The organism is Cognatishimia sp. 1_MG-2023 (genome assembly GCF_030548175.1).
GTDB lineage: Bacteria > Pseudomonadota > Alphaproteobacteria > Rhodobacterales > Rhodobacteraceae > Cognatishimia.
Window position 1 is genome coordinate 222,657 of the sequence record NZ_JAUORX010000003.1, and the last position, 224,283, is coordinate 446,939.

At 53.8% G+C, this 224,283-nt stretch carries 226 protein-coding genes, 2 tRNA genes, 1 other RNA gene, 2 pseudogenes and 1 riboswitch (2 of these 232 running past the window's edge); of the genes and pseudogenes, 152 read left to right on the top strand and 79 right to left on the bottom strand.

Annotated features, from left to right (window positions below; genetic code table 11):
* The 3 genes from Q4544_RS06410 to Q4544_RS06420 form a co-directional block, all read right to left on the bottom strand.
* Positions 1-319: the 5' end (the start) of a DUF1611 domain-containing protein gene (locus Q4544_RS06410; RefSeq protein ID WP_303504670.1), read on the bottom strand. 872 nt of this gene lie to the left of the window's left edge; only the first 319 of its 1,191 coding nucleotides appear in the window; its start codon is at positions 317-319; its stop codon lies beyond the left edge, outside the window.
* A 69-nt stretch (positions 320-388) separates the two neighbouring features.
* The gene (locus tag Q4544_RS06415; RefSeq protein ID WP_303504671.1) at positions 389-1,219 is read right to left on the bottom strand and encodes a hypothetical protein; all 831 of its coding nucleotides are present in this window, start codon (positions 1,217-1,219) and stop codon (positions 389-391) included.
* Complete coding sequence (locus Q4544_RS06420; protein ID WP_303504672.1) at positions 1,209-1,562, bottom strand: hypothetical protein; 354 nt, start codon at positions 1,560-1,562, stop codon at positions 1,209-1,211. Before Q4544_RS06420 ends, Q4544_RS06415 begins: the two co-directional genes overlap by 11 nt.
* A gap of 666 nt (positions 1,563-2,228) precedes the next feature.
* Between Q4544_RS06420 and Q4544_RS06425 the strand changes: the two genes are divergently transcribed.
* From Q4544_RS06425 to Q4544_RS06490, 14 genes are all read left to right on the top strand, one after another.
* A complete protein-coding gene (locus tag Q4544_RS06425) occupies positions 2,229-2,882 on the top strand; it encodes a hypothetical protein (protein WP_303504673.1) in 654 nt (217 codons plus the stop codon).
* A 111-nt stretch (positions 2,883-2,993) separates the two neighbouring features.
* Positions 2,994-3,383, top strand: a complete 390-nt coding sequence (gene ybgC, locus Q4544_RS06430; RefSeq protein WP_303504674.1) for a tol-pal system-associated acyl-CoA thioesterase — start codon at positions 2,994-2,996, stop codon at positions 3,381-3,383.
* 111 nt (positions 3,384-3,494) lie between these two features.
* Complete coding sequence (gene tolQ / locus Q4544_RS06435; protein ID WP_303504675.1) at positions 3,495-4,169, top strand: protein TolQ; 675 nt, start codon at positions 3,495-3,497, stop codon at positions 4,167-4,169.
* 3 nt (positions 4,170-4,172) lie between these two features.
* Positions 4,173-4,640, top strand: coding sequence for a protein TolR (gene tolR / locus Q4544_RS06440; RefSeq protein ID WP_303504676.1), 468 nt, complete (start codon positions 4,173-4,175; stop codon positions 4,638-4,640).
* A 10-nt stretch (positions 4,641-4,650) separates the two neighbouring features.
* Entirely contained in the window at positions 4,651-5,727 is a 1,077-nt protein-coding gene (locus Q4544_RS06445) for an energy transducer TonB (protein ID WP_303504677.1), read from the top strand.
* Between the two features lie 62 nt (positions 5,728-5,789).
* On the top strand, positions 5,790-7,055 hold the full coding sequence (gene tolB, locus Q4544_RS06450; RefSeq protein ID WP_303504980.1) for a Tol-Pal system beta propeller repeat protein TolB: 1,266 nt from the start codon (positions 5,790-5,792) through the stop codon (positions 7,053-7,055).
* Between the two features lie 79 nt (positions 7,056-7,134).
* The gene (gene pal / locus Q4544_RS06455; RefSeq protein ID WP_303504982.1) at positions 7,135-7,647 is read left to right on the top strand and encodes a peptidoglycan-associated lipoprotein Pal; all 513 of its coding nucleotides are present in this window, start codon (positions 7,135-7,137) and stop codon (positions 7,645-7,647) included.
* Positions 7,648-7,659: 12 nt separating this feature from the next.
* On the top strand, positions 7,660-8,472 hold the full coding sequence (ybgF, locus tag Q4544_RS06460) for a tol-pal system protein YbgF (protein ID WP_303504678.1): 813 nt from the start codon (positions 7,660-7,662) through the stop codon (positions 8,470-8,472).
* Positions 8,463-9,710: a tRNA lysidine(34) synthetase TilS gene (gene tilS, locus Q4544_RS06465; protein WP_303504679.1), complete on the top strand. Its 1,248-nt coding sequence runs from the start codon at positions 8,463-8,465 to the stop codon at positions 9,708-9,710. The genes ybgF and tilS overlap by 10 nt, the downstream gene beginning before the upstream one ends.
* Positions 9,711-9,803: 93 nt before the next feature.
* Positions 9,804-11,723 (top strand): ATP-dependent zinc metalloprotease FtsH, encoded by a 1,920-nt coding sequence (ftsH, locus tag Q4544_RS06470; RefSeq protein ID WP_303504680.1) that lies wholly within the window; start codon positions 9,804-9,806, stop codon positions 11,721-11,723.
* Positions 11,724-11,918: 195 nt separating this feature from the next.
* Positions 11,919-13,595: a formate--tetrahydrofolate ligase gene (locus Q4544_RS06475; RefSeq protein ID WP_303504681.1), complete on the top strand. Its 1,677-nt coding sequence runs from the start codon at positions 11,919-11,921 to the stop codon at positions 13,593-13,595.
* Between the two features lie 54 nt (positions 13,596-13,649).
* The gene (locus Q4544_RS06480; RefSeq protein WP_303504682.1) at positions 13,650-13,961 is read left to right on the top strand and encodes a chorismate mutase; all 312 of its coding nucleotides are present in this window, start codon (positions 13,650-13,652) and stop codon (positions 13,959-13,961) included.
* Positions 13,962-13,988: 27 nt separating this feature from the next.
* Positions 13,989-14,879: a bifunctional methylenetetrahydrofolate dehydrogenase/methenyltetrahydrofolate cyclohydrolase FolD gene (gene folD, locus Q4544_RS06485; RefSeq protein WP_303504684.1), complete on the top strand. Its 891-nt coding sequence runs from the start codon at positions 13,989-13,991 to the stop codon at positions 14,877-14,879.
* Positions 14,880-15,099: 220 nt separating this feature from the next.
* The gene (locus Q4544_RS06490; protein WP_303504686.1) at positions 15,100-15,963 is read left to right on the top strand and encodes a LytTR family DNA-binding domain-containing protein; all 864 of its coding nucleotides are present in this window, start codon (positions 15,100-15,102) and stop codon (positions 15,961-15,963) included.
* On the opposite strand, the gene pdeM is transcribed toward Q4544_RS06490, so the two are convergent.
* From pdeM to Q4544_RS06535, 9 genes are all read right to left on the bottom strand, one after another.
* Positions 15,914-16,585, bottom strand: a complete 672-nt coding sequence (pdeM, locus tag Q4544_RS06495; RefSeq protein ID WP_303504687.1) for a ligase-associated DNA damage response endonuclease PdeM — start codon at positions 16,583-16,585, stop codon at positions 15,914-15,916. The two genes, Q4544_RS06490 and pdeM, sit on opposite strands and share 50 nt — an antisense overlap.
* Positions 16,586-16,634: 49 nt before the next feature.
* Positions 16,635-19,043, bottom strand: a complete 2,409-nt coding sequence (locus tag Q4544_RS06500; protein ID WP_303504688.1) for a ligase-associated DNA damage response DEXH box helicase — start codon at positions 19,041-19,043, stop codon at positions 16,635-16,637.
* A 9-nt stretch (positions 19,044-19,052) separates the two neighbouring features.
* Positions 19,053-19,373 (bottom strand): metalloregulator ArsR/SmtB family transcription factor, encoded by a 321-nt coding sequence (locus Q4544_RS06505; protein ID WP_303504984.1) that lies wholly within the window; start codon positions 19,371-19,373, stop codon positions 19,053-19,055.
* 86 nt (positions 19,374-19,459) lie between these two features.
* The gene (locus Q4544_RS06510; RefSeq protein ID WP_303504689.1) at positions 19,460-20,689 is read right to left on the bottom strand and encodes a TCR/Tet family MFS transporter; all 1,230 of its coding nucleotides are present in this window, start codon (positions 20,687-20,689) and stop codon (positions 19,460-19,462) included.
* 74 nt (positions 20,690-20,763) lie between these two features.
* Positions 20,764-21,537 carry a hypothetical protein gene (locus Q4544_RS06515; RefSeq protein ID WP_303504690.1) on the bottom strand — a complete coding sequence of 258 codons (774 nt, stop codon included), beginning with the start codon at positions 21,535-21,537 and terminating at the stop codon, positions 20,764-20,766.
* A gap of 63 nt (positions 21,538-21,600) precedes the next feature.
* Positions 21,601-22,386 carry an alpha/beta fold hydrolase gene (locus Q4544_RS06520; protein WP_368411249.1) on the bottom strand — a complete coding sequence of 262 codons (786 nt, stop codon included), beginning with the start codon at positions 22,384-22,386 and terminating at the stop codon, positions 21,601-21,603.
* A complete protein-coding gene (locus Q4544_RS06525) occupies positions 22,386-23,582 on the bottom strand; it encodes an endonuclease/exonuclease/phosphatase family protein (RefSeq protein WP_303504691.1) in 1,197 nt (398 codons plus the stop codon). Before Q4544_RS06525 ends, Q4544_RS06520 begins: the two co-directional genes overlap by 1 nt.
* Positions 23,583-23,655: 73 nt before the next feature.
* The gene (locus Q4544_RS06530; RefSeq protein ID WP_303504692.1) at positions 23,656-24,480 is read right to left on the bottom strand and encodes an alpha/beta fold hydrolase; all 825 of its coding nucleotides are present in this window, start codon (positions 24,478-24,480) and stop codon (positions 23,656-23,658) included.
* Positions 24,480-25,163 carry a haloacid dehalogenase type II gene (locus Q4544_RS06535; protein ID WP_303504693.1) on the bottom strand — a complete coding sequence of 228 codons (684 nt, stop codon included), beginning with the start codon at positions 25,161-25,163 and terminating at the stop codon, positions 24,480-24,482. Before Q4544_RS06535 ends, Q4544_RS06530 begins: the two co-directional genes overlap by 1 nt.
* Positions 25,164-25,299: 136 nt before the next feature.
* Between Q4544_RS06535 and Q4544_RS06540 the strand changes: the two genes are divergently transcribed.
* Positions 25,300-25,728, top strand: a complete 429-nt coding sequence (locus Q4544_RS06540) for a peptidylprolyl isomerase (RefSeq protein ID WP_303504694.1) — start codon at positions 25,300-25,302, stop codon at positions 25,726-25,728.
* 68 nt (positions 25,729-25,796) lie between these two features.
* On the opposite strand, the gene Q4544_RS06545 is transcribed toward Q4544_RS06540, so the two are convergent.
* Positions 25,797-26,708, bottom strand: a complete 912-nt coding sequence (locus Q4544_RS06545; RefSeq protein ID WP_303504695.1) for a LysR family transcriptional regulator — start codon at positions 26,706-26,708, stop codon at positions 25,797-25,799.
* A gap of 55 nt (positions 26,709-26,763) precedes the next feature.
* Here Q4544_RS06545 and Q4544_RS06550 point away from each other — a divergent pair, with 55 nt between their 5' ends.
* On the top strand, positions 26,764-27,075 hold the full coding sequence (locus Q4544_RS06550; protein ID WP_303504696.1) for a YciI family protein: 312 nt from the start codon (positions 26,764-26,766) through the stop codon (positions 27,073-27,075).
* An 84-nt stretch (positions 27,076-27,159) separates the two neighbouring features.
* Here the strand turns inward: Q4544_RS06550 and Q4544_RS06555 are convergent, their stop codons facing one another.
* The 3 genes from Q4544_RS06555 to fabA are packed head-to-tail and all read right to left on the bottom strand — an operon-like array spanning position 27,160 to position 29,734.
* Entirely contained in the window at positions 27,160-27,951 is a 792-nt protein-coding gene (locus tag Q4544_RS06555; protein ID WP_303504697.1) for an enoyl-ACP reductase, read from the bottom strand.
* A gap of 15 nt (positions 27,952-27,966) precedes the next feature.
* A complete protein-coding gene (gene fabB / locus Q4544_RS06560; protein ID WP_303504698.1) occupies positions 27,967-29,196 on the bottom strand; it encodes a beta-ketoacyl-ACP synthase I in 1,230 nt (409 codons plus the stop codon).
* A 28-nt stretch (positions 29,197-29,224) separates the two neighbouring features.
* Positions 29,225-29,734, bottom strand: a complete 510-nt coding sequence (gene fabA, locus Q4544_RS06565; protein WP_303504699.1) for a bifunctional 3-hydroxydecanoyl-ACP dehydratase/trans-2-decenoyl-ACP isomerase — start codon at positions 29,732-29,734, stop codon at positions 29,225-29,227.
* Between the two features lie 169 nt (positions 29,735-29,903).
* Between fabA and irrA the strand changes: the two genes are divergently transcribed.
* Entirely contained in the window at positions 29,904-30,320 is a 417-nt protein-coding gene (gene irrA, locus Q4544_RS06570; protein WP_303504700.1) for an iron response transcriptional regulator IrrA, read from the top strand.
* Between the two features lie 209 nt (positions 30,321-30,529).
* Complete coding sequence (locus tag Q4544_RS06575) at positions 30,530-31,627, top strand: hypothetical protein (RefSeq protein ID WP_303504701.1); 1,098 nt, start codon at positions 30,530-30,532, stop codon at positions 31,625-31,627.
* A gap of 450 nt (positions 31,628-32,077) precedes the next feature.
* Here Q4544_RS06575 and Q4544_RS06580 read toward each other — a convergent pair whose 3' ends face one another.
* On the bottom strand, positions 32,078-32,947 hold the full coding sequence (locus Q4544_RS06580; protein ID WP_303504702.1) for a hypothetical protein: 870 nt from the start codon (positions 32,945-32,947) through the stop codon (positions 32,078-32,080).
* 126 nt (positions 32,948-33,073) lie between these two features.
* On the opposite strand from Q4544_RS06580, the gene miaB reads away from it, so the two are divergent.
* The 13 genes from miaB to cmk all read left to right on the top strand — a co-directional run bounded on the left by miaB (position 33,074) and on the right by cmk (position 45,144).
* The gene (gene miaB, locus Q4544_RS06585; RefSeq protein ID WP_303504703.1) at positions 33,074-34,393 is read left to right on the top strand and encodes a tRNA (N6-isopentenyl adenosine(37)-C2)-methylthiotransferase MiaB; all 1,320 of its coding nucleotides are present in this window, start codon (positions 33,074-33,076) and stop codon (positions 34,391-34,393) included.
* Positions 34,394-34,727: 334 nt separating this feature from the next.
* Positions 34,728-35,240: an OmpA family protein gene (locus Q4544_RS06590; RefSeq protein WP_303504988.1), complete on the top strand. Its 513-nt coding sequence runs from the start codon at positions 34,728-34,730 to the stop codon at positions 35,238-35,240.
* A 10-nt stretch (positions 35,241-35,250) separates the two neighbouring features.
* Entirely contained in the window at positions 35,251-35,565 is a 315-nt protein-coding gene (locus tag Q4544_RS06595) for a hypothetical protein (protein WP_407063032.1), read from the top strand.
* Positions 35,566-35,749: 184 nt separating this feature from the next.
* Complete coding sequence (locus tag Q4544_RS06600) at positions 35,750-36,760, top strand: PhoH family protein (RefSeq protein WP_303504992.1); 1,011 nt, start codon at positions 35,750-35,752, stop codon at positions 36,758-36,760.
* Between the two features lie 21 nt (positions 36,761-36,781).
* A complete protein-coding gene (locus tag Q4544_RS06605) occupies positions 36,782-37,252 on the top strand; it encodes a DM13 domain-containing protein (RefSeq protein WP_303504704.1) in 471 nt (156 codons plus the stop codon).
* A 57-nt stretch (positions 37,253-37,309) separates the two neighbouring features.
* Complete coding sequence (gene ybeY, locus Q4544_RS06610; protein WP_303504705.1) at positions 37,310-37,810, top strand: rRNA maturation RNase YbeY; 501 nt, start codon at positions 37,310-37,312, stop codon at positions 37,808-37,810.
* 21 nt (positions 37,811-37,831) lie between these two features.
* Positions 37,832-38,728, top strand: coding sequence for a hemolysin family protein (locus tag Q4544_RS06615; protein ID WP_303504706.1), 897 nt, complete (start codon positions 37,832-37,834; stop codon positions 38,726-38,728).
* A complete protein-coding gene (lnt, locus tag Q4544_RS06620) occupies positions 38,715-40,211 on the top strand; it encodes an apolipoprotein N-acyltransferase (RefSeq protein WP_303504707.1) in 1,497 nt (498 codons plus the stop codon). Before Q4544_RS06615 ends, lnt begins: the two co-directional genes overlap by 14 nt.
* Before the next feature lie 36 nt (positions 40,212-40,247).
* Positions 40,248-40,295: riboswitch (SAM-SAH riboswitch) on the top strand.
* Positions 40,296-40,299: 4 nt separating this feature from the next.
* Positions 40,300-41,481, top strand: coding sequence for a methionine adenosyltransferase (gene metK / locus Q4544_RS06625; RefSeq protein WP_303504708.1), 1,182 nt, complete (start codon positions 40,300-40,302; stop codon positions 41,479-41,481).
* A gap of 122 nt (positions 41,482-41,603) precedes the next feature.
* Positions 41,604-42,338, top strand: a complete 735-nt coding sequence (trmB, locus tag Q4544_RS06630; protein WP_303504709.1) for a tRNA (guanosine(46)-N7)-methyltransferase TrmB — start codon at positions 41,604-41,606, stop codon at positions 42,336-42,338.
* A 169-nt stretch (positions 42,339-42,507) separates the two neighbouring features.
* Positions 42,508-43,860, top strand: coding sequence for a 3-phosphoshikimate 1-carboxyvinyltransferase (aroA, locus tag Q4544_RS06635; RefSeq protein ID WP_303504710.1), 1,353 nt, complete (start codon positions 42,508-42,510; stop codon positions 43,858-43,860).
* Positions 43,861-43,959: 99 nt separating this feature from the next.
* Positions 43,960-44,475, top strand: coding sequence for a hypothetical protein (locus Q4544_RS06640; protein ID WP_303504711.1), 516 nt, complete (start codon positions 43,960-43,962; stop codon positions 44,473-44,475).
* Positions 44,476-44,535: 60 nt separating this feature from the next.
* The gene (gene cmk / locus Q4544_RS06645; protein WP_303504712.1) at positions 44,536-45,144 is read left to right on the top strand and encodes a (d)CMP kinase; all 609 of its coding nucleotides are present in this window, start codon (positions 44,536-44,538) and stop codon (positions 45,142-45,144) included.
* Here the strand turns inward: cmk and Q4544_RS06650 are convergent.
* A complete protein-coding gene (locus tag Q4544_RS06650; RefSeq protein ID WP_303504714.1) occupies positions 45,141-45,545 on the bottom strand; it encodes a GNAT family N-acetyltransferase in 405 nt (134 codons plus the stop codon). The two genes, cmk and Q4544_RS06650, sit on opposite strands and share 4 nt — an antisense overlap.
* A 126-nt stretch (positions 45,546-45,671) precedes the next feature.
* On the opposite strand from Q4544_RS06650, the gene Q4544_RS06655 reads away from it, so the two are divergent.
* From Q4544_RS06655 to Q4544_RS06700, 10 genes are all read left to right on the top strand, one after another.
* Positions 45,672-46,823, top strand: a complete 1,152-nt coding sequence (locus Q4544_RS06655) for a Hint domain-containing protein (RefSeq protein ID WP_303504715.1) — start codon at positions 45,672-45,674, stop codon at positions 46,821-46,823.
* Positions 46,824-47,026: 203 nt separating this feature from the next.
* A complete protein-coding gene (rpsA, locus tag Q4544_RS06660) occupies positions 47,027-48,706 on the top strand; it encodes a 30S ribosomal protein S1 (protein ID WP_303504716.1) in 1,680 nt (559 codons plus the stop codon).
* Positions 48,707-48,966: 260 nt separating this feature from the next.
* On the top strand, positions 48,967-50,943 hold the full coding sequence (locus tag Q4544_RS06665) for a DEAD/DEAH box helicase (RefSeq protein WP_303504717.1): 1,977 nt from the start codon (positions 48,967-48,969) through the stop codon (positions 50,941-50,943).
* 236 nt (positions 50,944-51,179) lie between these two features.
* Positions 51,180-51,464, top strand: coding sequence for an integration host factor subunit beta (ihfB, locus tag Q4544_RS06670; RefSeq protein ID WP_303504718.1), 285 nt, complete (start codon positions 51,180-51,182; stop codon positions 51,462-51,464).
* Positions 51,464-51,814, top strand: coding sequence for a lipopolysaccharide assembly protein LapA domain-containing protein (locus Q4544_RS06675; protein ID WP_303504719.1), 351 nt, complete (start codon positions 51,464-51,466; stop codon positions 51,812-51,814). The genes ihfB and Q4544_RS06675 overlap by 1 nt, the downstream gene beginning before the upstream one ends.
* A 67-nt stretch (positions 51,815-51,881) precedes the next feature.
* On the top strand, positions 51,882-52,538 hold the full coding sequence (locus tag Q4544_RS06680; RefSeq protein ID WP_303504720.1) for a phosphoribosylanthranilate isomerase: 657 nt from the start codon (positions 51,882-51,884) through the stop codon (positions 52,536-52,538).
* A 73-nt stretch (positions 52,539-52,611) separates the two neighbouring features.
* Positions 52,612-53,850, top strand: coding sequence for a tryptophan synthase subunit beta (gene trpB, locus Q4544_RS06685; RefSeq protein WP_303504721.1), 1,239 nt, complete (start codon positions 52,612-52,614; stop codon positions 53,848-53,850).
* Between the two features lie 226 nt (positions 53,851-54,076).
* Positions 54,077-54,427 (top strand): hypothetical protein, encoded by a 351-nt coding sequence (locus Q4544_RS06690; protein WP_303504722.1) that lies wholly within the window; start codon positions 54,077-54,079, stop codon positions 54,425-54,427.
* Positions 54,428-54,543: 116 nt separating this feature from the next.
* Positions 54,544-54,837 (top strand): hypothetical protein, encoded by a 294-nt coding sequence (locus Q4544_RS06695; protein ID WP_303504723.1) that lies wholly within the window; start codon positions 54,544-54,546, stop codon positions 54,835-54,837.
* Positions 54,830-55,309, top strand: coding sequence for a LuxR C-terminal-related transcriptional regulator (locus Q4544_RS06700; RefSeq protein ID WP_303504724.1), 480 nt, complete (start codon positions 54,830-54,832; stop codon positions 55,307-55,309). Before Q4544_RS06695 ends, Q4544_RS06700 begins: the two co-directional genes overlap by 8 nt.
* Here the strand turns inward: Q4544_RS06700 and Q4544_RS06705 are convergent.
* From Q4544_RS06705 to Q4544_RS06745, 9 genes are all read right to left on the bottom strand, one after another.
* Complete coding sequence (locus Q4544_RS06705; RefSeq protein WP_303504725.1) at positions 55,306-55,677, bottom strand: DUF2237 family protein; 372 nt, start codon at positions 55,675-55,677, stop codon at positions 55,306-55,308. The genes Q4544_RS06700 and Q4544_RS06705 overlap by 4 nt on opposite strands.
* 18 nt (positions 55,678-55,695) lie before the next feature.
* Complete coding sequence (pth, locus tag Q4544_RS06710) at positions 55,696-56,379, bottom strand: aminoacyl-tRNA hydrolase (RefSeq protein ID WP_303504726.1); 684 nt, start codon at positions 56,377-56,379, stop codon at positions 55,696-55,698.
* A gap of 321 nt (positions 56,380-56,700) precedes the next feature.
* Positions 56,701-57,459 (bottom strand): hypothetical protein, encoded by a 759-nt coding sequence (locus Q4544_RS06715; protein ID WP_303504727.1) that lies wholly within the window; start codon positions 57,457-57,459, stop codon positions 56,701-56,703.
* Between the two features lie 183 nt (positions 57,460-57,642).
* Entirely contained in the window at positions 57,643-58,296 is a 654-nt protein-coding gene (locus tag Q4544_RS06720) for a 50S ribosomal protein L25/general stress protein Ctc (RefSeq protein ID WP_303504728.1), read from the bottom strand.
* A 151-nt stretch (positions 58,297-58,447) separates the two neighbouring features.
* Positions 58,448-59,068: a sulfotransferase family 2 domain-containing protein gene (locus tag Q4544_RS06725; RefSeq protein WP_303504729.1), complete on the bottom strand. Its 621-nt coding sequence runs from the start codon at positions 59,066-59,068 to the stop codon at positions 58,448-58,450.
* A gap of 73 nt (positions 59,069-59,141) precedes the next feature.
* Positions 59,142-60,311: an alpha-hydroxy acid oxidase gene (locus Q4544_RS06730; protein ID WP_303504730.1), complete on the bottom strand. Its 1,170-nt coding sequence runs from the start codon at positions 60,309-60,311 to the stop codon at positions 59,142-59,144.
* 98 nt (positions 60,312-60,409) lie between these two features.
* Entirely contained in the window at positions 60,410-60,676 is a 267-nt protein-coding gene (locus tag Q4544_RS06735) for a Txe/YoeB family addiction module toxin (protein WP_303504731.1), read from the bottom strand.
* Between the two features lie 3 nt (positions 60,677-60,679).
* A complete protein-coding gene (locus Q4544_RS06740; RefSeq protein WP_368411253.1) occupies positions 60,680-60,925 on the bottom strand; it encodes a type II toxin-antitoxin system Phd/YefM family antitoxin in 246 nt (81 codons plus the stop codon).
* Between the two features lie 104 nt (positions 60,926-61,029).
* Positions 61,030-61,491, bottom strand: coding sequence for an Lrp/AsnC family transcriptional regulator (locus tag Q4544_RS06745; protein ID WP_303504732.1), 462 nt, complete (start codon positions 61,489-61,491; stop codon positions 61,030-61,032).
* A 119-nt stretch (positions 61,492-61,610) separates the two neighbouring features.
* Here Q4544_RS06745 and phhA point away from each other — a divergent pair, with 119 nt between their 5' ends.
* Positions 61,611-62,420, top strand: a complete 810-nt coding sequence (gene phhA / locus Q4544_RS06750) for a phenylalanine 4-monooxygenase (RefSeq protein ID WP_303504733.1) — start codon at positions 61,611-61,613, stop codon at positions 62,418-62,420.
* Positions 62,421-62,422: 2 nt separating this feature from the next.
* On the top strand, positions 62,423-62,740 hold the full coding sequence (locus Q4544_RS06755) for a 4a-hydroxytetrahydrobiopterin dehydratase (protein ID WP_303504734.1): 318 nt from the start codon (positions 62,423-62,425) through the stop codon (positions 62,738-62,740).
* A gap of 71 nt (positions 62,741-62,811) precedes the next feature.
* Here Q4544_RS06755 and trpA read toward each other — a convergent pair whose 3' ends face one another.
* The 3 genes from trpA to Q4544_RS06770 form a co-directional block, all read right to left on the bottom strand.
* Positions 62,812-63,603: a tryptophan synthase subunit alpha gene (trpA, locus tag Q4544_RS06760; protein WP_303504735.1), complete on the bottom strand. Its 792-nt coding sequence runs from the start codon at positions 63,601-63,603 to the stop codon at positions 62,812-62,814.
* Between the two features lie 69 nt (positions 63,604-63,672).
* A complete protein-coding gene (locus Q4544_RS06765; RefSeq protein ID WP_303504736.1) occupies positions 63,673-64,563 on the bottom strand; it encodes an alpha/beta hydrolase in 891 nt (296 codons plus the stop codon).
* Positions 64,564-64,596: 33 nt separating this feature from the next.
* On the bottom strand, positions 64,597-65,001 hold the full coding sequence (locus tag Q4544_RS06770; protein WP_303504737.1) for a VOC family protein: 405 nt from the start codon (positions 64,999-65,001) through the stop codon (positions 64,597-64,599).
* Positions 65,002-65,095: 94 nt separating this feature from the next.
* Here Q4544_RS06770 and ychF point away from each other — a divergent pair, with 94 nt between their 5' ends.
* Positions 65,096-66,193 carry a redox-regulated ATPase YchF gene (gene ychF / locus Q4544_RS06775; RefSeq protein ID WP_303504738.1) on the top strand — a complete coding sequence of 366 codons (1,098 nt, stop codon included), beginning with the start codon at positions 65,096-65,098 and terminating at the stop codon, positions 66,191-66,193.
* A gap of 68 nt (positions 66,194-66,261) precedes the next feature.
* Positions 66,262-67,188: a nucleoside hydrolase gene (locus Q4544_RS06780; RefSeq protein ID WP_303504739.1), complete on the top strand. Its 927-nt coding sequence runs from the start codon at positions 66,262-66,264 to the stop codon at positions 67,186-67,188.
* On the opposite strand, the gene Q4544_RS06785 is transcribed toward Q4544_RS06780, so the two are convergent.
* Positions 67,148-68,113, bottom strand: a complete 966-nt coding sequence (locus tag Q4544_RS06785; RefSeq protein WP_303504740.1) for a LysR family transcriptional regulator — start codon at positions 68,111-68,113, stop codon at positions 67,148-67,150. The two genes, Q4544_RS06780 and Q4544_RS06785, sit on opposite strands and share 41 nt — an antisense overlap.
* 419 nt (positions 68,114-68,532) lie before the next feature.
* On the opposite strand from Q4544_RS06785, the gene Q4544_RS06790 reads away from it, so the two are divergent.
* From Q4544_RS06790 to Q4544_RS06870, 17 genes are all read left to right on the top strand, one after another.
* Positions 68,533-68,622: transfer RNA gene (locus Q4544_RS06790), tRNA-Ser, on the top strand.
* Positions 68,623-68,866: 244 nt separating this feature from the next.
* Positions 68,867-70,186: a nucleotide sugar dehydrogenase gene (locus tag Q4544_RS06795; RefSeq protein WP_303504741.1), complete on the top strand. Its 1,320-nt coding sequence runs from the start codon at positions 68,867-68,869 to the stop codon at positions 70,184-70,186.
* 6 nt (positions 70,187-70,192) lie between these two features.
* Positions 70,193-71,659, top strand: a complete 1,467-nt coding sequence (locus Q4544_RS06800; protein ID WP_303504742.1) for a glycosyltransferase — start codon at positions 70,193-70,195, stop codon at positions 71,657-71,659.
* A gap of 22 nt (positions 71,660-71,681) precedes the next feature.
* On the top strand, positions 71,682-72,773 hold the full coding sequence (locus Q4544_RS06805) for a hypothetical protein (RefSeq protein ID WP_303504743.1): 1,092 nt from the start codon (positions 71,682-71,684) through the stop codon (positions 72,771-72,773).
* 76 nt (positions 72,774-72,849) lie between these two features.
* Positions 72,850-74,250, top strand: coding sequence for a sugar phosphate nucleotidyltransferase (locus tag Q4544_RS06810; RefSeq protein WP_303504744.1), 1,401 nt, complete (start codon positions 72,850-72,852; stop codon positions 74,248-74,250).
* Positions 74,243-75,724: a right-handed parallel beta-helix repeat-containing protein gene (locus Q4544_RS06815; RefSeq protein WP_303504746.1), complete on the top strand. Its 1,482-nt coding sequence runs from the start codon at positions 74,243-74,245 to the stop codon at positions 75,722-75,724. Before Q4544_RS06810 ends, Q4544_RS06815 begins: the two co-directional genes overlap by 8 nt.
* Positions 75,725-75,727: 3 nt before the next feature.
* Complete coding sequence (locus Q4544_RS06820; protein ID WP_303504747.1) at positions 75,728-77,170, top strand: MBOAT family protein; 1,443 nt, start codon at positions 75,728-75,730, stop codon at positions 77,168-77,170.
* Between the two features lie 9 nt (positions 77,171-77,179).
* Complete coding sequence (locus tag Q4544_RS06825) at positions 77,180-78,247, top strand: alginate O-acetyltransferase AlgX-related protein (protein ID WP_303504748.1); 1,068 nt, start codon at positions 77,180-77,182, stop codon at positions 78,245-78,247.
* Complete coding sequence (locus Q4544_RS06830) at positions 78,237-79,007, top strand: hypothetical protein (RefSeq protein ID WP_303504749.1); 771 nt, start codon at positions 78,237-78,239, stop codon at positions 79,005-79,007. Before Q4544_RS06825 ends, Q4544_RS06830 begins: the two co-directional genes overlap by 11 nt.
* Positions 79,007-80,329 carry an alginate O-acetyltransferase AlgX-related protein gene (locus Q4544_RS06835; protein ID WP_303504751.1) on the top strand — a complete coding sequence of 441 codons (1,323 nt, stop codon included), beginning with the start codon at positions 79,007-79,009 and terminating at the stop codon, positions 80,327-80,329. Before Q4544_RS06830 ends, Q4544_RS06835 begins: the two co-directional genes overlap by 1 nt.
* On the top strand, positions 80,326-80,955 hold the full coding sequence (locus tag Q4544_RS06840; RefSeq protein WP_303504752.1) for an alginate O-acetyltransferase AlgF: 630 nt from the start codon (positions 80,326-80,328) through the stop codon (positions 80,953-80,955). The genes Q4544_RS06835 and Q4544_RS06840 overlap by 4 nt, the downstream gene beginning before the upstream one ends.
* Before the next feature lie 20 nt (positions 80,956-80,975).
* The gene (locus tag Q4544_RS06845; RefSeq protein ID WP_303504753.1) at positions 80,976-83,726 is read left to right on the top strand and encodes a tetratricopeptide repeat protein; all 2,751 of its coding nucleotides are present in this window, start codon (positions 80,976-80,978) and stop codon (positions 83,724-83,726) included.
* Complete coding sequence (locus Q4544_RS06850) at positions 83,723-84,751, top strand: alginate lyase family protein (protein WP_303504754.1); 1,029 nt, start codon at positions 83,723-83,725, stop codon at positions 84,749-84,751. Before Q4544_RS06845 ends, Q4544_RS06850 begins: the two co-directional genes overlap by 4 nt.
* Positions 84,752-85,033: 282 nt before the next feature.
* Positions 85,034-85,663 carry a response regulator transcription factor gene (locus tag Q4544_RS06855; protein WP_303504755.1) on the top strand — a complete coding sequence of 210 codons (630 nt, stop codon included), beginning with the start codon at positions 85,034-85,036 and terminating at the stop codon, positions 85,661-85,663.
* 184 nt (positions 85,664-85,847) lie between these two features.
* On the top strand, positions 85,848-87,188 hold the full coding sequence (locus Q4544_RS06860; RefSeq protein ID WP_303504756.1) for an NAD(P)-dependent oxidoreductase: 1,341 nt from the start codon (positions 85,848-85,850) through the stop codon (positions 87,186-87,188).
* Positions 87,188-88,492 carry an NAD-dependent dihydropyrimidine dehydrogenase subunit PreA gene (gene preA / locus Q4544_RS06865; RefSeq protein ID WP_303504757.1) on the top strand — a complete coding sequence of 435 codons (1,305 nt, stop codon included), beginning with the start codon at positions 87,188-87,190 and terminating at the stop codon, positions 88,490-88,492. The genes Q4544_RS06860 and preA overlap by 1 nt, the downstream gene beginning before the upstream one ends.
* A complete protein-coding gene (locus tag Q4544_RS06870; RefSeq protein ID WP_303504758.1) occupies positions 88,434-89,393 on the top strand; it encodes a DMT family transporter in 960 nt (319 codons plus the stop codon). The genes preA and Q4544_RS06870 overlap by 59 nt, the downstream gene beginning before the upstream one ends.
* Here Q4544_RS06870 and Q4544_RS06875 read toward each other — a convergent pair.
* Complete coding sequence (locus tag Q4544_RS06875; protein WP_303504759.1) at positions 89,383-90,009, bottom strand: TetR family transcriptional regulator C-terminal domain-containing protein; 627 nt, start codon at positions 90,007-90,009, stop codon at positions 89,383-89,385. The two genes, Q4544_RS06870 and Q4544_RS06875, sit on opposite strands and share 11 nt — an antisense overlap.
* A gap of 264 nt (positions 90,010-90,273) precedes the next feature.
* On the opposite strand from Q4544_RS06875, the gene Q4544_RS06880 reads away from it, so the two are divergent.
* From Q4544_RS06880 to Q4544_RS06910, 7 genes are all read left to right on the top strand, one after another.
* On the top strand, positions 90,274-91,521 hold the full coding sequence (locus Q4544_RS06880; RefSeq protein ID WP_303504760.1) for a Zn-dependent hydrolase: 1,248 nt from the start codon (positions 90,274-90,276) through the stop codon (positions 91,519-91,521).
* A gap of 86 nt (positions 91,522-91,607) precedes the next feature.
* On the top strand, positions 91,608-93,068 hold the full coding sequence (gene hydA / locus Q4544_RS06885; RefSeq protein WP_303504761.1) for a dihydropyrimidinase: 1,461 nt from the start codon (positions 91,608-91,610) through the stop codon (positions 93,066-93,068).
* Positions 93,069-93,082: 14 nt separating this feature from the next.
* Positions 93,083-93,862: an ABC transporter ATP-binding protein gene (locus tag Q4544_RS06890; protein WP_303504762.1), complete on the top strand. Its 780-nt coding sequence runs from the start codon at positions 93,083-93,085 to the stop codon at positions 93,860-93,862.
* Positions 93,855-94,790 carry an ABC transporter permease gene (locus Q4544_RS06895; protein ID WP_303504763.1) on the top strand — a complete coding sequence of 312 codons (936 nt, stop codon included), beginning with the start codon at positions 93,855-93,857 and terminating at the stop codon, positions 94,788-94,790. Before Q4544_RS06890 ends, Q4544_RS06895 begins: the two co-directional genes overlap by 8 nt.
* A complete protein-coding gene (locus Q4544_RS06900; protein WP_303504764.1) occupies positions 94,787-95,632 on the top strand; it encodes an ABC transporter permease in 846 nt (281 codons plus the stop codon). Before Q4544_RS06895 ends, Q4544_RS06900 begins: the two co-directional genes overlap by 4 nt.
* 49 nt (positions 95,633-95,681) lie before the next feature.
* Complete coding sequence (locus Q4544_RS06905) at positions 95,682-96,671, top strand: ABC transporter substrate-binding protein (protein WP_303504765.1); 990 nt, start codon at positions 95,682-95,684, stop codon at positions 96,669-96,671.
* Positions 96,672-96,731: 60 nt separating this feature from the next.
* Complete coding sequence (locus Q4544_RS06910; protein ID WP_303504766.1) at positions 96,732-97,019, top strand: DUF1330 domain-containing protein; 288 nt, start codon at positions 96,732-96,734, stop codon at positions 97,017-97,019.
* 5 nt (positions 97,020-97,024) lie between these two features.
* Here the strand turns inward: Q4544_RS06910 and Q4544_RS06915 are convergent, their stop codons facing one another.
* Entirely contained in the window at positions 97,025-97,246 is a 222-nt protein-coding gene (locus tag Q4544_RS06915) for a GDCCVxC domain-containing (seleno)protein (RefSeq protein ID WP_303504767.1), read from the bottom strand.
* Between the two features lie 122 nt (positions 97,247-97,368).
* Here Q4544_RS06915 and Q4544_RS06920 point away from each other — a divergent pair, with 122 nt between their 5' ends.
* Positions 97,369-98,754, top strand: coding sequence for an FAD-binding oxidoreductase (locus Q4544_RS06920; protein ID WP_303504768.1), 1,386 nt, complete (start codon positions 97,369-97,371; stop codon positions 98,752-98,754).
* A 41-nt stretch (positions 98,755-98,795) separates the two neighbouring features.
* Here Q4544_RS06920 and Q4544_RS06925 read toward each other — a convergent pair.
* Positions 98,796-98,869: transfer RNA gene (locus Q4544_RS06925), tRNA-Gly, on the bottom strand.
* A gap of 208 nt (positions 98,870-99,077) precedes the next feature.
* On the opposite strand from Q4544_RS06925, the gene Q4544_RS06930 reads away from it, so the two are divergent.
* From Q4544_RS06930 to Q4544_RS06945, 4 genes and pseudogenes are all read left to right on the top strand, one after another.
* Positions 99,078-100,877 carry an ABC transporter transmembrane domain-containing protein gene (locus Q4544_RS06930; RefSeq protein WP_303504769.1) on the top strand — a complete coding sequence of 600 codons (1,800 nt, stop codon included), beginning with the start codon at positions 99,078-99,080 and terminating at the stop codon, positions 100,875-100,877.
* A 189-nt stretch (positions 100,878-101,066) separates the two neighbouring features.
* Positions 101,067-102,953: an acyl-CoA synthetase gene (locus tag Q4544_RS06935; protein ID WP_303504770.1), complete on the top strand. Its 1,887-nt coding sequence runs from the start codon at positions 101,067-101,069 to the stop codon at positions 102,951-102,953.
* A 198-nt stretch (positions 102,954-103,151) separates the two neighbouring features.
* Positions 103,152-104,638 (top strand): annotated as a pseudogene (gene glpK / locus Q4544_RS06940) (glycerol kinase GlpK).
* Positions 104,639-104,760: 122 nt separating this feature from the next.
* The gene (locus Q4544_RS06945) at positions 104,761-105,279 is read left to right on the top strand and encodes an alkylphosphonate utilization protein (protein ID WP_303504771.1); all 519 of its coding nucleotides are present in this window, start codon (positions 104,761-104,763) and stop codon (positions 105,277-105,279) included.
* A gap of 7 nt (positions 105,280-105,286) precedes the next feature.
* On the opposite strand, the gene Q4544_RS06950 is transcribed toward Q4544_RS06945, so the two are convergent.
* The 9 genes from Q4544_RS06950 to Q4544_RS06990 all read right to left on the bottom strand — a co-directional run bounded on the left by Q4544_RS06950 (position 105,287) and on the right by Q4544_RS06990 (position 113,903).
* On the bottom strand, positions 105,287-105,430 hold the full coding sequence (locus Q4544_RS06950; protein WP_303504772.1) for a hypothetical protein: 144 nt from the start codon (positions 105,428-105,430) through the stop codon (positions 105,287-105,289).
* A gap of 430 nt (positions 105,431-105,860) precedes the next feature.
* Entirely contained in the window at positions 105,861-106,310 is a 450-nt protein-coding gene (gene dtd / locus Q4544_RS06955; protein ID WP_303504773.1) for a D-aminoacyl-tRNA deacylase, read from the bottom strand.
* A 21-nt stretch (positions 106,311-106,331) separates the two neighbouring features.
* The gene (locus tag Q4544_RS06960) at positions 106,332-107,447 is read right to left on the bottom strand and encodes a TFIIB-type zinc finger domain-containing protein (RefSeq protein WP_303504774.1); all 1,116 of its coding nucleotides are present in this window, start codon (positions 107,445-107,447) and stop codon (positions 106,332-106,334) included.
* Positions 107,448-107,485: 38 nt separating this feature from the next.
* Positions 107,486-108,592 carry an SPFH domain-containing protein gene (locus tag Q4544_RS06965; protein WP_303504775.1) on the bottom strand — a complete coding sequence of 369 codons (1,107 nt, stop codon included), beginning with the start codon at positions 108,590-108,592 and terminating at the stop codon, positions 107,486-107,488.
* 16 nt (positions 108,593-108,608) lie between these two features.
* Positions 108,609-109,550, bottom strand: coding sequence for a DUF2927 domain-containing protein (locus tag Q4544_RS06970; RefSeq protein WP_303504776.1), 942 nt, complete (start codon positions 109,548-109,550; stop codon positions 108,609-108,611).
* Positions 109,551-110,750, bottom strand: coding sequence for a toxic anion resistance protein (locus Q4544_RS06975; protein WP_303504777.1), 1,200 nt, complete (start codon positions 110,748-110,750; stop codon positions 109,551-109,553).
* Between the two features lie 25 nt (positions 110,751-110,775).
* Entirely contained in the window at positions 110,776-111,657 is an 882-nt protein-coding gene (locus tag Q4544_RS06980; protein WP_303504778.1) for a 5-bromo-4-chloroindolyl phosphate hydrolysis family protein, read from the bottom strand.
* A gap of 224 nt (positions 111,658-111,881) precedes the next feature.
* Positions 111,882-112,700, bottom strand: a complete 819-nt coding sequence (locus Q4544_RS06985) for a TerC family protein (RefSeq protein ID WP_303504779.1) — start codon at positions 112,698-112,700, stop codon at positions 111,882-111,884.
* Positions 112,701-112,811: 111 nt separating this feature from the next.
* On the bottom strand, positions 112,812-113,903 hold the full coding sequence (locus tag Q4544_RS06990; RefSeq protein ID WP_303504780.1) for a pseudouridine synthase: 1,092 nt from the start codon (positions 113,901-113,903) through the stop codon (positions 112,812-112,814).
* A gap of 62 nt (positions 113,904-113,965) precedes the next feature.
* On the opposite strand from Q4544_RS06990, the gene Q4544_RS06995 reads away from it, so the two are divergent.
* The 12 genes from Q4544_RS06995 (at position 113,966) to Q4544_RS07050 (ending at position 122,754) form a co-directional block, all read left to right on the top strand.
* Entirely contained in the window at positions 113,966-114,418 is a 453-nt protein-coding gene (locus tag Q4544_RS06995) for a nucleoside deaminase (protein WP_303504781.1), read from the top strand.
* Positions 114,419-114,519: 101 nt separating this feature from the next.
* Positions 114,520-115,176: a ceramidase domain-containing protein gene (locus Q4544_RS07000; protein WP_303504782.1), complete on the top strand. Its 657-nt coding sequence runs from the start codon at positions 114,520-114,522 to the stop codon at positions 115,174-115,176.
* A gap of 32 nt (positions 115,177-115,208) precedes the next feature.
* Positions 115,209-115,496, top strand: coding sequence for an Asp-tRNA(Asn)/Glu-tRNA(Gln) amidotransferase subunit GatC (gene gatC / locus Q4544_RS07005; protein ID WP_303504783.1), 288 nt, complete (start codon positions 115,209-115,211; stop codon positions 115,494-115,496).
* Positions 115,496-116,983 (top strand): Asp-tRNA(Asn)/Glu-tRNA(Gln) amidotransferase subunit GatA, encoded by a 1,488-nt coding sequence (gene gatA / locus Q4544_RS07010; RefSeq protein WP_303504784.1) that lies wholly within the window; start codon positions 115,496-115,498, stop codon positions 116,981-116,983. Before gatC ends, gatA begins: the two co-directional genes overlap by 1 nt.
* 34 nt (positions 116,984-117,017) lie before the next feature.
* Positions 117,018-117,686 (top strand): hypothetical protein, encoded by a 669-nt coding sequence (locus Q4544_RS07015; protein ID WP_303504785.1) that lies wholly within the window; start codon positions 117,018-117,020, stop codon positions 117,684-117,686.
* Positions 117,686-118,375 carry an N-acetylmuramoyl-L-alanine amidase gene (locus Q4544_RS07020; RefSeq protein WP_303504786.1) on the top strand — a complete coding sequence of 230 codons (690 nt, stop codon included), beginning with the start codon at positions 117,686-117,688 and terminating at the stop codon, positions 118,373-118,375. The genes Q4544_RS07015 and Q4544_RS07020 overlap by 1 nt, the downstream gene beginning before the upstream one ends.
* Before the next feature lie 89 nt (positions 118,376-118,464).
* An RNA gene (gene rnpB / locus Q4544_RS07025) (RNase P RNA component class A) lies at positions 118,465-118,848 on the top strand.
* 361 nt (positions 118,849-119,209) lie between these two features.
* Positions 119,210-120,265 (top strand): hypothetical protein, encoded by a 1,056-nt coding sequence (locus Q4544_RS07030; RefSeq protein ID WP_303504787.1) that lies wholly within the window; start codon positions 119,210-119,212, stop codon positions 120,263-120,265.
* A 65-nt stretch (positions 120,266-120,330) separates the two neighbouring features.
* Entirely contained in the window at positions 120,331-120,723 is a 393-nt protein-coding gene (locus Q4544_RS07035; protein WP_303504788.1) for a curli assembly protein CsgF, read from the top strand.
* Positions 120,724-120,726: 3 nt separating this feature from the next.
* Positions 120,727-121,740 carry a CsgG/HfaB family protein gene (locus Q4544_RS07040; RefSeq protein ID WP_303504789.1) on the top strand — a complete coding sequence of 338 codons (1,014 nt, stop codon included), beginning with the start codon at positions 120,727-120,729 and terminating at the stop codon, positions 121,738-121,740.
* A 234-nt stretch (positions 121,741-121,974) separates the two neighbouring features.
* The gene (gene rpmG, locus Q4544_RS07045; protein ID WP_106607011.1) at positions 121,975-122,142 is read left to right on the top strand and encodes a 50S ribosomal protein L33; all 168 of its coding nucleotides are present in this window, start codon (positions 121,975-121,977) and stop codon (positions 122,140-122,142) included.
* A gap of 99 nt (positions 122,143-122,241) precedes the next feature.
* Complete coding sequence (locus Q4544_RS07050; protein ID WP_303504790.1) at positions 122,242-122,754, top strand: GNAT family N-acetyltransferase; 513 nt, start codon at positions 122,242-122,244, stop codon at positions 122,752-122,754.
* A gap of 61 nt (positions 122,755-122,815) precedes the next feature.
* Here Q4544_RS07050 and Q4544_RS07055 read toward each other — a convergent pair whose 3' ends face one another.
* Positions 122,816-123,595: a Bax inhibitor-1/YccA family protein gene (locus tag Q4544_RS07055; protein WP_303504791.1), complete on the bottom strand. Its 780-nt coding sequence runs from the start codon at positions 123,593-123,595 to the stop codon at positions 122,816-122,818.
* 122 nt (positions 123,596-123,717) lie between these two features.
* Positions 123,718-123,927, bottom strand: coding sequence for a DUF1127 domain-containing protein (locus Q4544_RS07060; RefSeq protein ID WP_303504792.1), 210 nt, complete (start codon positions 123,925-123,927; stop codon positions 123,718-123,720).
* A gap of 125 nt (positions 123,928-124,052) precedes the next feature.
* Between Q4544_RS07060 and Q4544_RS07065 the strand changes: the two genes are divergently transcribed.
* Entirely contained in the window at positions 124,053-124,943 is an 891-nt protein-coding gene (locus tag Q4544_RS07065; protein WP_303504793.1) for a LysR family transcriptional regulator, read from the top strand.
* Positions 124,944-124,945: 2 nt separating this feature from the next.
* Here the strand turns inward: Q4544_RS07065 and Q4544_RS07070 are convergent, their stop codons facing one another.
* Positions 124,946-125,905 (bottom strand): NADPH:quinone oxidoreductase family protein, encoded by a 960-nt coding sequence (locus Q4544_RS07070; RefSeq protein ID WP_303504794.1) that lies wholly within the window; start codon positions 125,903-125,905, stop codon positions 124,946-124,948.
* Positions 125,906-126,198: 293 nt separating this feature from the next.
* Between Q4544_RS07070 and Q4544_RS07075 the strand changes: the two genes are divergently transcribed.
* The 4 genes from Q4544_RS07075 to Q4544_RS07090 all read left to right on the top strand — a co-directional run bounded on the left by Q4544_RS07075 (position 126,199) and on the right by Q4544_RS07090 (position 129,329).
* Entirely contained in the window at positions 126,199-126,570 is a 372-nt protein-coding gene (locus Q4544_RS07075; protein WP_303504795.1) for a helix-turn-helix domain-containing protein, read from the top strand.
* 50 nt (positions 126,571-126,620) lie between these two features.
* Positions 126,621-127,424, top strand: coding sequence for a histidinol-phosphatase (hisN, locus tag Q4544_RS07080; protein ID WP_303504796.1), 804 nt, complete (start codon positions 126,621-126,623; stop codon positions 127,422-127,424).
* A gap of 118 nt (positions 127,425-127,542) precedes the next feature.
* Positions 127,543-128,883, top strand: coding sequence for an 8-oxoguanine deaminase (locus Q4544_RS07085; RefSeq protein ID WP_303504797.1), 1,341 nt, complete (start codon positions 127,543-127,545; stop codon positions 128,881-128,883).
* Positions 128,884-128,948: 65 nt separating this feature from the next.
* Entirely contained in the window at positions 128,949-129,329 is a 381-nt protein-coding gene (locus Q4544_RS07090; RefSeq protein ID WP_303504798.1) for a CAP domain-containing protein, read from the top strand.
* Here Q4544_RS07090 and guaD read toward each other — a convergent pair.
* On the bottom strand, positions 129,326-130,624 hold the full coding sequence (guaD, locus tag Q4544_RS07095) for a guanine deaminase (protein ID WP_303504799.1): 1,299 nt from the start codon (positions 130,622-130,624) through the stop codon (positions 129,326-129,328). The genes Q4544_RS07090 and guaD overlap by 4 nt on opposite strands.
* A gap of 126 nt (positions 130,625-130,750) precedes the next feature.
* Between guaD and mgtE the strand changes: the two genes are divergently transcribed.
* From mgtE to Q4544_RS07115, 4 genes are all read left to right on the top strand, one after another.
* Complete coding sequence (gene mgtE, locus Q4544_RS07100; protein ID WP_303504800.1) at positions 130,751-132,148, top strand: magnesium transporter; 1,398 nt, start codon at positions 130,751-130,753, stop codon at positions 132,146-132,148.
* A complete protein-coding gene (locus tag Q4544_RS07105) occupies positions 132,145-132,705 on the top strand; it encodes a 5-formyltetrahydrofolate cyclo-ligase (protein WP_303504801.1) in 561 nt (186 codons plus the stop codon). The genes mgtE and Q4544_RS07105 overlap by 4 nt, the downstream gene beginning before the upstream one ends.
* A gap of 104 nt (positions 132,706-132,809) precedes the next feature.
* Positions 132,810-133,625, top strand: a complete 816-nt coding sequence (locus Q4544_RS07110) for a TIGR00282 family metallophosphoesterase (RefSeq protein WP_303504802.1) — start codon at positions 132,810-132,812, stop codon at positions 133,623-133,625.
* Between the two features lie 86 nt (positions 133,626-133,711).
* Positions 133,712-135,490 carry an SLC13 family permease gene (locus Q4544_RS07115; RefSeq protein WP_303504996.1) on the top strand — a complete coding sequence of 593 codons (1,779 nt, stop codon included), beginning with the start codon at positions 133,712-133,714 and terminating at the stop codon, positions 135,488-135,490.
* Positions 135,491-135,634: 144 nt separating this feature from the next.
* On the opposite strand, the gene Q4544_RS07120 is transcribed toward Q4544_RS07115, so the two are convergent.
* Positions 135,635-137,407, bottom strand: coding sequence for an SLC13 family permease (locus Q4544_RS07120; RefSeq protein WP_303504803.1), 1,773 nt, complete (start codon positions 137,405-137,407; stop codon positions 135,635-135,637).
* Positions 137,408-137,550: 143 nt separating this feature from the next.
* Here Q4544_RS07120 and Q4544_RS07125 point away from each other — a divergent pair, with 143 nt between their 5' ends.
* Entirely contained in the window at positions 137,551-138,291 is a 741-nt protein-coding gene (locus Q4544_RS07125; protein ID WP_303504804.1) for a YebC/PmpR family DNA-binding transcriptional regulator, read from the top strand.
* A gap of 216 nt (positions 138,292-138,507) precedes the next feature.
* Here the strand turns inward: Q4544_RS07125 and Q4544_RS07130 are convergent, their stop codons facing one another.
* The gene (locus tag Q4544_RS07130; RefSeq protein WP_303504805.1) at positions 138,508-138,873 is read right to left on the bottom strand and encodes a MerR family transcriptional regulator; all 366 of its coding nucleotides are present in this window, start codon (positions 138,871-138,873) and stop codon (positions 138,508-138,510) included.
* A gap of 86 nt (positions 138,874-138,959) precedes the next feature.
* On the opposite strand from Q4544_RS07130, the gene Q4544_RS07135 reads away from it, so the two are divergent.
* A complete protein-coding gene (locus Q4544_RS07135) occupies positions 138,960-139,220 on the top strand; it encodes a zinc ribbon domain-containing protein (protein ID WP_303504806.1) in 261 nt (86 codons plus the stop codon).
* A gap of 105 nt (positions 139,221-139,325) precedes the next feature.
* On the opposite strand, the gene Q4544_RS07140 is transcribed toward Q4544_RS07135, so the two are convergent.
* Both Q4544_RS07140 and Q4544_RS07145 read right to left on the bottom strand, forming a co-directional pair.
* Positions 139,326-140,207, bottom strand: a complete 882-nt coding sequence (locus Q4544_RS07140; protein ID WP_303504807.1) for a hypothetical protein — start codon at positions 140,205-140,207, stop codon at positions 139,326-139,328.
* Between the two features lie 63 nt (positions 140,208-140,270).
* Positions 140,271-141,152: a LysR family transcriptional regulator ArgP gene (locus Q4544_RS07145; protein WP_303504808.1), complete on the bottom strand. Its 882-nt coding sequence runs from the start codon at positions 141,150-141,152 to the stop codon at positions 140,271-140,273.
* An 86-nt stretch (positions 141,153-141,238) separates the two neighbouring features.
* Here Q4544_RS07145 and Q4544_RS07150 point away from each other — a divergent pair, with 86 nt between their 5' ends.
* On the top strand, positions 141,239-141,844 hold the full coding sequence (locus Q4544_RS07150) for a LysE/ArgO family amino acid transporter (protein WP_303504810.1): 606 nt from the start codon (positions 141,239-141,241) through the stop codon (positions 141,842-141,844).
* Positions 141,845-141,865: 21 nt separating this feature from the next.
* Positions 141,866-142,768 (top strand): DMT family transporter, encoded by a 903-nt coding sequence (locus tag Q4544_RS07155; RefSeq protein ID WP_407063033.1) that lies wholly within the window; start codon positions 141,866-141,868, stop codon positions 142,766-142,768.
* Here Q4544_RS07155 and betI read toward each other — a convergent pair.
* Entirely contained in the window at positions 142,765-143,352 is a 588-nt protein-coding gene (gene betI, locus Q4544_RS07160; protein ID WP_303504812.1) for a choline-responsive transcriptional repressor BetI, read from the bottom strand. The genes Q4544_RS07155 and betI overlap by 4 nt on opposite strands.
* A 141-nt stretch (positions 143,353-143,493) precedes the next feature.
* Here betI and betB point away from each other — a divergent pair, with 141 nt between their 5' ends.
* Entirely contained in the window at positions 143,494-144,945 is a 1,452-nt protein-coding gene (gene betB / locus Q4544_RS07165) for a betaine-aldehyde dehydrogenase (protein WP_303504815.1), read from the top strand.
* A gap of 35 nt (positions 144,946-144,980) precedes the next feature.
* Entirely contained in the window at positions 144,981-146,636 is a 1,656-nt protein-coding gene (betA, locus tag Q4544_RS07170; RefSeq protein ID WP_303504818.1) for a choline dehydrogenase, read from the top strand.
* 4 nt (positions 146,637-146,640) lie between these two features.
* Here betA and Q4544_RS07175 read toward each other — a convergent pair whose 3' ends face one another.
* From Q4544_RS07175 to Q4544_RS07185, 3 genes are all read right to left on the bottom strand, one after another.
* Complete coding sequence (locus Q4544_RS07175; RefSeq protein ID WP_303504820.1) at positions 146,641-147,450, bottom strand: alpha/beta hydrolase; 810 nt, start codon at positions 147,448-147,450, stop codon at positions 146,641-146,643.
* Between the two features lie 145 nt (positions 147,451-147,595).
* Positions 147,596-148,996: a short-chain fatty acyl-CoA regulator family protein gene (locus Q4544_RS07180; RefSeq protein WP_303504822.1), complete on the bottom strand. Its 1,401-nt coding sequence runs from the start codon at positions 148,994-148,996 to the stop codon at positions 147,596-147,598.
* Between the two features lie 59 nt (positions 148,997-149,055).
* Positions 149,056-150,270, bottom strand: a complete 1,215-nt coding sequence (locus Q4544_RS07185; RefSeq protein ID WP_303504824.1) for a multidrug effflux MFS transporter — start codon at positions 150,268-150,270, stop codon at positions 149,056-149,058.
* 190 nt (positions 150,271-150,460) lie between these two features.
* On the opposite strand from Q4544_RS07185, the gene Q4544_RS07190 reads away from it, so the two are divergent.
* The 8 genes from Q4544_RS07190 (at position 150,461) to Q4544_RS07225 (ending at position 156,872) form a co-directional block, all read left to right on the top strand.
* Complete coding sequence (locus tag Q4544_RS07190) at positions 150,461-151,993, top strand: acyl-CoA carboxylase subunit beta (protein ID WP_303504825.1); 1,533 nt, start codon at positions 150,461-150,463, stop codon at positions 151,991-151,993.
* Positions 151,994-152,033: 40 nt separating this feature from the next.
* Positions 152,034-152,444: a hypothetical protein gene (locus Q4544_RS07195; RefSeq protein ID WP_303504827.1), complete on the top strand. Its 411-nt coding sequence runs from the start codon at positions 152,034-152,036 to the stop codon at positions 152,442-152,444.
* Between the two features lie 34 nt (positions 152,445-152,478).
* The gene (locus Q4544_RS07200) at positions 152,479-152,838 is read left to right on the top strand and encodes a DUF6497 family protein (protein WP_303504828.1); all 360 of its coding nucleotides are present in this window, start codon (positions 152,479-152,481) and stop codon (positions 152,836-152,838) included.
* A 214-nt stretch (positions 152,839-153,052) separates the two neighbouring features.
* Positions 153,053-153,196 carry a hypothetical protein gene (locus Q4544_RS07205; RefSeq protein ID WP_303504830.1) on the top strand — a complete coding sequence of 48 codons (144 nt, stop codon included), beginning with the start codon at positions 153,053-153,055 and terminating at the stop codon, positions 153,194-153,196.
* A 153-nt stretch (positions 153,197-153,349) separates the two neighbouring features.
* The gene (locus tag Q4544_RS07210; protein WP_303504832.1) at positions 153,350-153,661 is read left to right on the top strand and encodes a hypothetical protein; all 312 of its coding nucleotides are present in this window, start codon (positions 153,350-153,352) and stop codon (positions 153,659-153,661) included.
* Between the two features lie 75 nt (positions 153,662-153,736).
* On the top strand, positions 153,737-154,096 hold the full coding sequence (locus Q4544_RS07215) for a hypothetical protein (protein ID WP_303504834.1): 360 nt from the start codon (positions 153,737-153,739) through the stop codon (positions 154,094-154,096).
* A gap of 409 nt (positions 154,097-154,505) precedes the next feature.
* A complete protein-coding gene (locus tag Q4544_RS07220) occupies positions 154,506-154,715 on the top strand; it encodes a hypothetical protein (RefSeq protein WP_303504835.1) in 210 nt (69 codons plus the stop codon).
* Between the two features lie 126 nt (positions 154,716-154,841).
* Positions 154,842-156,872 (top strand): acetyl/propionyl/methylcrotonyl-CoA carboxylase subunit alpha, encoded by a 2,031-nt coding sequence (locus Q4544_RS07225; RefSeq protein ID WP_303504836.1) that lies wholly within the window; start codon positions 154,842-154,844, stop codon positions 156,870-156,872.
* A 75-nt stretch (positions 156,873-156,947) separates the two neighbouring features.
* Here Q4544_RS07225 and Q4544_RS07230 read toward each other — a convergent pair whose 3' ends face one another.
* Positions 156,948-157,403, bottom strand: coding sequence for a DUF4174 domain-containing protein (locus Q4544_RS07230; RefSeq protein ID WP_303504838.1), 456 nt, complete (start codon positions 157,401-157,403; stop codon positions 156,948-156,950).
* 195 nt (positions 157,404-157,598) lie between these two features.
* On the opposite strand from Q4544_RS07230, the gene scpA reads away from it, so the two are divergent.
* The 5 genes from scpA to Q4544_RS07255 all read left to right on the top strand — a co-directional run bounded on the left by scpA (position 157,599) and on the right by Q4544_RS07255 (position 162,559).
* On the top strand, positions 157,599-159,725 hold the full coding sequence (gene scpA, locus Q4544_RS07235; protein WP_303504840.1) for a methylmalonyl-CoA mutase: 2,127 nt from the start codon (positions 157,599-157,601) through the stop codon (positions 159,723-159,725).
* A gap of 238 nt (positions 159,726-159,963) precedes the next feature.
* Positions 159,964-160,443 (top strand): GNAT family N-acetyltransferase, encoded by a 480-nt coding sequence (locus tag Q4544_RS07240; protein WP_303504841.1) that lies wholly within the window; start codon positions 159,964-159,966, stop codon positions 160,441-160,443.
* Positions 160,444-160,481: 38 nt separating this feature from the next.
* Positions 160,482-161,162, top strand: coding sequence for a molecular chaperone DjiA (locus tag Q4544_RS07245; protein ID WP_303504842.1), 681 nt, complete (start codon positions 160,482-160,484; stop codon positions 161,160-161,162).
* On the top strand, positions 161,162-162,166 hold the full coding sequence (locus Q4544_RS07250; RefSeq protein ID WP_303504844.1) for an endonuclease/exonuclease/phosphatase family protein: 1,005 nt from the start codon (positions 161,162-161,164) through the stop codon (positions 162,164-162,166). The genes Q4544_RS07245 and Q4544_RS07250 overlap by 1 nt, the downstream gene beginning before the upstream one ends.
* A 27-nt stretch (positions 162,167-162,193) precedes the next feature.
* Positions 162,194-162,559, top strand: coding sequence for a hypothetical protein (locus Q4544_RS07255; RefSeq protein WP_368411258.1), 366 nt, complete (start codon positions 162,194-162,196; stop codon positions 162,557-162,559).
* On the opposite strand, the gene Q4544_RS07260 is transcribed toward Q4544_RS07255, so the two are convergent.
* The 4 genes from Q4544_RS07260 to Q4544_RS07275 form a co-directional block, all read right to left on the bottom strand.
* Positions 162,556-164,094: a Ppx/GppA family phosphatase gene (locus Q4544_RS07260; RefSeq protein WP_303504846.1), complete on the bottom strand. Its 1,539-nt coding sequence runs from the start codon at positions 164,092-164,094 to the stop codon at positions 162,556-162,558. The two genes, Q4544_RS07255 and Q4544_RS07260, sit on opposite strands and share 4 nt — an antisense overlap.
* A 63-nt stretch (positions 164,095-164,157) precedes the next feature.
* Positions 164,158-166,329, bottom strand: a complete 2,172-nt coding sequence (locus Q4544_RS07265; RefSeq protein WP_303504848.1) for an RNA degradosome polyphosphate kinase — start codon at positions 166,327-166,329, stop codon at positions 164,158-164,160.
* Between the two features lie 159 nt (positions 166,330-166,488).
* Positions 166,489-167,160 (bottom strand): chromosomal replication initiator DnaA, encoded by a 672-nt coding sequence (locus Q4544_RS07270; protein WP_303504850.1) that lies wholly within the window; start codon positions 167,158-167,160, stop codon positions 166,489-166,491.
* A gap of 1 nt (position 167,161) precedes the next feature.
* The gene (locus Q4544_RS07275) at positions 167,162-168,229 is read right to left on the bottom strand and encodes an AI-2E family transporter (RefSeq protein WP_303504851.1); all 1,068 of its coding nucleotides are present in this window, start codon (positions 168,227-168,229) and stop codon (positions 167,162-167,164) included.
* 203 nt (positions 168,230-168,432) lie between these two features.
* Between Q4544_RS07275 and Q4544_RS07280 the strand changes: the two genes are divergently transcribed.
* Positions 168,433-168,624, top strand: a complete 192-nt coding sequence (locus Q4544_RS07280; protein WP_303504853.1) for a hypothetical protein — start codon at positions 168,433-168,435, stop codon at positions 168,622-168,624.
* 28 nt (positions 168,625-168,652) lie between these two features.
* On the opposite strand, the gene Q4544_RS07285 is transcribed toward Q4544_RS07280, so the two are convergent.
* Both Q4544_RS07285 and Q4544_RS07290 read right to left on the bottom strand, forming a co-directional pair.
* A complete protein-coding gene (locus Q4544_RS07285) occupies positions 168,653-169,165 on the bottom strand; it encodes a fasciclin domain-containing protein (protein ID WP_303504855.1) in 513 nt (170 codons plus the stop codon).
* A 146-nt stretch (positions 169,166-169,311) separates the two neighbouring features.
* Positions 169,312-170,301: an LLM class flavin-dependent oxidoreductase gene (locus tag Q4544_RS07290; protein WP_303504857.1), complete on the bottom strand. Its 990-nt coding sequence runs from the start codon at positions 170,299-170,301 to the stop codon at positions 169,312-169,314.
* Positions 170,302-170,479: 178 nt separating this feature from the next.
* On the opposite strand from Q4544_RS07290, the gene proS reads away from it, so the two are divergent.
* The 4 genes from proS (at position 170,480) to Q4544_RS07310 (ending at position 174,424) form a co-directional block, all read left to right on the top strand.
* Complete coding sequence (gene proS, locus Q4544_RS07295) at positions 170,480-171,817, top strand: proline--tRNA ligase (RefSeq protein ID WP_303504858.1); 1,338 nt, start codon at positions 170,480-170,482, stop codon at positions 171,815-171,817.
* Between the two features lie 89 nt (positions 171,818-171,906).
* A complete protein-coding gene (locus Q4544_RS07300; RefSeq protein WP_303504860.1) occupies positions 171,907-172,416 on the top strand; it encodes a DUF2937 family protein in 510 nt (169 codons plus the stop codon).
* Positions 172,417-172,467: 51 nt separating this feature from the next.
* Positions 172,468-173,751 (top strand): lipoprotein-releasing ABC transporter permease subunit, encoded by a 1,284-nt coding sequence (locus Q4544_RS07305; RefSeq protein WP_303504862.1) that lies wholly within the window; start codon positions 172,468-172,470, stop codon positions 173,749-173,751.
* Positions 173,744-174,424, top strand: a complete 681-nt coding sequence (locus Q4544_RS07310) for an ABC transporter ATP-binding protein (protein WP_303504864.1) — start codon at positions 173,744-173,746, stop codon at positions 174,422-174,424. The genes Q4544_RS07305 and Q4544_RS07310 overlap by 8 nt, the downstream gene beginning before the upstream one ends.
* Positions 174,425-174,592: 168 nt before the next feature.
* Here Q4544_RS07310 and Q4544_RS07315 read toward each other — a convergent pair whose 3' ends face one another.
* Together Q4544_RS07315 and Q4544_RS07320 are read right to left on the bottom strand one after the other, a co-directional pair.
* Positions 174,593-175,030 (bottom strand): DMT family transporter, encoded by a 438-nt coding sequence (locus tag Q4544_RS07315; protein WP_303504866.1) that lies wholly within the window; start codon positions 175,028-175,030, stop codon positions 174,593-174,595.
* A gap of 71 nt (positions 175,031-175,101) precedes the next feature.
* Positions 175,102-175,764 (bottom strand): DNA-3-methyladenine glycosylase I, encoded by a 663-nt coding sequence (locus Q4544_RS07320; protein WP_303504868.1) that lies wholly within the window; start codon positions 175,762-175,764, stop codon positions 175,102-175,104.
* A gap of 199 nt (positions 175,765-175,963) precedes the next feature.
* On the opposite strand from Q4544_RS07320, the gene Q4544_RS07325 reads away from it, so the two are divergent.
* The 4 genes from Q4544_RS07325 (at position 175,964) to Q4544_RS07340 (ending at position 178,926) form a co-directional block, all read left to right on the top strand.
* Positions 175,964-176,596, top strand: a complete 633-nt coding sequence (locus Q4544_RS07325; RefSeq protein WP_303504870.1) for an ATP-dependent Clp protease proteolytic subunit — start codon at positions 175,964-175,966, stop codon at positions 176,594-176,596.
* Positions 176,597-176,739: 143 nt separating this feature from the next.
* A complete protein-coding gene (gene clpX, locus Q4544_RS07330; RefSeq protein WP_303504872.1) occupies positions 176,740-178,005 on the top strand; it encodes an ATP-dependent Clp protease ATP-binding subunit ClpX in 1,266 nt (421 codons plus the stop codon).
* A 41-nt stretch (positions 178,006-178,046) separates the two neighbouring features.
* Positions 178,047-178,544 carry a hypothetical protein gene (locus tag Q4544_RS07335; protein ID WP_303504874.1) on the top strand — a complete coding sequence of 166 codons (498 nt, stop codon included), beginning with the start codon at positions 178,047-178,049 and terminating at the stop codon, positions 178,542-178,544.
* Positions 178,545-178,572: 28 nt separating this feature from the next.
* Positions 178,573-178,926, top strand: coding sequence for a RidA family protein (locus tag Q4544_RS07340; RefSeq protein ID WP_303504875.1), 354 nt, complete (start codon positions 178,573-178,575; stop codon positions 178,924-178,926).
* 4 nt (positions 178,927-178,930) lie between these two features.
* Here Q4544_RS07340 and Q4544_RS07345 read toward each other — a convergent pair whose 3' ends face one another.
* Positions 178,931-179,569, bottom strand: a complete 639-nt coding sequence (locus tag Q4544_RS07345) for a LysE family translocator (protein WP_303504877.1) — start codon at positions 179,567-179,569, stop codon at positions 178,931-178,933.
* 154 nt (positions 179,570-179,723) lie between these two features.
* Between Q4544_RS07345 and Q4544_RS07350 the strand changes: the two genes are divergently transcribed.
* Positions 179,724-180,869: a 2-methylaconitate cis-trans isomerase PrpF family protein gene (locus Q4544_RS07350; RefSeq protein ID WP_303504879.1), complete on the top strand. Its 1,146-nt coding sequence runs from the start codon at positions 179,724-179,726 to the stop codon at positions 180,867-180,869.
* Here Q4544_RS07350 and Q4544_RS07355 read toward each other — a convergent pair.
* A complete protein-coding gene (locus Q4544_RS07355; RefSeq protein ID WP_303504880.1) occupies positions 180,866-181,780 on the bottom strand; it encodes a LysR family transcriptional regulator in 915 nt (304 codons plus the stop codon). The two genes, Q4544_RS07350 and Q4544_RS07355, sit on opposite strands and share 4 nt — an antisense overlap.
* A gap of 100 nt (positions 181,781-181,880) precedes the next feature.
* Here Q4544_RS07355 and nhaA point away from each other — a divergent pair, with 100 nt between their 5' ends.
* Positions 181,881-183,086: a Na+/H+ antiporter NhaA gene (nhaA, locus tag Q4544_RS07360; RefSeq protein WP_303504882.1), complete on the top strand. Its 1,206-nt coding sequence runs from the start codon at positions 181,881-181,883 to the stop codon at positions 183,084-183,086.
* Positions 183,087-183,163: 77 nt separating this feature from the next.
* Here nhaA and Q4544_RS07365 read toward each other — a convergent pair whose 3' ends face one another.
* The gene (locus tag Q4544_RS07365) at positions 183,164-183,763 is read right to left on the bottom strand and encodes a Hint domain-containing protein (RefSeq protein WP_303504884.1); all 600 of its coding nucleotides are present in this window, start codon (positions 183,761-183,763) and stop codon (positions 183,164-183,166) included.
* A gap of 653 nt (positions 183,764-184,416) precedes the next feature.
* Positions 184,417-184,914 carry a flavin reductase family protein gene (locus Q4544_RS07370; RefSeq protein ID WP_303504886.1) on the bottom strand — a complete coding sequence of 166 codons (498 nt, stop codon included), beginning with the start codon at positions 184,912-184,914 and terminating at the stop codon, positions 184,417-184,419.
* A 195-nt stretch (positions 184,915-185,109) separates the two neighbouring features.
* Here Q4544_RS07370 and dusA point away from each other — a divergent pair, with 195 nt between their 5' ends.
* The 3 genes from dusA to Q4544_RS07385 all read left to right on the top strand — a co-directional run bounded on the left by dusA (position 185,110) and on the right by Q4544_RS07385 (position 188,111).
* Entirely contained in the window at positions 185,110-186,147 is a 1,038-nt protein-coding gene (gene dusA / locus Q4544_RS07375) for a tRNA dihydrouridine(20/20a) synthase DusA (RefSeq protein WP_303504888.1), read from the top strand.
* Positions 186,148-186,158: 11 nt separating this feature from the next.
* On the top strand, positions 186,159-186,983 hold the full coding sequence (locus tag Q4544_RS07380; RefSeq protein WP_303504889.1) for a sulfite exporter TauE/SafE family protein: 825 nt from the start codon (positions 186,159-186,161) through the stop codon (positions 186,981-186,983).
* 165 nt (positions 186,984-187,148) lie between these two features.
* Complete coding sequence (locus Q4544_RS07385; RefSeq protein WP_303504890.1) at positions 187,149-188,111, top strand: calcium-binding protein; 963 nt, start codon at positions 187,149-187,151, stop codon at positions 188,109-188,111.
* A 95-nt stretch (positions 188,112-188,206) separates the two neighbouring features.
* On the opposite strand, the gene Q4544_RS07390 is transcribed toward Q4544_RS07385, so the two are convergent.
* Genes Q4544_RS07390 through ccmI form a run of 3 tightly spaced genes read right to left on the bottom strand, consistent with a single transcriptional unit; the run spans position 188,207 to position 190,159 of the window.
* Entirely contained in the window at positions 188,207-188,455 is a 249-nt protein-coding gene (locus Q4544_RS07390; RefSeq protein ID WP_407063034.1) for a DUF1289 domain-containing protein, read from the bottom strand.
* Positions 188,456-188,465: 10 nt separating this feature from the next.
* Positions 188,466-188,948: a Holliday junction resolvase RuvX gene (gene ruvX / locus Q4544_RS07395; protein ID WP_303504891.1), complete on the bottom strand. Its 483-nt coding sequence runs from the start codon at positions 188,946-188,948 to the stop codon at positions 188,466-188,468.
* Between the two features lie 2 nt (positions 188,949-188,950).
* Positions 188,951-190,159, bottom strand: coding sequence for a c-type cytochrome biogenesis protein CcmI (gene ccmI, locus Q4544_RS07400; RefSeq protein ID WP_303504892.1), 1,209 nt, complete (start codon positions 190,157-190,159; stop codon positions 188,951-188,953).
* Between the two features lie 171 nt (positions 190,160-190,330).
* Between ccmI and Q4544_RS07405 the strand changes: the two genes are divergently transcribed.
* The 5 genes from Q4544_RS07405 (at position 190,331) to Q4544_RS07425 (ending at position 196,234) form a co-directional block, all read left to right on the top strand.
* On the top strand, positions 190,331-191,578 hold the full coding sequence (locus tag Q4544_RS07405) for a sarcosine oxidase subunit beta family protein (RefSeq protein WP_303504893.1): 1,248 nt from the start codon (positions 190,331-190,333) through the stop codon (positions 191,576-191,578).
* A gap of 11 nt (positions 191,579-191,589) precedes the next feature.
* Positions 191,590-191,916, top strand: a complete 327-nt coding sequence (locus Q4544_RS07410) for a sarcosine oxidase subunit delta (RefSeq protein WP_303504895.1) — start codon at positions 191,590-191,592, stop codon at positions 191,914-191,916.
* 67 nt (positions 191,917-191,983) lie between these two features.
* Positions 191,984-194,995, top strand: coding sequence for a sarcosine oxidase subunit alpha family protein (locus Q4544_RS07415; RefSeq protein ID WP_303504897.1), 3,012 nt, complete (start codon positions 191,984-191,986; stop codon positions 194,993-194,995).
* A complete protein-coding gene (locus Q4544_RS07420) occupies positions 194,988-195,539 on the top strand; it encodes a sarcosine oxidase subunit gamma (RefSeq protein ID WP_303504899.1) in 552 nt (183 codons plus the stop codon). The genes Q4544_RS07415 and Q4544_RS07420 overlap by 8 nt, the downstream gene beginning before the upstream one ends.
* A 95-nt stretch (positions 195,540-195,634) precedes the next feature.
* Positions 195,635-196,234 (top strand): superoxide dismutase, encoded by a 600-nt coding sequence (locus Q4544_RS07425; RefSeq protein WP_303504901.1) that lies wholly within the window; start codon positions 195,635-195,637, stop codon positions 196,232-196,234.
* Positions 196,235-196,330: 96 nt separating this feature from the next.
* Here Q4544_RS07425 and Q4544_RS07430 read toward each other — a convergent pair whose 3' ends face one another.
* Complete coding sequence (locus Q4544_RS07430; protein ID WP_303504903.1) at positions 196,331-196,879, bottom strand: TIGR00730 family Rossman fold protein; 549 nt, start codon at positions 196,877-196,879, stop codon at positions 196,331-196,333.
* Between the two features lie 100 nt (positions 196,880-196,979).
* Here Q4544_RS07430 and Q4544_RS07435 point away from each other — a divergent pair, with 100 nt between their 5' ends.
* A complete protein-coding gene (locus Q4544_RS07435) occupies positions 196,980-198,308 on the top strand; it encodes a LysM peptidoglycan-binding domain-containing protein (protein WP_303504905.1) in 1,329 nt (442 codons plus the stop codon).
* Positions 198,309-198,441: 133 nt separating this feature from the next.
* Positions 198,442-200,268 carry an ABC transporter ATP-binding protein/permease gene (locus Q4544_RS07440; RefSeq protein WP_303504907.1) on the top strand — a complete coding sequence of 609 codons (1,827 nt, stop codon included), beginning with the start codon at positions 198,442-198,444 and terminating at the stop codon, positions 200,266-200,268.
* Here Q4544_RS07440 and Q4544_RS07445 read toward each other — a convergent pair.
* From Q4544_RS07445 to Q4544_RS07455, 3 genes are read right to left on the bottom strand one after another with little or no spacing between them, the layout of a single operon-like run.
* Entirely contained in the window at positions 200,235-200,693 is a 459-nt protein-coding gene (locus Q4544_RS07445) for a hypothetical protein (protein WP_303504909.1), read from the bottom strand. The two genes, Q4544_RS07440 and Q4544_RS07445, sit on opposite strands and share 34 nt — an antisense overlap.
* 12 nt (positions 200,694-200,705) lie before the next feature.
* On the bottom strand, positions 200,706-204,416 hold the full coding sequence (locus Q4544_RS07450) for an efflux RND transporter permease subunit (protein ID WP_303504911.1): 3,711 nt from the start codon (positions 204,414-204,416) through the stop codon (positions 200,706-200,708).
* On the bottom strand, positions 204,413-205,660 hold the full coding sequence (locus Q4544_RS07455) for an efflux RND transporter periplasmic adaptor subunit (RefSeq protein ID WP_303504912.1): 1,248 nt from the start codon (positions 205,658-205,660) through the stop codon (positions 204,413-204,415). The genes Q4544_RS07450 and Q4544_RS07455 overlap by 4 nt, the downstream gene beginning before the upstream one ends.
* 205 nt (positions 205,661-205,865) lie before the next feature.
* Between Q4544_RS07455 and Q4544_RS07460 the strand changes: the two genes are divergently transcribed.
* The 5 genes from Q4544_RS07460 (at position 205,866) to Q4544_RS07480 (ending at position 211,053) form a co-directional block, all read left to right on the top strand.
* Positions 205,866-206,546: a hypothetical protein gene (locus tag Q4544_RS07460; protein WP_303504913.1), complete on the top strand. Its 681-nt coding sequence runs from the start codon at positions 205,866-205,868 to the stop codon at positions 206,544-206,546.
* A 24-nt stretch (positions 206,547-206,570) separates the two neighbouring features.
* On the top strand, positions 206,571-207,875 hold the full coding sequence (locus Q4544_RS07465; RefSeq protein ID WP_303504914.1) for a PQQ-like beta-propeller repeat protein: 1,305 nt from the start codon (positions 206,571-206,573) through the stop codon (positions 207,873-207,875).
* A gap of 46 nt (positions 207,876-207,921) precedes the next feature.
* Positions 207,922-209,388, top strand: a complete 1,467-nt coding sequence (gene der, locus Q4544_RS07470; protein ID WP_303504916.1) for a ribosome biogenesis GTPase Der — start codon at positions 207,922-207,924, stop codon at positions 209,386-209,388.
* Between the two features lie 311 nt (positions 209,389-209,699).
* The gene (locus Q4544_RS07475) at positions 209,700-209,936 is read left to right on the top strand and encodes an EF-hand domain-containing protein (RefSeq protein WP_303504918.1); all 237 of its coding nucleotides are present in this window, start codon (positions 209,700-209,702) and stop codon (positions 209,934-209,936) included.
* A 151-nt stretch (positions 209,937-210,087) separates the two neighbouring features.
* Positions 210,088-211,053, top strand: coding sequence for a fatty acid desaturase (locus Q4544_RS07480; protein WP_303504920.1), 966 nt, complete (start codon positions 210,088-210,090; stop codon positions 211,051-211,053).
* Between the two features lie 39 nt (positions 211,054-211,092).
* On the opposite strand, the gene serS is transcribed toward Q4544_RS07480, so the two are convergent.
* Positions 211,093-212,385 (bottom strand): serine--tRNA ligase, encoded by a 1,293-nt coding sequence (gene serS, locus Q4544_RS07485; protein ID WP_303504923.1) that lies wholly within the window; start codon positions 212,383-212,385, stop codon positions 211,093-211,095.
* A 199-nt stretch (positions 212,386-212,584) separates the two neighbouring features.
* Between serS and Q4544_RS15725 the strand changes: the two are divergent.
* From Q4544_RS15725 to Q4544_RS07535, 11 genes and pseudogenes are all read left to right on the top strand, one after another.
* Positions 212,585-212,767 (top strand): annotated as a pseudogene (locus Q4544_RS15725) (EAL domain-containing protein); the annotation flags it as partial.
* Between the two features lie 299 nt (positions 212,768-213,066).
* Positions 213,067-213,348: a preprotein translocase subunit YajC gene (yajC, locus tag Q4544_RS07490; protein ID WP_303504925.1), complete on the top strand. Its 282-nt coding sequence runs from the start codon at positions 213,067-213,069 to the stop codon at positions 213,346-213,348.
* Positions 213,349-213,381: 33 nt separating this feature from the next.
* The gene (gene secD, locus Q4544_RS07495; RefSeq protein ID WP_303504927.1) at positions 213,382-215,043 is read left to right on the top strand and encodes a protein translocase subunit SecD; all 1,662 of its coding nucleotides are present in this window, start codon (positions 213,382-213,384) and stop codon (positions 215,041-215,043) included.
* Positions 215,044-215,045: 2 nt separating this feature from the next.
* Positions 215,046-216,014, top strand: a complete 969-nt coding sequence (gene secF / locus Q4544_RS07500) for a protein translocase subunit SecF (RefSeq protein WP_303504929.1) — start codon at positions 215,046-215,048, stop codon at positions 216,012-216,014.
* Positions 216,007-216,759 (top strand): sulfite exporter TauE/SafE family protein, encoded by a 753-nt coding sequence (locus tag Q4544_RS07505; RefSeq protein ID WP_303504930.1) that lies wholly within the window; start codon positions 216,007-216,009, stop codon positions 216,757-216,759. The genes secF and Q4544_RS07505 overlap by 8 nt, the downstream gene beginning before the upstream one ends.
* Positions 216,760-216,769: 10 nt before the next feature.
* The gene (locus Q4544_RS07510) at positions 216,770-217,129 is read left to right on the top strand and encodes an Mth938-like domain-containing protein (RefSeq protein WP_303504931.1); all 360 of its coding nucleotides are present in this window, start codon (positions 216,770-216,772) and stop codon (positions 217,127-217,129) included.
* A gap of 6 nt (positions 217,130-217,135) precedes the next feature.
* Positions 217,136-217,747, top strand: a complete 612-nt coding sequence (gene ccmA / locus Q4544_RS07515; protein WP_303504933.1) for a heme ABC exporter ATP-binding protein CcmA — start codon at positions 217,136-217,138, stop codon at positions 217,745-217,747.
* Positions 217,744-218,400 (top strand): heme exporter protein CcmB, encoded by a 657-nt coding sequence (ccmB, locus tag Q4544_RS07520; protein ID WP_303504935.1) that lies wholly within the window; start codon positions 217,744-217,746, stop codon positions 218,398-218,400. The genes ccmA and ccmB overlap by 4 nt, the downstream gene beginning before the upstream one ends.
* 89 nt (positions 218,401-218,489) lie before the next feature.
* Positions 218,490-219,221, top strand: coding sequence for a heme ABC transporter permease (locus tag Q4544_RS07525; protein WP_303504936.1), 732 nt, complete (start codon positions 218,490-218,492; stop codon positions 219,219-219,221).
* Positions 219,218-219,367 (top strand): heme exporter protein CcmD, encoded by a 150-nt coding sequence (gene ccmD / locus Q4544_RS07530; RefSeq protein ID WP_303504938.1) that lies wholly within the window; start codon positions 219,218-219,220, stop codon positions 219,365-219,367. The genes Q4544_RS07525 and ccmD overlap by 4 nt, the downstream gene beginning before the upstream one ends.
* Positions 219,360-219,890 (top strand): DsbE family thiol:disulfide interchange protein, encoded by a 531-nt coding sequence (locus Q4544_RS07535; protein WP_303504940.1) that lies wholly within the window; start codon positions 219,360-219,362, stop codon positions 219,888-219,890. The genes ccmD and Q4544_RS07535 overlap by 8 nt, the downstream gene beginning before the upstream one ends.
* A 117-nt stretch (positions 219,891-220,007) precedes the next feature.
* On the opposite strand, the gene Q4544_RS07540 is transcribed toward Q4544_RS07535, so the two are convergent.
* Complete coding sequence (locus Q4544_RS07540) at positions 220,008-220,364, bottom strand: DOPA 4,5-dioxygenase family protein (protein WP_303504941.1); 357 nt, start codon at positions 220,362-220,364, stop codon at positions 220,008-220,010.
* A 127-nt stretch (positions 220,365-220,491) separates the two neighbouring features.
* Positions 220,492-223,179, bottom strand: coding sequence for an aconitate hydratase AcnA (gene acnA, locus Q4544_RS07545; protein WP_303504943.1), 2,688 nt, complete (start codon positions 223,177-223,179; stop codon positions 220,492-220,494).
* Positions 223,180-223,386: 207 nt separating this feature from the next.
* Between acnA and Q4544_RS07550 the strand changes: the two genes are divergently transcribed.
* A complete protein-coding gene (locus Q4544_RS07550; RefSeq protein ID WP_303504945.1) occupies positions 223,387-224,100 on the top strand; it encodes a thioredoxin family protein in 714 nt (237 codons plus the stop codon).
* Here Q4544_RS07550 and Q4544_RS07555 read toward each other — a convergent pair whose 3' ends face one another.
* A protein-coding gene (locus tag Q4544_RS07555; protein WP_303504947.1) for a flagellar motor switch protein FliG crosses the window boundary here: on the bottom strand, positions 224,101-224,283 show its final stretch. It continues 969 nt past the right edge of the window; only the last 183 of its 1,152 coding nucleotides appear in the window; its start codon lies beyond the right edge, outside the window — the gene reads right to left on this strand; it ends in the stop codon at positions 224,101-224,103. It abuts the gene before it with no gap.

Sequence of the window (224,283 nt, forward strand, 5' to 3'; positions counted from 1 at the left end):
AGGTTTCACAGGCGACGGCGGTATCTAGGTCTTCGACAATGGGTATGGTGTTCATCACGTCATCAAGGACCTGCCCGCTGTTTTTGCCACAGCAAGTGCTGTCGATAACCGAGACGATCCTGTAGGCCTCTGAATGACGTACAAGGCCATTGGCGGTCTTGCCGTCAATTTTGGCAAAGTTGCCTTCGCAATAGACAACTGCGGTCGGGACCTGAGTCAACGAAGATGACAGTGGTGGTGTGTCTCGGATCACGGTTGGCGCTTTAGCATGTCTTACAGGAGAGCAAACGCTATCTACTGTCTGAATTTCGGGTTTCATCGTAATTTCCTTTTGGTGGCGAGATTGTCGCCCAACAAAGTATTGAAGCAGAATTTTGGCGCGACGCGTTCAGTTATTGAGAACGCAAATATCCCGGGACCTTTGGAAGTTCCGGTTACATTCCCAACGGTTTCCGGACCTATCGAGATGGGCATCTGCGGGAATGTTGATTGCCTTGCAGCTTGCACCAGACGTTTCATATCCCCTCTGGCACTTCCAACCCTCGCCGTACGACGCATCGTCAAAATATGCGAACTCAGGGATGATTACCGCCGCGCATTGACCATCCTGTTGGAAAAAACCACGCTCGCATGACCAGGGTTGCCCATAGCCAGATCCGTTGAGATATCCGTTAACCGGAACAGCGATTGCGGCGCAGTTGTTATTGTTCTTCTCAAACCCGCGATCACATTTCCAAGTGGACCCATGGGGCGCAGTGGCCAGATAGCCATGTTCCGGCACGACGACCTCTTGGCAGGTATCATCGACTTTGAAAAAACCACGCAAACAGTGCCAACGTTCGCCCGATGGGTCCAGAAACCCACCATCGGGCACAACAAGCTCAACACATTTTGTCTCACTGACTTGGCGATAGCCGTGATGACAATCCCATCCGAGCCCATAAGTTCGGTTCGTTTCATATGCATTTTCAGGGATGACAATGGCAGCACAAGCCTCGCCGAGAGGCCGATACCCGATATCGCACTCCCAACCGTCACCATAGCTCTTTGCGCTAGCGTTTTCTGGCATGGGTTGGGAGATCGCTGGCAAGGCTAAAATAAACAGGGCAAGAGTGGGCGCGAAGAAGAAAGAGAGCCTTTGAGTACAGGCTTTCGCAAACCGAACTGCACCAATAACTGTGCGTGGCGACTTTTGCGATACCGTGGATTTATGAGTCATTCAACTCAAGCCCCGCAAGACAAGCGTCTGCGAGGCGGCGATCCGGTGCATCTGAGCCGGGCCGGGTCGCCCAACCTGTTTCCATCATCGCATTACGGCGGCCAAAGCCTGAGAGATCCTGAAGGATTACGAGCTTATCCGTGCGTTCTGGATCGGCTGCTGAGAGGTCTAGACACACAGGAACCATCGCCAAAGTCACTTCGCCAGTCGCAAAATCCTGTGCCATGGTTTGGGCTTTACTGCTCGTTGTCCATCCTCCCCAAGCAAAGCCGATGACAGTAATCGCAATCGCGCCACCCAAAGCACCGTAGATGCTAGGTTTCGTCCATTCTGGAAAAGTCATTTTTGATCCTTTGACGGAGAAAGCGCCGCCTCACTATTTTTACGCTGACACGATTTGGTATCAGAGGCGTATTAACGTTGTGCCGATTGGCACCGCGTAGTTGATGTCTGACCCCAGTTCAGGGGCTAGAGCAGCCGTCAAAGATGCATATACCTAGGGCAAGGGCATTGCGGTCGTGCGCGATAACATCGGCACCCTTCCCAAACGCCCATGCCTGATGCAGCACGTGACAGTTGAATTTTGATGATAGAAGATCGTCGTCCGCTCCGGCAGGCGATGCGCCTCTGTCGAAGTAAACCACAACTTTGTATCCTGTATATGTAGCGTCTTAGCACTGTGATTACAATGATAGTTGGCTTGTACGGGTTTCTAATATCGCCCATGACCTTTATTTGAGGGCGAAAGCGAACAGCCAATTTGGTACGCCGCATTCAGCCCGTCCACTCACGCACACGCTATGCCAATGCCGAAAGCAGCCGTTCGTGCGGTGCACAGCATTCGTAGCTTTGGACTCAATCCGGACATCTAAGACACTTGATCAACGGGTGTGTCCGCCTTCGGCATCCCCCCACACACCTCCCACTTGAAATTTACGCAGTAGCAGGGCATTGACCTGCGAGCGATTTTGGATCGTGTTTAATGCCTTTGATACGCGGAAGTTTGACCATGACAGTAGCCAGCGCCCCTTTGATAACTCCTGAACAGATTGAGGCGTTGTTTACGCAGAATGACGGCTCTTATAGTTTTGCGCGTTGGGGGCGGCCGATTGTGCCTGTGGTGTTTGGGGTGCAAGATGACACGCTGAACGTGGTTAAAGGCGCTATTGAAGCGGTTGTGACTTTGGCGGGTCATGCGATGGCAGAGACGGACCCGGAGTTGGGTGCGAACCTGATGGTGTTTTTCTTTACCGACTGGAACGAGTTGCTGGAGATCCCGGATTTTGATCGTTTGATCCCAGATTTGGAACCGCTGGTTGCACGATTGGATGCGGCGGGGGCGAGCCAGTATCGGGCGTTCCGGTTTGATGATGATTACGCGATCAAGGCGGCTTTTGTGTTTGTGCGTATGCAGGGCGAGATGGCGAAGCTTCCAGCGGAGACGATTGCATTGACGCAGGCGGCGCAGGTGATTGTGTTGTGGGGCGAGACGGCGTTTGCGGCGCAGTCGCCCTTGGCTGTTTTGCCCGAAACGGGCGCGACGATCCTGCGGCCGGATGTGGCCGGGGTGATTGCGGCGGCTTATGATCGGATGATGCCACCCAGTGCGGATGACGCGAGCCACGCGCTGCGGATCTTTGCGCGGTTGCAGGGGCCGAAGTAACGCGGGCGATTAGGGCTGGGTTAACGGCGCGCGGTTTGTTCATCGCCATTTTTATTGAAATGCATTCGGCACTCGCTTAACCGGGGTTATGATACTTATCGGGAGGGGCATATGGAGCATTCGTTTCCAGTTCGGGTGTATTACGAAGATACCGATATGGCGGGCATTGTGTTCTACGCCAACTATCTAAAGTACATCGAACGTGCCCGCAGTGATTGGGTTCGGGGTAAGGGCATTGATCAGGCGGAGTTGAAAGAGACTGATGGTTTGGTCTTTGCTGTGCGTCGGGTTGAGGCGGATTATCTGGCGCCTGCGCGGTTTGATGACGAGCTGATCGTGGAAACCCGTCCGATTACGGTGACGGGCGCGCGGCTGGTGATGGAGCAGATCGTGAAACGGGACAGTGAATTGCTGTTTCAGGCGATTGTGACGATTGTTTGCATCAACGAAGCAGGGCAACCTGCGCGGCTTCCGGCAAATATTCGCTTAATGCTTCACTGATTTCGGGCAAATTCTCGTTACTGCGACAGATTTGATGGCTTTCCCCGTTTAAACTTTGTAGTTTCTTGGCAAAAGGGCCAAGAAATGGCCATCAGATAACGAGCAGGCATTATGGAAGCAGCAGTCGATTTCTCGATGTGGGCGCTTTTCGCGCGCGCCACTTTGACCGTGAAACTTGTGATGATGATCTTGATCATCTCCTCCGTCTGGTCATGGTCCGTGATCATTCAGAAAATCATCGTGTTCCGACAGGCGCGCCGAGAGGCGTCTGAGTTTGATCGCGCGTTTTGGTCGGGTGAGCCTTTGGATGGGTTGTTTGACCAGATTGGGCCGGAGCCTGAGGGGCGGTCGGCGAAGATTTTTGCAGCCGGTATGAGTGAGTGGCGGCGGAGCCATCGTCAGGATGGTGGGCTGATTGCCAATGCGACCAGCCGGATTGATCGGTCTATGGATGTGGCTGTGGCCAAAGAGGCCGAAGATTTGCAGCGCGGTTTGCCGGTTTTGGCGACGATTGGGTCGACGGCTCCGTTTGTGGGTTTATTCGGGACTGTTTGGGGCATCATGAATGCCTTTATCGAAATTGCAGAACAACAGAATACAAACCTGGCCGTTGTTGCGCCGGGGATTGCTGAGGCGTTGTTGGCGACGGGCTTGGGTCTGTTGGCGGCTATTCCGGCGGTTATTTTCTATAACAAACTGTCTGCGGACAGTGATCGCGTGCTTGCGGGCTATGAGGCCTTTGCGGATGAGTTCGGGACGATCCTTAGCCGTCAGTTGGATAGTTAAGCGATGGGTGCCGGTGTCATTCATAAGCAGGGCCGGGGGCGTCGTAGCCGCCGGACACGTAGCCAGCCTATGGCCGAGATCAACGTAACGCCATTCGTGGACGTGATGTTGGTGTTGCTGATCATCTTTATGGTGGCGGCCCCTTTGTTGACCGTGGGCGTGCCTGTGGAATTGCCAAAGACGGCGGCGAACCCATTGCCGGGTGAGCAAGAAGAGCCGTTGACGGTGACTGTGACCGCAGATGGTCGGGTGATGATCCAGACGACGGAAACGGCGTTGGATCAATTGGTGCCAAAGCTGCGTGCGATTGCGGTCGAGCGGGCCTCGGACCGTGTGTATCTGCGCGCGGATGGGTCCATTCCGTATGAAACCGTTGTTCAAGTTATGGGTGCGCTGAATGCTGGCGGGTTTGCTGACATTGGCCTTGTGACAGATATTGGTGGTCCGTCTCTTGGCGGGCAGGACGGCTGAGGCGGTTCGTTTGCATATCGGTCAATATATCTCGGGTGGTGCCCACACAGTTCTTATTGGCTGGGTGCTGTTTGGCGGCGTGTTTAACTCTGCGCCGGAGCCTGTCGAAGTGACGGGTGTTGATATTATTACGTCTGAACAGTTTGATGCGATTTTGGCGGCGCAACGCGCGCCTGCGCCGGAAACGGATGTTGAAACACCTGTTGCGCCAGAGATTAAGCCGGATGCGCCCGAGGTTGCACCGACGCCTGATCCGGTTGCGCCACCGCCACCGCTTGAACCGGTAGAGGCCACACCGCCGGATGCGCCGCCTGTTGTGACACCGCCGGAAAATCCTCCGGTTGATGTGACTGACACTGCACCAGATATTACGCCGCCAGAGCCGATCACGAATGCGCCGGAACAATCGCCGCGTCCTGTAGCGCGCCCTGTGAAGCGCGTGGCGCCAGAGGCTGTTGAAGCGCCTGATCCAGATCAGCGGATTGCGGATGTGGATCAAGCCGAGACAGCACCGGCGGAAACGCCTGAACCTGTTGAAGAGGCCCCAGAGCCGACGGCACGCGAAGAGGCGGCGACAGAAATTCCGACTGAGCCAAAAGAGACGTCATCGGCACCTAAGTCGTCTGTCCGTCCAAAGGTGCGACCACAGCGGCCAACACCGCAGGTGGCGGAAACGCCAAGCACGGATAGCAGTACGTCGCGCGATACCAGCGTGAATGATGCGCTTGCGCAGGCACTTGCAGAAGAGGCTGCGGCACCAAGTGGGCCGCCGCTGACATCGGGTGAGCGTGACGCGCTGCGCATTTCTGTTCAGCAGTGCTGGAACGTAGATGTGGGCAGCCAAGCGTCGAATGTGATTGTAACCGTCGGAATGTCACTCGATCGTGATGGTAAGGTCGTAGGTGGGTCGTTGCGGCAGCTAAGTGCCTCTGGTGGTGATGAAAATGCGGCTCGGGCTGCGTTTGATGCCGCCCGACGGGCGATCCTTCGTTGCCAAAAAGGCGGCTATAAATTGCCGATTGAGAAATATGACCATTGGCGTGACGTCGAAATGACGTTTAATCCGGAGAAAATGAGGCGCAGATGAAAAAGTTAATTGCCACCCTCCTGTTTGGTTTGTCAGGGATCTTTGCCACGGCAGACGTCGCTATGGCGCAGAATGGTCCGCTTCGGATTGAGATCACTGATGGTGTGATTGAACCTTTGCCCTTTGCCGTTCCGAATTTTGTCGCAGAGACAAGTGGGGCGGGGCAGCTGGCGCAGGATATTGCGCGCGTGGTTGCGGCGGATTTGTCGGGCACTGGATTGTTCCGCGAAATTCCGAAAGAGGCGTTCATTAGTAACATCACGAATTTCGCATCACCTGTGCAGTTTGCCGATTGGAAAGCGATCAATGCGCAGGCGTTGATTTCTGGTGCGGTGACTGTCGAAGGCGGCGGGAATGTTTCGGTGAAATTCCGGGTCTACGATGTGTTCTCTGGTCAAGAACTGGGCAATGGTCTGCGCTTTCGCGGCACACAAGATGGCTGGCGTCGGATGGCGCATAAGGTGGCCGACGCTGTGTACAGCCGGATCACTGGCGAAACCGGATATTTCGACAGCCGCGTGGTTTATGTGTCTGAAACTGGTCCCAAGAACGAGCGTAAAAAGCGGTTGGCGATCATGGATTATGACGGTGCGAACCTGAAGTTTCTGACCGACAGCAACAATATCGTTTTGGCCCCACGGTTTTCGCCAACCGGTGATCGGGTGCTGTATACCTCTTATGAAACAGGGTTCCCGCGGGTCTTTGTTTTGGATGTGGGCAGCGTGACGCGCCGTGTGCTGGAAGATCAAAGCGGCACGATGAGCTTTGCGCCGCGCTTTTCGCCAGATGGTCAGGACGTTGTGTTTAGCATCACTGAGGGCGGCAATTCGGACATCTATCGCATGAACATTGGGTCGGGTCGTCGGACGCGTTTGACATCGGCGCCGTCGATTGAAACCGCGCCAAGCTTTAGCCCGGATGGATCAAAGATTGTGTTTGAAAGCGATCGGTCTGGTTCGCAGCAGCTATACGTTATGGATGCGAATGGCGGTCAGGCGACGCGGATCAGTTTTGGTCAAGGTCGCTACGGCACGCCGGTTTGGAGCCCGCGTGGGGATTTGATTGCCTTTACCAAGCAAAGCAAAGGACGTTTCCACATTGGTGTGATGCGTGTTGATGGATCAGAAGAGCGTTTGCTGACCGCGAGCTTCTTGGATGAGGGGCCGACGTGGGCACCGAATGGTCGTGTGATCATGTTCACACGTGAGACGCAGGGCGCAAATGGATCGTCGTCTTTGTATTCGGTTGATGTCTCTGGTCGGAACCTGAAACCTGTGCGAACACAGGGCGGTGGATCGGACCCAAGTTGGTCGCCATTGCAACAGTGAATTTTAAATTTGCCATAGCTGTGGTAATGATCTGAAAAAACAACATTTATGAGCGCAACAGTCGGGAGCTAAACAGATGATGGGTACTTTGAGTAAGTCGGTAATCCTTTGCGCGGTCGTTGCGCTTGGGGCGTGTACAAATCCGAACAGCCTTGGCCAAGGTGGCGGTGCGGGTGCTGGATCTGGCGTGTCGGCGATTGAGCCGGGCAGCGCGAGTGACCCAACAAGCCCAGCTTATTTCCAGCAAACCATTGGTGACCGGGTGTTGTTCCTAGTGGATCAATCGACCTTGACGGACGAAGGCCGCGCCGTTTTGGCAGCGCAGGCAGGTTGGTTGAATACCAATTCGGATTATGTGGCGATCATCGAAGGCCATGCGGATGAGCAGGGTACACGCGAGTATAACCTTGCCTTGGGTGCGCGTCGCTCGAATGCCGTTCGCGAATATCTGGTGTCACAGGGTGTTGCGGGCAACCGTTTGAAAACACTGAGCTACGGCAAAGAGCGCCCGATTGAGATTTGTTCGGCTGAGGCCTGCTATTCGCAGAACCGTCGTGCGGTCACGATTATTTCGGCTGGCCTGTCGAGCTAAGGAGAGAAGACCATGCGCGCATTTGCACTTGTTGTCATGTTGATGGGATCGGTGTCGCCGGTCGCGGTTTCTGCTCAGCAGAGCGAGACACTGGCGGACATCCGGCAGCAGATGTCAGTTCTTTACGTTGAGGTGCAACGGTTGAAGCGCGAGCTTTCAACAACGGGTGCACCGCAGGGGAATGTGTCTGGCGGATCGGTGCTGGCGCGTATGGATGCGATTGAGCTGGAGCTTCAGCGGCTGACGGGCAAGACCGAAGAGCTGGAGTTTCGGATTGATCGTGTGGTGGCTGATGGGACCAACCGGATTGGCGATCTGGAGTTTCGTCTGGTTGAGTTGGAGGGCGGGGACGTCAGCCAATTGGGTGAAACATCAACATTGGGCGGTGAGCTTGAAAAGGTTGCCGTGCCTGTTGAGCCTGAAACACCATCAACTGAATTGGCTGTGGGTGAAGAGGCTGATTTCAATCGCGCCTTTGCTTCGCTTGAGAGCCAAGATTTCGGCATGGCAGCAGATCAGTTCGCGACGTTTAGCCAGACTTATCCTGGTAGCCCGCTAGAAGCTGAGGCGCATTTGCGTCGCGGTGAAGCGCTTGAAGGCGCCGGGATCACGGCAGATGCGGCGCGGGCCTATTTAGAGAGCTATTCCGGCCATCCGCAAAGTCGCGTAGCGCCAGAGGCGTTGTTCCGTTTGGGCGCGACCTTGGGCAAGCTTGGTCAGGTGAACGAAGCCTGTGTGACCCTTGGCGAGGTCGAAGCACGTCATCCGGGTGATGCGTTTGTTGCGGATGCGCAGGCGGAAATGCAGAGACTTGGATGCAACTAAGCGGTGACGATCACACGCTGCTTGAGACCTTAAAAACCGAAATTGCCAATGTGAATGCAACTCGGATCGGCGTGGCCGTGTCCGGTGGCGGGGATTCCATTGCTTTGTTGCTGCTCTTGGCGGCGTTGTCTGCTGACACCAACATTACAGTCGAAACGATCACCGTGGATCACGGATTGCGCGAAGGCTCTGCCGAGGAGGCGGAGTTTGTTCAGCAGACCTGTAAGGGATTGTCGGTGCCGCATGCGATTGCGCGGTGGGGGGCTTGGAACAAGTCTGGCAATTTACAAGCGGCGGCGCGTGACGCGCGGTATCGGTTGATTGCGGAATGGGCGCAGCGGCGGGAATTGGATGTGGTCTGCATTGGACACACGCAGGACGATGTGGCCGAGACATTCCTGATGCGGTTGGGGCGTGAAAGCGGTGTCGATGGGCTTGCCCGGATGCAAAGCGGATTTGAGCGCAATGGTGTTCAGTTTCTGCGGCCGCTGTTGGATGTAAGCCGCGAAAGTTTGCGGGCATACCTGCGCGGTAAAGATCAAACGTGGCGCGAAGATCCATCAAACGAGAATGACGCCTTTGGGCGTGTGCGGGCGCGGCGGGCGTTAAGGGTTTTGGACGATATTGGTTTGTCGTCCTCGGCCTTGGCGCAGGTTGCGGGTAATATGGCCGATGCAAAGGTGACTTTGCAGCAGGCCACATCCCGTTTCGCGCAATCAGCCGTTGTTGAAGACGCGGGTGATCTGTTGATTGATCCGGCGATGTTTCGCCTTGAAACGGTTGAGCTGCGTCGGCGATTGTTGAGCGCAATGTTGGTTTGGATGGTGCCTTCGGATTATCCACCACGGCGCAGCGCGCTTGCAGAGTTGGATGCCGCTATTCTGGATCAACGGACGTTTTCGATTGGCGGCTGTTTGGTGTTTTCTAAGGCCAAGGAGATTCGCGTGACGCGCGAATTCAACGCTGTGCGCGACCTTATTGAGCATTCGCCCAATTGGGATCGTTGGATTATTTCAGGGCCTTGGCAAGTTGGTATGGAAGTGCGCGCGTTGGGAGAACCTGCGCTGGCTGGGTTGGAGAACTGGCGTGATACGGGCGTGAAACGTCAAACTTTGATGGCTTCGCCGTCTGTTTGGTATGATGGGCAATTGGTCGCGGCACCTTTGGCCGGTTCTTATGATGGATGGCAGGCCACGTTGAAATCAGCCAATTTTCACGAAAGCCTCAGCTCTGCGTAGCATTATCACATTGAACCTTATGAATTGATGTCTATTTAACACGGGTGGCAGCTGTGATAGTGACAGCGCTAATCGACTTTTGGGAGAATTGCCTTGGGCAACGCACGTAATATCGCATTTTGGGTGGTGCTATTCCTGCTGATCCTCGCTCTGTTCAATTTGTTCAGCGGCAACAGCAGCACTTTGCAGAGCCGTGAGATTGGCTATTCAGATTTTGTAGCGGCTGTTGAAGACGGCGGCGTGACCAGCGTAACGCTGGACGGCGAGCAGATTCAGTACCGTGGCGCAGACGGCAAAGACTATGTCACGATCGCGCCTGACGATGCTAAAGTAACTGAGCTTTTGCTTGGTCAAAACGTTCCGGTACAGGCCGAAGCGCAAGAACAGTCTGGTTTCCAGTCCTTCTTGCTCAGCCTGTTGCCATTTGCGTTGCTGATCGGTGTGTGGATTTATTTCATGAACCGCATGCAGGGCGGCGGCAAGGGTGGCGCGATGGGCTTTGGGAAATCCAAAGCGAAAATGCTGACAGAAAAGCATGGCCGCGTGACGTTTGACGACGTGGCTGGCATCGACGAAGCGAAAGAAGAGCTAGAAGAGATCGTTGAGTTCCTGCGTAACCCGCAGAAATTCTCTCGTCTGGGTGGCAAAATCCCTAAGGGTGCGCTGCTTGTTGGTCCTCCGGGTACTGGTAAAACTTTGCTGGCGCGTGCGATTGCGGGCGAGGCGGGTGTTCCGTTCTTTACGATTTCCGGTTCTGACTTTGTTGAAATGTTCGTGGGTGTGGGTGCGTCTCGTGTCCGTGACATGTTTGAGCAAGCGAAAAAGAACGCACCGTGCATCGTGTTTATCGATGAAATCGACGCAGTGGGTCGCCATCGTGGCGCAGGCTACGGCGGTGGTAACGATGAGCGCGAGCAGACATTGAACCAATTGCTGGTTGAGATGGACGGCTTTGAAGCGAACGAAGGTGTTATCATTCTTGCGGCGACAAACCGTAAAGACGTGTTGGACCCTGCGTTGTTGCGCCCAGGTCGTTTTGACCGGAACGTGACTGTTGGCAATCCTGACATCAAAGGCCGTGAGAAGATTTTGGGCGTGCATGCGCGCAAGACACCGCTTGGTCCTGACGTTGATCTGCGCATCATTGCGCGTGGTACGCCGGGCTTCTCTGGTGCGGATTTGGCGAACCTTGTGAACGAGGCGGCTTTGACAGCGGCCCGTGTGGGACGCCGGTTTGTGACGATGGTCGATTTCGAAGCTGCGAAAGACAAAATCATGATGGGTGCCGAGCGCCGCAGCATGGTTATGACGCAGGAACAGAAAGAGATGACCGCCTATCACGAAGCGGGCCACGCGATTGTTGGCATTACGTTGCCGAAATGCGATCCGGTTTACAAAGCGACGATCATTCCACGTGGTGGTGCTTTGGGCATGGTGATGAGCCTTCCAGAAATGGATCGCCTGAACATGTTCAAAGAAGAGTGCCATCAGCGCTTGGCGATGACTATGGCGGGTAAAGCGGCTGAGATCATCAAATGGGGTGATGCCGAAGTGTCTAACGGCCCAGCCGGTGACATTCAGCAGGCGTCTGCATTGGCGCGTGCGATGGTTATGCAATGGGGCATGTCTGATAAGGTCGGTAACATCGACTATCAGGAAGCCGCAGCTGGCTATCAGGCGAATGGCGGGGCCGGTGGCTTCTCTGTTTCGGCAGCGACCAAAGAGATGATCGAAAGCGAAGTGAAGCGTTTGATCGACGAAGGTTATGAGCGCGCTGTTCAAATTCTGACAGACAAGAACGATGAGTTTGAACGTCTGGCGCAGGGTTTGCTTGAGTATGAAACGCTGACTGGCGATGAAATCAAGCGGGTCATGAATGGCGAGCCGCCTCATGCGGGTGACGACGAAGATGGCTCTGCAGATGCAGAAGAGAAGCCTTCGTTGACTGCAGTTCCAAAGACGAAGCCGCGCAGTAAGCCGGACGGTGACTTGGAACCTGAACCAACTGCGTAAAAGCTGTTATTTGAAAATTGAAAACCCCGGTGCCCTTGGCGCCGGGGTTTTTCGTTTTGGGGCGAGAGTTAATTGACTGTGAAGATAAGCGTGGCCGCAACCGGTGGTGGATATGTCGGATTTGCAATCGGAATCTTTGGGAATGCGGCGTAACGTTGAAGAGACAGAACGTCTTTTGGGAGGGGAGCCCCGCATATGGCCTATAAATCAGATATTGAAATCGCCCGAGCCGCGAACAAGCAACCGATCCTTGAGATTGGTGCCAAGCTTGGCATGACGTCCGAAGATTTGCTGCCCTATGGTCATGATAAGGCCAAGGTGAGCCAAGCTTTTATTAACTCTGTTCAAAGCCGCGAAGATGGCAAACTTATTCTGGTGACGGCGATCAACCCCACGCCTGCGGGGGAGGGAAAGACGACGACGACAGTTGGCCTTGGTGATGGGCTGAACCGCATTGGCAAAAAGGCGATGATCTGTATTCGCGAAGCATCGCTTGGCCCGAACTTTGGGATGAAGGGGGGCGCTGCCGGGGGAGGCAATGCTCAGATCGTTCCGATGGAGGATATGAACCTTCATTTTACCGGCGACTTCCATGCCATTACATCGGCGCATTCGTTGCTGTCGGCGATGATTGATAACCATGTGTATTGGGGCAACGAACAAGAGATCGATATTCGCCGCATTGTTTGGCGTCGTGTTGTTGATATGAACGACCGAGCGCTGCGCCAGATTACAGCCTCGCTTGGAGGTGTCTCCAACGGTTTCCCGCGCGAGACGGGGTATGACATTACGGTGGCCTCTGAGGTTATGGCGATCCTGTGTTTGGCAACGGATTTGAAAGACTTAGAAAAACGGCTGGGCGACATTATCGTGGCCTATCGTCGGGATAAGACGCCAATTTACTGCCGCGACATCAAGGCCGAAGGAGCGATGACCGTGTTGCTGAAGGATGCGATGCAACCGAACCTTGTGCAGACGTTGGAAAACAATCCGGCCTTTGTACATGGTGGGCCATTTGCCAATATCGCGCATGGGTGCAATTCGGTGATTGCGACAAAGACTGCGTTGAAGGTTTCGGATTTTGTTGTGACCGAGGCTGGCTTTGGCGCTGATCTGGGGGCTGAGAAGTTCATGAATATCAAGTGCCGCAAGGCCGGTCTGGCGCCGTCTGCGGTGGTTCTGGTTGCGACGATACGAGCGATGAAGATGAATGGCGGCCTGTCCAAAGATGAGCTGGGCGCAGAGAGCGTTGCCGCGGTTAAGAAGGGCTGCGATAACCTTGGCCGCCACATTGAAAACGTAAAGTCGTTTGGTGTTCCGGTGGTGATTGCTATCAACCATTTTGTCACTGACACCGATGCCGAAGTGCAGGCGGTTAAGGACTATGTTGCGACGCATGGTTGCGAGGCGATCCTTTCTCGGCATTGGGAGCTGGGTTCTGAAGGGTCAGAAGACCTAGCGAAGAAGGTTGTTGAATTGGCAAATTCGGGTGCTGCAAACTTTGCGCCGCTCTATCGCGACGAGATGCCGCTGTTTGAAAAAGTCGAGACAATCGCCAAGCGGATTTACCGCGCGGACGAGGTTTTGGCGGATAAGAAAATCCGCAATCAACTTCGCGAATGGGAAGAGGCCGGATATGGCCATTTGCCTGTTTGCATGGCGAAAACCCAATATAGCTTTTCCACGGACCCAAGTTTACGCGGCGCGCCGACGGGGCATTCTGTTCCAGTTCGCGAAGTACGGCTGTCTGCGGGGGCGGGATTTATCGTGGTTGTCTGCGGGGAAATCATGACAATGCCGGGCTTGCCACGTCATCCTGCGTCAGAATCTATACGTCTGAACGAAGAAGGGCAGATCGAAGGGTTGTTCTAAACCGAAAAATAGGCTTTCTGCGGTCCAACGCCTTTGGGCCGCAGGAGATCAAATATGAGTGCACCCCTATCACCTCGTGACTGCAGCGACATGACAGATGTTCGCGCGGGTATTGATGCCTTGGACAAAACGCTTGTGGCGCTTTTGGTGGAACGCGCGGGATATATCACGCGGGCGATGGAGCTTAAGCAAGTCAATGGTTGGCCTGCACGTATTCCGGCGCGCGTTGAGGAAGTGGTGCAAAACGTCCGCCGTGAGGCAGAGACGCAGGGGCTGGACCCAGAGCTTGTTGATCAGCTTTGGCGGCAATTGATTGATTGGTCTATTGACCTGGAAGAAGAAGGCTTGTCACGCGACAAAGCCTAGTTTGACGAAAGAGTGCAGGAGATTCACATGACCGCAGATATCATCGATGGCAAAGCCTTTGCGGCCACTGTTCGTGGCAAAGTCGCGGAACGTGTTGCGCGCCTGAAAGAAGAAAACGGTATCGTTCCTGGCTTGGCTGTTGTCCTTGTCGGAGAGGACCCTGCAAGTCAGGTCTATGTGCGCTCTAAGGGCAAGATGACCGTCGAGGTCGGCATGAACAGCTACGAGCATAAGCTGGATGTGGATACGGCAGAAGCAGATCTTTTGGCGCTGATTGATAAGTTGAACAATGATCCTTCTGTGCATGGTATTTTGGTGCAATTACCGTTGCCGGGTCATTTGAACGAAGACTTGGTGATCAACTCGATTGATCCTGCCAAGGACGTTGATGGCTTTCACATTTCCAATGTTGGGCTGTTGGGAACGGGTCAGAAATCTATGGTGCCGTGCACGCCGCTTGGCTCGTTGATGATGCTTCGGGATTATCATGGGTCTTTGTCGGGCATGAACGCTGTGGTGATTGGCCGTTCAAACATCGTGGGCAAGCCTATGGCACAGCTATTGCTGGGCGATAGTTGCACTGTGACGATTGCGCATAGCCGTACCAAGGACCTTGCCGAGGTTGTGGGGCGTGCTGACATTGTTGTGGCCGCCGTGGGCCGTCCTGAGATGGTTCCGGGTGAGTGGATCAAAGAAGGTGCGACAGTTATTGATGTGGGCATCAACCGCATCGAACGTGACGGTAAAAAAGTGCTGGTTGGCGATGTCGATTTTGCGTCTGCGTCAAAGGTTGCTGGTGCTATTACGCCCGTTCCAGGTGGTGTTGGCCCTATGACCATCGCCTGCTTGTTGGCAAATACGGTGACTGCATGTTGCCGCGCAAATGGATTGGCAGAGCCTGAAGGGCTAACAGCCTAAGCGAGCGATCTCTCCCAAAAATCTAATTTTTTTGGGGGGTTGTCTAATAAATATGTATATTGGTCCCCTTGAGGCTGTTTTTCAGCTTTGAGGGGAATTTTTTTTGTGTTTACCCTTTCCAATTTTATGGAAATGAGGTTTTTTGCTCGGCGAGCAAAGTTTAGCCGATTGGCGAACCCGCTATTGTGTAACGATTTTTTATAGGGGCTGGCATTTAAGGATGGGGTATTCGGAAATCCTGCGTGACACGTTTAAGTCACTTTTTTCAAAGATGACCATTACGATTTGGGCAATCTGTTCAATGGGTGCGGTTCTTGCAGGTCCATTTGGGACCTATAGTTCGATGTCGCTGTCGGCGCGTTTGTTTTATTGGCCAGCGGTTGTGACAACCTCTATTTTTCTGGGGTATCTTGGGCACGCGATTGCGCGGATGATCCTGAAGGAAGAGAAAGAAAGCATATATGGCCAGCTACTTGGTGCTGGTTTTGGTGCGCTATTAGTTACGTCTGATGTTTGGGTTCTGACGAAGCTGTTCGCTCCCTTTGGATCTACGCTACCAAGTTATTCGACATTGATGGGCTACGTCGGGTTCGTTTTTTTTGCGGTCCTTGTTTCACGGTTCGGCATGCGCGGTGTTTTACAGTCGGCCAGCATTGACCGTTCGACGATCGATGCGCAAGAGTTCGTCGCAGCACAGCTATCTGAGGCACCAAACGACATTCCCCAACCTCCGCGATTGGTGCGCCGATTGCCTGCAAAATTTGAGGGGCAGATCTTGCGGCTGACCGCTGACAATCATTTTGTCGAAGTTGTTTCAGAATGCGGTTCTACGTCGCTTAGAATGCGATTGCGTGACGCGGTGTCTGAAATGGATGGGGTTGAGGGATCATTGGTTCATCGCTCTCATTGGGTGGCGCATGAGGGTATTCAGAGCGTTGAGAAAGTTCGGGGCAAACTGGTTATTCGCTTGAGTAACGGCGATGAAGTGCCGGTTAGCCGGAGCTATCGCGCAAGCCTAGAAGCCGCGAACCTGCCTAATTTTCCCGGCGGGGCATCGGAACAATCCGAGGGGTTTGGCCAGTAATAATGGCCTTAGCCTCTGGTCGCATCAAATTTACGAAAGCTTTGTCTGTACTGCGTAATCCGCCAGTATAAGTGCCATAGGCGGGTAAAATCACGCGATCGCTGTCAAACAAAAAGGCCGGGCGTGATATGCCACGCAGGCGTGTTTGCACGCGGACTTTGGGATGGTAATGCCCTGAGATTTCGCCACTTTTCCCTGATTCCGCAATGTGTCTAAAGGTGAGTGGGGGGTGGGGAAGCTCGGCCAAGTGACTTCCGGGAAGTTCGATTGGGCCGGGATCATGGTTGCCCTCGATCCAAACCCAACGACGACCAGCTTGGAGCTGGTGAATCCAATCGTTCGCTGCTTCGGGAAGTGAGCCCAGAACATCCAAGTCATCAAAGCTGTCGCCCAAGCAAACAACCGTTTGCGCATTGGTGCGTTGAAGGTCTTGTTCGAGTCGGATCAGCGTGTCTTGCGTATCATAGGGGGGCAGGTGTGAGCCGCCTTTGCGCAGGATACGTTCGGATTTTCCGAGGTGAAGGTCGGAGACACAAAGCAAGCTTTTGTCGCGCCACCACAGCGCCCCGGAGCCGAGGGCGGTCAATTGCGCACCTGCTAATGAGAATTCAACACCCTTCATAGGTGTATTGGTGGCTCAATTTACTTGGTGGAGCAAGCGAATAACGGCGCTAGGTTGATAAACCTGCAGCGGTCATTAGTGCAGCTTCTTCTTCGGCCAAAAGCCGTTCTTCTGCGCTGCCGGAAACTGCGACTTTGCCGACCTCTAAAAACAAGGGAGCGGCGAGAGGTGGGACGCGGTCCAACTGCACGAGATCAATGCGATCTTGGACGCGATCCAACATCTCGTCGATGCGGGCAAAGTCGACGAGGCCGCGCATGGCCTCTTGGCGGGTGATCTTCATCATCAGGTGGTCGGGATCGTATTTCAGCAAAGTGTCGTAGAGGATGTCGCTAGAAAACGTGGCTTGGCGACCCGATTTGCGCTGGCCCATGTGGTTGCGTTCTATCAGACCAGCGATGGTGGCGGCCCCGCGAAAGGTGCGTTTCATCAGCGCGTTGCCGGCCAGCCAACTGTCGAGGCCATGGTGCAGGCTGTCTTTGTCAAACAGGGGCGTTGGATCGGTGACGGCATCCAATCCCCAGATCAACGTGGCATAGTCAGTTGCGACAAAGCCCATGGGGGCAAGGCCCATGTCTTCCATGCGTTTTGTTAGCAGTAGGCCAAGGGTTTGTTGGGCATTGCGGCCGGCAAATCCGTAAACGCAGATGTGGTGGCGATTGTCGTGCGGGAAGCTTTCGATCAGCAGGCGACCGGGTTCTGGTAGGCGGGACAGGCTTTTGTGAAGGTGCAGCCATTCTGCGGTGTGCCTGGGGAGTTCTGGCCAATCCTCTTTTTGAAACAGCTTTAGAATGCGTTGCGAGAGCTGGGTGGAGGTTGAGAATTTGGTGCCGGAAAACGTGGCGACTTTGGGTTTGCGGCCTTTGTCGCGGCTGACCTCAACGGTCATCTCACGCAGGCCTTCGTATTTCACAATTTTGCCGCCGATCAGGAAGGTATCGCCGGGGGTGAGGGAGGCGGCAAAGGACTCTTCGATTTCGCCAAGCGGTTTGCCCCCACGGCTGCGACGCATGCGGACCTTTAGCAGATCGCTGTCTTGGATGGTGCCCGCATTCATGCGCAGTTTGGCGGCGGTGCGTGGGTCACGGAGCTGCCATTGGCCATCGGGGCGCTGCATCAGCCGTTGCCATTGATCATAGGCGCGTAGGGCATAGCCGCCGGTGGCGCAGAATTCGAGGCAGGTGTCAAAATCTGCGCGAGTTAGGTCAGCGTATGCGCCGGCGGTGGTCATTTCAGCATAAAGATCATCTGCCATAAACGGCCCGCTGGCGGCGCGTAGCAGGATATGCTGGCAGAGGACATCCAAGGGGCCTGCACCTTGGGTCTCTCCGTCTAGGTCGTGTTCTTGGACCGCCTGAAGCGCCGCGACGCATTCGATGACCTCAAATCGGTTAGCGGGCACCAGCAGCGCTTTTGACGGGGCGTTGTAGCGGTGGTTGGCGCGGCCAATGCGTTGCACCAAGCGTTTCACGTTTTTGGGCGCGCCGATTTGGATCACCAGATCAACATCCCCCCAGTCGATACCTAGGTCGAGGCTGCCGGTGCAGACAATTGCGCGCAGGTCGCCACGCACCATTGCGGCCTCTACCTTGGTGCGTTGCGCGCGGTCTAGGCTGCCGTGGTGAATGCCGATGGGCAGGCCTTCGTCGTTGGCGAGCCAGAGGTTGTGAAAGAAGATTTCAGCCTGTGCGCGGGTGTTGTGAAAGATCAGCGTGGTTTTGTGTTTCTTGACCTGCTCCAGCACCGCAGGGATGGCATAGGCCGCGCCTCCGCCTGACCATGGCGGCGCCTCTGAAGTGGTGAGCATGGCGATGTCGGGATCAGGGCCGGGGTCTGCTTGGATGATCTCGCAGGGGTTGGGATTGCAGGCCAGAAAGGTGGCGATGTCTTCTGGTTTATCAACCGTGGCGGAAAGGCCGACGCGCTTAAGCCCCGGGCATATCGCCTCGAGCCGGGCGAGGGCGAGCATGAGTTGGTCGCCGCGTTTGCTTTCGGCGAGGGCGTGGATTTCGTCGATGACGATGCGTTTGAGGCCTGCGAAGGTGCGGGCTGCGTCCTCGTAACTGGTTAGAAGCGCGAGGCTTTCTGGTGTGGTCAGCAAGATATGGGGCGGGTCAGCGCGCTGGCGTTTTTTGTGGAAGTTCGGCGTATCGCCGGTGCGATCCTCGATACGGATGTTTAGGCCCATTTCGTCCACAGGCGTGCGTAGGTTACGTTTAATATCCGCGGCTAAGGCTTTGAGTGGGGAGACGTAAAGCGTGTGCATCCCGGTGTGATCGCTGGTGGCCAGATCGGTGAGCGTTGGCAAAAAACCGGCAAGGGTTTTGCCGCCACCTGTCGGGGCGATCAGCAACAGCGCGGGCGCACTGCTGCGGTTCAACATATCCTGCTGATGTGGATGGATAGACCAGCCCTTTTGCGCAAACCAGTGCTGGAACTGCGGGGGAAGGTCGCTCATGTGGGTGGGTTACTCTGGGTTAGGGGCGCAGAACAAACGGTACATCAGGTCGATCACCTGCGCCGTATTTGGGTCTGCCAAAGAATAGAAGATAACTTTGCCCTCACGCCGAGTTTTGACGAGATTTTCCTCGCGCAGTCGTGCCAACATCTGACTGACAGCAGCTTGGCGTACGTCCAGCAGGGACTCGAGTTCGCTGACTGATTTTTCTCCGCCACCCAAATGGCACAGAATCATAAGCCGACCGCCATGAGCCAGCGTTTTCAGGTAGGCAGCAGCTGCTTCAGCATTCGCGGCCATTTCGCTTGAAGGAACAGGTGCTTTCTGCATGTTCACGTTACAAATCCTTTTGACTTTTCCTTTCAATAACATGGCTCACGCTTTAGCGCGAGATGCCGGTTGGATTCAGGTGGGTTTTAGGGATTATTGGCCATGGATATTGTCGGCAAAGGCTTCTTGCTGTTGATAAAAATAGCCGCTGCAATCGCCATGAGCGCGGATGATAAAAGGAATGCGGCCCCCGGTAGGTAGGTGGGAGAGGATGTGCTGGAAAAATAGGCAAATGTCTGTGTCATAATCAATGGCGATAGGATCATGCCAAAAGAGCTGACAGAGGCTAAGACACCTTGGAGTTCCCCTTGGGCATTGTCGGGGACACGTCGTGATAGGATCCCCTGTAGCGCGGGCAGGCCGATGGCTGCCAAGGCGGCAAATGGGGTGAGGCCTAGTGCAACCGCACCTGAGGCCACAAAACCCATGAAAAACAATACGATGATCTCTAAACTTAATCCGGTAAGAACCGTGCCGCGATTGCCCATGTATTTCAGTGATGGGCCCACCAAGGCCCCCTGAACAATCGCATAGAATGTCCCAAATATAGCTAAGGATAGGCCGATCATTCCGGGCCCCCAGCCAAAGCGTTCGCCTGCGAAGTACGACCATGTTGCCGGGTAAACGAGGGTTGCGACTTGGTAAAAGAAATAGACCAACAAAAGGGGCGTTAGGCCGGGAAAATTGGCGACTGAGCGGAGTGCGCCCAACGGGTTTGCGCGTGACCATTCAAACGGGCGGCGGATTTGGTTTGTGACTGTTTCCTTTAGGACGAGCCAACCTAGCACCGCATTCCCTGCCGCGATAACTGAGGCTGCGTAAAACGGAGCGCGTGTGCCGTAACCTGCTAACAAACCACCCAGTACGGGGCCAAGGACAAAGCCGATTCCAAAGCCAGCACCGATCAGGCCAAAGTTTTTGGCTTTCTCTTGAGGAGTGCTGATGTCTGCCATGTAGGCAGAGGCTGTGGAATGCGTGGCTGCGGCGACCCCGCCACCAAGACGCCCTAATAATAAGATCCAGATCGACCCAGCGGTTGCCATAACCAAATAGACGCCGGACATGACGACAAGCGAGATCAGCAATATCGGGCGTCGGCCATAGCGATCAGACAGGCTGCCCAGCAGGGGGCTGAACAGAAATTGCATAGTGGCAAATCCGGTGGCCAGTAAGCCGCCCCAGATCGCCGCGTTTGCAATATCGCCGCCGTTGATCTCGCGGATTAGGTCCGGTGTTACGGGCATGATCAATCCAATGCCCATTGCATCAATGACAACGGTCAGAACCACAAAAATGGTAGGTAGCCTAGACGACATATACGTTCTTTCGACCGGATTAGAGGATGTTCATCATCAATCCATTGTCGCGTTACGTATAGGTCTGGGAAACACTACCTTGCGGGAGCGTTGATAATTTCCATTGCAGAGCAGGCGCTTAGGCATATTTGGGCTAAGCAGGAATCCGCCATTTGGGCCGGATTGGCGCGCATGGCGGTGTTCATGTTCGCAGCCAAGGCCATTAATACGGACAGGCGTTTGTCATCTGAATTGGACGTGTCGATGGCCGTTTTTGTGGCTAAAGCGGCCCAATCGGCTACGGCAAGGAGAGGTTTTGCATCGACCCATTGTGTGGGATCATTTCCAAGCCGCAAAGCCTCTGCCAATGCGGCACGTAGGGGCGTGTTTTCTGTTTCAAAAGACACGGTCAGAGCCGTTTCTCGTAGGGTTGGCAGTTGGGCCAAGGCCTCGCAATCGGGGGCGCATTTGGTCAGTTGCGCCTCGCACAGTGTTAGGAATTGGCGCAGGCGCAGGATCAGTGCGGTGCGCTCGATGTCCTTTGGGTGGACATCGTGGTGGATGTATTGTGCGTGCTCGGGTGCTTCCATCGCTTTGTGAAATGCAGTGGCCAGTGCGCGGGCAGGGTGACCATGTTCTGCGATTTCTACGGCGAGGCCTGCCGGATCAATCTGTACTTCCATCGCGCTACGGTGAATGAAAAAGGCTGAATCGACTGGAATGATGCCTGCTTCGCCTTGGATTTTGGCCAAGGTTCCGCCGACCAACAACATGGATCGCATGATTGCGCTTTCGGCAAAAAGACGACCAGCCTCGCCAACGGGGTAGGCTTTGGTGAACATTGGGCTGTCAAACAAAGATGCGGCCATGGGAACCTCGTAGAACTGCAGTTGCGTGGTCCTAACCCAGTTCAGCCATGGGCGCAAAGGGGGTCAGACGTGTCCGGTGCGTTGAACGAAATCTGTCAGGTGTTGCGCAAAGATTTCTGGTTGATCAAGCGGGCTGATGTGGCCGGATTTGCGGATAAGACGGTAGTCTGACCCTGGGATTAGGCCACCGGTTTCTTGGGTCATATCGGGTGGAACCATGCGGTCCTCTGCACCGGCTAAGGCAAGGGTTTGCAGACGCAAACCGCTGGTTGGCGTGTAAAAATCACTGCCTTTTAAGGCACTTAGACATCCTGCAAGGCCTTGGGGCGATGTTTCTTTGAATGTCGTTAGAACCGAGCTGTGCAGGTTTTCGCGCATGGCCGCGCGGTGGAACCAGAGGGGCATCATGCGTTCGGCTAGGGGGGCTGCCCCGTCAGCCTCGACCTCGTCAATCATGGCTTGCCAATGTGGGGCGTGGCCAATTTTGGCGGCGGTGTTGCAGAGCACAAGCGCGCGGACTTGGTCTAGGCGTTTCACGGCGAGGCCCTGCGCAATCATGCCGCCCAATCCTAATCCCACTAGCATCACGTCGCGTAGGTTCAAGTGATCTAGCAATTGTTCGGCATCGCGAACTAAGGCACCCATGCTGTAGGGGCCTTTGGGGCAAGAGGACGCGCCATGGCCGCGCAGATCAAAGCGAATGGGGCGGATGCCTTTGGGTAGGCGTGTTAAGGCTTTGTCCCAAATGGATAAATCCATGCCAAAGCTTTGGATGAAGACAACGGGCGCGCCTTCGCCAATACCGGAATCAGTCCAGTTCAACGACACATCAGCAAGGTCGATCGTCATTATTCAGTGCCAATCCGCATATGTGCGATGATCTGGCCGTGGTCCGATGCGAGCTTGTTATACGGTGCTTCGGGGTGGCTGCCGTCGGTCAGGTGGTCGTTAAAGACGCTGAAATACTCCATATCGCCAATGCGCTTTGGATTGTCTGGGTGGAAATGGCGGCTGAGGTAGATTTGGTCGATGCTTTCATGCACGCCGCCAAAGGCGGTTGTGTAGACCATGTCGCGTAAGCTTTTGCGAACGAACAGTTTTTCGGCGGACGTCAGATGCAGGGCCTGCATTTCCTTACGGATTTTTGCGTCTTCTTCATCTGAATAACGGTCGTTGGACCGCTCTGCATCGTGGCGCAGCATCCAAGCGTAGTTTTTAAACGGCACCTCGCCAGAGATGATTTCAGAGCTAACCGCATGTTCCCCATCGTTAAAATCGCCGGTGACCATAACTGGGTGGCCTGCTTGCAATTCCGCGACAACGGCGCTGCGCAGAACCCATGCTTCGGCCATGCGGCGCAGGGCGGCGCGGAGGGCGCCAAGGGCGCGGCCGACGGGATCGTAGTTGGTTAGGTCTGCTTCTGGCGGGTAGGGGGCACCTTCGGGGGTTGGGAATTCGCCTAACTTGGATTTTAGGTGACAGGTAAAGACGGTGATCACCTGATCGCCAACGGGAATGCGTGTTTTTAGGATTGGGCGCGAGAGGCGGCTGATGGAGTAATGACCAGCGTCGCCGCCGCCGAGTTCGGATAGCGGGATGTTAAGTGGTTCGTCCAAAACCTGAATGATTTCAGGATCTTCTGAAAACCCAAACCGACTTAGGATCGCGACGCCGGGGCGGCGTTTGCCTGCTAGGCCAGTATCATTTGCGTTTGGGGCAAAAGCGAGTGCTGCGTCTTTGTAGGACGCAAAACCAAGTTTCTTAAAGATTGCTTTACGATGGTAACGCTTGTCTTTGCCGGGCACGACGGATGCGTTTAATGCGGCGCCTCTACGGTCGGTTTCTTCGATGACGGTACGCAGCGCGTCCTCTTCGAATATCTCTTGGAAGCCGATAATATCCGCGTCCATAGATAGCATTTGGTCGGCCATCCAGTCGACCTTCCATGCGTGTTCTTCTGGCGTATAGCTTTGAAATTTATAGTATTCTTTGTCAGCACCAATCAGGTTTTTGACGTTGAACGAAGCAATCGTAAATTGGGTCATTGGGCACCGCGTTAGGCTGAGAGTTAGCGCAACCTAACGCAGTTAACCGATTGGAAAAACCAGTTTCGTTGGGTTAGGCCATGGCCTTGACCCATTGTGTTAACGCAGCAAGGGATTCATGCTCATCCAAAAAGGGGATGTGCCCGCGATCTTTGACGTTTGTCATGATCGCGTTTGGCAGGGATTTCTGCATTTTTTCAAAGGTTTGCTGTGACAGTAGGTCAGAGTTTTCACCACGGATGACGGCGACGGGAATGTCTGTAAAAGCGTTAAAGAACGGCCATAAATCGGGAACGTCTTGCAAGCTGGCCTCTAAGATAGCGTCGCGGAGTTTTGGGTCATAGGTGTTCATTAAGCCATCGGGCGTTTGATGAAACAGTTTTTCACACTCTTCGCGCCAACGAGAATCGGGAACGTTTTCAAAGCCTACCATAGCATTAGGCCGGGCAAGAGCGGCCTCGTTTAGTGTTTTCCAGATTGGCGCACGCCCTATGAAATTCATAATGACATCAATTCCTTGTGGGTCAATTTCTGGGCCGATGTCGTTAAAGGCGACGCCGATGAGGCGATGCATTGCAATCACACCGATCGTCATCGCGCAGAGGCCGCCGCGAGAGCTGCCGAGGATGGCGAAGCGGTCGATTTGTAGGTGATCCATTAACTCTAGCGCATCCATGCTTTCGCGAGGGATGGAGTATGTGGTGTAATCTGTTGCCCAATCCGAACGACCACGACCGCGGTAGTCCATTTTGATGAGACGCGTTCCGGGCAAGTTACCGTCTATATAGCTGAAATCATTTGAGTTTCTGGTCAATCCAGATAAGCAGAGGATTGGAGTGCCTTCGCCTTGGTCTGTGTAGTAAAGGGTCAATCCGTCTGAGGTTTTGAAATTTGGCATCAGTGAATGAGATCCGGTATTGCGGTGAGGTTTGTTAATACATGCTGGGGCTTATGGTCTAGGCGATCAACGGGCTCGTTGGCACGATTGACCCAAGCGGTTTGGAACCCAAATCCTGAGGCACCAGCAGCGTCCCAGCCATTGGATGAGACGAAAAGCACTTGATCAGGTTTGCAGGAAAATCTTTTTATAACAAGGTCATACACGCGGTTGTCGGGTTTGAATATCCCCACGCTTTCCACGCTTAGTGTATCGTCCAGAACGTCGCTAATACCCGCGCTGTCTACTGCGCCTTGCAGCATTTGCGGTGATCCGTTGGACAAGATTGCTGTGTTCATTCCGCGAGATTTTAACGTTTTTAGCATTTCTGGAACTTCGGGATAGGCCGCTAGTTCCCAGTAGAGCTGCAAGAGGCGTTCTTTCAAATTTTCATCATTTTCTAGGCCAGAGGCTTCTAGTGCCCAGTCGAGACCATCCTTTGTGACTTGCCAAAAATCAGTATGTTCGCGGGTGATCGCGCGTAGCCATGTGTACTGTAACTGCTTGTTTCTCCAATCATTTGCGAGCTTTGGCCATTGTTTGGCTAAGGTGTCGCGACCGGGTTCGGAGGCGGCTTGGCGGGCGGCGGCGGTGACGTCAAAGAGTGTTCCGTAAGCGTCAAATACACAGGTTGTTATGGGCATTGCGATCCTCCTGAGTGCAGCATGACGGAGCGTTAAGGATTGTCAATTCACCAGTTTGCCATTCTGGGGCTCTGCTATTAGGGTGCCGCGCTATTGGCCCTGTGTCTGCAGGGAATTTACACAGTTAGGACAAGCTATGACAGCGGCAAAATCGGGCGATACAGTCCGTATTCACTACACCGGTACTTTGAGCGATGGAACACAATTTGACAGCTCTGAAGGCCGTGATCCGCTGGAGTTCCAACTGGGATCTGGCCAAGTTATCAAGGGCTTCGACGATGGTGTGACCGGCATGACCGTCGGTGAGAAGAAGACAGTGAACATTCCTTGCGAAGATGCTTATGGCCCAGCAAATGATGCAATGAAACAGGACGTGCCACGCGAACAAATCCCGGCAGAGATTCCTTTGGAAGTTGGTCTGATGCTTCAGATGCAAGGCCCAGACGGTCAGGTTCTGCCGGTCAAAGTGGTTAACATCACTGACGAAGCCGTCACTTTGGATGCCAACCACGAGCTTGCAGGCAAAGACCTGACGTTCGCTTTGGAACTGGTTTCGATCGCTTAATTTACCATTGGTAAATGTGGAAATTCGTACGGTTCGCGGTCTGAAACGTACGATTCCTTTGCAGAGGATCAGGCCCACTGGACCTCTGCCAGCCAATCCTTAACAGCATTCACGGCGGCACTGCTGTTTTGGCTTGTATGAGACAATAACCAGACATCTCGTTTCGGAAGCGGAGGCAATCCTCTGGGCCGGACAAGTTCGCGCAAGCGACGGTCCATCGCGGCGACGCGGCGGGGCAGGATGGTTTTGCCGATACCTGCGGCGACGGCTTCGAAGGCAGTGGTTGCGTCTAGGACTGTTAACGCATTGGCTCCGTCAGGGCTGGCGGCAATGGCGGCGTTCAGCCAGATCGCTTGTGGGAAAGATGCCTGTGACTCGTCATAGCCGATCCAAGCGGTTGTGTCGGTTGTGTCGCTGGTCGCTTCGGCGTGTCCAAAGACGGCGTAGTGCAATTGTCCGATCCGACGCGCGGTGGTTTTTAATCCGCCGGCCACAGGGCGGGCGAGGCGGATGGCGAGGTCTGCTTCGCGTTTTGTTAGGTCGATGTTACGGGTTTCGGGGACAAGTTCGATTGTGATGTTCGGGTGGCTTTGCTGAATGCGCTTTAGCTCTGGCACAAGGATGCGATTGATCACCAGTGGCACGGCGCTGACACGGACAATACCGCTGGTTGATGTGCCTAGGTTGCTGGCGAGGTCGCGGATGTCCGCGTTTTGTTGTTCGATGACTTCGGCATGTTCGATGATCTCTAGGCCGATGTCGGAGAGTTCGTAGCCATTCAGGCCGCCCTTTTGGATCAGCTTTACGTTCAGCTTGTTTTCCAATGCTGCGATACGCCGGGAGACGGTGGTTTCACTGACGCCTGCTTTTCGTCCAGCTTCGGAGAAGGAGCCGGTGCGGTGGATGGCGAGAAGGTATTTTAGGTCGTTCCAATCATGATCCTGCATAATTGCAGAATGACTCAGCAATAATGCTGGCACAAGGATCAATTCCGCTGTGTTATTTTATTTCGTGACGGATTTGGGAGGATCTAAAATGCAATATGTTGTTCTGTTCGAAAATGACCCAGAGACCTGTGTAACCATTCGCCTGAGTTACCTGCCTCTACATTTGGAATTCTTGAAACGAAACGCGGAAACGATCTCTGCTGCGGGCAATCTGTCGGATGGGATTGATAACGCGAATGAGGCGCTTTGGGTGATGACGGCCGAAACGGAAGAAGACGTCGTGCGCTATGTGCGCGAAGATCCGTTTTGGGCGACGGGGCTACGGAAGTCTTTTAGAATTATGCAGTGGCGCCAGTGGTTTGTGGGTGACTTGGCAGAGGAACACCTGAGCGCAGCTTGATTGAATAAACTGGCATTTCATCCTCCCTGAAATGCAAAAAGGCCCTGCGATTGCAGGGCCTTTCTTTTTGGTCTGTCGCCTGAATTAGAGGTTTTCAGGTTGAGGCATGCCCAGCACGTGATAGCCGCCATCGACACGGATGATTTCGCCCGTGGTATAAGCCCCAGCATCGGATGCCAGATAAACGGCTGTGCCGCCCACGGCTTCGAGTGTTGCGTTGGAACGCATTGGTGCGTTGGCTTCGGTCTGACGGAAGGTCTTGCGTGCGCCACCGATGGCTGCGCCTGCGAGGGTTTTCATTGGACCCGGAGAGATCGCGTTGACGCGAATCCCGTCTGGGCCAAGATCATTGGCTAGGTAACGAGTTGTCGCCTCTAGCGCGGCTTTGGCAACGCCCATGACATTGTAGAATGGCGTGACGCGGTTAGAGCCTTGGTAGGTCAGGGTCAGCATGGTGCCGCCGTTTTCTTTCATCAAAGGATGTGCGCGACGCGCAACTTCGATGAAGGAATAGGCCGAGATATCCAGCGAGTTTTTGAAGTTGTCACGGGACGTATCGACGAAACGGCCTGTCAGCTCGTTCTTGTCGGAATAGGCAATGGCGTGAACGACAAAGTCGAGTTGCCCCCAACGTTCGGTGATTTGATCAAACGCGTTATCCAGTGATGCATCATCAGTCACATCCACATCGACCATAAAGTCGCTGCCAAGGCTTTCGGCCAATGGCGCAAGACGTTGGCCAAAGGCCTCACCTTGGTAGGTGAAGGCCAGTTCGGCGCCTGCTTCTGACATGGATTTTGCAATGCCCCAAGCGATAGAACGCTGGTTTGCAACGCCCATGATCAGGCCGCGTTTGCCTTTGAGTAGGTCTGACATAATGAGAACCCCGAATTAGCCGTTATACTTTGACAGGATCATCGACCCGTTTGTGCCGCCAAAGCCGAAGCTGTTGGTCATAACACTGTCGAGACCTGCATTTTCAACGTGATCGGTTGCGATCTCGCCTTCGTTGATGCCGTCGGCCAATGTGTCCACGTTGATGGAACGCGTGATAAAGTCGTTATCAAGCATCAACAGGCAGAAGATGGCTTCCATTGCACCTGCCGCACCTTGGCCGTGACCGGTCATGGATTTGGTGGAGCTGATCGGAGGCGTGTTGCCTTCGCCAAAGACGCGGCGGACCGCTTCGACTTCGCCAACGTCACCAACCGGAGTCGATGTGCCGTGTGCGTTGATGTAGCTGACCTTGCGGCCTTCGGGCAGAGTTTGCAGAGCGAGACGCATCGCGCGCTCGCCGCCTTCGCCAGAAGGGGCCACCATGTCGTGACCGTCGGATGTGGCTGCAAAGCCGGTGACTTCGGCGTAGATTTTCGCGCCGCGGGCTTTTGCGTGCTCTAGATCCTCTAGAACAACAATGCCGCCGCCGCCGGTGATGACAAAACCATCGCGGTCTTGGTCAAAGGCGCGGGAGGCTTTGGTAGGGTCGTCGTTCTTTTTGGAAGACATGGCACCCATGGCATCGAACAAGCAGGACAGGGTCCAATCAAGTTCTTCGCCGCCACCGGCGAACATCACGTCTTGTTTGCCCATCATGATTTGCTCTGCAGCGTTGCCGATGCAGTGCAGGGATGTGGAGCAGGCAGAGGTGATGGAATAGTTGATGCCTTTGATTTTAAACGCAGTTGCCAGGTTTGCAGAGATTGTAGAGCTCATGCATTTTGGAACGGCGAATGGGCCGATGCGTTTGGTCGCGCCGGTTTTGGCAACGGTTTGGTGCGCAGTCAGCATCGCGGATGTGGATGGGCCACCAGAGCCTGCAACCAGACCTGTGCGTTCGTTGACGATCTGATCCTCGGTAAGGCCGGAATCCGCAATCGCCTGTTGCATCGCGATATGGGCGTAGGCCGCGCCATCACCCATGAAACGCAATGTGCGTTTGTCGATGTGATCGGCGGTGTTGATTTTCAACGTGCCTGCAACTTGGCTACGGAAGCCATGTTCGATCATTTCTGGGCTGGCTTCGATGCCGGATTTACCTTCGCGCAAAGATGCTGTGACTTCTTCTGCATTATTGCCGATTGAGGACACGATGCCCAAACCGGTGACAACTACACGACGCATATGCGTACTCCTGAATTTTGGGCCGGGCTTACGCCTCAGAGAGGGCGACTTTCATGTCTTTGACTTCGTAAGCGATTTCACCGTCGATTTTCACGATGCCATCCGCAACACCCATGGTTAGGCGGCGGGTTTGGATCGCTTTGGTGAAGTCGATTTCATAGGTCAGCAGTTTGCTTTCTGGGCGCACCATGCCTTTGAGTTTGACTTCGCCAACACCCAACGCATAGCCGCGTCCTTGCCAGCCGCGCCAGCCGAGGTTGAAACCGGTGAGCTGCCACAGACCATCCAGGCCCAAGCAGCCTGGCATGATTGGGTTGCCCGGGAAGTGGCATTCAAAGAACCAAAGGTCAGGCGTGATGTCGAATTCCGCAAGCACATGACCTTTGCCATGGGCGCCGCCGTCACCAGAGATTTCGGTGATACGGTCCATCATCAACATGGGAGGAGCAGGCAGTTGCGCGTTGCCGGGGCCAAAAAGCTCTCCGCGTGCGCATTTCAAAAGACCCTCTTTGTCGAAGCTGGTTGGATAATCGGCCATGCGGGCACGTCCCCTTGTAATATTCTTGTCTATGTTCCCTCTATCATTGTGAGAAAGGGGCGTGCAAGAGCCGGAGAACGCTTTGCTTATAAGGGGCTGCGAATGATTTTCATTTGAATTCCCTTTGAAACCTGCGTAAAATCTTTCGATAGATATGAGACAGGCACCTATGACACCTGAAGCTGTGACAAACGGAACCGAATGGCTGACCCAAGGCGGTGTGCGGCCGACACGTCAGCGTGTGACGTTGGCGTCGCTTTTGGTTGGGGATGGGCTGGATCGTCACGTGACGGCCGAAAGCCTGTTTGCCGAGGTGAAAGATCACGGGGACAGCGTGTCTTTGGCAACTGTTTACAATACGTTACGGGCGTTTTGTGAAGCTGGTTTGATGCAAGAAGTGATGGTGGATGGTGCCAAAAGCTATTTTGATACCAACACTCATGATCATCCGCATTTCTTTTGGGAAGATGACCGGACGCTGGTTGATGCACCTGCAGATCAGTTGAAAATCGTTGGCTTGCCTGATGCACCAGAGGGTGCGGAAATCGCGAAAGTGGATGTGGTTATCCGGTTGCGCCGCACATAATCCATTGGATTTTGTTTGAATTAAGAGAATGCCTCGACTTCTGTCGGGGCTTTTTTGTGTGCTGTTAAAGGGTGGGTTAACGGATTGCCGGCATCCTGTTCGGAATGGGGCATGTTGGGGCAGAAGTTCGTTGCAATCTTAAACTGATACTTCAAGGTAAGGCCCGTCGCTAGAATGCGGCGGGGCAGGGTATTGCAATAGGGGCAGTTATGACGAAATCGCTTTGGGGCTTGGTTCTGGGTTTGAGTGTGGCGGCGCAGCCTATGTTGGCTAGCGAGGGGCGGATTGTTGAGGATCACGCATATAAAGATTGGCGCGCCATTGTTCTGGAAAGCGAAGGCGGTGAAGAGACTTGGCGTGATTGCATTGCGATGACGGGTGGCGATGGGCTGCCGGTGTTAGAGGTGGTGGCACGCCAGTATGATGCGGGACCGCCGTATAGTTTCCCGTTGGTGCAAATCCGCGAACAGGCACCGCGCCATTACTCGACCTTGCTGCAAGAAGGCGGGCGTGTGGATTTCGTGTTTGATGATGGCGACAGCTATAGCGGCACGGCCTTTAACGATGTGGTTGAAGATGTGTTCCAATCGGGAACGGCCAGCCCTCCGGTTGAGGACATGTTGTATGTGCTGCAAGGGATGCGTCGGGCTGGGCAGTTGGATGTGTCGTTTGAAGGGCAATTGTTGCTGGAAGCGTCGCTCAGTGGGTTTACGGCAGCTTATGGGAAGATCGCCGAAGCCTGTGAGTTTTCAACGATGGGCGTGATTGACCCGTTGCCCGAAGGAGTAGAGCTGGGTGGTGACGCGGGGGATGACAGTGATTTGCTGTTTGAACAATTTGGCGTGTGGCGCGCGCAGGCGGAAACGTTTGATAATGGTGGGTCTTGGGTCACGGAATGTTTCGCCTCTATCCCCGAAAATACACAGCGTACGATGAGCTTTGGTGTGAATACGCTTGAGTATTTTCCGCCGGAGTCCTACCCGCCGCTGATGGTTTCTGAAGTGATTGCAGAGACGGCCATTCCGATGGTTGCCAAAGGGGGATTGGTGCAGTTTTCGTTTGATACGGGGCTGATCGTCCCCGGCGAAGTGATGACGGATACGGCGCATGAAGGCACCCGGTATATTGATATTGCTGTTAAGTCGGGTTACCGCGATTTGGCCTTGCGGGAAATGGATCGTGCGACGGCGCTGTGGGTCTATGGCGACGGGCAGGTGATTTACCAGACACAGCTGGACGGTTTTCGCGCGGCTTATGGCGCGATTGCCAAGGTCTGTGAGTTCACAACCGATGGTGTTTTAAAATAGCACGCTTAGGCGTGGGGCCACAGGGCTTGGATAAGTCCTGTGGTGATTGTGTTAGCCGTTTATTATGAAGTATCTGCTGATGCCGTAGATATAGATCCCAGCAAAGATGATGTTGATATATTTGAGCTGTGGTTCACGTCGTAACCAGCCGCAATAAATCCAGATAAGACAAAAGGGTAGGCTGCATAACATAGCCGCAAGCTGCCAGCCTTGGACAACGCATAGCGCGCTACACAAGCCTAGTGCAAAGGCGACCCATTTCATCGGCTGCTCGTATGCAGCAAACGTCATAAGCGTCATTGATGTAAGAACTTTCCTGTTATCAGCGCCGTTGACCCGGCGATCTGATGTCGGTGTGATACCAAGAAAGTGTGGACGGATCAATAACCCATACGTTGTGAGATTGGGTTAAGAAGGTGTTGGTTCGTTTTGAAATGAAATATCCCCAGCCTAAAACCACTGTCCCGGTTCCACCAGGCCTAGGTCTAGCAATTGTTGGCTGTGCCATTCAAAGGGGACGGAGTTGTGCCATTTGAAATTGCGGATGTCGTAGGTGCTGCCGGGGTTGGATTTTAGCGCTTTGGCGGTGCGGAAGGAGCAGACGGCAGCCGTGATGTTGTTGTGCCATTCGCAGGCGAAGGTGTTGTATTCTTCTTCTGAGAAGGTGAAATCTTCGTTCATGTGCACGCCTTCTTTGGCGCGGAAGATGGAGATGCGGTCGATTTTGCGGCGCGCTTCTGGAACGTGTTCTTCGAAACGCCAGCGCAGGCCGCCGTAGAAATTCAATTGCCGCTCTTTTGGGTGGCTGTGATTGTTCGGGTCGGGGCGGCCGAGGGCGTAGTAGCCGGTTTTGTCGATCTGTGCATGTTCCAGAGAAACGGCGTTTGGATGCTCCGCAAGGTTATCGGCGTAGAGATCGAGCACGTAGGTCAGCATCGCGTCGCGGCGTTCTTCTGCGTGGAAGGCCAGCATTTCGCCGATCTTGCGCGATTCGCAGAATGGGAAAATCAGGTACTCGGCGTTAAAGCAGTAGTAGAACCAAGTGCCGGGGGCCGCGACGGCGAGGCGGTTGACCATATCGACCATGGCTTGGCCGGTGGTGTTTTCGCAATCTACGCGGCAGACCTCTTCGGAGACGTCATAGGCCATTTTAAAGGCCTTGGGCATAATCGCGAAGACATGTTTGAAGCCTAAATCCACGTGGTGGCGCAGAGTTGAGTCGATTTCGACTTCGTCTTCCACAAAAATTAGCGCGATTGGGCCTTTGGCCAAAAGCTTGGTTCCGTGGTTTAGGAGGTCGTCAAAGGAATTGAAACGCATTGGACTGCTTTTATTATGACTGCTCTGGTTGTGCCTAAAATCGGTTAATTTGTCGTGCATTGCAAGCCGGGTAGAACATGATGTAAGACGGCGCCTTGAAACCGCCGATCCGCAAGGGGCATGATCATGGCCGACACCAAGAAATTGTTCATCAAAACTTATGGCTGTCAGATGAATGTCTATGACAGTGAACGCATGGCCGAGGCTATGGGGGGCGCGGGCTATGAAGCCACGGAAACCCCAGAAGATGCGGATATGATCCTGTTGAACACATGCCACATTCGGGAAAAGGCCGCGGAGAAGGTTTATTCCGAGCTGGGCCGGATGAAGGCGCTAAAGACGGATCGCCCGAATCTAAAGATCGGTGTGGCGGGTTGTGTTGCGCAGGCAGAGGGTGCTGAAATTATGCGCCGTCAGCCGGGTGTGGATTTGGTGGTTGGGCCACAGGCCTATCATCGCTTGCCTGAGATGGAAAAAGCCATTCGCGCCGGGAAAAAGGCGCTGGATACGGATTTTCCTGAGGAAGATAAGTTTGAGAAGCTGAAGTCGCGGCCAAAGGCTAAGCGGGCGCCAGCTGCGTTTTTGACCGTACAAGAAGGCTGCGACAAGTTCTGTGCGTTCTGTGTTGTGCCGTATACGCGGGGGGCCGAAGTCTCGCGCCCTGTGGATCGCGTGCTGACCGAAGCGCGGGATTTGGTGGAACGCGGTGTGCGTGAGATTACTTTGTTGGGTCAGAACGTGAATGCCTATCACGGGGCGGGGGAGTCTGGATCAAAGACTTTGGCGGACCTGATTTGGGAATTGGATAAGATCGATGGGCTAGAGCGCATTCGGTTTACGACGAGCCATCCAAACGACATGCAGGATGATCTGATCGAAGCGCATGGCACCTGTTCTAAGTTGATGCCGTATCTGCATTTGCCTGTTCAATCGGGCAGCGACAAGATTTTGAAGCGGATGAACCGGAGCCATACGGCCGAGAGCTATTTGCGTTTGATCGAACGTATCCGCGAGGCACGGCCTGATATTTTGCTGTCTGGCGACTTTATCGTTGGCTTCCCGGAAGAGACCGAAGAAGACTTTCAAGCGACGATAGATTTGATCAAAGAAGTCCGTTACGGGCAGGCCTATTCGTTTAAGTATTCGACCCGTCCGGGCACGCCTGCGGCGGAACGTCCGTTGGTGGATGATGCGGCGGCGAATGATCGGTTGCAGCGTTTGCAGGGACTTTTGACAGAACAGCAACGTGATATTCAGAACAGCATGGTTGGACGCGAGGTCTCTGTTTTGCTGGAACGCGCTGGGCGCGATGCGGGGCAGATGGTTGGCAAGTCTGAGTATCTGCATTCCGTGCATTTGGACGCAGCGGGCCACCAGATTGGTGATGTCGTGCGTGTGAAGGTCATTGAAAGCAAGACCAACTCGTTGAAAGGTGAGTTGCTTTAAGCGCTGACTAGGGGTGGCGGGGCCGAACCCGGGGTCTTCGGCTCTTCCTTGAGGTCTTTGAATTGCAATGATTGGCCCATTAAGGCGCAGTAATGCGCGTCATAAACGTGCTCGCAATGTCACGGTTGGGTTTTGCGGCCCTAGGTCTGCATACCATATCTTGTATTATTCCTTCACATAGCGCAGAAATTTGCTAGAGTGTGTATATTATATGACTTCGAAGAACCCTTTGCGGATCAATGCAGGGGAAACGGGGCAAGCAGAGGATATAATCGTGGCGGACAAAATGATTGCGAGTGCGCGTAAGTTGTTGGGGGGCGTTGTTGTTGCAGCCATGACCCTGACTGCAGTAGCCGGTGCCGCTGTTGCGGAAACCAAACAAATTCGTGGTGCAGCTTATGTTCCAACTATCTGGGTTGACCCGGATGGATGTGAGCACTGGGTGATGGATGATGGTGCAGAGGGTTACATGACCCCGAACGTCAGCCGTCAGGGCATTCCAGTTTGCCGTCAGGGCAACCTATGCGGCGTAATGGATGCAGACCAGTTCTTTGCAACCAATAAAAGCCAAATCGGTGGTTCAGGTCGCGCACGTTTGGCTGAGTTCTTTCAGCAAGCGAACGCACGGGCTTATATCATCACAGGCCACACTGACAGCCGCGCAAGCGATGAATACAACATGGCATTGAGCTTCCGCCGTGCGACAGCTGTTGCAAAAGTGGGCGCAAGCACTGGCGCGAATATCGTAGATGTTCGGGGTTACGGCGAGCGTATGCCACGGGCGACCAACAAAACTTCACGCGGCCGGGCAGAAAACCGCCGTGTTGAAATCATGTGCATCAACTAAGGGGACGGTCATGAAACTTGTTAAAACATGCATGGCTTTGATGGCCGCGACTGTTCTTTCTGCGTGTATCGGTGAAGAATCCGGTGGCGAAATTACAGATAAAACTGTTGACCACGGCTTTGACAAAAAGCACCTGAGCCAACTTAAGGCCGGTATCTGGGTTGATCCAAATGGTTGTGATCACTGGATCATTGACGATGGTAAAGAGGGTTATCTGAGCCAACGTCTTGATCGGTATGGCAAACCTGTTTGTTCTGGCATCGCGCCGCCTTCGACGGCGACGGGCCCCTACAAGCAAGGGTCAAAGTTCCACGATCCTGCATGATGCCAACTGCGCATCACATAAAATTACAGAAAGGTCGCATGTTTTCACATGCGGCCTTTTTTTATGACGGTTGCGTGAATATTCGCCTGTCATGGTGCAAGGGCGCTTGCGTTGGACGCCCAAAAGATGGCACCCTGAGACTCAGTACAACGCTTGATAGGAGACATATTTGGCCATCAGCGAAATGACCCCACCGCTCGCCCAGGAAGCCAACAAAGAACATGTGTTGGAGTTCCCTGACAACCGCCTGCTGATTGATCTCTGTGGAGAGTATGATCGGAACTTGGCGAATATAGAGCAAAAGCTGAAAGTCCAAATTATTCGCCGCGGAAACCAACTGGCAATTCACGGTGAAGAAGCGGCGCAGCTTGAGGCCGAAACGGTTTTACAGTCGCTTTATCAACGTCTTGAAACCGGAAAATCCGTTGAACAAGGTGATATTGATCGCGAATTGCGCATGGGTGGTTCTGAAAAGAACACCGGTACGTTGGATGGCGATCAGATGGAGCTGTTCAAGGGCGGCAAAGTTGAAATCAAAACACGCAAAAAGCTGGTTGAGCCGCGAACCGAGGCACAAAAGGCCTATGTGAAGAGCTTGTTTAACAACGAGCTGGCCTTTGGCATTGGTCCCGCTGGTACAGGTAAGACATATCTTGCCGTGGCGGTTGGTGTGTCGATGTTTATCAGCGGTGAAGTTGATAAGATTATCCTCTCGCGTCCTGCGGTCGAAGCGGGTGAAAAGCTGGGTTATTTGCCTGGTGACATGAAGGATAAAGTCGATCCTTATATGCAGCCGCTCTATGATGCGCTGAATGATTTTTTGCCGGCCAAGCAGCTTGGTAAGTTGATCGAAGAGAAAAAGATCGAGATTGCGCCGCTGGCCTTTATGCGGGGGCGGACCTTGGCGAATGCGTTTGTTGTGCTGGATGAGGCGCAAAACGCGACCACGATGCAGATGAAGATGTTTCTGACCCGTCTGGGTGAGGGCAGCCGCATGGCGATTACCGGTGACCGAACGCAGGTGGATTTGCCGCGTGGTGTGCAATCTGGTTTGCGGGATGCGGAACGTTTGCTGAGTGAAGTTAAGGGCGTGAGCTTTAACTATTTCACAGCAAATGATGTGGTACGTCATCCATTGGTTGCCGCAATCATCAAGGCATATGATGCGGATGCCGAGAAAGCGCAGAAGACCTAACAATTGGCTGGGAGCCGAGTAATGTTGAGATTTGCATTTTTATCGGCGACCCATCTAGGCGCTTTGGCTGTTGGATTCGCGTTGGGAATTTATTTCCTGCCCATCCTGACGGCGCCTGCATCCCCTGATGCGGCCGCTTTGGAAGAGCAAACCAAAGACGCATTGTTCACGGCTGAGTTCACGCGCGACCTTGCGGGGAGTGATTTCTTGCATTGGGGGGAGGGCACGGTGAGTGTGTCCTCTTCGATGATTGTGCACGAAGGGAAACTTGCACCGGGGCCAGACTATAAGCTGTATCTGGTGAAGGATTTTGTCGAAGACGAAGCGGGATTTGAGGCTGTGAAGTCTGAGTCGGTTTTGGTCGGAGATGTGAAGACATTCGCGGGTTTGCTGCTGAATGTGCCAGCCGAGATTGATGTGACGCAATATTCTACGGTTTTGATTTGGTGTGAATCCTTTGGGGAATTCATCACGTCGGCCAAATACCAGTAAACCATTTGGGCACTTTTCTATGCTTTTCTTGGATCAACAACTGCGTTAGTGCGGGGCATGTCTGTGGATATTTTGATCGAAGATCGCCGTTGGCGCGATATAGAGCTGGACGCTTTGGCTGAGAAGGCCGCGGATGCGGTTTTGTCTGAGCTTGGGCTTGCACCGGATGCTTGGGAAATCAGCTTTTTGGCTTGTAATGACACGAGAATTGCTGATTTAAACGCTGATTTTCGCGGAAAACCAAGCCCGACGAATGTGTTGTCTTGGCCGTCTGACGAGCTGGGTGCGGATGCGGATGGGGGGCAACCTGATCTGCCAAGAGGCCCGGATACAGAGCTGGGCGACATCGCGATTGCGTTTGAAACCTGCAAGCGCGAGGCGGAAGAGGCCGGCAAAACAATGCAAGATCACGTGATGCATTTGTTGGTGCATGGAACTTTACATCTTTTGGGCTATGATCACATCCGTGACCAAGATGCCACTTTGATGGAAGGCTTGGAAACACAGATACTTGCGAAAATGGGTATAGCTAACCCATATAGAGAGGAGACGGGGTAAAACCCCATTTGGAAAGGTACGATGGGCGACAGCACTGACGGATCTTCTAACGCGGCGCAAAGCGCGCGGGTAGAGGCCCAGAATAATTCTAAGAGCGGCGGTTTTTTCCGTCGATTGATTGAAGCCATCAGCCCTGCGGATGCAGGTGGTGATGTATCTAATATTCATTCAGATAATAATCCCACGCCAACGCATGGCATGATCAACCTACGCCGTATGCGGGTTGAGGATGTTGCTGTGCCGAAGGTCGATATTGTGTCGGTGTCTGTGACAATGACGCGGCCTGAGGTTGTGGATGTCTTTCGGGAAAGCGGGTTTACGCGCTTGCCGGTTTACGACGGCACGTTGGACACGCCGGTTGGCTTTTTACACCTAAAAGACTTGGCTCTGAAATATGGGTTCAATGGGTCTGGCGGACGATTTGTCATGCGGCAAATGTTGCGGCCCTTGCTGTTTGTGCCGCCATCGATGCCGCTGGGCGTTTTGCTGACCAAGATGCAGACGGAGCGTCGGCATATGGCCTTGGTGATCGACGAATATGGTGGTGTGGATGGGCTTGTGACCATCGAGGATTTGATCGAACAGGTTGTCGGTGAAATCGAAGATGAACACGACCAAACCGAAGATACGCTTTGGACTGAAGACGCGCCGGGCTGCTACATGGCCTTTGCCAAAACGCCTTTGGAGGAATTCCAACAGGAAATTGGCCGGTCTTTGACGCAATTCGAAGAGATTGATGCCGAGGAAATTGATACGCTCGGCGGGTTGGTCTTTATGCTTGCGGGGCGTGTGCCTGCGCGGGGCGAGGTTGTGGTGCATCCAGACGGGACCGAATTTGAGGTCGTTGATGCCGATCCTCGGCGGATCAAACGCCTGCGGGTCTTGTTGACCGAAGCGCAGCAGCATGTGGCTGAATAGCCGGATTGATGCCTTTGGCCGATTGGGGCCAAAGGTAAAAACGCTTCTTCTGATTTTGATGGGTCTTGTGGCCAGCCTTGGGCAAGCGCCATTTGGTGCGGTGTTCCTATCGTTGATTGGGTTTGCCAGTGTGTTTCTGGTGTTTTCCTTTGCAGAGACGGGCCGCGCCGCGGCCAAAATGGGCTGGGCCTTTGGGCTAGGGTATTTCGTTTTAACGATGCAATGGTTGGTGTCGCCGTTTCTGGTAGAGGCTGACCGGCATGGCTGGATGGCACCCTTTGCGGTGGTTCTATTGGCCGGCGGCTTGGCATTGTTATGGGGTGCAGCTTTTGCTGCGGCGCGTCGTTTTGGGCCGTTTGCACTGATCGTGACTTTACCACTCGCGGAACTGGTGCGGGCCTATGTGTTCACTGGGTTTCCGTGGGGCATGCCTGCGTATGGATTGGTTGATACGATCTTTGCGCAGGGGGCGGCGTGGGTTGGGTCACACGGGTTGAACGTTGTGTTGTTGGCGCTGGCCTATGTGTTGGCGTGGACGGTCACAGGACGCGGTTTTGCGGGGTGGTCTTGGCGGTTAGGTTTGGCTGCTGTGGCTGTGACGTTGATTGTTCCGTTGAAACCCATGCAGGCCACAGATGATGCGGCTGTTATTCGCTTGATCCAGCCAAATGCACCGCAGCATCAAAAGTGGGATAGCGCTTTTATGCCGATCTTTTTCGATCGGGCGTTGGCGTTTACGGCGGCAGAGGGCCAGCCGGATTTGATCCTTTGGCCAGAGACGAGCCTGCCTTACAGCCTGCCGGGCGGTATTGATGCGGTGGACGAGATCGCGGCGGCAGCCAATGGTGTGCCGTTTGTGGTTGGGGCCAATCGGTTTGATGACTTGCTGCTGATGAATGCGGCGGTCTTGGTTGATGAGGCAGGACAGATTAGCCAAATCTATGACAAGGCGCATTTGGTTCCGTTTGGCGAGTATATGCCCTTTGGCGAGGTTTTGGCGCGTTTTGGCATCCATGGCTTGGCGGCCAGTGAAGGACGTGGCTTTACCCCTGGGGCTGGTGCGGAGCTGATGGATTTGGGAGCCTTGGGAAAGGCATTGCCGCTGATTTGTTACGAGGCTGTGTTTCCACAGGATGTTGGGGCCTATTCGGAGCGCCCAGATTTTCTGATGCAGATCACCAATGATGCGTGGTTTGGGACGTTCTCTGGCCCGTACCAGCATTTGGTGCAGGCGCAGATGCGCGCGATTGAGCAGGGGCTTCCGTTAGTTCGGGCGGCGAACACGGGCGTTTCTGCGATGATTGATGCACGGGGGCGGGTCGTTGACTCGCTTCCGTTGAATGAAGCAGGATTTCTGGATGTGGCTTTGCCGCCGGCTCTGCCGATGACGCTTTATGCGAAAACGGGGGATTGGACGGTATTTTTGTTACTGTTGGCGGGCTACATCGGTCTTTGGGTTAGAAAACGACGCGAAAGCAATTGACCCTAGGCGGATGCAGGCCTAAGTCGAGTTTAATCATGACTGTCACAACGGCTTCCTGGCGTGACAGAGAAATCTAATGGAGCATTTCATGGCCAGATCGAATTACGTTTTCACTTCCGAGTCCGTTTCGGAGGGCCATCCAGATAAAGTCTGCGACCGCATTTCTGACGCGGTGCTGGATGCTTTGTTGGCCGAAGAGCCAGAAGCACGCGTTGCTTGCGAAACCTTTGCGACAACCGACCGTGTCGTCATTGGTGGCGAAGTTGGCTTGAGCGACCAAGCGAAGCTAAAAGAATACATGGCAGGTGTTGATGGGATCGTACGCGATTGCATCAAAGACATCGGCTACGAGCAGGATAAGTTTCACCACGAGACTGTGGAAATCACCAACCTGCTTCACGAACAATCCGCGCATATTGCGCAGGGCGTTGATGCCTCTGCGGATAAAGAAGAAGGTGCAGGCGATCAGGGCATTATGTTTGGTTACGCAACCAACGAAACGCCTGATCTGATGCCAGCGCCCATTCAATATGCCCATGCGATTTTGCGTCGTTTGGCTGAGGTGCGTAAATCTGGCGAGCAAGCGGTGCTAGGCCCAGATGCGAAAACGCAGCTATCTGTGCGTTATGAAGGCGGCAAGCCGGTGGGCGTATCGTCTTTGGTTTTATCGACACAGCATTTGGACGAAAGCCTGAGCAGCGCAGATATCCATGCGATTGTTGCGCCTTATATCACTGAGGTTCTGCCAGAGGGTTGGCTGACTGCTGAAACCGAATGGCATGTGAACCCAACCGGTAAGTTTGTAATCGGTGGGCCAGATGGTGACGCGGGTTTGACTGGTCGTAAGATTATCGTGGATACCTATGGTGGTGCCGCCCCGCATGGTGGTGGTGCGTTTTCTGGGAAAGACCCAACCAAGGTTGACCGCTCTGCCGCTTATGCGGCGCGTTACTTGGCAAAGAACATTGTGGCTGCGGGCATGGCGGAGAAGTGCACGCTGCAGCTGTCCTATGCGATTGGCGTGTCTAAGCCATTGTCGATCTACGTGGATACCTATGGCACTGGCCAAGTTGATGATGCTGCAATCGAAGCAGCCGTGGCACAATGCATGGACCTGACCCCGCGCGGTATTCGTGAGCACTTGAAGCTGAACAAACCAATCTATCAGCGTACTGCGGCTTACGGTCACTTTGGCCGTACCCCTGACGCTGATGGCGGGTTTAGCTGGGAACAGACCAACTTAGTGACTGCGCTGAAGGCGGCTGTTTAAGCTGACTTATACTAAATTTTGGAAAGGCAGAGAGGTTCTCTGCCTTTTTGCATTTGTGGCCAAGCCTTGACCCATGGTGCAGGTTACGGCACATGGACGCGACCTAATTTGTGAGACCCCTAATGTCCGACGATAGCTCTAATACTCCAGACAACCACCCTTCGGGGGCGCCTTGGCGGAACTTTTATGGGCGCTTTAAGGGGAAGGGGTTGCGCAAATCTCAGGAGGCTTGGTTGGATGAAGATCTGGCGAAGCTGTCACCGGGAAAGGTGACTTGGGAAGAAAACCCGGATCGCGAGAATATTGATCTGGAAGCGCTGTTTGGTGGGCGTGATACCTGGCTGGAAATCGGCTTTGGTGGCGGTGAGCATATGGTGCATCAGGCCAGCCAGAACCCGGACGTGGGGTTTATTGGGTGTGAGCCGTATATCAACGGCGTTGCGATGTTGCTGGGTAAAATCCGCGAGGCGGGTGCTGACAATATCAAGGTGCATCCAGGGGATGCGCGCGACATGTTTGATGTTTTGCCGGATGCGTCGATTTCTAAGGCGTTTCTGTTGTATCCTGATCCATGGCCCAAGAAACGGCATCATCGCCGCCGGTTTGTGACGCAGGAACATCTGGAGCCATTGGCACGGGTTTTGAAACCCGGTGCGATTTTTCGGGTGGCGACGGATATCGAAGACTACGTGCGCCAGACCTTGGAAGAGGTTCCAAAGGCGGGCTTTGAATGGCTGGCAGAAGGGCCATCGGATTGGCGCGAGCCTTGGGGTGATTGGATTTCCACACGCTATGAGCAGAAGGCCTTTCGCGAGGGGCGCAAGCCACATTATCTGACGTTTAAGCGTTTGGGATAAGCTGGGTGAGGGGCGCTGCCCCTCTTGGCCGATGGCCAATTCACCCCGGAGTATTTTAGGAAAGATGAAGGTGCGGGGCATCGAATTGGGTCATGGGCTTTCTGAGCCATGGACCTTGCACCTGTTCTGCGCTAACAGCCTTGGCCAAGAGCTATGAAGGATTGCGCATATGTCTGGCCACGGCACCCCCATTCCCATGACATCTCGGCCCTGTGGGCCTTTGAACGGCGAGGCGCATGTGCCTGGCGATAAGTCGATTTCGCATCGGTCTTTGATCCTGGGCGCGATGTCGATCGGTGAGACGCGCATTACTGGGCTGTTGGAAGGCGAAGACGTTTTGGATACAGCCAAAGCGATGCGCGCCTTTGGGGCAGAGGTGATTGAGCATGGCGGCGGATCTTGGTCCGTGTTTGGCGTTGGGGTTGGCGGTTTTGCTGAGCCTGAGAACGTGATTGATTGCGGCAACTCTGGCACCGGCGTGCGCCTGATCATGGGCTGCATGGCGACAACGGGGATATCGGCGACCTTTACTGGGGATGCCTCCCTGAACAAGCGTCCGATGGCGCGGGTGACGGATCCGATTGCATTGTTTGGAGCGCAGTCTGTTGGACGCTCTGGTGGACGCTTGCCAATGACGATTGTTGGCGCGGCTGAGCCGACACCTGTGCGCTATGTGGTGCCAATGCCTTCGGCGCAGGTGAAGTCAGCGGTTTTGCTGGCGGGTCTGAACGTACCGGGTAAGACGGTGGTGATTGAGAAAGAAGCGACACGCGATCATACGGAACGTATGTTGCAGGGCTTTGGCGCGGAGCTGACCGTCGAAGAGACGGACGAGGGCCGTGTGATCACTTTGACCGGTCAACCAGAGTTGAAGGCGCAAGAGATTGTTGTGCCGCGTGATCCATCCAGTGCGGCGTTTCCCGTTTGTGCGGCGATTGTCACACCGGGGTCTGATGTGTTGGTGCCGAATATCGGTTTGAACCCAACACGCGCGGGCCTGTTTACGACTTTGCGTGAAATGGGTGCTGATCTGACCTATGAGAACGAGCGTGAAGAGGGTGGTGAGCCGGTTGCGGACTTGCGTGCAAAGTTCTCGCCCGACTTGAAAGGGATCGAAGTTGATCCTGCGCGGGCGGCTTCGATGATTGATGAATATCCGGTTCTGTCCGTTGTTGCGGCCTTTGCCCAAGGCGACACTGTGATGCGTGGCGTGAAAGAGCTGCGGGTTAAGGAAAGCGACCGAATTGATGCGATGGCAAAAGGTCTGCGGGCCAATGGCGTGACCGTTGATGAAGGCGACGATTGGTGGATCGTTAAGGGGCTTGGTCATGGGAATGTGCCGGGTGGTGCAACGTGTGCGAGCCAGCTGGATCACCGCATTGCGATGAGTTTCATGATTTTGGGCATGGCTGCACAAAAGCCTGTGAGCGTGGATGATGGCGGCCCAATTGCAACATCTTTCCCGATCTTTGAAGGGCTAATGGCCGAGCTTGGTGCAGAGGTGGTGCGAAGCGCCAGCTAAGCCTTCGATCAGTTTATCTTGATTTTTAAGCCGTGCTGGGCATGATTTCCCAGCGCGGTTTTTTTGTGCCGCCTGTATCGGGACGAGGAGGGGCGGCCCATGCAACGTTGGTTTTGCATATGTGTATTGATCACGCTTGGCCTATTGGCCGTGATGAGCATGTGGTCTTTTCCGTGGATTGCGCAGTCTGCCGGGGGGCTTTCGGCATTTGATTTGCGGTTTACCGGATATTCAGAAGCTGAGGCACGAGCATTTTTGGCGGCCCTTAGCGATGAAGGGTATGTGTTTTATCTGACGGTTCAGCATCGGTTGGATGTGCTGTTTCCTGCGTTTCTGGCGGCGAGTTTCATGCTAGCAAGCGCGCTGTTGTTTCGGCAGCGGTTTGCGCGATTGCTTTACATCATCGTTCTATTGGGTTTGGCGAGCGATTTTCTGGAGAACCGAACTGTGGCGGCGATGTTGCGCATGCCTGAAACTGTTGATCCAATCATGATTAAAGTGGCTAGTCTGTGGACGGTTGCAAAGTTTGTGTCGATAGCGGTTGTTTTGGTCTGCCTTTTGGCAGGTTTGGGCGGACGGCTTTGGGTTCGAAAGTGGTCGCGTGGCGGTGCATAGGTGCTTGCGCCAATTGGGTAGACGCGAGATAACGCCTGCAACAGATATTTGAGGCACATCATGCGTATTACCATTGCAATCGACGGTCCTGCAGCAGCGGGCAAGGGCACTATTTCAAAAGCTGTTGCCGCGCATTTTGGGTTTGCGCATTTGGATACGGGGCTGTTGTATCGCGCCGTTGGGGCCAAGGTGCTTGCTGGCCAAGAGGCGATTGCGGCGGCGCAGGCTTTGGTGGCTGAGGATTTAGACGTTGGTGATTTGCGCACGCCTGATGTGGCGCAGGCGGCATCAAAAGTGGCTGTCGTACCAGAGGTGCGGGCGGCATTGGTGGATTTTCAACGCAGTTTTGCCCAGCGTGCAGGTGGGGCTGTTTTGGATGGCCGTGATATTGGCACCGTTATCTGCCCAGAGGCCGATGTGAAACTGTTTGTGACAGCCAGCGCAGAAGTGCGTGCGACGCGCCGGTTTAAGGAGTTGTCGGACAAGGGTCACGCGGATACGTTTGAGGACGTGTTGGCAGACGTCAAGGCGCGGGATGAGCGGGATATGAACCGCGCTGAGGCACCGTTGAAACCTGCCGAAGATGCGGTTTTGATCGACACATCTGAATTGACTGCTGAGCAAGCGATTGCTGCAGCGATTGCCGAGATTGACGCAAAACGCGGTTAAAGCTCTCGTGACATGCGGCGGTAGGCGACGTCTTTTTTGAAAAAACGTTCTCCTTTTGGGGCGAAGCCGTGTTTTTCGTAAAACGGGAGCGCGTTTTCGCGTGCGTCGAACCAGAATGCCGTGGCGCCTAATTCGCGGGCTTTGTTTATTAGAAATGTCAGCATTTGGCTGCCAAGCCCTTGGCCTTGGTGGCTATGAGCCGTGGCGAATTTGCGCAGGCGAAGGGTTGTGTCATGCCAAAAGAGCGAGGCGGTACAAATCAGCTGCCCGTCATTGTGGATACCGAAATGTAGCGCGTTTTCGTCACCTTTGACTTGGCTGACCTCTGGCGGATGGTCGGGCCACAGAACGGCTTGTCTTAATGGCAGAGTATCGGATGCTGAAATTGGGGTGATGTCCATCTGTGCAATCTGCCGCGCAATTTAGCTAATTTCAACGAATTAAAACGGCCGCGAATGTCTGGGATTTAGATATTTGTAACGCTCTTATCGCCATCCTTGGTGCATCTGGATCACTAGGGGTTTGCTATGGGTACGTTGATTTACATCGGATCGTTGTCCGCGATGGACACGGATGAAACCAATTTCACAAACGAAAACCCAGATGCGATTAGCGGCAGTTATGGCGCGGGTGATATGCAAACCGTCGATGTGAATATGACCCATTCCGGTGGGTATGTTTACAGTGACGATGGAGGCCGTACGCCGAATGAGTTCATCTATGATGTGGGGAACGGCGAAACGCGCAGTGGCTTAGATGCCGAGGCGCGATTTACTGGGACTGTCACGGATGGGAATGGCGTGACCTCCAGCGTTACGATGAGCGTGTATCAAACCCAAAATGGCGATACCTTTGTGCGATTGCCGGATGGGTATGATGTACAATCGCTGACTGTGGATCAGATGGTTGCCGATGGGTATTCCAACATTAACAATACCGCCAGCAGTACGTCGATGGTTGTGTGCTTTCACGCGGGTGCACGGATTTTAACACCGGATGGGGAAAGGCCCGTTCAGGGGATAAAGCCCGGGGATCAGGTGATGACCTTGGACCACGGGCCGCAGGCGGTTCGATGGCTCGATCATTGGAATATTGCAAAAACAAAGGAAACCAACGCGCCGATTTGCATCGTGGCGGGTGCATTTGGGAATGGGCTGCCGAAGCGCGATTTGCGGGTGTCGCCGCATCATCGTCTATTCCTAACTTCGCGTATTGCGGAACGGATGTTTGGGGCACCCGGAGTTTTGATCGCAGCGCGGCGGTTATTGGGGTTGCCGGGGGTGTATCAGGATGCACCCGGGCAAGAGGCGACTTATGTGCATTTCCTGTGTGATCAGCATGAGTTGGTCTTGGCAGAGGGCGTGGCGGCGGAAACGCTTTTGGTCGCAAAGCAGTCCTTGGCGATGTTGGATGCTGGGTTGAAAGATGCAGGAATTGAAGGGGCAGGGGCGCCAATGACAGCCCGCGCCAGCGCGCCGGCCCGACCTTTGCATAGCCAGAGGCGGTTACAGAACATGGTGGGGCGTCATATCAAAAATGGTAAGATGCTGATGGCTTGTACTGATGGATTTCGGATGAACGGCGGCATGATACACCATGAGGGGCGACGATTGATCGCGATATCTGGCGCAACTTCGCCGGAAACCCCGGATAAATTCGCCAAAAGCCTTGCAAACTAGGCACCAAGCGAGTAACCCACGCCTGTCGAAAAGGCGAATAATGCCGCAAGATACAGAGATCGAGCAGGGTCGGATCAACCGGCCCTCTTTGTTTTGCGTTTCGCTTGGACCAACCCGTCTGCCATTGGTGGGCATAATTTAAGACCGGCGGAGACAACCGCGCGGCCAGATAAAAACCGAATGTAAAGGAAACATGAGACCTCATGGCTCAAAACGTATCTATGGAGGACTTCGAAGCCCTTCTGAATGAAAGCTTCGAAATGGACACCCCTGATGAGGGTTCCGTTGTAAAAGGCAAGATCATCGCGATTGAAGCGGGTCAGGCCATCATCGACGTAGGCTACAAAATGGAAGGCCGCGTTGATCTTAAAGAATTCGCAAATCCTGGCGAAGCTCCTGAAGTTGCTGTTGGCGACGAAGTAGAAGTCTTCTTGCGCTCTGCAGAGAACGCACGTGGCGAAGCAGTTATCTCTCGTGAGATGGCGCGCCGCGAAGAAGCTTGGGACCGTCTGGAAAAAGCATATGCCGACGACGCGCGCGTCGAAGGTGCCATCTTTGGCCGTGTCAAAGGCGGTTTCACTGTCGATCTGGGTGGCGCAGTTGCGTTCTTGCCTGGTTCACAAGTGGACGTTCGCCCAGTACGCGACGCAGGCCCATTGATGGGTCTGAAGCAGCCATTCCAAATCCTGAAAATGGACCGTCGTCGTGGCAACATCGTTGTATCCCGTCGTGCGATCCTCGAAGAATCCCGCGCAGAGCAGCGTGCTGAAGTTATCGGCAAACTGGCTGAAGGCGATTCTGTTGACGGTGTGGTTAAGAACATCACTGAATACGGTGCGTTCGTTGACCTTGGTGGCGTAGACGGCTTGCTGCACGTAACCGACATGGCATGGCGCCGTGTGAACCACCCATCTGAGATCCTGACAATCGGCGAAACCGTTAAGGTTCAGGTTATCAAGATCAACAAAGAGACACATCGTATCTCCTTGGGCATGAAACAGCTGATGGACGATCCTTGGGATCTGGTTGCTGGCAAGTACCCACTTGAGTCCGTGCACACTGGCCGCGTAACAAACATCACTGATTACGGTGCATTTGTTGAGCTGGAAGCTGGCGTTGAAGGTCTGGTTCACGTTTCTGAAATGTCTTGGACAAAGAAAAACGTACACCCAGGCAAGATCGTTTCTACTTCTCAAGAAGTCGAAGTTATGGTTCTGGAAATCGATGGTGCGAAGCGCCGTGTTTCCCTTGGCCTGAAACAGACTCAGCGCAACCCATGGGAAGTGTTTGCAGAAACACACCCAGAGAACACTGAAGTTGAAGGTGAAGTTAAGAACATCACCGAATTCGGTCTGTTCATTGGTCTGCCTGGCGAGATCGACGGCATGGTTCACCTGTCCGACATCTCTTGGGACGAGCGTGGCGAAGACGCGATCCAGAACTTCCGCAAAGGCGACGTTGTCAAAGCGGTTGTATCTGAAGTTGACGTTGAAAAAGAGCGTATCTCTCTGTCCATCAAAGCGCTTGGCGGCGACAAGTTCGCTGAAGCGACTGGCGGCGTGAAGCGTGGCTCTATCGTGACTGTTGAAGTGACTGCCATCGAAGAAGGCGGCATCGAAGTGGTTTATGAAGGCATGAAGTCCTTCATCCGCCGTTCTGACCTGGCACGTGATCGCGTTGATCAGCGTCCAGAGCGTTTCAACGTTGGCGATAAAGTTGACGTGCGTGTGACTAACGTAGATGGCAAAACACGCCGTCTGGGTCTGTCCGTAAAAGCACGTGAGATCGCTGAAGAGAAGGAAGCAGTTGAACAGTATGGTTCTTCTGACTCCGGCGCGTCCTTGGGTGATATCCTTGGCGCAGCTCTGAAGACTGACGAGTAAACGCTAGGCCTTAGGGCTTAAGAAAAATCTGGCCTCGCCCGATGGGCGGGGCCTTTCCTATTCAGGACCAAGTCAATAAGTGGCCTATGGAGTGGCTCAGTTTGACGCCCTCGTCTTTCCAAAACAACGACCTGCGCACACAGGTAGGGCGCGTTGTTTTTGATAGGCGGTGGATATTTGGCCGTTACCTTATTGGGCCTGCATGCGCAGTGACCCTCTCGCGCAAAAGCGCGGGCAACATATAAAGAGAAGACAATACTGTGAAACAAGCTCTGCGGGACGCGTTAACCGATCGTGGCTACAATAAACTGACCCCTGTTCAAGAAGCGGTCATGGACCCGGAATATGAAGGCGCTGACCTTTTGGTTTCTGCTCAAACCGGTTCTGGTAAAACTTTGGGCTTTGGCTTGGCGATTGCGCCAACGTTGCTCGGCAATGACGAAGCGTTTTCAAAGGCAAAAGCGCCTTTGGCTTTGGTGATTGCACCGACGCGTGAACTTGCGCTGCAGGTAAAGCGCGAGTTGGCATGGCTTTATGCCAAGGCGGGCGCTGTGATGGCGTCTTGTGTGGGTGGCATGGATATGCGCGACGAGCGTCGCACATTGGAACGTGGCGCGCACATTGTTGTGGCCACTCCGGGCCGTCTGCGCGATCACATCATGCGTGGCTCTATCAACCTGTCGCAACTGCGTGCGGTTGTTCTGGACGAAGCGGATGAGATGCTAGATCTGGGTTTCCGCGAAGATTTGGAGTTCATCCTAGGTGAATCCCCAGAGTCGCGTCAGACACTGTTGTTCTCTGCGACGGTTCCAAAATCCATCCTTGGCTTGGCGAAAAAGTACCAGAACGACGCGATCCGCGTTGTTGCGAAATCCGAGAACGCACAGCATAGCGATATTGAATACCGCGCAATGAGCGTTGTTGACCGTGACGTTGAGAACGCCGTGATCAACACGCTGCTGTATTACGATGCGCCAAATGCGATTGTTTTTGGCAATACACGGGCAACTGTGAACCGTTTGACAACACGCTTGTCCAACCGTGGATTTAAGGTTGTAGCCTTGTCTGGTGAGCTTTCACAAGCAGAGCGGACCCATGCTTTGCAAGCGATGCGCGATGGGCGTGCGAATGTTTGTGTGGCGACCGATGTTGCGGCACGCGGTATTGATTTGCCGAACCTTGATCTGGTTGTGCACGCTGAATTGCCGGGTAGCCACGAGACATTGCTGCACCGTTCTGGCCGGACCGGTCGTGCGGGCCGTAAAGGCACCAGCTGCTTGATTGTTATCAAGCGCAACATGAAAAAAGCGCAGCGTATTCTGAGCATGGCGAAATTGAATGCAGAGTGGGGCGCAGCGCCTTCTGCTGACGAAGTTGCAGAACGCGAAGAAGAGCGCCTGATGACTGACGAAGGTTGGCAGAAGGAAACGGCTCCGGCAGAGGCTGGATTGGTCGCTAAATTGCTGGAGAAGTTCACACCAGAACAGCTCGCAGCAGCGTTTGTGCGCATCCATCAGACAAACCGTTCTGCTCCCGAAGAGCTGCGGGCTGTTTCTGATGAAAAACCACGTCCACGTGACGAATTTGGTGCCAGCGTTTGGTTCTCTATCGAAGGTGGTCGAGATGCAGAGGCAGAGCCACGCCGCTTGTTGCCGATGCTGTGCAAAGTAGGTGGTCTGACCAAAGACGATATTGGTGCGATCCGGGTTCAAAAAGAAGAATCCTTTGTGCAAATCTTGGAAAGCAGCGTTGATGGTTTCCTAAAGTCTGTCGGCACTGCGATGACTGTTGAAGATGGTGCGAAAATCAAACGCCTATCTCAAGCGCCAGTGCTAGAGCGCCAAGAGCGCCCACGCAGGTCGTTTGACCGCAAGCCCGGTGGTGGCGGTAAACCTGCCTATAAAGGCAAAGGTGAAGGCCGCGGTGATAAGCCACGCGGTAAGTCCTCGGCACCTGTTGATTGGAATGATGCTTCTGAACCTCGGGCACGTAAGCCAAAGCCAGAGTCCAAAGGTGGACCGGGTGGTCATCGTAAAGGTGGAGACGGTGGCGGCAAGCCGCGTCGCGCGTCATCTGATGAATGGTCCCCTGCATCCAAGCGGACTGGTGGAAAACCGGGTGGCAAACCAAAAGGCCCACCACCCCCAGCTGGCAAAGCGAACAGCAAAAAGAACAAAGCACGTGCAGCTGCAAAAGGTGGGAACCAGCCCCCTCGTAAGCGCGGCTTTAACGCCTAAACCTAATCAAGCTGCGCCGCGAATCGTGTGAGATTCTGCGGCGCAGCACCCTTTGCACATGCAGAAGGATGTGCGCTTGATCGGCAGAGCATTGCTCAATCCGTCATTTTCTGAGACTTTTTTTCGGAAAATCAGGGGTTTGGCCGATCTTAGGGTTTCCGTTTTCGCAGATTTCTCCCTATATTTGCTGATGATGCACTGAAAACAATTTGCACGGGCCTGGGGAGACGACTTCGATGATCCGATCGGAACTAATTCAGAAAATCGCTGACGAAAATCCACATCTTTATCAACGTGATGTTGAGCGGATCGTTAATTCGATCTTTGAAGAGATTACAGATGCTATGGCGCGCGGTGATCGCGTCGAGCTGCGCGGCTTTGGCGCGTTCTCGGTTAAACAGCGCGATGCGCGCACTGGCCGAAATCCGCGTACAGGTGAATCTGTCGCAGTTGAAGAAAAGCACGTTCCGTTCTTTAAGACAGGCAAACTATTACGAGATCGTCTGAACGGAAAAGCTTAATGCGCTATATTCGGTATGCCTTTTTGGCCACGCTTGGCGTGGTCCTTTTTTCAATTGCTTTGGCCAATCGTGGTTCGGTGACACTTAGTCTGTTGCCTGAGCCATTGGCGCAGCTGCTTGGGCTGCACTATTCAATCAACTTACCGCTGTTCGTCATCATCTTTGGCGGCATTGGTGCTGGGTTGTTGATTGGCTTTTTCTGGGAATGGATGCGTGAATATAAAATTCGCGCTGCTGCAAGTCGCGCACAACGCGAATTGGCCCAGTCACAGCGCGAAGTGCGCCGGTTGAAGGGCAAACAGAATGAGGACAAAGACGAGGTGCTGGCGCTTCTAGAGGAAGCCAGCTAAACCGTCAGACAAGTGATTGTCTTAGCGCCTCGGAGATAATCCGGGGCGTTTTGCATTGGGGGATAAGATGGACACGCGGGTCAAAATTTGTGGTCTAAAAACACCGGAACATGTGGCAGCCGCAGCTGAGGCTGGCGCGAGCTACGTGGGTTTTGTGTTCTTTGAGAAATCTCCACGCAATGTATCGGTGGAATTGGCGCGTGACTTGGCATTGGATGTGCCTGTTGGTTTGGCCAAGGTGGCATTGGTTGTGAATGCCGATGATGGCGCGCTGGATGCGCTGATGGATCAGGTGCCAATAGATATCCTGCAGCTTCATGGCAAGGAAAGCCCAGAGCGTGTGGCAGAGGTGCGTGCGCGTTATGGCTTGCCTGTGATGAAGGCGATTGGGATCGCAGAGGCAAGTGATCTGACGCAGATTGATGCCTACGGCAATGTTGCGGATCAGTTGTTGATTGATGCCAAGGCCCCAAAGGGGGCTGCGTTGCCCGGGGGCAATGGCTTGGCCTTTGATTGGAAACTGGTGAACCGCAAGTACTGGCCTTGCCCTTGGATGCTGGCGGGGGGGCTGAATCCTGAAAATGTTGGCTTGGCTGTTCAGATGACAGGTGCGCGGCAGGTTGATGTTTCGTCAGGTGTGGAAAGCACACCGGGTGAAAAGGATGCTGATTTGATCCGCGCCTTTGTCAAAGCGGCCAAGGAAAAGCCTGCACCAAAGCTATAATTCCCAATTTACGTTGGACGTTTTGGGCCAAGAGGCCTAAGACAATCGGCAACGATTTACGAAAGAGACACGCATGGCCAACGATCTTTTCAACAGCTTCATGAATGGTCCCGATGAAAAGGGCCGGTTTGGTGATTTCGGGGGGCGGTTTGTCTCTGAAACGCTGATGCCATTGATCCTCGAGCTAGAGGCAGAATACGAAAAGGCCAAAACGGACGACAGTTTTTGGGCGGAGATGGATGATCTTTGGCAGCATTACGTTGGCCGCCCAAGCCCGCTGTATTTTGCGCCACGGATGACCGAAGAGCTTGGCGGTGCGAAGATCTATCTAAAGCGTGACGAGTTGAACCACACGGGCGCACACAAGATCAACAACGTCTTGGGGCAGATCATTCTGGCCAAACGTATGGGCAAGACCCGTATTATTGCAGAAACAGGTGCGGGGCAGCATGGTGTTGCAACAGCGACTGTTTGTGCAAAATTCGGTCTGAAATGCGTTGTTTACATGGGCGCACACGATGTCCAGCGTCAGGCTCCAAACGTATTCCGCATGCGCCTGTTGGGCGCCGAAGTTGTGCCTGTGACCTCTGGTCGTGGCACGCTGAAGGACGCGATGAACGACGCGCTGCGCGATTGGGTGACCAACGTTGCAGATACGTTCTATTGCATCGGTACAGTGGCTGGTCCGCATCCATACCCTGCAATGGTTCGTGATTTCCAAGCCATCATCGGTAAAGAAGTGCGTTGGCAATTGGCCGAGCAAGAGGGCGAAGGCCGCTTGCCTGACACGGTGATTGCCGCGATTGGCGGTGGGTCAAACGCGATGGGGCTATTCTTTCCGTTCCTTGATGATGAAAGTGTGAATATCGTGGGTGTTGAAGCCGGCGGTAAGGGCGTGGACATGAAGATGGAGCATTGCGCCTCTTTGACAGGTGGTCGTCCTGGCGTGTTGCACGGCAACCGTACGTATCTGTTGCAAGACGACGATGGCCAAATCCTTGAAGGCTTCTCTATCTCTGCAGGTTTGGATTATCCGGGCATTGGGCCAGAGCATGCATGGCTGCATGAAATTGGTCGCGCGCAATATGTTTCCATTACCGACAAAGAAGCGCTGGAAGCGTTCCAGTTCTCTTGCCGGACCGAAGGCATCATTCCTGCGCTAGAACCAAGCCATGCATTGGCGCATGTGATGAAGCTGGCACCAACACTGCCAAAGGATCATATCCTGGTCATGAACATGTGTGGCCGTGGTGACAAAGATATCTTTACCGTCGCCCGCCATCTGGGCTTTGATATGAGCGACGCAGAATAAACCTTTGGGATATAGGTGATTTAAACGGCGGCCTTTGGGTCGCCGTTTTGCGTTTAGAATTCTGATTTTGTTCAATAAATTCATAAACTCAAGTTTATGGACGTCATCCATTGGGGCATGCGGGGCCAAATAAACCTGCGGTCAATAGAGATGCCGACCGGAATGTCCGAAGTGTTCAGCACAGCAGGTCTGCTCACCTGCATTCACGTAAAAAGGATATTCCAAGATGAAACAACTACTCGCAACAACCGCTTTTATCGCACTCGGCTTTGCAGCACATGCGCAAGCAAGCGAATTGGCTGACCGCGTATCAGCCGAGCTGGCCGCGCAGGGCTATACCAACATCGACACAGAGGTGAAGGGCGACACAACCGTTATTGAGGCAACTCGTGATGGTGTTGAGTTCGAGTTCATTTATGACACGTCCAGCGAGGCGCTACTGGAAACAGAAGAAGAGCCAGCCGATGAAGACGACGCTGACGAAGATGACAGCGACGACGAGGATCAGGATGACGCGGATGAAGACACAGATGAAGATGATGAAGACGAGGAGGATGACGACGACGATAACGATTGATTTTGATTGAGGTCGACAGGACAAACGCTTGAATTTCCCATGTTTGTGCTGTTTAACCTCGCGCTGGTTGATGTTGCATCCCCGACAGTCATCAACCAGCCGCCTAGGAGTTTGAGATGCCTACAAAGACACTTTTGACCGCGGGCCTAATATCGCTGTGCTTGGCCATGCCTGCTAAGGCTGCAACGCTTGAGACGATTGTTCAGCAGTTGAAAGATCAGGGTTACACCGAGATCGAGATCTATCGTACATGGCTCGGCCGCATTCGCATTGAGGCGGAGAATTCGAGCCACGAGCGCGAGATCATTTTGAACCGGGGAACCTTTGAAATCCTTAGAGATTATTCTGAGCCACACGATGAAAACGAGTGGCACGAAGGGCAAGAAGGCGGGCTGTTCTCTCATGAATAAGACAAGCCTGATCGCCTTGACGGCAGTGCAGGGGGCCTGTGCGCTATTCTTTGTATTGGATATTTTGCTCACGATCTTTGGTGCGCGTACGTCCCCGCTGAGTTGGAAGGTGCGTGAGTTGTTAGAGATCGGCGCAGCCGTTGGCTTGATCCTTGGGGCGACCTTGGGGATGATCGCCTTGCGGACTGCAATGCGCGAGCGAGCGGTTGCTGAAGAGAGCTTACGCGTTGTACGGACAGCGTTTCAGGATCATTTGCAGGACAAGTTTGGTGCTTGGGGTTTGACAGGTGCTGAGCGGGATGTGGCGCTGTTTTCGTTAAAGGGGCTGTCGGTGTCTGAAATCGCCTCTGTGCGTGACACATCCGAAGGCACCGTAAAGGCGCAAAGCAATGCGATTTACCGCAAGGCCGGCGTCAACGGGCGGGCGCAATTGATGAGCCTGTTCATAGAAGACCTGATGCTAGAAGACTAACCAGCAGCGTTTTCTCTAAGTATTTCAAGGGATACGACCTCTAACGCGCGACCGTGCGTGGCGTTGAGGTTAACCTTTGGTGCGCAACCTTCGTCATGGGCTTGCAAGAAGCGTGCAGCGCAAAGGCACCAGCTGTCTCCGGGTTTGAGACCGGGAAAGTTATAGTCTGGGCGCGGTGTTGATAGGTCGTTTCCGACGTATTTCGAATAGGCTAGAAATTCGGCTGTCATAACGGCGCAAACTGTATGGCTGCCTTGATCGGCATCGCAGGTGTTGCAATGGCCATCGCGGAAGAACCCGGTGACCGGATCTGTTGAACATGGATCAAGTGATCCGCCCAATACGTTGATTTCAGGGTCTTTTTGCATAGCTATAGCCTGCCGAAATCATTTGAATTTGTCCAATAACTTTTGCATTTTTGTGCGGTCGTCAACTGGGGCTGGTTCCGAGTTTTCCGGAGTTTCAGCTGGTTTTGGCTTTGGTTTGCTGTTCGAAGATCGCGGCGGCGCGACGCGCAGGGCGACGGCATTCATGAATTTACCACTGTTATCATCTGCTAAATGCGCCGCACCGTCGCTGATCCCACGCAGCAGATCGTCTAGCCATTCTTGTTCGGCCTTGGCGAAATCCCTTAGAACATAACCACTTACCGCGTCTTTATGGCCAGGGTGACCGATGCCAAGGCGCACGCGATCATAATGCGGCGAGATGTGTTGGTGGATAGAACGCAACCCATTGTGCCCGGCATGGCCGCCGCCAGTTTTTACGCGGCATTTGCCGGGGGCTAGATCAAGTTCATCGTGAAAGACAACCACATCCGTGCTGTCGAGTTTGTAAAACCGCATGGCCTCGCCAACGGATTGACCCGAGAGGTTCATGAAGGTTTCAGGCTTTAGCAAAACGACCTTGGTACTGCCAAATTTCCCTTCGGTGACAGAGGCTTGGAACTTATTCCGCCATGGGCCAAACCCGTGGTCTTCGGCCATGCGATCCAGGGCCATAAAGCCGATGTTGTGGCGATTACCCGCGTATTTTGGTCCGGGATTTCCGAGGCCGACGAAGAGTTTCATGGCAATTTGTCTCTGACGAATAACTAAGATTTAAAGGCAGTTTTACGCGGCAATGCCCGAAATGGCGAGGGAAATTCGGGGCTTGGTTCGCTAACGGGCCGTGCGGTGAGGTGACACTCTGTAAATGTGAGTTTCGCGCACTTAGGGGCGTGAAACGTACGATTCGAGGGTGTTAACGGTTTGGTAGGATGAATGCGGTAGATTGTTAGGCGGTGCATGAGAATAGGTTTGGGGGCGCGATGGTGAGTTGTGATAGTGAACAACGGGGAAAAATGGATTGTAGATTTAGAGACGAAAAATCTCTGAAGGTTTTTTAGAGGCTTACATTCCAAGTTCGGATTGTTTGGTAAGCAAAGGGCCGGATAGTTCCCGAACGATGTCAGCGATTACACTATGGTTTGCAATTGGTTCCACCGCGAGTTCTGCAGCTCTTTTGATTGCTTTGCGCGATTCTGGAAATGCGTCCATCGCGACTTGGCAACATGGATAAATGTCTCGACTAAAGGCATTGATCCGAGTGATCTGGCTTTCAAATAGGGAACGCACAATACGTTTCATAAGCCATTCGCAGATTGCGTGATGATCCTCATCTTGTTCCCAGAAAGAGCGCCATTCCTGTAGCCACCTATCTGCGTTACGGAGGTGCGCATAGCAATGTGGTCCGATGCGCGGTTCTGGCAGGGCAGAGAGAAGGTCAGGGCCGTGGATCGTGTGTCCATTGTGCGCCAACATGAAGCGCATCCAAATCCAAGTGTCATGCGTTTCCAGTTCTTTCAAGGGCACATAAGAGGCCTCGATCGAAAGCTGAGGTGAAACATTGCTTTGTAGGCTGACTGCCATTGGCGGGCGCCCATCATAAAGGATCACCAAGTCTAAATCAGCGGCTTCGTTTATTGATGCACCCCGTGCTACCGAACCACGTAGTGCGATTGAAAAGTTTCGATCTTTCATTGCCGTGCGCAGTTGTTTTGTCAGATCGTTTAGGGTCGTAGACCAAGATGGATCGGGTGATCGCCCAATGCGCGGTAAAACTCCTTTGCTGTCTGCTTTCACGAGCTGACCGATTGGCAATAGGGGCAAAGTTCATTCCTAAATTGTCGAGCCATTTCATGGTGGTTTTTAGGATCGTTTTTTTAAGTACGTCCCATAGTGCATGGCGGAAAATTCTTCTGCTTCAATATTGGCCGTTATTCCAAGGAAAGCCCACAAAAAAACGCGGCACCTTTCGGGGCCGCGTTTCTAATTTTACCGTGCAGGTTAGGCTTATGCCTCTGCTGCTGCTTCCGCTTCTGGTGCGTCTGCTTCGGTTGCTTCTGCTTCGTCTTCGTCGTCGCCTGCGGATTTCAGGCTAGAAGGAGCGGATAGGTTACCGATGACGAAGTCACGGTCGATCGTAGGCTTGGCACCTTCTGGCAGAGTAACCTGCGAGATGGTGAATGTATCGCCAACGTCTTTGCCTGCCAGATCAACGGTGATCTTTTCAGGAATGTCGCCTGCGGTTACTTCAAGCTCAACTTCGTTACGAACAACAGTCAGAACGCCACCTTTTTTGATGCCTGGTGCTTCTTCTTCGTTCACGAATTCAACTGGAATAAACAGTTTGATTTTCGATGTACGCTTTAGGCGCAGCAGGTCCAGGTGTGTTGGAAGGTCTTTCACAACGTGACGCTGCACGTTACGGCAGATCACACGTACGTCTTCTTGGCCTTCGATCTTCAGGTTGAAGAGAGTGCTTAGGAAGCGGCCGTCTTTCAGTTTCTTCAACAGAACGTTGAAAGGAACTTGAATTGCCTGTGGTTCAGCGTCGCCGCCGTATACAACACCAGGTACCATGCCATCGCGACGTGCTTGACGAGCGGCGCCCTTGCCTGTCCCCGTACGGATTTCGACGTTAAGATCAGGGATCTGTCCAGCCATTTGAATTCTCCAATTTGTTTAGGGCGGGGTTCCTCCAAGGCTGTAACCCCGCGTGAAGCGCTGGCCATAGCGTAGAATCTGGCGATTGAAAAGATGGATTTTAGACGTTTTGAGCAAGGAATAGCGGTTTCTTATACGTTTTGTATAAGAATTAGCCGCAGAATGGCTGGAAGTGTCCGCCGGCCTGCAGAATCCGGTCATAAAGGGCGAATTCTGGCGCGCGGGCCTTGCGTAAAAGGGATTCGACCTCGGGCGATAGGGGCGTTGGTTTGGGGGGCGAAATGTTTTTGGGTTTGGGATTTATGGGTTTGCCAAAACGGTTGCCAAGGAAGGATTTGATCAGTGGCTGCATTTCGTAGGCAAAGAGATGATGAATGGGGATTGATCCGTCTTTTAGGGTCAGAAAATTGTATTGGCTGCCGATGCCGAAGAGGTCCGTTTGTGGGTCATTCAGGACGCCGCGCACAAAGTCATCAAAGCTGATATCGGCGGTGGTGCTGGTCAGGCGTTTGCTTTTGGGGGCGGTGCGGTATCGGTACCAACTGCGGATTTGTTCAATGGGGTGGCGCATGACGGCCATGCGCTCTGGCTGAAAATCAAAGGAGGCTTGTAGGAAGGGCGCGACTTTGCGGTCAAATTGACCGGCGGTCATGTGTTTGCGGCGGCGGGCAAAGATGATGTCAGCATCGGCGCGCAGGGCAAGTTCGTAGGCCGTGGTGCCCGTTTTGGGGACGGCTAGACAGGCTAGGTTTTGCTTGAAGAATATCTGCACAGCGCCCTCGGTTGCTAAGATAATGCGAAGAGACGGGCGCTGTGTCAAAGGCGAATGTGGTTGGTATGTGGGGTTATTGAGTGATCCAGGCGTCGGAAAAGTCTTTTGGTATCATAAGGATACTTTTATCAACCTCTGCGATATTTCTGTGGCCGCAAAGCGCCATAGAGGTGTCGAGTTCCTTGTGGAGGATTTCCAATGACTTGGTCACACCTGCTTCGCCCATGGCGCCAAGGCCGTAGATGTAGGCGCGGCCGATGTAGGTGCCCTTGGCGCCCATTGCGATGGCTTTTAACACGTCCTGACCAGAGCGAATTCCGCTGTCTAGGTGAACCTCGATCTTGTCGCCGACGGCATCCATGATGGCGGGCAGGGCGCGGATGGCCGACAGAGCGCCGTCCAATTGGCGGCCGCCGTGGTTGGACACGATGATGGCGTCGGCCCCGACATTGAGGGCCTGTTTGGCGTCTTCGGCGTCGATGATGCCTTTTAGGATCAGGGGGCCATCCCACATTTTGCGGAACTGACGGATGCGGTCCCAGTCAAGGGCGTGATCGGCGGCTTCGGAAAACCATGAGTTGATGGAGGACGGGTCCGAGACCCCTTTGGCATGGCCCACAACATTGCGAAATGTGCGGCGCTTGGTGCCGAGCATGCCAAGGCCCCAATGTACTTTGGTGGCCATGTTGGAAATGGATTTGAGGGTTGGTTTCGGTGGGGCGGATAGGCCGTTTTTCAGGTCTTTGTGACGTTGGCCAAGGATTTGCAGATCAAGCGTGATGACGGCGGCCGAACATTTTGCCTCTTTGGCGCGGGCAAAGAGGCGGGTCATGAAGTCATCGTCTTTGAGCGTGTAGACCTGCATCCAGAATGGTTTGGTCGTGTTTTCGGCGACGTCTTCGATCGAGCAGATCGACAGGGTCGAAAGGGTGAAAGGCACGCCGAACTTTTCGGCAGCACGGGCGGCTTTGATTTCACCATCTGCGGATTGCATGCCGGTCAGGCCGACTGGGGCTAGGGCAACAGGCATGGCCACATCTTGGCCCGCCATTTGCGTGGCTGTGGTGCGGTTGGTCATGTCGACGGCAACACGTTGGCGTAGGTGAAGACGTTCAAAATCTGACGTGTTTTCGCGGAATGTCTGTTCGGACCAGCTGCCAGATTCTGCGTAATCATAGAACATACGCGGGACACGACGTTCGTAGATTTTCTTGAGATCGTCGATACAGGTGATGACTGGCATGGCATGAACTCTTGATATTGGTTATGTTTGGTTACCAATATGGAGAGTTTGGTGCAATGCCCAATATTGGGGAGGGGGAGGCGACGTAAATGCGTAGTTCAGTAATGATACCGGGCTTGCGCAATTTCCAATGTTTGCCCGGTGCCTTTACCTGTTACGCGATAGACAAGCCTATGCTCTGACGTGATGCGCCTTGACCAAAATCCTGTTAAGTCGCCCTTTAGCCCTTCGGGCTTACCTGTTCCGTCAAAGGGGTGTCGCCTGCATTCTTCGATGAGTTTTCGTATCTTCTTTTCGATCTTCGCGTCGGTTTGCCGCCAGTATCCGAAATCTTCCCAGCCTTGTGGGGAGAATAGTACACGCAATGTTTAGCCCTCGAATTCGACCCCATCACCCGCGTTCAAAGCATCAATTGAATCGCGTAGGCGTTTGACATTGCGAGGTGAGTGCAAAAGGTAATTTGTCTCTTTCTGAGCATTATACTCGTCGAGAGAAATCATAACTACGGCACTACCTCCGCTTCGTGAGATCACTACAGTTTCGTTATCATCACAGACATTATCCATGACGCTCTTTAATTCTGCCCTAGCAGCAGAGTAATTCATCACCTTCATCTCACACTCTCCTACTACCTAGTGCCTCAAGAAGTTCCCAATTAGATAGTGTACGTATAATTGTACAATTTATTGTACGTGTCAAGCTTCGTGCGTTGAACTCGTTAAACCGGCAGTGCCGAACTCGACTTCGTTCGCCGCAACACAAAATTCGTGTGCGAGCTGCGGACCAAACCCAGCCGCAGCACCCTTTGCATAATGAACGTTTCCAGCGCCTCTGGGCCTTCGGCGACGACTTTTAGCATGTAGTCGTCTGATCCTGTGATGGATGCGCATTCGATGATTTGGGGTTCGTTTTGTACGAAGCGGTCAAAGGCTTCGATGGTGGCTTCGGTGTGGTCCAGCAGGCTGACGTGCACATAGGCTTGGGCGTGCAGGCCAAGGGCGCGGGGGTTTAGGATGGCGACGTAGCGGTCGATTAGGCCTGCTTCTTCCATGCGTTTGACGCGGCGCCAGCAGGGGGAGGAACTGAGGTTCACTTGTTCTGCCAAAGCTTGCAGGCTGATTTTGCCGTCCTGTTGAAGTATGCGCAAAATTTCTCGGTCTTTTTGTTCAAGTTGGGGCATGGCTTGCCTTTGGATTGGCGTTTCGTAGGTGATCTTGCCTGAAAATCGTGATTGAGCCAAGGGATTGGGGCAGATTTTCCGCGAGTGCCGGTGGACCATAGGGGCAGAGGAGTGAGATTATGCCCAAATCAACGAAATATCAGGCGAAACATCCGGATGAGGCAGGCTATATTGCCTATACGCCGGAAGAGGATGCGGTTTGGCGAGATTTATACGCTGCGCAGGCGGATGCGGTCGCGGCGCATATGGCGCGGCCTTATTTGGATGGGTTGGCCAAGTTGGCGATCCCGACAGATCGCGTGCCGCAGTGCCCGGATATTTCGGCTGTCTTGATGCGGGAAACGGGGTGGAAGGTTGATCCGGTGCCCGCGTTGATCGGGTTTAAAACGTTCTTTGGCATGTTGGCGGATCGGACCTTTCCGGCGGCATCGTTTATTCGGTCGCGTGAGGATTTTGATTACATCGAAGAGCCGGATATATTCCACGAGATTTTCGGGCATACGTCATTGCTGACGGACAAGCGCTTTGCGGCGTTTTCCCATGCGATTGGGGTGGCTGGGTTAGCGGCGGAGAAGACGGATTATGCGTGGCTGATCCGGTTGTATTGGTTCACGATTGAGTTCGGTTTGACCCGTGAGAATGGCGTGCTGAAGGCCTTGGGATCGGGGCTGGCGTCGTCGAAGACGGAATTGCCTTGGGCCTTGTCTGGCGAGCCAGTTGTACGGCCGTTTGACGTGATCGACATTCTGCGCACGCCGTACCGGATTGATATTCATCAGCCGGTGTATTTTGTGATTGAGGATCTGGATGATCTGTTCGCAGCCGCAGATCGCGATTTGATGGCGGATATTAAGGAGGCGCAACAGTTGGGATTGCATGCGCCGATGTATCCGCCAGTTGAGAAACCCCTAGAAAAGAAGGCGTCATAAGGATGACTGAAGCTGTTTGTGTACCGTGCAGTGAAGGCACGGGTGTGTTGAGTGAAGAGATGATTGCTGAAGGGCTGGGCCGTCTGCCGGGGTGGGCCTTGCGTGATAAGGCGATCTTTAAGCGGTTTGAATTCAAGGGCTTCGCGAAGGCGACGCAGATGGCCAATTTGGTGGCGTGGCATTCCGATAAGATGGGGCACCATGCCGACATCAGCTTTGGCTGGGGCTATTGCGAGGTGGTCTATACCAGCCATGAAGCGGGCGGGCTGACGGAGAATGATTTTCTGTGTGCGATGCGGTTGGAGAAATTGGTGGGGTAATTCACCTACCAAGGCATAAAAAAGGGCGCTGCGGTGATACGCGGCGCCCTTTTTTCTTAATGGGTGTGTTGTTAAGCCCGATGCGCCCCGTCTGCCAAAGACTTCACGAAATCTAGCACCTCAGAAACCGGTTTGCCTGCGCCGATTTGGCTGACGATGGCGGAGCCTACGACGGCTCCGTCGGCGACGGAGGCGATGTTTTCGGCTTTTTCTGGGGTGTTGATGCCGAAGCCTACGATGATTGGTAGATCGGTCGAGGCTTTGATGCGGGCGACTTCTGGGCCGACGTTGGTGGCTTGGGCTTCGGCAGAGCCTGTGATGCCGTTGATCGACACGTAGTAGACAAAGCCGGAGGTGTTTTGCAGCACTTTGGGTAGGCGTTTGTCATCGGTTGTTGGGGTTGCCAAGCGGATGAAGTTTAGGCCTGCGGCTTGGGCTGGGATGCACAGTTCTTCGTCTTCTTCTGGTGGTAGGTCCACCACGATAAGGCCGTCGATGCCTGCGGCTTTGGCGTCCACGAGGAACTTGTCCACGCCACGGCTGTAAATAGGGTTGTAGTAGCCCATTAGCACGATTGGGGTTGTGTCGTCTGTCTTGCGGAATTCGGTTGCCAGATCGAGGGTCTTTTGCAGGGTCATGCCGATTTCGAGGGAGCGTTGGCCCGCGAGTTGGATGGTGCCGCCGTCGGCCATTGGATCGGTGAAGGGCACGCCCAGTTCGATGATGTCGACGCCTGCGGCGGGCAGGCCTTTTACGATCTCTAGTGAGGTGTCGTAGTTTGGATCGCCGGCCATGACATAGGCTACAAAAGCTTTCTTATTGGCGGCTTTGAGCTCGGCAAATTTCGCGTCGATCCGTGTCATCGGGCATTCCTTTATAATCGTCTTGCCCGATGTGCCGGATGAATGGGGGAAAATCAATACTGTCAGGCGCTATTTTGGGTTTTGGCCTTCGGTTGCGCGGGATTTAAAGACTTGGCCGGTCTGGGCGGCTTGTAAGAAGCGTAAAATGTGATCCATCAGGGGTGTTTCATTCAAGGTGAGTTCGAATGGGTCAATGGCGGCAAAGCCGTGGCCTGCGTCGATGACTTGGTGGATGTGCACGGGAATGCCGCGGCTGTGGGCGGCTTTGGCGAGGGAGACGCTTTGGTCTACTGGGACGGTGACGTCTGCTGAACCGTGTAGCAAAAACAGGGATGGGTCGCCGCGTTTGAGGTTGTCGTGCGGAAGGAAGCCGCCCCAGAAAGAGACCACTGCAATGGGGGTCGGGCGCTGTGTGGCGGTGGTGTCGAGCGCGTAGGCGGCATAGAGCGCGGCGATGGCACCAGCAGATTCGCCCCAGAGGATGATTTGCGTGGGATCAACGCAGAGGATTTGCGCATTGTCTGCAAGCCAACGCATCGCCATTGCGGTGTCTTCAAAAGCAGCGCTGGCAGCGGTGAGCTGGGCATCGCGACCTTGGAAGTCTGGAGCGACGGTTAACGTCGGGCGCGGGGTGTCGCGCATCAGGCGGTAATCCATGGAAGCGGCGTTATAGCCGTTGGCGTTTAGGAATTCTGCGAGTTGGATAAGGGGCGCGTCTTTGCGGGAACCGTCGCGAAATCCGCCGCCGTGGATCAGCAACACGGTTGGGCGCGGTGCGGGGCAGGCGGGTTCTGTTTCGTAGAAATCAAGGTCCAGCGGTAAGACCCCGGTGGCGGTGACGCCATTGCCATAACGGTAGGTCGTCATATCCGCCTGAGCGGGCAAAGACAGCAGGATTGTCGTTGCACAGGTCAGGGCACTTGCGACAAGGCGCAAGCGCTGGGAGAGATTCGTGATCATTATGAGGGCCTTACGCCAAGGGCATTGGTATCGTTAGTGATCGTCTACCATGATCATCCAATGAGTGCCAAAGCGGTCTTTGCACATGCCAAAGCCTGACGAGAAGAAGGCGGTTTCAAATGGCATGATGACGTCGCCGCCTTTGGCGAGGGCTTCGAATTTGGTGCGGGCGTCTTCGACCGTTTGAGTTTGATGGGCGACCGAAACAGACGCTTGCGGAAAGTATGGTGCGCCGGGTGGGACATCGCTGCACATAAGGGTGGCACCGCCAACGTCGATTTGGGCGTGCATCAGGCGATCTGTTTTAGGCAGGCCTGCTTCGGCGGGGGCTTCGGAGAATGGCATTTTTACGACGTTCTCTGCACCAAAAACCTTTGCATAGAAATCTATGACTTCTGCACAGTTACCATCAAAGAAAATGTAGGGATTGAATGACATTTGGTCCTCCTGTCGGTCGGACAAACGGTAACACGGCTTGCGTCAGACCCCAACTCTTCATAGAAGCAGCGAGAACTTGTGATTGGAGGCCGAGATGGGCTTTAAAGTTGGTATTGTCGGCCTGCCGAACGTAGGTAAATCGACCACATTTAACGCATTGACCAAAACGGCTGCGGCGCAGGCTGCGAACTTTCCGTTTTGTACGATTGAACCGAACGTCGGTGACGTGGCGGTTCCGGATGACCGTTTGGACAAATTGGCGGCGATTGCGACGTCTAAGCAGATCATCCCAACGCGGATGACTTTTGTAGACATTGCGGGCCTTGTTAAGGGCGCGTCAAAGGGTGAGGGCTTGGGCAACCAGTTCTTGGCCAATATTCGTGAGACGGATGCGATTGCGCATGTGTTGCGCTGCTTTGAAGACCCGGATGTAACGCATGTTGATGATCGCGTTGATCCTGTGGCTGATGCGGAAACCATTGAGACGGAATTGATGCTGGCCGATCTGGAAAGCATTGAAAAGCGTCGTCAGGGTTTGGTGCGTAAGATCAAAGGCAACGACAAAGAAGCGGTTGAGCAGGATCGTCTGTTGGCGATGGCGCAAGAGGCGATTGAAAACGATAAGCCTGCGCGGACCTGCGAGATTGATCCCGATGACGAGAAAATGTGGAAAAGCTTGCAGCTGTTGTCCACAAAGCCGGTTCTTTACGTTTGTAACGTGGGTGAATCTGAGGCGGCAGAGGGCAATGCGCATTCTAAAGCTGTTGCCGAAATGGCCGCTGCTCAGGGCAACAGCCATGTGATTATTTCAGCGCAGATCGAAGAAGAGATCAGCCAGTTGGAAGCCGAAGAAGCAGAAATGTTCTTGGGTGAGATGGGCCTAGAAGAGGCAGGTCTGGATCGTTTGATCCGCGCAGGGCACGAGTTGCTGCAACTGGAAACCTACTTTACCGTTGGTCCAAAAGAAGCGCGTGCTTGGACTATTCAAAAAGGCACGTCAGCGCCAAAGGCTGCTGGTGTGATCCACGGCGATTTTGAGCGCGGCTTTATTCGTGCGGAAACCATTGCATATGACGACTTTATCGCGTGCAATGGCGAGCAAGGCGCTAAGGAAGCGGGCAAGATGCGCGCAGAAGGTAAGAGCTATATCGTGCAGGACGGTGACGTCATGCATTTCTTGTTCAACACCTAAGATTTAGCGACATCGCGCGGAATTCGGGAGGCGCTTGCGTCTCCCTTTTTATTTGGAAAATGAATAACATGGCTGACAACGTTAAACTGATTATCGACACCGATCCGGGCATTGATGATGCTATGGCGATTTTCTATGCAGCAGCAGCGCCCGAGATTGAGTTGCTGGGGCTGACGTCTATTTTTGGCAATGTGACTGTGGAAACGGCGACCCGCAATGCGTTGCGTTTGCTTGAGGCGGCGGGCGTGGATGCGCCTGTGGCAGCTGGGGAAAAGACACCGTTGGTGTTGCCGCCGTTTGAGCCATCTTCGCATGTGCATGGGGACGAAGGGTTTGGTGACATTCCTGCGGCGACTCCGAAAGGGCGGGCGATTGATGAAACGGCTGCCGATTTCCTTTGTCGTATGGCACGGGAACATAAGGGCGAGCTGGTTGTTTGCCCGATTGGGCCGTTGACCAATATCGCGAAGGCTATTCAGCAAGACCCTGAGTTTACCAAGAACGTCGCGCGGATTGTGTTGATGGGTGGGTCTTATCGTGAGGGCGGGAATATCACGCCACATGCTGAGGCGAATATTTACCATGATCCTCATGCGGCTGAAGTGGTCTTTGCCTCTGATGCGCGGGTTGAGATGATTGGCCTGGATGTCACCCATCGCATTTTGTGTTCTGCCGAAGATTTCACGGCAATTGCGGAAGCTGCTCCCAAACTGGGTGGTATGTTGCAAGACATGAGCCATTTTTACCTGAAGTTCTATTTGAGCGTGGGTAAATTGGGCGGTTGCAGTCTGCATGATCCAGCGGCTGTGATTGCCTGTAGCCATCCTGAATTGTTCACAGGCGAAGATGTGACACTTGGTGTGACCTGCGAAGGCGAGGCATCTGGCGCAACAGTTGACGTGTCTGATGGGCGCAGCAGCACTTGCGTTTATATGGCAGTAGATGCAGCTAAAGTTAAGGCTTTGTTCCTGACCCGCCTTGCGACGTTGAATTAGAGACATTCACCGCGAGACTTGTATCCAAGTCGAGCGATTGAATAATATCCAACAACCATTTCTGGCGCGAACTGTCGCTTGTCCGTTTGTGCCAGAGAAGATCAAAGCTTAGGCGTGCCTCTGACAAATAGGGCAGGGTACACCAAGCGAAATCCTTTAAGACATCGTGGCGCAAACGGCTGGGCATACTGACGACTAAATCGGTGCCACGCATCATTTCCGCCAAAACAGATACGTTTGAAGCCGAACAGACGATGTCACGATGCCCTTCGAGGCGCTTAACTTCGGTATCGATGGTGCTGCGCACGTAGCCGCCGAAATCAAGCACGCCATGGCGGCTTGCAAAGTATTTTTCATAGGTGTCTGGGGCGTCGCGACAGGATGGGTCGTAGTATGCGATTGAAGTATCGCGAAAAAGAAGGTGTGAAAGAAACGATGGCGGGTATTTCACAGTGCGCACGGCGATCAAAAAATCTGCCTTGCCGGTAGATAGAATGTCTTCCATCTGGTCGCGGCTGCCCATTTCCATAAAGCGTACGTGACGGCCCGGGCAGGCCTCCCAAATGGCGTTTCGGATGAGAACTAGGGATTCTAAGATGGAATTTAGGTTGCCCGCAATGGTAACGGGGCGGTCGTCCTCCATCGGGTCATAAGTGCCGGTGTCTGGTAGGCCCTCGATTGCGGAAACGATCTCTGATGCACGCGGAATTAACGCTTTTGCGTTTTCCGTTGGAACGATGTTTCGGCCGACTTTTTCCAACAATTTATAGCCAAGCGCCTGACGAAGCCGGTCAAGAATATTGCTAACAGTGGATTGGTTTAAATTGAAATGCTCCGCCGCTCGACTGACAGACTGCAATTCACAGACTTTCAGAAAAACGCGGAGTGTATGGGCATCCACTTTGTATATATTTTGATTTTTCATGAATTAAATCATTTTTCATGATGGATTGGGCGGGGTTCGGCAGTTAAGGTTAATGTACAGTCAATCCCTGGCACTGTAACAAAAAAAATAAGAAGTAGATATATGCTCAGATATCAAACTAAAGAAATGACTAGGGAGCGCGACCAAAAACAAGAAGAACGTCGGGCCCTAATGAACCTAGTCGAATATGCGCGAAATTGTGCAGAAGATATCGAAGATAGAACTGCATCTCTTCACCTTGAAGCCGCTTTATGTGCGCTAAAAGGTGACCTACACTAAAAATAATCTGGGTGTTCAGCATTAATGTTGGCACCCTTTTTTTTGACGCAAGGCTTTGGTTGATCCTTGTGCCATCCGTCACCAAAAAAAACACAAAAAGCACTTGTGCGAGTTTCGGGATATCTTTACTACCCGTCAGCGGAGACGTGGCCGAGTGGTCGAAGGCGCTCCCCTGCTAAGGGAGTATACCGGAAACGGTATCGAGGGTTCGAATCCCTTCGTCTCCGCCATTATCTTACATTGCATTGATAACTGGCGTTCTGGCCCTGAGGGGCTGGATTGTTGTTGTATTGCAGCGTGTTGGCTGCGGTGACATCTTCACTTTCTAACATGACTACGGATTTGACTTACGCGCCTGTAGGGGAATTGCCTACGCTGTAGGGGGCTTTCCCGACTTATGTGTTGGGCCTGCAATGGGCATGGTTTGATTGAACGATATTTAATCGAATTTCATCCATCCCATGTGAGGTCAGAATGGCATCTATCAGTATTTTTGGAATTGGTTACGTCGGTGTTGTTGCTGCCGCGTGTTTGGCGAAAGACGGGCATAAGGTCATCGCAGTAGACGTCGATCATGGCAAGATTGATGCGATCAACGCGGGGCGCTCGCCGATTGTTGAGAATGGTTTGGATGCCCTGGTGAAACAGGGCGTGGATGCGGGCCAGTTGATCGCGACGGCTGATGTTGATTTTGCCATAGCACATACGGATGCGTCGTTTGTTTGTGTGGGCACGCCAAGTGCGGGGGATGGGTCTGTTGGATTGGGCTATGTGACCTCGGTTTGCGAAAATATCGGCGCGGCTTTGGCCAAGAAGGATGGGTTTCATTCTGTCATTATTCGTTCGACCATTGTGCCGGGGAGCACGGAGGGGACGTGTATTCCGACGTTAGAAGCGGCATCTGGCAAGGTGGCTGGGGCTGATTTTGGGGTAGGGTATTACCCAGAATTTCTGCGCGAGAGCACAGCGATTGAGGACTATTACGATCCGGGTTTGATTGTGTTTGGTTCGTTGGATCAGGCGACATCACAGATCCTGCATGACATCAACGCACCGCTTGATTGCGATATTCATTCGGTTGATGTGCGCACTGCTGAGATGGTGAAATATACCTCGAATACGTGGCGGGCGGTGAAGGTCACCTATGCTAATGAGATCGGGAATATTGCCAAAGCCTGTGGGCTTGATGGGCAAACGGTCATGGAAATTCTGTGTTCCGATACCAAGGTAAATATCTCGCCCTACTTCATGCGGCCGGGGTTTGCTTTTGGTGGGTCTTGCTTGCCAAAAGATGTGCGCGCTTTGCGGCATTTGGCCGGGGCTAAGGACGTGCCAGCGCCGCTGTTAAATGCGGTGCTGGAGGCGAATGAAGCGCAGATTGCGAAGGCCGAAAAAATGGTGGCCGAGTCCAAGGCAAAAACCGTTGGGTTCGTTGGCATTAGCTTTAAACCGGGGACCGATGACTTGCGAGAAAGCCCCTTGGCAGAGCTGGCCTCGCGGCTGATCAAAAGTGGTGTTGGGGTCGAGGTGTTTGATCCCTATGTGCAAGAGGCGTTTGATCAGGAGAATTCGACAGCCGGGCGGGGTAATGATGTTGTGCCGGATTTGGCGGGGCGGATTGTGCCGGAACTGAAGACGTTGATCGAAAGCTCTGATGCGATCATCGTGGGTAACCTTTATCAAGATACGGTCGAGATGTTGGACGAGGTTTCAGCGACCAAGCCTATGGTCGATCTGACACGGTTGCGGCGCGATTTGACGACCTCGGGCAGCTACGCTGGCATTTGCTGGTAACGCCGGATGCTTGGTCATATTTCATATATATCGGCCATTGTGCTGTTGGTTGCCTTGGTGCCGCCAGATAGATTAGGTGCCGCGCAGAACACCCTGATTGTGATCGGTTTTCTGGGGGCGTGGCGCTATAGCTGGGCGTTGATTAATTTCAGCCGTGCCATCTATTTCCGGCGGTTTGCCTATCCGCGTCGCAAGGCTTTGGCGCATCAGCGATATGCAGAACGGGCGCGGGCGGCGCATGCGTATTTTCTAACGACCTCTTACAAGATCGAGCCGGACATCACGATACCGGTCTATTCCAGCGTGTTTCGGGCGGCCGCGCATTCTGCGGGTGGGGCGACGATTGTGGCTTCTGTTGTGGATGGGGCAGATGAGCGGCTGGTGCGACAGGTGTTTTCTGCGATGCGCCAAGACATGTCCGGCGTAAAGCTGGTGATTGATCGCATCCCGGGAACGGGAAAACGCGACGCCTTGGCCAAGGCCTTTGGGCTGATTGCGCGGGAATGCCCAACCCATGATGACGTGGTGATTGTCGTGGATGGCGATAGCTGTGTGCCGGTTGATATTGTGGCCCAAACAGCGCCGTTTTTCACAGACTCCAAGGTTGGGGCGCTGACCACGGATGAGGCCGTAGACATTCCAAAGGCCGGCTTATTCCGGGATTGGTTTGGTATGCGGTTTGATCAACGGCAGGTCATGATGTGCTCTATGGGGGTGAGCAACCGGGTGTTAACCCTGACCGGGCGGATGTCTGTGTTCCGGGCCAGTCTGGCGACCCATCCTGAATTCATTCAACTGGTTAAACACGATCACATTGATCACTGGCGCTTGGGGCGGGTGAACTTTCTGACGGGGGATGACAAATCTACCTGGTATTGGCTGCTGAGCCATGGCTGGGAGATGGCATATCTGCCCGATGTGCGCTCTGTTTCGATGGAAACCCAGCCGTTGCCGACGTTCTGGAGCAGCGCGATCACACTGATGGTGCGTTGGTTTGGAAACATGCTGCGTACCAATGGGCGGGCGCTGGATTTGCCGCGCCGGACGATTGGCACCTTTGTGTGGTGGTCGATTCTGGATCAGAATCTTTCGATCTGGACGACCTTGGCTGGGCCTTTGTCCGTTGCAGCGGCGGCCGTGTTTTTTGATCCGATCGTGATCCCTGCCTACATCGCTTGGGTCATGTTCACGCGGTATATGTTTTGCATCGCAATTGGCCTGTTCCGCGGGCGCGCCTTTCCGATCACCTATCCCTTTTTGCTGTACTTTGGGCAGCTCGTTGGAGCGGCTGTGAAAAGCTACGTTTTCTTTCGCTTGGACCGTCAAAAATGGACGCGTCAGTCCGCAGGGCGCGGGCCACGGACGCGGTTGTCATTGGGGCAAACCCTGCGCGCCTATGGGTCGGTTTATCTACACCTTATTGCACTTGGCTGGTTGTCGCTGGCTGTCCTTTATCTAACCGGCGTCGCTTAAGCGCCTCATTTGGAATGATAAAATGAGCAACACTGAATTATTCGAACCTCTGAATTCTTCAACAGAAGACGTGCCTTCTGGTTTTGTCTTTGAGGAGGAGCATCCGCAAATCAAGCTGCCGTTCTCGGCCTTTGTCTGTGGGCGCCGGATGGAAGGCGAAAGCCTGTCGCTGACCAAAGCGGAATTGTCTGGCTTATTGGCACCGGGTGAAGTGGGGACAGAAGAGCTGATCAGCCTGCGGTTTGATTTCGATGGCTTCTCTATCACGCTGTATTCCGAGGCTTTTGTTTCTAAAAGCGGTGATAGCGAAAACGCGACGGTTGAATTGCGGTTTTCAAATCCGACGGGGGAGCATCTGGCCCCTCTGCGGTATATTTTGAACAGCCATATTGCTGGCCATGTTGTGAGTATGGGGCAGCTTTTGGGCTTTACCGGCCCGGTTGATGTGAAGCCAACCCCGCCAGAAGTGCAGCAGAGTTTGGCCAACCGTTTGATGATGTTTGCGCGTATGGGTTTGGTTTTTGGACTAAGCACTGTGCTGGTCTATAGCGCGGTCACCATCGTGTATCAGCGCGTGGCCTATCAATACGAGGCCCATCCGGTAACGATCACCCGCGAAGGGGAGTTGATGCGGGCGACCAGCGCGGGGCAGATCACCTTTGTCAATCCAACGGCGGTCAAAGGGGATGTCGTTTATTCCATCGCAGCCAATTCCGGTGAATTGTTGAGCGTGCGCATGCCCTGTGACTGCAATGTGCTGGCACTCGCTGGTTTCAAAACCGGGGCCACGGTGCTGGCAGGCGATGAAATCGTCAAGCTCACGGATGAAACGGCGGCTTTGGCTGTTGTCACTCAGATCAGTGATGGTGGGGTCGCGCGTATGATCGCGGGTGATCAGCCTGAGCTTGAATTGACGAGTGGTGCGGTTGTGCCTGTGTCCCTTGATTTTGAGGGCGGCGGACCTGCTGGGCAGGTGCGCGCGACGCTGACGTTGCCGCAAAGTGCCACGGGTGTTGCGCAAGCAGGTGATGCCGCGCGGCTGCGGTTTCGCAATCGTTTCTTGGACAATTGGATCGCACCTATCTTTGGTTTTTTACAAGCGGGGCAGGCATGAAGGGAGAGCTTAAGCGATTGAAGTAAGTAAGTTTAATCGGATTTTCTGGCTTTGGGCCTGAATACTGGAGACGTTCATGAAAGACATTCATCCTATTATTCTGTGTGGTGGTTCGGGATCTCGGCTTTGGCCTGTATCGCGTAGTCAAAGCCCTAAGCAATTTCAGCCCGTTGGTGGCGCTGGTTCGTTGACGTTTCTACAATCCACCATTCAGCGGCATCGGGTTGCAGGGTTTGCAAAGCCAACAGTGGTTACCGCGTCGCATCACAGTCACATTGTGACGCGGCAATTGGATGAGCTGCAGTGCGAAGCAGATGTCATCTACGAACCAATGGGGCGGAACACTGGCCCAGCCGTTTTAGCGGCGGCGATCCAAGTGGCACAAACGGACCCAGATGCGTTGTTGCTTGTTGTTCCGTCAGACCATGTGATCAACGGAGATCTGAATGGGCAAATCCTAGCGATGCGTGCAGCGGCAAGCGAAGGGCGGATCGTGATATTTGGGATCACGCCAGCCTATCCAGAAACCGGCTATGGCTACATCGTGGATGGTGGAGCGCATGGCGGAAATGCGGATCTACGAAAGGTCGATAAATTCGTCGAAAAGCCGCCTTTGCGTGAGGCAACGGAATTGCTGGCCGAGGGCAAGGCGTTTTGGGCGTCTGGGATTTCATTGTTTTCCGCATCAACGATCATCAAAGAAATGCGCACCTATGATCCCGAAACATATCACACGGTTTTCTCTGCCATTGATCGGGGTGAGGTGAGTGAGGGCGGGCTAACGCTACATCCTGCAAGTTTTCGTCGCGCGACTAATGAGCCGACAGAGCGGATTATCTTTGAGCGGTCTTCGCGCGTGGCGCTGGCACCGCTGGATGTTGAATGGGACGATGTGGGGTGTTGGACCTCTATGTATGCGATCAGTCAGCGTGATGCAGAGGGCAATGTGCTGCAAGGCGATGTTTTGGCGGTTGAGACCGAGAATGCTTTGGTACGTGCCGATAAACGGCTGGTCGCTGTGGTGGGCGTGTCGGATGTGATTGTCGTGGACACGCCGGATGCGATTTTGGTGACGCAACGCGGCAAATGTCAGAACGTCAAAAAGGTTGTCGAGGTTCTGCGGGATGAGCAGCGACCAGAGGCTGTTGTGCCTTTGTCTAAGGATTACCTTTGGGGACAAAGTCGGCGGGTTATGCGCTCTGGTAATTTCGACATGACGGTGATCAAGATCAATCCGGGGGCCTCTATCAAGATTGATCCGATGCCGGGGCGGCAGTTGATTGCGGTTGGCGGTGATCTTCAGGTGTTTGACGGCTTGCAGAGGCAGGATTTGGCGCTGGGGGAACGATATGTTCTGCCACCCAGTGGGCGGACTAGCCTGACGAATACAAAGAGTGATTTTGTTGAAGCTTTGTTGGTGACGTTGAACAGCACGCTGGATAATCAAATCCAGAGGTTGGGTGCGCATAATGCGTAATCTTTGGTTCGTAAGTATCTGTCTTTTTTGCTTTTTGCCGCGATTGGCTTTGGCCGTAGAACCCGCGCGTTTGGTGGAATTAGAACAACGCATAGAGGCAGTATTTGCGGACCGTGAAGGCGATATTCTTGATCCGGCCATGGATTTGGTTGCTGTGGCGCGAACCCGTTCCGTCTTGCCCGATTTACCAAATCTAACTGTTGAGGACGCGCTTGTTTCACTTACTGATTTACGGATCGTATTGGCGCAGCTTTCGTTGTTTGTAGGTGGCAATAACCAGCTGCGGATTATGCGGGCACAGGGGCAAGTGGTGCCAAAGGCTTTGGCGGTTGAAAGCGGGCGGATCACGCTTTCAGAATTGCAAGAACGTGCGCGTGCCTTAAGTGCAGATCAACCGTTGCTGGAGGGGAGGGCCTTTGCGCTGCCGGTTGTCATCTGGCCCGAGGCGCAGTTGGTTTTGCAGCCCGGAGATGACTTGCAGTTAAGCCGTGAAGCCGGGGCATTTCTGATTAATTTCGGTGGCTTCTATGCGCGATCTGCGCAGGTGCGTGGTGTTGGTGATCCGAACCGGCAGGACGCGGAGTTTCGGCCCTTTGTCGCCACGGCTGGCGCGGGGTATGCGTTGATGGCAGAGACGCGGTTTCAGTCCCTGGGATTTGGCAAAGTCGCGGCCTATTCGGGGGTGTCGTTTTTAGCGGGCGGCGTTTATCCGGCGCAATATGCGACGCAGCTATTGTTCAATCAGTTTTCAGACGTGGGTGAATTGACCCTGCGACGCACGCAATCAACCCGTGTTGAAGGCAATGTGTTTCGCAATTCCCAAGCGCTTCCGCTTGCGATCAAAGGGGCTGTTGATGCTCACATTATCGGAAATGTCTTTTTGGATAGCCCCTCGGCCAGCACTTTGCGTGTCAGCGAGGGCGCACGTGGCACGCGGTTGATCCGTAATGTTCTGCTTTCTGGCAAAGGGGGCGGCATTGATCTGCGCGGGGCTGGGATTGGTTCTGTGATTGCAGACAATTTGGTGTGGTCCCACAAGGGTGTTGGGATTTCCGTGGATCGTTCTGATTGTGCCCGTATCGCCGGGAATGCCGTAATCCGGAATGGGCAAAAGGGCATCGCGTTAACCACGTCCCGCGCGGCGGAAGTGTCGGGTAATCTGCTGTATCGCAATGGCAGTGCAGGCATTCTTGTCAATCATCAACCGGCCAGCACGTTGACGGCCATTCGGGGCAACGTATTGGCGCGGAACCGTGTTGGATTGTTCTTAGCGAGTGCTGCGGATCTGTCGTTAGGTGGAAACGATTTTTCCAATCAATTTCCAAGGCTTGTGGGCGGTGATGCGCAGTTTGAAAGCGGCAAAATCTTTCAAGACCTGCAAGGAGTTGAACCTGTTGAAATGAGTTTTGGTGGCATTGCTTGGCCTGCGCTTCAGGCGCTCGAATGTCCTCAGCTTACCGTGAAAGAGGAGTAAATTATGGTCTTCTCATCTGAGTCCTTTTTGTTTTTGTTTTTGCCCGTTTTCCTCGCCCTCTATTACCTGACGCCAAACAGGTGGCGATCCGTAACCATCCTTTTGGGTAGCTACGTGTTTTACGCCTGGTGGCGGATAGATTTCCTTGGACTTCTGTTTCTCACCACGCTGTTCAGCTATGGGATCGGTCAAAAGATCGCGGCGCATCGGGGCACGCGGCTTGGGCAAACCTACCTGATGATCGGCGTCGTTGGGTGCCTTGGCGTGTTGGGTGTTTTCAAATACCTCAATTTCTTTATCGACAGCTTTGCCATGTTGGCCGGAACCGATGCCGGTGGGTTGGGCATTCATTGGCGATTGATCTTGCCGATTGGCATTTCATTCTATGTTTTTCAGGCACTCAGCTATTTGATTGATGTTCACCGCGGGGATGCCACCGCAGACGCGCGTTTCGTGGATTTTGCGGCGTTTATCGCGTTATTTCCGCAGCTTATTGCCGGACCTATCCTACGTTACAAAGATCTAGAGGATCAGTTTCGCGAACGGGATCATAGCGTTGAATTATTCTGCGATGGTCTTGCGCGCTTTTTGATTGGTCTTGCGAAAAAGGTGCTGTTGGCGGATGCGGTTGCGCCCTTGGCGGACGTTGTGTTTGGCGCGGATAGTCCGGGGATGGTTTTCGCCTGGGCGGGGGCCGCGGCCTATATGTTACAGCTGTATTTCGATTTTTCGGGCTATAGCGATATGGCGATTGGCCTTGGGAAAATGATGGGCTTTCGGTTCCTCGAAAACTTTCGCTTTCCGTATATCAGCCGATCAATCACCGAGTTCTGGCGGCGCTGGCATATCTCTTTGTCCAATTGGCTGCGCGATTACTTGTATGTGTCTCTGGGCGGCAACCGCGTGTCCGCGCGTCGGACATATTTCAACCTGATGGCTGTCATGGTGCTGGGCGGGCTGTGGCATGGGGCGAATTGGACCTTTGTGCTGTGGGGCGTTTGGCATGGCGGGCTACTGGCGACAGAGCGGTTCTTTGGCTGGGATAAGCGCGCAAGCGGGCATTGGTTTGCATGGCCGATGACCCTGGGCTTTGTCCTGCTGGGGTGGGTGATGTTTAGGGCCACCAGCGTTGGCGAGGCAGTTTGGGTTTATGCGGGACTGTTTGGTGCGAACGGGCTGTGGGGCGATCCCTCGCTTTGGTTCGAAATCACACGGGAAAGCGTTGCGTTTACTGTGATTGCGGCTGTGGTCGTATGCCTAGAACGCCCGTTGTTTGAGGCGTTTTCACAACCCAAACCTACGTTGAATGGCGATGTGGGTGGTGTTGGTGTGATCAGCCAAACTGGGCAAATTGTAGCGGTGCTGTCCGTGGCTCTGCTCGGGGCGATGGCTGTATTGAAACTCGCCGAGCAAAGCTTCTCTCCGTTTTTGTATTTCCAATTTTAAGGGGCTGATATGTCGATGCGTGTTGCTTTCAAACTGACATTGCCGCTGGCGTTCTTTGGCTATGCTATGTTCGCCAATGTAGCGTTGTTTCAATCGCCGGTGGTGGTGCCTAAATTGGGCAGTGTGTTTTCTGGTGAAATGACCAAAGCCGTTGATCAGCTATACCGCGATGGGCTGATGCATCGTGATCCGGCTGTGGGGTGGATTGGCGCCGCGCGATATGCGCTGCTGAACGAAGGGCGCAGTGGTGTCGTCGCTGGGCAAAAAGGCTGGCTGTTTAGCGATGAAGAGTTTCGGGCCGTTGATAGCTCTGCAGAAGTATATGATGCAACATTGCGGTGGATTAGTGAGGTAGATCAAACCCTTGCGGGTCACGGTGTTGATCTGGTTGTTGTTCCATTGGCCAGCAAGCTGGATGTCGCTCGGCAGCATGGATTGGCGCCAGAACAGGCTTTGGAACAGCAGCGCCTGTATGACGGTTTTGTCGATGAGCTGGCTGATGGTGGCGTGACTGTTGTGTCGTCACGCGACGCGCTTTCGAATGTAGCGACGCCCTTCCTCAAAACAGATACCCATTGGACAGTTGAGGGCGCAACGGCGGTTGCGGAGGCTGTTGCGATGTCTTCGACGGTGCCGTTGGGGGACCAACAGGTCGACGTGACGCCGCTGCCAACCAAGACATTTGCGGGGGATTTGGTATCCTTTGTGACATCTGACAGCATTGCGCCCTTCGTGGGGTTGGCGGCTGAAACGGTGACCCCCTTTGAGGCAACGCTGCTTAACGACGCTTCTGCCACATTGGATTTGTTCGGCGACAGCGGGCCAGCACCCTTGGCTTTGGTTGGGACCAGTTACTCAGCCAATACGAATTGGAGCTTTGCGCCGGCATTGTCATTGGCATTAAAGCAGGACCTTCTGAATTACGCGCAAGAGGGACGGGGCCCTGTTGCCCCGATGCGCGATTACCTTAACCAGCTTGATCCAGCGGCATTGCCGGCAGCTGTGATTTGGGAATTTCCAGTACGTTACCTAACGGATCCAAAGCTGATTTCAGAGGAGCAATCCGATGAACAGTAGGGGGATTGCCGCGATACTTTGGTTAGGGATGGCCTCAACCGCGCAGGCAGAGGTTTTGACTGTGCCGCTTGTCCAAGGCACACATTTTGGGCGTGACGTGGCTTTGGCGCCGCGCATCCGGTCCTCGTCGGATTTGCGCGCTCCGGGTCTCATTCAGGCTCGTAAAGCGATGGTGCAAAAGCGGCGGTTGTCTTTGGGGACGTTGCGCAGTTTGGCGGATGCGGGCGACGGTTTGGCGGCCCATCAATTGGCAGAACGTCTGGCGGCAAAGGACCGCTCTGATTTGGCAGCTGATACTGCGCATTATTATTCGATCGCGGCGGCCAAGGGACGTAGTTATGCCGTAAGAGGCATGGTGACTGCGATTGATCAGATTGACCAAAAGGCGGTGCATCCCCGGCGGTTGGCAGAACTGAAAAAGGTGCTGTTTGCCTATGTCAAAGCAGGCCATCCGTTGGCGGTGAAGGCGGCACTGGCTTATCATCTTTCTGCATATCCATTTGGGGATTTGTCGCATGAAATGAGGACGTTGGCCTTGGCGTCAAACACCTCTGGTGCTGGGGGGATTGCGTTGCAACTCGCGTCCATAACCTTGCAAAACTCTGCAGCTGACGCTGCCGCTTTGGCTGAGGCGCAAACCTTGTTGGGTATCGCGCAGCAATCACCATCGTTCAGCCAACGTGTGACAGCCACCAATTTATTGCCATTGGTTCAGGCGCGGCTAGACCAATTTCCCCCACAACAACAGGAAGCAAATTGATGCGTAATTCAATAAAAACGTTGATCGCTGCTTTGGCTGTATCCGTCGGACCGTTTGCCGCTGAGGCCTCTAATTTTGGTTGTAGCGGGTTAGAACAGCTTCAGGATCTGCCATCGCTCGAAGGCCGTGATGGCGTGATCTTTCGGATCAATGCCGATCTGCGGATGTATCACCCGTTTTCTAATGAAACCGTAAAGGCAATGGGGCAATTGTCACGTGCATTGGCTGCGCGTGGCACGACCCTGATCTATGTGCCGATCCCAACCAAAAGCGTGACGATGCCAGAGTATTTGCCGCTCGAGGCGGCGCTCTATGGTTTTGATCTAGAAATCGCGACTTGGGTTCACAAAGACATCCTTGATCGTTTGACTGCCGAAGGCGTGCAAACTGTGGATGCACGCGAGGCTATGTTGCAGACGCCAAAAGAGGAAAAGGCTTTTTTCCGAGCGGATTTTCACTGGACGGCTGCTGGGGCGAATGAAACGGCTAAGGCGATAGCCAAGGCGCTAAAGTTGTCACCTGACTACGGGGCGCTGACAAAGACGCAATATGAAACCCAGTCGTTGCAGCCAGATGTGGCCTTTTCCGGGATGCGGCGTTTGTTACAGAAACGCTGCGCCACGGCTTTGCCCTTGCCAGAGACCATGACGTTTGAGACCAAGGCAGCTGCGGCCGATTTAGGTGGGGCGCTTGATCTGTTTGGCGATGGTGACAACGCGGTTCAGGTCGCGCTTTTGGGCACATCGTTTTCGGATTCTCCGATCAACAACTTCACCGGTTTCTTGGCGCAACATTCTGAGCTTGAGGTGGTGAACTACGCGATCACCGGCGGGAACCAGTTTGGCGCGATGACGTCTTATTTGACGTCTAAGGAATTTGAGGAGAACCGCCCGAAATACCTGATCTGGGAAAACCCGATCTACAATAACTTGGCGCAATATGGTGACCAACCGATGCGCGAGTTGATCTCTGCGGCAACAGGGAATTGTCGGCAAGAGGTCGCGGTTCAAGTTTCAGGCGATCGGTTGTCTATGCGGGCGCGTTTGGCTGATTTGAACCTTAGCGATGATCACACAATTTTTGTGGAAACGGACGGCAGTGCAGGCCTAGAGGCGGTGTTTTCCTTCACGTCCCCAAGTGGTGAAAAGCGCGCGAAAACGGTGGTGCGTGGCAAGCGATTGCGACGCACAGGACGGTTTTATATGCCCGTGACCGGCCTTTGGCCTGATGGTGTCAGCGCGGTTGATGTGACGATGTCCGAACCGCTGGGTGAAGCCCCCAAAATTTTAATTTGTTCCCCAATTTCAGAGGTAAAATCATGAGTTTAAGCCGGTTTGTTAAAGCGATCTTTCTTAGTGTACTCGTTCCATTTTCAGTCGCCTTCGCCGCAGATGATGGATTGTACCGCGATGTCTTTGCCCCCAATTCCAGCTTTATCCGGGTCTTGGCGCCTGAACAAAGCTTTGCAACGGTCGGCGCGACCTCGCTTAAGGATTTGGGTGATGGTCTTTCGCCCTATGTGAATGTGATGCCCGGCGATATTGAGGTAGCTCTAAGTGCAACCTCTGCTGTTATTCCGGTGGAGGCTAACCAGCATTACACCTTGGTTGTGCCACAGGATGGTGCCCCAATCGTGTTGACCGACCAGCTAGAGACGAGCCCCGCTAAGGCGGATGTCACGTTGTACAATTACGCCAGCCAAGAAAACGTTGCGCTTTATGTGCCGCAAGCCAAGGCCACGGTTTTAACTGATGTGGCCCTGGGGGCCGGAAAATCCATCGCGCTTAAGGCGCCGTTAACCTTGGACTTCGAAATTCGTCATGGGGATGAGGTGCTTGCCACTGTCTCGCAGGTAGCCCTGAACCGTAAGGCTGGGCTGGCCTTTGTGCTGTTGGAAAAAGACGGCGTGTATTCGGCGCAGGCCATCGCCAATAGCTATGTGAAGTAATCCCGTAGGGGGCAGATAACATGCGTGATTTTCAGTTGAACTTTCGTCAGGTCGGGGTGGCTTTATGCACCGCGTTCTTGGTGTCGCCGCTACAGTTGCAGGCTGCTCCGTTAGAGCTGGCGTTTCGTCCGCCGGATATTGCGCCACAGGTGGTGTGTACGCCACGGCCAAGTGATGCGGATACAATTGCCTTTTGGCAGAATTGGGACGGCAAGACCTTTGCCGGAATGTCCTCTGCCACTGTTAAACGTGACATAAAGCGATTGCAGCATATCGACGCCAAAACCTGGGTGCCTACAATAGAGCAGATGATCAATTTGCTGGTTGAGCGAGACAAGCGGTTTGCCGGAAAGAACGCGTTGCTTACCCATATCCAAGCTTTGCAAGCCGCCGGGCAGTTTGAGCGCATCCGCAGTCTGCAATTGGTACCGCGTTTGGCCGAGAACTCTGAAAAGGCATCGCCGCGTATACAAAATGCTCTGTCGGACTTATTTCGCGAGGGCATAGGTGTTGATCGCGATATTGCGCTGGCGGACAGGTTACTGGTTCAGGCGGGGTATAGCGGCAATGCTGATGCCTTGTTGACCCTAAGCAAACGCGCGCTTGAGGGTGAACCTGTCGCAGGGTGGGACGTGCCAACAGAGCTGGCGGTGACGATGGCCTTTGGATCACTGGTGGGTGAGTTGAATGCCACGATCTGTGACCGCACGGCGCGGATCGCGCGCGAATATCGAAATGGTGGCATTGTTCAGCAAGATCCAAAGCTGGCCCATGATTGGTACCGATTTACCGCTGATTTGGGCGATGCGAATGCGGCTTGGAAAGTGGTGGAATACCACATGCAGGCAGAAGAATTCGCAAAAGATAACGCAACGCTTCTAAAGTACCTGCAACAAGCGGCTGATGCGCAATTGCCCTTTGCACAGATTGAGCTGGGGCGGATTTACGAAAGCGGGGCTTTGTTGCCGCTTGATCTGGATAAAGCCTTGGAACTGTTTCGTCAGGCCGCAAAATCAAATTTTCGGTCAGGCCTCACGCGGCTCGCGCTGTTTCTCGAAGATCATGCGGACCGCTATCAGCATCTGCAAGACGAGCGTGTCGCCGCCCTTCGTCAGCTTGCAGATCGCGATGACGCGCCCGGTTGGGTCTTTACCCGGCTTGCCGCCCAAGCGCGGGCTGACAAAGGGCATTGGCGGGCTTTGCCCGAGATGATCACCTATCTGGAAAAGGCGAGCGCGCTGGATGACATGGAAGGCAAAAGCCGCCTTGCATTGGCGCTTTTGGCCAATCGGCAATCGCCACAGGATTTTGAACGGGCTACGGATTTGCTTGCACAAGTCGTTTCCGTACATGGCGGGGTGACACCCAGTAAGCAGCTTTACAATGCCTATATGTGCCAATCCAAATCCAGCCCACGTGTGACTGAGGCCCATTATTGGAAGAACGTAGAAGCCGCGACAGACACTGCCAACATTGCTTTGACGGGGCGCGAAATTGTCGACTTGGCCAAAACGCAGGATGCAAAATCTTTGGCGGTTTTGCAGTCTCAGGCTTTGTATGGCCGCCCATCTTCTTTGGCGAGCTGGCTTAAGTTCATTGAGCTTGCTGATTACGGTGATGCAACGCTGGAACCTTTTTGGCGGCAATATGCGGATCGGTTTCCATTGGTGCTGACGGCTTTGGCCAAGTTAGAGCGTGAGCTTGCGACAACCTCTGCTGATCACCAGACCTCGGTAGCGTTATTCGAGCGAGAGTATGAAAAGTCGGGTGCAGCGGCAGCTGTTTCATTTGTGCAGGCCTCTCTCAATGATCCGGTTGATCAGGGGGGGGCGGACGTCCTCCCGTTGCTCCAAGAGGCCGCCGAGTTGGGATTAGGGGACGCGATGCACCTCATAGCGCAGCTCACTCAAGATCAGGGTGGGGCGGTTGCCGTTTATGCGAAATACGCCAAGCAGATCGCCAGCAACGGGGACTTTAATGCGCTGTTGTTTGCATTGCCTCATGTGCGTCCGGCAGAGCGCGAGGATTACTTTCATCGCGCCATTGGGATCATGCGATGTGATTACCAAAGCGCGATGTCTCTTGCGCGGGCAGCGCATGCCGCCGGAATGACGGATAAGATCAACCAATGGCTTGGCATCGCGTCGCATCTTGTGGGGGATACCACATGGGCCATGGTGGATTTGGCAGAGGCCAAGCTCGCGTTCTTAGGAGAGGACGCCAGCCAAGAGGTGCTTGTCCTACTGCGCAGTGCCGCAGATGCTGGGGATTATTCCGCACAGATTGATCTGTTCGAGTTGGTTACGGTGCCCGGATCATCGGCTTACGACCCACTGCACGCTGTTGCGATGGTTCAGCAAGCGATTGATACGCAGGACTACAGCCAATTGGCCGCCTATTTGGCCCGATATCGTCGCGGACATCCGCAGTTTAAGGCCCAGTTTGAAACGGCTCTAGATGTGCCAACCATTTACCAAGTGGCAGCGCAAGCCGGGGATGTGCCGTCGATGCGCAGTTTCGGCATATATCTGCGTGAATCGGCGCAAGATGCCAGCGGGCTTGCGCAAGCCACGGAATGGCTCAACAAAGCCGCAGTTGGTGGGGATGCTACGGCCATGGCCGAATATGGTCTGGCGCTGGCCTTTGGGCTGGGCACAGAGGCAAACCTACCAGAGGCAAAGACGTGGTTAACCAAGGCCGCTGATCGCGGTCACAAACGGGCAAAAGACATCATGACTCTGTTAACGCTGAGCCGTCAGGAAAAGCTATGAAATCTCTTCTTTCCGTATTGTTTTGTCTTTGCATGGCGCTGGGCGCTGCCCCGACTGCGGCCAAGGCAGAGGCAAATTGTGCTAAGCCATCTAAACCCGTTGTCTCACTAAAGTTTGGCAGCCGCTACAAGGATGGCGATCCATCGCGATCTGATGTCGATAAGGTCTCTAACGCGCAGGTGAACAAAGCACTGGCACCGGTCGAGAAGTTCATCCGCACGCTTGCCAAGTCCGCGAACAAAGCCGTCGCAAGGGGCGGTGATGTGGATTATGCCGATTGCGTTGTGATCAGCTTGGCGCATTGGGCCAAGGCTGATGCATTGTCAGAGATGAAAAGCTTTACAGCGAACCTATCTGTTGGCTCACGTTTGGCGGCATTTGGCATGGTTTATTCGCAAGTACGTGGATATTCACAACGCGAAGACGACAAAGCCTTGATCGAAGCATGGTTACTGCGTCGCGCAAAAGAGCAAATGCTCTTTTGGGAGGAAGATGCCACATATGGTTCCAAACGCGGGAACCTGCGGGCTTGGGCAACGCTTGGGGTCAATCTGGCGGCGATGCTGGCCGAAGATGAGGTTGCCCTGCGATGGTCCGCTTGGTCAGCCACATTCTTGCAATGTCAGGCATTGGCTGACGGGAGCTTGCCACAAGAAATGAAGCGTGGAAAATATGCGCTGCATTATCAATTACATGCCATCGCCCCCATGGTGACAACGACATTGTTGCTGGAAACACAGGGTCATTCCATCAATGGCGTCTGCGATAATGCTTTGCGGCGGATCGTAAATTTCGCCCTAAGTGATCTGGCAACCGGCGAAAAGAGCCAGGCCTATTCAGGCAAGGTGCAAAGCTATTTTGATGGCACGGAAGAGTTGCGTGCCTTTGAACTGGCTTGGATTGAGGCCTATCTAAAGCTGTATGATGACCCCGCTGTCGATAATTTTGCCGAAGGTCTGCGCCCATTTTCGCATTCCAAACTAGGTGGCAATCAAGAGCTGGTCTGGTCCAACGGGTTCTTTTAACTCTAACAACCGCTTCGTTTAAGTCTGTCAGTCGAATTAATAACAGTTGATTTCTGCTTGTGACTGCATACGGCGCTGTAAAATCTGCGGAATTTCATGAGACCTTTCAAAACCTCACCTAATAAATGGGCTCAACCTATTGTTGTGCCTTAATTTTTGGCGAATAAATCGGACAAGCTGCTTTGTCTTAGTTTTGCCTTATGAATTAAGAGATGTTTAAGTAATAAAATTGTACCTTGTATCTAACGTCACTTTAAGTGGCTGAACACACAGGGGACTTTCATGCAGACTGTCGTGATCTTCGATAAAAATCCCTCGCTCGCGGATGCGCTTTCCGCACAGCTTTCTTTGCCAAGCTCTATAGAGTGTCATGGCTATTCAAGTGACGTAGATACCAAAAGCGTTATATCAGGCCGTCAGCCGGATCTGGTAATCTTTGATCCGACGCATCTCTCGCTGACAGCGGACTTTGATATTGTCGATTTCTGCACAGATTTGCGAACCGCTCATCCGACGTCCCGTTTTCTGTGCTATAGCTTTGAGGTGACCGATAAGATGGTGCAAGCCGCGCTGGATGCTGGTTTTCATGGGTGCTTGTCCAAATACTGTTCCATCCAGCAGCTAGAGATCGCTATTGCAGCTGTGTTGGGCGGTGGTGTTTATTTTGATGGGGCATTTGGTGACAGGCTACGCAGCAATGATGCGCAATCAAATGACAACCGATTAAGTGGGCGCGAGAAAGAGGTGTTGATGCGGATTGCAAAGGGGTTGGCCCCAAAGCAAATCGCGTTTGACCTGAGCATCAGTGCCAAAACGGTAGAGACATATAAGGCACGTGCTGCACAGAAACTGGGTTTGTCAGATCGTGCGAAGGTCGTGGAATATGCTGTTGGGCAGGGGTGGATGGCATAACAAAAATTCCCTGAATTTCGCGATTATCCTCTCAAATCCACTTAATTATTGGGCGCAACGCATTGTTGTGCCTTTATTTTTGGCGACCCAGTCGCTCCTGAAATTATTAAAAATTTACTATATGGTCAAAAAATGAATTATGTGCTTAGCTACCCTTAGCTACATAGCCAACAGGGATACCAACATGACACGACACATCCGAGAAAGCGGTGTGCGGGCAGGCCGACTAGACACAGAAAATGTGCAGGCCAACTTTACAGATTTGCACCCGCCCTATGATCCGCACGAGGCCGTGGTCGCCGCTGACCGCTGCTACTTCTGCCACGATGCACCTTGCATGACCGCATGTCCGACATCGATCGACATTCCACTTTTCATTCGCCAAATCGCGACCGGCACCCCAGATGCGGCGGCCAAAACGATCCTTGAGCAAAACATTCTGGGCGGCATGTGCGCTCGGGTTTGTCCAACGGAAACGCTTTGCGAAGAAGTCTGCGTGCGAGAAACAGCCGAAGGTAAACCGGTAGAGATCGGTCGTCTTCAACGCTTTGCGACAGACACGCTGATGGACAAGGACGTACATCCGTTTGAACGCGCCTCTGAAACCGGCAAAAAGGTTGCCGTTGTTGGGGCAGGGCCTGCGGGCCTGTCTGCCGCGCATCGCTTGGCGATGCTGGGTCACAATGTTGTGGTTTTTGAAAGCCGTCCCAAAGGGGGCGGGTTAAACGAATTCGGTATCGCCGCCTATAAATCCACCAATGATTTTGCACAGCAAGAACTCGATTGGCTGCTGTCCATCGGCGGTATCGAAATGCGATATGGTCAAGCGCTGGGTGATGCGATTTCCTTGCCAAGCTTGCAACAAGACTTTGATGCTGTGTTCCTTGGAATGGGGCTGTCTGCGGTGAACGCGCTGTCCCTAGATGGCGAAGACACAGCGAATGTCAGCGATGCCGTGTCGTTCATTTCCGATCTACGTCAGGCCGATGACCTAACCGCCTTGCCCATCGGGCGCCGTGTAGTGGTGATTGGCGGCGGGATGACGGCCGTGGATGCAGGTGTTCAGGCAAAACTGCTTGGTGCCGAAGATGTCACGATTGTCTATCGTCGTGGTCAATCCGCCATGGCGGCTTCTGCGTTTGAACAAGATTTGGCACAGCAAAAAGGCGTTCGCCTGATTTGTAACGCGGCTCCCGTTGGTATCGAAGGCCATGGTAAGCTGACTGGCGTCACCTTTGCTTATACAGAGGTTCAAGGTGGTAAACTGGTCACAACAGACGAAACGTTCACGTTGCCAGCCGATCAGCTGTTCAAGGCTATTGGTCAAACATTGGGCGATATGCCAGAGGCACTGACCCTCGCAGGGCGCAAGATTTCGGTTGATGACGCCGGACAAACCAATGTGCCTGGTGTTTGGGCTGGGGGTGACTGTGCCTCGGGTGGTGACGATCTAACGGTAACGGCTGTTGCCGAAGGGCGCGATGCCGCCATGGATATCCACGCAACCTTGATGGGAGCAAACTAATGGCTGATCTGACAACAAACTTTGTGGGCATCAAATCGCCAAACCCATTCTGGCTGGCGTCTGCTCCTCCGACTGACAAAGAATACAACGTCCGCCGTGCCTTTGAGGCAGGGTGGGGCGGTGTCGTCTGGAAAACTCTGGGGGCCGAAGGCCCGCCAGTGGTTAACGTCAACGGTCCGCGTTACGGCGCGGTTTGGGGTGCTGATCGTCGTTTGCTGGGGTTGAACAACATCGAGCTGATCACCGATCGCCCATTGTCTGTGAACCTCGAAGAGATGACGCGCGTCAAAAAAGATTATCCAGATCGCGCGCTGATCGCTTCGGTCATGGTGCCGTGTGAAGAGGACGCGTGGAAAGAGATCATCCCACGCATTGCCGAAACTGGATGTGATGGGTTTGAGCTGAACTTTGGCTGTCCGCATGGGATGGCAGAACGTGGCATGGGCTCTGCGGTTGGTCAGGTGCCTGAGTATATCGAGATGGTCACCCGTTGGTGCAAAGAAGCCACCGACCTGCCTGTCATCGTTAAGCTGACGCCGAATATCACAAACATCTTGAACCCAGCGCAAGCAGCCAAAGATGGCGGTGCTGATGCGGTGAGCTTGATTAACACAATCAACTCAATCACTTCGGTGAACCTAGATAGCATGTCACCAGAGCCAATGATCGACGGCAAAGGCACCCATGGCGGCTATTGCGGCCCAGCGGTAAAACCGATTGCCCTAAACATGGTGGCCGAGATTGCGCGCAGTTCAGGCACCCGCGGCATGCCGATTTCCGGCATTGGTGGCGTGACCACATGGCGCGACGCGGCAGAATTCATCGCATTGGGGGCTGGCAACGTGCAGGTGTGTACAGCGGCCATGACCTATGGTTTCAAAGTTGTCCAAGAGATGATTTCAGGCCTCAGCCAATGGATGGACGAAAACGGCCATACTTCGGTGGAAAGCATTGTGGGCCGCGCGGTTCCGAATGTGACAGACTGGCAGTATCTCAACCTAAACCATGTCACAAAGGCGCGGATCAGCCAAGACGACTGCATTAAATGCGGCCGCTGTTTTGCCGCTTGCGAAGACACGTCTCACCAAGCAATCACCATGTCCGAGGATCGTGTTTTCGAAGTGCAAGACGACGAATGCGTTGCATGCAACCTTTGCGTCAATGTATGTCCGGTAGAGAATTGCATCACAATGGAGACTTTGCCCGCAGGCATGGTCGATGAACGCACCGGAAAGACTGTATCGGATGACTACGCCAACTGGACGACCCATCCGAACAACCCCGGCGCAACCGCAGCCGAATAAACGGTTTTCCCTGTCCCATGCGGGGCAGGGCCACCTTGCGATGCTGACATTCTCTTTGTTGGTGTCGCTTTCGTTCACCTTCGGCCACCTTGTAGCCGGTGAAATCACCCCAGCCGCCCTTAACTCAGTGCGCTTTGCCATCGCGGCGTTGACGATGCTTGGATTTGCTTTTGCGATGGGCGTTCCGATCAAACCGATTTTCCAACGCTTCTGGCGGTTTGCGATCATTGGCGGGTTGATGGGCGTTTACTTCATCACAATGTTTGAATCCCTGCGTGTGACATCAGCGGTGTCAACGGCAGCTATCTTTACGCTGACACCGTTAATGGCTGCTGGCTTTGGCTTGCTCTTGGCAGGGCAACGCGCAAGCCGTCTTAGCTTGGTCGCCCTAACTATCGGCGCAATTGGGGCCCTTTGGGTGATCTTTCGCGGTGACTTGGAAGCGTTCCTGAAATTTCAGATTGGCCGTGGCGAAGCCCTGTTCATGATCGGTGCTTTGGCGCATGCCTTGGTGCCCGGCCTGCTGCGCCGTTTGGCGCCTAACGAACTGCCGCTGCAAAGTTCTATCGCGACCATTCTGGGGGCCTTGCTGATTGCTAGCCTGTATGGCGCTCGGGATTTGATCGAGACAGATTACGCCAGCCTGCGTCCGCTGGTGTGGATGGTCATCGGCTATTTGGCGTTGATTACCACAGGCGGCACGTTTTTCTTGCTGCAATACGCCAACAAACGTCTGCAGGCAGGCAAGGTGATGGCCTATACGTATCTGGTGCCTAGCTGGGTCGTCCTATGGGATTTCTTGTTATACGGCAAAACGCAGCCTGTCCTATTGTTGGCGGGCGTCGGTGCGACCTTGGTTGCGCTTTTGATGCTGCTTAAGGGCGATGCCACTAAAGGCTGACGCCTGATAACAAGATGTCTTTGACTGCGGCCTTTGTCTCTGCCCACTGTGCATCGTTAAGCTCTTTGCCGTCATTCAAAGTTGTGATCTGATGGGTGAAATCCGCATAATGCTGCGTGGTCGCCCAGATGGAATAAAGCAGATGTCGGCCGCTGATCGGCCGGATTTTTCCTTGTGTGACCCAAGCGTCAATTACCGCTATCCGATTGTCTGTCCAAGAGCGGAGTTCGACCTCTAGGTAGTCTTGAACAATCGGCGCGCGTTGAATGATTTCATTCGCCCAAACCTTGGAACCATTGGGCCGTGTGCGCGCCAAATCAAGCTTGGTATCAATGTAATCACCCAAGGCTTTGATCGGCTCATTGTCGATGGCAATGGCATCCGCCGCATCGCGCCAAATATCAAATATTTCACCAACAACACGACGATAGAGCGCTTCTTTGGATTCAAAGTAATAGATGATGTTGGACTTCGGCAAACCCGCCAGCGCCGCGATCTTGCTGATAGAAGCGCCCGTAAAACCATATTCCGCAAAGATCGTCTCCGCGCAGCTTAGAATTCTGGCGGTGATCTCTTCGCGATTTCGGCTCTGATTGCCTCGGACTGTTTTGTTCACGTCGTTTGCCACTATCAAATTCTACCACCCGTTTCACAAAAACCGAAAGGGGCAGCCTTACATATGCAGGTCATTCCATAGCCCAAATGGCGCATAAATGGGCGCTGGGGTTAAGTTGTGGCACGAAGTTTGTCTAATAAACAGTGGTTTCTGCACGATCGGTCAGAAAAATGTTGACCGATCGTGCAGAAATGCTTCAGCCTAGTCTCAACGACGGAATCAAATTCCGCACGCCAGAATGGCAACCAACTGGGAGACATGACTATGGACCACGGGAAGAACCTGCGGATTGATCCTGCGCGCCTTTGGGATAGCCTTGAAGAAATGGCCAAGATTGGCCCGGGCATTGCAGGTGGCAACAATCGCCAAACACTGACGGACGAAGATGCCCAAGGCCGTGCTCTGTTTCAAAAATGGTGTGAGGACGCTGGTTGCACCATGGGTGTGGACACGATGGGCAATATGTTCGCGACCCGTCCCGGCCAAGACCCGGATGCGCTGCCTGTCTATATGGGCTCTCACCTAGACACCCAGCCCACAGGTGGGAAATACGACGGCGTGCTTGGCGTGCTGGGTGGCCTTGAAGCGATCCGCACGATGAATGATCTAGACGTTAAAACTAAACATCCCATTGTTTTGGTCAATTGGACCAACGAAGAGGGCACACGCTTTGCGCCTGCCATGCTGTCGTCTGGCGTCTTTGCGGGCAAACACACTCAAGATTGGGCTTATGACAAAGTGGATGCTGAGGGCAAACGCTTTGGCGATGAACTCGCGCGGATTGGCTGGGTCGGCGACGAAGAAGTCGGCGCACGCAAGATGCACGCGATGTTTGAACTGCACATCGAACAGGGACCCATCCTAGAAGCCGAAGACACAGACATCGGTGTGGTCACCCATGGCCAAGGTCTGCGTTGGATCGAATGCACGGTGACCGGCAAAGAAAGCCACACCGGTTCTACCCCAATGCACATGCGTAAAAATGCGGGTCGTGGCTTGGCCTTGATCACCGAACTGGTGCACGAAATCGCAATGAAAAACCAACCTAACGCAGTGGGTGCTATTGGGCATGTGGATGTCTACCCAAACTCGCGCAATATCATTCCGGGCAAGGTTGTCTTTACCGTCGATATGCGGACGCATCTGCTGGATAAACTCAACGCGATGGTTGACGAGTTCAATGAACGCGCACCGAAATTGTGTGACAGCATTGGTGTCGAGTTTTCTTGCGAAATTGTCGGCCAATTTGATCCACCCGCCTTTGACGAAACCTGTGTTGGTGCAGTGCGGGAGGCTGCCAAAGATCTTGGCTACAGCCATATGGATATTATTTCGGGCGCGGGGCACGATGCCTGTTGGATCAATGATGTGGCGCCAACCGCTATGATCATGTGTCCCTGTGTGGATGGCCTAAGCCATAATGAGGCCGAAGAGATTTCGCCAGCCTGGGCACAGGCCGGGGCGGATGTTTTGCTGCATGCGGTCTTAACAAGCGCTGAAATCGTAGAGTGAATCATGGGGGCGCTGCCCCCAAACCCCCGGAGTATTTGGGGAAAGATGAATGCAGGACCGGGTCCTTGCTGAGTGGGAGATGACATATGACCAAAGTGATCAAAGGCGGCACAGTTTGCACGGCGGATCGAACTTGGAAAGCGGATGTTCTGATCGAGGGCGAGGTGATCAAGCAGATCGGCGAGAACCTTGTTGGGGATGAATATATCGACGCCGAAGGCGCCTATGTGATCCCCGGCGGCATCGACCCACACACGCATTTGGAGATGCCATTTATGGGCACCACGGCGGCCGAAACATTCGAAAGCGGCACTTGGGCCGCAGCCGTTGGTGGTACCACGATGTTGGTTGATTTCTGCCTGCCGGGCGAGGACGGTTCGATCAAGAACGCGATCAACGAATGGCATCGTAAATCAGCGCCGCAGATTTGTTCTGACATCGGCTACCACATGGCGATCACCGGCTGGAACGAAAACATCTTTGCCGAGATGAAAGACGCCGTGGATATGGGCGTGAACTCGTTTAAACATTTCATGGCCTACAAAGGCGCCTTGATGATTGAGGACGACGAAATGTTCGCCTCGTTCAAGCGTTGCAAAGAGCTGGGCGCATTGCCCATGGTCCACGCGGAAAACGGTGATTTGGTAGCTGATATGCAGCAAGAGATGCTGGCGAAAGGCATCACTGGCCCCGAAGGTCACGCCTATTCCCGCCCACCAGAGTTTGAAGGTGAGGCCGCCAATCGCGCTATCACCATCGCCGATGCAGCTGGTGTGCCTTTGTACATCGTCCATGTGTCTTGCGAGCAAGCGCACGAAGCCATCCGCCGCGCGCGCCAAAAAGGCATGCGCGTCTATGGTGAGCCGCTGATCCAATTCCTAACCTTGGATGAAAGTGAATATTTCAAAGGTGATTGGATGCATTCCGCACGGCGCGTCATGTCACCGCCTTTCCGCGATAAATCGCATCAGGATAGCCTTTGGGCAGGCCTTCAATCTGGATCATTGCAAGTGGTCGCGACGGACCATGCGGCTTTTACCAGCGAGCAAAAATTGATGGGCAAAGAAAATTTCTGCATGATTCCCAATGGCTCTAACGGGCTTGAGGAACGGCTTGCTGTTTTGTGGACCGAAGGCGTGGAAACGGGCCGCCTAACCCCCAACGAATTCGTCGCAGCAACATCGACCAACGTTGCAAAAATCCTGAATATCTATCCAAAGAAGGGCGCGATTGTCGAAGGGGCGGATGCGGACATCGTCGTTTGGGATCCGAAAATTTCTAAAACACTCAGTGCATCCAACCATCATTCTGTCTTGGATTACAATGTCTTCGAAGGATTTGAAGTGAAAGCGCAATCACGCTTTACGCTTAGCCGAGGCGAGGTTATTTGGGCTTGGGGTCAAAACAGCCAACCACAGCCAGGCCGCGGCCGGTTTGTCCCGCGCCCCGCATTCCCATCCGCCAATGTAGCGCTTTCTAAATGGAAAGAACTGACCGCGCCCAAGCAAATTAAGCGCGACCCCATGAATATCCCCGCCGGAATCTAGGAAAACCAATTACCATGACCGACGCAGTGATCCGCGCGACCAATCTGTCGCTGACTTTTGAAACCAATGACGGCCCAGTGCATGCGTTGAAAGACGTGTCTCTGGACATCAACAAAGGCGAATTCGTCAGCTTTATCGGCCCGTCAGGCTGCGGCAAAACCACGTTTTTGCGCTGTATGGCAGATTTAGAACATCCAACTGGGGGCGAGATCACGGTTAACGGCGTCTCTGCCGAAGAGGCCCGCAAAGCCCGTGCTTATGGCTATGTCTTCCAGCACGCGGGCCTTTATCCGTGGCGGACCATTGGCCGCAATGTAAAGCTACCGCTAGAGATCATGGGCTTTGACAAAGCCGAGCAAACAGAGCGGATGAACCGCGTGTTAGAGCTGGTGGATTTGGCAGGGTTTGAGAACAAGTTCCCATGGCAACTGTCTGGCGGTATGCAACAGCGGGCCAGTATCGCGCGGGCTTTGGCCTTTGACGCTGATATTTTGCTGATGGACGAGCCCTTTGGGGCGCTGGATGAAATCGTACGGGACCATTTGAACGAGCAATTGCTTAGGCTTTGGGCGCGTACCAATAAAACCATTGGTTTTGTGACCCACTCCATTCCCGAAGCGGTCTATCTGTCGACCAAAATCGTTGTGATGTCCCCCAGACCGGGCCGTATTTCGGATGTGATCGAAAGCACATTGCCCACAGAACGCCCACTAGAAATTCGGGACTCTCCAGAGTTTCTGGAAATAGCCCATCGGGTACGCGAAGGTCTAAGGGCAGGGCATTCTTATGACTAAGACACTTCCTGCAGTTTTGGCGGTTTTGTTTGGCCTTGTCGTCATCTGGTTCTTGGCGGTGGCGCCTATGAACATCCGCGTGGCACTGGATGTAGCCGACCGCGCGGGCGAAACGGTGGTCCCGGTGAAATCACTGGATCGCCGCGATACATCTGTCTGGGTGCTCATGGCGAACAATGCGGCCTTTGTCGCTGATGGTTATAACCTGAAACGCCCACGCCTTCCGACGCCAACGCAGGTGGGGCAAGAGCTTTGGAAATCCACCGGCGCGATGGTTCTAAAGGGGCGGACATGGTCCAAACGTTCATTGATTTTCCATGGCTGGGTCACGCTACGCTCAACGCTTTGGGGCTTTTTTCTGGGCACAACAACCGGCATCCTGTTGGCTGTCGCCATTGTCTATTCCCGTGCGGCAGAGATGTCGTTGATGCCTTGGGCTGTCATTTCACAAGCGGTACCGATTGTGGCCCTTGCGCCCATGATCATCGTCTTATCCTCGCAAATTGGCGTGGAGGGCAGGGGATTTCCCAAGGCTGTCATATCCGCCTATCTTTGTTTCTTCCCGGTCTTAGTGGGCATGGTCAAAGGCCTACGCTCGCCAACATCCGAACAGCTTGATCTGCTCAAAACCTACAGCAGCTCTGGCATGCAGGGGTTTCTTAAACTGCACGTTCCCGCGTCGATCCCATATCTATTCACATCGCTCAAAGTGGGCATCGCAGCAGCGCTAGTCGGTGCCATCGTGGGCGAACTGCCAACCGGGGCGATCAGTGGCCTAGGCGCGCGCATCTTGATTGGCGATCAATTCGGCACGCCGCTGGCGATCTGGTCCGCTCTCTTTGCCGCGGCCATTCTGGCGGGCGCATTGGTCACGCTCTTGGATCGCACGCAGGCGATTGTGCTTCGTAAAATGGGGATGCGCGCATGAATTGGCTCATCCTAGCAGGCGTTTTTTGGGCAGCTGCCTTTATCACCAACATCGTCTTGGCAAATTCGCGGTGGTCCCACACCACGCTTGTTCGCCTGACAATTCCCGTGTTGTTCGGCGTCACGATCCTCGTGATTTGGGAGGCCTTGGTGCATGCCTTTGGCATTTCCGCAGCCATTCTGCCCGCGCCATCAGATGTTGGTGCAACCTTTATGAATTCCACCGATATGCTGTGGGAAGATTTCCGCCAAACGGTTCTAAAAGGCGCCTTGCGCGGCTATGTTATCGGTGCAGTCGCCGCATTGGTCACGGCGGTTCTGATTGATCGTTCGCCTTTCCTAACGCAGGGGCTTTTGCCCATCGGTAACTTTGTCGCCGCATTGCCCATCGTTGGGGTTGCGCCGATCCTTGTCAGTTGGTTCGGGTTTGACTGGCATTCCAAGGCCGCCGTTGTTGTGATCATGGTGTTCTTTCCAATCTTGGTGAACACCGTCCAAGGCCTGCGCGAAGCCGATGCAATGCAGCGCGATTTGATGAAAACTTATGCATCTAGCTATATGCAAACGCTGATAAAATTGCGTTTTCCAGCGGCCTTACCTTTTGTCTTTAACGGGTTGAAAATCGCGGCCACACTGGCGTTGATCGGCGCGATTGTTGCGGAATACTTTGGCTCCCCGACACGCGGCATGGGCTTTCGGATTTCGACCGGCGTTGGCAGCCTATCCATTGATCTGGTTTGGGCCGAAATCGCCGTCGCGGCAATGGCCGGCACCGCCTTTTACGGCGTGGTCGCATGGATTGAAAAGAAGGTGACCTATTGGCACCCATCCCAGCGAGGATGAGCAGATAAAAAACGAATTAAAACCAAAACGTTCAACAAGGAGAAGACCAATGAAACTTACATCGCTAATCGGAGCCTCAGCTCTGGCGATGGCCGCCACAACCGCTATGGCAGCCGATGAGGTAACACTCCAACTGAAATGGGTCACGCAAGCACAGTTTGCGGGCTATTACGTAGCACTTGAAAACGGGTTTTACGCGGACGAAGACCTAGACGTCACCGTTCTTCCGGGCGGCCCAGACATCGCGCCAACCCAAGTCATCGCCGGCGGCGGTGCTGACGTTGTCGTTGAATGGATGCCAGCCGCATTGGCCGCGCGCGAAAAGGGCCTACCATTGGTCAATATCGCGCAACCATTTGCATCCTCTGGCATGATGCTGACCTGCTGGAATGACGTGGGCATCACGGATCCTAAATCCCTTGCAAATCGTACGCTGGGTGTCTGGTTCTTTGGTAACGAATTCCCATTCATGAGCTGGATGTCGTCGCTTGGTCTGGACACAGACGGGGCCGATGAAACCGGCGTCGAAGTGCTGAAACAAGGCTTCAACGTTGATCCACTTCTGCAACGTCAGGCCGATTGTATTTCGACAATGACCTACAACGAGTATTGGCAGGTTATCGATGCTGGCGTTAGCCCAGACGAGTTGATCACCTTCAAATACGAAGACCAAGGTGTCGCGACACTCGAAGACGGTCTTTATGTCCTCGAAGACAACCTATCTGACCCGGCCTTCACCGAAAAAATGGAACGCTTTGTCAAAGCTTCCATGCGCGGTTGGAAATGGGCCGAAGAAAACCCAGAAGACGCGGCTATGATCGTTCTGGACTATGATGAAACCGGCGCACAGACCGAGGGTCATCAGGTACGCATGATGGGCGAAATCGCTAAACTGACGGCTGGCTCAAACGGCGCGCTAGATGCGGCGTCATACGAGCGTACCGTTCAAACGCTTCTGGCCGGTGGTTCTGATCCAGTGATCAGCAAAGCACCAGAAGGCGCTTGGACAAGTGCCATCACGGACAAAGCGTTGAATTAATCAGACCAAACAATAGGGCGGGTGTTTCGGCACCCGCCCTTATTTCGCAAAGGACACAGCATGCCCAAGGCCTATTGGATCGCCCACGTCACCGTCACCGATCCCGCGCAATATCAACTTTACGCCCAAGCCTCGGCCGCGCCTTTTGCAGAATACGGTGCCAAAATTCTAGCGCGCGGCGGCACGTATCAGGCGCTAGAAGGCGCTGATCATCCGCGCAATGTGGTGATTGAATTTCCATCCTTACAACATGCGCTCGACTGCTATCACTCAGACGCCTACCAAGCCGCGCGTGCCTTACGCGAAAACGCGGGCATTCCAAATATCACAATCGTCGAAGGCGTTTAATCAGCCTAGCCGCAACAGGACTTGCCCTCTTGGATAGGCGGGCAGGGCACAGTGGCAAAGGAACAATAAACACAACAATCGCCCTCAAGCGGCTTTAGAACCTCACCACATGATTTGCATTCATAAAACCATTGGCACGCATCGGTGGGCATGGTCTCGGTCTCGACATGCTGGCATTTGGGGCATGTCAAAGTCGATTGCAAAACCACTGGTGTTTGTTCAGCCATTATAGATCCTTCCTTTAGGCATCAAATTATGGCGACCCCTCGCATATGACCAGCCAATAATATGCCCTTGCGCTTTGCCCGTCAAAAGTCATGATCGCCAAAAGGTTAAGGAAGGGGAGCCCATGACCGCTGACCAAAACGCCGCTGCCATCACCGCGCTGAAATCACTACTTGGCGATCGGCTGTCAACGGGCCAATCCATCCGCGAAACCCATAGTCATGACGAGGCATATAGCACACCTGTTTTGCCTGACGCCGTGGCCTTTCCGCAATCCACAGCCGAAGTGTCAGAGATCATGAAAATCTGCCACCAGCATAAATGTCCAGTCGTAGCATATGGTGTTGGCAGCTCTCTCGAAGGGCACGTTGTTCCGATTAAAGGCGGCATCAGTCTGAACATGATGCAGATGAACAAGGTGCTGGAAATCCACACTGATGACCTGGACGCCGTAGTACAACCGGGTGTGACACGGACAGAGCTAAACACAGCCCTGCGTGACACCGGTCTGATGTTCACCGTTGATCCCGGCGCAGATGCCACCATGGGCGGCATGGCCGCAACCCGCGCCTCAGGCACCAACTCTGTCCGCTACGGCACCATGCGCGAAAATGTTCTGGCACTAGAGGTCGTCACAGCGGACGGCACCATCATCCGCACCGGCAGCCGCGCGCGCAAGTCTTCGGCGGGCTATGATTTGACCCACATGTTCATCGGTTCCGAGGGCACGCTTGGTATTATCACCGAACTCACCGTTCGATTGTTTGGCCAGCCCGAAAGCATATCTGCTGCCACATGTGTGTTCGAAGACATCGACAATGCCGTAAATAGCGTGATCATGGCGATCCAAATCGGCCTGCCCATGGCAAGGATCGAATTGGTGGACGAAGTACAGATCAAAGCGATCAACGCCTATAACGATGACTTCGACCTACCAGAAAAACCGCATCTCTTCTTAGAATTTCATGGCTCCCCCGCAGGTGTTGCCGAACAGGTCGAAACCTTCAAAGACATCGCCGAAGACCTTGGCGCATCTGAATTCCAATGGGCCACCAAGACCGAAGACCGCACGCGTCTTTGGGCCGCACGCCACAGCGCCTATTACGCGGCCAAAGCCCTGCGCAAAGGGGCCTCTGGTGTAGTCACAGATTGCTGTGTCCCCATTTCAGCCCTCGCCGAATGCATCGCAGAGGCCAAAGCCAAAATTGCCGATTCTGATCTATTGTCACCAGTGGTCGGCCACGTCGGGGATGGCAACTTTCACCTGCAAATCTTGGTTGACCCAAACAATACCGATGAAGTGCAACGCGCCAAGGCCGTCGCCTCACACCTCAATCACCTTGCGCTGAAACACGGCGGGACAGTCACGGGCGAGCACGGGGTCGGTACGGGTAAATTACCTTACATGCAGGCCGAACATGGCGAGGCTTATACCGTCATGGCCACCCTGAAACGCGCCATGGATCCAGACAACATCCTGAACCCGGGCAAAATCGTCGCACTCAACTAGCGCGGCGGTTTTCTCAGTAATTTCAAAGAGTAGGGAAGTTTTGGAGCGGGTAGCGGGAATCGAACCCGCGCCTTAAGCTTGGAAGGCTCTTATGATACCATTTCACCATACCCGCTCACGTTCGCATTAGTTATTTCAGCGACAAAACAACGTCAAGTGGCCATCCAACAATTATGCATCGAACTTATGCATCTCTTGTCCAAGAGGTTTTGCCACCAAATATGCTAACCCGTGGCATCTGCGACCCTTGACCAATCCGGGCAGGGGGGCCAGTAAAGCCCAAACGGCCCCAGTTTTGGACCAATACCGGCAACGAGGACACTATGGCGCGCACTCCAACACCAGTCAAAAGCGACGAAGACCGCGCGAAATCCAAGAATATCCGCGCTCTGCGCGCACTTGCTCCTTTCCTGCGCCCATACCGCGCTTTGGCGGTCATGGCGCTTGTCGCGCTTGTGCTGACAGCGAGCGTATCCTTGATCATGCCTATCGCCGCGCGCCGGGTCGTGGATAACTTCCGCGTTGCCGAAGATGCCTTGTTAAACCAGTATTTCCTGTCTGCCTTCGGAATCGCCGGGCTTTTGGCCATCGGCACCGCATTCCGCTACATGCTTGTCACCAAGCTGGGTGAAAACGTCGTCGCTGACATCCGCAAAGCTGTCTTTGACCGCATCATCGGGATGAGCCCATCCTTCTTTGAAAACATCATGACCGGCGAGGTCTTATCGCGGATCACCACCGACACCACTTTGATTCTGTCTGTGATCGGCAGCTCAATCTCTATCGCGCTACGCAACCTGCTGATCTTTATCGGCGGTCTGGCCTTGATGCTGTTCACCTCTGCCAAACTCGCAGGCTTGGTTCTGTTGATTGTACCCATGGTGGTCGTGCCAATTCTGGTGCTTGGCCGTCGCCTGCGTGGCCTCAGCCGTGAAAACCAAGACTGGATCGCGCAATCATCTGGCAACGCCTCCGAGGCGCTCCTTTCCGTACAAACCGTGCAGGCCTTCACCCACGAAGACCAAAACCGTCAGGTCTTTGCCGATGTTACGGACCTGTCCCTTAAATCCGCCAAACGCCGCATCAACACCCGTGCCTTGATGACCAGCATCGTGATCTTTCTGATCTTCTCCGGCGTGGTTGGCGTTTTGTGGATTGGTGCCAACGATGTGCGCAGCGGTATCATGACCCCCGGTGCGCTGATCCAATTCGTAATCTACGCGATCATGACCGCCGGCTCCGTCGCAGCGCTGTCTGAAATCTGGGGTGAACTGCAACGCGCAGCAGGGGCCACTGAACGTCTTGTTGAACTCTTACAAGCCGAAGACACCGTTACTGATCCAGCGGCCCCAAAACTGCTACCGCAGCCCGTGCGCGGCGAGATCACCTTTAACAACGTTAACTTCAACTACCCAGCGCGCCCAGATATCCCAGCGCTCGAAGAGGTGTCACTTACCATCAAGCCCGGCGAAACAGTCGCGCTCGTGGGACCATCCGGTGCAGGCAAAACCACGATCATCCAAATGATCCAGCGCTTCTATGATCCGGTCACTGGCCAAATCAGCCTAGACGGCGTGCCTCTCACAGAAACCGCCCGCACGCATTTCCGCAAATCCCTTGCGCTTGTTCCCCAAGACCCAGTGATCTTCGCGGATACCGCTCTTGAAAACATCCGCTTTGGTCGCCCCGAAGCCACCGACGCCGAAGTCCACGCCGCCGCAAAAGCCGCCGCTGCCCATGACTTCATCGAAAAATTGCCCGAAGGCTACAACAGCTACGTTGGCGAACGCGGCGTAATGCTGTCCGGTGGTCAAAAGCAACGCATCGCCATCGCTCGCGCCATCCTACGCGACGCGCCGGTGCTGCTGCTGGACGAAGCCACCAGCGCGCTAGACGCCGAAAGCGAACGCCTGGTTCAACAGGCGGTGGATGAACTTGCCCAAACCCGCACCACAATTATCGTGGCGCACCGCCTAGCAACCGTGAAAAAAGCGGACCGTATCGTTGTGATGGATCAAGGCCGCATCGTCGCCCAAGGCCGCCACGATTCCCTCGTTGCCGAAGGCGGGCTTTACGCCAAACTGGCGCGCCTTCAGTTCACCGATGGCATGGCTGCAGAATAATTCCTCTCCCATAAAGTGCAAAAAAGCTTGTGTTTGCTGTCGTGTGACAAAACACTGGGGCGAATAGCATTTGGACGTAACGTCGGATCGCTAGGTGACCCGGGGTGAGTCTTGCCGCACAACCAAAACAAAGGCTGTCTAAGGCTGGTCCGTATTTCTACGGGTGGGGTGAAAAGGGAGGATTACAATATGAGCTTCGCGTCAGTTGATGACCGCAATGCCATCGATGCAGAAATGTCTTGGGAAGACCGCGATACCGCGGCCACGATGTACGAGTTTTTAACACGCACGCGCGACCGTTTCCCGGATCGTCCGGCCTCCAGCTATCAACTGACGTCTGGCCCAAAGGACAAGTCCGAAACGCTGACATGGTCACAACTGCACAGCCAATCGGTGCAGGCTGCCAATCTATTCCGTAGCCTTGGTGTGCAAGAAACCGATTCCGTTGCCTATATCCTGCCCAATGCTCATGAAACGCTGGTCACCCTGATGGGCGGCATGATCGCGGGCATCGCGAACCCGATTAACCCCTTGCTAGAACCCGAACAGATCGCCTCGATCCTGCGCGAAACCGGGGCCAAGGTTGTTGTCACACTCAAGGCCTTTCCAAAAACGGACGTGCCCCAAAAGGTGGCCGAAGCTGTGCGTCACGCGCCCAATGTGAATACCGTGCTAGAGGTCGATCTGCTGCGGTATCTCAGCCCACCCAAAAGCTGGATCGTGCCATTTATCCGCCCAAAAATCACGGGCGAGCATCACGCGGATGTGCTGGATTTCAGCAAAGAAATGGCCAAGCAAAACACCACGCTGGACTTCCCCGACAGCAACGGCGACCGCGTCGGCGCCTACTTCCACACCGGTGGCACAACTGGCATGCCCAAGGTCGCACAACACCGCTACGATGGCATGATCTACAATGGCTGGATCGGCGATCGGCTACTCTTCACCGAACAAGACAACATCATGTGCCCACTGCCGTTGTTCCACGTATTCGCGGTTCAGGTGATTATGATGTCCGCCATCGCATCCGGCGCGCATGTGGTCTTTCCAACCCCTCAGGGTTATCGCGGCGAGGGGGTCTTTGATAACTTCTGGAAACTCATCGAACGCTGGAAAATCACCTTTATCATCACCGTGCCAACCGCCGTGTCCGCGCTGATGCAGCGCCCCGTCGATGCCGATATTTCCTCTGTCGAGGTGGCGTTCTCTGGCTCGGCTCCCATGCCGATGGAGCTTTTCAAGCGCTTTGAATCCGCCTCTGACATCAAAATCGTCGAAGGGTATGGCCTGACCGAATGCACCTGCCTTGTGTCTTGCAACCCACCAGCGGGCGAAAAGCGTGTCGGCTCGGTCGGTATCCCGTTCCCGCACACAGATGTGCGCATCATCAAATCCACGCCAGATGGCCAAATCGAATGCGCCACAGACGAAGTCGGCGAAATCTGCGTGTCCAACCCCGGCGTCTATGTGGGCCACACCTATACAGAGACCGAGAAAAACGCAGATTTGTATTATGCCGATAAATACCTGCGCACCGGCGACCTAGGGCGCTTAGATGCCGAAGGATACCTTTGGATCACAGGCCGCGCCAAAGACCTGATCATTCGCGGCGGCCACAACATTGATCCGGCCGAAATCGAAGAAGCCTTGATGCTTCACCCAGCCGTCGCCATGGCAGGGGCAATCGGCCAACCCGATGCGCATTCTGGCGAAATCCCATGTGCCTATGTCGAACTGGTCGCAGAAGCCGCAGTCACCACCGAAGAGCTGATCGCGCATTGCAAAACCCATGTCCACGAACGCGCAGCCCATCCCAAACATATCGAGATTTTGGAAGAGCTGCCCAAGACGGCCGTTGGCAAAGTGTTCAAACCCGACCTGCGCAAATCCGCCATTGCCCGGATTTACAACGCCGCTTTGGAAAAAGCGGAAAACCCGGCGCGTGTCGGCCAGGTTGTGGATGACAAAAAGCGCGGCTTGGTCGCGCAGGTCATTCAAAACGGTTCAAGTGAACAAGACGTTACAAAGGTGCTCGGGGCCTACACACGCCCTTGGGAATGGCTCGAACAAGAGTAAAACCACAGAAAATCACAAAAACCCCGGCATTGTCCGGGGTTCTTTTTGCATTCACCTCTTTTCAAACGCGCATGTTCGCGCTAACGATCTGCCAACTGATCGTGGGGAGGACGGTCGGCGGCCCACCGCATTCGACTTGCCTCACCCAAAATCTCAGGCATTCTGTGACCAACGCAGGCAGATAGGGTGAAAGACAGCATGACGTATATTCTGGCCATCGACCAAGGCACCACTTCGACGCGCGCAATCCTCTTTGATGGCGAGATGAAAATCATCGACAGCGCCCAAGAGGAATTCACCCAACATTTCCCGCAATCCGGCTGGGTTGAACACGATCCGATGGACCTGTGGAACACCACGCTATCGACCTGCAACGACGTCATGGCAAAGGTCGGCATTACCGCCGTGGACATCACAGCAATCGGCATCACCAATCAGCGCGAAACCACCGTTGTCTGGGATCGCCAAACCGGTGAACCCGTCCACAACGCCATCGTCTGGCAAGACCGCCGCACCGCCGACATCTGCCGCATCCTGAAATCCGAAGGCAACGAAGAACTGGTCACCGCAACCACAGGCCTGCTGCTTGACCCGTATTTCTCTTCGACCAAAGTGAAATGGATCCTCGACCACAACGAAGGCCTGCACGCCCGCGCGCGCCTTGGCCAACTGGCCTTTGGCACCGTGGACAGCTGGATTATCTGGAACCTGACCGGCGGCAAACGCCACGTCACAGACGCCACCAACGCTGCCCGCACCATGCTCTATGACATCCACAAGGGCAAATGGAGCAGCCGCATCTGCTCGCTTCTGGACATCCCACAAGCCATGCTGCCAGAGGTGCTAGACTGCGCCGCTGACTTTGGCACAACAGAGGCCACATCTTTGGCGCCGAAGTGCCCGTCATGGGCGTCGCTGGCGACCAACAGGCCGCGACCCTGGGCAACGCCTGCTTTGAGCCAGGCATGATGAAATCCACCTACGGCACAGGCTGCTTTGCGCTGCTGAACACAGGCGACACGCCGGTTGCCTCGAAAAACCGCCTGCTAACCACCATCGGTTATCAACTTGACGGCAAACCAACCTACGCTCTCGAAGGCGCGATCTTTATCGCGGGCGCTGTGGTGCAATGGCTGCGCGACGGGCTTGGCATCATTGACGACGCCAAAGAAACGCAGGCTCTAGCCGAAAACGCCGACAAAGGACAGGACCTGATCCTCGTACCCGCTTTCACTGGCCTCGGCGCACCATATTGGGCGCCAGACTGCCGCGGCGCAATCTATGGCCTGACCCGTGGCTCAGGCCCCGCAGAATTCGCACGTGCCGCCCTTGAAAGCGTTGGCTTTCAAACCCGCGACTTACTCGAAGCCATGCGCGGCGACGTTGGCGAAGCCGTTCAAACCCAAGTTCTGCGCGTAGACGGCGGCATGACCGCCAGCGATTGGGCGATGCAATTCCTCGCCGATATCATCGGCGCACCGGTGGATCGCCCAGAGGTTCTAGAAAGCACCGCATTGGGCGTCGCATGGCTCGCTGGTATGCGCGCCGGGGTCTACCCAAACCAAGAAGAATTCGCAGCCAAATGGGCGCTTGAACGAAAGTTCGAACCCAAAATGCAAGAACCCTTCCGCGAAGACAAATACGCCGCTTGGAAACGCGCAGTCGACGCCACATTGGCGGTCTAATGACAGGGCAGGGCGGCGGCTGAACAGAGGCAAGCCTCTGACCACCCGCCGCCCCGCAGTTCCGCCTAGACGCGCCCGCGAATTGCCCTCATAAGCGAGCCATTCTTTGGGAAGGACCCTCCATGGCCTGCGCTCTATGCTCATCCGACACATCCGTCACCGATTACACCGTTTCACCTCGCACCGATGTGGTTTCCCTCTGCGACACATGCCTTTCTGCCGCCCAAGGCAGCATCACCGACGCCCCACATTGGAATTGTTTGAACGACGCCATCTGGTCCACAGATGCCGCCACTCAAGTTCTGGCATACCGTCTGCTAAAATCCTTGCCCGAGGCCCCATGGGCACGTGACTTGCTGGACATTGCGTATCTGGAGCCCGAAAACTTAGAATGGGCAGAGGCTGGTATTTCTGACGAACCAGCCGTCATTCACCGTGACAGCAACGGCGTCGTTCTGTCTGCCGGTGACAGCGTTGTTTTGATCAAAGACCTCCCTGTAAAAGGTGCAGGCTTTACGGCAAAACGCGGCACACCGGTACGCAACATTTCTTTGGTGCATGACAACGAAGAGCACATCGAAGGCCGCGTCGAAAGTCAGCGGATCGTCATTCTAACGAAGTTCGTGAAAAAGACCGGCTAGGGGCGTTTTACGCCCTGATGGGGATTGACGAGACGGCGTGCAAATGTGGCCCGCCGTCACCGCCGTCACCGCCGTCACCGCCGTCACCGCCGTCACCGCCGTCACCGCCGTCACCGCCGTCACCGCCGTCACTGGCTTGCGAATGGCTCATTGCTCTCTACGTACGCAAACATCGCTTTCCGTCACATGCTAACTCAGCCAGGGCACGAGAACAGCCTGTGCCCCGCACGAACTGCGCTAGGCCCAAAGCACCCACTGCCATCACCGCCGGTCCACAAATGGCACGATCCTAAGCTTCCCGAAAATCTATCGCCAACGATGCAAGCATAAATTTTCGCCTGCAAATTCTGGCTGCGTTAACCAGATTCGGACGTATGTATGATCATTGTATTAACCCTTTTCTCGAATCGTACGTTTCAAACCGCGAAACGTACGAATTTCACATTTACAGATCGTAACATCGGCTCACCTTGTGGACCTCGCCGCGCAACACCACGATCTGTAGACAAAATAGGCGCGCAAACCTTTTCAAACGGTAAACAAGCGGCCAAAAAATGCAGGGTTAATGCAGCGAACTGCGCCTATTTCCACTGATCCGTATCAATCCAAATGGTCACAGGACCGTCGTTAATTAACGAAACCTTCATATCTGCGCCGAAAATACCCTTGGCAACCGGTACACCCGTATCAGCCATGGATTTGGCGAAGTATTCGTAGAACGCATTGCCCTCATCAGCGCCACAAGCTGTTGAAAAGCCGGGACGATTTCCGCTGCGCGTATCCGCAGCCAAGGTGAACTGGCTCACCACCAAAGCACTGCCACCAATATCCAAAACGGATTTGTTCATCTTGCCATTCTCATCCGTAAAAATCCGCATCTTGCTGATTTTGCTGGATAATCTATCGGCGTCTGCCTCGGTATCACCCTTCATCGCGCAGATCAGGATCAACAGACCTTGTTCGATTTCACCCGTAACTGTCCCATCTACCCGAACCGCCGCCTCGGACACCCGTTGCACCAATGCACGCATTTTAAGATAACCTTTTGATATTTATTGATTTTGCGCGATGATATAACCCACCGCTGCCGCCACAATGGCCCCTATGATCACAGCGAATGTAATCTTCCAAGCGGACCAAGGTCGCTCTCCCTGAACACGCCCAGTGCGCCCGTTCACGACAAACCGATAGGTTTTTCCGCGATATTTATAGGCCGCCATCCACACAGGCAGCAGGATGTGCTTGAAGGTCACATCAGACACTAAGGTGTTGATATCATGTACTCTTTGTCGATCACCGCCGATGTCAAATTTCACATCCCGCAATATCACCCGATCCATATGCTGGCGCGCCTCAACGAACCCCTCTTCAAGCTCTACCGCGTAACCTTCGGCCCGAAAACCTGCAAGGAATTCAGGGCGATAGGGTTCCAATGCCGATAAATCCCACGGCTCAAGCGCCTGGGTGAAACGTTTTGGTAAGCTTTTGGATGCTAGAACAAGAACATCATCAAAGAATCGCGCAACTCTTCCTGAAACATTGCGCCACCGTACTTTGGTCACGCGCTCCTGCACCTGTTTTCCGTCACGGTTCACAGTGCGTGTTTCATGATATTCGGTGCCCCGCTCGCCGCGATAGGCGGATTCTGTTTGGGCATCAAAGGTCCAATAGGGCACATAGATGCCGTCCATCTTGCGCCCCTTGCGCGCGTATTCTTGCAAACCATTGGGCGCAAACCACAATTTGCCCAACCATTGGCTCATCGCTTTGTTCGCAGCGCGTTCATCCAATGCAAAGGGCAGCACGCCCTTGGGCTTGATATGACGGTGCTTGCCTGTATCCGCCACCACGGGTGTCGCACAAAACGGGCAATCTTGCGCGTGGTTTACCTCGTCAAATTCAACCTGAGCGGCGCAATTCGGGCAGACAGAAACGCGGATTTCCTCGATCTCTTGCGCGGGCAGTAAGTTGTTGATCGCGCTTTTAAAATCCAACTCGTTGATGGACCCAGCCCAAGGGCCCATGCCCTCCATCGGGGCATGGTGGCCGCAATGATCACACACCAATTCTGACGCATCAGGCGCAAAACGATAGTCCGCCCCACATTGATCACACGGAAAGCGATGCGCGCTTTGCGGCGCGGCTGGTGGGGCGGGCATGTTGGTCATGTCATCTCGGATAATCGTGGATGTTCAATATGTTAGGTTTAGGCGCCTGGCGGAGGGGGTGGCGGCATTACCGTAAACAACTGTGCCAATTCCTGCACATCCTGCGCTGTTTTCCAGCCGTCTTGGCCAGCCGTCCAAACATAGGTTTCGCGTTTCAGCGATCCGTCAGCGACCATCTGGCCAAGCCGTGCTTTGGAAAACGGGCCAGTCGTTTTGCCGTTTTCCGCAATGTGCCACACATGTTCAACCGGCGGAGGCGGCGGGGCAGGTTGCGCCGCATGCTGAGCCGGTGCTCCACCCGCCGCGCCCATCAATCCCTGCGCCATCTGCAGGCCCATAGAGGCGCCAAGGCCCATGCCCATCGCATCACCTGCGCCACCACCATTGCCCACGGCTTCGGCGGCTTTCCATTTCATGTGGTCATTCAGGTTGCCCGCAATTCCACGGGATGTCCGATCATCCAACGCCTGTTCAACAGCTGGTGGTAAGCTGATGTTTTCAATGTAAAGTTCCGGGATCGACAGGCCATATTGCTGGATCACGGGATCAATCGCCTCGGCAACGATCTTGCCAAAATCAGCTGTGTTGGCCGCCATGTCCAATACCGGAATGCCAGAGCCCGCGATCACACGCGAGAATTCTTGCACAATGATATTGCGGATCTGAAAACTGATTTCATCCATGGTGAATTCACCATCGGTGCCAACAATCTCTGTCAGGAACCGGGCCGGGTCAGAGACACGCGTTGAATAGGTGCCGTAAGAGCGTAGGCGCACTGGGCCAAACTCTGGATCACGCGCCATGATTGGATTTTTGGTGCCCCATTTCAGATCGTTAAACCGCGTTGTGTTGACGAAATAGATTTCGGATTTGAAGGGGCTTTTAAAGCCGTGATCCCAATGGTTTAGCGTCGTTAGGATCGGCATATTGTTGGTCTCTAGCATATAGAGACCCGGGGTGAACACATCGGCCAATTGCCCCTCGTGGACAAACACAGCGGCTTGCCCTTCGCGCACGGTCAGTTTGGCGCCGTATTTGATCTCGTGGCCTTCGCGTTCAAACCGCCAGACCATCGTGTCCCGTGTGTCATCGACCCAGTGGATCACATCGATGAATTCACCTTTGAGGAAGTCGAAAATACCCATGTGAGGCTCCTGATACTTACAAAGTTTGGCCCAGCTCTTGGCGGGCAATAATACGGACGATGGGGCGGGCTACGTCGGCGGTCATGCCGATGGTGAGCCGCGGATCATATAGCATACGCAATAGGGCCTCGTCATGGTTTGTGAGCAAGGCGAATTCATCGTCGTCGTTAAAGATAGAAGGGCGCGCATCTGGGCTGTCGTTCACAAGGCCCATCCCTTGGGCAAGCTCTTCGTGAAAGCAGGCTTTGCGCAATAGGTCCGGATGTTCAGCACGCACAATCGCCACGGCGGATAGAATACGTGGGACCACAGAATCCGAATGGCTAACCACAACCAAGCAATGCATGTCGCGTGGTAGGTTCTGCAGCAACGCCCGATTGGCCGCCGTTAGGTTCGGCAAGAGTTGCGAAAACCGTGTGCCCATAGCCGCGCGGTCATCTTCGCCCACGACTAGAACGTGGAAATTGCTGCGGTTTTTAGCTGTTACCACCGGATGACCCGTGACGCGGGCCAGACGATTGGCGAATGCGGCAACTGTGGCGCTGTCTTTGCTGCGTTGTGTGGTGGGTACGCTTGGCCCAAACTCAACTTTCATCCGGACGGGGGTGTCCCACCGCGCCAATAGCCGTGCTTCGCCGTTACTGGATTGCAGACGCGTGCCAATGCGATGCTCGTCATAAAAGGCGATGCGTTCAAAGTTACGCGCCAACATGTCAGCGGTAAAAGGCGTATCCGGGCCACCGCCATCGCGGCGCATCAGGCCCTGAACAAGTAGATCGTTTTGCAAGTTAGCGTAATAGGTGCGGATTGCATTGCTTTGCTGGCTTGGCGCCGGGGGGAGTGGCAGGGCGACGGGCGTCGGGGCAACCGCAGGGGCCGCGCTATCGGGCACAGCCAATTCGCAGGCGCTTAAAATGCCTGCTGTCAAAGTTGCAAAAAGTGCCCGACGCCCAATCACTTATTCGTTGCCTGCAGCCGTTCCGATGGAATGACCCAGACCCGTTGCCTTGGATTTCGCAGCGGCCAAAGTATCGCGTAGATCAGTTTCCATTTGCTTCAAATCAGCCTCTGCTGCGGCGCGTTTCGCCTTGCCTTCGTCAGCAATCTGCAAGCTTTCTTCGATGGTGCCGATCAGGTCCGCATTTGCTTGTTTGACGGCTTCGATGTCAAACACACCACGCTCCATTTCTTCGCGGATCATCTTGTTGGACTCGCGCAGATTGGCTGCATTTGATGTTAGCAATTCGTTGGTTAGGTCGTTCGCATCGCGTACCGCTGCGGCTGCCTCGGCAGAGCGTTGGATCGTCACAGCTTGCGCCAATTGGGTTTCCCAAAGCGGTACAGTGTTTACCAACGTTGAGTTGATCTTTGTCACCAGCGACTTGTCGTTTTCCTGAACCAACCGGATCGAGGGCAGGGACTGCATGGTCACCTGGCGGGTCAGTTTTAGGTCGTGCACGCGGCGCTCAAGGTCATCACGCGCAGAACGCAGGTCGCGCAGCTCTTGCGCTTTCATAACCTGATCGGCTTCTGGTGCGGCCTTCACTTCAGCTTCTTTTGCTGGAATGTCTTTGGCGTCGATCTCTTCGATTTTCGCCTCGCCCGCTGCGATGTACAGCGCCAGCTCGTCGTAGAAATCCAAGGTCTTTTCATAAAGGACGTCGAGCGATTTGATGTCTTTCATCAAAGTGTGCTCGTGATCCAGCAGATTGTCCGTGACCTTGTCGATCTGGCTTTGCACCTCTTCGAACTTCGCTGTGAACTTTGCAAAGGGCGCGGCCTTGCCAAACAGTTTCTCCCAGAAGCTACGCTTGCGGCGCACGTCTAGCTCGGAAACAGAGAAACCGCGGATCGTAGTAACAATGCTACGCAGGCTGTCACCGGCTGGGCCAACGTCTTTGTTGCGTACGCCTTGCAGCATGGATTGGCTGATTTCTTGCAACTCCGCCTGAGCCGACGAGCCAAAGGATACGATCGAATTCGTATCTGTCATATCCAATTCAGCCATGCGCTTGGTGATTTCGGCACTTGTCGGTGCGTCAGCATCCGCAAGTGGCACAATGGCCGTGGATTCAGTTGGTTCTGGCAGAACTACAGCGTTGATCGCATCGACCTCGGCCAGTGCTGCTTCGGCTTTTTGACGTACAGTGTCAGACATTTAATTCCCCTCGCGTTTTAAGGCGTTATGCATCGTTCCGGATGCCTTCGCGCTGCAGTCTTTCGCGCAGCACGTCGATTTCAACAGACAGATCGCTGTTGTCGTTTTCCAGCAGCTTACGTGTCCGGGCTGCGAAATTCTGTTCTAGATCGTCCAGCAGGGCGGCATATCCTTCGCGCGCCTCTGCGGATTGATTGCGGCTATAGACGTCGGCGAATTTCACCGTCGCGTCACGCGCGCCCTTTAGATAGACTGATAGGTATTTCCGCGCAGAGGTCAGATCACGTGGATCGTCCTCGATGGTGCGGAACAAATCCCGTGCGGTGACTTCGAATTGCGCCACGCGACGCTCCATATTGCGGTCGCCCGCGCGTTTGATCGCGTCAGCCATGCCCGCAAGGTGCTTTTCGGCTTCATCAACCGCACGCGCTACACGGTCTGTTTGAAAGGTGTCGATCCCCTCGGCACCCTTGTCACGCATTGGGTCCAAGCCAAAGGCGAGGCTATGAATAACCGTGCCAAGCACCAAAAACACAATGGCTTCGACCATGCCAAACCCGGCAATCCCTGCAACAGCCAACCCAACACCGGTCAGGAGTGATCCCGCAAGCTTACGCGGCATAGCAGGGCGGCGCGCAACTTTACGAGCCTCATAAGCCTCTTGTGCAAGAATGCCTTCACGCGTGAGCCAAGCTGCCAGTATCAACAGCCCGAGCGCCAAAAGATACTGCGCCATGACCAATGGCTCGGATGTAAATGCTTTCCAAATCAAGGGCAGGGGCGTCAGGAATAGCGCATTTACCCGCCCACCAGCACGGCTGCGTTTGGCGTTTAGAAACGGACCGGGCTTTGTGCCAGATTGCGCGTTTTCGTCAGGGCTATATTTGCCACCAAATTTCTGAGCCATCATGCGCCTCCTGCGACAGAGACGTAGAGCATCAATATGACAAGCAAAACAAATGCTAGTTTTTGCAAACCCGTGTCGGACATGAATTTGGTTTCCCCGCTAACCCTGCCAGAAATCTAAGAAGTTTCGCGCCAACTTGCTAGGGGGAACAATCCCCAAGCGACATCACGCCGAAAGATGGCCTAAAAAGCGAAACGCCCGCGGCAAGCGCGGGCGTTTTGAGTTTAGTGTGCGGAACCAGAAGAACGTTCTGCGTCCAGCTTTCTGGCGTATCCGGATTGAATGATCTCAACCACAAACAACACAACCACACTGAAATAGAAGGTTGTTTTGGACATTGGTACAACTTCGTGGCCAAAGAATTTCAACGCCAAAGCATCGTCATGCATCGCATGAGACGCGGCAACACCGGCTTCGCCGAGCAAAACAACACCGACGATCAACAGGATAAATAGGCCTAAAACCTCATACATACGGTTTTTCTCAAGGAACCGCGTTACACCATCGGCGAGGACCAACATCGCTAAGCCCGATAGGATGATCGCCGTTGCGAGGATCGGGAACACATCCGTGATCGCCAGCGCGGACAGGACGGAATCAAATGAAAAGATAAGGTTCATCAAAACGATCAACATCACCACTTTGGCCGCTGACTTACCACTCTTGTGGTCCAAATCCGAATCCAAATGCTGAACCGACAGCATGTGGCTGATCTCTTTAACCGCCGTGTAAATGATGAAAACACCACCAAGGATAAAGACACAAGTCGCAAAATTAACACCGCCTTCGATCAATCCTGGCTGGTTAAAGACCCAGAAAGGTTCCGCCAGAGAGTCGATCAAGCGGATCATCACAAACAGCAGCACCACCCGCAGGGCAACCGCGATAATGATCCCCCAGAACCGCACCGCTTTTTGGTGCGCAACAGGCGCGCGTTGAGATTCAATTGAGATATACAGAAGGTTGTCGAACCCCAAGACAGCTTGCAAAAAGCAAAGCATCAAAAGGTTCCCAAGATTTTCTATGGTTAGAAGGTCGGCCATAACACTGCCCCAAGTAAGAATGCATTTGGGTCAAGTGCATAGACCAACTCGGCCTCTGGGCAAAGCCGCTAATACGGGGAATTCCTGATTTGCTGTCTCAGCAACTAGGATTTAACGCTTTGGCGTAAATTTCCGCATCGGGCCGTTTGGCTTACCACCACTCGGTTTACCACCCGACCTGCTGCCACTTGGTTTGCCACCTGTTGGCTTTCCGCCAGCGGATTTCCCACGCAAGGATTTGCTTGGATCGCGTTTGGTTGGATCCATATTAGAAAGTTCATGCCGACCCGTTTTAGAGTTTGCATATGTTTTCTTACGCGTCGGGGTGCCAGTAGGCTTGCCGCCAGCAGGCTTTGTGATGCCTGCCTTGGCCCCAAACGGTTGACCTGTTCCGGGCTTACCCGCCATCGACTTGCGTCGGCGCGCAGGTGTTTTGCGCTCTTCTGGTGCAACCGCGCCATCAAGCCCAAGCTGATCGCGAACCACACGACGGCGCAGTTCTTCGACAGAACCTTGCTTCAGATCACCCAACTGAAACGGACCATAGGACACACGGATCAAGCGGTTTACCTTTAGGTCAATCGCTTCCATCGCACGACGAATTTCGCGGTTTTTGCCTTCGCGCAGTGCAACGGTGACCCAAGCATTCGCCCCTTGCTGACGATCCAAAGTGATCGTCATCGGCGCGAAACGCTCGCCATCCACGGTGATCCCGTCACGCAGCGGCTTAAACTGATCCTCTGTCGGGCGCCCATTGACCCGCACGCGGTATTTGCGCACCCAACCCGTCGAAGGCAGCTCAAGCTTGCGCTTTAGGTCGCCATCATTGGTTAGCAACAACAGACCTTCAGAGTTAATATCGAGCCGCCCAACGGTCATGACGTGTTTCGGCATCGTTGCTGGCAAATCTTCAAAGATCGTCGCGCGACCTTTTTCGTCACTATGGCTCGTCACCAAACCTGTTGGTTTGTGATAGAGCCAAATGCGTTCAGGCTCGCGCTCTGCAATGGGTTTGCCATCTACCAGAATCTTTTCGCGGCCTGTTACGTTTAACGCGGGCGAGGTTAAGACTTCGCCATTCACCGAAACGCGCCCCGCTTCAATCATGCGTTCTGCTTCGCGACGCGAAGCAATACCCACACGGGCGAGGACTTTGGCGATACGATCACCTTGCGATGCTGGTTTTGGGCTGTCTTTGGTCATTGACGCTCTCTAACGGGCAAAATGCCATTGCGAAAGGGGGAATGGTAAGGCAACAGATAAGAATGCAGTTCAAAAGCCACATGGATCACGCCTTGTCTGAGGCGAAAGCGGCCGCAAATCGTGGCGAAGTCCCGGTGGGCGCAGTCTTGGTCAGTCCTGATGGGACTGTATTGGCAACCGCTGGCAATCGCACTCGGGAACATAACGACCCGACAGGCCATGCCGAAATCCTAGCAATCCGCGCCGCTTGCGCCAAATTGCAAAGCGAACGTCTGCCGGGTTGCGATCTATACGTCACGCTTGAACCATGCCCTATGTGTGCCTCTGCCATCTCACAGGCACGCATTGCACGGGTATACTTCGGCGCATCTGATCCAAAATCAGGCGGTGTCGCTCAAGGCCCGCGTATCTTTGATCATCCTCAATGTCATCACAAGCCTGAAGTTTACGACGGGATAGCGGCAAGCGATTGCGAAGCACTCCTCAAAGACTTCTTCCGTGAAAAACGCACCTAAGCTTCACCTTTCCACAAATACTCTGGGGGAGGGCGAAACTCTGTTTCGACCGGGGGCAAAGCCCCCTAAGGTGAGCTTCAAACAAACCGAGCAGGTGCATTATGGATTGGACAAGACAGGTTGACGGTTACTGCGAGCGCCTCGATCCATCTTTTTGGGCGGAACCCATCAACGCAGTCACCAATGGCGCCTTTTTGGTCGTTGCCGTTATCATGTGGCGTCGCTCACAGGGATTGCCTTTAGCACGTCGCCTCTGTGCGGTTCTGTTTGCGATTGGCGTCGGCAGCTTCCTCTTTCACACCTATGCGCAAACATGGGCAGGTCTTGCGGATGTCTTACCGATCCTCATTTTTGTAGTGCTATATATATTCACAGCCACCAAGGCCTTTTGGCATCAATCCACGTGGCGTAGCCTCGGCATAACCGCGCTTTTCTTTCCTTATGCCGCAGCCCTTGTGCCGCTCTTTCAAATGATACCCGGTATCGGTGGCTCCGCGGCATACGGCCCAGTGCCCTTACTCATAGCACTCTACGCCTACGGCCTACGCAATCGCTTCCCTGCAACGGCCAAACGCCTCGCTATCGGCGCGGTGCTGGTGACCACATCTCTGCTGATCCGAACAGTCGACGCGCCGCTTTGTACGGCCATTCCTATGGGTACACATTTCATGTGGCATCTGCTGAATGCAGTGGCATTGGGCTGGATGATTGAAACCTACCGTCGCCACATGCTTGCACCGCTCCAAAAGCAAGGCTAAACGCTATTCCAAGAATACATTGGAGTTTTCGCATGTCGATTGACAAGGACACAGCCGCGCGCGTCGCAAAGCTTGCGCGCATCAAGGTCGAAGAGGACGCGCTGCCCGCGCTGGCAGAAGAATTCAACACCATCCTTGGGTTCATTGAACAGCTGAACGAAGTCGATGTCGAAGGTGTCGAGCCTATGACATCTGTCACCCCACAAAAGCTGAAACGCCGTGTGGACGTGGTTTCCGATGGGGACCAGCAGGACAAAGTGCTCGCCAACGCACCAGATGCACGCGAAGGCTTTTTTGCGGTTCCAAAGGTGGTTGAATAATGACTGATCTAAACAAACTTACTCTGGCCGACGCCCGCGATAAACTGCGCGCCAAAGAAATCACTTCGGTTGAATTGACCGAATCCTGCCTAGCCGCTGTCGAGAAATCCGGCGAGCTGAATGCATTCGTACACAACACACCAGAGATCGCTCTGACCCAAGCCAAAGCCGCAGACGCGCGTTTGGCCGAGGGCGATGCGCCTGCGATGTGCGGTCTGCCAATCGGTGTCAAAGACCTGTTCTGCACCAAAGGCGTGCCATCACAAGCCGCTAGCCGTATCCTCGAAGGTTTCCTGCCGGAATATGAATCCACCGTCACGCAGAACCTGTTTGATGCAGGCTCCGTCATGTTGGGCAAGCTCAACATGGACGAATTCGCCATGGGCAGCTCTAACGAAACATCTGTTTACGGCAATGCAGTCAACCCGTGGCGTCGTGGCAATGATGATGCCAAACTTACTCCAGGTGGTTCTTCCGGCGGTTCTGCTGCGGCTGTAGCGGCAGACATCTGCCTTGCTGCAACCGGTACTGACACAGGCGGTTCCATCCGTCAGCCCGCGGCCTTTACTGGCATTGTTGGCATCAAGCCAACTTACGGTCGTTGCTCCCGCTGGGGCGTCGTTGCTTTTGCCAGCTCGCTTGATCAAGCAGGCCCAATGACCAAATCCGTGCGCGACGCAGCCATCATGCTCGAAGCCATGGCCGGCCATGACGCCAAAGACAGCACTTCTGCGGAATTGGCCGTGCCAAATTTCGAAGCGATGCTAACGGGCGACATCAAAGGCAAGAAAATCGGTATCCCAAAAGAATACCGCATGGATGGCATGCCAGCTGAGATCGTTAAGCTCTGGGAAGATGGCACAGCCATGCTGAAAGCCGCTGGTGCAGAGATTGTTGACATTAGCCTGCCGCACACCAAATACGCGCTACCAGCCTACTATGTGATTGCACCTGCAGAAGCGTCTTCTAACCTCGCGCGCTACGATGGCGTACGCTACGGTCACCGCGCGACTTTGGCGCAGGGCGATGGCATCACTGAGATGTACGAAAAAACCCGCGCCGAAGGCTTCGGCCACGAGGTGAAAAACCGTGTGATGATCGGGACCTACGTTCTATCTGCGGGTTTCTACGACGCTTACTACAACCGCGCCCGTCGCGTGCGTGCACTGATCAAGAAAGACTTCGATGATGTCTTTGCTGCAGGCGTTGACGCAATCCTGACCCCAGCAACGCCCTCCGCGGCCTTTGGTTTGGGAGAGATGAACGATGCAGATCCAGTTAAGATGTATCTAAACGACGTCTTTACCGTCACCGTAAACCTTGCAGGCCTACCCGGTATTTCCGTACCAACCGGTATGGATTCCCAAGGCTTGCCCCTTGGTTTGCAGCTGATTGGTCGTCCATGGGAAGAGGGTGATTTGCTAAATACCGCCTATGCGTTGGAAAATGCTGCGGGATTCGTAGCGAAACCAAGCCAGTGGTGGTAAAAGGACCCAAATCAAAAAGCGTATGAGGCGAAAAATGCGGTTGATGTTATGTGGATGTGCCCTGTTGGCACTGGCGGCGTGTGCGCCGCAAGTACCTGATAGCGGTGCCGGTATCGGTTTTGACAACGCTAATCTCAACCCGCAACGCGCCTCTGCGCAAGGCTTCGAACCGGTGGTTCCAGCTGCACAGTCAGTTTCGTCAGAAACTCTTGCAACATTAGACGCAACGCGCCCATCGGGCACTGCGGCTGCATCTGGCCGTCAAGTCGTTGACGCAAGCCCATCTAACCCGCAGCCTGTGCAACTCGAAAACGCAGGCATTTCGGATGAAAACAACTTTGATTCCGTTGGCGCTCGTCGCTCAATCGAAGATGACGCTAAGCGTCGCGCAGAGATCGCCAGCCAATACCAAGTGATCCAACCCACAGCTTTGCCACAGCGTGAAAGCACAGGGCCAAATATTGTGGACTACGCCCTGCGTAGCACCAATCCAGTAGGCAACAGTCAATATAAGCGGTTCGGCATTAATGGGACGGCGCGTTCCGAACGCAACTGCGCCAATTACCCGACGCCGGATCAGGCACAGATTGATTTCTTAACCCGGGGTGGTCCAGTAAAGGACCGTTTGGGCCTTGATCCGGATGGCGACGGTTATGCCTGCTCTTGGGATCCAACGCCGTTCCGCGCGGCCAACGCCAACTGATGGCGCCTAAGGCGCCGACAATAAATCAAAAACCTTCGCCAAACTTTGGTCCGCGCCGCGATGGCGCGCGCCCGTCTTTGGTGGTTGTGCACTATACGGCCATGGCCACCGCCGAGGCCGCCTGCAACACGTTGTGCAATCCAGAAACAGAGGTCTCGGCCCACTATCTGATCAGTTCAGCGGGTGACGTTATTCAGCTTGTCGCCGAAGAGATGCGCGCATGGCACGCCGGGGCAGGGCAGTGGGGTGAGATTACCGATGTGAACTCGCATTCCATCGGGATTGAGCTTGATAACCTCGGAACCCATCCATTTGCAGAACCTCAAATGGCAGCGCTTGAAACCTTGTTACAGGGGATCATGCAGCGTTGGGATGTTCCAGCATCAGGGGTGATTGCGCATTCTGATTTGGCTCCACATCGCAAAATTGACCCGGGCCCGCGCTTTGATTGGCTGCGGCTAGCCAAACAGGGCCTAGCGCCTTGGCCTGATGATGCCGAAGGCGCAGAGCCTTGGGGCATCTCAGCCGCCAAATTTGGCTACCCGATACATTCCATTCTAGGGTGCGATGATCCTAAAGACGTTTGCTTTCAGGCCTTTAGATCTCGCTTTCGCCCTTGGGCAAGCGGCCCCGAAGACTCCGAAGATCGCCGCATCATGTCGCGGCTTGCGGCTCTGAAAGCGCCCTAACCTTCACCTTTCTAAAAATACTCAAATTCTAACTGAGCAACATCCACACCGTTGACCATCCTTGCGCCGCAGCCTATGTCTGCGCTTGCGTAGGGGGCTGGATGGCCGCGGGGGTAACCTCGAGGAAAGTCCGGACTCCACAAGATAATGGTGCCGGGTAACGCCCGGCTGGGGAAACCCAAGGGATAGCGCCACAGAGAATAGACCGCCTTGTTAAAGAGCCTAGCTTTTCAACGGGGTAAGGGTGAAACGGTGGAGTAAGAGCCCACCGCGGGACTGGCAACAGGACTGGCAAGGCAAGCCCCACCAGGAGCAATGCCGAATAGGGATCACACGCCGCTTGCGGCAAGGAAATCTTGGCCTGGTGATCCGGGTTGGCAGCTAGAGGGCGCTTGGTAACAAGCGCTTTAGATGAATGGTCATCCAAAGGGTTCGCCCTTGGACAAAATCCGGCTTATAGGCCCCCTGCGCGTATCGTTCAGAATAGGTTAATGTGAGTTTCGCCCAATTCAGTGCCTGAAACGTACGATTCGATTGAGACCTCTGCGAAGGTGGTCGAACTTGTACTTTGGTCTGGCGCAGTTTGAAGAATTTGACCTGATGGTTTACTTTAGGTCAACTTGTGGTGTAGCGCGAAAATTACCACTTCGTCTAAAGGCGTTATTTCGGGGAAAAATGTTAAATTTGGCATAGTTAACAGGCATTAACTTGTCGGGATTTTTTGTTTTTATGTTACCTATTTCAGCGGCGGACGGTATTCGGTTCTCCGGTTAAGAGGTATCCCAGATGGCGTCTGCCATTTCATATAAACAAAAATAATGGGACGGACAGTTCATGAAAAAACTACTCCTCGCCAGCTCAGCTTTGCTGATGGCGCCAGCGTTGGCTTCGGCTAATTCCAACGAAGTTCACTATTCTGGCCAAGGCTACGGAAACAGTTTCTCCGCTTACCAAAGCGGATCAGGCAACACTATCGGCGCAGAGGCTCCATACTGGGGGGCATACTATTCAGTGCCTTCTGATTACGCAGCTGGTCAGCAAGTTGGCGACTACAACAGAGCAGATGTTCGCCAGAGCGGTACAAACAACGCTGTAACCTTTAACCAAGGTTCAGACAAAGTTTATGGCTACCGTGGTTATTCTTACGGCAGCACGGACACCGGGTACCGCAACATATTGGATACCGATCAATATGGTACGTCCAACGTTGCGTCCACTTGGCAGTCTGGCAACTATAACAACGCGCGCCAGTACCAAAGCGGTTCTAACAACGCATCCCATGTTAACCAATATGGTGACAGCGATCGTGTGTCTGGGTCTCAGTCCGGTGTGTCCAACGCTGCAATCGTACGTCAAGGCGCGGACCGGAATGGCCCAAGCTATCGCGTTGTGACCTATACACAAAGCGGCAGCGACAACGTTCTGCAAAGCAACCAGAATGATGGCTACGGTACATATAACTTTGGTACCCAAACCATCACGTCTAACCAATATGGTAACGGCAACGATGCATATTTGGACCAAGTTGGTGGCAACTCTGCATATTTGTTCCAATCCGGAAACGACAACTTTGCAGATGTTGATCAGCAGTCTGTCTTTGCAGGGCGTAGTGGCACATATGCGCATACAGCAAACGTACGCCAGTACGGTGACTACAACCGCGCAACTGTGAACCAATCTGGTGGCACATCCAGCGGCAACGATGCCCATGTCGTGCAGACGGGTGATCGTAACAATTCCAGCATCCGTCAAACCGGTTCTGAGGGTTTTGTTCGATTGACACAAACCGGCGATAGCAACAGCTTCTCCATCACTCAGGGCGGCTATGGCAACTCTGTGAGCTTGGCTATGGTTGGCAACGGCGGCCGGATTAGCCTGTCGCAGTACTAATCTGAATTGCAGCTAACAGTTGGGTGGGCAAATTTGCCCACCCATTCACCATGGGGACAAGTCACATGCGGTTCATGACGATTGCAGCTATTGCAGCAACAGCGGTGTTTGCAGCACTGCCAGTGCACAGTTCGGATCAAACGTTTTCATTCAACCATCCTTCCTTTGGTGGGAGCGGATTGAATTCGGCGTATTATCTGTCTTTGCTGGAAAGCCAAAAGCAGTTCGAAGAAGAAGAAAAGACGTCGCTTGAGCAATTCTCCGAAGATTTGGAACGGCGCATTCTATCTACTTTGGCCTCGGATGTTGTTGAGCAAATCTTTGGCGAGGATGCCTCGGCCGATGGGTCGTTCACAGTCGGTGGCTTGGACGTGACCTATGAAACTGTCGGTGGGGATGTTCACATCACATTGACAGACGGAATTGGCACCACCGAAATTATTGTGCCGGAGTTATAAGACGTGACATTTGCAAAGGTATCTCTTCTTGCATCCGCTCTGGCTTTGGCCGGGTGTGGCAACTTAGATTTTGAACCCAGTGCGCCAGAAGACAGCCAAGCAGGCGAGGCAATTGCGCGCGGGGCGCAAGACTATCAGCCGCTTGGGTCATTTCCGCAACGCAAACAAAAGATCAAGATCGCCGTTTATGAATTCCCTGACCTGACGGGCCAGCACAAGCCCAATCAGGACTTTGCCCAATATTCCAAAGCTGTGTCGCAAGGGGCGGATGCCTTTGTCGTGTCAGCGCTGCGGGATGTAGGGCAGGGCACTTGGTTTAATGTGCTAGAGCGCCGCTTTTCTGAATCCATTCTGAACGAGCGCCGCATTGCGATTGGACAAACAAACGAAGCACGGCAACGCGCCCATACTGTGCGTGAGCTGGAACGGGTCCGCGCAGAAGAACGCGTTGTGAATGCCAAGATGCGTGACTTACGGATGCAAGCCGAAAGAGACTATGCGCAGTTTGCGAAAACCGGCTTGCCTGCGGATGTGCCGCCTTATGAAAAGACATTGGCGGATTTGGATAACTTCCATCAGCTGCAACTCAGCAAAATCGAAAAGCCGCAGCCTTTTTCAGCCTTTGCATTGGGAACGCCAATCGCGAATTTGGTGACGGCAGATTATTTGGTGACCGGTGCTATCGTTGGCTATGACTCCGACATTCAAACAGCAGGTGCGGGCGCGCGGTTCTTGAATGTTGGTGCGTTTGATGAACGGCGCAAAGACGTCATGACAGTGAATGTTCGGCTTGTACGGGCCAGTACGGGCGAGATTGTCGGCAATGAAACGGTGACGCAAAAGATCGTCTCGGTTCGTACGCAAGGCGATGTGCTTAGCTACACAACGATCAACCGGGTGCTAGAATTCGAAGCCGGCTATGCCACCAACGAGCCGGGGACGTTTGCCTTGGATGCCGCCATTCGCGTGGCCTTGTCTAAGATTTTGCAGGAACAACAGCGAGTAGGGCGCTGGTGATCACGACCATAGCAGCGCGTTTATAGCATCGTGCTTGCACTCGAGGGGCTGTTTCGGTACGGCCCCTTTTGTGTCTTTTGGCATAGATGTTGGTCTGGTCTTGGATAATTGATAAAAATCCCCAAAACCATGACAATTCCATGAACTGCCCATTGACTTGGGCTGTGGCGCTAGTAAAAGGCCAACTCAATAGAGATTTCACGGGCAGCTGCTGCCCGGCGCAGGAGAAGACCAATGGCGAAGCCGACCACAATTAAGATCCGCCTTAACTCGACCGCGGGTACTGGCCACTTCTACGTGACCAAAAAGAATGCACGCACGATGACCGAAAAGATGGTCGTACGTAAGTACGATCCGGTGCTGCGTAAGCATGTCGAGTACAAAGAAGGCAAGATCAAGTAAGATCACTTTCTTAGACACATGCAAGAGCCGCGCCAAACGAGCGCGGCTTTTTGCTTTTTAACGTCGCGCTGAAAATATCATTTTTTCAGGACAGTGACGATGACGACTTTTTACGAAATTAGACCCGCCAGACCCAGTGACGCAGATGCGATCTCTGCGATGATGCACGCGAGTTATGGCGAATTACTAAAGCCCGATTATAACCCGCGCATCCTATCCAAGGCCTTGCCACGTATTTCCACTGCACGGCCGGAGCTATTGGCCTCTGGCACCTATTACGTGGCTGAGCGTCTGGGGACCGGTGAAATTCTGGGATCAGGGGGCTGGACTGACATCAGCCCAACACGCGGCCTTGGTGCCGCCGGAGAGGGGCACATGCGGCATCTTGCTGTGCACCCAGATGTCTTGCAGCAAGGGATCGGGCGGGCTTTGGCCGAGGTGTCTTTGGCCTCTGCACGGGCGCTTGGCGTCACCTGTCTACGGTGTATGAGCACGCTGACGGCTGAACCGTTTTATCAGGCAATGGGATTTGGTCGGCTTCAGAACATCGAGCTGACACTCGAGCCAGGCTTGTTTTTCCCTGCGGTCGAGATGCGAAAAAACATTGCTTAGGCCAATAAAAAAGGTCGGCTGAATAAGCCGACCTTTCTGTATTTGTCAGTGACGCGCGGTATTACTCGCGGTTACCTAGCAAGTTCAGCAGAAGCATGAACATGTTGATGAAGTCGAGGTAGAGGCTGAGCGCGCCCATGATGGCGGCTTTGCCCATCCATTCGGAATCACCGGAATGTGCGTGCTGTAGGTATGTGTTTTTGATGTTCTGCGTGTCGTAGGCTGTAAGACCAGCAAAGATCAGAACGCCAATGATAGAGATTGCAAAAGCAATCGCAGAAGACGCCATGAAGATGTTGACGATTGACGCAACAACCAAGCCAATCACACCCATGATCAGGAAAGACCCCCAACCAGAAATGTCTTTCTTAGTGGTGTAGCCCCACAGGGACAGGCCCGCGAAGGTGATTGATGTGATCAAGAACACCTGAATAACGGAGTAGCCTGTGTAGACAAGGAAGATCGAGCTAATCGACAGACCCATCAGAACGGCAAATGCGTAGAACGTCAGCTGAACGCCAGCGGCGGACAAGCGGTTCATCGCGGCACCAAAGCCAAAGAAGACAAAGGCCAGTGGGGCAAACATGATCACCCATTTCAGTGGGGATGTGTAAATCGCAGCACCAAAGGACGTCAGGAACTTACCTGACCCGATTTGTGCCACTGCGTTTGCTGGGTCAGTTGTGACCGCAAGGCCCGCAATCGCCCAAGCCGCAAGGAATGTGATGAACATGCCCACAGACATTGTGCTGTAAACTTTGTTCATGTGGGCGCGTAGCCCTACGTCGATGTCCGCTGCACGGGCACCGGCCACGCCGCGGATTGTGTCAAATTGAGCCATCAAAGCCTCCGATTAAAGTCTTATGGGCCCCCGAAATCATTCGGAGGCCGTCACAATGGAATATCGGTGAGCTTTGTGTGTTTTTCAAGGAATTCCGCCCTGAAATCGGACGGAATTTTTAATCATTTGTGCCAGCGGCACGGAAAGTCAAAGACGGATCGTTTGGCTTCGGCTTGTGCGTCCTGCTTTGTGATGCCCAGATCGTCCAGCATATGTGGGGATAAGCGGCTTAATTCGTTGCGTTGACGGCGCAGGGTAAGCAGATCAGTCAAGGTACGACCCTTTTCCGAAGAGAGGCCTGCAAAACGACCGAATGTGTCTAGGAATGTCATGGTCTTGTCCTTTCTTGGATGTGATGCGTCTTTTGGGTTTCATCAAAACCTTTGATATATATGCTTGACAACGGGACATGTTTGAAACGAATGTTTGTTGTGTCTTTCATCAAGGATTGTGATCAATGAGAAATCTCGACGTAACAACGTTGCGCAGTTTTATGGCTGTGGCGGATCTGGGCGGCGTGACAAAAGCAGCCGGATTTTTGAATTTGACGCAATCGGCTGTGTCGATGCAGCTAAAGCGGCTTGAGGAGTTGCTGGGCGTGTCCTTGTTAGATCGCAGCGGCCGTACCATTGCTTTAACCGCAGAGGGGGAGCAACTTTTGGGCTATGCCCGCCGGATGGTGGCCTTAAATGACGAGATCGTCCGACGCCTCAGCCATCAAGAATACGAAGGCGAAATCACTTTGGGCGTGCCGCATGACATCGTGTACCCCGTCGTACCGCGTGTATTAAAGCAATTGAAAGCGGCCTTTCCGCGGATGCGGGTGCAATTATTGTCAGAACACACGAAGTTCCTGAAAGAGAAATTCGAAAAGGGCGAGTGTGATTTGATCCTCACCACCGAAAACACAGCCGGTGGCGAGGAACTTTGCCGGATGGCACTGGCGTGGATCGGTGCGCCGGGTGGGGCAACCTGGCGGCGGCGGCCTTTGCGGTTTGCCTCTGGGCGGTATTGCCTGTTCCGTCCGTTGGCTTTGAATGGGTTGGACGAGGCCGGTATCGAATGGGAAAATGCCCTAGATACAGAATCTGATCGGTCAATCGAAGTCACGGTTGCGGCAGATTTAGCTGTGACAACCATGATCGAGGGGACCAAGCCACCACAGCTTGAAGTGATCGACCATGGTGGGGCGCTGCCCGATTTGGGCGAGCAGTTGATCAACATGTACGGCGCAGAAAAGAATCCCGGCGAGGTGATCGCGCAATTGGCAGAGCTGTTGCGGCATGGCTTTCGGAACACCCACACGCATTATGACGCGGATCAAAACCGGCGAGTTGTGTCGCTTTGACCTTACATCGTTACGACGATTTTGCCCGTCGATTTGCGCGTACGCAGAAGTTCTAGCGCATCGGCGGTTTGATCCAGGGGCAGGGTGTGGCTGACATGTGGTTTCAGCTTGCCCTCGGTGTACCAATCGAACAGCTGGCTAAGGCTGTCGGTCACGACCTCGGGTTTGTACTTTAGATAGCCGCCCCAATAGACACCCATTACGGTTAGGTTCTTAACGAGCATATGGTTGGCAGGTATTTGTGGAACATCACCGCTGGCAAATCCGATTGGCAATAGCCGCGCATCTGGGTTTGCCGCACGAAAAGCGTCTTTCCACTGTTCGCCGCCGATGGGATCATAAACCACATCTGCACCGCCAAGCGCTTTGACGGTGTCTCGGATGTTTTCTGTTGTGGCATCAATCAAATGATCCGCGCCGACCTGTTTGGCGATAGCCAGTTTATCGCCGCCGCGCGCGCAGGCGATGACGCGCGCGCCCATTAGTTTACCGATTTCAACTGCGGTAAGGCCGATTCCCCCCGCTGCACCCAGCACCAAAAGGGTCTCATTTTTGCGTAAATTCGCGCGATAATCGAGTGCAACGTGACTCGTGCCATAGGCGATTTGAAATGCCGCGGCGTCACGAAACGACATACTGTCGGGCAGCGCAACGGCGCGTGCCGCATCAAAGCACCCAAATTCCGCAAGCCCACCTTGGCCGCCAAAGACCGCAACACGCGTACCCACGGCCGGGCCTGTGGTGTCAGGCCCATGCGCCTCGACCACGCCTGCGATCTCCATGCCGCTAATAAAAGGGAGGTCCGGTGTATCTTGGTAAGTGCCTTTCAACATTAGAAGATCTGCGAAATTAAGACCGCATGCGTGGATTTTTACAAGGATTTGACCGGGCTTTGGGGTAGGGGCGTCCACCTCTTTTAGGGCCGGTTTTTCATCAAATGACGTGACCTGAAACGCGCGCATAAATCCTCCTAAAATGGGCCGGTGCCCTTTGTTTATTAAGGCATGGAGCTAACAAGGCAAAGCAGTTACGGCGCGTCATAATCGACGCAACCTTTGGCAACCCTAGGGTTATTAATCTTTGCAATTTTTCTCAAATAGCTTGATCAATTTGAATGAAATGCTAAAGTAAGGGTGCTGCTGTAGGGATGCGCAGCAGAAATCTAAGACGTGAATGTCAGTATGGGAGCTGGCTTAACGCCCAGATATGGCGCGCAATCGGCATGTTTGGTTCATTTGTAAACAAGGAGTTACCCATGACGCACCCCGTTGACGTTCATGTCGGCAAGCGGATTAGACACCGCCGCTGGCTGGTTGGCAAAACACAGCAGCAGCTGGCCGAACAAGTGGGCATTAAATTTCAGCAAATTCAAAAATATGAAACAGGCGCGAACCGCGTTAGTGCTTCTCGGCTTTGGGATATCGCCGAAGCACTGGATGTGCCTGTAAGCTTCTTTTTTGAAGGCATTGGCGAACCTGCGCAGGCGAAGCAAGCGGGATCCTCTATTCCAGCGGATCTGATGGGCGATAAAGAAGCCCTTGATCTGGTACGGTCGTATTATGCGATCCCAGAAAATCAGCGCCGTCGCCTTTTTGAATTGGCACGCGTTCTTAGCAACGTAGCTTGAGTTTTGGTCCATCCTGATGTAGCGCGACTATAACAGGATGGAGGCCAAAAATGAGCAATACAGCATACACTGGTGCAGAGCTTTTAGCAGTTGCACATGAAATGGCCGACGCTGCCCGCGCGGCCATTTTGCCGTTTTTCCGGCAAACTGATTTGGTTGCTGACAATAAGCTCGACGGCGGATTTGATCCTGTTACCGCAGCAGATCGCGCTGGCGAACGGGCGATGCGAGCAGTGTTGGCTGCGAAACGTCCGGATGATGGCATTTTGGGCGAAGAATATGGCACCCAAGACGGTACCTCTGGCTTGGTTTGGGTGCTTGATCCCATCGACGGAACCCGTGGTTTTATCAGTGGCACGCCGACTTGGGGCGTGTTGATTGCTTGTTCTGACGACAACGGCCCGGTGCTGGGCGTGATTGATCAGCCTTATATTGGCGAGCGGTTTGTTGGCGGCTTTGGCACAGCAGAAGTGCAGGGACCACATGGCGTTATCCCATTTAAGACAAAGCAGAATTCTGAATTGTCTCAGGCTATTCTGTTCACCACTTTTCCCGAAGTTGGAACCGAGATTGAAGCGGCAGCGTTTCGCAAGGTTTCTGAACAGGTGCAACTGACGCGCTTTGGCATGGATTGCTATGCCTATGGCTTGGTGGCAACGGGGCAGGTCGATCTGGTGATCGAGGCGGGCTTGAATGCTTATGACATTCAAGGTCCGATTGGTGTGATCGAAGCAGCGGGTGGGATTGTGACCGATTGGCAAGGCAAACCTGCGCATATGGGTGGCCGCGTTTTGGCCGCAGCGAACCCTGACATCCACGCGAAAGCCTTGGCCATCCTTAAGGGTATTGAGTGATCTCATCTTGATCTCAACCCTACGCAGAGTTACTTTGAACCTGCGTTGAGACCTTTGCCCGCTTTCTGTCAACGCCTGTGTCACTCCACACACCGAAACGGGTCTGTGGAGTGCGATTATGCAAAAACAAGAGATATTGATTAAGCACGCCGATGTTGTCCTGACGATGGACGACAGCGGGACAGAGCTGCATGGCGTTGATATTCGCGTACAAGGCGGCCAAATTGTTGAAGTGGGTCAAGGGCTTGAGACGACAGGCGAGGTTGTGTTGGCCAAGGGCTGTGTCGTCACGCCGGGCTTGGTCAACACGCATCATCATCTGTTTCAAACGTTAACGCGGGCGGTTCCGGGGGCGCAGGACGCGCTGCTGTTTGGATGGTTGCAGCGGCTATACCCGATTTGGTCGCGTTTTGGCCCGGACGAGATGTTTTCATCTACTCAAATCGGTTTAGCGGAACTTGCACTGTCAGGTTGTTCACTAAGTTCCGATCATTTGTATCTATTTCCTAACGGCGCGCGCTTGGATGACACCATTGAAGCGGCCGCAGAAGTCGGATTGCGGTTCCATCCAACTCGTGGCGCTATGAGCATTGGCGAAAGCGCGGGGGGCCTGCCACCGGACGCTTTGGTCGAGGGCGAGGCGGCTATTTTGGAAGATAGCATTCGGGTTGTGGATGCCTATCATGATCCAACGGTTGGCAGCATGTGCCGCGTCGGTATCGCGCCATGTTCGCCCTTTTCCGTGAGCCGCGAGTTGATGCGCGACGCTGCCCTTTTGGCGCGGGACAAGGGCGTGATGTTGCACACGCATCTGGCAGAGAACGACGAAGATATTGCCTATTCGTTAGAGAAATTCGGCTGTCGCCCCGGGCAATATGCCGAGGAGTTGGGTTGGACTGGATCAGATGTTTGGCACGCGCATTGCGTTAAGCTTGATGGTCAAGAGATTGATTTGTTTGCAAAAACGAAAACCGGGGTTGCGCATTGCCCGTGCTCGAATTGCCGACTTGGCTCTGGCATCGCGCCAGTGCGCCAAATGCGGGACGCGGGTGTGCCCGTTGGCTTGGGCGTTGATGGTTCGGCCAGCAACGACATCGCTAATTTGATGGGTGAAGCGCGCCAAGCGATGCTATTACAACGGGTGCAAAACGGGGCCAACGCCATGAGTGCACGCGAGGCGTTGCGGATCGCGACGCGCGGCGGAGCCGAGGTATTGGGGCGCGATGACTGCGGCCAGATTACTGTGGGTAAACGGGCCGACATCGCGATCTGGGATGTGTCGGGTTTGGAAAGTGCGGGCAGTTGGGACCCGGCAGCGCTGGTTTTGGCGGGGCCACAAAAAGTACGAACACTTTTCGTCGAAGGACGTGAAATTGTGAGGGATTTTCACCTCACCTCCATAAACCTTTCGTTAGCAATTGAACGCCAGAATTCACTAGCGGGGGCGCTGGTGGAGTAAAAACTATGCTTAGAAAAGGGATGTTCCTTTTCGGGGCTTTGACGTTGTGTCTGGCGTCAACAGCTATGGCGGGACCTGTCCGTGAGGTCGCGCAGTTGACCAATCATTACCGTGCGAAATTCGGCCTGCCGCCGCTGCAAATCTCGACAACATTGGAATATGTCGCCCAAAGCCATGGGGATGACATGGGGCGCAACGGCTATTTCTCGCATGTGGGGCGCGATGGCTCTGATATTGGGGATCGCGCACAGCGGGGCGGATATCGCTACTGTGTGATTGCTGAAAACATCGCCATGGGGCACCGGTCTCCACGCGCGGTTATTCGCGGCTGGATCGACTCGCCGGGGCATCGCGCCAACCTACTGGACCATGAGGTCGCCGAAATTGGCGTGACGCGGGGCAGGGGTGATATTTGGGTGATGGTGCTGGGAAATCGCCAATGCTAGCCAGCTTTGCCATTGATCCAGACCGCGCGCACCGCTCGGTCGTCGCCCATCATGATCGTCGGAAATACCGATTCCCAAATATCCTCGGCGCGGGTGGCACGTTGGGCGATGGCCTCGGTCGAGGCAAGGTCCAGCACCACAAGATCGGCCTCCATCCCCGGCGCGAGGTTGCCGATGCGATCATCCATATGCAACGCCCGCGCGCTGCCTTGGGTGGCAAGCCATAACAATTGCGCGGCATGCAATGGGGTGTGCCGCAACTGACCAACTTCATAGGCAGCAGCCATGGTGCGCAGCATCGAAAAGCTAGACCCGCCGCCGGTATCAGTGGCCAAACCAACGCGATGGCCCTCTGCCATCAGGCCTGCCATGTCAAATAGCCCAGAGCCAATAAAGGTATTCGATGTCGGGCAATGCACAAGGCCCGCGCCCATCTCGCGCAATCGCGCACGTTCACGGTCTGTCAGGTGGATGGCGTGCCCATAAAGGCCGCGTGCGCCTAATAAGCCATACATCTCATAGGTATCCAGATAGTCACGCGCCTCTGGATACAGCCCTTTGACCCATTCAATCTCATCCGTTTGCTCAGACAGATGCGTCTGCATCAAACAATCCGGGTTCTCCCTCCAAAGCGCGCCTAGCGCTTCTAACTGTTCTGGCGACGACGTCGGCGAAAAGCGTGGCGTGATCGCGTAACTCAACCGATCCACCCCATGCCATGTGTTTAGCAAGTGCTGGCTTTCGTCATAGGCGCGCTGCGCTGTGTCCCGCAAATCATCCGGTGCATTGCGATCCATACAAGTTTTGCCCGCGACCACACGTTGTCCGCGCGCCTGCGCCGCCTCAAAAAACGCATCCACAGAGGCCGGGTGAATCGTGCAAAAGCTGACCATCGTCGTGGTGCCATGGCTGCGCGTCAGATCAAGGTAGCGATTGGCAATCTCTGACGCATAGGCCTTGGACGAAAATCGCGCCTCTTCAGGAAAGGTATAGCTGTTCAGCCAGTCAATCAGCCGCTTACCCCAGCTCGCGATCATGGCGGTTTGCGGATAATGCACATGGGCATCCACGAAACCGGCCATAATCAGCCCATTGCCGTAATCAACTACGCGGGCCAGCGGGTGAAGCGCGCGCAAAGTGTCAGCCTGATCCACCGCTGCCACATGCCCATCGCGTAGTAAAACAGCGCCACGTGTCTCGTGGTGGACGGCGTCTTGGATCGAACTCTCAAAGGGATTGCCTGTAAAACTTAGGGTTTGCCCAAGCAACAGTGTGGTACCTGCCGAATCTGTCATAGCTCGTCCTCTCGGGTTTACGATAGCTTGCCGCAAATCATCAGTAAATTGCCGCTGCGCCATTGAGTTTCCACCCGCATTTCCCCTATTGTCGCGACAACGACCGAAAGCGGCAGCGGGGGCAAAATGACCGAATTCTCAGATCAGATCACGCCCGAGCCGGAACTCGATGAAGAAGACGTATATATTCTAGATCGCAAAGACATTTCTGCGGTTCTAGAGGCCGTCGAAACCGCCGATCGCCATAAGCTGCTTGAGCTTATGGAGCCGATGCACGCCGCTGACATCGCCGACCTCTTGGAACAGATCAGCGGCAGTGACCGAGAAGACTTAATTCGTCTGTACGATCAAGAGTTTGACGGCGAAATCCTGTCAGAACTTGACGAGAGCATTCGCGAAGAAGTCATTGGTATTTTGCGCCCCGAAACGCTCGCCGAAGCGGTGCGCGAGATGGAATCCGATGATGTTGTCGACTTGGTCGAAGATTTGGATGAACCGCAACAGGCGGTTATTCTTGATGCTCTCGAAGATGCAGATCGTGTCGCCGTTGAACAAGCGCTGAATTATCCAGAGGCTTCAGCCGGTCGTTTGATGCAGCGCGAAACCGTCATGGCGCCAGAACATTGGACGGTGGGCGACGCGATTGACTACATGCGCGACGCGGATGAACTGCCCGAACAATTCTACCATGTGATCCTTGTGGATCCGCGCACGAAGCCCGTTGCCAATGTGACCCTTGGCAAAATCATGGGCGCACCACGAACGACGCCCTTGAAGAATCTCGCCGAAGAGATGTTTCAGGTCATCCCAGCGACCCAGGACGAGGGCGAGGTCGCCTATGCGTTTAACCAGTATCATTTAATCTCGGCACCGGTTGTTGACGAAGACGACCGTCTTGTTGGGGTGATCACCATTGACGATGCGATGGCGGTGCTGGACGAAGAACACGAAGAAGACATCTTGCGATTGGCTGGTGTTGGCGAAGAAAGCTCTCTTTCAGACAGGGTTATGGAAACCACGCGGCAACGGTTGCCTTGGCTCGCGGTGAACCTTGTGACGGCCATCTTGGCCTCGCTTGTGATTGCGCAATTTGAGGCAACGATTGCGCAATTTGTGGCGCTGGCTGTCTTGATGCCAATTGTCGCCTCGATGGGGGGCAATGCGGGCACCCAATCGCTGACCGTTGCAGTGCGCGCGATTGCCACCAAGGATTTAACCAGCGCTAACGTCTGGCGCGTGATCCGTCGTGAGATATTGGTGGGGTTGGTGAACGGCGTCTTGTTTGCTGTGATCATGGGGATTGTGGGCGTCATTTGGTTTGGCACGCCCATGCTAGGCGTTGTGATTGGACTGGCGATGGTGATCAATCTGGTCGTTGCGGGGCTGGCCGGAACGGGCATTCCTGTGCTGCTGGAAAAAGTCGGTGTTGATCCGGCCTTGGCCTCAGGCGCCTTTGTGACGACTGTCACGGATGTAGTTGGTTTCTTTGCCTTTTTGGCCCTCGCCGGTGCGATTTTACTATGAGCGATCTCGCTAACCAAAAAGCCGCTGCACGCAAAGCTGGGTTCGCCCGTCGCAAAGCCGCTTTTGACGTACACACACCTGCGCAATCTGCCTACCTCAGCGAAGTTCTCGCAGGCTATCGCGGTGTTCCATTGGCAGGCTATATGCCGATCCGCACAGAAATCACGCCCCTTGGTGCCATGGCCGAGGCAAGCGCTTACGGCCCAGTTGGCGTGCCTGTGATCACGGGAGAGGGCCAACCGCTAAAATTCTCCCGCTGGGAGCCAGAGACGCCTTTGCGCGATGGCCCGTTCGGAGCGCAAATTCCAGCAGTTGATGATTTCTTCGAACCAGAAATCGTGATTGTGCCGCTGGTGGCCTTTGATATGCAGGGCGGGCGGCTTGGTTATGGCGGGGGCTTCTATGATCGCACGCTTGAACAATTGCGCGCCAAACGCGCCACGCTCGCGATTGGATTTGCCTTTGACGCGCAAGAGGCCATAGGCCTGCCGCTGGAGCCAACAGATCAGCCGCTTGACTTGATTGTCACAGAAACCGGCATCCGTGATTTCAGCTAAGATTGCGGCAAAGCCACCACGTCCTGTCTTCATCTTTCTAAAAATACTCAAATTCCGCGCTTGCCACTTGCCCAGCCCGCTTTTGGGCATTAGGCCCAACCCCCATGAAAATCATGTTTCTCGGAGATGTCATGGGCCGCGCAGGCCGCGCCGCCGTGACCGAACACCTGCCACGTCTTCGTAAAGAATGGGCGTTGGATTTTGTCGTGATCAATGGCGAAAACGCCAGCAATGGTATGGGACTTAGCGCAGATCACGCGCAGGTGCTGTTTGATGCAGGCGCCGATTGCGTCACACTGGGTGATCATGCGTTTGACCAAAAAGACATGATGCAACACATCGACAAAGACAGCCGGATCATCCGTCCGCTGAACTATGCCCAAGTCGAAGTCCCCGGCCGCGGCCACCGCATTTTTGACGTGCGGGGCAAAAAGGTGCTGGTGGTGCAGGCGCTCGGGCAGGTCTTTATGAAAAAGCCCTATAGCGATCCGTTTTCTGCGGTGGACCGTGTGCTTAAAAACCACCCACGTGGCGGCATGGTGCAAGCGATCATCGTGGATATGCATTGCGAAGCCACATCCGAGAAAATGGGCATGGGTCACTTTTGTGATGGCCGCGCATCGCTTGTTGTGGGCACACATACCCATGTGCCAACTGCTGACACGCAAATCTTGCCCAAAGGTACGGCATTTCAAGCAGATGCTGGCATGTGCGGCGACTACAATTCCGTCATTGGTATGGAAAAAGCCGAACCCATGCGCCGCTTTGTGACTGGCATGCCGAAAAACCGGTTCACCCCAGCCTTGGGCGAGGCGACGCTTTCAGGCGTCTATGTGGAAACCGATGACCGTACCGGCGCCGCGACGCGCATAGAAATGGTGCGCCAAGGCGGACGCCTTAGCCAATCTGGCCCAGTTTAAGCTAAAATCAGACAATTGCGAAAAGAGGCGCTTGCGTGTGCGAGCGCCTTGGTGAATTCTGGCTGACGGGCAACGAAGGGGCGCTTATGGATTTCTTCCAATTTACGCAGACCACCCAAGCGGTTTTGACACTGGCCACCGTAGGGGTCATGTTCATCCTGTTCCTGCGCGAAAGCTTCCCAACAGAGGTCGTCGCCATTGCGGGCGTCGCAACGCTGCTCGTGCTGGGCGTCTTGCCCTATGATCAAGCCCTCACAGTTCTGTCCAATCCGGCCCCTTGGACCATTGCCGCGATGTTCATTGTGATGGGGGCCTTGGTGCGTACCGGCGCGCTGTCATCCTTTACCCATCTGGCGGATCGCAAAGCCAAAACAAACCCCAAGCTGGCCATCGCAATGCTGATTGGCTTTGTCGTGATTTCCTCGGCGATTGTGTCCAACACGCCCGTCGTTGTGGTGATGATTCCGGTCTTCATCCAACTCAGTGGCACATTAGGGGTTTCCCCAAGTAAACTGCTTATCCCACTCAGCTACGCTGCCATTCTAGGCGGCACACTGACATTGATTGGCACCAGCACCAATCTATTGGTCGATGGTGTTGCCCGCGCCGAAGGGCTCGAAGGGTTCTCGATTTTCGAAGTCACCCCATTGGGCGTCATCCTTGTAGCATGGGGCATGTTCTATCTGCGCTTTATCGGGCCGCGTCTGTTACCGGATCGCGATTCAATGGCCAGCCTTTTGGGCAATCGTAGCCAGATGAAATTCTTTACCGAAGCCGTGGTTCCACCGGATTCAAACCTGATTGGCCGTGAAGTCACTGGCATTCAACTCTTTAAACGGGAAGGGGTGCGCCTAATCGACGTGATCCGCGGCGATGACTCGCTGCGCCGCAAGCTTAAGGGTGTGGAACTACAGGTCGGTGACCGCGTTGTTTTGCGGACCAAAATGACAGAGCTACTAAGCCTGCAGCGCGATAAATCCCTCAAGCGGGTTGATCAGGTATCTGCGGTTGAAACCAATACTGTCGAAGTTCTAATCACCCCCGGCTGCCGCATGGTCGGCCGTCGTTTGGGCGGTCTACGTCTGCGTCGGCGCTATGGTGTTTATACGCTGGCAGTGCACCGTAAAAACCAAAATATCGGCATGCAATTGGATGATCTCATTGTGCGGGTCGGGGACACGCTGCTACTCGAAGGGGCACCCGCAGATATTCAACGACTGGCCGCCGATATGGATATGGTGTCTGTCAGCCAACCCACAGAACGTGAATACCGCCGCGAACACGCGCCCATCGCATTGGCGGCCTTGGTGGCACTTGTCGCTCTGGCAGGCTTTGGCGTCGCGCCAATCTTCCTGCTGTCGATCCTTGCCGTCGCCATTGTCCTGATCACCCGCTGTATCGACGCGGACGAGGCCTTTGCCTCTGTCGACGGGCGCTTGCTGTCCCTGATCTTTTCGATGCTGGCGATTGGTGTTGCCCTGCAAAGCTCGGGCGCTGTCAGCCTAATTGTCGAAGCCATCGCACCCTATCTTGGCATGCTGCCACCCGTCTTGGTGGTCTGGGCGATCTATCTACTGACGTCAGTCCTGACAGAGATGGTCTCAAATAACGCGGTTGCTGTGGTTGTAACCCCGATTGCTGTCGGGTTGGCAGAGGCCATGGGCATCGACGCCCGCCCGCTGGTCGTGGCTGTCATGGTCGCCGCATCCGCCAGCTTTGCCACACCGATTGGCTATCAAACAAATATGCTGGTCTACGGCCCCGGCGGCTATCGGTTCAGCGACTTTTTACGCGTCGGCATTCCGCTGAACCTCAGCATCGGCCTGCTTGCTAGCCTCATCATTCCGTTTATCTGGCCGCTGTAACCAAAGAGGGGGGCGCTGCCCCCGCCGCTGAAACTCCGTTTCAACGACTCCCCCGAGGTATTTAGATCAGGAAAAAACTGCTTTTTCTTGACCCAAAATACCTTGGGGGAGAGGCCAAAGGCCGAGGGGGCAAGGCCCCCATTTTTACATCGGCCAGAACACAAGGATCGCCGGGATAGAAACTGCTACAACCAGCACCTCAAGCGGCAGGCCAATCCGCCAATAGTCCCCAAAGCGATAGCCACCGGGGCCAAGGATCAATGTATTGTTCTTATGGCCAATCGGCGTGAGGAAGGCAGAGCTTGCAGCGACCGCAACCGCCATCAAGAAGGGGTCGGGCGACACGCCAAGGCTTTGGGCCATTTGGATCCCAACAGGCGCCGCGACGATGGTGGTTGCGGTGTTGTTTAGCACATCACTTAGCGTCATCGTGACCAACATCAGCACTGTTAGGATCGCCCAGGCGGGCAGACCTGCTGTCAGATCCACCAAGGTGCCCGCAATCAGTTCTGTTCCGCCAACCCGTTCAAGGGCTGCACCCAATGGGATCATACTGCCCAGCAGCACCACAACAGGCCATTCGATATGGGTGTAAAGCTCTGACAAGGGCACGATCTTTGTTAGCACATAGGCCATCACAACCATCCCAAGTGCGATGGGCAGATAGATGATGCCCAAAGCGGCGGCTATGACCGCGCCGGTGAACAATCCAATCGCCAGCCAGACTTTATTATCCGCTGTAACAGCCAACCCACGATCCGCCAAAGGCAAGCATCCCAACCAATCGGTGATGTCATTGCCACGATCTTTTGGCACCAATAGCAGCAGGATGTCACCCGCTTTCACCTCGGTCTTACGCAGGTGTTGCGTGATGCGGCGGCCTTCGCGCGACAAGCCCATCAAAACTGCCCCTTGGCGCCAGGCCAGCCCCAAACGTTCCGCTGTTTTGCCAGTGATACGAGCGTTTTCCGGCACAACGACCTCGATCACATCAAGCCCATCGCCCGCGGCTTTCAACCGTTCCTCACGCTCGACATCTGAGAAACTCAACGAAAGCGCCGCGCGGAATTCGTCCAGCGCATCGGGTGTTGCCTCTAGGATTAAAGTATCTTGCGCCTGCAATTCCACGTTCCGCGCCGCGCCGTAGCGGCGTTTGCCATTGCGGATCAGCCCCAACAAAGCAACATCGGATTTAGACGCTGCCTCTTCCAGTTCTGCCAATCTCTTACCGATTTGCTTGCTGTCCTCGGGCACTGTCAGCTCGGCGATATATTCTGTGATGTCTGACATGTTCCGCCCTGCATCCTCGCGTTGCGGGATCAACCGCCAGCCAACCAAGGCCACAAACACCAACCCCGCAATCGCCGTGATTCCACCCACGGGGGCGAAATCAAACATCTTGAATGGCTCGCCCAAACTGTCCTCGCGGATCGTGGCGATGATGATATTCGGCGGCGTGCCGATCAATGTGGCCATGCCCCCAAGAATGGTCGCAAATGATAGTGGCATCAGGGACAATCCTGGGCTGCGTCCGGCCTTGCGGGCCGTCTGCACATCGACTGGCATCAAAAGCGCTAGTGCCGCTACGTTATTCATAAAGGCCGACAAAACGCCGCCAATTCCACCCATCAACGTGATGTGCCCACCCAAACTGCGCGAGCTATCAACCAAGGTGCGCGTGATCAGAAACACCGCCCCAGACCGCACCAACCCTGCCGAGACAACCAGCACCAAGGCCACAACCAAGGTCGCCGGATGGCCAAAGCCGGAAAAGGCTTCTTTTTCAGGGATAACACCCAATAAAACGCCCGCAATCAGCGCGCAAAAGGCGACCAAATCGTAGCGAAATCGCCCCCATAGCAATAGGCCAAAGACCACGCCAAAAAGCGTAAAAAGAATGATCTGATCTTGCGTCATGTGCTTACCTGTCTTGTTTGATCCTAACCAAAACCACCCACGCCCAGCACACAAGGGGAAAAGGGAGGCATTCGCCAACTTGAACCTCTCCCCAACCTTAGGCTATACGGGGCGAAATACGTTCAAAACACAGGGCAATTCGCATGGCTGGCCACAGTAAATGGGCAAACATCCAGCACCGTAAGGGGCGTCAGGACGCCGCGCGGTCTAAACTGTTTTCCAAACTCGCAAAAGAAATCACCGTTGCTGCCAAAATGGGCGACCCGGATCCGGAGAAAAACCCGCGTCTGCGTATGGCTGTCAAAGAAGCCAAATCCCAATCCGTGCCAAAGGACGTGATCGAACGCGCCATCAAAAAGGCCGTGGGTGGCGACGCTGAAAACTATGACGAAATCCGCTACGAAGGTTACGGCCCAAATGGTGTGGCCGTTATCGTCGAAGCAATGACCGACAACAAAAACCGCACAGCCTCTACCGTACGGTCCACATTCTCAAAGAATGGCGGCAACTTGGGTGAAACCGGCTCTGTTGGGTTTATGTTCGAACGCAAGGGCGAGATCGTCTATCCGGCCACCATCGGCGATGCTGATGACGTCATGATGGCAGCCATCGAAGCCGGTGCCGAAGATGTCGAAAGCTCCGAAGATGGCCACATCATCTACTGCGCAGACACCGATCTGAACGACGTGTCAAACGCGCTCGAAGCAGAGCTGGGCGAAACTGAATCCACCAAGCTGATCTGGAAACCAACCACGACAACAGAGTTGGATCTGGAAAATATGCAAAAACTGATGAAGCTTGTGGACGCACTTGAAGACGACGACGACGTTCAGCGCGTGACAACAAACTTCGAAGCCTCAGACGAAGTCATGGCGCAGCTCTAAGCTGTAATAGTTTGAATGATTTAGAAAACCCGCTGAGAGATCAGCGGGTTTTTTGTTTTTGTGGAGCGGAAGGGGGATGTCCGCTAGGAGCGCAAATGTGACTGCTGTTGCGCTCTGCACGAATGTCCGCATCGGGAGCAGCACGCTTGCTATGGCTACGCTCAATCGAGCTTGTTTGGTCTTTCGAGATTGCTGCACAATATCAACGCCACCGCTTCAGTCTGTCTCGTAGGGCGCAATTTTCAATGCCTTTCGCGTTCTCTTCAAAACGTCTAGGAAACGCTCCGAGGCTGCAATTCGCTCTTCCGTTTCTCGAATTTTCTCATCCAAAAACATAAACCCATCAAAGTCGTCGCCATAAGCCGCATGAAGCTGTGATAGAAACACGGTCAAATCGCCGATCGACATTCCCGCTGCTTGAGCATCTCGAATGACCGAGATCGTCATCACTGCGTCTTCTGGGTAAGACTTGTAATTGTTCGCCGCCTCTCGTGCCTCACACTGCAAGAGGCCTTGTTTCTCATAAAACCGGATTGTGTCGCGGCTCACGCCCGATTTCTTAGATAGTTCGCCGATACGCATGTGATCACCCGAAAGAAAAGCATTGACTGTAATCCATGGTTTTAACACTATAGTTTTCAGTATCGATAAACAAGAGGAGTGATCCCATGGCTAAACACTGCCAAAGCTGCGGTATGCCCATGAACCGTGACCCAAACGGCGGCGGCACAGAAACCGATGGTAGCAAAAGCGAAACCTACTGCTCCATATGCTACGCAGATGGAGCGTTCCGGCATCCCGATGTCACCGTTACCGAGTTTCAAGCCTATTGCGTTGACGCCCTCGCCACGAAAGGCATGCCAAGGATAATGGCGTGGGCCTTCACCCGTGGCATCCCTAAGCTTGATCGATGGAAAAACGCGGCCTGATTTCCGTCAGCCGCATAAAGAATGAGTCCAAAAAGTTTACAAAAGGACGTTCAGCTAATTGAAGGGGACGGACCGCTCTGTCCGTATAGTCGACTATCTCAAACCCTAAGGCCTCGTCACCACTCCTGCGGTTTCAAGCTGCGTCCGGGTGGGGTACCAAATCGGCCCACGATCCATGGTGAAAACACGCTCTAGGAACCTGACATCAATCCCGCGGCTGACCAAGTATTTTCGGTCCTCGGGGATTTCTTTGATGGTTTGGACGTTCGGCAGCAGTTGCTCAAAATCCAACCCATACCGGTGAAAGCCCAATTCAGCGCCCGGACCCAATGTGCGTTGGGTGCCTGCGACAAAGACCAATGTACAGCTCGCGCTGCATTCTTTGGCCACATGGGTATTTAGCCCGCGTTTTTGGATACGTCTCGCAAAGCTGCGCGCTTCGTATAAATTGCCACCCGGACTGTCCAGCGTTACAGTTTGCAGCGCTTGCGAGCGGTCCAACATCGGTTCTAGCTTACGCGCCATGCCGTCAGACATCACGCCAGAGAAAAACATCGTTTTTCCGTCTCGGGTCATGCTGACCTTAAAGCGGTCATCAAATGACGATTTGGATGATTGGGTATAAGACGACACAGGTTCTTTGACCGTGCGAGCGGCCATATCAACGCCTTGATACAGCAACCACCATTGCACAACCATCGCGATGCCCATCAGGCCAAAGAAGGTAAACCCAGAAACAACCGTCCAGAAATGCCCCGTTTGGCGCAGATGATCTGCCGCCACATTGCCAAACCGCATCAACTGCCAAACAAAGATGAACAGGTCACCCGCCAGCACAGCCGCCAAAGCGGGCAGGGCCAAAGGCTCTACATACGTCAGCCCATACATCGCCGCCGCGCATAGCACGCGCAAACCCAGCCCGGTAAACAGGAGGGCCCCCAGAAACGTGGGGCGCTGTATCGTGACAGATGTTGAAATGGCGCTCATCAGGGCTCCAGTCAGGCGCAGTTACAGTTGTCGTAGCGCTTAATCTGGCAGTCTGGTTGGGCGTCATTGTGGCAGGGATTTGCTCGCAGTATGACAAATTGCTTTGGTTAATTTGGCCAAAGCTGGCCCCAAAAGGCGGCTGGTTTGCCAATAAAGCGGCGTGTCATAACCCGAGTTCGGCAGGATTTCGACAAGCCGTCCCTCCTTGATATGCTCACGCACCATGATCTCTGGGTTCATGCCCCAACCCATCCCCAATAGTGACGCATCCACAAATCCCTGCGACGAGGCGAGGCTATGAAAGGGCGGATAAATATCCGGCCCCACATACTGCCGCAACCAAGCCAATTGCAGATCATCTTTGGTGTTAAACCGCAGCATTGGGGCCGCAGCCAAGGCCTCTGGCGTCGCGCCGTCTGGCAAATGCTTGGCACAAAACGCCGGGCTCGCCGTGGCCAAATACCGAAGCTTTCCCAAATACCGGCTGTCACATCCCGCAATTGTGTCGTCTTGCGCTGTGACCGCCGCCGCAACCTCGCCCTTGCGCAACAAATCAGACGAAAACGCCTGATCATCCAGGATCAGATCAAAGAACTGCCCGTCGATCGAGGCCAAAGGCCCCAAGAACCACGTCGCCAAACTATCGGCATTTACCGCAATCCGCAGCCGCGCACCCTTGTTCGGGGCAAGGTCACGCAACTGGCCAACGATCTGTTGCTCCATCGCGGCCACATGCTCTGCATGGGCTGCCAGCCGATTGCCAATATCGGTGCCCGTGCACGGCTGTGCCCGATACACCAAAAGCGTACCGACCCGTTCCTCAAGCGCCTTTAGCCGCTGCGAGACCGCAGATTGCGTCACGCCCAATTCATGGGCTGCGGCCTCAAAGCTACCAGTGCGCAGAATAGCGGCGAGGGTGGCGAGGTGGGGGTAATCAAACGTCATTAGAATGCCTAATGTTGGATCAGCTATTTTAATTTGTGTAATGACCCGCAGTTACGTAATCAAGGGCACAGTAAAAGGAGCAGCCCATGCAAGAGGCCTTGATTTCAGGATTTATCCTCAGCATCTCACTGATCTTGGCGATTGGATCGCAGAACGCCTTTGTGCTGCGACAAGGGCTGCGCGGGCAATACGTGCTGCCATTGGTGCTCACCTGTGCCATATCCGACGCCATTCTAATTTCCGCAGGTGTTGCCGGGTTTGGCGCGCTTGTATTGGCAGCCCCTTGGATTGTGACGCTCACGAAATGGGGCGGGGCGGTGTTTCTATTTGTCTACGGTGCAATAAACTTTCGATCCGCGCTAAAGGGAGGTGGTACGCTTGATGCAGCAGAAACCGGGGCCAGCGGCCTATGGGTTGCTGTGGGAACTTGCCTTTTACTGACTTGGGCCAACCCGCATGTCTACTTAGACACGGTGATCTTGCTCGGCGGCCTGTCTGCTCAATATGCACCGGCATGGGCCTTTGCAGTTGGCGCAAGCCTTGGCAGCTTGGTGTTCTTCTTTGCGCTGGGGTTCGGCGCTAGCCTATTGCGTCCGCTCTTTGCTTCAGCCCGCGCATGGCAGGTCTTGGATGTGATTGTCGGCCTGACAATGTGGCTGATCGCGATTTCATTACTCCTCGGTGCGGCTTAAAGCCTCGACATCCGGGACCGAATGCCAGCTTATGCGGGTATGACACAGGCCCAGACATTGGAAAAAGCAGACTCGCCCTTGCGCGGCATCTTTTGGATGCTCGTAACCGGGCTTTGCTTTGTGGCGGTCACAGCCCTGGTGAAAAGTCTCGACGGCAGGCTACCCGCCGCTGAATCCGCGTTTCTACGCTACATCCTTGGTGCAGTCTTTTTGATACCGATGTTCGGCGCGTTGATCCGATCAAAGCTGACAAAACGCCAGGTGTCGTTGTTTGGCCTGCGCGGTCTGGTACACGCATTGGGCGTGATCCTTTGGTTTTACGCGCTGGCCCGCATTCCGATCGCCGAAGTGACGGCCATGAACTATATGTCGCCGATCTATGTGACGCTCGGTGCGGTGCTGTTGTTGGGTGAACGATTGGCGATCCGTCGCATTCTGGCAGTCGGTGTGGCGTTCCTTGGGGCACTGGTCATTCTACGTCCCGGCTTCCGAGAGCTTGATCTAGGCCATTTTGCGATGATCGGCGCAGCGATTGGTTTTGCCATTGGTTATCTCATCGCCAAGAAACTGTCGGGCGAAGTGTCAGCGGCGGTTGTTGTCGGTATGCTTTCATTGATGGTCCCCATCGGGTTGGCACCAATGGCCCTGCTGAATTGGGTTACGCCCACGCTGTGGGAATTGGTTGTTCTGATGGGGGTGGCTTGTTTTGCGACTGCGGGCCATTACACCATGACAATGGCGTTTCAGGCAGCGCCCGTCAGTGTGACAATGCCTGTGCAGTTCCTACAACTCGTATGGTCCGTCCTATTGGGGGCGGTTTTCTTTGCAGAACCCCCTGACTTTTTCGTCATCCTTGGCGGGTTACTTATCGTGTCTGCCATCAGCTTCATATCTTTGCGTGAAGCGATGTTGAAACGCGCCTAACGAGCGACGTTGTCCAGCAACAAACCAACAAAGCGGCGCGCCTCGCTACGTGCCTGCGCGGGATCAAGCGGTTTCGCCGCCTGCGCGGCCTCTAGCCAAACACCGTCCATATAGCTTTGCAAAGCCTCTCGGACGGTTTCGCGTTGATGCTCTGGCACAAGATGGCGCAGTTCTGCACGGCAATGGCTTTGAACACGACGCCGGTTGATGCGGTGCAAACGGGACAATGACGTTGAATAGGGCGCATTCGCCCAAAACTGCATCCACAGGGAGCATTGCTCTATTTGAAACAATCGGTCGTCAAAATTGGCATCTACGACGGCCAGCAGCCGATCCCGAGCAGAAACGGACTGTTTTAGGCCCTTGATTGTCGACTCTTTCAAAATCGTCAAAAGGCGCAGCATGGTTGCTTCCATCAGGCGATCTTTGGAGCCGAAATAGTAGTTGATGCTCGCCGCCGACGCATCTGCCTCGGCCGCAATTTCTGCCATAGTCACAAGCGCATAGCCCTTGGCATGCACCGCCCGAATAGTGGCATCAATCAGTTCTTCGTTGCGAATGTCGCGAATTTTCTTTCTGCTCATGCGGCGCAGTTTCTATGCCAGCCAAAAAATTGCAATCCTGATATTCGCTAAAAAACTTAAATGATCATTTAAGTTTTTGTTTGAGGGGGCAGCAAATTACTGCAATATGGGCGCTGAACTATGTATCCAAGGGCTTAACCGATGAAACTGCAACCAACTGCCAGCCATTTTATTGATGGGGCCTATGTCGAAGATAAAGCAGGCGCGCCGATCCAAGTGATCTATCCGGCGACCGGCGAAATCATGGCAACGGTTCATGCGGCAACGCCTGATTTGATCGAAAAGGCCATTGTTGCGGGCAAACGCGCGCAAAAGGAATGGGCCAAGCTAACGGGTACAGAGCGTGGACGCGTCCTGCGTCGTGCAGCGGACATCATCCGCGATCGTAATCACGAGCTTTCTGTGCTGGAAACCTATGATACCGGCAAGCCGTTGCAGGAAACCTTGGTTGCCGATGCCACCTCTGGCGCGGATGCTTTGGAATACTTCGGCGGCCTTGCAGGCAGCCTGACTGGCGAGCATATCCCAATGGGCGAAGACTGGGTGTACACGGTCCGCGAACCACTGGGTTTGTGTGTTGGTATCGGTGCGTGGAACTACCCAACTCAAATCGCCTGCTGGAAAGCAGCTCCTGCGCTGGCCTGTGGCAATGCGATGATCTTTAAGCCATCCGAAACCACGCCTCTGTGCGCCTTAAAAGTCGCGGAAATCCTGATCGAAGCTGGCGCGCCAGCGGGGCTGTTCAACGTCTTACAAGGCATGGGCGAAGTGGGTGGTGCATTGGTCACCGATCCCCGCGTCGACAAAGTGTCGCTGACAGGCTCTGTGCCAACCGGCAAAAAAGTCTACGCAGCGGCCGCGGCGGATATGAAACACGTCACCATGGAACTCGGCGGGAAATCCCCACTGATCATCTTTGACGACGCCGACATCGAAAGCGCCGTCAGCGGTGCGATCAACGCGAACTTCTATTCCTCTGGTCAGGTTTGTTCGAACGGCACCCGCGTCTTCGTGCAAAAAGGCATCAAAGAAGCCTTCCTCGCACGCCTCGCCGAACGCCTCAAGGGCGCAGTCATGGGCGATCCACAGGATGAAAAGGTGAACTTCGGACCTATGGTTTCTGAACGTCAGATGGACATCGTGCTGGGCTACATCGAAAAAGGCAAAGCCGAAGGTGCACGCATCGTGTCCGGCGGCAACCAAGTTGAATGCGCCGGGTTCTTCATCGAACCCACCGTTTTCGCCGACGTGCAGGATGACATGATCATCGCCCAAGAAGAGATCTTTGGCCCTGTCATGGCCGTCCTCGACTTCGAAGAAGAAGCAGACGTCATCGCCCGCGCCAATGACACCGAATTCGGCCTTGCCGCCGGTGTTTTCACTCGCGACCTTAGCCGCGGCCACCGCGTTGTCGGCGCACTCGAGGCGGGCAGCTGCTTTATCAACTCCTACAACGATGCCCCGGTCGAAGCGCCCTTTGGCGGTGTCAAAGCCAGTGGCGTCGGCCGTGAAAACAGCAAAGAAGCCATCCAACACTACAGCCAAGTCAAATCCGTTTACGTCCGCATGGGCGATTGCGAAGCGGCGTTTTAAACGCCCCTCGGCCATTTGCGTGAAGTGAGAGAGCTATGAGAGCAGATTACGTCATCGTCGGAGCAGGCTCCGCAGGCTGTGCCTTAGCCTACCGCCTGTCCAAATCAGGCAAACAGGTTTTGGTTGTGGAACACGGCGGCACCGATGCCGGTCCCCTGATCCAAATGCCAGCAGCCCTCAGCTATCCGATGAATATGTCGATGTACGATTGGGGCTACAAAACCCAACCGGAACCACATCTGGATGGCCGCCAATTGGTCACCCCACGCGGCAAAGTCATCGGCGGCTCTAGCTCGATCAACGGCATGGTCTATGTGCGCGGTCACGCGGGCGACTATGACCATTGGCAAGATAGCGGCGCGAACGGCTGGTCCTACGCAGATGTGCTGCCATACTTCAAACGCATGGAAAATTGGCACGCCAGCGGGCAGGGCGGTGATGCCTCTTGGCGCGGCGACGACGGCCCGCTGCACGTCACCCGTGGCCCACGCGACAATCCTTTGCACAACGCCTTTGTCGAGGCCGGCCGGGAGGCAGGCTACCCGGTCACAGACGACTACAACGGCCACCAACAAGAGGGCTTCGGCCCGATGGAAATGACCGTCTGGAAAGGTCGCCGCTGGTCCGCTGCCAACGCATACCTGAAGCCCGCCCTAAAACGCGACAACTGCAACCTAATCCGCGGCTTTGTGCGCCGTGTCATCATCACAGATGGCCGCGCCATAGGTGTGGAAATCGAGCGCGGCGGTAAGATTGAGGTTGTTCAAGCCAACCAAGAAGTCATCCTATCGGCCAGCTCGCTGAATTCGCCGAAAATCTTGATGTTGTCGGGGATTGGCCCCGCCGCGCATCTAGCAGAACACGGCATTGATGTCGTCGCAGATCGCCCCGGCGTCGGCCAAAACCTGCAAGATCACCTAGAGCTTTATCTGCAAATGGCCTCTAGCCAGCCCATCACGCTCTACAAACATTGGAACCTGTTCAGCAAGGCAATGATCGGCGCGCAGTGGCTCTTTCTTAAATCTGGTCTTGGTGCCAGCAACCAGTTCGAAAGCGCAGCCTTTATTCGCTCTAAACCGGGCGTGAACTATCCAGATATCCAATATCACTTCCTTCCGATGGCAGTTCGTTACGATGGCAAAGCCGCAGCCGAAGGCCACGGTTTCCAAGCCCACGTTGGCCCAATGCGCAGCCCATCCCGTGGCGCCGTCACTTTGGCCAGCGCCGACCCAAAAGACGCGCCAAACATTCTGTTCAACTACATGTCGACAGAACAAGATTGGGAAGACTTCCGCCGCTGCATTCGCCTAACCCGCGAGATTTTTGGCCAAGAGGCGTTTAAGCCCTTCGTCAAACACGAAATCCAGCCAGGCGAAGATTTACAAACAGACGAAGAGCTAAATGGTTTTATCCGCGAACACGTCGAAAGCGCGTTTCATCCCTGTGGCACCTGCAAGATGGGTGCCGCGGATGACGCGATGAGCGTGGTTGATCCTGAGTGTCGTGTGATTGGTGTTGATGGTTTGCGGGTCGCGGATAGCTCGATCTTCCCGCGCATCACCAACGGCAACCTGAATGGTCCGTCTATAATGACAGGCGAAAAAGCAGCTGATCACATCTTGGGCCGTGCATTGCCACGTTCAAACGCAGAACCTTGGATGCACCCACAATGGGCGAACGCACAGCGCTAGGCCCTTAGTGCTGATCAATAAACCGCCACAGCTTTGGCAAAGTGTCGCTCCGCCACAGATCGGTGTGACCTGCATCTTTCACGCTTAGCAGGGTCTTGGGTGTGCTAGGTGCCGCGTCATAGACGGCCCTACCTTGCGCATGGGGGATCAGCTCGTCCGCTGTGCCGTGCATCACCAGCAACGGCATATCCAATGCCGTCGCCGCGCGTGTTTCTGATGGCCATTGGCTTTCAAACGTATCGACTAGTGTTGCAACACTTGGATAATGATGCTCTGCCAACGCCTGTAGCGAAGCAAAAGGCGCCTCCAAAATCACGGCATCTAACGATGTGTCCGGATCATCCGCCAAAGCTATCGTCACGGCTGTTCCCAAGCTCTCGCCATAGGCCACCAATGCGCCGGATAGGGGAACGTCCAAATCGCCAGCTCTTAACATCTGATAAATGCGGCGCGCGTCTAGAATCAGTGCCTCTTCATCTGGGCTGCCCGAACTCCCCGAACTTCCCCGATACGCCGGTGCGACGATCCCATAGCCGCGATCCATGAACCGGCGAAACCGCCCCGCGCGACTCGCCAGGTTTCCGGCGTTGCCATGAAAATACAAAACGGTTGGTTTGCCAGATTTTGCAGGTGTAGTCCAAACCACAAGCGCTTCGTCGTTCACTTGGACAATCTGTTCGTTAACACCGTTTAACCCTGCATCGATCGGTGCCACCTGTCGCGGGTCAAACGGGTAGAGGATCAGCCGTTCTGCCCAACCGCCGAAGGCTGCAAAGGCAACGAACCCCAACGCTGCCAAAAGAAATAGACGCACAAGAAGACTCCGGTTTTTGGATCAGTGTAGCGGATCAAAATTCCCGAAAGAGGGGAAAGATTTGCCCTAAATACCAATCGTACGTTTCGGCCCTCGAAACGTACGAATTGTACAATTCGCAAATTTGATTCAAATTTTTTGCAAACTACCCAACTTCATAGGGCAAGACACCGCGTTCGTTCTCTTGAATGGTCAGTTTGCGTTCTAGCGGCGGCACTGATCGCTGGTGGCAATTGGTCCGCTCGCAGATACGGCAAGAGATACCGATTGGTTCAAAGGATGCGACGTTGGACGTATCCATGTTGTCGGCATAGACTAGCTGATCCAAGTGTTTGATTTCACAGCCTAAAGCGATGGCGTATCGCCGCACCGGTGCCCCGTAATGGCCACCAGATTTTGACACGTTTCGCGCCAAAGAAAAGTAGCGAACCCCATCAGGCGTTTCCGCCAGCTGCCGCAAAAACCGCCCCGGCGTTTCAAAGGCCCGATGCACGTTCCACAACGGACACGCCCCCCCAAACCGCGCAAATTGCAAGCGCGTCGCAGAATGCCGCTTTGTAATCGTGCCAGCTTGATCAACCCGCACAAAAAAGAACGGAACCCCTTTTTGGTGGGGGCGCTGCAAAGTGGACAGGCGATGCGCCACTTGTTCAATGGATGCGCCAAATTGCGTGGCCAGTATTTCTAGGTCGTGGCGCGTGTCTTGGGCGGCTTTCAGGAACTCTGTGTATGGCATGGTTGCCGCCCCGGCGAAGTAATTCGCAAGGCCAATTTTGGCAATTTGACGGGCGGAATCTGATTGAAAACGCGCCAAGTCCAATGTGGCCTCAAGTAAAGAATTTCGTTGTAAAAGAGCGACTTGCAGCAAGAGTTGAAAGCTGCGGGTTTCTGGCGTGCTGAGACGAGAGAGGTGCAGGGTTTTGGTCTCTGGATCATAGCGCCGCAGAACGTCTAGCTCGCATAATTTTACGGTGATCCCAATGTGACTGAGGGCGTCGATTGCGGCATTCGTGATCCCACCTTTGGCCGTCGCATTTGCCGCGAAACTCTCGGCGGCATGGTCTACTGCGTCGATATAGTTGTCGCAATAATGGAAGAAATCCCGCACCTCATCCCAAGGGCTCGGCTGCATCTGCACATCCTGCCGCCCCAACGCTTCATCCAAAGACGCCAATCTTTCATGCGTTTGCCGGTACGCGTGGTGCAACCTAAGAAACGCCCGCGCCAAAGCCGGCGCGTTTGACGCGGACAACCGTATATCGGCGAGGGGAACATCAGTCTCCGCAAGGATCGGATCCGCCAAAGCTTCGCGCATGTCACTAACAAGACGCTCAGAATCCCCTGTTGAAAGTTCCGTAACGTCGATCCCAAACTCTTGGGCAAGGGCCAAAACAACCGTCGTAGACACCGGCCGGTTGTTGTTTTCCATCTGATTCAAATAAGGCAACGAAACGCCAAGCTTCTCAGAAAACGCGCGTTGTGTCAGCGAGACGCGATTGCGAATTTCCCGCAGTTTTGCACCAGCATAGAGCTTTTGCGTGGCCATATCTGAATTCCTTTGCAAGTTAGCAATGTGCCCAGCATAGCTTTGCAAAGTTGGTTTTTCTAGCCCTCGATCCGTCGCTCACGTCGCATTACGATTAAGATTGAGATAACGCCAAGTGCGGAGGAAATCAGCATCAACCAGAGTAGGGGAAAGGCGCCGGTTTCAGGGGTTAGCAGAATGCCCGCAATGGCTGACAGTATAGCGCCAATTCCGATCATCATTGCGCCTGTTAGGCCTGATGCAGTGCCTGCTAAGTGAGGTCGGACAGATAATGCGCCGGATGTCGCGCTTGGAATGACCAGCCCGTTTCCTAAGCCAACGAGCGTCATAAAGCCGAAAAAACTGAGCGGTGAGCCAAAGCCAAGTTCGAAAATAATTAAAGAGATCAGAAGGCCAAGCGCGTTAATGATACAGCCCCAAAAAACCATCCGGTTTATGCCGATTCGTGCCGATACTACGCCCGTTATGAAGTTGCCGAGAAAGTAGCCAATCGCAGGTGCTCCAAAGTAAAAGCCCAAAACCGATGGGTCCATTTGAAAGAGTTCGGTTCCAACAAAAGGAGCGCCGCCAAGATAGGCGAAAAACGAACCAGAGCAGAAAGCGGATGCCAACGTATACCCCCAAAACCGTGGGCTGGTCAGTAATTCTGGATATTCTTTGAACTGAGCAACCAAGCTTTTGCCGCTTACGGTTTTGGTTTCCCCGACGTCCTGCCAAACGACAAGATAGGTGAAGGCGCCTAAGCCAAATAAAATCCAGAAATTGCCCTTCCATCCAAAGGCTTCTTCGATAAGGCCGCCGAAAGCTGGACCCATCATTGGAATAACTGACATGCCCATGGTCACATAGCCGATCATTGATGCGGCCTTGTCCGTTGGGTAAACGTCGCGGACCACAGCCCGAGACAGAACCATGCCAATGGCCATAACGGCCTGCGCCATTCGGAATATCAGAAAGACTGTGGCGTTCGGTGCGAATAGGCAACCGAGCGTTGCAAGCATAAACAAGATAAGCCCCCAAAGCATCACGGGGCGACGGCCAACTTTGTCTGATATTGGCCCGATGAGGATCTGTAAGCCTGCGCTAAACCCTAAATAGACGGCGACGGACAACTGCATGATGCTGTAGTCCGTTTCAAAGTATTCCGCCATGCCGGGGAGGCTGGGCAGGAAGATATTCATGGTCAGCGCACTGACGCCCGCCAATAAAATAAGGGTAGAAATGTGAGGCGGAGTCGCGCGGTCTAAATACCGTGCCGCTGTGCTTTGTGTCATGATGATAGTCGTACGCTTTGAATTTATGCCTGTCTATCGTCCGAGAGGGCAATTTGAACTAAACGGTTTAATTTTAGCAAATTTGCAATTATCATTTGAGGTATATGCAATGGTTTGCAAATTTGCTGAATAAAGCTTTATTTGTAGGCGTGAAATTGGCTAGGGTGCCTCAAATCCAAGGGGACCCGTGATGAAAGATATTCTTCAAGAGCTCGAAGATCGCCGTGCCGATGCCCGTCTGGGCGGTGGTCAGCGCCGTATTGATAGTCAGCATGCAAAAGGAAAACTAACAGCACGAGAGCGTGTTGAATTGCTGCTGGATGAAGACAGCTTTGAAGAATTCGACATGTTCAAGTCGCATCGCTGTACTGACTTTGGGATGGAAAAGCAGAAAGCTGCTGGTGACGGTGTGGTTGTCGGTTGGGGCACAATCAATGGCCGGATGGTCTATGTGTTCTCTCAAGACTTTACTGTCTTTGGCGGGTCCTTGTCGGAAACGCACGCGGAAAAAATATGTAAAATCATGGATATGGCGATGCAAAATGGCGCGCCTGTGATTGGGATCAACGATTCTGGCGGTGCGCGTATCCAAGAAGGTGTTGCGTCTTTGGCGGGGTACGCTGAAGTGTTCCAACGCAATGTCATGGCCTCAGGTGTGGTTCCGCAGATCTCTGTGATCATGGGCCCATGTGCTGGTGGCGCTGTGTACTCGCCAGCGATGACCGACTTCATCTTTATGGTGAAAGACACATCTTACATGTTCGTCACCGGTCCAGATGTTGTGAAGACTGTGACCAACGAAGTTGTCACAGCAGAAGAGCTTGGCGGTGCGTCAACACACACCAAGAAATCGTCGGTAGCCGATGGCGCTTTCGAAAACGATGTTGAAGCCCTGGCAGAGGTGCGCCGTTTGGTTGATTTCTTGCCATTGAACAACAAAGAAAAGCCGCCGGTGCGTCCGTTCTTTGATGAGCCTGGTCGTATTGACGAAAGCCTTGATACATTGGTGCCTGAAAACGCCAACACGCCTTATGACATGAAAGAACTCATCACCAAGATGGCGGATGAGGGTGATTTCTACGAAATCCAAGAAGACTTTGCCAAGAACATCATCACCGGCTTTATTCGCCTTGAAGGTCAGACTGTTGGTGTTGTGGCTAACCAACCAATGGTTTTGGCGGGTTGTTTGGACATCGACAGCTCGCGCAAGGCGGCACGGTTTGTCCGGTTCTGTGATTGCTTTGAAATTCCAATCCTGACGCTGGTGGATGTTCCGGGCTTTTTGCCGGGCACGTCACAGGAATATGGCGGGGTTATCAAACACGGTGCGAAGCTGTTGTTCGCCTATGGCGAAGCCACTGTTCCAAAAGTGACCGTTATTACGCGTAAAGCCTATGGCGGTGCGTATGACGTTATGTCTTCTAAGCATTTGCGCGGTGATTTTAATTACGCATGGCCAACTGCGGAAATCGCGGTGATGGGCGCAAAAGGGGCGACAGAGATTATTCACCGTGCGGATCTGGGGGATGCTGAGAAAATCGAACAGCACACCAAGGATTACGAAGACCGTTTTGCGAACCCATTTGTGGCCGCAGAGCGTGGCTTTATTGATGAGGTTATCATGCCGCATTCGACACGTCGTCGTGTTAGCCGTGCGTTTGCGTCCTTGCGGAACAAGTCGCTGACTAACCCGTGGAAGAAACACGACAACATTCCGTTGTAAGCCCAAAGGGTAGGGGGCTGTCTGCCCCCACCGGCGAAACATGGTTTCGCCTTCCCCCGAAGGTATTTTGATCAAGAACAAAGGCGAGAGTTTGGCCCGTAGTCATTGGCATATCCTAAGAGACGAAACATCCGTCACGGTGACCCGGCGTTTGCCGGCGCGGTTTGATGTTTTTGTCGAGACGCGGATGCCTCTGGGGCGCAAGCTGCGTATTGCGCATCAGGTTCGTCAGGATATGTGGCGGGCTTTGCAGGATTTGCGGGGCTTTGCACCGTTGGTTCAAGTAACGCAGATTGAAGACGCGCTGATTGTTAAGGCTGGCGGTCAATTCGCCGGGAAATTCCCGCGTCAGTATGTATTGGACAAATTGGCCGTTTTGTTAGCCGATCCTGAAAAACGTGCCCGTTGGGTGCGATTTTCTAAAAACCGTGAGGCTGTTTCTAATGGCTAAATGGTCGAAAATTGCCGTGTTTGGAGGGGCTCTTATGAGCGCGGCTGCGGCTGGGGCTTTGGAGGAAGTTCCAGCCGTACCCTCCGGTCATTCACTGACTCTTCAAGAGGTCCTGGTTGATCAAGCTACGGAGCAATCTGTTTTGAGATTGCGCTATGTTATGCCTGCCATTGCGGAAAAATCGCTTGGCTACAATGATCTTTTGGCTGACTTTGAGCACCTGTGTGAAACGCAAGCTGTGCCCGAAGCACTGGCCCAACCGACTCCTATTCAGCAGATCGTCATCTCGCTTTCTGACCAAGAAACCGAATTTGGGGTGTCAAACCCTGATGCGACCCAGTATTTCGAGGCATTCAACCTCGAAACTGACATCTGTATCTGGGAGGGTTTTTAATGCAGCCACTAGATGTTGCGGCACTTACTTTGCGTCGGCAAAGTTTTGCGACTTTCACGCCACAACGCCTGCGCGAGACGCGCGGTGCGTTTCTTTTTTCGTTTCTTTCCGGTAGCCTCCGCGGTGGGTATTCCCAAGATACCTCGTACCCACCTAAGGGGCAGGCAGAGCCAACGTGTTCTGTTTTCAACGAAAAGAAAATTAGGAGAGACAGATGTCTAAGAGCATCAAAACATTGCTTGCGGTTGGCCTCGTTGCCTTCATCGCAGCCTGTGCAAAAGAACCAGTTGAAGAGTTCGTGGTCGTTGACCCAGAGCCAATCTCAACTGAGCCAACTTACACCGGCAAATACAAATAATTCTGATCGGGGGCAGCTACCCGCTGCCTCCGGTTCTTTCGCCATTGGCGAAGCGCGCTCCGTTCAGCGCATTTCTACACCCTTTGATATACTGGCAGTTGAGCCGCATTTGGCCTTTAATCGTTCTACTTTGAACGAGGGAGGACCAGAACATTGCAACGCTTCTTTGCAAGCATATCCACGTTGGTCTTTGTTGCGGCCTGTGCTGCGCAACCAGAACCGGAGCCTATCCGGGGTGAACCAACCTACGACAAATTCGGCAACTACGAATGCGATGTCATTCCGGGAACAAACACTTGTATCCCGCCGGACGACGAAGAGCCGTGTTTGCTGCCAGATGGGTCGCCAGCCCCTCCGGGCTACATCTGCCCGCCAGATGGCGGACGCGATCCGGGTGACGACGACAGCTCGACCTCTGGTGGGGGCCGTCCGACCGGCACACCGGGAACACCCGGACGACCATAACGCGACTTGTGATCTAACGCTGCGCGCGCACGCCGCGCGCAGCGCTTTGTCTTCTATGAAAGTGGAGGGCTTAGCATGATTAAGCATCGTGGCTTCCCCGGACGTCTACCGGGGACTGATTTCCAGTTTGTCATTCGTCGCCCAAATCCACGCGGTGTGACGGCGATTACGCGTCGTGAACGCTATAAAGATCGTAAGCCTGCAGATCGTCGGGCGGATGCTGGATTTATGAAAGCGTTGTGGGAGTGTTTCGGTGAAGAAACATTCGAGCGCGGCAATCTTGATGCGGGCCGTTTAAGTTGGCTGTTCGGCCGCGAGGTCGTTCCGGCCGAAGACCCGTTTGACCCAGAAAGCTATGAGGCTCTCCTTAGGATTGAGGAAGCCGTTGCACGATCTTCGTTCCCCGAAGCTTTCGAGGAAGACGACTGGTCATGACAGTATCTCAGCTAAATCCCGCGCAAACATGCCAAAGATATGCGTTACAGGCGATCTGTAGCGGCGTTTCTTTGCCTATGTTTGATAAAAATGCGCGGGATGGTGCTGAGATTAACGGTTTGGCAACCATGAAGGTTGCAGAGTTCAGTACACGCGAAAATAGTAACGGTATGACATCAGCGGCGACCCCCAATGATGTCTGTAACAGTGTATTCCGTTACCCTTCCCCAAGCAGGTGGTCCGACGATGTCCCCTTTGGACCACCTGCGCCTACTCCTTATTTTATTGGTCAATGCGTGCATGCGCGAGGCTTTGCCGAAACTCGGTTAAGCCGCACTGTGCAATTGCGCCCGTCGCGGTCTCTGCGATGCTGGCGCCAGCAAAACCAAACCAAAAAGGGCACAGGCATATGCGCTACTTCAAGATTGCAACGATACTCGTCATCTCAGCGGGCAGCCTTGCGGCCTGCGGTGACACCCCATTGGAACAAGGCGTGCTTGGCGCAGGGGCAGGGGCCGGAGCGGCCATTGTCACTGGCGGTAATGCCAAGACAGCTGCCGTTATCGGTGGCCTTGGGAACTTGGCATATTGCCAGACCTACCCAAGCCGTTGCAACTGATCTGAACTCCACCGCTTTCGAGCGGTCTACCATGAATGCAACCATCAAGGCCTTTGGCTTTGGTGGTTTTTTTGTTGCTGACGTCCGCGCAAATGCCTGCGGATACCACACTAGAAGGGACATCTAATGTTCAACAAGATCCTGATTGCCAACCGAGGTGAGATCGCCTGCCGTGTCATGAAGACTGCGAAGAAAATGGGGATTTCGACGGTCGCCATTTATTCAGACGCTGACAAAAACGCCCTTCATGTGAAAATGGCTGATGAAGCGATCCACATTGGTCCGGCACCTGCGAACCAATCTTATATTGTGATCGACAAAGTGATGCAGGCGATCCGGGAAAGTGGCGCGCAAGCGGTGCATCCGGGTTACGGTTTCTTGTCAGAAAACGCGAAGTTTGCTGAAGCTTTAGCGGCAGAGGGCGTTGCCTTTGTTGGCCCACCAGTCGGTGCGATTGAAAGCATGGGGGACAAGATTACCTCTAAGAAAATCGCACAAGACGCGGGTGTTTCGACTGTTCCTGGATACATGGGATTGATCGAAGACGCGGAAGATGCGGTCAAAATTTCCAACGAAGTTGGCTATCCTGTCATGATCAAAGCCTCTGCCGGTGGCGGTGGTAAAGGTATGCGGATTGCGTGGAACGATGATGAAGCGCGCGAAGGTTTTCAGTCTTCTAAAAACGAAGCGGCCAATTCCTTTGGCGATGACCGGATTTTCATCGAAAAATTCGTCACACAGCCGCGTCACATTGAAATTCAGGTTCTGTGCGATGCGCATGGGAATGGCATATATTTGGGCGAGCGCGAATGCTCTATCCAACGTCGGAACCAAAAGGTTGTTGAAGAAGCACCATCGCCTTTCCTTGACGAAGAAACACGTCGTGCAATGGGTGAACAGTCTGTCGCCCTGGCACAGGCTGTGGGCTATGCCTCTGCAGGTACAGTTGAGTTCATCGTGGATGGCGATAAAAATTTCTACTTCCTTGAAATGAATACACGTTTGCAGGTGGAACACCCTGTGACCGAGCTGATCACTGGTGTCGATTTGGTTGAACAGATGATCCGCGTCGCAAATGGCGAGCCGCTGACCATCACGCAAGACGACGTAACGCTGACTGGTTGGGCGATTGAAAACCGTCTGTATGCCGAAGACCCATATCGTGGTTTCTTGCCTTCGATCGGTCGATTGTCTCGCTACCGTCCACCAGCTGAAACAGCGGCATACTTGCCGGGCGTTGCTGCGGGTGACGCGGGTGAAGTTGTTGTTCGCAACGATACTGGCGTCTTTGAAGGCGGCGAAATCTCAATGTATTACGATCCGATGATTGCCAAGCTTTGCACATGGGCACCGACCCGCGAAAAGGCGATTGAGGCGATGCGGGTTGCATTGGATAGCTTTGAAGTTGAAGGCATTGGTCACAACCTGCCGTTCCTGTCAGCGGTTATGGATCACGAGAAATTCGTGTCTGGCCAAATGACCACTGCTTTCATCGAAGAGGAATTCCCAGACGGGTTCCAAGGTGTTGCGCTACCCGAAGCCGATTTGAAGCGGATTGCTGCGGCGACTGCTGCCATGCATCGTGTTGCGGAAATTCGTCGTACACGCGTATCGGGCCGTATGGACAACCACGAACGTCGCGTTGGCGAAGATTGGGTTGTGACACTACAAGGTGTTGAACACGCATTGAAAATTGATGCGGATAAGGATGGCTCGACCATCACGTTCGACGATGGATCGTCGATGCGAGTGGCAAGTGAATGGACGCCGGGCGACCAATTGGCCAACGTTGATGTTGATGGCGCTCCACTGGTTCTAAAAGTCGGCAAAATCTCTGGTGGTTTCCGCATTCGGAACCGTGGTGCGGACCTTAAAGTGTTTGTTCGTACACCTCGCCAGGCCGAGCTGGCTAAACTGATGCCAGAGAAGGTCGCGCCTGATACGTCCAAGATGCTTCTTTGTCCAATGCCGGGTTTGATCGTCAAAGTTGACGTCGAAGTTGGTGATGAAGTTCAAGAAGGTCAGGCGCTGTGCACTGTAGAAGCCATGAAAATGGAAAACATTCTGCGTGCAGAGAAAAAATCGGTTGTGGCCAAAATCAACGCAGGTGCTGGAGATAGCCTTGCTGTTGACGATGTGATCATGGAATTCGAGTGATCCAGTGATTGGGTTTGGGCGCCATAACAACAGCGAAGGCAGTCATTGGCTGCCACGCTCTGCAGGGCGCCCAAGCTATTGCGTTACTGTTTCTCGACGGTCGCGGACTTCTTGCTGGCGCGATGGCAGCTTGTCGATAGATCGTGAGATTTCGCGCACGCTCCATGGGAAGGGTTTGCGTAAATACACTGTGCCGTCTTTGCTCATAAGAACCATCATGAAGCCACGCGGGCGCAGCTTTTTGCGCAAAGCAGATTTGCCTTCCGGGTTCGCGTCAGTCAACACAATGACATCACGGTCCCGTAGGTCGTCTGGCAAAGCGTTCAGCAACTCGAGCTGCTGGACGTACCGTGGATCGGCGGGGCTGTCAGAAAAGACAATGACCGGCCGGTTAATCCATAAATATTCGCTAATGTCTGCGGTTTCACCGTCGATGATCAGCGGGGGCTCAGCCGTTTCAACTTGTTCTTCAGCCGCTAATGCGGGGCCTATAAATATCGGCAAAACAAGGGCTAAGCAGAATCGTTTCATGTATCCCATGACTTTCAATATAGGCCATGATTGCGCGAATACGATGGCCCATCTCTGCTTGGGTACAGAAAATCTTTCGATTAACCGCTTTGGCTTGGTGCCAACAGTTCAAACAACAGCTTTCGATAGAAAAGACCAGGACGTCACAAGCCGCACTTAACGCGCATGGGCCCCTGATGATGAGAGGACGATACAATGACCACCAATGACGAATGGGCAAAGCTCGCCGAAAAAGAGTTGCGCGGACGTCCGCTCGAAGAGCTGACTTGGAATACGCTAGAGGGCATTCAGGTTAAACCACTGTACACCAAAGAGGATACAGATGGCCTTGAACATATGGGGTCGTTGCCGGGCTTTGGGCCGTTCACTCGTGGCGTGAAAGCGACCATGTATGCGGGCCGCCCATGGACTATTCGCCAGTATGCAGGTTTTTCAACAGCTGAAGAATCCAACGCCTTTTACCGCCGGAACTTGGCTGCGGGTCAGCAGGGTGTTTCGGTGGCTTTCGATCTGGCAACACACCGCGGCTATGACAGTGATCACCCACGAGTTGTTGGTGACGTTGGTAAAGCTGGCGTTGCGATTGATAGCGTTGAGGATATGAAAATCCTATTCGACGGTATTCCGTTGGATAAAGTGTCTGTTTCCATGACAATGAACGGCGCGGTTGTGCCGATCTTGGCTAGCTTTATTGTGGCCGGTGAAGAGCAGGGGCACGATAAATCCGTGTTGGCAGGGACCATTCAGAATGACATTCTGAAAGAGTTCATGGTGCGGAATACCTATATTTACCCACCAGAACCGTCGATGCGGATCATTTCTGACATTATCGAATACACCTCGAATGAGATGCCGAAGTTCAACTCGATTTCGATTTCTGGCTATCACATGCAAGAGGCCGGTGCGAACTTGGTCCAAGAGCTGGCTTACACGCTGGCTGATGGTCGCGAATATGTGCGTGCCGCAATCGAGGCGGGCATGGACGTTGATAAATTCGCGGGCCGCCTAAGCTTCTTCTTTGCAATTGGTATGAACTTCTTCATGGAGTCAGCGAAATTGCGGGCTGCGCGTTTGCTGTGGCACCGTATCATGACTGAATTTGGTGCGAAGTCTGAGCGTTCCAAAATGTTGCGTACGCACTGCCAAACCTCTGGCGTGTCGTTGCAGGAACAAGACCCATACAACAACGTCATCCGTACCGCCTATGAAGCGATGTCAGCGGCCTTGGGCGGCACACAATCCTTGCACACCAATGCGTTAGACGAAGCGATTGCCTTGCCAACTGATTTCTCGGCACGGATTGCGCGGAATACACAGTTGATCCTGCAAGAAGAAACAGGGGTCACCAATGTGGTCGATCCACTGGCTGGGTCTTACTACGTTGAAAGCCTGACCGACGAGTTGGCAACCAAAGCCTGGGAGCTGATCCAAGAGGTTGAAGAAATGGGTGGTATGACCAAGGCTGTGGCTTCTGGCATGCCGAAACTGCGCATCGAAGAAAGTGCTGCGCGCCGTCAGGCGATGGTTGACCGCGGTGAAGAAGTCGTTGTTGGCGTCAATAAGTACCGTTTGGACAAACAAGATCCGATTGATATTCTTGATGTAGACAACGTGGCCGTCCGAGAAAGCCAAGTTGCTCGTTTGAAAGAAATTCATGCGACCCGCGATCAAGCAGCCTGTGATGCGGCTTTGGCCGAACTTACACGCCGTGCCAAAGAAGGCGGAAATCTATTGGAGGCCGCAGTTGAAGCGGCCCGTCAACGCGCTTCGGTCGGGGAGATCAGCATGGCGATGGAAAAAGAATTCGGGCGTCACCGGGCAGAGGTTAAAACCTTGGCTGGCGTGTATGGCGCGGCTTATGAAGGTGACGAAGGCTTCGCCGCCATTCAGAAATCAATCGAGGACTTTGCCGAAGAAGAGGGCCGCCGCCCTCGGATGCTCGTGGTGAAGATGGGGCAGGATGGCCATGACCGTGGTGCGAAAGTTATCGCGACAGCCTTTGCTGACATTGGGTTCGACGTAGACGTTGGCCCGTTGTTCCAAACACCCGATGAAGCGGCACAGGACGCGATTGACAATGACGTGCATGTCGTTGGTATTTCTTCGCAGGCGGCTGGTCACAAAACACTGGCTCCACAGCTGATTGATGCGCTTGCCAAAAATGATGCGAGTGAGATTATCGTTATTTGTGGCGGTGTTATTCCGCAGCAAGACTATGAGTTTTTGCAGAATGCAGGCGTTAAGGCAATCTTTGGTCCGGGCACTAATATTCCAGAAGCCGCGCAGGATATTTTGTCAATTATTCGCGAGAGCCGTAAATAAGATTTTGGAAACGATTTTGTTAAACGGGCTGCCCTTGGGCGGCCCGTTTGCGTTTTTGGTAACATGTAACGATCAGTGAGTTATTGGAAATATGGCCATTTAAGGTCTTTGACGATCAACGTCAGTTTCCGATGCCGCTATGCTGAGTTCGCTTGATGGTGTTTTATGTTGCTGTTCTAAAGGTGATGACTGGTCGCAACGTTCTGTGTGCCAAGACACTTTGTTTAAGGAGGCAGGGATGAAGGTACGGCAGGCGCGGGAAAGCGATGCGAGCGCGATTGTGCGGATTTGGAATATCGAAATTAGAACCGGCGTCAGTACGTTTAATTCGCAGGAAAAGACCGTTGATGAGATAATTGAACAAATCCAAACTCGAGGCGCAGCCTTTCAGATCGCGGAACATGCTGATGTGGTGATTGGCTTTGCGACATACTTTCCGTTTCGTAATGGCGTGGGGTATGCGTTCAGCAAAGAGCATACCATTTACCTTGATCCTGCAGCGCGTGGGTTAGGTGGTGGGCGTGCCTTGATGAAAGAGCTTTTGCAGATTGCAAAAGCGGATGGTGTTCATTCCCTGCTGGCAGGAATTGGCAGCGAGAATGCGGCAGGAGTCCGCTTTCATGCGGCTTTGGGCTTTGATGAGGTGGCGCGTGTGCCAGAGGTTGGCTACAAGTTCGGCCGATGGATGGATTTGATATTGATGCAGAAATTGCTTTGATCGGTGACTTTGTCGCTCTTGCGCCGTAGGATTACTTTATGTCGATTTGGATCAGAATAAACGATGCACTCTCTGCGTTGACACAGGGCGAAAGCCTTTCAGTCGTTTTTGAACGGCTGCGTGCGCCGCCGGAGCGGTCAGTTGCGTTTACAATTGCTGTTATTGCGCTAGGCGCCAAGATGGCAAAAGCCGATGGACAGGTTACGCGTGATGAAGTCACTGCGTTTCGTGAAGTGTTTCAAATTGCCGAAGCAGATGAGGCAGGGGCTGCGCGGGTCTTTAACCTTGCGCGTCAGGACGCTGCCGGTTTTGAAGAATATGCAAGGCGCATCCGAAATCTCTTTTCCGAAGATCACAGCTGTTTTTGTGACCTTATGGAGGGGCTGTTTCACATCGCTATGGCGGATGGGACGTTCCACCCCAACGAAGAAGCTTTCTTGGAGCGTGTGGCCGAAATTTTTGAAATGGCCCCGGCCAAATTTCAGGCGATCAAGACACGCTTTGTCCCAGATGCAGAACCCGACCCGTATACAGTGTTGGGGGTAAATCCACAGACACCACTGGACGAGGTGCGCAAGGTTTGGCGCAACTTGGTGAAGGAAACGCACCCTGATGCCATGATGGCACGCGGTGTGCCGCTTGAAGCCGTGAAAATGGCCGAAAAGAAGATGATTGACGTCAATCGTGCATGGGACGCCATCAATGGCAGGGCAGCTTAATGCGCCTTGCCACCTATAACGTTGAGTGGTTCGCAAATCTATTTGATGACGACGATCAATTGGTCAGGGATGACAGTTGGTCATCACGGCGGGATGTAACGAAAGCTCAGCAAGCGGATGCCGTAGCAGCGGTATTCAAGGCGATTGACGCAGATGCGGTCCTCGTGGTCGAGGCACCAGATCAACATAGCAAACGATCCGCTGTTGCGGCGCTGGAAAACTTTGCCTCGGCTTACGGTCTGCGAACACGCGAAGCGATCATTGGGTTTTCAAATGACACACAGCAGGAAATTGCTCTGCTGTATGATCCAGATGTGGTTACGGCGCGACATGCGCCTGTTGGAACCATTGAGGCTCCACGATTTGATCAAGAGTTTCACATAGATTTAGATGTGGATGAGCGGCAAGACACCGTTCAGTTTTCCAAACCTCCGCTCGAATTATTAATGCAGACGGCGAATGGTAATGAATTCCGATTAATCGGTGCTCATCTGAAATCAAAGGCACCTCATGGTGCGCGCAATGATCGTGAGGTGATGAAGATTTCCATCGCCAACCGTCGCAAGCAACTCGCGCAAGCCATCTGGTTGCGGCGCCGCATTGTTCACCATTTGCAAGCTGGCCAGTCGTTGATTGTTGCTGGCGATTTAAATGACGGCCCCGGTTTGGACGAATACGAAGACCTCTTTGGCCGGTCTTCGGTGGAAATCGTTATGGGAGAGCAGGGGCAGGATTGCCTGCACGACCCCCACGCACGCCTAGCCTTAGGGCGAAAATTGAATGCCCGACCAACAACGTCTCGGTTCTTTATCAAGAAAGAAAACAGGTACTTACAAGCCTTGCTGGATTACGTGATGGTATCTGCTGACCTGCGTGCCAAAGCGCCAAAATGGCGCATATGGCACCCATTTGATGACTATGAGTGTTTTCGCGATACAGAATTGCGGGACGCTCTTTTGACGGCATCAGACCATTTTCCTGTTACACTGAATATTGATCTTTGATTTTGGTTATCCATAAGGGGTGCCCACATGACCTATATGACAAAAATTTCTGTAATGGCTTTGGTGCTGTGTGCAGCACCAGCCTTGGCTGAGGACGAAGCCAGTGGCAAGTCGCTGATGCAGCAGGGTGCGGAAATGTTCCTAAAGGGTCTTACCGAGCAGATGGAACCCGCGTTAGACGATCTCAAATCGCTGACCGAAGAAATGGGACCGCAAATGCGCGACTTTTTCACCGAGATGGGACCAGCTTTAGGAACGATCTTGGAAGACGTCAAAGATTGGAGCGTTTATGAGGCGCCCGAAATATTGCCCAATGGGGACATTATCATTCGCCGCAAGCCTGACGCGCCGAAAGGCGACGAAGAGGTGCCTACAGGGCCAGTTGACCTTTAGGCCGTTGTGGCCACGGGCTCTAGCTCCAAGGCACGGGCGAGTGACGCAAAACGAGATTGTGCCACTTCTCCAAACAACGCGTCAGCTGAGGCGGGCAGGGCAAGCTTGAGCTGCTTGGCGTCTTTGTCCCAAGTGAGCTTGCCAAGATCAGCATCTTTGCTCATCCATAGCATTGCGCCAAACCGCAAGGCTTTGCCTAGAACTTCTGCATCTCGCTGATCTTTTTCGTGCAAAAGTTCAAAAAGATCGGCAAACCGTGTTCCTTCGCGTTTGTTGCTATAGCGGTGTAGCAAAGCCAGCCCAAGGAATACGCGTTCTGCATGGTTTAGACCGCCTAGATTGGCCCGGGTGGCGTTATCAAAGCAAGTCTCCGCGCGGTAATCAGGATGTGCGCGCCAGCTTACGTCATGCAAAAGACAAGCGGCCTTCACGAGGCGTTTTCTGTCTGCCGCGGCGTCCTTAAAGAGGGGCTGCACAAAGTGATGCAAAACTTTGCCAAACCCAGGTACGCGGGCGTCTTTGGCCTCTGCAAAGCGGCACGCTTCGATCAAAGGGTCCCGATTGCGCAGCTTTTCGGGCATTTGTTCGTACAACATGCCTTCGCGGATACCGTAAGAAGATATTGCGATGTCATGAGGTTCAAACCGACGCACAATCTCGACGAGCACTTCGGAGGCGAGGGGAACCAGCGACATACGTTGTGATGATAGGCTACAACGTTGACGTAATTCCTCTGTGTCGTGCTGCGCAATATAGTCCGCTGTTTGTTGAATAGCCTGCGCATCCATTCGGTATTCGTGTAGAACATGCAGCGGATAGCCGCGCCGTTCCATATCAATCCGAGCAATGGCGCGCCATGAGCCACCAACGAGGAACAAACGATCTTCTTGATCGCCCATCTTTTTATGAAGTTTATCCAGCGTCTTGCTGATATACTTCGCGCGTCCTTCTGCGCCACCAGGAATATCTCGCAGTTTTAGTGGCCCCAATTGCGAGGTCACGCGCTTGCCGATTTTGCCGTCGCTGATTTCCGCCAGTTCCATCGAAGAACCGCCAATATCGCAGACCAACCCATAAGAGCCGGGCCAGCCAAGAAGGACACCTTGTGCGGAAAGCCGTGCTTCTTCCTTGCCGTCGATCACGTGGATCGTTAGGCCCGTTTCTTTCAGCACTTCGGCGCAAAAGGCTGGGCCATCTTCTGCCTCGCGAACAGCGGCGGTGGCGACAGCCGTCAGTGGTTCGTTGCAGATTTGTTTAGCGATTTCTTGGAAACGTCGAATAGCGGATAGGGCGCGGGTACGCCCTTCGGGATTTAAAAGGCCGGTTTCAGACAGGCCAGCCCCTAAGGCACACATGATTTTTTCGTTGTAGAAATAGGCAGGGCTACGCGCCGCGCCGTCAAACACAACCAATCGAACAGAGTTCGATCCAACATCAACAACGCCAACTCTGGAGAGCCTGCGCGCGGTTGGATCGTTAAAAAGAGGACGCCCAAAGGGGCCCCAATCTTGAGTGGACTCGTTATTGCCGTCCATGAATCACCCCGTCTGTCGTGTCCCCAAAATGCGTTACCCGCACGAGGCAGTCAATGCGGCACCTTAGTGCGTATGGGTCAGATCGGGGACATCCGCTGCCCCCGCTGATCCTCGGCCCGACAGAGAAGGGTTTTCCATAAAGAAACGATGGCAGTTAAAGGCGAACTCACCTACTTTTATCGGTGCACGTTTGAACGATCCATCAGGCGCCATAACCCAACTCTGGGCGACGTCTGCAAGGTTCGCGGCCATGATCTGTCCAACAATCTGTGCTTTTACTGTTGGGTTTTTGATTTCAACCAGCGTCTCGACACGGCGGTTTAAGTTTCGGCCCATCCAATCAGCCGAAGAAATAAAGACACATGATTTGTTAGACGGCAGCCCATGCCCATTCCCGAAACAAGCGATACGGCTGTGTTCCAGGAAACGGCCAACGATGGACTTAACACGAATATTTTCCGACAACCCTTTGATCCCAGGGCGCAATCCACAAATGCCGCGCACGACCAGGCTGATTTTCACGCCACTTTGAGAGGCCTTATAAAGCGCATCAATAATCTCGGGCTCGATCAGCGAATTCATCTTGGCCCAGATTTCGGCTGGACGTCCTGCGCGGGCGTGTTCGGCCTCGGCACTGATCATTTCAAGAAGCTTTGGTTTGAGCGAGTGGGGCGAGATTGATAGGTTCTCTAAGCTGTCTGGCTGCACGTAGCCCGACAGGTAATTGAAGACTTTGGTGGCATCCCGCCCTAGTGCGTCATCGCAGGTAAAGAAGCTCAGGTCGGTGTAAATCTTTGCAGTGATCGGGTGGTAGTTCCCTGTGCCGTAGTGCGTATAGGTGACCAATCGATCACCTTCACGACGCACAACCGTCGAGATTTTTGCGTGTGTTTTCCAATCAGTAAACCCATAAACCACATGTGCACCCGCGCGTTCAAGTCGGCGAGACTGACGGATGTTTGCCGCCTCGTCAAAGCGCGCTTTAAGTTCAACCAAAGCTGTGACTGACTTGCCTTCTTCGGCCGCTTCACAAAGGGCTTCGACAATCGGTGATCGCTTTGATGTACGGTAGAGTGTTTGTTTGATCGCCACGACATTGGGATCACGGGCCGCTTGGGTCAGAAACCTCACAACCATGTCGAAGGTTTCGTAGGGGTGGTGCAACAGCATGTCTTTTTGCTTGATCGCCGCGAACATATCGCCGCTGTGATCCTGAACACGTTCAGGTACGCGCGGAGTAAAGTTGGGCCAAAGAAGGTCATGCCGTTCATCCAGCACGAGTTCCTTTAGGTCAGCGATGCCGATCATGCCTTCGATTTCGACCACTTCGTCGCCTTTGACATGCAATTCGCGCATGATCAGGGACTTAAGGCGCTTAGGGGCATCCGCTGACATCTTAAGACGAACAACTTCACCACGACGGCGGCGTTTTAGCGCAACTTCAAATTCGCGCACCAAATCTTCGGCTTCTTCTTCTACCTCAAGGTCGCTGTCACGCAGCACACGGAAGGTGCAGTGACCCTTGTTTTTATATCCGGGAAATAGGCTGTCGAGATGCAACAAGAGCAAATCTTCAAGCGGCAAGAAACGTACAGTTCCTGGGTCAGAAGGTAGGGCAACAAAGCGGTCAATTTGGGCTGGGATCGGCAATAGAGCCTGAAGACCGCGTTTGTCTTTTTTGCGTTCTAGTTCAAGTGCCAGCGAATAGCCTGTGTTGGGAATGAATGGGAACGGGTGCGCGGGATCAATCGCGAGTGGTGACAAGACAGGAAAGACGTTGTTGAGAAACACGTTTCTTAGATAGTCTTTGTCGTTCTTGTTGACGTCCTTATAGGACAGGATTGTAATGTTCTCACGCTCCATCTCAGCACGTAAAACGCCGAATGCTGCTTGCTGTGCTTGCATCAGGTTTCGCGCATCTTCATTGATCAGGACCAATTGCTCTGCAGGTGTTAACCCGTCCAGTCCAGGCGTAACGTTGCCCTCGCGTGATAATTCACGCAGTCCTGCCACGCGTACGGTAAAAAACTCGTCCAGATTGGCAGCGGAAATCGACAGAAAGCGCAGGCGTTCGAGCAGCGGAACCTTTTGGTTTTCCGCTTCTTCTAGAACGCGCCAGTTGAATGACAGCCAGCTGAGTTCGCGGTTAACGAACCGCGCAGAGCTGCCAAGAACGCCTTCGTCAAGTTCGACGGGGGCCGGGAAGTCGTATTTCAGAAAGTCTGCATGAGTCATAAGTGTGCGTATGCCATTGGGCCGTAACGATAAGATGACACTATCACGGGGCTTTACACGGATGTCCAGTGATAGCGAATTTTGTAACTTATGCGATACGCGTCAAATGCGAATACTTCAGACGAAATGAGGATGAACCTATTTGCGTAGCTAGGGAATTTACTGTGCCGTTTTTAGATGTCTGCTCGCAAAGGCACGCGTGATCGGCTTTTTCTGCGAAAGCGATGCGCGATCCAATTCCTGAACGATTTCACGCGCCGAGGCATAGCTTCGATCAATCTGTTTTACCAAATATGGAATCGTGTCCGGTGTGGGCACAAGTTGGCGGTCTGCAAAGAGCTTGCCCAGTAATACGGTAAGCAAAGTATCGTCAGGCTCGCTAAGGGCTGCTGTTGTTGTGCCCTGCATCCGGCTTGCAAGGTCAGGTAAAGTCAGGCCCCAATGCTTTGGGTCAGCAATACCTGTGATCAGTAGTGAATGTCCCTCAGCCAGCGTTAGATTGTGCAAGTGAAACAAAGCCGCTTGCGCCTCTGGGTCATTGGCAATCTCTGGCACGTTTTCAACAGCGACGGGCCCCTGAGCAAGCGAAGGGATGTCCGTGCGTGTTAGGTTTTGCGCCGAAACGATCTGTGCTGCGCTTTGGGCGGCCCAAACATGCGTTAGGTGGGTTTTTCCGCTGCCAGCTGGGCCAACGATGGCCAGCTTGTTGTTCGTCCAATTCGGCCAGCTTTCCACCAGCGCCAATGCAATCGCGTTCGCGGGTGTCACAAAGAAATCGTCACGTCCAAGGGCAGGACGCACAGGAAGGTTTAGGCTAAGTTGTTCGGGCATATTATTCGTTGTCGCCACCAGCGTGGCCCATGTACAGGCGAGAGGCTTTATACTGTTCTGTACCGTAGCGCACCAAAACTCCAATTGAGGCGGCAACCGGTACGGCGACAAGCATGCCGACGAAGCCAAACAATGTACCGAATACGGATAAAGCAAAGATCAGCCAGACGGGATGTAGGCCGACAGAGCTGCCAACAAGTTTAGGTGTGAGGACATTGCCCTCAATCACTTGGCCAAGGCCAAAAATACCCGCGACCAAGCCAAGAGAGAGCCAATCGCCCCAGAACTGGAACAGACCCAAACCAATTGCCAGTGCGCCACCGACAAGAGCGCCGACATATGGAATGAACGTGATTAAGCCCGCGATAAACCCAACGACCAAACCAAATTGCAAACCGACAAGCATCAGTGCAACTGCATAATAAGTGCCCAAGATTAAACAGACCGTCCCCATACCTCGGACAAAGCTTGCAAGGGTTTTGTCGATCTCATGGGCAAGGCGGCGGACCTTTGGGGCGTGATCCCGTGGCAAAAGCTCGTCTATCCGAGCGGTCATGTTGTCCCAATCTAGCAGCAGGTAAAAAGCGACTACCGGTACAATCACCACCAACATCGCGACGTTCAGCAAAGAGGCCGCTGAAGACAGCGCTGTCTGCAATAATGCGCCACCTTTTTCTTGGATTTTTTGACCGATCCCCGAAAGTGTCTGTGAAATTACACTGTCCGGTTCCAAGAGTTGCGGGAACCGCTCGGTCAAGAAGACTTGGAGCTCTTTCACAAGGGCAGGGGCCGTTTGTATCAAAGACGTGGCCTGTTGCACCAAGGTTGGCACAACGGCCAGAAACATAACCACGAATATCAAGAGAGCGACTAAGGTAATGATGGCGGTCGCCGCGGCTCTGGAACAGCCCATCGCTTCTAGTCGATCTGCAACTGGGTCAAGGAAATAGGCAATCGCGCCGCCTAATACGAAAGGCAGGATTACATCACCTAAGAACCATAGGGCCACGAAGAAAGTCGCGGTTACTAAGCCCCAGTATTTAGCTTGATCTTGAATAGGAAGTGCCATCTGCGCCTCGTAAAAACTGTTGGATGACAAATGGCGCATGGTTGGGCGTAAAGCAAGACAACGGCATAAACTTCGTTGGAGACTAAATTGAGCTAAATCACCAATGATCGAATTTTGTGATGCTGGTGTGAATTTATATTCATTTTACTAATGTAAATTGGTTGGCCATGTTGCCAATGTAGCTAATGACTCGGAGAAAAAACATGGCACACCCCACAAGCGTTCTTCCAGCGTCGTCCGAAGCTGGCACTCTCATTGTGGCGACTTTGATCGCCGCCTTTATTGGCTATGGTGTCGGCACCACAACCGCCGATATTGGATTTTCGGCGCCACAAAGTGCAGCGCCGACTAACTTGCCTGATTGGCATGGTAATGTAATGAGGTCCAACTACTGAATGGAACTGGCGTTCGTCCCGTTGTGGATCAGCAGGACGGGCGTGTACCTGGTAGCAAGACTTTGTCGATCACATGGATCACACCGTTGTCTGCTTTAATGTCAGCGATAATCACATTGGCCATCTCACCCGTACCGTCAGCAATCATAACGCCAGAGCTGTTTTTTGTGATGCAAAGGCGTTCTGACGCAAGAACTGGTTTGAAGTAGTTTGAGCCAGCAGGAATTTGAGCAGCGCTTAGGTTGCGGTCATCCACATGGTAAAGCAAGACGTTGGTCAGCTGATCTTTATTTTCTGGCTTTAATAGCGTTTCGACCGTCCCTTCAGGCAAGGCTGCAAAGGCATCATTGATAGGGGCGTAAACCGTAAATGGGCCTGGACCCTGCAGTGTTTCGACCAGACCTGCGGCGCCGACCGCGGCAACAAGAGTTGAGAAACGATCATCAGCAACTGCGATGTCTACGATTGTGTCTGACATAGCTGCAGTCGAGCCAATGGTGGCGGCCACAAGGGTGGCCGCAAATGTATTTGCGAACTTCATGAGTTTTCCTCTCGGTTGGTGCACCGCTCCCCTGGGTGCAACTGTAAAGAGATACGGTAGAGAACTCGATTTGGATCAATTTTAGACGGCTTAAGTTCTTTTTGGCTTACACTTTGTTTGATTTATCAGAGCAAAAGGCAATGCGCTCAAACAAATTTTCTAAGAACCTCTGCCGCGATTTCAAACGACCGTAGACGCGCGTTATGGTCGTGAACCATGCCTGTCACAATCAATTCGTCCGGTTGATAGGCATCAACGATGTTTCTTATGCCGTCTTCGATTTCAGCAGGCCCACCGGTGGCAGAACACGACAATGCGTGGTTCACACCTTCGGCAACTTGTAGCGAGATAAGCGATGTCACATCTTCGACTGGGGCGGGTAACTTGCCGGGTTGACCTGTGCGTAGCCGAGCAAAGGCTAACAGTTGCGATGATCGCAAATAGGTGGCCTCCTTAAGCGTGTCAGCCGCGCAAACGCCTGCGCCGATCATCACATAGGGCTTATCCAAATAGGCAGAGGGGCGGAAAGTACGTCGATAGATCGTGATGGCCTCTTCCAACATGGCCGGTGCAAAGTGAGATGCAAATGCGTAGGGTAGTCCAAGCATCGCAGCCAATTGCGCGCCATATAGGCTGGACCCCAATATCCATACAGGAACCTTTGTGCCTTCTCCAGGTATCGCCCGTACCGCTGTTTTAGCATTGGGTATCTCAAAATACCCCAAGAGTTCCTGCACATCTTCAGGGAAGTTGTCGTTTGCAGCCATGTGGCGCCGTAGGGCTCGCGCCGTGGCCATATCTGTACCCGGAGCACGCCCAAGCCCAAGGTCGATACGATCTGGGAACAGTGTTGCCAGCGTTCCATATTGTTCTGCCACTATCAAAGGCGCATGATTTGGCAGCATGACACCGCCTGCACCGATACGCATAGTCTTGGTCGCATTGGCAATGTGGCCAATGACGACGGATGTCGCTGCACTGGCGATGCCTGGCATATTGTGATGCTCAGCCAGCCAATAACGGTGATAGCCCCAAGTTTCGGCAGCTTTGGCCAAGCTCACTGAATGCGCGAGCGCGTCGGCTGCAGTTTCGCCTTCGGGAATAGGGGACAGGTCAAGTAGAGAGTATTTCTGCATAGCCGCCTCAAAGTTTTAGAAAGTAGCGCTTGGTGTCGGGGCCTTTTGTTCAATTATCTAAAGCAAGCGAATGCGCTGTCAATTCAAGCAATGAGGGCGCGCTCAATATATCCATCTCTTGCTTGCCATAGCGCAAAGCCATAAACGGGTGGAAATCATTCAATCGCATGGAGCCGTGATGCGCCTCACTCGCTATTTTCTGCCCGTCCTAAAGGAAACACCTTCGGACGCTCAAATTGTCAGCCACCGCTATATGCTGCGCGCCGGTATGATCAAGCAAGCCAGCGCTGGGATTTATTCTTGGCTGCCGCTTGGTTTTAAAATCCTGCGCAAGTTAGAAAACATTGTTCACGAAGAGCAAGTGCGCGCAGGGCACGTTCCCATGTTGATGCCAACGCTTCAGTCTGCTGATCTTTGGCGCGAAAGCGGTCGCTACGATGGATATGGCGATGAAATGCTGCGAATGCAGGATCGTCACGGTCGCGACATGCTGTTTTCGCCAACCGCAGAAGAAATGTTTACGGATGTCTTCCGCAGCCACGTCCGGTCTTACAAAGACCTCCCGCTGACGCTGTATCAAATCCAGTGGAAGTTCCGCGACGAAGTGCGTCCTCGGTTTGGTGTGATGCGTGGGCGCGAGTTCTTTATGAAAGACGGTTATAACTTTGACCTAACCAAAGAAGACGCGCTGCACGCATATAACCGCCATCTTGTCAGCTACTTGCGCACTTACGAGCGTATGGGCCTGCAAGCCATTCCAATGCGCGCGGATTCTGGTCCGATTGGCGGCGATTACACCCATGAATTCCTCGTACTTGCCGAAACCGGTGAGTCAGAAGTGTTCTATGACAGCGAAATCACCGATCTGAAATTTGGTGACCGTGAGATTGACTATGACAATGTAGAAGCATGTCAGTCCGTTCTAGAGGAATTCACCAGCCGTTATGCGCGTACGGATGAAACCCACGACGAAGCAGAGTTTAATACCGTTCCCGAGGAACGTCGCCGTACAGCACGTGGTATCGAAGTTGGTCAGATCTTCTACTTCGGGACGCAATATTCCGAGAAAATGGGTGCAACTGTGCAAACGCCAGATGGCGCGAACGTACCTGTACACATGGGCTCGCACGGTATTGGTGTATCTCGCTTGTTGGGCGCGATCATCGAGGCCAGCCATGATGACAAAGGGATCATTTGGCCAGAAGGCGTAACCCCGTTCCACGTGGGCATTGTGAACCTCAAGCAGGGTGATGAAGAAGCAGATGCGGCGTGCGAAGCTTTGGAGAAATCCTTCGAGGCGCTGGGCCTTGAGCCACTGTATGACGACCGCAAAGAACGTGCCGGTGGTAAATTCGCGACGATGGATTTGATTGGCCTGCCTTGGCGGATCACCGTTGGCCCACGCGGTTTGAAAAACGGTGTGGTCGAAGTGACCAGCCGCCGCACAGGCGAAAGCGAAGAGATGCCGCCAGAAGCGGCCGTCAAGAAAATCGCTGAGATTTACGCAAGTCTTTGATAATGTGGCCCCCGGGAAACCGGGGGTTTTCTTTTCTAGCGATGTGGGTTTGAATATTTCTAGAAAGATGAAGCAGAGGGTGGCGACGCATGATCACACGCGCTTTGACATTGGCAGCAGGGCTATCAGGTGCGGCGGGGTTCTCGCAATTCCCTGAATTTTCACAACAATATGCCCAACGTCTTGGCGGGGCGGTGGATGAGTTGCACCAGTTTGTCGTGGACTTCGATGCGGATGCTGCGCAGGTTGGCGTGACCCGCGACGTCGCGCTTGCGCAATTAGCAGAAGGCGGAGCAATTGGTGCGGCTCGCGCCGAAACCATGCAGGTGACCATAACACGTTACGAGCGATTGAGCTCAGCGCGGGATGCCTTGCAAGATGCGGGGCCGTTTATGCGTGCCTATCACAGCGCAAAGATCAATGATCCAGAGATTGTCCACGCCGCTTGGGCCGAGTTTAAACCGGCGGTGCCTTTGTCCTTTGAAGGTGCTGTTTTTGCTGTATCTGGATTTTTCGCAGCCTTTATAGGTAGTTATGCCGTTCTTGGTTGTTTGAGGCTTTTGTTCCGCCGGCGGAAGGCTGCCAACCGCACCGCTTGACCGGGGCATTGGGGCGACTTAGGTTGCCGCAAACAATGAGCAGGCGCAATTATGGCGGGCACACCTCCCTTTTCTAAATTCGAATGGATGATTGCGTGGCGCTATTTGCGTGCGCGGCGGGCTGAGGGTGGCGTGAGTGTCATGACTTGGATCAGCCTGATCGGGATCACGCTTGCTGTCTTTGCTTTGATTGCGACATTGGCCGTAAGGTCCGGATTTCGCACGGAATTTGTTGATACGATCCTTGGTTCAAATGCGCATGCGACTGTGTATCAAAGTGCAGAAGTCGACGCGCGTGGCAAGTTGGATCGCACGATCCACGATTTTGAGGCCATGGCAGAACGGCTTCGCACGGTTGAAGGCGTGACACGTGCAGCGCCTTTGGTCAAAGGGCAGGTGATGGGCAACCTACGCCAGCGCAATGCCGGGGTGGAAGTCTTTGGAATCACACTGGAAAATCTGAAAACCATTCCACGTGTGGCGCGCGTTGAAACCGCGCAGGGAAATATAGACAATTTTAACGATGGCATCGCCATCGGTTCGGGTGTGGCGCGAGAATTAGGCGCGTCTTTGGGGGATCGGATCAAACTGATTTCGCCAAATGGGGTGAAAACTGCCTTTGGAACCAGCCCGCGCGTGAATTCCTATGAGATTGTTTATGTCTTTTCGACCGGGTCCTATCCTATTGATAAAACACGGGTTTACCTGCCCTTTGGTGAGGCCCAGAGCTATTTCAACGCGGAAGGGTTTGCCAATGAGATCGAGGTGATGGTCGATGACCCAGAAGCCGTGGATCAATTGGCGTTGCCCTTGATCCGTGCGGCGGGTGATCGCGCCTTGATCTGGACATGGCGCGATGCTTCGGGCGGGTTTTTGCGCGCGCTAGAGATCGAAGACAATGTGATGTTTATCATTATGGCGATCTTGGTTTTGGTTGCCGCAATGAACATTGTTAGCGGATTGATAATGTTGGTAAAAAACAAAGGCCGCGACATCGGAATTCTGCGCACGATGGGGCTGACCGAAGGGTCTGTATTACGCGTTTTCTTTATTTGCGGGGCCTTTACCGGCGTGATTGGTACCTTGATGGGGGTCGCTCTTGGGTGCCTATTTGCGATCTATATTGATCAGGTGTTTTCGCTGGTGAATTTTGTGGCTGGCGGCGGTGTCTGGGATCCGGCTGTACGCGGAATTTATCAACTACCAGCGCAACTTAGACTAAATGATGTGATGTCTGCGGTTGGGCTTTCTTTGGGGCTTTCTTTCATTGTGACGATCTTTCCGGCGCGGCGGGCGGCGCGGATGAATCCAGTTGAGGCGCTGCGTTATGAGTAATGTGTTAACATTAAGCGGTGTGACCAAGGCGTATAACGCGGGTCAGACCAACGAAGTGAACGTGCTGCGCGGCTGCGATTTGACGCTGGACGCGGGCGAAGTGGTGGCCCTTGTGGCGCCGTCGGGATCGGGAAAATCGACGTTGTTGCACATTGCCGGATTGCTGGACACAGCCGATGCCGGGACCGTCGAAATTGCAGGCGAAACCATGACCGGTTTGTCCGACCGGCGGCGGACGATTTCGCGCCGTCAGGACGTTGGATTTGTGTATCAGTTTCACCATTTATTGCCGGAATTCAGCGCGTTAGAAAACATTGCTCTTCCGCAGTTGGCGAACGGCGTGCCAACAAAAGCGGCGGAAGAACGGGCGATGCATTTGCTTGATACCGTGGGGGTTGCTGATCGGGCTAGCCACCGTCCGGCGGCGCTTTCTGGGGGGGAACAACAGCGGGTTGCCTTCTGTCGTGCCTTAGCGAATGAGCCCAAGGTTTTGCTGGCGGATGAACCAACCGGTAACCTTGATCCTGCGACCTCTGACAAGGTCTTTGAAACGTTAATGACGTTGGTGCGTAGCACTGGTTTGTCGGCGTTGATCGCGACGCATAACCTGGATTTGGCGGCGCGGATGGACCGTGTTTTGCGGATGCAGGACGGTGTTTTAACACCTGAGTAATGTGGAAATTCGTACGTTTCGTGAGCTGAAACGTACGATTCGGCTTTTGGTTTCAGTTTCTGAAAATCTTTATAAAGATGAATGTAAGCCGCGCATTCCTGCGCGCGGCTTGTAAAGAAATTGGAAACCCTTTGATCCTATTTTGTTCTGCAAGCATCTGGTTCTGCGCTATGCGATTTGGGTAAGCCACACACCCACTGCCATGACGCCGATGCCTGCTGCGCGGGTTAATGAGATAGGAGAGAGTGAAGCACCGAATAAGCCAAAGTGATCAATCAATGCGGCAGAGATCAACTGACCAAGCAGGACGAAAAAGACAGCATTTCCGACACCAAATTTTGGTGCGATGAAGGTGATGGTGATGGCGTAAAACGCCATGAAGGCACCCGCGAGAAACAGGTGCTTGGGGGCTGATGCGAGCTTTGCCAGATGTGTGGCTTCACCGGTGATAAGAACAACCGTGCCGCTGACCAAAAGGCCGACGACAAAAACGACGACGCCTGCCGCAAGCGGGGAGCCAATGAATTGCCCCAAAGCCGCGCTAAGGGCTGCGAGGATTGGAATGCCGATACCGGCGGCAAGCATGATCAGGGCGTAGGTCGTCATTTGGGGCATCCTGTGTTTCCGATCTGTTGGGCGCCCCGGCCAAAGGACCCGGCAGCGGGGGGGCTTGTTGGTTAAACGCTCATCGCAAGGATGCGACTGATTTGGGTCAGGCCACGGCCGGATTGGTCCATCCATTCGTTAAATGCGGCCTGAACGGCGCGCATGGCGGTTTTTGATGTCGCAGGTTTGTCTATGACGCCTTCGGCGATCAAGCGTGCCGTTACGTCTTGGGAAAGGATCCAGCTGTCGCGTCCCATGAAACGTAGGGCGTAGGTGGCGGAATTGCCGCCAAGGCGCGCGCCGCGTTTTTTCAGCAGGTCCAACAGGCCGATATAGTCGGTAGAGGGCCATTCGCCGATGACTTTGGCAACACCGCCTTGGTCACGCAGCTCTTGGAGGAAAATCGCGTTGTCGATGACGGTGCGCAGTTTCATGCCGTTGCGCACAACGTCTTTGTTAGAAAGGAGACTGTCGAATTCTTCATCGTTCAAAAAGGCGCAGCGGTTGACGTCAAAATTGTTAAAGGCCGCTTCAAAACCGGGCCATTTGTTTTCGATGACTTTCCAGTTGAACCCAGCCTGAAAGATGCATTTTGTGAATTGTGCGAGCCAGCGGTCTTCGGGGACGGCGGCCAAGTCGGAAGGGGACAGGGGCGTTGGTAAAGAGTCGATGATTTCGGCCCTGCCGCCTTTGCGGTCTGCTGCGATGTCGAAAATTTCATCAAATGTGCGCATGACAGTCCCCGGTGCGATTTTTCAGAGTTTGGCAGCAGTTTAAGGGAATAGAAAGGTCAAACGATGTGCGATTTTGCACGGCTAGGTTGCGAAGTTTTAGGGAAATTGTTCGGGTGCCCTTGCAGGTCTTTGGACGCACCACTAAGACTCCATTAGGCACTAGCCGTTAGGGTTGGTGGGTAGCAAGAGGCAGGCGGATATGAACGACCCTTTAGAGACATATATGAACACATTGGTTCCCATGGTTGTGGAGCAAACCAGCCGCGGTGAACGTGCTTATGATATTTTCTCGCGCCTGTTGAAGGAGCGGATCATTTTTGTGAACGGTCCGGTTCATGACGGCATGAGCACATTGATCGTTGCGCAGCTGTTGCACCTTGAGGCGGAGAACCCGTCCAAAGAAATTAGCATGTATATCAACTCGCCCGGCGGTGTTGTGACCTCTGGTCTGTCGATCTACGACACGATGCAGTACATCAAACCAAAGGTTTCGACCCTGGTGATTGGTCAGGCAGCGTCGATGGGGTCTTTGTTGGCCTGTGGTGGCGAAGCCGGTATGCGGTTTGCGCTGCCGAATTCGCGGATCATGGTGCACCAGCCGTCCGGCGGGTATCAGGGTCAGGCGACCGATATTATGATCCATGCGCAGGAAACCCAGAAAATCAAAGATCGTTTGATCGATATTTACGTGCATCACACTGGTCTGAAGCGTGAAAAAGTGCGTGAAGATCTAGAGCGCGATAACTTTATGTCCCCAGAAGAAGCAAAAGAATGGGGCCATATCGATGAGATCGTAACAGCGCGTAAAGGCGACGAAGACGACGCTAAGTAATAGGCGATGCCCCTTTGCAATGTGCGCGAAGGGGCATTTTGAGATTGTGCGCATTTTTTCCCTGACTTAAGCTTGGGGAAATTCGCGACAAAGTCCCGGCGCAAAAGCGTGGGCAGACGGTTGTAAGGCCTGAAAGGTAGACTATGGCGACTAGTTCCGGTGGTGACAGTAAGAACACCCTCTACTGCAGCTTTTGTGGTAAGAGCCAACATGAGGTTCGCAAGCTGATTGCAGGACCAACGGTGTTCATCTGTGATGAATGCGTCGAACTGTGCATGGACATCATCCGCGAAGAGACAAAGGCCACTGGTCTGAAATCTTCGGAAGGGGTGCCTACGCCAAAAGATATTTGCGAAGTTTTGGATGACTATGTGATTGGCCAAGCGATGGCCAAGCGTGTGTTGTCTGTGGCGGTGCATAACCATTACAAACGTTTGAACCACGCCCAAAAGGGTGGGGATATTGAACTGGCGAAGTCGAATATTCTGCTGATCGGTCCGACCGGTTGCGGTAAGACGTTGCTGGCGCAAACTTTAGCGCGCATTTTGGATGTTCCGTTTACTATGGCGGATGCGACCACGTTGACCGAAGCCGGTTATGTGGGCGAAGATGTTGAAAACATTATCCTAAAGCTGCTGCAATCGTCTGAATATAACGTTGAGCGCGCGCAGCGCGGCATCGTTTACATTGACGAAGTTGATAAGATTACACGCAAATCTGAAAACCCATCCATCACGCGCGACGTGTCGGGTGAGGGCGTTCAGCAAGCGCTGTTGAAGCTGATGGAAGGCACGGTTGCGTCTGTTCCTCCGCAGGGTGGGCGTAAGCATCCGCAGCAGGAGTTCCTGCAAGTGGATACAACAAACATCTTGTTCATCTGTGGCGGTGCGTTTGCGGGTCTGGATAAGATCATTGCCGCACGTGGTAAGGGCTCTGCGATGGGCTTTGGCGCGGATGTACGTGACAATGACGTGCGCGGTGTTGGTGAGATTTTCCAAGACCTAGAGCCTGAAGATCTGTTGAAATTCGGCTTGATCCCGGAATTTGTGGGCCGTTTGCCGGTATTGGCAACGCTTGAGGATCTGGACGAAGATGCATTGGTCACCATTTTGACAGAGCCTAAGAACGCTTTGGTCAAACAGTACCAGCGCTTGTTCGAAATCGAAGATACGCAACTGACCTTTACGGATGATGCGCTGTCGGCGATTGCGAAACGTGCGATTGAACGTAAGACAGGTGCACGTGGTTTGCGCTCTATCCTCGAAGACATTCTGCTGGATACGATGTTTGACCTACCAGGTCAGGAGAGCGTGACAGAGGTTGTTGTGAATGAGGATGCGGTGACGTCTGATGCGGCGCCGCTGATGATCCATGCGGATGCAGATAAGGAACCAGCGACCGCAAGCTAATGCGTTGGATCGTTCGTTTTATAGCGTTTAGAATATTGAGAATGCTCGCGGTTTTCGCGGGCATTTTCGCGTTTTTCGGCATTGGTTGGGATGATATTCGGGATCGCCATAATGAATGGGCGGATCGGCCTGACTATGCAGAGCGGGTGTTTGCGGATTTGTTGCCGATCACCAAGGTTTTGGCAAGTCGGCAGTACCGTCATTGGGGGCCGGATCGGTCGAGTTGGGATTGCACCTATGCAATTGTTGAACTGGCAGATGATGCGCCTGACGGGCCGGTGACCTCGGCGCGTGAAAATGATGGGTGGTCCTTTCGGTTCGGAGGAGATTGGCAGCAGACCAGCTTTGATCCCGTGGCCGAAGATACCCGCGATGCCGTTGATTATTGTGGGAAATATTGGCCTGATGCGGTGGCACAACGGATGCGGCTGAGCTTGTCTGAGCCGGGGCATTGGTTTGTCGAAGGTGCAATTGGCGAGGTGATTTTCGTATATTCGAAGCAACACCTGCTTGCAGCGCGCATCCGGTTCGGCGATTAATAATCGTAACAGGACAGGAGAGGTTTCCATGATCAAACGTATTCATTCAGGCGGTGAGTTTGAGGCAAAGATTGGCTATTGCCGCGCTGTTGTGGCCGGCGGTTTTGTGCATGTTGCGGGCACAGTTGGACAGGGCGACACTGTTGAGGAACAGTGCCGGTCGGCGCTTGAGACTATTCGCGGTGCTTTGGAGCAGGCGGGTAGTTCGTTTGAAAAGGTTGTGCGCGTGAATTACTACCTGCCGGATGGGGCAGAGTTTGAGCCGTGCTGGCCGATCTTGGCCGAGGCGTTTGGCGCGAACCCTCCGGCGGCGACGATGGTTGAATGCAACCTGATCGACCCGAAATACCGGATCGAGATTGAGCTGACCGCGCTGGCGTAAGCGATTAGAGGTTCGGCTTAATGCTGGCGAGTTTTAGGCCGAACCCAACGAAAACAATTCCAGTTAAGCCTTTGACCCAGCGTTGAAAACTGCCGTTATTGGCGGCTTTTGTGAGTTGGGCCAAGAGCATAACCATGGCGCTAAACCACAAGGCATTGATAACGCTATGCACGGCGATCAGTTGGTAGGCCGCAAGGATTGGCGTTTCGCCCACAGAGATGAATTGTGGGAAGGCTGCCAGATAAAACATCGCGGTTTTTGGGTTGAGTAAATTGGTCAGTAGCCCTTCGGAATAGGCGCGCCACAGGGTGCGTTTGCGTTTTGCGGGTGCGGTTGTTGTTGGGGCCGGTTCGCCTTTGTAGGCCGCGATGAGCGCTTTGATCCCGATCCAGCAGAGGTAAGCCGCGCCAAGGTATTTGAGGATCGCAAATGCGAGGGCGGATTGCAGAAGGATCAGCGAGAGGCCCAGAATGCTGAGGGTGCCTTGGATAAAGAAGGCTATGATGAAGCCGATGACATTGGCGAACCCTGCCGCGCGGCCCGATGTGGGGACGGTTTTGGCGATCAACAGGCCGTTGGGGCCAGGTGAGATCACCAGTAGTGATGCGACCAATGCGAATGTTAGGATTTCGGACCAAGACATAGGACACTCCTTTTGCTGAGAGGGAGTGTGTTTTGATGCGCGGGTTTTGGCAAGGGGGGACGGTTCTCTCTGGTGAAATTGCTGGGGTGGGAAATTGCAGTTTTGCTCGTGGCGGCATTAGGGTGGCGGGAACTGAGATACTAGGGAGTGCCAGATGGAACAGGCGCGTTTGAATGCCGTGTTTGCACGGGGCGGGACATCTAATTCGGTGATCGTGAATGGTGCAGATTTGCCAGCGGATCGTGCGGTGCGGGATCGGATATTCCTGCATGTTCTGGGCAGCCCGGATGCCTACGGGCGACAGCTGAATGGTATGGGCGGTGGGATTTCGTCGCTGTCTAAGATTGTGATCGTTGAGGTTTCGGATCATCCGGATGCGGATGTGGATTACACCTTTGTGCAGATTGCCGTGGATAAGCCCGTGGCGGATTACGGCGCGATGTGTGGCAACATGGCGTCATCCGTAGGGGCGTTTGCGGTGGATGAGGGGCTTGTGTCGGTCGCTGACGGAATGGCGACAGTGCGGGTGCAGAATACCAATACGCAAAAGCTGTTTCACGCACATTTCGAAGTGCGGGATGGACGGGCTGTTGAGCTGGGGGATTTCTCTATTCCGGGCGTGTCTGGTGCGGGTGCCAAGATTAAGTTGGATTTCCTAGAGCCGGGCGGTGCCTCTACCGGGGAATTGCTGCCGTCTGGGCAGGCCACGCAGATGTTGGATGTGCCGGGCGAGGGTGTGTTTGAGGTGTCTTTGGTGGATGCGTCAAACCCGTTGGTCTTTGTGAAGGCTGAGGATTTCGGCTGTACCGCGATGGAATCGCCTGCGGATTTGGATGCGGATCAGGCGTTGATGGCGCGGTTAGATCGTGTGCGGCGGGCTGGCGGCGTGGCGATGGGGATGGCGGATAGCCCTGAGACTGTGGCGCTGTCGAACCCGCGGATTGCATTGGTTGCAGCGCCGGATACGTTCACGGCGCTAGATGGCCGAAGCTATGAGGCGGCAGATTATGATATTGCGGTGCGCATGATCTCGATGGGGAATTTCCATCGGGCGATTACGCTGACTGGCGCGATGTGTGTGGCTGTGGCGGCGGGTATTCCCGGAAGCTTGGTACAGCGGATCGTTTCGGCAGAGGGTGCGTTTGAGGTTGGTAACCCGTCTGGGGTGCTACCTGTGCAGGCCGATGTGCGTGAGGTGGATGGTGTTGTAACTGCGGTTTCGGCCACAACATTCCGGACACAGCGGCGGATCATGGAAGGACAAGTTCTGTATCCTGCGCATTTTTTGACGGATGATTAACCGTGTTTCTGGTTGATGATCTTTTGCGCTTCGCTTTGCAGAATGTCGGCTAAGACGTCGCTGCCTGGACGGGGTTGCGGCAGTTGCGGCTGTATCAGGGCGACCTCTCGCCGGGCGAGTGGGTCGTCTAGCGGATAGAGTCGCACATCGGTTCCGCGGCGGGCCTCTGTTGCGGCGTAGATGCTGGGTAGGATTGCGATGCCTGCACCTGCGGCGGCCATCAGGCGGATGGCGTCGAGGCTGGTGCCCTCGAATTCATCGGATACGCGCCCGCCGCCACTGGCGGCGAGCCCGGCTACGACATGGGACAGGCGATGCCCCGGGCCGAGAGTCAGCAGGGTTTGGCCCGACAGGTCCGCTAGCTTTAACTTGGGTTTGCTTTGCGCAAAGGGGTGATCCAATGCGACTGCGGCCCAAAGCTTTTCAGTGAACAGAGGATCTATGCGCGCGCCGGGGTGGTCCTCTGGCGTGGAAATGATCATGTCTAAACGTCCGCTGCGCAGGCCTTCATCTAGATCAAGTGTGCTTTCTTCGCGGACAATCAGGCGGAAGCTGGGGTGTTCTTTGTGGAGCCTTTGGACCACGCCGGGCAGCAGATAGGGGCCGACGGAATGAAGCACGCCTAACCTGAGGCGGCCCTGGAAGATGCCGCCGCCTTGGGCGGCGGCGCGCAGGTCTTGGAGTTCGTGCAAGATTTGGCGGGCACGACGCACGACTTCTTCGCCGACTGGGGTAATTTTGGAGCCTGCGCGACCACGTTGGAAGAGGGTGGCACCTAGGTCTTCTTCGACTTCGGCCAATTGGGCCGATAGGCTTGGTTGGCTGACGTTCAGTTTGGAAGCTGCCATTCCAACTTGGCCCGTGTCTGCAATGGCGACGATGTATTCAAGTTGGCGGAGGGTCGGGCGCATCATAACTCCAAACTATGTAAATGAGAGTTTATATATATTTGAATGTATGTTTCTTTCAACCGATATGGCGAGTGATACCTTCACTAAAGAGAACCATTAAATGGAAAAGACACTGTCTCGTATTCAGGCGTTTATGAAACTCGAAGCAAGTGCGGGGCTGATCCTTATGGGGGTGGCCCTGTTGGCGATGCTGGCGGCGAATAGCGCGCTTGCGCCGTTTTATGACGGGTTCTTGGGCACTAATATTCGTATTGGGATCGGAAGTTTTGAAATTTCCAAAGCGGCGCTGTTGTGGATCAACGACGGTCTGATGGCGATCTTCTTTTTCCTCGTTGGTCTTGAAATCAAACGCGAAATTCTGACCGGGGAGCTGTCTAGTTTTGACAAAGCTATCCTGCCCGTTTTGGCAGCGATTGGCGGCATGGCTGTGCCTGCGATGGTCTTTTTGGCGTTAAACTGGGGTACACCCGAGAACTTGAATGGTTGGGCCATCCCGACGGCGACGGACATTGCCTTTGCGCTTGGTTTATTGGCCTTGTTGGGCACACGGGCGCCTGTGGCGTTAAAGGTGTTTTTACTGGCTGTCGCGATCATTGATGACCTTGGTGCGGTGGTGATTATCGCGGTTTTCTATACGTCTGAGCTGTCCACTAATGCGCTGACGCTTTCAATGTTGGGCTTTGCTTTGGCCGTTGCATTGAACCGGATGGGTGTGCAGCGCGCTGCGCCCTATGTGATTATTGGCGTGTTCATGTGGGTGTTTGTGTTGAAGTCTGGTGTTCATGCGACCTTGGCTGGTGTTCTGATTGCTTTGACCATTCCGCTGAAGAAAAAAGATGGCGACAAGGCGTTGCTGTATCAAATGGAGCACGCGCTGCATCCGTTGGTGGCCTATATGATCTTGCCGGTCTTTGCCTTTGCCAATGCGGGCGTCAGCCTGTCTGGCGTGTCCTTTGCTGATCTTGCACAGCCTTTGCCATTGGGCATTGCTGCGGGCCTGTTCATTGGGAAACAGATTGGGGTGTTTGGCGCGACTTGGATTGCCGTGAAGTCTGGGCTGGCGCGTTTGCCTGCGGGTGTTGGCTGGCGGCATGTGTATGGCGTGGCGTGTTTGACCGGGGTTGGGTTTACCATGAGTTTGTTTATCGGTTCGCTGGCCTTTGGCGCGGATGAGACCATGAATACCGTGCGTCTTGGCGTGGTTTCGGGATCTGTGTTGTCCGGTATCCTTGGCTTTGTTGTGCTGAGGATGGCTGGGGCCAAGGCAGTTGCACCGGGTGGGGATGCGGGCAGGCAGAGTGCTTGATTGCCTAAAGTCACCTAGCTGAAACGAAAAATGCGCCCCGAATGGAGCGCATTTTTTTATTTGGTCGATTTTGTAAGTTAGTGGCTGCGTAGAAGTGCGGCCTCTTTCTTGTTCAGCGCGCGACGGGCGGCTGCGAAATCGTTTAGGGCCGCTGCGTCTTTCAGCTCTGGGAAGAGGCTGTAGATTTCGCCGCGTTGTTCGTTTTCCAGCGTGTCCATGGAGTAGTCACCCGGCTGGAAGCTTTCGGACCATGCGCCGTTGCCAAGAACCACTTCGTGGTTTTCGAAAAGAATATGGTAGTAGGTCACGGAATGCGGTGCCGCGATTTCCACGCCAGTTTTGCCAACCAGATGCTTTGCGGCAACCAATGTCTCGCGCTCATCAAACAAGAGCGATGTGACATCGTTGGCAATCAACATGCGATGGTTTGGCGATACCAGAATATCACGCTCTGGCTGGTTGTGGCCTAGGCTGCCTGCTTTGATCAAAATTGGGCGCAGCTTTGGTTGCGTCGCCAATTCGACAGTCTTGTGACCGATCCAGGCAATTTCCTGCAGGCCGTTATCACGCGTGATGATCCTGTCACCCGCATGCAAAGTTTGAACCGCACGTTCCCCCGAGATTGTCGCAATCATCGTGTCTTGGGCAAAGCAGATTACGTCGATTGTATCGGTCATAATTATCCCTTTCCAACCACACTCGGAGCTCCCTCCGGTACGGCCGACATATGCGCAGCGCAGATGCCTATTTCACTCACCCGGTTTATTGGTGTCCTTTAGGTTGCCCCAACCCGTCAGGTCACTTCAAAACCAACTCATTCCCACTTGCCGCAACTCCTCACGGCTGATGCCTTCAGTGCACCCCTGACATTCTGCCAGGGGGTCGGCAACATTTCGTAAACCGATAATACTGTCCAGCGATGTGCTTTGAAATCACACCAACGTCATTGTTGCGAAGGGGTTGACTTAGGGGAAGGTGAAAAAGCTGCAAATTGAACCCGTGGACATCTGTATTGTCTCTGGATTGGCGACATTAACCTTGATTCTCGCAGGTGAGTTAGTTGGGTTTTGGGGTATTTCGGTTGTTATGGCCGTTCATTGTATTTGAATTGAAAACAGTGGCTAAAGCGAAACTGTGACACGATTGCAATTTGTTATGCGGAGAGGGCCATGTTGCATTGTTGTTCGTGGTGCATCAGTGGCGGTGGTTTGTTGTCACTGTCTTCAGTTGGGCAACTGCCTGTTGGAACAAAGGTGCGAATCAATATGCAGTAGAATGCATTTCTAAGTGTTTGAATTTATTAGATTTGCGCGAGTCATTTTCGTTAAGCTCAACTCAAGGGGGAAAACTGTCCAAAGCTTCCCCGTACGAAAACCAATGGCTCGCCACTGCGCAAAGTCGCGTTTTCGACTTGGCCAACGATGATTGCGTGATCGCCTGCATCGTGAAGGGCTACTTGCCGGCATTCAAAGACACTTAGGTAGTTTTGCAGGATCGGCGCACCGTGAGCATTCGGCGCCCATTCGACCTGTGAAAAGCAATCGCCTTGTTTGGCAAAAGCCTGCGCGACAGGTTTCTGATTGGCATGCATCACATGAATGGCGAAGTGCTGGGCATTCGCGAAATGCGGAAAGCGCATCGAAGTTTTGGCGGGGGACCACAGCACAAGCGGCGGATCAAGCGACAAGGAGCTAAAGGAATTGGCAGTCATGCCAATTGGCCCAGATTCGGTTTGCGCGGTGACAATGGTTACGCCTGTCGCGAAACAGCCCAGGGCATCCCTGAATTCCCGCGCAGTTTCGGCACCGGGCACAAAGCTCTTTGTCATTATCGTGTTCCCTGCTCGGGTTGCGTGCCTCTGTTCATTTGCAGATTAGCTTTTGCGCCAAGTCGCAGCAAGAGCAAGCGGAGCCTTCACACAAGAAAGAGCGCGTGCAGAGGCGTTTCCATAGGGAATAAAATGATGCTAAACGGCAAATTCGATATATTGCACTATATGCATCGGGCATTCGGGACGCGGCTCATGACGGAACAGACCACATCACAGCGGATTTCACGCGCGGCGTTGCATTCAACAGCGCGTTTAAGTGTGGCACCTATGATGGATTGGACTGACAGGCATTGTCGGTATTTTCATCGTGTGCTGTCAAAAGAGACCTTGTTGTACACTGAAATGGTGACTGCGCCTGCGTTGGTGCGGGGTGGGGCATTGCATTTGTTGGAGTATTCACCCGAAGAGCATCCTGTTGCGCTGCAGCTTGGCGGGTCTGACCCCAAGGAATTGGCAGAGGCGACGAAGCTGGGTGCTGCGGCTGGCTATGATGAGATCAACCTGAATGTTGGCTGCCCGTCGGATCGGGTTCAGTCGGGGACGTTCGGGGCCGTTTTGATGAAGCACCCACAACTTGTGGCTGACTGCATTGCAGAGATGCAGGCGGCGACGGATGTGGAAGTGACAGTAAAGTGTCGACTTGGTGTCGATGATCAAGTGTCAGAAGAGGTTTTGCCAGCCTTCTTAGAAACCGTTTCGGCGACGGGGATCACTCGGTTTACGTTACATGCGCGTAAAGCCTGGCTGAAAGGGCTGTCGCCTAAGGAAAACCGCGATATTCCTCCGTTGGATTATGAGCTGGTGCATCGCATGAAGGCGGCGTTTCCGCATCTACATTTGTCGATCAATGGCGGGATTGCCTCGTTGGATGAGGCGATGCCGCATCTTGAGCGCGGGCTAGATGGCGTGATGATTGGCCGAGCGGCTTATCATGATCCCTCGCGTGTGCTTTTGGACGCGGATACGCGCGTTTATGGGACGGACCATCACATGACGGCGGAAGCCGCCGTTCATGAGATGTTGGATTACATCGAAGCCCATGTGACGGCGGGTGGCAAATTGAGCCAGATCACACGACATATGTTAGGACTGTTTACCGGCCGACCCGGTGCGCGGATTTGGCGGCGGACACTGTCCGAAGGAGCGCATAAGCGTGGGGCAGGGCCAGAGCTGGTTCTGGACGCGATGGCGCAAATGAAACAAAGCCTTGCAGGACATGCGGCAGAATAAGGATTTCCTAGATGCCTGAACTTTCTTTGTTGTTGCCGATGGGCCTATTGTTGGTGGTGATCGGTGGCGTTGCCGGTGTGTTGGCAGGGTTATTGGGCGTTGGCGGTGGTATCGTGCTGGTGCCTGCGTTTTTCTATACGTTTCAGACACTTGGTTATGATGGGCCGCAGTTGATGCAGCTGTGCTTGGGCACGTCTTTGGCGACGATCGTGGTGACCTCTGTGCGCTCCGTGTTGAGCCACCATAAAAAGGGTGCCGTGGATTGGAGTATTTTGCGTACATGGGCGCCGGGGATTGTAATTGGCGCAATTGTGGGTGTGATGGTGGCGGCTTCGCTGCGGTCGGGGACCTTGCAGGGGATCTTTGGTGTTCTGGGGATCGCGATAGGCATCTACATGGGGTTTGGGCGATCTGAGTGGCGCTTGGGCCAGCAGATGCCGCGTGGCGTCACGCGTGGTGTATTAAGCCCAATGGTTGGGTTCCTGTCAGTCTTGATGGGGATTGGTGGCGGTAGCTTTGGTGTGCCGCTGATGAGCCTGTTTAACACGCCCATTCACCGGGCCGTTGCAACGGCGGCTGGGTTTGGTTTGATCATCGCGGTGCCGGGTGTTGTCGGGTTCCTATTGGTGAGCCTTGATCCGGCAATGCGCCCGCCCTTTACAATCGGGGCCGTTAACCTAGTGGCCTTTGGCATTGTTATTGTGATGACCTTGATGACTGCACCTTTGGGCGTGAAACTGGCGCATGCGATGGACCCCAAGCCGCTCAAGCGAGTCTTTGCGGTGTTCCTGACTTTGGTGGCATTGAATATGTTGCGGAAGGCATTGGGCTACTAAGCAATTCTTCGAAAATAGGGCAGTTGCGTTCCTAAAGCGGCCACAAATTCGTCTAATTATTAATATTGTTTCGCACACGTATACGTAGAAAATTTTTGTTTCACTTTCGCTCTATTTTGAGCGTATGCCGTTAATATGATATTATAAGACTGGAAGGTCATTCCGATGGAAATTTTTCTTTTATTGGGTGTATTTGCCCTGGGATCGTTTATCTACACACAATTGGATGACGATGAAGACAGTAGCGCTCCAGAGGTTGAAGAGCCGGAAATTACACCTGATTTGCCAGGTGATCCGAGCGATCCTGAAGAGCCAGAAGACGAGTTTTCGTTTGATGATACCATTGTCGGTACAGATCTAGCTGATACGTTGGTTGGTACACCGTTGGACGAGATTATCGACGGAGGTAATGGCGCAGATACCATTAATGGTAGCGGCGGGCACGACGGTATTCTTGGCGGTTCAGGCGCAGATGTGATTGATGGCGACAGCGGTCACGACATTATCATTGGCGAATCTGGGAACGACACAATTGACGGCGCTGGTGGCAACGATTTGATCACTGGTTCGTCGGGTGACGATGAAGTTGATGGCAACGAAGGCAATGACTTTGTGCTTGGCGGTAGCGGTGATGACAATGTGCACGGCGGTGAAGGTAATGACATCCTAGATGGTGAAACTGGATCCGATACAATCCGCGGTGGTGCAGGTGACGATCTGATTATCGGCTATTTTGAAGATGATCAGGAGGCATTTGATGCTATGGCGCCTGATGAAACTGATGCGGATACGATCCGTGGTGGTACTGGTGATGACTTCATCCTACTTGGCAGCGGCGATAAAGCGTTGGGCGAAGAAGGGGCGGATGAGTTCCGGACTGGTATTTGGGTGAACGGTACGGATGTACCGGTGATCAAAGACTATGACGACAGTGAAGACGTTATCAGCGTTGTAGCGCCAGAGGATGCGCCCGGTGTTGTGACGATCGCCGAAGCGTCTACTGCTGGCGATGCGCAAGTCTTTGTGGATGGTGTGATGGTGGCGCTTGTTAAGGATGCCTTTGGCACGCTTGAAGCGGCTGACGTCAACGTTGTTGTTGAGTATACGCCTTTGGAAGCGACTGCTTAATAAAAGTCCGAAAAGTGTAAGGTATCGCGGTCAACTTTGTTGGTCGCGATATTATTTTGTTCTGTTTGTGTGGTTCGTCTGGCGATGAGTTATCGCTATTTGGACGATTTTAGCCGGGCAGAACGGCCGCCTCTGCGCTGTTTTAGGCGTGAGGCGCGCGTTGGTAAGTCCGTCATGATTTCGGCACGCTCTTCGTTTGGCATTTTGGACCAGCGCGAGATTTCTTCTATGGTTCTGAAGCAACCTGTACAGATACGTTCCTTTGGGTGGACGACGCAGATGTTGATGCAGGGGCTTTCGATCTCTGCACGTTTCCAGACAGGTGGATTGGTTTCGTTGTTCACCATAGCTTCCTTATGCGCGCCGTAAGTGTGCCAGCCGGTCAAGCACACCCTGCAAGATATAGCTCGCCGCGACATGGTCAATGACCTCTGCACGACGTTTGCGGCTGGTGTCGGCCTCTAGCAAGGCGCGTTCTGCAGCGACGGTAGAAAGGCGTTCGTCCCAATATATAATTGGCAGAGGGGTTAATTTCGCCATGTTGCGGGCAAAGGCACGGGTTGATTGTGCACGGGGGCCTTCGCTGCCATCCATGTTAAGGGGCAGGCCAAGGACAATAGCGCCAACGTTACGTTCCGCGATAATTTCCAGCAAGCGGGCGGCATCAACACCGAACTTTTTCCGTTTGACAGTTTCCAATGGTGTTGCTGCGGATTGCAGCCCATCAGAAACGGCGACTCCAATTGTTTTGGTGCCCAAATCCAAGCCAATAAGTGCTTGCATCTGCGGAATTGAACCGACGTTTTCTTCAATATTGTCAATAAGGTTGTCGGTCATTGTTAAAGTCCAGCTTGTGTGGCGGCGGCTTGTACGGTGGCAAGGGCCTGTGGGTTGTCGGCAAAGACAGTTTGCGCCTCTGTCCAGATGGTGCGGCTGCGTTCTGTTTCGCCTAATACGGCATAGGCCGATATGAGTTGCGCCCATTCAGCTGGGGTGCCGCCCTCTGTTGCGAGACGGTCAGATAGGCTGGCCACCATGGATTGAATCATAGCGGCGCGATCTTCTGGGCTTAGCTCTTCGGCGGCTTGGATGTCGTCGGCAGAGGGGCCGCGCGGTGCAGGGGCTGTGTAGTTGACGCCAGCAATCCAAGCGAGGTCATCAATGCGCGCGCGAATGGGGGGGATCCACGGGGCGGCTTCTGGACCTTCTTCAAGCAGGTCACGCCAAACGCGGAAGGTCATATCGGGGCGTCCATTTTGGGTAAGCATCAGGCCCATGTAGTAACGGGCAAAACCGTCATTGGGATCGCGAGCCATGGCTTCGCGTAAGGCAATGTCAGCCTCGGGAGAGATATACCCCTGAGCGGCTCGGATCATCAGATCAGCAAGCTGCGTAAAATCGTTGCCACGAACGGCGTCACCCTTAAGGGAGATTACCTTTTCCTGTGCTTCGTATGCGGCGCGAAAATTGCCAAGGGTGGCTTCGTTACGTGCCAGTAGTTCTTGGCCACGTAGATCGTTTGGGTTTTCTTGAACTTTGATCCGTAGCTCTTTGATTAGGTTTGAAAAATTCTCATCGACGGTTCGCTCTTTTAATGCAGGGAGCTGGGCCTCGCGTGTGGCCTGTGATGGGCGGGAGGCCAGTAAATTCTGGGCGGCTGCAAACCGGTCTTGAAGCGGTTGATCTTCGTAGCTTGGGGCACCGATTTGGCTGTAGATGCCGATGGTGCCAAGCAGCAGAAATGCAAAACAGGCAGCAGCCATGGTTTTGCCTAAACCCTTGGGTTGTCCGCCATCTGTACTGCCTTTTTTCAATTGGGCGTCAGCAGTCAAGATGCGCCGCGATATTTCAATACGCGCACGTTCTGCATCTGTTTCGGGGAGAACGCCGCGGGTAAGGTCGCGATCAACTTCTTTGAGCTGGTCACGGTACACTTGCAAATCATATGCCGCAGGTGGCACGCTATTTGCACCGCCACGCAACATAGTCACGCCCAGAAACGTCCCAACGATGGCGGCCAAAAGCCCTGCGATGATCCAGAACAGCATCCTGTCCTCCTTTTCGTATGCGTTTGATGTAGCGCTATGTGCGGCGGCAAGAAAGGGCGAAACGTTTTTGTGACTGCATGTCGCAACTGACGATCAAACAGCCGGTTTGAACAAGGCTGAATTCTGGGAATTTGGCCAGATGGGCGGACAAGACATAGAATGGATATGCATATGCGCCGCTATTCCGCCTTTGCCATTGCCCGCGAGGCCCTCCGCTTTCACAGCGGATGGGAACGGGCGTGGCGTTCTCCGAATCCGAAAAAATCCTATGATGTCATTATTGTAGGGGCTGGGGGGCATGGTTTGGCGACGGCCTATTATCTGGGTAAGAACTTTGGCATTACCAATGTGGCGATCCTTGAAAAAGGGTGGCTTGGTGGGGGTAACACCGGACGTAATACAACAATTATCCGGTCGAACTATTTACAAGACAGCTCTGCGGCTTTGTACGAAAAAGCGCGATCCTTGTACGAGACACTGTCGCAGGATCTGAACTACAATATCATGTTTTCTCCACGTGGTGTGATGATGCTTGCGCAGACCGAACATGAAGTGCGCGGGTATCAACGCACGGCGCAGGCCAATGCTTTGCAGGGTGTGAAAACAGAGTTTATCAGCCCGCAGCGTGTCAAAGAGCTTTGCCCGATCATGAACATTGACGGGCCGCGCTATCCGGTGCTTGGGGCATTGCTGCAAGAGCGCGGCGGAACCGCGCGTCATGATGCGGTGGCTTGGGGCTATGCGCGGGCCTGTTCCGATATGGGTATGGATATTATTCAGCAATGCGAAGTGGTTGGCGTGCGGTCGGCGGGTGGCGTCGTGACAGGGGTAGATACGACCAAAGGCGCGATCGATTGTAAGAAACTGGGATTGGTGGTCGCCGGGAACTCTGGTGCTTTGGCTGGCATGGCAGGTTTCAGATTGCCGATGGAAAGCGTGGCGCTGCAGGCTTTGGTGTCTGAACCGATCAAGCCATGCATGGATGTCGTCGTGATGGCCAACACCGTTCATGGCTACCTAAGCCAGTCCGATAAAGGCGAGATGGTGATTGGTGGCGGAACGGATGGCTTCAACAACTACACCCAACGCGGATCCTTTCATCACGTCGAAGAAACCGTGCGGGCTTTGGTGGAAACCTTCCCAATGTTGTCACGGCTGAAAATGCTGCGTCAGTGGGGCGGCATTGTGGATGTAACCGGGGATCGTTCACCGATCATTGGTAAAACACCACTGGGCAACTGTTTTATCAACGCAGGCTGGGGCACGGGCGGCTTTAAGGCCATTCCGGGCGGCGGCTGGGCTACGGCTGAATTGATCGCCAAGGGTGAACCGGGCGCGCTGTCTGCTGAATTTGGCATGGAACGCTTTATCGAAGGTCGGTTCATTGATGAAAGCGTGGCCGCTGGCGTGGCGCATTAGGGAGCTAAGAGATGTTATTACTGAATTGCCCCTATTGCGGCGTATCTGCGGAAGAAACGGAATTTCACGCCGAGGGCGAGGCGCATTTGAAACGCTTTGGTCCGGGGTCCGAGGATCAGGATTTTGAGAGCTACTTGTTCATGCGCAAAAATCCGAAGGGTGTGCATTTTGAACGGTGGCGGCATGCGAATGGCTGTGGAAAGTATTTCCTGGCCGCGCGATGCACGATGACCTTGGAAATCTTTGGCACCTATTCGGCGCAAACGCACGAGCCGCCGAAACACGTTCAAGACGCCATTCGCGCCAAGCGGCCCACGTGGGAATGGGGGGCGTCATGATCTTCATCTTTCCCAAAATACTCCCGCCGGAGGCTCCGGCAGCTCAATATACGCAGGAGCCCAAGATATGAGCACAAGACTTGCCAAAGGCGGCCGCCTGATCAATCGCGGCAAATCGGTTGAGTTTTCTTTTAATGGTCAACGTTTTAAAGGCTTTCAAGGGGATACCCTTGCGGCTGCGTTGTTGGCCAATGATCAGATGTTGATGGGCCGTTCGTTTAAATACCACCGTCCACGTGGCGTGATTGCCAGCGGTGCTGAAGAGCCGAATGCCTTGGTTAATCTGGGCGAAGGTGGATCATTTGAGCCAAACCAACGCGCCACAACGACTGAGGTGTTCAATGGGCTGACGGCGACGTCGCAGAACCATTGGCCAAGCTTGGAATTTGACGTGGGTGTTGTGAACAATGCCGTGGCGCGGTTTTTGCCTGCAGGGTTCTATTACAAGACTTTCATTCATCCGCGTGCTGCGTGGAAACATGTGTTTGAACCGATTGTGCGCCAGTCGGCGGGTCTTGGCAAAGCACCAAAGGATCGGGACGCGGATACCTATGAGCATTTTTATGCTTTTGTGGACGTTGTTGTTGTCGGTGGTGGCATTGCCGGATTGCAGGCCGCAAAGGCGGCGGCACTTGGTGGGGCCAAGGTTTTGGTCATGGAGCAGACGGCCCATTGGGGCGGTCGTGCACCGGTTGATGGTGGCACGGTTGATGGGGTCGCTGTTGCTGATCACATTACGTCGTTGCTGAATGACCTAAAGGCCATGAAAAACGTAACCCTTCGCAATCGCACGATGGGTGCTGGTGTTTATGATCATGGCTATGTTCTGGGATATGAACGCCTGACAGATCACGCGCCAAAAGCCGCTGGACCACGGCATCGACTGTGGCGCGTGCGTGCGGGACAGATCATCACGGCGACGGGTGCGATCGAGCGGCCTTTGTCCTTTGCGGGCAACGACATACCAGGTGTGATGCTGGCGAGTGCGTTACGGGATTACGCGGTGGACTACGGTGTTTCGGCTGGTGACCGCACTGTTGTTGTCACCAACAATGATGATGCCTATCGCACGGCCATTGTTTTGAAACAGGCCGGATTAGATGTTCCTGTGATCTTGGATGCGCGAGCCGGAGGCGGTGGCGCCTTGGCGGACGAGGCGCGCGCGCTTGGCATTCGTGTGGAGAACGGTAAGGCCATTGCCAAGGTTAAGGGCGGCAAGCGTGTGACGGGCGTTGCGATTTGTGCGCAGGCTGGTGAAGGCGCTGCTCTAGAAGAGATTGCTTGTGATGCGGTGGCGATGTCTGGCGGGTGGTCGCCGGTGGTGCATCTGTGGTCGCATTGTGGTGGCAAGTTGAATTGGGACGACGCAGGCGCAATGTTTATGCCGGATACGACCCGTCCGCCGACCAATCAGAATGGCGATGGTTTTGTGATCCCAGCGGGATCGGCGAATGGGCCGATGATGTTGGATGGTGTCATTGCCGATGCTGTGGCGGCTGGAATGGCAGCGGCAGAGGCTGTTGGCAAACCTGCGGCTGGCGTCGAGGTTCCAAAGGCTGAAAGCGAAGCGGAAGCGGCGTTAGAGCCGGTTTGGCTAATGCCGCAGGGCGCGGGTGCCAAACTGCGAGCGAAAGCGTGGTTGGATTATCAGAACGACGTTAAGGTCTCTGACGTGCGGCTGGCGGCGCAAGAGGGCTACGAAAGTGTCGAACATACCAAGCGATATACCACGCTTGGCATGGCGACGGATCAAGGGAAGCTAAGCAATATCAATGGTCTGGCGACGTTGGCTGGGCAGTTGAATGCGCCTATTCCTGCGGTTGGTACAACGACCTTCCGTCCGCCATATACGCCAATTTCAATGGGGGCGATTGCGGGTGAGGCGCGGGATGCGATGTTCCAGCCTGTGCGGCAAACGCCGATCCAGCCGTGGCATGACGCGAACGGTGCAGTCTATGAACCGGTTGGACAATGGCGGCGTCCGTATTGCTTTGCGCGTGGGGATGAGACTCGCGGGGCGGCTGTTAAGCGTGAGATTTTGCAAACACGGCAATCGCTGGGGATGCTGGATGCGTCCACTTTGGGCAAGCTGATTGTCAAAGGGCCGGATGCGGGCAAGTTCCTTGATCTGCTTTACACCAACATGATGAGCACGCTGAAGGTTGGGAAATGTCGTTATGGTCTGATGTGTAACGAGAATGGGTTCTTGATCGACGATGGCGTTGTCGCGCGCATTGATGAAGAAACCTTCCTTTGCCACACAACAACCGGCGGTGCTGAGCGCATTCATGGTTGGATGGAAGATTGGCTGCAGTGCGAATGGTGGGACATGAAGGTCTATGTGGCCAATGTCACCGAACAATACGCGCAGATCGCTGTGGTTGGTCCGAATGCCCGTAATGTGTTGGAAAAACTGGGTGGCATGGATGTCTCGGCAGAGGGCTTGCCATTCATGGAATGGCGCGATGGCACCTTGGGTGGGTTTGATGTGCGGGCTTATCGGATCTCATTCTCTGGTGAGCTGTCTTACGAGATTGCGGTGCCTGCAGGGCAGGGCTTGGCGCTTTGGCACGCGTTGTTGGACGCGGGCGAAGAGTTTGGCGTTATGCCGTATGGCACCGAAGCGTTGCATGTGATGCGGGCCGAGAAGGGCTTTATCATGATTGGGGATGAGACCGATGGCACGGTCATTCCGCAAGATTTAAACATGCAGTGGGCTATTTCTAAGAAAAAGGCTGACTTCCTTGGAAAGCGTGCATTTGAGCGACCTGCCATGGTTAGCGCAGATCGTTGGAAGCTGGTGGGACTTGAGACCTTGGATAAGTCGGTGCTGCCGGATGGGGCGTATGTACCTGCGGCGGGCTCCAACGCAAATGGGCAGCGGAATGTGCAGGGGCGCGTGACCTCTACCTATTATTCGCCGACCCTGGATCGGGGTATCGCCATGGCGCTGGTGCACTATGGACCGGAACGGATGGGCGAGTTGATTGAGGTCGCGCAGATCGACGGCCCAGCGATTAAAGCGCGGATTGTTGATCCGGTGTTTTATGACAAGGACGGGGAGAAGCAGAATGTCTGAACTTTTGCAGTTTAACGGCCTTGTTCGCGTTGAAGAACAACCCGCTGGTGGAATGATCGCTATCCGCGGTGATTTGACTGATGCTTCTATGAGGGCCGCGTTGGCAGCGATTGGGCTAGCGGTGCCTGACGTGCGTAAGGTTGCATTTGGCGACAATCGGTCCGTGGCTTGGATGTCGCCGGATGAATTGCTGGTATTCATGCCAAAGGGCGATGTTGCGGCGAGCTTGGCCACTTTAACAGAAGCATTGGCTGGCGTTCATTCGCTGGTTCAGGATGTGTCGGACATGCGTGCACGGTTTAAGGTAAGTGGTGCGCAGGTACGGGATGTTTTGGGTAAAGTCATGCCCGTGGATTTTGCCACTGACGGCTTTGCCGCGGGTGACATCCGTCGCACGCGTTTAGCGCAAGTTCCAGCAGCGATTTGGATGTCGGAAGACGGCACCGTGGATGTGATTTGTTTCCGATCCGTTGCGCGGTATGCTTTTGATGTGCTCAAAAGTTCCGCGAATTCCGATAGTGCGGTAGCCTATTATTCTATGTGAAACTTAGGTTTTTGTGGGCTTTGCCCTTGACCTTAGGGTGTAAAAACTCCCATCTGTGCGACAGAGAGACCGCACGAACATTTGAGGAGGCCGACATGGCTTTTGAACTTCCTGATCTTCCTTACGCACATGACGCATTGGCTGCACACGGCATGTCTGCTGAAACGCTGGAATTCCACCACGATCTGCACCACAACGCTTATGTAACCAATGGTAACGCAGCGATTGCGGGTACTGAGTGGGAGGGCAAGACCCTCGAAGAGATCATTGTTGGCACCTACAACAAGACGTCTGTTGCGCAAAACGGCATCTTCAACAACATCTCACAGCTTTGGAACCACAACCAATTCTGGGAAATGATGGGCCCTAACAAAACTGCAATGCCAGGCGAGCTTGAAAAAGCGATCGTTGAGAGCTTTGGTTCTGTTGACGCGTTCAAAAAAGAATTCTCTGCAGCGGGCGCAGGCCAATTCGGGTCTGGCTGGTGCTGGTTGGTTAAAGACACCGATGGTGGCTTGAAAGTTACTAAGACTGAAAACGGTGTTAACCCACTGTGCTTTGGTCAAACAGCTCTGCTGGGTTGCGATGTTTGGGAGCACTCTTACTACATCGACTTCCGCAACAAACGTCCTGTTTACCTGACCAACTTCTTGGACAACCTGGTAAACTGGGAAAACGTTGCAGGCCGTCTGTAATATTGACGCCTGAGCGTTTCGCTCGTTTACGAATTAAGAAAGCCCTCAAGCAATGCTTGGGGGCTTTTGTTTTGTTTGGAAGTCACAGTGGCGGGCTTATAACGCGGCCGTCAGTGATGTGATGGTTTCTTCGACGCTGTCGCATGTCTTGAAGTACGATTTGATAGAGGCATCAGCGAAGCCTTCGCTGATGACGTGATCGAGCAGGGCGAGGAGGGGATTCCAATAGCCCTCGATATTGCACAAGACGATTGGCTTGTCGTGAAGGGCGAGTTGACGCCATGTTAGGATTTCAAAGAATTCATCCAATGACCCCGCACCGCCGGGGAGCATGACGATTGCATCGCTGTTCATGAACATCAGCTTTTTGCGCTCATGCATGTTTTCTGTGATGATGAATTGGGTCAGGTCGGTTTTACCGACCTCGCGTTTTAGCAAATGTGTTGGGATCACGCCAAAGGTTTTGCCGTAGGCGTCTTGGGTGCCGCGGGCGACAGCACCCATTAGGCCAACGTCCCCGGCACCATAAACGAGGCGCCAGTTCTGGGCGGCGATGGCTTGGCCAAGCTCTGTGGCCGCAGTTTCGTAAGCCGGTTTTGCGCCAGAACGTGATCCGCAAAAGACACAGATAGATGGGCTGGACATGGAAAACCTCTGTCTGGTTAAAGCTGTTTTGACCACAGTTACCCAACTTGGTAGTGTGCCTCAATCAAAACGACTGCCAAAATCTGGGGAAAGGGCAGCCATGAGTAAATTCGCATCAGTGATGTCTGGGTCAACTGCAACCATCGGGGCGGCGGCTGTCGTCGTTGTCGGAGCGGGGCTTTATTTTGGGGGCGTGTTGGATCGCGAGCCACCTGAGGTGCCAGCCGCGCCTGTAATTGAAGCGGCACAACCGGTCGCGCCGAAAGATGACGTTGTCGCAGTACCGGAGGTGGTGGAACCAGTTGTTGAAGCGCCTGTGGTTGAAGAGGTCGCCGCTGAAGAGGTTGCGGCTGAAGTGATCCGCCCAAGCTTTGATGTTGTACGCGTTGAGCCTGATGGAACAACTCTGATAGCTGGCGCTGGTGTCGCTGGTGGCATGGTTCAGATTTTGCTTGATGGTGCGTCGGTCGCTGAGGCTGAGACGGGTGCCGACGGCAAGTTTGCGAGTTTTCTCACTTTGGAACCAAGTGATGCGGCGCGGGTATTGAGCCTGGTGCAGTCCGTTGATGGGGACGATGTTGCTTCTGACGCGACGGTTATTGTCGCGCCGACGCCTGTGGTCGTTGCCGAAGAGGTTGTTGCAGAGGTGGCTGAAACAGTTGAAGCCGTAGAAGAAGCTGCCACTGAGGTGATTGCAGATGCGTCTTCTGTCGCGGATGCGGTTGAAGAGGTTGTGCCAGAGGTTGTTGAGGATGCGGCACCTGAACCGGTAACTGAAACAGTTGTGGCCGAAGCGGTTGTTGAACCTGTCGCTCCTGAGGAAACTGAGCAGCCAGAGGTGGTTGTGACCGAGGAACCGGTTGAAGTTGCTGCTGTATCGCAGCCCGTTGCTCCGGCCGTGATTATTTCAGACAATGAGGGTGCACGCGTGTTGCAAGCGCCGAGTGATCAAAGCCCAGAGGTGCAGGATGCGATTGCTTTGGATGCAATCAGCTATTCCGAAGAGGGCAATGTGCAGCTTTCCGGTCGTGCGAAATCTGGCGGTTTTGCGCGTGTCTATCTGGACAATGTGTCCAAGGCGGATGAACCGATCTTGCAAGATGGCACATGGCGCGCTGAATTGCCGAATATCGAGGCTGGTGTTTATACGCTGCGTGTAGACCACCTAACGGAAACTGGTTTGGTTTTATCGCGCGTTGAAACGCCCTTTAAGCGCGAACCAAAAGAAGAGTTGCTGGTTGCCTCTGAGGAGGTCGCAGAAAAGCGTGTGGTGGCGGTGACTGTTCAGCCGGGTAATACGCTTTGGGCGATTGCCAAGGAAAGCTACGGCGATGGCATTCAATATGTGAAAGTCTTTGAAGCAAACAAAGACCGCATTCGCAATCCGGATTTGATTTATCCGGGCCAGATTTTCACCGTTCCTGAGTGATTTATTTGGAAAAGGGGGCGTCGTTGCCCCCTTTGATCCTTTTATTTAACTAAGAATACAGCCACCTTGGGGTGGCTTTCTGATGTTTGGGTGTTTAGTTCAATGGGCTGGGCATCGGAAGTGGGGCAGTATCATGCAAAAGTGGCGGACGGCATCAGACGAGGAACTGGCTCGGGCTAAAGACCGGTCTGGATGGAACGTTATTCGCCGCGTTGCACCTTATCTGTGGCCGAAGGGAAAGCTTTGGGTAAAGCAACGCGTCGTCTTGGCCATGCTGGCGCTTATCGCATCAAAGGCCATCGCGGTTTATGTGCCTCAAATCTATAAACAAGTTGTCAATGTATTGGCCGCAGAGGGTGTGTCTCCGCTGATGTTGGGCGCGGTTGGTTTGACTGTTGCCTATGGTATGGCACGTTTGATGGCCGTGGCATTTCAGAACCTACGTGATGCTATCTTTGCCAAGGTGGGGCAGCGTGCCTTGCGGCAGTTGGCGTTAGAAACCTTTGAGCATATTCACCGCTTGTCGATGCGCTATCACATCACTCGGAAAACGGGCGGTTTGAGCCGGATTATTGAGCGTGGGGTGAAGGGTGTTGAGTTTCTTCTGCGCTTTATGCTGTTTTCAATTGGGCCGCTTATTCTAGAGCTGCTTTTGATCGCTGGCATTTTGTATTTTGCTTTGGACGTTTGGTATCTGGCGGTCATTGTTTTGACGATTGCTGCCTATGTTTGGTTTACCTTCAAGGTCACCGAATGGCGCGTGAAATTGCGCCGGGAGATGAATGACCAAGACACGGACGCGAACCAAAAGGCCATCGACAGTCTGTTGAACTTTGAGACGGTGAAATACTTTGGTGCCGAGTCCCGTGAAGCAGCACGCTATGACCAATCTATGAAAGGTTATGAGGCCGCGGCCTTGAAGACAGCCTATTCGTTGGCGGGGTTGAATGTTGGTCAGTCTATCTTGATCACAAGTGGTCTTGTCGTGGTTATGGTCATGGCCGCGATGGGCGTTGAAAATGGGACCTTGACCGTTGGCGATTTCGTCATGGTGAATGCCTATATGATCCAGATTACGATGCCATTGAACTTCTTGGGTACGGTTTATCGCGAAATCCGTCAGAGCCTTGTTGATATGGGCGAGATGTTTGATTTGCTGGAGCAGCCTGCCGAGATTTCAGATGCCGATGACGCCAAACCATTGAAGGTTGATGGTGGCCGGATCGAATTGAGGGATGTTGAGTTTGGTTATGATGAAGAGCGGCCCATCCTAAAGGGGGTGACGCTTGCGGTAGACGCAGGGCAGAACGTGGCGATTGTGGGGGCTTCTGGTTCTGGTAAGTCGACAATTGGGCGTTTGTTGTTCCGGTTCTACGATGTGCAGGCAGGTGCTTTGCGCATTGACGGACAAGATGTGCGTGACGTGACCCAACAGAGCTTGCACGACGCGATTGGCGTGGTTCCGCAGGATACTGTGCTGTTCAACGATACGATCCGCTACAACATCGCTTATGGCCGTGATGGCGCGAGCTATGAAGATATTGTAGCGGCGGCAGAAGCTGCGCAAATTCATGATTTCATCATGAGCTTGCCGGATGGGTATGAAACAACTGTAGGCGAGCGTGGATTGAAGTTATCCGGTGGTGAGAAGCAGCGGGTAGGTATTGCGCGGACTTTGCTGAAGAACCCACCGCTGCTGCTTTTGGATGAAGCGACCTCTGCCTTGGATACTGAGACAGAACAGTCGATCCAAGATGCCTTGGCTTTGGCTGGACATGGGCGCACGGTGATTACCATTGCGCACCGATTGTCGACTATCGCTGAGGCGGACAGAATTGTTGTGCTAGAGCAGGGCGTTATCGTCGAAGAGGGCACGCATACTGATTTGCTGGAACGCGAAGGGCGCTATGCGCAGCTTTGGCACCGTCAGCTGAGCGATGACGAGAGCGCGGTTGCGTAATTGTCTATTGCGGCTGACTCGCTGAACTTCCAAGTCGCGATTTGTTCGCTGATGTTGGCTTTGGTGATCCGCCATCCCTGTGGGCAATTAAGCAGCAGATAAGAGGTGTTCCATTGGGCGAGCAGGGCTCCCTGCGCATTAAATGCGCGGAACTTTGACAGGCATAGTGCTTCTTCGTCTGACGTTTGATGAACGAGGTCGGTTTCCCCGATCACCTTGGCGACACCTTCGGTTGCGTAAAAGCCATGTACTCCGCGTAAAGCGTTACGCAGTTCGCGTGGCGATTGGATAACCAACTTTTGGTTAGACATGACGACCTCTGCCGGAAAATTCCAGCAACTCATGATGCATGTGTAATCATAGCTAGAAAGGCCGTCATGGAAGTTATCCATGACGGCCTTTGCTGTTCGTGCGGTCTTGTGCATTTGACGCTCTGTCTATTCCGCTGCGCGCAAACCTGAATCACTGTCAGGTAGGTCACCAATCGGTTTTCGGTCATCTTCCCAAAGTATCTCGGGCGCTTTAATTTGTTTCGCAGCTCGGCGCAAAGCCCAATCTTGGGCCGCTCGGCTACCACGACCTTTAGTGATACGTGCGATTAAGCGCAACCCCCAGCTGACATATGTCCAGATCCACACGCGGAGTGCGAGCATTGATGGCGTGAATACGAGGGTCAAGACCGTTGCAATACCAAGACCAAAGACAACAGCCGTCGCAAGTTGCTTCCACCAAAGCGCGGTAGGGCTGTCAATGGAATAGCCACCGCCGACAAAGTCGAGGCTAAGGCCAAACATCATTGGTGCGAGGCCTGCCATGGTGGTGATTGTGGTTAACAGAACCGGACGCAGGCGGTCCTGAGCTGTTCGAACAATCGCTTCGATCCTTGGCATGAACTGGCTGTATTCTTGATAGGTATCAATCAGAACAATGTTGTTGTTCACAACGATCCCCGCCAGGGCCACGATGCCGGTGCCGGTCATAATGATTGAGAAGGCCTGATCCATCACAAGCATCCCGATAAGGACGCCTGTTGTCGACAGAATGACGGCCAGCAAAACCAGTACCGAGTTATAGAAGCTGTTGAACTGCGCCAGAAGGATGATGAACATCAATCCAAGTGCACCCAAAAAGGCGTTTGCAAGGAAGGCTTGGCTTTCAGCTTCGTCTTCTTGGTCGCCGGTCCATTCCCATTCGATACCGTTGGGGAAAGGCTTCGCTTCTTCAAGCCAGCTTGTGATGGCGGCGATCTGAGCAGCGGGTGTCAGCGGGACAGTCGTAAAGCCGCGATCTGTGTAGCTGTCTTGCAGGTCGGTGTCGGCCTTCCACGTTTCAGCGTTGATCAACTCGCTTTCGCCAGTTTCATCATTCGTTGCTATCATCATACCGGCAACGATACCGGCTTTGACGTCAAAGATACGAGTTTGATCGACACGGTTGATTTCAGCGAGCTTCGGAACAGGCTTACGTGTGATGAAGTTTGACAAAGGTACAAGCCCATCAGGCGTACGGACCTTGAGCGTGTCCAATGTGGACAGAACGCGGTCTTTTTCCGGAAGGCGGACGCGGATGTCGATTTCTTCATCTGAGCTGTCAACGCGCATCGTGTCGAGCAGGATGCCACGTGTGACCAGCTGAACCATTGCACCAACGGTCGCTACATCTGCGCCGTAACGACCGGCCTTTTGAACATCCACGTCGATCTGCCAGTCAATGCCGGGCAGGGGGCGTGTATCTTCGATTAGGCTCAGGCCAGCGGTTTGGTCGAACTTGTCGCGCGCGATCTTGATAGAGTTCAGTAGGTCTTCCCAATTGTCGCCTTTGACGCGCAGATGAACTGGTTTGGCGGATGCCGGGCCACGATCTGCTGCCAAAATTTCTATCTTGGCACCGGGGATCATTTGAAGCTGAGCGGTCAGTTCGTCGATGATGAGGTCACCATCAAAATCAGCAGCTTTAATCGCGCGGTTTACGGTGATGCCGGTTAGTGGAATGTCAAACCAAGGCTCCCGTGCGTCTGGGCGATCTTCCCAAGGGATGGTCTCTAACTGGATTTGGCCAATGGTATCCTTTGGCGGCTGCGCGCCTCCATTGTTGCTGTTTAGGCCACCTTCGCCTGCAAAAGAGAATGCGGTTTTGATACCCGGATGGGCCAAAACGATCTTTTCAGCTTGGGAAACAATGTCGTCTTTTTGCTCTAGCGAAAGGTTACCCTTGGCTAGAACATAAACGATGGCCTGTTCTGGCTCGGATTCTACGAAGAATTCGACACCTTTGTTGTTGGCCCCAAAGTATCCAAAGACGCTAACCACAAAGAATGCTACGGCAGCAATGGAAACCAATGGCATGATCGGATTGCCCGCGATCAGTTTGATGAACCACCCAAATGCAGAGAGCTGACGGCCAACTTTAATGCGACGTTCACGGCGGCTGATCATAACCGCGTCTACGGTGATAGATGCCGCAAAGGCACCAAGCATAAAGATGATAAAGCCAACGATGAACGGGGCGAGACCACCAGCAGCACCTGCGGACCCAAGCAGATACGTTGGGTTCAAGATTTGCATGGCGCCAAGGAAAATCACGAAGAGTGACGGTGGAACCAAGGCGATGCGAACCATCCATGGCGCACGTTTGCGTAGCTCTACAGATGCGTTGTGGAAGAAACGGCTTAAGCGGCCGGATACACCACCCATAACAGGCAAATAGATTAGTGCCACAACCAAGGAGGCAGATAGAACAAAGATCAGTGTGACAGGGAGCATGCCCATGAATTGGCCCGGAACACCCGGCCAGAACAGCATTGGCAAGAATGCACACAATGTGGTCGCGGTTGAGGACACAACTGGCCAGAACATACGCTTCGCCGCTTCGACATAGGCGTGCATCGGGCCAACACCTTGGTTGATCCGTTTGTCGGCGTATTCCACGACAACAATGGCACCATCCACCAACATTCCAACCGCAAGGATTAGGCCGAACATAACGATGTTGGAAATCGTGATTTCCATCAGCGCGAGCAGGGCGAAACACAAGAGGAACGAGGTTGGGATCGCAAAGCCCACAAGCAATGCAGCGCGTGTACCTAGTGCGGCCAAGACAACGATCATAACAAGCGCAATCGCAGTTAAAACAGAGCCTTCGAGCTGGCCAACCATGGAGCCGACGATGCGGCTTTGGTCATTTGATGTACCAACTTCGACCGCTGCCTTGAGCTCATGCGGCCAATCTGCAGAAGCTTCTTCAACGGTTTGGCGGACCAAATCTGCGGTGTCGATCAGGTTGAAACCTTTGCGTTTCACGACCTGAAGGGCAACGGTATTGACCGAATTGAAGCGCGCTGTTCCGGTGCGATCCTCGAAGGTTAGGTTGATTTCGGCAAGGTCACCCAACGTGACAACGCGGTCGCCGTTGGTTTTTACGGGTAGGGAATAGACATCCCGTGGCTCGTCAAAACTCGATGGGATTTTGACCGCGAACTTACCTTGAGATGTTTCGATCTCACCGGCTGCAATCAGCTGGTTGTTGTTACGGACAACATTGATCAGTTCGCCTGCGGTTACGTTGTAGGATTCAAGCCGTAGCGGATCAATCAAGACTTCAAGCATCTCGTCGCGCTTACCAGCGATCCCGGCTTCTAGAACGGCGTCGAGGCTTTCGAGCTTGTCTTGTAGACGATCTGCCACGATCGACATCGTACGCTCCGGCACTTGGCCGGTGAGGTTCACAATGATGATCGGGAACTCAGAGAAGTTGATTTCGTTGATGGAGTATTTATCAGCGCCAGCAGGAAATTGGCTTTCGGCAGTGCTCATGGAGTCACGCACGTCTGCCATGATTTTGGTTTTGTCCCAGCCGAATTCGAATTCGAGCGCGACACCTGCGTAGCCTTCGGCAGCTGTCGATGACATCGTTTTCAAGCCATCCAGATCGGACAGCTCTGTTTCCATCGGTTTGACCAAAAGTGTTTCAGCGTCAGATGCCGAGATGCCGGGGAAGGGTACCGAAACAAAGAGAGCCGGGATTTCGATGTCTGGTTCGCCTTCTTTTGGAAGGCTCCAATATGCAAATCCGCCTACCGCCAGTGAAAGGACGATAAAGGCGAGGACCATTCGGGCACGTTCAGCGGCCCAGTCAACTACACCAATCATTCGTTATGCTCCTGATAGCTGGCTTCAACAGGGACGCCGGAGATGACATATTCTTGGCCGATCACAATCACGTCCGCAGTTTCAGGCAGGCCTGCAAGCCAGATTCCGTCTACTGTGTCGCGCAAAGTATCCACTGGAACAAACTTTGCTTCGCTTTCCGCAGTCACAATACGAACGCCAATAATGCCTTCGTCGTTTAGGGTTAGCGCCGATTGCGGCAGTAAGTGTGCTTGCTCGCCTTCGGCCGCGATAATGATCTCTGCTGTTTGACCGTCACGAATTTTGAGGTCTGGGTTCGGCACTTCGACTTCGACGCGGAAGGTACGTGTTGCTGGGTCAGCTGCGCGGGAGATGAAGGTTACGTTGCCGCGCACTTCGTCGCCGCTGGCCAAACGTGCCCCTGCAAGAGCACCAATTTCGACGTTGCTCACTTCTGTTTCAGGAACAAAGCCAACCAGTTTAACAGGATCGAGCTGGATGATTGTCGCGCAGTGCGCGCCATTTGGGCCGGAGGCCTGAAGTAAGCTACCAAATTCCGCGGTGTCAGTTTCCAAGATGCCAGCGAAAGGCGCACGAACGGTCAGGCGATCAATCTCTTTTTGGGCAGAGGCGACTCGGGCTTCGGCGGATTGAATGGCAGCCTTGGCACTTTCCAATCCTGCTGTTGCAGCGGCAACGCCAGCTTCGGCGGCACGAACGGCTGCTTGGGTTGATGCCACACGGGTATCAGAGGCAAATCCACCTGCGGAAAGCTTTGATGCCGCATTATCGTTGATGCGTGCCTCTTGAAGGCGTGCGCTGGCTTCTTCGACACGGGCGGCTGAGGTCGGTACGCCCGCGCGTGCCTCTGCTAAACGAGCGACGGCTTCGGCCAGTGTTGATCCGCTGGTGCCTGGGTCAATTTCGCAAAGGATCTGATCTTGTTCAACAAATGCCCCTTTGCGCAGAGGAACTGAAGTAACCAAACCCGATGTTTCTGCCATTACGTCAACTTGACGCTCAGCTTCTGTTTCACCGCGCACAACTACAGCACTATCAATGAGCCGTGCTGTTGAGTGCATCGCGACAACACGAACAACGTCATTTGTGGTTTCAGGCGATGTTTCAGCAACGGCGTCTACCGCTTCCATTTCTTCGGTGGCTTCGTCGGTTGAGGCAACCGCAAGAAGCGTGTCACGTTCGATGATAAAGAAATACATGAATGCCGAAACGATAACGGCGATAATAAGCGGGATAATTCGCATCGGTGATGACCTTGTATTCGCGGGTTTGCCTTAGCAATTAGATGTTCATAGCCCAATTACAATGGGTGTAACTGAATTTTCTGAACCGTCCGGTTTAGTTTAGTTTTTCCGCAACACACATTCAAGTGTATCATTGTTTTGCAGCAAGACTTGGAACTTGCAGGGCTTCGCGCTATGAGGGACGGAAATAATTAGGGGGTGAGCTGTGAGCGATACCGACAGTTTCATTGATGAAGTCTCCGAAGAGGTCCGCCGGGACAAGCTTTTTGGAATGATGCGTCGCTACGGCTGGATCGCAGTCGTTGGCGTTGTAGCAATCGTTGGCGGCGCAAGCTGGAACGAATATCAAAAAGCGCAAACATCTGCTTCGGCTCAGGCGACTGGAGATGCATTGCTGAATGCGCTGGACGCTGATGAATCTGCGAATCGCGTGACTGCTTTGCAAGCAGCAACACTTGAAGCAAGCGAATCTGAAGTGGTCCGCCAGTATTTATTGAGTGCTGAGCAAGCCAACAGCGGTGACGCTGCGGCGGCCTCGGCAACTTTGGATGCCTTTTTGAAAGCGGCCCCAGAAACGTCGCAGATTTATCGTGATGTCGCTGAGCTAAAGTCCCTGATGTTAGGTGCTGACGCAATTCCAGCTGACGAACGCCGCACACGTTTGGAATTTATGGCGCAACCCGGTCAGGCATTGGCCTTGTTGGCGTCTGAGCAATTGGCACTGATTGATGTGACCGAGGGCAATACAGACGCGGCTGTTGAACGGTTGCAGGCCATCATTTTGGATGCCTCTGTGACGGCAGGCTTGCGTCAAAGGGCAACTCAGTTGATTGTAGCGCTAGGCGGGGAACCTGAAACCCTGCCGTCGCTGAGCGTAACTCAATAAACGCATATGCTGGAGGGCAGGGCCGTGGCACATTCAAATTGGATCATTGCGACGGTGGTCGCCACTCTCGTTGCGGGTTGCGCGGATCGCGAAGTGATCTTGACCGGTAAACGCGAAGAGCTACGCGGCGAAGCGCCAGTCATTGAGCTGCCATCAGAAACACGGTCTATTCGTCTTGCTGGCCAGTCCAATAATGCGGAATGGACGCATCGGATCGGTACGCCGAAATACCGGACAAGCCATCCTGCACTCACTGCTACACCAACTTTGGCGTGGAGCGCATCTATTGGCGAAGGCGAGAAACGTCGTCAGCGTATTTCGACAGACCCGATTGTTGCCGATGGCCGTATCTTTACCGTTGATAGCACGGCAACGCTGACCGCGACGTCGACGTCTGGTGCGCGGCTTTGGTCGATCGACATGACACCGGCTGGTGACAAGCCAAACGAAGCCTCCGGCGGTGGTTTGGCCATTGCTGGTGGTAAGCTGTATGTCACAACGGGTTTTGGCCGGTTACTGGCTGTTGATCCAACTTCAGGCGAAGTTCTTTGGGAGCAACGTTTAGGTGCTGTCGGCAACGGCTCTCCTACAGTCTATGGCGGTTTGGTCTATGTCGTTTCGGGCGACGATCTAGCGTGGGCCTTGGATGCCGACACGGGCCGGATCGAATGGCAGCTATCCTCTAGCCCAGATGTGAATAACCTACAGGTGCCATCCGCACCTGCCGTTTCTGATAAGTTTGTTATCTTTGGGTTTGGCTCTGGTGAATTGCAGGCTGCATTCCGCAAGGGCGGGCTGCGGTTCTGGGATGCGGGCATTCAAGGTCAACGTGTTGGGCGCGCTTTATCAACGGTTGGCGATATTTCGGGTGATCCGGTGATCGTTGGAAAAACCGTTTATGCCGCCAACCACTCTGGGCGCCTCGTGGCGCTAGACCTTGATACTGGGGCACGTAAGTGGACAGCAGAAGAGGGCGCGCTTAGCCCTGTTTGGCCTGCTGGCGATTCACTGTTTCTTGTGAATGAGCAAAACCAGTTGGTGCGCATCGACGCCAGCAATGGCGAGATTATTTGGGCGAAGCGTTTGCCTGATTTCGTAAAAGACAGACCAAGGCGCCAAGTTCGTCGGTTCGGTCATTTCGGACCCGTTCTAGCGGGTGGTCAGTTGGTCGTAGCATCCTCAGATGGCCAGTTGCGCAGCTTTGATCCGGCGTCTGGCGACCTTATTCGAACAACCGAAATACCGGGTGGCGCAACGTCAAACCCGGTTGTTGCAGGTGGCACGCTGTATGTGGTCAACAAAAAAGGCGAATTGCTCGCTTTCCGTTGATCCATTTTTGTTATAAAGCGCCCCTTCAGAGTCTCTGGAGAGTCAAATGAGTTTCACCCTCGCTATCGTGGGCCGTCCCAATGTGGGAAAATCCACGCTGTTTAACCGTCTTGTGGGCAAAAAGCTTGCGTTGGTCGATGACCAGCCTGGCGTCACGCGCGATTTGCGCGAAGGCGAAGCGCGTTTGGGGGACCTTCGGTTCACGGTGATTGATACCGCTGGACTAGAAGAAGTTACCGATGACTCCTTGCAGGGGCGTATGCGCCGGTTGACCGAACGTGCTGTGGATATGGCGGACATTTGTCTGTTCATGATCGATGCACGTGCCGGTGTAACGCCCTCTGATTTGGTCTTTGCCGAAATTCTGCGCAAGAAATCGGCGCATGTGATTTTGGCCGGGAACAAAGGCGAGGGCGCAGCGGCGGATGCCGGCATGCTGGAAGCTTATTCTTTGGGGCTTGGTGAACCGATCCGGTTGTCCGCCGAACACGGCGAAGGCTTGAACGATTTGTATTCCCAGTTGATGCCGCTTGAAGAGCAGTTTGAAGCGCAGGCACGTCAGGATGCGCCGGAAGTTGACGTAGACGTCGACGAAGATGACGACGCCGAAGATGCAGTTCCGGTTCCAACGCGCGAAAAGCCGTTGCAGATCGCAGTTGTTGGTCGCCCGAATGCGGGTAAATCAACTCTGATCAACCAGATCCTGGGCGAAGAGAAAATGCTGACCGGTCCCGAAGCCGGTATTACGCGTGACGCGATTTCCTCTCGGACAGAGTGGAACGACACACCGATGCGTATCTTTGATACTGCGGGCATGCGTAAGAAAGCCAAGGTTCAGGAAAAGCTTGAAAAGCTCTCTGTCTCTGACGGTTTGCGTGCGGTTAAGTTTGCTGAGGTTGTTGTTGTTCTTTTGGATGCGGCTATTCCGTTTGAGCAACAGGATTTGCGTATTGCCGATTTGGCAGAACGTGAGGGTCGTGCCGTTGTTGTTGCCGTGAACAAGTGGGACATCGAAGGCGATAAACAAGAAAAGCTGCGGGATTTGAAAGAGTCCTTTGCACGCTTGTTGCCACAGTTGCGTGGTGCGCCACTGATTACGGTTTCTGCTAAGACGGGTCGTGGCTTGGATCGTCTGCATGACGCTATCCTAAGTGCCTATGACGTGTGGAACCGTCGTGTGACGACCGCACAACTGAACCGTTGGCTGACGGGCATGCTGGAACAGCACCCGCCGCCCGCTCCGCAGGGGAAACGCATTAAGTTGCGGTATATGACGCAGGCCAAAAGCCGTCCGCCGGGATTTGTTGTCATGTGTTCGCATCCTGACAAACTGCCAGAGAGTTATTCTCGGTATTTGGTGAATGGGTTGCGGGAAGATTTCGATATGCCGGGAACGCCGATCCGCTTGTACATGCGCGGTCAAAGCGACAAGAACCCCTACAAGGGAAGTCGCAAAAAGAATGCTGGTGCTCTTAAGAAGCACGTTACGCCCCGCGCACGTCGCGAAAAATGATAGAAAGCCCCGCTTTGAGCGGGGTTTTTTCTTGCCGAAATGTGATGGCAATATCGGCGGGGAATTGACCGTTTTGGGGGTGTGCGATTGATCGGCTTTGATTGGCCGATAGACTGCGCGGAAACTTGCAATCGGCGGGTTTTCCCATGGGGTGACGGCAGAGAATGGCGCAGTTTTTGCGCCAAACTCCGCCAGTGTAGAGCAAGCACACGCCGCTTTTTTATCAATGATTTTAGGGCGTTGAAGGTCAGGTTTGGCGTGTGCAGGTTAAGGGCACGGCAAGTCGCCGTTTCACCAATTAGGAGAAAGACATGAAAAAGATTGCAGCCCTGATGACCTTCGTAATTGCAGCGTCCACAGCCCCAGCGTGGGCGGAAGTTATGATCGAAGATGCTGACGGCAATGGCACCTTTAACTATGCGGAAATGGCAGTGGCTTACCCAACCCTGACCGAAGATATGTTCGCACAGGTGGATGGCGATGGTGACGGAGAAGTCACCGCAGAAGAACTGCAAGCCGCAATGGATGCAGAAATTCTGGTCAAATAAGACTTATCGTTCTGTAAAAACCTGACATCAGACGACACCTCAGAGCACCCCGCGTCCCCAGCGCGGGGTGTTTTTCATGTGTCTCAAATTGATAACGATTTGTTAACTATCTGCGCCCCAAGGTTTTGATGTCCAATTCTGGGGGGCGGATATGTCTGTATTAAAAGTGTCGTTGGCCTATCGAGAGGTCAATAATTTGAGCGCTGTCATGCAATTGGTTTGCACTTTGGCGGCCTATTTTCTGTTTCTAAGCTTAGCGATTGTGTGGGTTGCGCATCTTTGGGTCGCAATCCCGTTTGCGGTATGTGCGGGTATCGCAGGTATTCGACTTTATATGTTGCAGCATGATTGCATGCATCGTTGTTTCATTCGGCCAAAATGGCTGAACGACGCAATTGGAATTACCCTGTCGGTCTTTACGCTTTCACCATTCTACGCGTGCCGGTTTAATCACGGCCAACATCATAGCCATGTGGGTGATTTGGATCATCGTGAGTCCTTTGAAATTAACGTGCTTACAGTGGACGAATACCGCGCGTTAGCGCCACTTCGTCAGCTGATGTATCGCGTATACCGCAGCCCGTTTACGTTATTGGTCGTGGGGCCGTTCATGGTGTTTGCGATATTCAATCGATTTCCAAAGAACACTTTGAAACATGGCTTTGTTGGCGACGTACTGCTGCATAACGCCATGCTGGCTGGATTCGTTGGTATGATCTACGCGCTTGCAGGAATGGGTGGCGTGTGGATGTTGGTGTTAACCATTTATTCAGGTGCGTCAACCAGCGTGATCATTCCCTATGTCGAGCATAACTTTGAAGACGTTCTTTGGGGGCGAAAGCCGGATCTAGCGCGTGAAGATGCAGCGTTAAAGGGATCAGCTGTTTTGGATTTTGGTCGCCTGTTTCATCTGCTCACAGCCAATATCGGATTTCATGACCTGCACCACTTAAACCCAAACATTCCTAGCTACAATCTAAAGCGATGCTATGACGCGCTTGAAGCGGACGGATTATTGGCGTCGCGCAAAGTAGGATGGCGCGAGGCGTTCAGTTGTTTTCGATGGAAATTGTGGGATGAGCAGCAAGGCAAAATGGTTACCTTTACAGCTGTCTAAAAGAAAACGGCGGCCCAATCAAAGGCCGCCGTTTTGTAATTACTTCAATGTGCCGTCTGCTGTTAGCGTCGACTTGCCACCAAGATAAGGGGCTAGGGCTTCTGGCAGAACGACCGAGCCGTCTTCTTGTTGGCCATTCTCAAGCACCGCAATCAAACAACGGCCTACCGCCAGACCGGAGCCATTTAGCGTGTGCAGGTATTCTGGCTTGCCACCTTCTGTCGGGCGGAAGCGCGCGTTCATGCGACGTGCTTGGAAATCACCCGTTGTCGAAACAGAACTGATCTCGCGGTAGGTGTCCTGACCCGGCAACCACGCCTCGATGTCAAAGGTACGGCGTGCGCCAAAACCCATGTCGCCGGTGCAAAGAACGACAGTGCGGTAGGGGATGTTCAGTGCTTCAAGGATACCCTCGGCACAGCGCAACATACGCTTTTGCTCTTCGTCTGATTTGTCAGGATGCGTGATAGACACCATTTCGACTTTTTCGAACTGGTGTTGCCGCAACATGCCAGATGTGTCGCGACCGGCAGAGCCAGCCTCGGAGCGGAAGCAAAGCGAATGCGCGGTCATACGGATGGGCAGGGCGCTTTCGTCAACGACTTCTTCTGCCACCGAATAGGTCAGCGGAATTTCAGATGTTGAAATCAACCACCAACCGTTTGTTGTTTGATAGCTGTCTTCTGCAAACTTTGGCAGTTTGTCGGTGCCATACATCGCTTCGTCACGCACCAGAACCGGAGTGTTCACTTCGGTTAGGCCGTTTTCATCCACATGTTTGTCGATCATGAATTGTGCCAAAGCGCGGTGAATACGGGCGACTGCGCCTTTCAACAGGACAAACCGCGCGCCAGAGATTTTAGCTGCTGTGTCAAACTGCATCGCTTCTGCCACGCCTGCGATTTCAAAGTGCTCTTTTGCTTTGAAATCCAGTGTTTTTGGTGTGCCCCAGCGGCTAATTTCGACATTGTCGTCTTCATCCGCACCATTTGGCACGTCGTCTGCTGGCAGGTTTGGAATGCGGGCCAGCATATCTGTCAGCTTGGCATCAATCTCTTTTGCCTCGGCCTGCATTGCGGCGACTTCTTCTTTTTTCTGACCAACGAGGGCGCGTAGACGTTGGAATTCATCCTCGTCACCCTTGGCTTTTGCAGCGCCTACCAATTTGGAAGCTTTGTTCTGCTCTGCCTGAGCCATTTCAGCGGCCGTAATTTTGGCACGGCGCTCAGCGTCAAGCGCAACAAGCTCTGATGACATAGGCGCGTCGCCTCGACGAGAGAGGGCGGCATCAAACGCGGCCGGATTTTCACGGATCGCACGGATGTCATGCATGGCATCAGGTCCTTTAAAAGTGATTCATTCGTTCGCGTGTTATGGCGTATTTTCAAACGTTTCGTAACCGCCAAGCGCCGTGTTTCAATGAATTTGAAAGCGTCCAAGCCCCGTTCGCACCAAGTACCTTGCAAAACGCGTTTGAGTTAATCCAGAAATTTGAGCTCGAGGTGGATATTAAAAAGGATTTCATAACAATAAGTTTGGGTTGATGTATCAACCGATTGTGGAATTGGACACGGCAAGAAACGCAGGGTTTGAGGCATTGATGCGTTGGCACCATCCTATAAGAGGGCACGTTCCCTCTGATCGGTTCATTTCTGTTGCCGAAGCCATGGGGTCGATCTGTCAATTAACGGATTTTGCGGTCGTTGCATTGTAAATACGCGCAAGGTTTTTTCTTTTACAAGCCAATGGCAGAAGCTGAACTAGCGTAATTGCTGAACAATCCAGGCGCTGAAAGTCGCGTAGCGTCCTGATTTCCAAGCGAAATTACGACAGGCCTTTCATTTTAGCACAAACAATACCCCTTAAGCCTCCTCTCACGAGAAGAATGAAGCCAAACCCCACCAGAATGTCTTGTCTACCTGCGGCTTTCTCGCCTTGCATATATGCGCGCGGACACATAGGTTCCCTGCAAAATTAGTGAGCGCTAGCGCTCGCATAGACAAGGACAAACCCATGGACGCTATTGCACAATTTGTACCACTTATTCTGATTTTCGGGATCATGTATTTCCTATTGATCCGCCCACAGCAGAAGAAAGTGAAAGATCACCAAAAGATGGTTGCAGCTGTGCGCCGTGGTGACGAGATCGTAACCCAAGGCGGTTTGATCGGCAAAGTTGTTAAGGTCAAAGACAACAACGAAATCGAAGTTGAATTGGCCGAAGGCGTAAAGGTACGTGTTGTGCAGTCTACTTTGGCGCAAGTTGTTTCTAAGACTGAGCCAGTCGAATCCTGATTTCACATTAATAACCAATAAGGCAGGCGCATTATGCTGCAAATCGACCTCTGGAAACGGGTCCTGATCTGGAGCCTCTGTGCGCTGGGTCTATTACTGGCACTGCCCAATGGGTTTTACCCACGGGTAGAGGCACACAATGATGCGACTGCATCGCTTGAGGCTGGGTTCTCGGGCAATGGGTTAGAAGAGCAGGCCGCGATGTGGCCTGCTTGGATGCCTTCATCATTGGTTAATCTTGGCCTTGATCTGCGCGGCGGTGCACATTTGCTGGCCGAAGTTGAAGTCGAAGATGTTTACGAGGCGCGTATCAAGGCATTGTGGCCTGAAGTACGGAACCTTTTGCGTGATCAGCGTGCAACTGTTGGCACCATTCGTTTGCAACCTTCTGATGTCAGCGAACTTCGCGTTAAGATTTCTAAACCTGAAGCCATTCAAGAGGCCGCAACACTTGTGCGTTCGTTGGCGCAGCCAGTTGTTTCGTTGACAGGTGTTGGATCAACAGACCTGTTGGTCTCTGTCGATAATGGCGAGATCGTTGTGACCTTGTCTGACGCCGAAAAACTGGCGACAGATGAGCGGACCGTTCAGCAAGCCTTGGAAATCATCCGTCGGCGTATTGACGAAGTGGGCACACGCGAGCCGACCATTCAAAGACAGGGTGCGGATCGTATTCTTATTCAGGTGCCGGGCATTGGGTCTGCGTCTGAGTTGAAAGAGATCATTGGCACTACGGCGCAGCTTACATTCAAACCTGTTGTCGGTCGCGCGGATTCTGCAGATGGCGTTGCTGGTGCAGGCAATGAAATTGCACCGTCTTTGGATCAAGAGGGCATCTTCTATATCCTAGAGAGCGCTCCTGTTGTGAGCGGTGAAGAGCTTGTAGACGCGCAGCCTTCTTTTGACCAAAACGGTCGTCCGGCTGTGTCTTTCCGGTTTAATCCTACTGGTGCTCGTAAGTTTGGCGACTATACCGCCGATAACATTGGCTCGCCGTTTGCGATTGTGCTGGACGATGAGGTCATCAGTGCACCAACCATCCAAAGCCATATTCCAGGTGGGTCCGGAATCATCACTGGTAACTTCTCTGTCGAAGAAAGCACCAACTTGGCCGTCTTGCTGCGTGCAGGTGCTTTGCCTGCTGGTTTGAACTTCCTCGAAGAGCGCACCATCGGTCCAGAGCTTGGCCAAGACAGTATCGAAGCTGGCCGTATCGCGTGTATCGTCGCGTTTACTGCGGTTTTGGTCTTTATGTTCCTTAGCTACGGCACATTTGGCTTGTTCGCGAATATCGCGTTGATCATCAACGTTGGGCTTATTTTTGGCTTGCTGTCATTGATCGGCGCAACACTGACATTGCCAGGTATCGCAGGCATCGTTCTGACGATTGGTATGGCGGTTGATGCCAACGTGCTGGTATTCGAGCGTATTCGCGAAGAGCTGAAGGCCAAGAAAGGTCCGGCACGGGCGATTGATCTGGGTTATGAAAAAGCCCTGTCTGCCATCGTGGATGCCAACATCACCACATTCATCACGGCAGTGATCTTGTTCGCGATGGGCTCTGGCCCAGTGCGCGGCTTTGCGATCACGTTGGGTCTGGGCATTCTGACATCTGTATTTACCGCGATCTACGTGACGCGCCTGATGGTTATCATCTGGTACGAACGCCGTCGCCCTAAGACAATCGAGGTATAATCATGCGCTTAAGACTTGTTCCAAAAGAGACCAAGTGGGATTTCTTCGGAAAGACCACGATCAGCCTTGGTTTTTCCAGCGTCCTGATTTTGCTGTCCGTCGTGTTTTTCTTTGTTCAGGGTTTGAACTTTGGCATTGATTTCCGCGGTGGCACAACCATCCGCACAGAAAGCGGCCAAACGGTTGTTGTTGGTGATTACCGCAATGCGCTAGAGCCGTTGAACCTTGGTGATGTGTCCATCACCGAAGTGTTCGACCCCACGTTCGCAGATGATCAGAACGTCACAATGATCCGCATCCAAGCCCAAGACGGGCAGGAAGCGGTGACAGCTGATGTAATCCGCGATGTCGAGGAAGCACTGAAAACCGTCGCGCCCGATGTGACCTTTGTTTCTGTCGAATCTGTTGGTCCGAAAGTATCTGGCGAACTGATCCAGACCGCTGTTATCGCGGTTCTTTTGGCGATTGCTGCGGTTCTCATCTACATTTGGTTGCGGTTTGAGTGGCAGTTTGCCGTTGGGGCGGTTGCCGCGCTGGTGCACGATGTGATTTTGACAGTCGGTGTCTTTTCCGTTGTGCAAATCCGGTTTGATCTGGCGATCATTGCGGCGCTTTTGACGATTGTTGGCTACTCTTTGAACGATACGGTTGTTGTCTTTGACCGGGTTCGCGAGAACCTTCGCAAATTCAAAAAGCTTGAGTTGAAAGAAGTGTTGAACATGTCGATCAACGAAACACTCAGCCGTACGGTTATGACCTCTGTTACAACATTGCTGGCGCTGATTGCGTTGTTTGTGCTGGGCGGCGACGTTATTCGTGGCTTCGTCTTTGCCATGATCTGGGGCGTAATCGTCGGGACATATTCCTCTGTATTTATTGCATCGACCGTTCTGCTGCGACTGGGTGTGAAACGCGATTGGTCCAAGCCGGACGCAAACGCGGGCAACCAATTTGGCAACATTGATGCCTGAGTGGCTCACAGAGGCCTTGGCGACGCCAGGGCTGATGTGGCTCGTTCTAACAATAGGAGTCGCGGGCATTGTCCGCGGCTTTTCTGGTTTTGGGACTGCTTTGATCTTCGTTCCAATTGCCAACATCTTTTTATCCGCATCAGATGTTGTCGCGCTGACGATGCTAACGGGTTTTGGCAGTATGGCTGCTCTTCTACCAAGCGCGTTGAAAACAGCAGAAATCAAAGGCGTTTCGACGATGGGCTTGGCGGCAGTCCTAACGGTGCCATTGGGATTGTGGCTGTTGGTTCAATTTGATCAAGACGTCATTCGCTGGACAGCAACGGTCATTGCCTTTGGTATGCTTTCGGCTTTGGTTCTGGGCTGGCGCTATCGCGGTGTCATTGACGTTAGGCGGTTGCTGGGCATTGGCGGTGCTGCGGGTGTGTTTGGCGGAATGACGGGTCTGACGGGCCCTGCCGTGATACTGTTCTATCTGGCGAAAGGCGCACGTGCGGAAGTTGTGCGGGCCAATACCATTCTGTTCCTCGCGATATTGGACGTGGTTATTATCATCAATATGACGATTGGGGGCCTGACCAGTTGGCGGCTTGTCGGCATTGCCTTTGTTCTAACTGTGCCTTACTTCATAACCTCAAAACTAGGGCAAGCGATGTTCAAGCCCGTATACGAAAAGACATATAGATCCGTGGCTTACGCTGTGATTGCACTCGCCGTTGTTACTGGATTACCGCTCTGGGACTAGAGGACAAAAAATGCAGCTGAATGAAATCCAGTATTCTGATGCGCAACCCATCGAAAGTTATGGGGCTGATTTCTTTCGCATTGGTGGAGAAATGGTTACCGCACCGGCCTTAATACATGCTGAGGGCGCGCGCCACTGGGCAGGGCTGGACGATACGACCGCGATTCTAGAGATGGCGGATAAGTTGGATTTTATCTTGCTGGGCACAGGTTCTGACCTGGCGCACGCACCTGCCGCGTTTCGCAAAACGCTGGAGGATGCTGGCATTGGCGTTGAAGTCATGAAAACGGATTCCGCCTGCCGTACCTATAACGTCTTGGTGTCCGAAGGGCGGCGCGTGGCCGCTGCGCTTTTGCCGGTGGACGGATAACGATCCGTGCTGGGCGTTGACTCCTTAACTGTCACGCGGGGCGGTGTGCCTGTGCTCGAAGGGGTTTCCTTTGACGTGGCAGCAGGAGAGGCCTTGATCCTGCGCGGACCGAATGGATCGGGCAAGACGACGCTGCTGCGTACCGTAGCGGGGCTACAGCCCGCGTTAGAGGGGCAGGTGAATGCCCCTGAGGAAAGCATTGCCTATGCGGCCCATTCTGACGGGCTGAAGGCGAATTTAACCGTTTCTGAGAATCTGTCGTTTTGGGCTGAAATTTTCGGCGGTGGCGACGTGAGCTCCGCTGTGGAACGCTTTGATCTTAAATCTCTTTCTGATCGTCCGGCGCATTCGCTTTCGGCGGGGCAAAAGCGGCGTTTGGGGTTGGCTCGGCTGTTGGTAACGGGGCGTCCGATTTGGGTGCTGGATGAACCAACTGTGTCCTTGGATGCCTTTGCAGTTGCGATGTTTGCGGATGTCGTAAAGGCGCATCTAGCGGATGGCGGTGTTGCGCTGATCGCAACACATATTGATCTTGGATTAGACGCGAAAACCTTTGACGTGGGGCCATTCAAGGCGAAGCCACGCCCGACCTCTGGTTTTGATGAGGGGTTCCTATGAAGGCGCTTCTTTTCAGGGACTTACAGCTTGCTATGCGGGCAGGGGGCGGCTTTGGATTAGGGCTTTCGTTCTTTTTAATCGTCACCGTTTTGGTACCCTTTGGCGTTGGACCAGAGAGCGCGCTTTTGTCCCGGATTGCGGCGGGTGTTTTGTGGATCGGTGCCTTGTTGGCTTGCCTATTGTCGCTGGATCGGATCTTTGCTTTGGACTGGGAAGATGGGTCTTTGGACCTTTTGGCGACGTCACCTTTGCCGCTAGAGGCGGTCTGCGTGGCGAAGGCTTTGGTGCATTGGCTGACAACGGGGTTGCCGTTAACCATTACGGCGCCGCTGCTTGGGCTGCTTCTTAGTCTGCCTGATGGCGGTTTTCTGTGGGTTTTCATATCCTTAGCTGTTGGTACGCCCGCGTTGTCGTTCATCGGCATGTTTGGGGCTGCCTTGACGGTGGGAATCAAGCGTGGTGGGCTTTTGTTGTCGCTATTGGTGCTGCCGCTTTATGTTCCGACGTTAATATTTGGGGCAGAGATCGCGCGGCGGGGTGTTGAGGGGCTGAGCGTTTCGGTGCCGTTAATGCTTTTGTCAGGGATAACCCTTGGAACATTGGCGTTATTACCATTCGTAAGTGCGTTGGTGTTAAGGATTAATTTGCGCTAAAAGGCGAAAAATTGCGCGAAATCAAAGTGTCGCAGGCGACTCTCTGAGACGTGAAGTGCATATTGGTTAACGGACATCTAGGAAGAGACATGGCATCGATTTGGGAATATGCGAACCCTGTGAAGTTCATGCGGTTGACCGACCGGGTTTTGCCTTGGGTTTCGGTTTTGGCCGGAATTACGCTTGCCGTGGGGTTGGTTTGGGGCTTTTTCTTTACGCCTGATGACTATCGCCAAGGCTCTACCGTTAAGATTATCTATTTGCATGTGCCCGCCGCGTTGATGGCGATCAACGCGTGGTTCATGATGCTTGTGGCGTCGTTGATCTGGTTGATCCGTCGCCATCACGTTAGTGCTTTGGCGGCGAAGGCAGCGGCGCCTGTTGGAGCCATTATGACAGTTATCGCATTGATAACAGGCGCACTTTGGGGACAACCGATGTGGGGGACCTGGTGGGCATGGGACCCGCGATTGACGTCTTTCTTAATCCTTTTCCTGTTCTATCTTGGTTATATTGCGCTTTGGGAAGCGATTGAGGATTCCGATACTGCGGCGGATTTGACGGCTGTTTTATGCCTTGTTGGATCGGTTTTCGCGATCCTAAGTCGGTATGCTGTTAACTTTTGGAACCAAGGTTTGCACCAAGGGGCTTCGTTGAGCTTGGACAAAGAAGAGAACGTGGCGGATGTGTTTTATCAGCCTTTGTTGTTTGCAATCGCTGGCTTTGGATTGCTGTTTTTGGCATTGGTCCTGCTTCGGACACGTACGGAAATTCGACTGCGACGCACTAAGGCATTGATTGCACGGGAGAAAATGGCATGATTCCTGAGCTTGGAAAATACGCTGGCACGGTGCTGTCGTCTTATGGCGTAACGATCGTTTTACTGCTGGGCCTGATTGGTGTCAGTTTGCGTGCTTCGCGTAAGTCTTTGAAAGAGCTTTCAAAAATGGAAAACCGAGATGGCTAAAATCTCTCCTTTGATGTTGGCACCCCCTGCGATTTTCCTAGGGCTTGCGACCCTGTTTCTGGTGGGTATGCAACGCGATAACCCAGACGAGCTCCCCAGCGCGATGGTTGGGCGGCAAGCGCCTGCCATAATGGTGGAAGAACTTGTAAACACAGAGATTTTCACCGATGCGGACCTGCGTGATGGGAACGTGAAACTAGTGAATTTCTGGGCGTCTTGGTGTGGACCGTGTCGGGCTGAACATCCGACGTTGATGCAGATGCAGGCCGAAGGCATCGAAGTCTTTGGCGTGAATTACAAAGATGTGCCAGCAAATGGGGCCGCATTTTTGGAAGAGTTGGGCAACCCCTTTGCCAAAGGCGGTGCTGATCCTAACGGAAAAATGGCTTTGAATTGGGGGGTTTACGGCGTGCCGGAGACCTATCTGATCGATGGCGATGGCACCGTTTTAGCGCGGGTTGCTGGGCCGCTCACACAACGAGAACTGACCACACGGTTGCGTCCTGTTTTGGATCAGAAATAGGGCGAATAGTTAACGGGCAGCGTTAAGGCGTTGCCGTTAATGTTTCTCTGACGTTACTTTTCATAAATCTGGAAATTCGTACGTTTCGTGCGCTGAAACGTACGATTCGTGAAACCGTTAATGCGCTGTTTGTAATCCGTTAAAGATTTCGAGATTTAGGTCGAGGCCGGTGCCGAGCCAAATTCCATGGTCGCGGTGGTCCTGTAAGTCGTCGTCTGTTTGCGGATGGGCAAAGACAATCAGGCCGTTTCTGTTCAGGGCAAGCCATGGTAGCAGTTTTGCGAATTGCGCAGGCGTTGCTAGCAATTGGCAGGAGGGCATGGGATGCGGGCCGACCGGCCTGCGGATCATCGTGCCCATTTCAACACCGAAGAACTTTGAGGCATCCCAGCACAATGTGTGGGCTTGGTCAAAGCTGGCTTCGTCAAAGTAGACGTGGGCGTGATAGTTTTGGATTGTGTCGATTTGTTTCATGACACGAATTTGGGGCTACGACGTTGATCGCGCAATCTTTGTCAGGTCACAGTGGCTGTGCATTGGTGCAGGGGATGCGAAAAGAGGCTCCGCTTTGGGAGCCTCTTTCTTTGAGTTTGTGGCGTGTTTAGCTTTTGGCCAAGTTGCGCAGCACGTAGTGCAGGACGCCGCCGTGTTCGATGTATTCAATCTCTGGCGCGGTATCGATGCGGCACTTGAGAGTGATCTCTTTGACGGTGCCATCTGCCATCGTGATGGTGCAGGGCACCTCTTGCAGGGGTTCGATGGTGTCCAGACCGGAGATGGAGACGGTTTCGTCACCCGTCAGGCCCAGCGTTTTGCGAGAGTCGCCGCCGGTGAATTCGAACGGGATCACGCCCATGCCAACAAGGTTGGAGCGGTGGATACGCTCGAAGCTTTCAGCAATCACGGCTTTGACGCCCAGTAGGGCCGTGCCTTTGGCGGCCCAGTCACGCGAGGAACCTGCGCCGTATTGTTCACCACCAAAGATGACGAGTGGTGTGCCATTGGCTTGGTGCGCCATGGAGGCGTCGTAGATTGAGGTTTGCTTGCCGTCTGGACCTTTGGTGTAGCCGCCTTCGACGCCGTCGAGCATTTCGTTCTTGATGCGGATGTTGGCGAAGGTGCCGCGCATCATGATCTCGTGGTTGCCGCGGCGAGAGCCGTAGGAGTTGAACTCACGCGGGGTGACCTGACGGTCGAGCAGGTACTGGCCCGCTGGCGTGGTTTCTTTGAACGATCCCGCTGGCGAGATGTGGTCGGTTGTGACCATGTCACCTAGGACGGCCAAGACCTTGGCATCATTGATGTTTGAGATCGTGCCTGGCTCTGTTCCCATGCCTTGGAAATAAGGTGGGTTTTGGATGTAGGTCGAGGCGGACGGCCAATCGTAGGTTTCTTGTTCTGGTACGGCAACGGCCTGCCATTGCTCATCGCCTTTGAAGACGTCAGCATATTTGGACACGAAGGCGTCGCGTGTGACGGTTTGTTGGACCAAGTCAGCGATTTCTTGGGTGGACGGCCAGATGTCTTTTAGGAAGACGTCATTGCCGTCTTTGTCCTGGCCGATGGCATCGGTTGTTAGGTTGATGTCGAGCGTACCGGCGAGCGCGTAGGCCACCACAAGTGGTGGGGAGGCGAGGTAGTTGGCGCGGACGTCAGGGCTGATGCGGCCCTCGAAGTTGCGGTTGCCTGAAAGGACAGAGGTTGCCACGAGGTCACCCTCTGCGATGGCGTCAGACAGTTCTTGTTGGATCGGGCCGGAGTTGCCGATGCAGGTTGTGCAACCGTAGCCCACAAGGTTGAAGCCGATGGAATCGAGATCTTTTTGTAGGTCTGCGGCCTCTAGGTAGGCAGATACAACTTGGGATCCCGGCGCGAGTGAGGTTTTGACCCATGGCTTGCGGTTCAGACCCAATGCGGCGGCTTTGCGTGCCACTAACCCCGCGCCGATCATGACGTATGGGTTAGAGGTGTTGGTACAAGAGGTGATCGAGGCGATCACGACTTTGCCGGATTCTAGTGTGTAATCCTCGCCCTTGACGGCGACTTCTTTGCCCATTGGGCGTTTGAAGGTTTCTTCCATCTCGCGGCGGAAGGCGGTTTGGCCTTCGGTTAGGGCGATGTAATCTTGTGGGCGTTTTGGACCAGAGATCGCGGGAACGATGGTGCCCATATCGAGGTGCAGAGTGTCTGTGTAGATTGGGGCGTAGTTTTCATCGCGCCAGAAGCCGTTTTCTTTGGCGTAGGCTTCGACCAAGGCGATGCGATCGGTGTCGCGGCCTGTGTTGTTCAGGTAGCGGATGGTTTCCGCATCAATTGGGAAGAAGCCACAGGTTGCGCCGTATTCTGGGGCCATATTGGCGATGGTGGCGCGGTCTGCCAGTGGCAGTTTATCCAGGCCTTTGCCGTAGAATTCGACGAATTTGCCAACAACGCCTTTGGCGCGCAGCATTTCGACGACTTTCAGCACGAGGTCGGTGCCGGTGGTGCCTTCCATCATTTCGCCGGTTAGTTCGAAGCCAATGACTTCGGGGATCAGCATAGAGATGGGCTGGCCGAGCATTGCGGCCTCGGCCTCGATCCCGCCAACGCCCCAGCCTAGAACGGCGGCGCCATTAACCATGGTGGTGTGGGAATCGGTGCCGACGAGTGTGTCAGGGTAGGCGACTTCGTCACCGTTTTGATCAGTGTCTGTCCAAACGGTTTGTGAGAGGTATTCAAGGTTCACCTGATGGCAGATGCCTGTTCCCGGAGGGACAACGCGGAAGTTGTCAAAGGCAGTTTGGCCCCATTTCAGGAAGGTGTAGCGTTCCATGTTGCGTTCGTATTCACGATCCACGTTCATTTGGAAAGCGCGTGGGTTGCCGAATTCGTCGATCATCACGGAGTGGTCGATGACCAGATCAACCGGCACCAGCGGATTGATTTTGGATGCGGAGCCTTTGAGGCCGACGATACCGTCGCGCATGGCAGCTAGGTCAACAACGGCTGGTACGCCGGTGAAATCCTGCATCAGAACGCGGGCAGGGCGGTAGGCGATTTCGCGAGGGTTTTTGCCGCCGTTCACGCCCCATTCGCCAAAGGCCTTGATGTCATCGACAGAGACAGAGAAGCCGCCGTCTTCGAAGCGCAGAAGGTTTTCGAGCACCACTTTCAGCGCGGCAGGCAGGTTAGAGAAATCACCCAGACCAGCCTTTTGAGCGGCTGGAATCGAAAAATATGAAATGGATTTGCCGTTTACCGTAAGAGTTTTACGGGTTTTGGCGTTGTCATGACCGACAGTAATGGGCATTTTGGCCTCCCTGAAATCTGAAAATAGGGTCTTGCTGGTGATTGTTGTGGCGCATGTGGAATAGGCAATCAAGGAATATCGACTAAACTGTATGCTATTGCATACCGTATTTCACAGAAGAGAACGGAATCTCGCAAATGGTTGATTGGCGTTTCATCTCGGTTGGCCGTATGCATTTATGAAAGCCCCTAAAAGGACATTAATCGCATGACTGGTTTCGCGCGTTGGATCGCAATCGCCACTTTAGGCCTCGCAAGTTCCGTGGCCAGCGTTGTTCACGCTGGAGAGCATCCCGTTGTTGTGGAGCTGTACACTTCGCAAGGTTGCAGCAGTTGTCCGCCTGCGGACGCGTTCTTTTCCAAAGATCTTGTTGGCCGCGATGATGTGATCGCACTGGCGCTGCATGTGGATTATTGGGATTACATCGGTTGGAAAGATGATTTTGCCGATCCGGCATTCACCAAACGCCAACGTAACTATGCGCGGGCTGCCAGAAAACGCACGGTGTATACGCCGCAGATGATTATTGGCGGTGTCGATCATGTGGTTGGTACGCTGCCAAATGAAGTAAAGGCCCATATTGGTGAACATGCGGCTGATCAAATGCCGATTGATCTAGAGGTGGCACGCAACGGTGATCGGTTGACGATCAAGCTGGATGCCGATGGGGCTGATGCGGCGCAAATGGTTGTGCATGTGGTGCGCTATTCGAAGAAAGATGTGCGTGACATCAAACGCGGTGAAAACGCGGGCCGTACATTGACCTATACGAATACAGTGACCAGCTGGGACACGGTTGGCGAATGGAACATGCGCAAAGCAAAAACGATGCGCGCTAAGGTGGCGGGTGATGAACCGGTTGTTGTCTTGGTGCAGCGCAAAGGCTTTGGCCGGATCGAAGCGGCGGCAGAGCTGCGCTGATTATTCATCATCTTCTTCGGGGATGATGAAGGTAATCTCGCCATTCGCTTGTAGGGTGCGGATGGCGGCGACCACTTGGTTAAAGGCGGATTCGCCGTCTTTTTCGCTGACTTTCCCAAGTTCTTCGACTTCTTCGCGCAATTGATCGGCCATGCGGCTGGACATGTTTTCCAACAAGAAGGT

What these genes read in the sequence shown, in the direction of transcription:
- Q4544_RS07535 (WP_303504940.1), top strand. Translation starts at nt 219,360, where the DNA reads ATGGCTAAAATCTCTCCTTTGATGTTGGCACCCCCTGCGATTTTCCTA.
- Q4544_RS07320 (WP_303504868.1), bottom strand. Translation starts at nt 175,764, where the DNA reads ATGCGCACATTTGATGAAATTTTCGACATCGCAGCAGACCGCAAAGGC.
- Q4544_RS06550 (WP_303504696.1), top strand. Translation starts at nt 26,764, where the DNA reads ATGCAATATGTTGTTCTGTTCGAAAATGACCCAGAGACCTGTGTAACC.
- Q4544_RS06985 (WP_303504779.1), bottom strand. Translation starts at nt 112,700, where the DNA reads ATGGCCGACCTTCTAACCATAGAAAATCTTGGGAACCTTTTGATGCTT.
- Q4544_RS07365 (WP_303504884.1), bottom strand. Translation starts at nt 183,763, where the DNA reads ATGACCGATACAATCGACGTAATCTGCTTTGCCCAAGACACGATGATT.
- Q4544_RS06835 (WP_303504751.1), top strand. Translation starts at nt 79,007, where the DNA reads ATGCGTAATTCAATAAAAACGTTGATCGCTGCTTTGGCTGTATCCGTC.
- Q4544_RS06910 (WP_303504766.1), top strand. Translation starts at nt 96,732, where the DNA reads ATGCCCAAGGCCTATTGGATCGCCCACGTCACCGTCACCGATCCCGCG.
- Q4544_RS07230 (WP_303504838.1), bottom strand. Translation starts at nt 157,403, where the DNA reads ATGAAACGATTCTGCTTAGCCCTTGTTTTGCCGATATTTATAGGCCCC.
- gatA (WP_303504784.1), top strand. Translation starts at nt 115,496, where the DNA reads ATGACTGATCTAAACAAACTTACTCTGGCCGACGCCCGCGATAAACTG.
- Q4544_RS06840 (WP_303504752.1), top strand. Translation starts at nt 80,326, where the DNA reads ATGAGTTTAAGCCGGTTTGTTAAAGCGATCTTTCTTAGTGTACTCGTT.
- clpX (WP_303504872.1), top strand. Translation starts at nt 176,740, where the DNA reads ATGGCGACTAGTTCCGGTGGTGACAGTAAGAACACCCTCTACTGCAGC.
- Q4544_RS06920 (WP_303504768.1), top strand. Translation starts at nt 97,369, where the DNA reads ATGACCGCTGACCAAAACGCCGCTGCCATCACCGCGCTGAAATCACTA.
- miaB (WP_303504703.1), top strand. Translation starts at nt 33,074, where the DNA reads ATGGCCGACACCAAGAAATTGTTCATCAAAACTTATGGCTGTCAGATG.
- Q4544_RS06415 (WP_303504671.1), bottom strand. Translation starts at nt 1,219, where the DNA reads ATGACTCATAAATCCACGGTATCGCAAAAGTCGCCACGCACAGTTATT.
- Q4544_RS07140 (WP_303504807.1), bottom strand. Translation starts at nt 140,207, where the DNA reads ATGAGCGCCATTTCAACATCTGTCACGATACAGCGCCCCACGTTTCTG.
- nhaA (WP_303504882.1), top strand. Translation starts at nt 181,881, where the DNA reads ATGGAAAAGACACTGTCTCGTATTCAGGCGTTTATGAAACTCGAAGCA.
- Q4544_RS06785 (WP_303504740.1), bottom strand. Translation starts at nt 68,113, where the DNA reads ATGAAAAATCAAAATATATACAAAGTGGATGCCCATACACTCCGCGTT.
- Q4544_RS06870 (WP_303504758.1), top strand. Translation starts at nt 88,434, where the DNA reads ATGACTACGCCAACTGGACGACCCATCCGAACAACCCCGGCGCAACCG.
- Q4544_RS07200 (WP_303504828.1), top strand. Translation starts at nt 152,479, where the DNA reads ATGAGCGCGGCTGCGGCTGGGGCTTTGGAGGAAGTTCCAGCCGTACCC.
- Q4544_RS06615 (WP_303504706.1), top strand. Translation starts at nt 37,832, where the DNA reads ATGGGCGACAGCACTGACGGATCTTCTAACGCGGCGCAAAGCGCGCGG.
- Q4544_RS06475 (WP_303504681.1), top strand. Translation starts at nt 11,919, where the DNA reads ATGGCCTATAAATCAGATATTGAAATCGCCCGAGCCGCGAACAAGCAA.
- Q4544_RS06915 (WP_303504767.1), bottom strand. Translation starts at nt 97,246, where the DNA reads ATGGCTGAACAAACACCAGTGGTTTTGCAATCGACTTTGACATGCCCC.
- Q4544_RS07410 (WP_303504895.1), top strand. Translation starts at nt 191,590, where the DNA reads ATGTTATTACTGAATTGCCCCTATTGCGGCGTATCTGCGGAAGAAACG.
- Q4544_RS07090 (WP_303504798.1), top strand. Translation starts at nt 128,949, where the DNA reads ATGGCGGGACCTGTCCGTGAGGTCGCGCAGTTGACCAATCATTACCGT.
- ybeY (WP_303504705.1), top strand. Translation starts at nt 37,310, where the DNA reads ATGTCTGTGGATATTTTGATCGAAGATCGCCGTTGGCGCGATATAGAG.
- aroA (WP_303504710.1), top strand. Translation starts at nt 42,508, where the DNA reads ATGTCTGGCCACGGCACCCCCATTCCCATGACATCTCGGCCCTGTGGG.
- Q4544_RS06555 (WP_303504697.1), bottom strand. Translation starts at nt 27,951, where the DNA reads ATGTCAGACCTACTCAAAGGCAAACGCGGCCTGATCATGGGCGTTGCA.
- secF (WP_303504929.1), top strand. Translation starts at nt 215,046, where the DNA reads ATGCGCTTAAGACTTGTTCCAAAAGAGACCAAGTGGGATTTCTTCGGA.
- phhA (WP_303504733.1), top strand. Translation starts at nt 61,611, where the DNA reads ATGCCCAAATCAACGAAATATCAGGCGAAACATCCGGATGAGGCAGGC.
- Q4544_RS06705 (WP_303504725.1), bottom strand. Translation starts at nt 55,677, where the DNA reads ATGCAAAAAGACCCTGAAATCAACGTATTGGGCGGATCACTTGATCCA.
- Q4544_RS06420 (WP_303504672.1), bottom strand. Translation starts at nt 1,562, where the DNA reads ATGACTTTTCCAGAATGGACGAAACCTAGCATCTACGGTGCTTTGGGT.
- Q4544_RS06525 (WP_303504691.1), bottom strand. Translation starts at nt 23,582, where the DNA reads ATGACCCAATTTACGATTGCTTCGTTCAACGTCAAAAACCTGATTGGT.
- Q4544_RS07305 (WP_303504862.1), top strand. Translation starts at nt 172,468, where the DNA reads ATGGCGGGCACACCTCCCTTTTCTAAATTCGAATGGATGATTGCGTGG.
- Q4544_RS07415 (WP_303504897.1), top strand. Translation starts at nt 191,984, where the DNA reads ATGAGCACAAGACTTGCCAAAGGCGGCCGCCTGATCAATCGCGGCAAA.
- Q4544_RS06850 (WP_303504754.1), top strand. Translation starts at nt 83,723, where the DNA reads ATGAAATCTCTTCTTTCCGTATTGTTTTGTCTTTGCATGGCGCTGGGC.
- fabA (WP_303504699.1), bottom strand. Translation starts at nt 29,734, where the DNA reads ATGGCCGATTATCCAACCAGCTTCGACAAAGAGGGTCTTTTGAAATGC.
- Q4544_RS06880 (WP_303504760.1), top strand. Translation starts at nt 90,274, where the DNA reads ATGGACCACGGGAAGAACCTGCGGATTGATCCTGCGCGCCTTTGGGAT.
- Q4544_RS07220 (WP_303504835.1), top strand. Translation starts at nt 154,506, where the DNA reads ATGCGCTACTTCAAGATTGCAACGATACTCGTCATCTCAGCGGGCAGC.
- Q4544_RS06795 (WP_303504741.1), top strand. Translation starts at nt 68,867, where the DNA reads ATGGCATCTATCAGTATTTTTGGAATTGGTTACGTCGGTGTTGTTGCT.
- Q4544_RS07260 (WP_303504846.1), bottom strand. Translation starts at nt 164,094, where the DNA reads ATGGACGGCAATAACGAGTCCACTCAAGATTGGGGCCCCTTTGGGCGT.
- Q4544_RS06780 (WP_303504739.1), top strand. Translation starts at nt 66,262, where the DNA reads ATGGCTGACAACGTTAAACTGATTATCGACACCGATCCGGGCATTGAT.
- Q4544_RS07445 (WP_303504909.1), bottom strand. Translation starts at nt 200,693, where the DNA reads ATGCACAAGACCGCACGAACAGCAAAGGCCGTCATGGATAACTTCCAT.
- Q4544_RS06810 (WP_303504744.1), top strand. Translation starts at nt 72,850, where the DNA reads ATGAAAGACATTCATCCTATTATTCTGTGTGGTGGTTCGGGATCTCGG.
- Q4544_RS06980 (WP_303504778.1), bottom strand. Translation starts at nt 111,657, where the DNA reads ATGGCTCAGAAATTTGGTGGCAAATATAGCCCTGACGAAAACGCGCAA.
- Q4544_RS07510 (WP_303504931.1), top strand. Translation starts at nt 216,770, where the DNA reads ATGCAGCTGAATGAAATCCAGTATTCTGATGCGCAACCCATCGAAAGT.
- Q4544_RS06830 (WP_303504749.1), top strand. Translation starts at nt 78,237, where the DNA reads ATGAACAGTAGGGGGATTGCCGCGATACTTTGGTTAGGGATGGCCTCA.
- Q4544_RS07385 (WP_303504890.1), top strand. Translation starts at nt 187,149, where the DNA reads ATGGAAATTTTTCTTTTATTGGGTGTATTTGCCCTGGGATCGTTTATC.
- Q4544_RS07335 (WP_303504874.1), top strand. Translation starts at nt 178,047, where the DNA reads ATGCTCGCGGTTTTCGCGGGCATTTTCGCGTTTTTCGGCATTGGTTGG.
- Q4544_RS06905 (WP_303504765.1), top strand. Translation starts at nt 95,682, where the DNA reads ATGAAACTTACATCGCTAATCGGAGCCTCAGCTCTGGCGATGGCCGCC.
- Q4544_RS06700 (WP_303504724.1), top strand. Translation starts at nt 54,830, where the DNA reads ATGAATAAGACAAGCCTGATCGCCTTGACGGCAGTGCAGGGGGCCTGT.
- dusA (WP_303504888.1), top strand. Translation starts at nt 185,110, where the DNA reads ATGACGGAACAGACCACATCACAGCGGATTTCACGCGCGGCGTTGCAT.
- Q4544_RS06590 (WP_303504988.1), top strand. Translation starts at nt 34,728, where the DNA reads ATGACCCTGACTGCAGTAGCCGGTGCCGCTGTTGCGGAAACCAAACAA.
- rpsA (WP_303504716.1), top strand. Translation starts at nt 47,027, where the DNA reads ATGGCTCAAAACGTATCTATGGAGGACTTCGAAGCCCTTCTGAATGAA.
- Q4544_RS07245 (WP_303504842.1), top strand. Translation starts at nt 160,482, where the DNA reads ATGTCGATTTGGATCAGAATAAACGATGCACTCTCTGCGTTGACACAG.
- rpmG (WP_106607011.1), top strand. Translation starts at nt 121,975, where the DNA reads ATGGCGAAGCCGACCACAATTAAGATCCGCCTTAACTCGACCGCGGGT.
- Q4544_RS07130 (WP_303504805.1), bottom strand. Translation starts at nt 138,873, where the DNA reads ATGCGTATCGGCGAACTATCTAAGAAATCGGGCGTGAGCCGCGACACA.
- Q4544_RS07405 (WP_303504893.1), top strand. Translation starts at nt 190,331, where the DNA reads ATGCGCCGCTATTCCGCCTTTGCCATTGCCCGCGAGGCCCTCCGCTTT.
- Q4544_RS06860 (WP_303504756.1), top strand. Translation starts at nt 85,848, where the DNA reads ATGACACGACACATCCGAGAAAGCGGTGTGCGGGCAGGCCGACTAGAC.
- cmk (WP_303504712.1), top strand. Translation starts at nt 44,536, where the DNA reads ATGCGTATTACCATTGCAATCGACGGTCCTGCAGCAGCGGGCAAGGGC.
- Q4544_RS06520 (WP_368411249.1), bottom strand. Translation starts at nt 22,386, where the DNA reads ATGACGATCGACCTTGCTGATGTGTCGTTGAACTGGACTGATTCCGGT.
- Q4544_RS07425 (WP_303504901.1), top strand. Translation starts at nt 195,635, where the DNA reads ATGGCTTTTGAACTTCCTGATCTTCCTTACGCACATGACGCATTGGCT.
- Q4544_RS07285 (WP_303504855.1), bottom strand. Translation starts at nt 169,165, where the DNA reads ATGAAGTTCGCAAATACATTTGCGGCCACCCTTGTGGCCGCCACCATT.
- hisN (WP_303504796.1), top strand. Translation starts at nt 126,621, where the DNA reads ATGAGCAATACAGCATACACTGGTGCAGAGCTTTTAGCAGTTGCACAT.
- der (WP_303504916.1), top strand. Translation starts at nt 207,922, where the DNA reads ATGAGTTTCACCCTCGCTATCGTGGGCCGTCCCAATGTGGGAAAATCC.
- tolB (WP_303504980.1), top strand. Translation starts at nt 5,790, where the DNA reads ATGGCGCAGAATGGTCCGCTTCGGATTGAGATCACTGATGGTGTGATT.
- Q4544_RS06855 (WP_303504755.1), top strand. Translation starts at nt 85,034, where the DNA reads ATGCAGACTGTCGTGATCTTCGATAAAAATCCCTCGCTCGCGGATGCG.
- Q4544_RS07355 (WP_303504880.1), bottom strand. Translation starts at nt 181,780, where the DNA reads ATGCGCCCGACCCTCCGCCAACTTGAATACATCGTCGCCATTGCAGAC.
- Q4544_RS07035 (WP_303504788.1), top strand. Translation starts at nt 120,331, where the DNA reads ATGCGGTTCATGACGATTGCAGCTATTGCAGCAACAGCGGTGTTTGCA.
- Q4544_RS06505 (WP_303504984.1), bottom strand. Translation starts at nt 19,373, where the DNA reads ATGCAGAAAGCACCTGTTCCTTCAAGCGAAATGGCCGCGAATGCTGAA.
- ccmD (WP_303504938.1), top strand. Translation starts at nt 219,218, where the DNA reads ATGATTCCTGAGCTTGGAAAATACGCTGGCACGGTGCTGTCGTCTTAT.
- serS (WP_303504923.1), bottom strand. Translation starts at nt 212,385, where the DNA reads ATGCATGACATCCGTGCGATCCGTGAAAATCCGGCCGCGTTTGATGCC.
- Q4544_RS06960 (WP_303504774.1), bottom strand. Translation starts at nt 107,447, where the DNA reads ATGACCAACATGCCCGCCCCACCAGCCGCGCCGCAAAGCGCGCATCGC.
- proS (WP_303504858.1), top strand. Translation starts at nt 170,480, where the DNA reads ATGCGCCTCACTCGCTATTTTCTGCCCGTCCTAAAGGAAACACCTTCG.
- metK (WP_303504708.1), top strand. Translation starts at nt 40,300, where the DNA reads ATGGCCAGATCGAATTACGTTTTCACTTCCGAGTCCGTTTCGGAGGGC.
- Q4544_RS07225 (WP_303504836.1), top strand. Translation starts at nt 154,842, where the DNA reads ATGTTCAACAAGATCCTGATTGCCAACCGAGGTGAGATCGCCTGCCGT.
- ccmI (WP_303504892.1), bottom strand. Translation starts at nt 190,159, where the DNA reads ATGCTGTTCTGGATCATCGCAGGGCTTTTGGCCGCCATCGTTGGGACG.
- Q4544_RS06675 (WP_303504719.1), top strand. Translation starts at nt 51,464, where the DNA reads ATGCGCTATATTCGGTATGCCTTTTTGGCCACGCTTGGCGTGGTCCTT.
- Q4544_RS07325 (WP_303504870.1), top strand. Translation starts at nt 175,964, where the DNA reads ATGAACGACCCTTTAGAGACATATATGAACACATTGGTTCCCATGGTT.
- Q4544_RS06945 (WP_303504771.1), top strand. Translation starts at nt 104,761, where the DNA reads ATGGCCTGCGCTCTATGCTCATCCGACACATCCGTCACCGATTACACC.
- Q4544_RS07055 (WP_303504791.1), bottom strand. Translation starts at nt 123,595, where the DNA reads ATGGCTCAATTTGACACAATCCGCGGCGTGGCCGGTGCCCGTGCAGCG.
- scpA (WP_303504840.1), top strand. Translation starts at nt 157,599, where the DNA reads ATGACCACCAATGACGAATGGGCAAAGCTCGCCGAAAAAGAGTTGCGC.
- acnA (WP_303504943.1), bottom strand. Translation starts at nt 223,179, where the DNA reads ATGCCCATTACTGTCGGTCATGACAACGCCAAAACCCGTAAAACTCTT.
- Q4544_RS07270 (WP_303504850.1), bottom strand. Translation starts at nt 167,160, where the DNA reads ATGCCCGAACAACTTAGCCTAAACCTTCCTGTGCGTCCTGCCCTTGGA.
- gatC (WP_303504783.1), top strand. Translation starts at nt 115,209, where the DNA reads ATGTCGATTGACAAGGACACAGCCGCGCGCGTCGCAAAGCTTGCGCGC.
- Q4544_RS07540 (WP_303504941.1), bottom strand. Translation starts at nt 220,364, where the DNA reads ATGAAACAAATCGACACAATCCAAAACTATCACGCCCACGTCTACTTT.
- fabB (WP_303504698.1), bottom strand. Translation starts at nt 29,196, where the DNA reads ATGCGTCGTGTAGTTGTCACCGGTTTGGGCATCGTGTCCTCAATCGGC.
- Q4544_RS06800 (WP_303504742.1), top strand. Translation starts at nt 70,193, where the DNA reads ATGCTTGGTCATATTTCATATATATCGGCCATTGTGCTGTTGGTTGCC.
- Q4544_RS06640 (WP_303504711.1), top strand. Translation starts at nt 43,960, where the DNA reads ATGCAACGTTGGTTTTGCATATGTGTATTGATCACGCTTGGCCTATTG.
- Q4544_RS07475 (WP_303504918.1), top strand. Translation starts at nt 209,700, where the DNA reads ATGAAAAAGATTGCAGCCCTGATGACCTTCGTAATTGCAGCGTCCACA.
- guaD (WP_303504799.1), bottom strand. Translation starts at nt 130,624, where the DNA reads ATGACAGATTCGGCAGGTACCACACTGTTGCTTGGGCAAACCCTAAGT.
- preA (WP_303504757.1), top strand. Translation starts at nt 87,188, where the DNA reads ATGGCTGATCTGACAACAAACTTTGTGGGCATCAAATCGCCAAACCCA.
- Q4544_RS07030 (WP_303504787.1), top strand. Translation starts at nt 119,210, where the DNA reads ATGAAAAAACTACTCCTCGCCAGCTCAGCTTTGCTGATGGCGCCAGCG.
- Q4544_RS06770 (WP_303504737.1), bottom strand. Translation starts at nt 65,001, where the DNA reads ATGTCATTCAATCCCTACATTTTCTTTGATGGTAACTGTGCAGAAGTC.
- Q4544_RS07450 (WP_303504911.1), bottom strand. Translation starts at nt 204,416, where the DNA reads ATGATTGGTGTAGTTGACTGGGCCGCTGAACGTGCCCGAATGGTCCTC.
- trpB (WP_303504721.1), top strand. Translation starts at nt 52,612, where the DNA reads ATGGCCAACGATCTTTTCAACAGCTTCATGAATGGTCCCGATGAAAAG.
- ybgF (WP_303504678.1), top strand. Translation starts at nt 7,660, where the DNA reads ATGCGCGCATTTGCACTTGTTGTCATGTTGATGGGATCGGTGTCGCCG.
- Q4544_RS06720 (WP_303504728.1), bottom strand. Translation starts at nt 58,296, where the DNA reads ATGGCTGGACAGATCCCTGATCTTAACGTCGAAATCCGTACGGGGACA.
- Q4544_RS06965 (WP_303504775.1), bottom strand. Translation starts at nt 108,592, where the DNA reads ATGGGTATTTTCGACTTCCTCAAAGGTGAATTCATCGATGTGATCCAC.
- Q4544_RS07290 (WP_303504857.1), bottom strand. Translation starts at nt 170,301, where the DNA reads ATGCAGAAATACTCTCTACTTGACCTGTCCCCTATTCCCGAAGGCGAA.
- irrA (WP_303504700.1), top strand. Translation starts at nt 29,904, where the DNA reads ATGACACCTGAAGCTGTGACAAACGGAACCGAATGGCTGACCCAAGGC.
- Q4544_RS06975 (WP_303504777.1), bottom strand. Translation starts at nt 110,750, where the DNA reads ATGTCTGACACTGTACGTCAAAAAGCCGAAGCAGCACTGGCCGAGGTC.
- Q4544_RS07110 (WP_303504802.1), top strand. Translation starts at nt 132,810, where the DNA reads ATGAAAATCATGTTTCTCGGAGATGTCATGGGCCGCGCAGGCCGCGCC.
- tilS (WP_303504679.1), top strand. Translation starts at nt 8,463, where the DNA reads ATGCAACTAAGCGGTGACGATCACACGCTGCTTGAGACCTTAAAAACC.
- Q4544_RS06655 (WP_303504715.1), top strand. Translation starts at nt 45,672, where the DNA reads ATGGGTACGTTGATTTACATCGGATCGTTGTCCGCGATGGACACGGAT.
- Q4544_RS06690 (WP_303504722.1), top strand. Translation starts at nt 54,077, where the DNA reads ATGAAACAACTACTCGCAACAACCGCTTTTATCGCACTCGGCTTTGCA.
- Q4544_RS07150 (WP_303504810.1), top strand. Translation starts at nt 141,239, where the DNA reads ATGCAAGAGGCCTTGATTTCAGGATTTATCCTCAGCATCTCACTGATC.
- dtd (WP_303504773.1), bottom strand. Translation starts at nt 106,310, where the DNA reads ATGCGTGCATTGGTGCAACGGGTGTCCGAGGCGGCGGTTCGGGTAGAT.
- Q4544_RS07020 (WP_303504786.1), top strand. Translation starts at nt 117,686, where the DNA reads ATGGCGCCTAAGGCGCCGACAATAAATCAAAAACCTTCGCCAAACTTT.
- Q4544_RS07435 (WP_303504905.1), top strand. Translation starts at nt 196,980, where the DNA reads ATGAGTAAATTCGCATCAGTGATGTCTGGGTCAACTGCAACCATCGGG.
- Q4544_RS07070 (WP_303504794.1), bottom strand. Translation starts at nt 125,905, where the DNA reads ATGCGCGCGTTTCAGGTCACGTCATTTGATGAAAAACCGGCCCTAAAA.
- Q4544_RS06575 (WP_303504701.1), top strand. Translation starts at nt 30,530, where the DNA reads ATGACGAAATCGCTTTGGGGCTTGGTTCTGGGTTTGAGTGTGGCGGCG.
- Q4544_RS07085 (WP_303504797.1), top strand. Translation starts at nt 127,543, where the DNA reads ATGCAAAAACAAGAGATATTGATTAAGCACGCCGATGTTGTCCTGACG.
- Q4544_RS07015 (WP_303504785.1), top strand. Translation starts at nt 117,018, where the DNA reads ATGCGGTTGATGTTATGTGGATGTGCCCTGTTGGCACTGGCGGCGTGT.
- Q4544_RS07430 (WP_303504903.1), bottom strand. Translation starts at nt 196,879, where the DNA reads ATGTCCAGCCCATCTATCTGTGTCTTTTGCGGATCACGTTCTGGCGCA.
- betI (WP_303504812.1), bottom strand. Translation starts at nt 143,352, where the DNA reads ATGAGCAGAAAGAAAATTCGCGACATTCGCAACGAAGAACTGATTGAT.
- Q4544_RS07310 (WP_303504864.1), top strand. Translation starts at nt 173,744, where the DNA reads ATGAGTAATGTGTTAACATTAAGCGGTGTGACCAAGGCGTATAACGCG.
- Q4544_RS07345 (WP_303504877.1), bottom strand. Translation starts at nt 179,569, where the DNA reads ATGTCTTGGTCCGAAATCCTAACATTCGCATTGGTCGCATCACTACTG.
- Q4544_RS06650 (WP_303504714.1), bottom strand. Translation starts at nt 45,545, where the DNA reads ATGGACATCACCCCAATTTCAGCATCCGATACTCTGCCATTAAGACAA.
- Q4544_RS07370 (WP_303504886.1), bottom strand. Translation starts at nt 184,914, where the DNA reads ATGACAAAGAGCTTTGTGCCCGGTGCCGAAACTGCGCGGGAATTCAGG.
- hydA (WP_303504761.1), top strand. Translation starts at nt 91,608, where the DNA reads ATGACCAAAGTGATCAAAGGCGGCACAGTTTGCACGGCGGATCGAACT.
- Q4544_RS06510 (WP_303504689.1), bottom strand. Translation starts at nt 20,689, where the DNA reads ATGTCGTCTAGGCTACCTACCATTTTTGTGGTTCTGACCGTTGTCATT.
- ihfB (WP_303504718.1), top strand. Translation starts at nt 51,180, where the DNA reads ATGATCCGATCGGAACTAATTCAGAAAATCGCTGACGAAAATCCACAT.
- betA (WP_303504818.1), top strand. Translation starts at nt 144,981, where the DNA reads ATGAGAGCAGATTACGTCATCGTCGGAGCAGGCTCCGCAGGCTGTGCC.
- Q4544_RS07315 (WP_303504866.1), bottom strand. Translation starts at nt 175,030, where the DNA reads ATGACGACCTACGCCCTGATCATGCTTGCCGCCGGTATCGGCATTCCA.
- Q4544_RS06890 (WP_303504762.1), top strand. Translation starts at nt 93,083, where the DNA reads ATGACCGACGCAGTGATCCGCGCGACCAATCTGTCGCTGACTTTTGAA.
- Q4544_RS07135 (WP_303504806.1), top strand. Translation starts at nt 138,960, where the DNA reads ATGGCTAAACACTGCCAAAGCTGCGGTATGCCCATGAACCGTGACCCA.
- Q4544_RS07195 (WP_303504827.1), top strand. Translation starts at nt 152,034, where the DNA reads ATGGTTTCGCCTTCCCCCGAAGGTATTTTGATCAAGAACAAAGGCGAG.
- Q4544_RS07420 (WP_303504899.1), top strand. Translation starts at nt 194,988, where the DNA reads ATGTCTGAACTTTTGCAGTTTAACGGCCTTGTTCGCGTTGAAGAACAA.
- Q4544_RS06595 (WP_407063032.1), top strand. Translation starts at nt 35,251, where the DNA reads ATGAAACTTGTTAAAACATGCATGGCTTTGATGGCCGCGACTGTTCTT.
- Q4544_RS07240 (WP_303504841.1), top strand. Translation starts at nt 159,964, where the DNA reads ATGAAGGTACGGCAGGCGCGGGAAAGCGATGCGAGCGCGATTGTGCGG.
- Q4544_RS06805 (WP_303504743.1), top strand. Translation starts at nt 71,682, where the DNA reads ATGAGCAACACTGAATTATTCGAACCTCTGAATTCTTCAACAGAAGAC.
- trmB (WP_303504709.1), top strand. Translation starts at nt 41,604, where the DNA reads ATGTCCGACGATAGCTCTAATACTCCAGACAACCACCCTTCGGGGGCG.
- Q4544_RS06515 (WP_303504690.1), bottom strand. Translation starts at nt 21,537, where the DNA reads ATGGCCGCATCTTTGTTTGACAGCCCAATGTTCACCAAAGCCTACCCC.
- Q4544_RS07275 (WP_303504851.1), bottom strand. Translation starts at nt 168,229, where the DNA reads ATGGCACTTCCTATTCAAGATCAAGCTAAATACTGGGGCTTAGTAACC.
- Q4544_RS07050 (WP_303504790.1), top strand. Translation starts at nt 122,242, where the DNA reads ATGACGACTTTTTACGAAATTAGACCCGCCAGACCCAGTGACGCAGAT.
- Q4544_RS06500 (WP_303504688.1), bottom strand. Translation starts at nt 19,043, where the DNA reads ATGAGCGACCTTCCCCCGCAGTTCCAGCACTGGTTTGCGCAAAAGGGC.
- Q4544_RS07215 (WP_303504834.1), top strand. Translation starts at nt 153,737, where the DNA reads ATGATTAAGCATCGTGGCTTCCCCGGACGTCTACCGGGGACTGATTTC.
- Q4544_RS06825 (WP_303504748.1), top strand. Translation starts at nt 77,180, where the DNA reads ATGTCGATGCGTGTTGCTTTCAAACTGACATTGCCGCTGGCGTTCTTT.
- Q4544_RS07255 (WP_368411258.1), top strand. Translation starts at nt 162,194, where the DNA reads ATGACCTATATGACAAAAATTTCTGTAATGGCTTTGGTGCTGTGTGCA.
- Q4544_RS07075 (WP_303504795.1), top strand. Translation starts at nt 126,199, where the DNA reads ATGACGCACCCCGTTGACGTTCATGTCGGCAAGCGGATTAGACACCGC.
- pdeM (WP_303504687.1), bottom strand. Translation starts at nt 16,585, where the DNA reads ATGAAGGGTGTTGAATTCTCATTAGCAGGTGCGCAATTGACCGCCCTC.
- Q4544_RS07525 (WP_303504936.1), top strand. Translation starts at nt 218,490, where the DNA reads ATGGCATCGATTTGGGAATATGCGAACCCTGTGAAGTTCATGCGGTTG.
- Q4544_RS07155 (WP_407063033.1), top strand. Translation starts at nt 141,866, where the DNA reads ATGCCAGCTTATGCGGGTATGACACAGGCCCAGACATTGGAAAAAGCA.
- Q4544_RS06740 (WP_368411253.1), bottom strand. Translation starts at nt 60,925, where the DNA reads ATGAAGGTGATGAATTACTCTGCTGCTAGGGCAGAATTAAAGAGCGTC.
- Q4544_RS06930 (WP_303504769.1), top strand. Translation starts at nt 99,078, where the DNA reads ATGGCGCGCACTCCAACACCAGTCAAAAGCGACGAAGACCGCGCGAAA.
- ccmB (WP_303504935.1), top strand. Translation starts at nt 217,744, where the DNA reads ATGAAGGCGCTTCTTTTCAGGGACTTACAGCTTGCTATGCGGGCAGGG.
- tolQ (WP_303504675.1), top strand. Translation starts at nt 3,495, where the DNA reads ATGGAAGCAGCAGTCGATTTCTCGATGTGGGCGCTTTTCGCGCGCGCC.
- betB (WP_303504815.1), top strand. Translation starts at nt 143,494, where the DNA reads ATGAAACTGCAACCAACTGCCAGCCATTTTATTGATGGGGCCTATGTC.
- Q4544_RS06535 (WP_303504693.1), bottom strand. Translation starts at nt 25,163, where the DNA reads ATGCCCATAACAACCTGTGTATTTGACGCTTACGGAACACTCTTTGAC.
- yajC (WP_303504925.1), top strand. Translation starts at nt 213,067, where the DNA reads ATGGACGCTATTGCACAATTTGTACCACTTATTCTGATTTTCGGGATC.
- Q4544_RS07300 (WP_303504860.1), top strand. Translation starts at nt 171,907, where the DNA reads ATGATCACACGCGCTTTGACATTGGCAGCAGGGCTATCAGGTGCGGCG.
- folD (WP_303504684.1), top strand. Translation starts at nt 13,989, where the DNA reads ATGACCGCAGATATCATCGATGGCAAAGCCTTTGCGGCCACTGTTCGT.
- Q4544_RS06605 (WP_303504704.1), top strand. Translation starts at nt 36,782, where the DNA reads ATGTTGAGATTTGCATTTTTATCGGCGACCCATCTAGGCGCTTTGGCT.
- ruvX (WP_303504891.1), bottom strand. Translation starts at nt 188,948, where the DNA reads ATGACCGACAACCTTATTGACAATATTGAAGAAAACGTCGGTTCAATT.
- Q4544_RS07060 (WP_303504792.1), bottom strand. Translation starts at nt 123,927, where the DNA reads ATGACATTCCTAGACACATTCGGTCGTTTTGCAGGCCTCTCTTCGGAA.
- Q4544_RS07125 (WP_303504804.1), top strand. Translation starts at nt 137,551, where the DNA reads ATGGCTGGCCACAGTAAATGGGCAAACATCCAGCACCGTAAGGGGCGT.
- Q4544_RS07380 (WP_303504889.1), top strand. Translation starts at nt 186,159, where the DNA reads ATGCCTGAACTTTCTTTGTTGTTGCCGATGGGCCTATTGTTGGTGGTG.
- Q4544_RS07120 (WP_303504803.1), bottom strand. Translation starts at nt 137,407, where the DNA reads ATGACGCAAGATCAGATCATTCTTTTTACGCTTTTTGGCGTGGTCTTT.
- Q4544_RS06580 (WP_303504702.1), bottom strand. Translation starts at nt 32,947, where the DNA reads ATGCGTTTCAATTCCTTTGACGACCTCCTAAACCACGGAACCAAGCTT.
- Q4544_RS07180 (WP_303504822.1), bottom strand. Translation starts at nt 148,996, where the DNA reads ATGGCCACGCAAAAGCTCTATGCTGGTGCAAAACTGCGGGAAATTCGC.
- tolR (WP_303504676.1), top strand. Translation starts at nt 4,173, where the DNA reads ATGGGTGCCGGTGTCATTCATAAGCAGGGCCGGGGGCGTCGTAGCCGC.
- Q4544_RS06425 (WP_303504673.1), top strand. Translation starts at nt 2,229, where the DNA reads ATGACAGTAGCCAGCGCCCCTTTGATAACTCCTGAACAGATTGAGGCG.
- Q4544_RS07480 (WP_303504920.1), top strand. Translation starts at nt 210,088, where the DNA reads ATGTCTGTATTAAAAGTGTCGTTGGCCTATCGAGAGGTCAATAATTTG.
- trpA (WP_303504735.1), bottom strand. Translation starts at nt 63,603, where the DNA reads ATGACACGGATCGACGCGAAATTTGCCGAGCTCAAAGCCGCCAATAAG.
- secD (WP_303504927.1), top strand. Translation starts at nt 213,382, where the DNA reads ATGCTGCAAATCGACCTCTGGAAACGGGTCCTGATCTGGAGCCTCTGT.
- pal (WP_303504982.1), top strand. Translation starts at nt 7,135, where the DNA reads ATGGGTACTTTGAGTAAGTCGGTAATCCTTTGCGCGGTCGTTGCGCTT.
- Q4544_RS06600 (WP_303504992.1), top strand. Translation starts at nt 35,750, where the DNA reads ATGACCCCACCGCTCGCCCAGGAAGCCAACAAAGAACATGTGTTGGAG.
- Q4544_RS06995 (WP_303504781.1), top strand. Translation starts at nt 113,966, where the DNA reads ATGCAGTTCAAAAGCCACATGGATCACGCCTTGTCTGAGGCGAAAGCG.
- Q4544_RS07145 (WP_303504808.1), bottom strand. Translation starts at nt 141,152, where the DNA reads ATGACGTTTGATTACCCCCACCTCGCCACCCTCGCCGCTATTCTGCGC.
- Q4544_RS07065 (WP_303504793.1), top strand. Translation starts at nt 124,053, where the DNA reads ATGAGAAATCTCGACGTAACAACGTTGCGCAGTTTTATGGCTGTGGCG.
- Q4544_RS07185 (WP_303504824.1), bottom strand. Translation starts at nt 150,270, where the DNA reads ATGACACAAAGCACAGCGGCACGGTATTTAGACCGCGCGACTCCGCCT.
- ychF (WP_303504738.1), top strand. Translation starts at nt 65,096, where the DNA reads ATGGGCTTTAAAGTTGGTATTGTCGGCCTGCCGAACGTAGGTAAATCG.
- Q4544_RS07440 (WP_303504907.1), top strand. Translation starts at nt 198,442, where the DNA reads ATGCAAAAGTGGCGGACGGCATCAGACGAGGAACTGGCTCGGGCTAAA.
- Q4544_RS06755 (WP_303504734.1), top strand. Translation starts at nt 62,423, where the DNA reads ATGACTGAAGCTGTTTGTGTACCGTGCAGTGAAGGCACGGGTGTGTTG.
- Q4544_RS07350 (WP_303504879.1), top strand. Translation starts at nt 179,724, where the DNA reads ATGGAACAGGCGCGTTTGAATGCCGTGTTTGCACGGGGCGGGACATCT.
- lnt (WP_303504707.1), top strand. Translation starts at nt 38,715, where the DNA reads ATGTGGCTGAATAGCCGGATTGATGCCTTTGGCCGATTGGGGCCAAAG.
- Q4544_RS06540 (WP_303504694.1), top strand. Translation starts at nt 25,300, where the DNA reads ATGACAGCGGCAAAATCGGGCGATACAGTCCGTATTCACTACACCGGT.
- Q4544_RS07265 (WP_303504848.1), bottom strand. Translation starts at nt 166,329, where the DNA reads ATGACTCATGCAGACTTTCTGAAATACGACTTCCCGGCCCCCGTCGAA.
- ybgC (WP_303504674.1), top strand. Translation starts at nt 2,994, where the DNA reads ATGGAGCATTCGTTTCCAGTTCGGGTGTATTACGAAGATACCGATATG.
- Q4544_RS07505 (WP_303504930.1), top strand. Translation starts at nt 216,007, where the DNA reads ATGCCTGAGTGGCTCACAGAGGCCTTGGCGACGCCAGGGCTGATGTGG.
- Q4544_RS06745 (WP_303504732.1), bottom strand. Translation starts at nt 61,491, where the DNA reads ATGCCCCAACTTGAACAAAAAGACCGAGAAATTTTGCGCATACTTCAA.
- Q4544_RS07250 (WP_303504844.1), top strand. Translation starts at nt 161,162, where the DNA reads ATGCGCCTTGCCACCTATAACGTTGAGTGGTTCGCAAATCTATTTGAT.
- Q4544_RS06950 (WP_303504772.1), bottom strand. Translation starts at nt 105,430, where the DNA reads ATGAGCCATTCGCAAGCCAGTGACGGCGGTGACGGCGGTGACGGCGGT.
- Q4544_RS06480 (WP_303504682.1), top strand. Translation starts at nt 13,650, where the DNA reads ATGAGTGCACCCCTATCACCTCGTGACTGCAGCGACATGACAGATGTT.
- Q4544_RS06820 (WP_303504747.1), top strand. Translation starts at nt 75,728, where the DNA reads ATGGTCTTCTCATCTGAGTCCTTTTTGTTTTTGTTTTTGCCCGTTTTC.
- Q4544_RS06730 (WP_303504730.1), bottom strand. Translation starts at nt 60,311, where the DNA reads ATGCCAGTCATCACCTGTATCGACGATCTCAAGAAAATCTACGAACGT.
- Q4544_RS06765 (WP_303504736.1), bottom strand. Translation starts at nt 64,563, where the DNA reads ATGATCACGAATCTCTCCCAGCGCTTGCGCCTTGTCGCAAGTGCCCTG.
- Q4544_RS06895 (WP_303504763.1), top strand. Translation starts at nt 93,855, where the DNA reads ATGACTAAGACACTTCCTGCAGTTTTGGCGGTTTTGTTTGGCCTTGTC.
- pth (WP_303504726.1), bottom strand. Translation starts at nt 56,379, where the DNA reads ATGAAACTCTTCGTCGGCCTCGGAAATCCCGGACCAAAATACGCGGGT.
- Q4544_RS06680 (WP_303504720.1), top strand. Translation starts at nt 51,882, where the DNA reads ATGGACACGCGGGTCAAAATTTGTGGTCTAAAAACACCGGAACATGTG.
- Q4544_RS07550 (WP_303504945.1), top strand. Translation starts at nt 223,387, where the DNA reads ATGACTGGTTTCGCGCGTTGGATCGCAATCGCCACTTTAGGCCTCGCA.
- Q4544_RS06815 (WP_303504746.1), top strand. Translation starts at nt 74,243, where the DNA reads ATGCGTAATCTTTGGTTCGTAAGTATCTGTCTTTTTTGCTTTTTGCCG.
- Q4544_RS07115 (WP_303504996.1), top strand. Translation starts at nt 133,712, where the DNA reads ATGGATTTCTTCCAATTTACGCAGACCACCCAAGCGGTTTTGACACTG.
- Q4544_RS07000 (WP_303504782.1), top strand. Translation starts at nt 114,520, where the DNA reads ATGGATTGGACAAGACAGGTTGACGGTTACTGCGAGCGCCTCGATCCA.
- Q4544_RS07280 (WP_303504853.1), top strand. Translation starts at nt 168,433, where the DNA reads ATGGCACACCCCACAAGCGTTCTTCCAGCGTCGTCCGAAGCTGGCACT.
- Q4544_RS06990 (WP_303504780.1), bottom strand. Translation starts at nt 113,903, where the DNA reads ATGACCAAAGACAGCCCAAAACCAGCATCGCAAGGTGATCGTATCGCC.
- Q4544_RS06490 (WP_303504686.1), top strand. Translation starts at nt 15,100, where the DNA reads ATGGGGTATTCGGAAATCCTGCGTGACACGTTTAAGTCACTTTTTTCA.
- Q4544_RS06530 (WP_303504692.1), bottom strand. Translation starts at nt 24,480, where the DNA reads ATGCCAAATTTCAAAACCTCAGACGGATTGACCCTTTACTACACAGAC.
- Q4544_RS06935 (WP_303504770.1), top strand. Translation starts at nt 101,067, where the DNA reads ATGAGCTTCGCGTCAGTTGATGACCGCAATGCCATCGATGCAGAAATG.
- Q4544_RS06695 (WP_303504723.1), top strand. Translation starts at nt 54,544, where the DNA reads ATGCCTACAAAGACACTTTTGACCGCGGGCCTAATATCGCTGTGCTTG.
- Q4544_RS07340 (WP_303504875.1), top strand. Translation starts at nt 178,573, where the DNA reads ATGATCAAACGTATTCATTCAGGCGGTGAGTTTGAGGCAAAGATTGGC.
- Q4544_RS06900 (WP_303504764.1), top strand. Translation starts at nt 94,787, where the DNA reads ATGAATTGGCTCATCCTAGCAGGCGTTTTTTGGGCAGCTGCCTTTATC.
- Q4544_RS07105 (WP_303504801.1), top strand. Translation starts at nt 132,145, where the DNA reads ATGAGCGATCTCGCTAACCAAAAAGCCGCTGCACGCAAAGCTGGGTTC.
- Q4544_RS07205 (WP_303504830.1), top strand. Translation starts at nt 153,053, where the DNA reads ATGTCTAAGAGCATCAAAACATTGCTTGCGGTTGGCCTCGTTGCCTTC.
- mgtE (WP_303504800.1), top strand. Translation starts at nt 130,751, where the DNA reads ATGACCGAATTCTCAGATCAGATCACGCCCGAGCCGGAACTCGATGAA.
- Q4544_RS07455 (WP_303504912.1), bottom strand. Translation starts at nt 205,660, where the DNA reads ATGCGAATTATCCCGCTTATTATCGCCGTTATCGTTTCGGCATTCATG.
- Q4544_RS07190 (WP_303504825.1), top strand. Translation starts at nt 150,461, where the DNA reads ATGAAAGATATTCTTCAAGAGCTCGAAGATCGCCGTGCCGATGCCCGT.
- Q4544_RS06845 (WP_303504753.1), top strand. Translation starts at nt 80,976, where the DNA reads ATGCGTGATTTTCAGTTGAACTTTCGTCAGGTCGGGGTGGCTTTATGC.